This is a genomic window from Agromyces flavus (assembly GCF_900104685.1).
Taxonomy (GTDB): domain Bacteria; phylum Actinomycetota; class Actinomycetes; order Actinomycetales; family Microbacteriaceae; genus Agromyces; species Agromyces flavus.
In genome coordinates this window covers 3,006,772-3,234,827 of the sequence record NZ_LT629755.1, presented here as the reverse complement: position 1 = coordinate 3,234,827, position 228,056 = coordinate 3,006,772, and the positions used below count along the sequence as shown (strand labels likewise).

Annotated in this window: 215 protein-coding genes, 4 tRNA genes and 3 pseudogenes (1 of these 222 running past the window's edge); 98 read left to right on the top strand and 124 right to left on the bottom strand. The window is 70.4% G+C overall.

Annotated features, from left to right (window positions below; translation table 11 throughout):
• Positions 1–39 precede the first annotated feature (39 nt).
• The gene (locus tag BLT99_RS15315; protein WP_092674357.1) at positions 40–456 is read left to right on the top strand and encodes an arsenate reductase ArsC; all 417 of its coding nucleotides are present in this window, start codon (positions 40–42) and stop codon (positions 454–456) included.
• Positions 457–472: 16 nt separating this feature from the next.
• On the opposite strand, the gene BLT99_RS15310 is transcribed toward BLT99_RS15315, so the two are convergent.
• Complete coding sequence (locus BLT99_RS15310) at positions 473–1,846, bottom strand: NAD(P)-binding domain-containing protein (RefSeq protein WP_092674354.1); 1,374 nt, start codon at positions 1,844–1,846, stop codon at positions 473–475.
• Between the two features lie 90 nt (positions 1,847–1,936).
• Here BLT99_RS15310 and BLT99_RS15305 point away from each other — a divergent pair, with 90 nt between their 5' ends.
• The 7 genes from BLT99_RS15305 to BLT99_RS15275 all read left to right on the top strand — a co-directional run bounded on the left by BLT99_RS15305 (position 1,937) and on the right by BLT99_RS15275 (position 6,210).
• Positions 1,937–2,299 carry an ArsR/SmtB family transcription factor gene (locus tag BLT99_RS15305; RefSeq protein ID WP_092674351.1) on the top strand — a complete coding sequence of 121 codons (363 nt, stop codon included), beginning with the start codon at positions 1,937–1,939 and terminating at the stop codon, positions 2,297–2,299.
• Positions 2,300–2,371: 72 nt separating this feature from the next.
• Positions 2,372–2,689 (top strand): hypothetical protein, encoded by a 318-nt coding sequence (locus BLT99_RS15300; protein ID WP_092674348.1) that lies wholly within the window; start codon positions 2,372–2,374, stop codon positions 2,687–2,689.
• 184 nt (positions 2,690–2,873) lie between these two features.
• Positions 2,874–3,695, top strand: coding sequence for an alpha/beta fold hydrolase (locus BLT99_RS15295; protein ID WP_092674345.1), 822 nt, complete (start codon positions 2,874–2,876; stop codon positions 3,693–3,695).
• The gene (locus BLT99_RS15290) at positions 3,692–5,143 is read left to right on the top strand and encodes a sensor domain-containing diguanylate cyclase (RefSeq protein ID WP_092674342.1); all 1,452 of its coding nucleotides are present in this window, start codon (positions 3,692–3,694) and stop codon (positions 5,141–5,143) included. The genes BLT99_RS15295 and BLT99_RS15290 overlap by 4 nt, the downstream gene beginning before the upstream one ends.
• A gap of 84 nt (positions 5,144–5,227) precedes the next feature.
• A complete protein-coding gene (locus BLT99_RS15285) occupies positions 5,228–5,542 on the top strand; it encodes a DUF7882 family protein (protein WP_092674339.1) in 315 nt (104 codons plus the stop codon).
• A gap of 25 nt (positions 5,543–5,567) precedes the next feature.
• Positions 5,568–5,882 carry a DUF7882 family protein gene (locus BLT99_RS15280; protein WP_092674336.1) on the top strand — a complete coding sequence of 105 codons (315 nt, stop codon included), beginning with the start codon at positions 5,568–5,570 and terminating at the stop codon, positions 5,880–5,882.
• A 43-nt stretch (positions 5,883–5,925) separates the two neighbouring features.
• The gene (locus tag BLT99_RS15275) at positions 5,926–6,210 is read left to right on the top strand and encodes a hypothetical protein (RefSeq protein ID WP_229724562.1); all 285 of its coding nucleotides are present in this window, start codon (positions 5,926–5,928) and stop codon (positions 6,208–6,210) included.
• On the opposite strand, the gene BLT99_RS15270 is transcribed toward BLT99_RS15275, so the two are convergent.
• The 5 genes from BLT99_RS15270 to dnaK form a co-directional block, all read right to left on the bottom strand.
• Complete coding sequence (locus BLT99_RS15270; RefSeq protein ID WP_157675013.1) at positions 6,195–6,977, bottom strand: EAL domain-containing protein; 783 nt, start codon at positions 6,975–6,977, stop codon at positions 6,195–6,197. The two genes, BLT99_RS15275 and BLT99_RS15270, sit on opposite strands and share 16 nt — an antisense overlap.
• 121 nt (positions 6,978–7,098) lie before the next feature.
• Positions 7,099–7,524, bottom strand: coding sequence for a heat shock protein transcriptional repressor HspR (locus tag BLT99_RS15265; RefSeq protein WP_092674330.1), 426 nt, complete (start codon positions 7,522–7,524; stop codon positions 7,099–7,101).
• On the bottom strand, positions 7,521–8,513 hold the full coding sequence (locus tag BLT99_RS15260) for a DnaJ C-terminal domain-containing protein (RefSeq protein ID WP_092674327.1): 993 nt from the start codon (positions 8,511–8,513) through the stop codon (positions 7,521–7,523). Before BLT99_RS15260 ends, BLT99_RS15265 begins: the two co-directional genes overlap by 4 nt.
• A gap of 94 nt (positions 8,514–8,607) precedes the next feature.
• Complete coding sequence (locus BLT99_RS15255) at positions 8,608–9,258, bottom strand: nucleotide exchange factor GrpE (RefSeq protein ID WP_092674324.1); 651 nt, start codon at positions 9,256–9,258, stop codon at positions 8,608–8,610.
• Positions 9,259–9,260: 2 nt separating this feature from the next.
• Positions 9,261–11,138 (bottom strand): molecular chaperone DnaK, encoded by a 1,878-nt coding sequence (gene dnaK / locus BLT99_RS15250; protein WP_092674321.1) that lies wholly within the window; start codon positions 11,136–11,138, stop codon positions 9,261–9,263.
• 922 nt (positions 11,139–12,060) lie between these two features.
• Between dnaK and BLT99_RS15245 the strand changes: the two genes are divergently transcribed.
• From BLT99_RS15245 to rlmN, 3 genes are all read left to right on the top strand, one after another.
• Positions 12,061–12,588, top strand: a complete 528-nt coding sequence (locus tag BLT99_RS15245) for a hypothetical protein (RefSeq protein WP_133988526.1) — start codon at positions 12,061–12,063, stop codon at positions 12,586–12,588.
• Positions 12,589–12,687: 99 nt separating this feature from the next.
• Positions 12,688–13,251: a DUF3558 domain-containing protein gene (locus tag BLT99_RS15240; protein ID WP_092674316.1), complete on the top strand. Its 564-nt coding sequence runs from the start codon at positions 12,688–12,690 to the stop codon at positions 13,249–13,251.
• A 154-nt stretch (positions 13,252–13,405) separates the two neighbouring features.
• Complete coding sequence (rlmN, locus tag BLT99_RS15235; protein ID WP_092674313.1) at positions 13,406–14,719, top strand: 23S rRNA (adenine(2503)-C(2))-methyltransferase RlmN; 1,314 nt, start codon at positions 13,406–13,408, stop codon at positions 14,717–14,719.
• A gap of 26 nt (positions 14,720–14,745) precedes the next feature.
• Here rlmN and BLT99_RS15230 read toward each other — a convergent pair whose 3' ends face one another.
• Positions 14,746–16,353 (bottom strand): MFS transporter, encoded by a 1,608-nt coding sequence (locus BLT99_RS15230; protein ID WP_092674310.1) that lies wholly within the window; start codon positions 16,351–16,353, stop codon positions 14,746–14,748.
• Between the two features lie 264 nt (positions 16,354–16,617).
• On the opposite strand from BLT99_RS15230, the gene BLT99_RS15225 reads away from it, so the two are divergent.
• The 4 genes from BLT99_RS15225 to BLT99_RS15210 all read left to right on the top strand — a co-directional run bounded on the left by BLT99_RS15225 (position 16,618) and on the right by BLT99_RS15210 (position 20,626).
• Complete coding sequence (locus BLT99_RS15225) at positions 16,618–17,505, top strand: serine protein kinase RIO (RefSeq protein WP_092676520.1); 888 nt, start codon at positions 16,618–16,620, stop codon at positions 17,503–17,505.
• Positions 17,506–17,585: 80 nt separating this feature from the next.
• Complete coding sequence (locus BLT99_RS15220; RefSeq protein ID WP_157675012.1) at positions 17,586–18,386, top strand: endonuclease/exonuclease/phosphatase family protein; 801 nt, start codon at positions 17,586–17,588, stop codon at positions 18,384–18,386.
• Between the two features lie 82 nt (positions 18,387–18,468).
• A complete protein-coding gene (locus BLT99_RS15215; RefSeq protein ID WP_092674305.1) occupies positions 18,469–19,041 on the top strand; it encodes a YceI family protein in 573 nt (190 codons plus the stop codon).
• Between the two features lie 148 nt (positions 19,042–19,189).
• Positions 19,190–20,626, top strand: a complete 1,437-nt coding sequence (locus BLT99_RS15210) for an MFS transporter (RefSeq protein ID WP_092674302.1) — start codon at positions 19,190–19,192, stop codon at positions 20,624–20,626.
• Positions 20,627–20,702: 76 nt separating this feature from the next.
• On the opposite strand, the gene BLT99_RS15205 is transcribed toward BLT99_RS15210, so the two are convergent.
• On the bottom strand, positions 20,703–23,291 hold the full coding sequence (locus BLT99_RS15205; RefSeq protein ID WP_092674299.1) for an ExeM/NucH family extracellular endonuclease: 2,589 nt from the start codon (positions 23,289–23,291) through the stop codon (positions 20,703–20,705).
• Between the two features lie 160 nt (positions 23,292–23,451).
• The gene (locus BLT99_RS18115; protein ID WP_231945690.1) at positions 23,452–23,790 is read right to left on the bottom strand and encodes a MarR family winged helix-turn-helix transcriptional regulator; all 339 of its coding nucleotides are present in this window, start codon (positions 23,788–23,790) and stop codon (positions 23,452–23,454) included.
• A 453-nt stretch (positions 23,791–24,243) separates the two neighbouring features.
• Here BLT99_RS18115 and BLT99_RS15195 point away from each other — a divergent pair, with 453 nt between their 5' ends.
• A complete protein-coding gene (locus BLT99_RS15195) occupies positions 24,244–25,050 on the top strand; it encodes a MarR family winged helix-turn-helix transcriptional regulator (RefSeq protein WP_092674293.1) in 807 nt (268 codons plus the stop codon).
• A 31-nt stretch (positions 25,051–25,081) separates the two neighbouring features.
• On the opposite strand, the gene BLT99_RS15190 is transcribed toward BLT99_RS15195, so the two are convergent.
• From BLT99_RS15190 to BLT99_RS15170, 5 genes are all read right to left on the bottom strand, one after another.
• Positions 25,082–25,684 carry a nucleoside deaminase gene (locus BLT99_RS15190; RefSeq protein ID WP_092674290.1) on the bottom strand — a complete coding sequence of 201 codons (603 nt, stop codon included), beginning with the start codon at positions 25,682–25,684 and terminating at the stop codon, positions 25,082–25,084.
• 19 nt (positions 25,685–25,703) lie between these two features.
• Positions 25,704–26,507 (bottom strand): ABC transporter permease, encoded by an 804-nt coding sequence (locus BLT99_RS15185; RefSeq protein WP_092674287.1) that lies wholly within the window; start codon positions 26,505–26,507, stop codon positions 25,704–25,706.
• Between the two features lie 9 nt (positions 26,508–26,516).
• Positions 26,517–27,431: an ABC transporter permease gene (locus BLT99_RS15180; protein WP_092674285.1), complete on the bottom strand. Its 915-nt coding sequence runs from the start codon at positions 27,429–27,431 to the stop codon at positions 26,517–26,519.
• Positions 27,432–27,504: 73 nt separating this feature from the next.
• Positions 27,505–28,680, bottom strand: a complete 1,176-nt coding sequence (locus tag BLT99_RS15175; RefSeq protein ID WP_092674282.1) for an ABC transporter substrate-binding protein — start codon at positions 28,678–28,680, stop codon at positions 27,505–27,507.
• Positions 28,681–28,764: 84 nt separating this feature from the next.
• Positions 28,765–29,814: an ABC transporter ATP-binding protein gene (locus BLT99_RS15170; RefSeq protein ID WP_172802986.1), complete on the bottom strand. Its 1,050-nt coding sequence runs from the start codon at positions 29,812–29,814 to the stop codon at positions 28,765–28,767.
• Between the two features lie 148 nt (positions 29,815–29,962).
• Between BLT99_RS15170 and BLT99_RS15165 the strand changes: the two genes are divergently transcribed.
• The 15 genes from BLT99_RS15165 to BLT99_RS15095 all read left to right on the top strand — a co-directional run bounded on the left by BLT99_RS15165 (position 29,963) and on the right by BLT99_RS15095 (position 45,612).
• Complete coding sequence (locus tag BLT99_RS15165; RefSeq protein WP_092674276.1) at positions 29,963–30,736, top strand: FadR/GntR family transcriptional regulator; 774 nt, start codon at positions 29,963–29,965, stop codon at positions 30,734–30,736.
• Entirely contained in the window at positions 30,733–31,521 is a 789-nt protein-coding gene (locus tag BLT99_RS15160; protein WP_092674273.1) for a PDC sensor domain-containing protein, read from the top strand. The genes BLT99_RS15165 and BLT99_RS15160 overlap by 4 nt, the downstream gene beginning before the upstream one ends.
• 136 nt (positions 31,522–31,657) lie before the next feature.
• Positions 31,658–32,206, top strand: a complete 549-nt coding sequence (locus BLT99_RS15155; RefSeq protein ID WP_092674271.1) for a hypothetical protein — start codon at positions 31,658–31,660, stop codon at positions 32,204–32,206.
• A gap of 94 nt (positions 32,207–32,300) precedes the next feature.
• Positions 32,301–34,214, top strand: a complete 1,914-nt coding sequence (locus BLT99_RS15150) for a vWA domain-containing protein (RefSeq protein WP_092674268.1) — start codon at positions 32,301–32,303, stop codon at positions 34,212–34,214.
• 51 nt (positions 34,215–34,265) lie between these two features.
• Complete coding sequence (locus tag BLT99_RS15145) at positions 34,266–35,003, top strand: sirohydrochlorin chelatase (RefSeq protein ID WP_092674265.1); 738 nt, start codon at positions 34,266–34,268, stop codon at positions 35,001–35,003.
• Between the two features lie 63 nt (positions 35,004–35,066).
• Positions 35,067–35,402: a hypothetical protein gene (locus BLT99_RS15140; RefSeq protein WP_092674262.1), complete on the top strand. Its 336-nt coding sequence runs from the start codon at positions 35,067–35,069 to the stop codon at positions 35,400–35,402.
• A 249-nt stretch (positions 35,403–35,651) separates the two neighbouring features.
• Complete coding sequence (locus BLT99_RS15135) at positions 35,652–37,331, top strand: nitrite/sulfite reductase (RefSeq protein ID WP_166670916.1); 1,680 nt, start codon at positions 35,652–35,654, stop codon at positions 37,329–37,331.
• On the top strand, positions 37,328–38,086 hold the full coding sequence (locus BLT99_RS15130) for a phosphoadenylyl-sulfate reductase (RefSeq protein ID WP_229724566.1): 759 nt from the start codon (positions 37,328–37,330) through the stop codon (positions 38,084–38,086). Before BLT99_RS15135 ends, BLT99_RS15130 begins: the two co-directional genes overlap by 4 nt.
• A gap of 68 nt (positions 38,087–38,154) precedes the next feature.
• Positions 38,155–39,171 (top strand): sulfate adenylyltransferase subunit CysD, encoded by a 1,017-nt coding sequence (gene cysD, locus BLT99_RS15125; RefSeq protein WP_092676511.1) that lies wholly within the window; start codon positions 38,155–38,157, stop codon positions 39,169–39,171.
• A complete protein-coding gene (locus BLT99_RS15120; RefSeq protein WP_092674259.1) occupies positions 39,171–40,484 on the top strand; it encodes a sulfate adenylyltransferase subunit 1 in 1,314 nt (437 codons plus the stop codon). Before cysD ends, BLT99_RS15120 begins: the two co-directional genes overlap by 1 nt.
• The gene (locus BLT99_RS15115) at positions 40,481–41,608 is read left to right on the top strand and encodes an ABC transporter substrate-binding protein (RefSeq protein ID WP_092674256.1); all 1,128 of its coding nucleotides are present in this window, start codon (positions 40,481–40,483) and stop codon (positions 41,606–41,608) included. Before BLT99_RS15120 ends, BLT99_RS15115 begins: the two co-directional genes overlap by 4 nt.
• A 2-nt stretch (positions 41,609–41,610) precedes the next feature.
• A complete protein-coding gene (locus BLT99_RS15110; protein ID WP_092674253.1) occupies positions 41,611–42,420 on the top strand; it encodes an ABC transporter ATP-binding protein in 810 nt (269 codons plus the stop codon).
• Positions 42,413–43,396 carry an ABC transporter permease gene (locus tag BLT99_RS15105; RefSeq protein ID WP_166670910.1) on the top strand — a complete coding sequence of 328 codons (984 nt, stop codon included), beginning with the start codon at positions 42,413–42,415 and terminating at the stop codon, positions 43,394–43,396. Before BLT99_RS15110 ends, BLT99_RS15105 begins: the two co-directional genes overlap by 8 nt.
• Positions 43,393–44,163 (top strand): uroporphyrinogen-III C-methyltransferase, encoded by a 771-nt coding sequence (gene cobA, locus BLT99_RS15100; RefSeq protein WP_092674250.1) that lies wholly within the window; start codon positions 43,393–43,395, stop codon positions 44,161–44,163. The genes BLT99_RS15105 and cobA overlap by 4 nt, the downstream gene beginning before the upstream one ends.
• Before the next feature lie 36 nt (positions 44,164–44,199).
• Positions 44,200–45,612: an FAD-dependent oxidoreductase gene (locus BLT99_RS15095; protein WP_092674247.1), complete on the top strand. Its 1,413-nt coding sequence runs from the start codon at positions 44,200–44,202 to the stop codon at positions 45,610–45,612.
• A gap of 251 nt (positions 45,613–45,863) precedes the next feature.
• Here BLT99_RS15095 and BLT99_RS15090 read toward each other — a convergent pair whose 3' ends face one another.
• Positions 45,864–46,466 (bottom strand): TetR/AcrR family transcriptional regulator, encoded by a 603-nt coding sequence (locus tag BLT99_RS15090; protein WP_231945689.1) that lies wholly within the window; start codon positions 46,464–46,466, stop codon positions 45,864–45,866.
• A 147-nt stretch (positions 46,467–46,613) separates the two neighbouring features.
• Between BLT99_RS15090 and BLT99_RS15085 the strand changes: the two genes are divergently transcribed.
• Positions 46,614–47,525 (top strand): alpha/beta hydrolase, encoded by a 912-nt coding sequence (locus tag BLT99_RS15085; protein ID WP_229724569.1) that lies wholly within the window; start codon positions 46,614–46,616, stop codon positions 47,523–47,525.
• A gap of 176 nt (positions 47,526–47,701) precedes the next feature.
• Here BLT99_RS15085 and BLT99_RS15080 read toward each other — a convergent pair whose 3' ends face one another.
• Positions 47,702–48,967 carry a glycosyltransferase gene (locus tag BLT99_RS15080; RefSeq protein ID WP_092674242.1) on the bottom strand — a complete coding sequence of 422 codons (1,266 nt, stop codon included), beginning with the start codon at positions 48,965–48,967 and terminating at the stop codon, positions 47,702–47,704.
• A complete protein-coding gene (locus BLT99_RS15075; RefSeq protein ID WP_157675011.1) occupies positions 48,964–49,659 on the bottom strand; it encodes an arsenate reductase/protein-tyrosine-phosphatase family protein in 696 nt (231 codons plus the stop codon). Before BLT99_RS15075 ends, BLT99_RS15080 begins: the two co-directional genes overlap by 4 nt.
• A 79-nt stretch (positions 49,660–49,738) precedes the next feature.
• On the opposite strand from BLT99_RS15075, the gene BLT99_RS15070 reads away from it, so the two are divergent.
• On the top strand, positions 49,739–52,939 hold the full coding sequence (locus BLT99_RS15070) for a glycosyltransferase (RefSeq protein ID WP_092674239.1): 3,201 nt from the start codon (positions 49,739–49,741) through the stop codon (positions 52,937–52,939).
• A 13-nt stretch (positions 52,940–52,952) separates the two neighbouring features.
• Here the strand turns inward: BLT99_RS15070 and BLT99_RS15065 are convergent, their stop codons facing one another.
• On the bottom strand, positions 52,953–53,990 hold the full coding sequence (locus tag BLT99_RS15065) for a glycosyltransferase family 4 protein (protein WP_229724570.1): 1,038 nt from the start codon (positions 53,988–53,990) through the stop codon (positions 52,953–52,955).
• Between the two features lie 166 nt (positions 53,991–54,156).
• On the opposite strand from BLT99_RS15065, the gene BLT99_RS15060 reads away from it, so the two are divergent.
• Together BLT99_RS15060 and BLT99_RS15055 are read left to right on the top strand one after the other, a co-directional pair.
• Complete coding sequence (locus BLT99_RS15060) at positions 54,157–55,371, top strand: glycosyltransferase (RefSeq protein WP_172802985.1); 1,215 nt, start codon at positions 54,157–54,159, stop codon at positions 55,369–55,371.
• Positions 55,368–56,420 carry a glycosyltransferase family 4 protein gene (locus BLT99_RS15055; RefSeq protein WP_166670911.1) on the top strand — a complete coding sequence of 351 codons (1,053 nt, stop codon included), beginning with the start codon at positions 55,368–55,370 and terminating at the stop codon, positions 56,418–56,420. The genes BLT99_RS15060 and BLT99_RS15055 overlap by 4 nt, the downstream gene beginning before the upstream one ends.
• A 10-nt stretch (positions 56,421–56,430) precedes the next feature.
• On the opposite strand, the gene BLT99_RS15050 is transcribed toward BLT99_RS15055, so the two are convergent.
• Positions 56,431–57,567, bottom strand: coding sequence for a glycosyltransferase family 4 protein (locus tag BLT99_RS15050; protein ID WP_092674230.1), 1,137 nt, complete (start codon positions 57,565–57,567; stop codon positions 56,431–56,433).
• 102 nt (positions 57,568–57,669) lie between these two features.
• Here BLT99_RS15050 and BLT99_RS15045 point away from each other — a divergent pair, with 102 nt between their 5' ends.
• On the top strand, positions 57,670–58,797 hold the full coding sequence (locus BLT99_RS15045) for a glycosyltransferase (protein WP_092674227.1): 1,128 nt from the start codon (positions 57,670–57,672) through the stop codon (positions 58,795–58,797).
• A gap of 68 nt (positions 58,798–58,865) precedes the next feature.
• Here the strand turns inward: BLT99_RS15045 and BLT99_RS15040 are convergent, their stop codons facing one another.
• Positions 58,866–59,825, bottom strand: coding sequence for a glycosyltransferase family 2 protein (locus tag BLT99_RS15040; RefSeq protein WP_092674224.1), 960 nt, complete (start codon positions 59,823–59,825; stop codon positions 58,866–58,868).
• 87 nt (positions 59,826–59,912) lie between these two features.
• On the opposite strand from BLT99_RS15040, the gene BLT99_RS15035 reads away from it, so the two are divergent.
• Complete coding sequence (locus BLT99_RS15035; protein WP_133988527.1) at positions 59,913–60,920, top strand: hypothetical protein; 1,008 nt, start codon at positions 59,913–59,915, stop codon at positions 60,918–60,920.
• Positions 60,921–60,957: 37 nt separating this feature from the next.
• On the opposite strand, the gene BLT99_RS15030 is transcribed toward BLT99_RS15035, so the two are convergent.
• Positions 60,958–61,797, bottom strand: coding sequence for a glycosyltransferase family 32 protein (locus BLT99_RS15030; protein ID WP_157675010.1), 840 nt, complete (start codon positions 61,795–61,797; stop codon positions 60,958–60,960).
• A 188-nt stretch (positions 61,798–61,985) separates the two neighbouring features.
• Here BLT99_RS15030 and BLT99_RS15025 point away from each other — a divergent pair, with 188 nt between their 5' ends.
• Positions 61,986–63,086, top strand: a complete 1,101-nt coding sequence (locus BLT99_RS15025) for a glycosyltransferase family 4 protein (RefSeq protein ID WP_166670912.1) — start codon at positions 61,986–61,988, stop codon at positions 63,084–63,086.
• On the opposite strand, the gene BLT99_RS15020 is transcribed toward BLT99_RS15025, so the two are convergent.
• Positions 63,083–64,792 carry an ABC transporter ATP-binding protein gene (locus tag BLT99_RS15020; RefSeq protein WP_157675009.1) on the bottom strand — a complete coding sequence of 570 codons (1,710 nt, stop codon included), beginning with the start codon at positions 64,790–64,792 and terminating at the stop codon, positions 63,083–63,085. The genes BLT99_RS15025 and BLT99_RS15020 overlap by 4 nt on opposite strands.
• Positions 64,793–64,971: 179 nt before the next feature.
• On the opposite strand from BLT99_RS15020, the gene BLT99_RS15015 reads away from it, so the two are divergent.
• From BLT99_RS15015 to BLT99_RS14990, 6 genes are all read left to right on the top strand, one after another.
• Positions 64,972–66,003 carry a MauE/DoxX family redox-associated membrane protein gene (locus BLT99_RS15015; protein WP_092674210.1) on the top strand — a complete coding sequence of 344 codons (1,032 nt, stop codon included), beginning with the start codon at positions 64,972–64,974 and terminating at the stop codon, positions 66,001–66,003.
• Positions 66,000–66,263 (top strand): PqqD family protein, encoded by a 264-nt coding sequence (locus BLT99_RS15010; protein WP_092674207.1) that lies wholly within the window; start codon positions 66,000–66,002, stop codon positions 66,261–66,263. The genes BLT99_RS15015 and BLT99_RS15010 overlap by 4 nt, the downstream gene beginning before the upstream one ends.
• Positions 66,260–67,666 (top strand): O-antigen ligase family protein, encoded by a 1,407-nt coding sequence (locus tag BLT99_RS15005; protein WP_092674204.1) that lies wholly within the window; start codon positions 66,260–66,262, stop codon positions 67,664–67,666. Before BLT99_RS15010 ends, BLT99_RS15005 begins: the two co-directional genes overlap by 4 nt.
• Positions 67,667–67,681: 15 nt before the next feature.
• Positions 67,682–69,097, top strand: a complete 1,416-nt coding sequence (locus BLT99_RS15000; RefSeq protein WP_092674201.1) for a polysaccharide biosynthesis tyrosine autokinase — start codon at positions 67,682–67,684, stop codon at positions 69,095–69,097.
• A gap of 74 nt (positions 69,098–69,171) precedes the next feature.
• A complete protein-coding gene (locus BLT99_RS14995; protein WP_092674198.1) occupies positions 69,172–69,993 on the top strand; it encodes a nucleotidyltransferase family protein in 822 nt (273 codons plus the stop codon).
• Between the two features lie 137 nt (positions 69,994–70,130).
• On the top strand, positions 70,131–70,613 hold the full coding sequence (locus BLT99_RS14990; protein ID WP_092674195.1) for a hypothetical protein: 483 nt from the start codon (positions 70,131–70,133) through the stop codon (positions 70,611–70,613).
• Positions 70,614–70,716: 103 nt separating this feature from the next.
• Here the strand turns inward: BLT99_RS14990 and BLT99_RS14985 are convergent, their stop codons facing one another.
• The 6 genes from BLT99_RS14985 to dcd form a co-directional block, all read right to left on the bottom strand.
• Positions 70,717–71,781 (bottom strand): hypothetical protein, encoded by a 1,065-nt coding sequence (locus tag BLT99_RS14985; RefSeq protein WP_133988530.1) that lies wholly within the window; start codon positions 71,779–71,781, stop codon positions 70,717–70,719.
• 260 nt (positions 71,782–72,041) lie between these two features.
• Positions 72,042–72,749 carry a signal peptidase I gene (gene lepB, locus BLT99_RS14980; protein WP_092674189.1) on the bottom strand — a complete coding sequence of 236 codons (708 nt, stop codon included), beginning with the start codon at positions 72,747–72,749 and terminating at the stop codon, positions 72,042–72,044.
• A 30-nt stretch (positions 72,750–72,779) separates the two neighbouring features.
• On the bottom strand, positions 72,780–73,862 hold the full coding sequence (locus BLT99_RS14975; RefSeq protein ID WP_092674186.1) for a glycosyltransferase: 1,083 nt from the start codon (positions 73,860–73,862) through the stop codon (positions 72,780–72,782).
• The gene (locus tag BLT99_RS14970; RefSeq protein WP_092674183.1) at positions 73,859–74,737 is read right to left on the bottom strand and encodes a glycosyltransferase family 2 protein; all 879 of its coding nucleotides are present in this window, start codon (positions 74,735–74,737) and stop codon (positions 73,859–73,861) included. The genes BLT99_RS14975 and BLT99_RS14970 overlap by 4 nt, the downstream gene beginning before the upstream one ends.
• Before the next feature lie 111 nt (positions 74,738–74,848).
• Positions 74,849–75,268, bottom strand: coding sequence for a hypothetical protein (locus tag BLT99_RS14965; protein ID WP_133988531.1), 420 nt, complete (start codon positions 75,266–75,268; stop codon positions 74,849–74,851).
• Between the two features lie 53 nt (positions 75,269–75,321).
• Positions 75,322–75,927, bottom strand: coding sequence for a dCTP deaminase (dcd, locus tag BLT99_RS14960; RefSeq protein WP_092674177.1), 606 nt, complete (start codon positions 75,925–75,927; stop codon positions 75,322–75,324).
• A gap of 166 nt (positions 75,928–76,093) precedes the next feature.
• Here dcd and BLT99_RS14955 point away from each other — a divergent pair.
• A tRNA-Gly gene (locus BLT99_RS14955) sits at positions 76,094–76,164 on the top strand.
• Between the two features lie 346 nt (positions 76,165–76,510).
• Here BLT99_RS14955 and BLT99_RS18330 read toward each other — a convergent pair.
• Positions 76,511–76,603 (bottom strand): annotated as a pseudogene (locus BLT99_RS18330) (integrase core domain-containing protein); the annotation flags it as partial.
• 67 nt (positions 76,604–76,670) lie between these two features.
• Here BLT99_RS18330 and BLT99_RS18110 point away from each other — a divergent pair.
• The 3 genes from BLT99_RS18110 (at position 76,671) to BLT99_RS14940 (ending at position 78,473) form a co-directional block, all read left to right on the top strand.
• Positions 76,671–76,952, top strand: a complete 282-nt coding sequence (locus tag BLT99_RS18110) for a hypothetical protein (protein WP_157675008.1) — start codon at positions 76,671–76,673, stop codon at positions 76,950–76,952.
• Between the two features lie 165 nt (positions 76,953–77,117).
• Positions 77,118–77,651 carry a hypothetical protein gene (locus BLT99_RS14945; RefSeq protein WP_133988532.1) on the top strand — a complete coding sequence of 178 codons (534 nt, stop codon included), beginning with the start codon at positions 77,118–77,120 and terminating at the stop codon, positions 77,649–77,651.
• A gap of 270 nt (positions 77,652–77,921) precedes the next feature.
• Positions 77,922–78,473 carry a hypothetical protein gene (locus BLT99_RS14940; protein ID WP_133988533.1) on the top strand — a complete coding sequence of 184 codons (552 nt, stop codon included), beginning with the start codon at positions 77,922–77,924 and terminating at the stop codon, positions 78,471–78,473.
• A gap of 32 nt (positions 78,474–78,505) precedes the next feature.
• Here the strand turns inward: BLT99_RS14940 and BLT99_RS14935 are convergent, their stop codons facing one another.
• The 3 genes from BLT99_RS14935 to BLT99_RS14925 form a co-directional block, all read right to left on the bottom strand.
• Positions 78,506–79,249: an IclR family transcriptional regulator domain-containing protein gene (locus BLT99_RS14935; protein WP_229724572.1), complete on the bottom strand. Its 744-nt coding sequence runs from the start codon at positions 79,247–79,249 to the stop codon at positions 78,506–78,508.
• Between the two features lie 58 nt (positions 79,250–79,307).
• Positions 79,308–80,480: a thiolase family protein gene (locus BLT99_RS14930; protein WP_092674169.1), complete on the bottom strand. Its 1,173-nt coding sequence runs from the start codon at positions 80,478–80,480 to the stop codon at positions 79,308–79,310.
• Between the two features lie 236 nt (positions 80,481–80,716).
• Positions 80,717–81,442 (bottom strand): patatin-like phospholipase family protein, encoded by a 726-nt coding sequence (locus tag BLT99_RS14925; RefSeq protein ID WP_092674166.1) that lies wholly within the window; start codon positions 81,440–81,442, stop codon positions 80,717–80,719.
• A 297-nt stretch (positions 81,443–81,739) separates the two neighbouring features.
• On the opposite strand from BLT99_RS14925, the gene BLT99_RS14920 reads away from it, so the two are divergent.
• Positions 81,740–82,879, top strand: a complete 1,140-nt coding sequence (locus BLT99_RS14920) for an endo-1,4-beta-xylanase (RefSeq protein WP_092674163.1) — start codon at positions 81,740–81,742, stop codon at positions 82,877–82,879.
• Between the two features lie 177 nt (positions 82,880–83,056).
• Complete coding sequence (locus BLT99_RS14915) at positions 83,057–84,931, top strand: alkyl/aryl-sulfatase (RefSeq protein WP_092674160.1); 1,875 nt, start codon at positions 83,057–83,059, stop codon at positions 84,929–84,931.
• Between the two features lie 35 nt (positions 84,932–84,966).
• Here the strand turns inward: BLT99_RS14915 and BLT99_RS14910 are convergent, their stop codons facing one another.
• The 3 genes from BLT99_RS14910 to BLT99_RS14900 form a co-directional block, all read right to left on the bottom strand.
• On the bottom strand, positions 84,967–85,188 hold the full coding sequence (locus tag BLT99_RS14910) for an amphi-Trp domain-containing protein (RefSeq protein WP_092674157.1): 222 nt from the start codon (positions 85,186–85,188) through the stop codon (positions 84,967–84,969).
• Between the two features lie 111 nt (positions 85,189–85,299).
• Complete coding sequence (locus BLT99_RS14905) at positions 85,300–85,569, bottom strand: hypothetical protein (RefSeq protein WP_092674155.1); 270 nt, start codon at positions 85,567–85,569, stop codon at positions 85,300–85,302.
• A gap of 77 nt (positions 85,570–85,646) precedes the next feature.
• The gene (locus tag BLT99_RS14900) at positions 85,647–86,081 is read right to left on the bottom strand and encodes a pyridoxamine 5'-phosphate oxidase family protein (RefSeq protein WP_092674152.1); all 435 of its coding nucleotides are present in this window, start codon (positions 86,079–86,081) and stop codon (positions 85,647–85,649) included.
• A gap of 128 nt (positions 86,082–86,209) precedes the next feature.
• Here BLT99_RS14900 and BLT99_RS14895 point away from each other — a divergent pair, with 128 nt between their 5' ends.
• Positions 86,210–86,746 carry a carboxymuconolactone decarboxylase family protein gene (locus BLT99_RS14895; protein WP_092674149.1) on the top strand — a complete coding sequence of 179 codons (537 nt, stop codon included), beginning with the start codon at positions 86,210–86,212 and terminating at the stop codon, positions 86,744–86,746.
• Here the strand turns inward: BLT99_RS14895 and BLT99_RS14890 are convergent.
• From BLT99_RS14890 to BLT99_RS14880, 3 genes are all read right to left on the bottom strand, one after another.
• Positions 86,689–88,338 (bottom strand): MFS transporter, encoded by a 1,650-nt coding sequence (locus BLT99_RS14890; RefSeq protein WP_229724574.1) that lies wholly within the window; start codon positions 88,336–88,338, stop codon positions 86,689–86,691. The two genes, BLT99_RS14895 and BLT99_RS14890, sit on opposite strands and share 58 nt — an antisense overlap.
• A 43-nt stretch (positions 88,339–88,381) precedes the next feature.
• Positions 88,382–89,620, bottom strand: coding sequence for a hypothetical protein (locus BLT99_RS14885; protein ID WP_133988534.1), 1,239 nt, complete (start codon positions 89,618–89,620; stop codon positions 88,382–88,384).
• 121 nt (positions 89,621–89,741) lie between these two features.
• Positions 89,742–92,186: a glycoside hydrolase family 2 protein gene (locus tag BLT99_RS14880; RefSeq protein WP_092674143.1), complete on the bottom strand. Its 2,445-nt coding sequence runs from the start codon at positions 92,184–92,186 to the stop codon at positions 89,742–89,744.
• A gap of 157 nt (positions 92,187–92,343) precedes the next feature.
• Here BLT99_RS14880 and BLT99_RS14875 point away from each other — a divergent pair, with 157 nt between their 5' ends.
• The 3 genes from BLT99_RS14875 to BLT99_RS14865 all read left to right on the top strand — a co-directional run bounded on the left by BLT99_RS14875 (position 92,344) and on the right by BLT99_RS14865 (position 94,386).
• Entirely contained in the window at positions 92,344–93,468 is a 1,125-nt protein-coding gene (locus tag BLT99_RS14875) for a glycosyltransferase (RefSeq protein ID WP_092674140.1), read from the top strand.
• A gap of 140 nt (positions 93,469–93,608) precedes the next feature.
• Positions 93,609–93,968, top strand: a complete 360-nt coding sequence (locus tag BLT99_RS14870) for a PRC-barrel domain-containing protein (protein ID WP_229724576.1) — start codon at positions 93,609–93,611, stop codon at positions 93,966–93,968.
• A 163-nt stretch (positions 93,969–94,131) separates the two neighbouring features.
• Entirely contained in the window at positions 94,132–94,386 is a 255-nt protein-coding gene (locus BLT99_RS14865) for a hypothetical protein (protein ID WP_092674134.1), read from the top strand.
• A gap of 26 nt (positions 94,387–94,412) precedes the next feature.
• Here the strand turns inward: BLT99_RS14865 and BLT99_RS14860 are convergent, their stop codons facing one another.
• The 8 genes from BLT99_RS14860 to kdpF all read right to left on the bottom strand — a co-directional run bounded on the left by BLT99_RS14860 (position 94,413) and on the right by kdpF (position 105,684).
• Complete coding sequence (locus BLT99_RS14860) at positions 94,413–96,392, bottom strand: APC family permease (protein ID WP_092676490.1); 1,980 nt, start codon at positions 96,390–96,392, stop codon at positions 94,413–94,415.
• Between the two features lie 76 nt (positions 96,393–96,468).
• Complete coding sequence (locus tag BLT99_RS14855; protein WP_197675557.1) at positions 96,469–97,839, bottom strand: TrkH family potassium uptake protein; 1,371 nt, start codon at positions 97,837–97,839, stop codon at positions 96,469–96,471.
• A gap of 84 nt (positions 97,840–97,923) precedes the next feature.
• Positions 97,924–98,616 carry a response regulator gene (locus tag BLT99_RS14850; protein WP_092674131.1) on the bottom strand — a complete coding sequence of 231 codons (693 nt, stop codon included), beginning with the start codon at positions 98,614–98,616 and terminating at the stop codon, positions 97,924–97,926.
• Positions 98,613–101,096 carry an ATP-binding protein gene (locus tag BLT99_RS14845; protein WP_092674129.1) on the bottom strand — a complete coding sequence of 828 codons (2,484 nt, stop codon included), beginning with the start codon at positions 101,094–101,096 and terminating at the stop codon, positions 98,613–98,615. The genes BLT99_RS14850 and BLT99_RS14845 overlap by 4 nt, the downstream gene beginning before the upstream one ends.
• A 4-nt stretch (positions 101,097–101,100) precedes the next feature.
• Positions 101,101–101,712 (bottom strand): potassium-transporting ATPase subunit KdpC, encoded by a 612-nt coding sequence (gene kdpC, locus BLT99_RS14840; protein WP_092674126.1) that lies wholly within the window; start codon positions 101,710–101,712, stop codon positions 101,101–101,103.
• A 36-nt stretch (positions 101,713–101,748) separates the two neighbouring features.
• Complete coding sequence (kdpB, locus tag BLT99_RS14835; RefSeq protein ID WP_092674123.1) at positions 101,749–103,917, bottom strand: potassium-transporting ATPase subunit KdpB; 2,169 nt, start codon at positions 103,915–103,917, stop codon at positions 101,749–101,751.
• Positions 103,918–103,920: 3 nt separating this feature from the next.
• Positions 103,921–105,594 carry a potassium-transporting ATPase subunit KdpA gene (kdpA, locus tag BLT99_RS14830; protein WP_092674120.1) on the bottom strand — a complete coding sequence of 558 codons (1,674 nt, stop codon included), beginning with the start codon at positions 105,592–105,594 and terminating at the stop codon, positions 103,921–103,923.
• The gene (gene kdpF, locus BLT99_RS17685) at positions 105,595–105,684 is read right to left on the bottom strand and encodes a K(+)-transporting ATPase subunit F (RefSeq protein WP_133988535.1); all 90 of its coding nucleotides are present in this window, start codon (positions 105,682–105,684) and stop codon (positions 105,595–105,597) included.
• 372 nt (positions 105,685–106,056) lie between these two features.
• On the opposite strand from kdpF, the gene BLT99_RS14820 reads away from it, so the two are divergent.
• Positions 106,057–106,704 carry a hypothetical protein gene (locus tag BLT99_RS14820; protein WP_197675502.1) on the top strand — a complete coding sequence of 216 codons (648 nt, stop codon included), beginning with the start codon at positions 106,057–106,059 and terminating at the stop codon, positions 106,702–106,704.
• Here the strand turns inward: BLT99_RS14820 and BLT99_RS14815 are convergent.
• Positions 106,643–107,266, bottom strand: a complete 624-nt coding sequence (locus BLT99_RS14815) for a helix-turn-helix domain-containing protein (protein WP_092674112.1) — start codon at positions 107,264–107,266, stop codon at positions 106,643–106,645. The two genes, BLT99_RS14820 and BLT99_RS14815, sit on opposite strands and share 62 nt — an antisense overlap.
• Before the next feature lie 146 nt (positions 107,267–107,412).
• Here BLT99_RS14815 and BLT99_RS14810 point away from each other — a divergent pair, with 146 nt between their 5' ends.
• Entirely contained in the window at positions 107,413–108,633 is a 1,221-nt protein-coding gene (locus BLT99_RS14810) for a globin domain-containing protein (RefSeq protein WP_092674109.1), read from the top strand.
• Positions 108,634–108,714: 81 nt separating this feature from the next.
• Here the strand turns inward: BLT99_RS14810 and BLT99_RS14805 are convergent, their stop codons facing one another.
• The 3 genes from BLT99_RS14805 to BLT99_RS14795 form a co-directional block, all read right to left on the bottom strand.
• Positions 108,715–109,524 carry a DivIVA domain-containing protein gene (locus BLT99_RS14805; RefSeq protein ID WP_092674106.1) on the bottom strand — a complete coding sequence of 270 codons (810 nt, stop codon included), beginning with the start codon at positions 109,522–109,524 and terminating at the stop codon, positions 108,715–108,717.
• Positions 109,521–110,729: a globin domain-containing protein gene (locus BLT99_RS14800; RefSeq protein WP_092674103.1), complete on the bottom strand. Its 1,209-nt coding sequence runs from the start codon at positions 110,727–110,729 to the stop codon at positions 109,521–109,523. Before BLT99_RS14800 ends, BLT99_RS14805 begins: the two co-directional genes overlap by 4 nt.
• 142 nt (positions 110,730–110,871) lie before the next feature.
• Positions 110,872–111,492, bottom strand: coding sequence for a TetR/AcrR family transcriptional regulator (locus BLT99_RS14795; protein WP_092674100.1), 621 nt, complete (start codon positions 111,490–111,492; stop codon positions 110,872–110,874).
• A gap of 69 nt (positions 111,493–111,561) precedes the next feature.
• On the opposite strand from BLT99_RS14795, the gene BLT99_RS14790 reads away from it, so the two are divergent.
• Positions 111,562–113,058, top strand: coding sequence for a DHA2 family efflux MFS transporter permease subunit (locus tag BLT99_RS14790; protein WP_092674097.1), 1,497 nt, complete (start codon positions 111,562–111,564; stop codon positions 113,056–113,058).
• A gap of 75 nt (positions 113,059–113,133) precedes the next feature.
• Here BLT99_RS14790 and BLT99_RS14785 read toward each other — a convergent pair whose 3' ends face one another.
• The 5 genes from BLT99_RS14785 to BLT99_RS14765 all read right to left on the bottom strand — a co-directional run bounded on the left by BLT99_RS14785 (position 113,134) and on the right by BLT99_RS14765 (position 117,959).
• Entirely contained in the window at positions 113,134–114,309 is a 1,176-nt protein-coding gene (locus BLT99_RS14785; protein WP_092674094.1) for an NAD(P)/FAD-dependent oxidoreductase, read from the bottom strand.
• Between the two features lie 88 nt (positions 114,310–114,397).
• Positions 114,398–115,450, bottom strand: coding sequence for a Gfo/Idh/MocA family protein (locus BLT99_RS14780; RefSeq protein ID WP_092674091.1), 1,053 nt, complete (start codon positions 115,448–115,450; stop codon positions 114,398–114,400).
• Complete coding sequence (locus BLT99_RS14775; protein WP_092674088.1) at positions 115,450–116,220, bottom strand: amino acid ABC transporter ATP-binding protein; 771 nt, start codon at positions 116,218–116,220, stop codon at positions 115,450–115,452. Before BLT99_RS14775 ends, BLT99_RS14780 begins: the two co-directional genes overlap by 1 nt.
• The gene (locus BLT99_RS14770; RefSeq protein WP_092674085.1) at positions 116,217–117,008 is read right to left on the bottom strand and encodes an amino acid ABC transporter permease; all 792 of its coding nucleotides are present in this window, start codon (positions 117,006–117,008) and stop codon (positions 116,217–116,219) included. Before BLT99_RS14770 ends, BLT99_RS14775 begins: the two co-directional genes overlap by 4 nt.
• Before the next feature lie 75 nt (positions 117,009–117,083).
• Positions 117,084–117,959 carry an ABC transporter substrate-binding protein gene (locus BLT99_RS14765; protein ID WP_092674082.1) on the bottom strand — a complete coding sequence of 292 codons (876 nt, stop codon included), beginning with the start codon at positions 117,957–117,959 and terminating at the stop codon, positions 117,084–117,086.
• A 227-nt stretch (positions 117,960–118,186) separates the two neighbouring features.
• On the opposite strand from BLT99_RS14765, the gene BLT99_RS14760 reads away from it, so the two are divergent.
• Positions 118,187–119,305, top strand: coding sequence for a LacI family DNA-binding transcriptional regulator (locus BLT99_RS14760; RefSeq protein WP_166670914.1), 1,119 nt, complete (start codon positions 118,187–118,189; stop codon positions 119,303–119,305).
• 62 nt (positions 119,306–119,367) lie between these two features.
• The gene (locus BLT99_RS14755; protein ID WP_092676484.1) at positions 119,368–119,697 is read left to right on the top strand and encodes a DUF2200 domain-containing protein; all 330 of its coding nucleotides are present in this window, start codon (positions 119,368–119,370) and stop codon (positions 119,695–119,697) included.
• A 43-nt stretch (positions 119,698–119,740) separates the two neighbouring features.
• Here BLT99_RS14755 and BLT99_RS14750 read toward each other — a convergent pair whose 3' ends face one another.
• The 5 genes from BLT99_RS14750 to BLT99_RS14730 form a co-directional block, all read right to left on the bottom strand.
• On the bottom strand, positions 119,741–121,405 hold the full coding sequence (locus BLT99_RS14750; RefSeq protein ID WP_092676481.1) for an FAD-dependent oxidoreductase: 1,665 nt from the start codon (positions 121,403–121,405) through the stop codon (positions 119,741–119,743).
• Between the two features lie 52 nt (positions 121,406–121,457).
• A complete protein-coding gene (locus BLT99_RS14745) occupies positions 121,458–123,131 on the bottom strand; it encodes an ABC1 kinase family protein (protein WP_092674076.1) in 1,674 nt (557 codons plus the stop codon).
• Positions 123,132–123,244: 113 nt separating this feature from the next.
• Positions 123,245–123,733, bottom strand: coding sequence for a hypothetical protein (locus tag BLT99_RS14740; RefSeq protein WP_092674073.1), 489 nt, complete (start codon positions 123,731–123,733; stop codon positions 123,245–123,247).
• A gap of 265 nt (positions 123,734–123,998) precedes the next feature.
• Positions 123,999–124,646: an RNA polymerase sigma factor gene (locus BLT99_RS14735; RefSeq protein WP_092674070.1), complete on the bottom strand. Its 648-nt coding sequence runs from the start codon at positions 124,644–124,646 to the stop codon at positions 123,999–124,001.
• A gap of 63 nt (positions 124,647–124,709) precedes the next feature.
• A complete protein-coding gene (locus BLT99_RS14730; RefSeq protein WP_229724580.1) occupies positions 124,710–125,093 on the bottom strand; it encodes an SHOCT domain-containing protein in 384 nt (127 codons plus the stop codon).
• A 219-nt stretch (positions 125,094–125,312) separates the two neighbouring features.
• Between BLT99_RS14730 and BLT99_RS14725 the strand changes: the two genes are divergently transcribed.
• The 3 genes from BLT99_RS14725 to BLT99_RS14715 are packed head-to-tail and all read left to right on the top strand — an operon-like array spanning position 125,313 to position 128,586.
• A complete protein-coding gene (locus BLT99_RS14725) occupies positions 125,313–126,794 on the top strand; it encodes an APC family permease (protein ID WP_092674069.1) in 1,482 nt (493 codons plus the stop codon).
• Complete coding sequence (locus tag BLT99_RS14720; RefSeq protein WP_092674068.1) at positions 126,791–127,240, top strand: pilus assembly FimT family protein; 450 nt, start codon at positions 126,791–126,793, stop codon at positions 127,238–127,240. The genes BLT99_RS14725 and BLT99_RS14720 overlap by 4 nt, the downstream gene beginning before the upstream one ends.
• Entirely contained in the window at positions 127,237–128,586 is a 1,350-nt protein-coding gene (locus BLT99_RS14715) for a dipeptidase (protein ID WP_229724582.1), read from the top strand. The genes BLT99_RS14720 and BLT99_RS14715 overlap by 4 nt, the downstream gene beginning before the upstream one ends.
• Positions 128,587–128,592: 6 nt before the next feature.
• Here the strand turns inward: BLT99_RS14715 and BLT99_RS14710 are convergent, their stop codons facing one another.
• Positions 128,593–128,781, bottom strand: coding sequence for a hypothetical protein (locus tag BLT99_RS14710; protein WP_092674066.1), 189 nt, complete (start codon positions 128,779–128,781; stop codon positions 128,593–128,595).
• A gap of 149 nt (positions 128,782–128,930) precedes the next feature.
• Here BLT99_RS14710 and BLT99_RS14705 point away from each other — a divergent pair, with 149 nt between their 5' ends.
• Positions 128,931–129,713, top strand: coding sequence for an SDR family oxidoreductase (locus BLT99_RS14705; RefSeq protein WP_092674064.1), 783 nt, complete (start codon positions 128,931–128,933; stop codon positions 129,711–129,713).
• Positions 129,714–129,733: 20 nt separating this feature from the next.
• On the opposite strand, the gene BLT99_RS14700 is transcribed toward BLT99_RS14705, so the two are convergent.
• The 8 genes from BLT99_RS14700 to BLT99_RS14665 all read right to left on the bottom strand — a co-directional run bounded on the left by BLT99_RS14700 (position 129,734) and on the right by BLT99_RS14665 (position 140,038).
• Positions 129,734–131,494: a SulP family inorganic anion transporter gene (locus BLT99_RS14700; RefSeq protein ID WP_092674061.1), complete on the bottom strand. Its 1,761-nt coding sequence runs from the start codon at positions 131,492–131,494 to the stop codon at positions 129,734–129,736.
• A gap of 46 nt (positions 131,495–131,540) precedes the next feature.
• On the bottom strand, positions 131,541–132,329 hold the full coding sequence (locus BLT99_RS14695; protein WP_231945688.1) for a phosphatase PAP2 family protein: 789 nt from the start codon (positions 132,327–132,329) through the stop codon (positions 131,541–131,543).
• On the bottom strand, positions 132,319–133,128 hold the full coding sequence (locus BLT99_RS14690) for a phosphatase PAP2 family protein (protein ID WP_229724586.1): 810 nt from the start codon (positions 133,126–133,128) through the stop codon (positions 132,319–132,321). Before BLT99_RS14690 ends, BLT99_RS14695 begins: the two co-directional genes overlap by 11 nt.
• Positions 133,129–133,222: 94 nt before the next feature.
• On the bottom strand, positions 133,223–134,665 hold the full coding sequence (locus tag BLT99_RS14685) for a DUF2252 domain-containing protein (RefSeq protein ID WP_092674058.1): 1,443 nt from the start codon (positions 134,663–134,665) through the stop codon (positions 133,223–133,225).
• Positions 134,658–136,310, bottom strand: coding sequence for an MFS transporter (locus BLT99_RS14680; RefSeq protein WP_229724588.1), 1,653 nt, complete (start codon positions 136,308–136,310; stop codon positions 134,658–134,660). The genes BLT99_RS14685 and BLT99_RS14680 overlap by 8 nt, the downstream gene beginning before the upstream one ends.
• A gap of 79 nt (positions 136,311–136,389) precedes the next feature.
• A complete protein-coding gene (locus tag BLT99_RS14675; protein ID WP_092674052.1) occupies positions 136,390–137,229 on the bottom strand; it encodes a class II glutamine amidotransferase in 840 nt (279 codons plus the stop codon).
• A gap of 85 nt (positions 137,230–137,314) precedes the next feature.
• Positions 137,315–138,586 carry a serine hydrolase domain-containing protein gene (locus tag BLT99_RS14670; RefSeq protein WP_157675007.1) on the bottom strand — a complete coding sequence of 424 codons (1,272 nt, stop codon included), beginning with the start codon at positions 138,584–138,586 and terminating at the stop codon, positions 137,315–137,317.
• Positions 138,587–138,718: 132 nt separating this feature from the next.
• Positions 138,719–140,038 carry an ATP-dependent DNA helicase gene (locus tag BLT99_RS14665; RefSeq protein WP_092674046.1) on the bottom strand — a complete coding sequence of 440 codons (1,320 nt, stop codon included), beginning with the start codon at positions 140,036–140,038 and terminating at the stop codon, positions 138,719–138,721.
• Positions 140,039–140,228: 190 nt separating this feature from the next.
• Between BLT99_RS14665 and BLT99_RS14660 the strand changes: the two genes are divergently transcribed.
• The gene (locus BLT99_RS14660; protein ID WP_092674043.1) at positions 140,229–141,278 is read left to right on the top strand and encodes a hypothetical protein; all 1,050 of its coding nucleotides are present in this window, start codon (positions 140,229–140,231) and stop codon (positions 141,276–141,278) included.
• Between the two features lie 6 nt (positions 141,279–141,284).
• Here the strand turns inward: BLT99_RS14660 and BLT99_RS14655 are convergent, their stop codons facing one another.
• The 13 genes from BLT99_RS14655 to BLT99_RS14595 all read right to left on the bottom strand — a co-directional run bounded on the left by BLT99_RS14655 (position 141,285) and on the right by BLT99_RS14595 (position 151,683).
• Positions 141,285–141,785, bottom strand: a complete 501-nt coding sequence (locus BLT99_RS14655; protein ID WP_092674040.1) for a gluconokinase — start codon at positions 141,783–141,785, stop codon at positions 141,285–141,287.
• Between the two features lie 11 nt (positions 141,786–141,796).
• Positions 141,797–143,710, bottom strand: a complete 1,914-nt coding sequence (locus BLT99_RS14650) for a cytochrome c oxidase assembly protein (protein WP_092676466.1) — start codon at positions 143,708–143,710, stop codon at positions 141,797–141,799.
• 380 nt (positions 143,711–144,090) lie between these two features.
• Positions 144,091–144,378, bottom strand: coding sequence for an HU family DNA-binding protein (locus BLT99_RS14645; protein ID WP_092674037.1), 288 nt, complete (start codon positions 144,376–144,378; stop codon positions 144,091–144,093).
• A gap of 261 nt (positions 144,379–144,639) precedes the next feature.
• Positions 144,640–144,945 carry a 30S ribosomal protein S14 gene (gene rpsN, locus BLT99_RS14640; protein ID WP_092674034.1) on the bottom strand — a complete coding sequence of 102 codons (306 nt, stop codon included), beginning with the start codon at positions 144,943–144,945 and terminating at the stop codon, positions 144,640–144,642.
• A gap of 3 nt (positions 144,946–144,948) precedes the next feature.
• Entirely contained in the window at positions 144,949–145,116 is a 168-nt protein-coding gene (gene rpmG / locus BLT99_RS14635; protein ID WP_021760158.1) for a 50S ribosomal protein L33, read from the bottom strand.
• Positions 145,116–145,352, bottom strand: a complete 237-nt coding sequence (gene rpmB, locus BLT99_RS14630) for a 50S ribosomal protein L28 (RefSeq protein ID WP_092674031.1) — start codon at positions 145,350–145,352, stop codon at positions 145,116–145,118. The genes rpmG and rpmB overlap by 1 nt, the downstream gene beginning before the upstream one ends.
• 204 nt (positions 145,353–145,556) lie before the next feature.
• Entirely contained in the window at positions 145,557–146,195 is a 639-nt protein-coding gene (locus tag BLT99_RS14625; RefSeq protein ID WP_229724593.1) for a YrhK family protein, read from the bottom strand.
• Between the two features lies 1 nt (position 146,196).
• Complete coding sequence (locus tag BLT99_RS14620) at positions 146,197–147,564, bottom strand: glutamate decarboxylase (protein WP_092674028.1); 1,368 nt, start codon at positions 147,562–147,564, stop codon at positions 146,197–146,199.
• 71 nt (positions 147,565–147,635) lie between these two features.
• Positions 147,636–148,082 (bottom strand): Fur family transcriptional regulator, encoded by a 447-nt coding sequence (locus tag BLT99_RS14615; protein WP_092674025.1) that lies wholly within the window; start codon positions 148,080–148,082, stop codon positions 147,636–147,638.
• Entirely contained in the window at positions 148,079–148,921 is an 843-nt protein-coding gene (locus BLT99_RS14610; protein ID WP_092674022.1) for a metal ABC transporter permease, read from the bottom strand. Before BLT99_RS14610 ends, BLT99_RS14615 begins: the two co-directional genes overlap by 4 nt.
• Positions 148,921–149,817 carry a metal ABC transporter permease gene (locus BLT99_RS14605; protein WP_197675501.1) on the bottom strand — a complete coding sequence of 299 codons (897 nt, stop codon included), beginning with the start codon at positions 149,815–149,817 and terminating at the stop codon, positions 148,921–148,923. The genes BLT99_RS14610 and BLT99_RS14605 overlap by 1 nt, the downstream gene beginning before the upstream one ends.
• A 55-nt stretch (positions 149,818–149,872) precedes the next feature.
• The gene (locus BLT99_RS14600) at positions 149,873–150,640 is read right to left on the bottom strand and encodes a metal ABC transporter ATP-binding protein (protein ID WP_229724597.1); all 768 of its coding nucleotides are present in this window, start codon (positions 150,638–150,640) and stop codon (positions 149,873–149,875) included.
• A 5-nt stretch (positions 150,641–150,645) separates the two neighbouring features.
• The gene (locus tag BLT99_RS14595) at positions 150,646–151,683 is read right to left on the bottom strand and encodes a metal ABC transporter substrate-binding protein (RefSeq protein ID WP_092674016.1); all 1,038 of its coding nucleotides are present in this window, start codon (positions 151,681–151,683) and stop codon (positions 150,646–150,648) included.
• Between the two features lie 128 nt (positions 151,684–151,811).
• Here BLT99_RS14595 and BLT99_RS14590 point away from each other — a divergent pair, with 128 nt between their 5' ends.
• On the top strand, positions 151,812–152,312 hold the full coding sequence (locus BLT99_RS14590; RefSeq protein WP_157675006.1) for a GNAT family N-acetyltransferase: 501 nt from the start codon (positions 151,812–151,814) through the stop codon (positions 152,310–152,312).
• A 4-nt stretch (positions 152,313–152,316) separates the two neighbouring features.
• On the opposite strand, the gene BLT99_RS14585 is transcribed toward BLT99_RS14590, so the two are convergent.
• The 4 genes and pseudogenes from BLT99_RS14585 to BLT99_RS14570 all read right to left on the bottom strand — a co-directional run bounded on the left by BLT99_RS14585 (position 152,317) and on the right by BLT99_RS14570 (position 157,092).
• Positions 152,317–153,714, bottom strand: coding sequence for a dihydrolipoamide acetyltransferase family protein (locus BLT99_RS14585; RefSeq protein ID WP_092674010.1), 1,398 nt, complete (start codon positions 153,712–153,714; stop codon positions 152,317–152,319).
• 25 nt (positions 153,715–153,739) lie between these two features.
• A complete protein-coding gene (locus BLT99_RS14580) occupies positions 153,740–154,699 on the bottom strand; it encodes an alpha-ketoacid dehydrogenase subunit beta (RefSeq protein ID WP_229724625.1) in 960 nt (319 codons plus the stop codon).
• An 80-nt stretch (positions 154,700–154,779) separates the two neighbouring features.
• Positions 154,780–155,913: a thiamine pyrophosphate-dependent dehydrogenase E1 component subunit alpha gene (locus BLT99_RS14575; RefSeq protein WP_092674005.1), complete on the bottom strand. Its 1,134-nt coding sequence runs from the start codon at positions 155,911–155,913 to the stop codon at positions 154,780–154,782.
• A gap of 43 nt (positions 155,914–155,956) precedes the next feature.
• A pseudogene (locus tag BLT99_RS14570) lies at positions 155,957–157,092 on the bottom strand (histidinol-phosphate transaminase).
• On the opposite strand from BLT99_RS14570, the gene BLT99_RS14565 reads away from it, so the two are divergent.
• On the top strand, positions 157,091–157,471 hold the full coding sequence (locus BLT99_RS14565; protein WP_092673999.1) for a phage holin family protein: 381 nt from the start codon (positions 157,091–157,093) through the stop codon (positions 157,469–157,471). The pseudogene BLT99_RS14570 and the gene BLT99_RS14565 sit on opposite strands and share 2 nt — an antisense overlap.
• A 9-nt stretch (positions 157,472–157,480) precedes the next feature.
• Here BLT99_RS14565 and BLT99_RS14560 read toward each other — a convergent pair whose 3' ends face one another.
• The 3 genes from BLT99_RS14560 to BLT99_RS14550 all read right to left on the bottom strand — a co-directional run bounded on the left by BLT99_RS14560 (position 157,481) and on the right by BLT99_RS14550 (position 160,308).
• Entirely contained in the window at positions 157,481–158,935 is a 1,455-nt protein-coding gene (locus BLT99_RS14560; protein WP_092673996.1) for a proline dehydrogenase family protein, read from the bottom strand.
• On the bottom strand, positions 158,923–159,276 hold the full coding sequence (locus BLT99_RS14555) for a hypothetical protein (protein WP_092673993.1): 354 nt from the start codon (positions 159,274–159,276) through the stop codon (positions 158,923–158,925). The genes BLT99_RS14560 and BLT99_RS14555 overlap by 13 nt, the downstream gene beginning before the upstream one ends.
• 105 nt (positions 159,277–159,381) lie before the next feature.
• The gene (locus BLT99_RS14550; protein ID WP_092673990.1) at positions 159,382–160,308 is read right to left on the bottom strand and encodes an aminoglycoside phosphotransferase family protein; all 927 of its coding nucleotides are present in this window, start codon (positions 160,306–160,308) and stop codon (positions 159,382–159,384) included.
• A 90-nt stretch (positions 160,309–160,398) separates the two neighbouring features.
• Here BLT99_RS14550 and BLT99_RS14545 point away from each other — a divergent pair, with 90 nt between their 5' ends.
• Both BLT99_RS14545 and purB read left to right on the top strand, forming a co-directional pair.
• Positions 160,399–160,926: a low molecular weight protein-tyrosine-phosphatase gene (locus BLT99_RS14545; RefSeq protein WP_092673987.1), complete on the top strand. Its 528-nt coding sequence runs from the start codon at positions 160,399–160,401 to the stop codon at positions 160,924–160,926.
• Entirely contained in the window at positions 160,923–162,320 is a 1,398-nt protein-coding gene (gene purB / locus BLT99_RS14540) for an adenylosuccinate lyase (RefSeq protein ID WP_092673984.1), read from the top strand. The genes BLT99_RS14545 and purB overlap by 4 nt, the downstream gene beginning before the upstream one ends.
• A gap of 92 nt (positions 162,321–162,412) precedes the next feature.
• Here the strand turns inward: purB and BLT99_RS14535 are convergent, their stop codons facing one another.
• The 5 genes from BLT99_RS14535 to BLT99_RS14515 form a co-directional block, all read right to left on the bottom strand.
• The gene (locus tag BLT99_RS14535; RefSeq protein ID WP_188434392.1) at positions 162,413–162,697 is read right to left on the bottom strand and encodes an ABC transporter ATP-binding protein; all 285 of its coding nucleotides are present in this window, start codon (positions 162,695–162,697) and stop codon (positions 162,413–162,415) included.
• Positions 162,694–163,299 carry a hypothetical protein gene (locus BLT99_RS14530; protein ID WP_092673981.1) on the bottom strand — a complete coding sequence of 202 codons (606 nt, stop codon included), beginning with the start codon at positions 163,297–163,299 and terminating at the stop codon, positions 162,694–162,696. The genes BLT99_RS14535 and BLT99_RS14530 overlap by 4 nt, the downstream gene beginning before the upstream one ends.
• A gap of 143 nt (positions 163,300–163,442) precedes the next feature.
• Positions 163,443–164,858, bottom strand: coding sequence for a Re/Si-specific NAD(P)(+) transhydrogenase subunit beta (gene pntB, locus BLT99_RS14525; protein ID WP_229724603.1), 1,416 nt, complete (start codon positions 164,856–164,858; stop codon positions 163,443–163,445).
• A 34-nt stretch (positions 164,859–164,892) separates the two neighbouring features.
• On the bottom strand, positions 164,893–166,455 hold the full coding sequence (locus tag BLT99_RS14520; protein WP_092673978.1) for a Re/Si-specific NAD(P)(+) transhydrogenase subunit alpha: 1,563 nt from the start codon (positions 166,453–166,455) through the stop codon (positions 164,893–164,895).
• A gap of 276 nt (positions 166,456–166,731) precedes the next feature.
• Positions 166,732–167,760: a ScyD/ScyE family protein gene (locus BLT99_RS14515; protein ID WP_157675005.1), complete on the bottom strand. Its 1,029-nt coding sequence runs from the start codon at positions 167,758–167,760 to the stop codon at positions 166,732–166,734.
• 271 nt (positions 167,761–168,031) lie between these two features.
• Between BLT99_RS14515 and BLT99_RS14510 the strand changes: the two genes are divergently transcribed.
• A complete protein-coding gene (locus BLT99_RS14510) occupies positions 168,032–168,751 on the top strand; it encodes an IclR family transcriptional regulator (protein WP_092673971.1) in 720 nt (239 codons plus the stop codon).
• Positions 168,752–168,880: 129 nt separating this feature from the next.
• Here the strand turns inward: BLT99_RS14510 and BLT99_RS14505 are convergent, their stop codons facing one another.
• Both BLT99_RS14505 and BLT99_RS14500 read right to left on the bottom strand, forming a co-directional pair.
• Positions 168,881–170,803, bottom strand: a complete 1,923-nt coding sequence (locus BLT99_RS14505) for an FAD-binding monooxygenase (RefSeq protein WP_092673968.1) — start codon at positions 170,801–170,803, stop codon at positions 168,881–168,883.
• Positions 170,804–170,968: 165 nt separating this feature from the next.
• A complete protein-coding gene (locus BLT99_RS14500; RefSeq protein ID WP_092673965.1) occupies positions 170,969–172,138 on the bottom strand; it encodes an aminotransferase class I/II-fold pyridoxal phosphate-dependent enzyme in 1,170 nt (389 codons plus the stop codon).
• A 132-nt stretch (positions 172,139–172,270) separates the two neighbouring features.
• On the opposite strand from BLT99_RS14500, the gene BLT99_RS14495 reads away from it, so the two are divergent.
• The gene (locus BLT99_RS14495; RefSeq protein WP_092673962.1) at positions 172,271–172,642 is read left to right on the top strand and encodes a hypothetical protein; all 372 of its coding nucleotides are present in this window, start codon (positions 172,271–172,273) and stop codon (positions 172,640–172,642) included.
• Positions 172,643–172,711: 69 nt separating this feature from the next.
• Here BLT99_RS14495 and dnaB read toward each other — a convergent pair whose 3' ends face one another.
• The 7 genes from dnaB to BLT99_RS14460 form a co-directional block, all read right to left on the bottom strand.
• A complete protein-coding gene (dnaB, locus tag BLT99_RS14490) occupies positions 172,712–174,085 on the bottom strand; it encodes a replicative DNA helicase (RefSeq protein WP_092673959.1) in 1,374 nt (457 codons plus the stop codon).
• A 496-nt stretch (positions 174,086–174,581) separates the two neighbouring features.
• A complete protein-coding gene (gene rplI / locus BLT99_RS14485) occupies positions 174,582–175,034 on the bottom strand; it encodes a 50S ribosomal protein L9 (protein WP_092673956.1) in 453 nt (150 codons plus the stop codon).
• Positions 175,035–175,045: 11 nt separating this feature from the next.
• On the bottom strand, positions 175,046–175,303 hold the full coding sequence (gene rpsR / locus BLT99_RS14480) for a 30S ribosomal protein S18 (RefSeq protein ID WP_092673953.1): 258 nt from the start codon (positions 175,301–175,303) through the stop codon (positions 175,046–175,048).
• Positions 175,304–175,368: 65 nt separating this feature from the next.
• A complete protein-coding gene (locus tag BLT99_RS14475) occupies positions 175,369–175,884 on the bottom strand; it encodes a single-stranded DNA-binding protein (protein ID WP_092673950.1) in 516 nt (171 codons plus the stop codon).
• Positions 175,885–175,889: 5 nt separating this feature from the next.
• Positions 175,890–176,282, bottom strand: coding sequence for a 30S ribosomal protein S6 (gene rpsF, locus BLT99_RS14470; RefSeq protein ID WP_092673947.1), 393 nt, complete (start codon positions 176,280–176,282; stop codon positions 175,890–175,892).
• 171 nt (positions 176,283–176,453) lie between these two features.
• Positions 176,454–177,221, bottom strand: coding sequence for a Gmad2 immunoglobulin-like domain-containing protein (locus BLT99_RS14465; RefSeq protein ID WP_092673944.1), 768 nt, complete (start codon positions 177,219–177,221; stop codon positions 176,454–176,456).
• 115 nt (positions 177,222–177,336) lie between these two features.
• Entirely contained in the window at positions 177,337–178,782 is a 1,446-nt protein-coding gene (locus BLT99_RS14460; RefSeq protein ID WP_092673940.1) for a CCA tRNA nucleotidyltransferase, read from the bottom strand.
• Positions 178,783–178,933: 151 nt separating this feature from the next.
• On the opposite strand from BLT99_RS14460, the gene BLT99_RS14455 reads away from it, so the two are divergent.
• The 7 genes from BLT99_RS14455 to BLT99_RS14425 all read left to right on the top strand — a co-directional run bounded on the left by BLT99_RS14455 (position 178,934) and on the right by BLT99_RS14425 (position 187,963).
• Positions 178,934–181,174: a DUF6049 family protein gene (locus BLT99_RS14455; RefSeq protein WP_092673938.1), complete on the top strand. Its 2,241-nt coding sequence runs from the start codon at positions 178,934–178,936 to the stop codon at positions 181,172–181,174.
• The gene (gene murJ, locus BLT99_RS14450; RefSeq protein WP_092673935.1) at positions 181,167–182,789 is read left to right on the top strand and encodes a murein biosynthesis integral membrane protein MurJ; all 1,623 of its coding nucleotides are present in this window, start codon (positions 181,167–181,169) and stop codon (positions 182,787–182,789) included. The genes BLT99_RS14455 and murJ overlap by 8 nt, the downstream gene beginning before the upstream one ends.
• A 168-nt stretch (positions 182,790–182,957) precedes the next feature.
• Positions 182,958–183,965 (top strand): thioredoxin-disulfide reductase, encoded by a 1,008-nt coding sequence (gene trxB, locus BLT99_RS14445; RefSeq protein WP_092673932.1) that lies wholly within the window; start codon positions 182,958–182,960, stop codon positions 183,963–183,965.
• 84 nt (positions 183,966–184,049) lie between these two features.
• The gene (trxA, locus tag BLT99_RS14440; protein ID WP_092673929.1) at positions 184,050–184,373 is read left to right on the top strand and encodes a thioredoxin; all 324 of its coding nucleotides are present in this window, start codon (positions 184,050–184,052) and stop codon (positions 184,371–184,373) included.
• 114 nt (positions 184,374–184,487) lie between these two features.
• Complete coding sequence (locus BLT99_RS14435) at positions 184,488–185,480, top strand: IS481 family transposase (protein ID WP_157675004.1); 993 nt, start codon at positions 184,488–184,490, stop codon at positions 185,478–185,480.
• Between the two features lie 186 nt (positions 185,481–185,666).
• On the top strand, positions 185,667–186,986 hold the full coding sequence (locus BLT99_RS14430) for an aminotransferase-like domain-containing protein (RefSeq protein ID WP_092673925.1): 1,320 nt from the start codon (positions 185,667–185,669) through the stop codon (positions 186,984–186,986).
• A gap of 17 nt (positions 186,987–187,003) precedes the next feature.
• Positions 187,004–187,963, top strand: a complete 960-nt coding sequence (locus BLT99_RS14425) for a D-alanine--D-alanine ligase family protein (RefSeq protein WP_092676452.1) — start codon at positions 187,004–187,006, stop codon at positions 187,961–187,963.
• Between the two features lie 45 nt (positions 187,964–188,008).
• Here the strand turns inward: BLT99_RS14425 and BLT99_RS14420 are convergent, their stop codons facing one another.
• Both BLT99_RS14420 and BLT99_RS18105 read right to left on the bottom strand, forming a co-directional pair.
• Entirely contained in the window at positions 188,009–188,983 is a 975-nt protein-coding gene (locus BLT99_RS14420) for a ParB/RepB/Spo0J family partition protein (protein WP_092673922.1), read from the bottom strand.
• On the bottom strand, positions 188,983–189,855 hold the full coding sequence (locus BLT99_RS18105; protein ID WP_229724455.1) for a ParA family protein: 873 nt from the start codon (positions 189,853–189,855) through the stop codon (positions 188,983–188,985). The genes BLT99_RS14420 and BLT99_RS18105 overlap by 1 nt, the downstream gene beginning before the upstream one ends.
• Before the next feature lie 1,843 nt (positions 189,856–191,698).
• Here BLT99_RS18105 and BLT99_RS14410 point away from each other — a divergent pair.
• Complete coding sequence (locus tag BLT99_RS14410; protein WP_092673915.1) at positions 191,699–192,007, top strand: hypothetical protein; 309 nt, start codon at positions 191,699–191,701, stop codon at positions 192,005–192,007.
• Positions 192,008–192,706: 699 nt separating this feature from the next.
• Here the strand turns inward: BLT99_RS14410 and rsmG are convergent.
• The 6 genes and pseudogenes from rsmG to rpmH form a co-directional block, all read right to left on the bottom strand.
• Entirely contained in the window at positions 192,707–193,366 is a 660-nt protein-coding gene (gene rsmG, locus BLT99_RS14405) for a 16S rRNA (guanine(527)-N(7))-methyltransferase RsmG (protein WP_092673912.1), read from the bottom strand.
• A 27-nt stretch (positions 193,367–193,393) separates the two neighbouring features.
• Positions 193,394–193,891 carry a Jag family protein gene (locus BLT99_RS14400; protein WP_092676449.1) on the bottom strand — a complete coding sequence of 166 codons (498 nt, stop codon included), beginning with the start codon at positions 193,889–193,891 and terminating at the stop codon, positions 193,394–193,396.
• A gap of 5 nt (positions 193,892–193,896) precedes the next feature.
• Positions 193,897–194,865 (bottom strand): membrane protein insertase YidC, encoded by a 969-nt coding sequence (gene yidC, locus BLT99_RS14395; RefSeq protein ID WP_092673909.1) that lies wholly within the window; start codon positions 194,863–194,865, stop codon positions 193,897–193,899.
• A gap of 213 nt (positions 194,866–195,078) precedes the next feature.
• Positions 195,079–195,369 (bottom strand): annotated as a pseudogene (gene yidD / locus BLT99_RS18325) (membrane protein insertion efficiency factor YidD); the annotation flags it as partial.
• Position 195,370: 1 nt separating this feature from the next.
• Positions 195,371–195,751, bottom strand: coding sequence for a ribonuclease P protein component (gene rnpA / locus BLT99_RS14385; protein ID WP_092673903.1), 381 nt, complete (start codon positions 195,749–195,751; stop codon positions 195,371–195,373).
• A gap of 8 nt (positions 195,752–195,759) precedes the next feature.
• On the bottom strand, positions 195,760–195,897 hold the full coding sequence (gene rpmH, locus BLT99_RS14380; RefSeq protein WP_022879826.1) for a 50S ribosomal protein L34: 138 nt from the start codon (positions 195,895–195,897) through the stop codon (positions 195,760–195,762).
• A gap of 411 nt (positions 195,898–196,308) precedes the next feature.
• Here rpmH and dnaA point away from each other — a divergent pair, with 411 nt between their 5' ends.
• The 11 genes from dnaA (at position 196,309) to BLT99_RS14325 (ending at position 208,106) form a co-directional block, all read left to right on the top strand.
• Positions 196,309–197,793, top strand: coding sequence for a chromosomal replication initiator protein DnaA (gene dnaA, locus BLT99_RS14375; RefSeq protein ID WP_092673900.1), 1,485 nt, complete (start codon positions 196,309–196,311; stop codon positions 197,791–197,793).
• Between the two features lie 422 nt (positions 197,794–198,215).
• A complete protein-coding gene (gene dnaN, locus BLT99_RS14370; RefSeq protein ID WP_092673897.1) occupies positions 198,216–199,370 on the top strand; it encodes a DNA polymerase III subunit beta in 1,155 nt (384 codons plus the stop codon).
• A 150-nt stretch (positions 199,371–199,520) separates the two neighbouring features.
• Positions 199,521–200,804, top strand: coding sequence for a DNA replication/repair protein RecF (recF, locus tag BLT99_RS14365; protein WP_092673894.1), 1,284 nt, complete (start codon positions 199,521–199,523; stop codon positions 200,802–200,804).
• Positions 200,797–201,276 carry a DUF721 domain-containing protein gene (locus tag BLT99_RS14360; protein WP_092673891.1) on the top strand — a complete coding sequence of 160 codons (480 nt, stop codon included), beginning with the start codon at positions 200,797–200,799 and terminating at the stop codon, positions 201,274–201,276. The genes recF and BLT99_RS14360 overlap by 8 nt, the downstream gene beginning before the upstream one ends.
• A 123-nt stretch (positions 201,277–201,399) precedes the next feature.
• Positions 201,400–203,415 carry a DNA topoisomerase (ATP-hydrolyzing) subunit B gene (gene gyrB, locus BLT99_RS14355; RefSeq protein WP_092673888.1) on the top strand — a complete coding sequence of 672 codons (2,016 nt, stop codon included), beginning with the start codon at positions 201,400–201,402 and terminating at the stop codon, positions 203,413–203,415.
• A gap of 79 nt (positions 203,416–203,494) precedes the next feature.
• Complete coding sequence (gyrA, locus tag BLT99_RS14350; RefSeq protein WP_371874210.1) at positions 203,495–206,008, top strand: DNA gyrase subunit A; 2,514 nt, start codon at positions 203,495–203,497, stop codon at positions 206,006–206,008.
• A 5-nt stretch (positions 206,009–206,013) separates the two neighbouring features.
• Positions 206,014–206,418, top strand: a complete 405-nt coding sequence (locus BLT99_RS14345; RefSeq protein WP_092676446.1) for a DUF3566 domain-containing protein — start codon at positions 206,014–206,016, stop codon at positions 206,416–206,418.
• Between the two features lie 70 nt (positions 206,419–206,488).
• Positions 206,489–206,562: transfer RNA gene (locus BLT99_RS14340), tRNA-Ile, on the top strand.
• Positions 206,563–206,608: 46 nt separating this feature from the next.
• A tRNA-Ala gene (locus tag BLT99_RS14335) sits at positions 206,609–206,681 on the top strand.
• Positions 206,682–206,773: 92 nt separating this feature from the next.
• Positions 206,774–207,292, top strand: a complete 519-nt coding sequence (locus tag BLT99_RS14330) for a tetratricopeptide repeat protein (RefSeq protein WP_092673882.1) — start codon at positions 206,774–206,776, stop codon at positions 207,290–207,292.
• Between the two features lie 4 nt (positions 207,293–207,296).
• Positions 207,297–208,106 (top strand): N5-glutamine methyltransferase family protein, encoded by an 810-nt coding sequence (locus BLT99_RS14325; protein WP_092673879.1) that lies wholly within the window; start codon positions 207,297–207,299, stop codon positions 208,104–208,106.
• A 12-nt stretch (positions 208,107–208,118) separates the two neighbouring features.
• On the opposite strand, the gene BLT99_RS14320 is transcribed toward BLT99_RS14325, so the two are convergent.
• Positions 208,119–208,466, bottom strand: coding sequence for a GntR family transcriptional regulator (locus BLT99_RS14320; protein ID WP_092673876.1), 348 nt, complete (start codon positions 208,464–208,466; stop codon positions 208,119–208,121).
• A gap of 416 nt (positions 208,467–208,882) precedes the next feature.
• On the opposite strand from BLT99_RS14320, the gene BLT99_RS14315 reads away from it, so the two are divergent.
• Together BLT99_RS14315 and BLT99_RS14310 are read left to right on the top strand one after the other, a co-directional pair.
• Complete coding sequence (locus BLT99_RS14315) at positions 208,883–209,452, top strand: hypothetical protein (RefSeq protein WP_133988364.1); 570 nt, start codon at positions 208,883–208,885, stop codon at positions 209,450–209,452.
• Between the two features lie 22 nt (positions 209,453–209,474).
• Entirely contained in the window at positions 209,475–209,918 is a 444-nt protein-coding gene (locus BLT99_RS14310; protein ID WP_092673870.1) for an NUDIX hydrolase, read from the top strand.
• Between the two features lie 103 nt (positions 209,919–210,021).
• Here BLT99_RS14310 and BLT99_RS14305 read toward each other — a convergent pair whose 3' ends face one another.
• Both BLT99_RS14305 and BLT99_RS14300 read right to left on the bottom strand, forming a co-directional pair.
• Positions 210,022–210,267: a hypothetical protein gene (locus tag BLT99_RS14305; protein WP_092673868.1), complete on the bottom strand. Its 246-nt coding sequence runs from the start codon at positions 210,265–210,267 to the stop codon at positions 210,022–210,024.
• Between the two features lie 559 nt (positions 210,268–210,826).
• Positions 210,827–211,369, bottom strand: a complete 543-nt coding sequence (locus BLT99_RS14300; protein WP_092676443.1) for a hypothetical protein — start codon at positions 211,367–211,369, stop codon at positions 210,827–210,829.
• Positions 211,370–211,490: 121 nt separating this feature from the next.
• Between BLT99_RS14300 and BLT99_RS14295 the strand changes: the two genes are divergently transcribed.
• Positions 211,491–212,030 carry a peptidylprolyl isomerase gene (locus BLT99_RS14295; protein ID WP_092673865.1) on the top strand — a complete coding sequence of 180 codons (540 nt, stop codon included), beginning with the start codon at positions 211,491–211,493 and terminating at the stop codon, positions 212,028–212,030.
• 10 nt (positions 212,031–212,040) lie between these two features.
• Positions 212,041–212,898: a rhomboid family intramembrane serine protease gene (locus BLT99_RS14290; protein WP_092673862.1), complete on the top strand. Its 858-nt coding sequence runs from the start codon at positions 212,041–212,043 to the stop codon at positions 212,896–212,898.
• Between the two features lie 213 nt (positions 212,899–213,111).
• Here BLT99_RS14290 and BLT99_RS14285 read toward each other — a convergent pair whose 3' ends face one another.
• Entirely contained in the window at positions 213,112–213,351 is a 240-nt protein-coding gene (locus BLT99_RS14285) for a cell division protein CrgA (protein ID WP_092673859.1), read from the bottom strand.
• A 92-nt stretch (positions 213,352–213,443) separates the two neighbouring features.
• Between BLT99_RS14285 and BLT99_RS14280 the strand changes: the two genes are divergently transcribed.
• The 3 genes from BLT99_RS14280 to BLT99_RS14275 are packed head-to-tail and all read left to right on the top strand — an operon-like array spanning position 213,444 to position 215,069.
• A complete protein-coding gene (locus tag BLT99_RS14280; protein WP_092673856.1) occupies positions 213,444–214,274 on the top strand; it encodes a class E sortase in 831 nt (276 codons plus the stop codon).
• A 1-nt stretch (position 214,275) separates the two neighbouring features.
• A complete protein-coding gene (locus BLT99_RS17790; RefSeq protein ID WP_166670865.1) occupies positions 214,276–214,434 on the top strand; it encodes a hypothetical protein in 159 nt (52 codons plus the stop codon).
• A complete protein-coding gene (locus BLT99_RS14275; RefSeq protein ID WP_092673853.1) occupies positions 214,431–215,069 on the top strand; it encodes an anthranilate synthase component II in 639 nt (212 codons plus the stop codon). The genes BLT99_RS17790 and BLT99_RS14275 overlap by 4 nt, the downstream gene beginning before the upstream one ends.
• A gap of 60 nt (positions 215,070–215,129) precedes the next feature.
• On the opposite strand, the gene pknB is transcribed toward BLT99_RS14275, so the two are convergent.
• From pknB to BLT99_RS14230, 9 genes are all read right to left on the bottom strand, one after another.
• Positions 215,130–216,806 (bottom strand): Stk1 family PASTA domain-containing Ser/Thr kinase, encoded by a 1,677-nt coding sequence (pknB, locus tag BLT99_RS14270; RefSeq protein ID WP_092673850.1) that lies wholly within the window; start codon positions 216,804–216,806, stop codon positions 215,130–215,132.
• A 55-nt stretch (positions 216,807–216,861) separates the two neighbouring features.
• Positions 216,862–218,553 carry a serine/threonine-protein kinase gene (locus BLT99_RS14265; RefSeq protein ID WP_092673847.1) on the bottom strand — a complete coding sequence of 564 codons (1,692 nt, stop codon included), beginning with the start codon at positions 218,551–218,553 and terminating at the stop codon, positions 216,862–216,864.
• Complete coding sequence (locus BLT99_RS14260; protein ID WP_092673844.1) at positions 218,550–220,004, bottom strand: peptidoglycan D,D-transpeptidase FtsI family protein; 1,455 nt, start codon at positions 220,002–220,004, stop codon at positions 218,550–218,552. The genes BLT99_RS14265 and BLT99_RS14260 overlap by 4 nt, the downstream gene beginning before the upstream one ends.
• Entirely contained in the window at positions 220,001–221,332 is a 1,332-nt protein-coding gene (locus tag BLT99_RS14255; RefSeq protein ID WP_092676439.1) for an FtsW/RodA/SpoVE family cell cycle protein, read from the bottom strand. Before BLT99_RS14255 ends, BLT99_RS14260 begins: the two co-directional genes overlap by 4 nt.
• Before the next feature lie 61 nt (positions 221,333–221,393).
• Positions 221,394–222,626: a PP2C family protein-serine/threonine phosphatase gene (locus BLT99_RS14250; protein WP_092673841.1), complete on the bottom strand. Its 1,233-nt coding sequence runs from the start codon at positions 222,624–222,626 to the stop codon at positions 221,394–221,396.
• Between the two features lie 3 nt (positions 222,627–222,629).
• Entirely contained in the window at positions 222,630–223,184 is a 555-nt protein-coding gene (locus tag BLT99_RS14245) for an FHA domain-containing protein FhaB/FipA (RefSeq protein ID WP_092673838.1), read from the bottom strand.
• Positions 223,181–223,930: an FhaA domain-containing protein gene (locus BLT99_RS14240; protein ID WP_092673835.1), complete on the bottom strand. Its 750-nt coding sequence runs from the start codon at positions 223,928–223,930 to the stop codon at positions 223,181–223,183. The genes BLT99_RS14245 and BLT99_RS14240 overlap by 4 nt, the downstream gene beginning before the upstream one ends.
• A 100-nt stretch (positions 223,931–224,030) precedes the next feature.
• Positions 224,031–226,550, bottom strand: a complete 2,520-nt coding sequence (locus tag BLT99_RS14235) for a glycoside hydrolase family 65 protein (RefSeq protein WP_092673832.1) — start codon at positions 226,548–226,550, stop codon at positions 224,031–224,033.
• Positions 226,547–227,320, bottom strand: coding sequence for an HAD family hydrolase (locus tag BLT99_RS14230; protein WP_092676436.1), 774 nt, complete (start codon positions 227,318–227,320; stop codon positions 226,547–226,549). Before BLT99_RS14230 ends, BLT99_RS14235 begins: the two co-directional genes overlap by 4 nt.
• Positions 227,321–227,632: 312 nt before the next feature.
• On the opposite strand from BLT99_RS14230, the gene BLT99_RS14225 reads away from it, so the two are divergent.
• Both BLT99_RS14225 and BLT99_RS14220 read left to right on the top strand, forming a co-directional pair.
• Positions 227,633–227,719 (top strand) — tRNA-Leu (locus tag BLT99_RS14225).
• Between the two features lie 82 nt (positions 227,720–227,801).
• Positions 227,802–228,056 carry the start of a phosphatase PAP2 family protein gene (locus BLT99_RS14220; RefSeq protein WP_092673829.1) on the top strand. The gene runs 468 nt beyond the window's last position, so 255 of the gene's 723 nt are visible here — the first part of the coding sequence; the start codon lies at positions 227,802–227,804; the stop codon falls past the right edge of the window.

Below are 228,056 nucleotides of genomic sequence, written 5' to 3'. Positions count from 1 at the left end.
CTCGATCTATGCTTTAGGTAACCCAGAGGGAGGCCGCCCATGCCCGACAAGCCGACCGTCCTGTTCGTCTGCGTGCACAACGCCGGCCGCTCGCAGATGGCTGCCGGCTACCTGCGCCAGCTCGGCGGCGACCGCGTCGAGGTGCTCTCAGCCGGCTCGGCCCCGAAGGACGAGATCAATCCCGTTGCCGTCGACGCCATGGCCGAGGAGGGCATCGACATCGCCGGGAACACCCCGAAGGTGCTCACGACCGAGGCCGTGAAGGACTCTGACGTCGTGATCACGATGGGCTGCGGCGACGCCTGCCCGATCTTCCCCGGCAAGCGCTACGAGGACTGGGGGCTCGACGACCCCGCGGGCCAGGGCATCGAGGCCGTCCGCCCCATCCGCGATGAGATCCGACGGCGCGTCGAGAAGCTGCTCGGCGAGATCCTCGCGGATCGGGCGCCCGCATAGCACGCGCGCCGACGCGTCAGCTGCAGCAGCTCGACTGGGCGGCGGTGCCGGATGCCGCGACGGGATCGATCCCGCAGGAGCTCGCGCTCGCGCCATCCGCCGGCAGGCTCGACGAGCAGACGCCCGTCGCGGGCAGCACGAGCTCGACATTGCGGGCTGCCACCTCGTCACCGGCGATCCACGCCGTGATCGAACGGACCTGCTCGTACCCGGTCGCGAGCAGGAAGGTCGGCGCGCGGCCGTAGCTCTTCATGCCGGCGAGGAAGAAGCCGGGCTCGGGATGCTCGAGCTCGGCGAACCCGTGCGGCTCGACCGTGCCGCACGTGTGCACGTTCGGGTCGATGAGGGGCGCGAGGCGCTTGGGCGCCTCGACGATGTCGTCGAGCTCGAGGCGGATCTCGCGGAGCATGTCGAGGTTCGGCCGGAAGCCGGTCGCGTTCACGACCACGTCGGTCTCGTGCTCGACCAGCTCGTCGCCGCGGAGCCCGTAGAGGCGCACGCCGTCGTCGGTGCGGCCGAGGCGGACGGTCTCGAATCGATCGACCAGCTCGATGCGTCCGGAGTGCACCAGCGCGTCGACGCGCCGGCCGATGTCGGCCCGAGCGGCGAGCTCGTCGTCCTCCGAGGTGGTGACCCGGACGGCACGGGCGTTGCGGATCAGCCAGGTGATGCGGGTGCCCGGCTCCTCGTCAGCGAGAGCGGCGAGGGCGAGCAGGGTGTTCGCCGCCGAGTGCCCGGCTCCGACGACCGTCGTGTGGCGGCCGGCGAAGCGGGCGCGCTCGCGGCCGAGCACGTCGGGAAGGGCATGGCCGACCCGGTCGGCGACGTCGGGAAGCCCGAGCGGGTCGAGCCCCGACGACGCCAGGCTGTTCGGCTGCTGGTACGTGCCCGACGCGTCGATGACGGCGCGCGCCGTGGTCTCCTCGACGCCGTCGGCCGAGTGGACGCGGAGGAGGAAGGGCGTCGACGCGCGATTCGCCGTGCGGGTCCGGTCCATGCCTCGGCGCGTGATCGCGTCGACCGTCACGCCCTTGCGGATGCGCGCGGCGATGGGCTCGAGCGCGGCGAGCGGCTCCAGGTAGCGCTCGACGAGCTCGGTGCCCGTGGGGAGGGACTCGGGCGACGGAAGCTCCCAGCCGACCGCCTCGAGCAGTCGGCGGGAGGCGGGGTCGACGACGTGCTTCCACGGTGAGAACAGGCGAGTGTGACCCCACTGTCGGATGCTGCTCGCGATCTCGTCGCCCGCCTCGTAGACGATGAACTCGATGCCGCGCTCGACGAGGTTCGCGGCGGCCGCGAGCCCGATCGGGCCGGCGCCGATGATCGCGACCGGCAGGGTGTCGAGCCGGCGCTCCCGCAGGGTCTCGGCGGTGAGATCGATCAGGGTCATTTCGGGCTGCTCCTTGGATATCGATGAACTTCAATATTCAGTGTTGCCATTCCATCGAAGTTTGTCAATATTCAAGCTAGGATGGGTCGCATGACGGTGACACTGCTTCCGATGGCCGAGCCGGAGTCGACGGTGTGCTGCGCTCCGCTCACTCGCGAGACCATCGAGCCCGAGCAGGCCGACCTCCTCGCGCGCAAGCTCAAGGCCCTCGCCGACCCGACGCGTCTTCGGCTCGTCTCGATGGTCGCGGCATCCGATGGTGAGGAAGCCTGCGTGTGCGATCTCATCGACCCCGTCGGCCTGAGCCAGCCCACCGTCTCGCACCACCTCAAGATCCTGATGGAGGCCGGGTTCCTCACGCGCAGCAAGCGCGGCACCTGGGCGTACTACAAGCTCGTCCCGGGTGCGCTCGGGCAGCTCTCGCAGTTGCTCGACGTCACCGCATCTCGCTGACCGCAACCGCCCCGGAGTCCCTCCGGGCCGAAGGTCATCGACGTGGGGGCGCGTACGTGCGATCATCCCCCCATGGCGACTGATGTCGAGCCGGTTCCTCCCGGAGCCGGCGCCCGAGACGGGGCTGGCCTGCTGTTCATCTTCGGAGTGCTCGTCGCGGCCATGTGCGGCGGACTCCGGATGATCGCCGACGGTGCTGCGGGCACCGATCCGACGCTCGACCTGTGGCTGTGGGCCGCGGCGATCGTCACCACGTTCTCGACCGGGGGAGTCATCGCGCTCGTCACCAGGGAGTACCAGTACCATCGCCGGTTCGGTGTGGGCATCGCGCTGGTCGCGGCCGCGGTGCTCGCGACGACGTGCGTGTGGTTCGTCATCGCAGCACTGTGACGGCGCGGCGCGGCATCCGCTCGCTCACGCATACCGTGGGGCGGGTTCCGTCGTCAACCCCCCTTGACCGAACGCGCCAGAATATGCCGGTTCACCGGGCCGCGGTAGAGTCCCGGAAAGGATGCGGCGACGCTCCTCCACGGCCGACCCAGCCGACCCGAACCCCGCGCTGATCAGGAGCCCCATGACCATCATCGCCGCCGACCCGCGTTCGCACGTGCTTCGCAGGAACAACGTCACGGAGTCCGGGGATCGCACGGCGCGACCGATCGTCTTCGCCCACGGCTTCGGCTGCAGCCAGGAGATGTGGCAGGCGGTGGCCCCGCAGTTCGAAGCCGACCACCACGTGGTGCTGTTCGACGCCGTCGGCTCGGGCAGCTCCGACCCCGCCGCGTACGATCCGGCGAAGTACGACTCGTTGCACGGCTACGCCGACGACCTGCTCGACATCCTCGAGGCGCTCGACCTGCACGACGTCGTCTTCGTCGGGCATTCGGTGGCGGCCATGGTGGGCGTGCTGGCCTCCAACGTCGACGCCTCGCGATTCGGGGCGCTGGTGCTGGTCGGGCCCTCACCGCGATACCTCGACGACGACGGCTACACGGGCGGCTTCCGCCGCGAGGACATCGACGGCCTGCTCGACGCGCTCGACGCCAACTACCTCGGATGGTCCGAGACGATGGCCCCGTTGATCATGGGACGTGCCGATCGCCCCGAGTACGGGGCGCAACTGACCGAGAGCTTCTGCAGCATCGACCCGCGGATCGCGAGCCAGTTCGCACGCGTGACCTTCCTCTCCGACAACCGCCGCGACCTCGAGCTGGTCGGCACTCCGACGCTCGTCCTGCAGTGCTCCGAGGACGTCATCGCGCCGACGGCCGTCGGCCGGTACGTGCACGAGCAGATCCCGGGCAGCCGCTTCGTGCAGCTGGCTGCGACCGGCCATTGCCCGAACGTCTCCGCGCCCGATGAGCTCGCCGACGAGATCAGGGCGTTCCTCCGATGACGATCTCCTCAGCCCCACCACCCCTCGGGAGCGGCGCCGACGAGCTCCGGGAGTCGTTCGCCGAACTCTTCCACGGCGCGCCGTGCGGGTACCTCACGACGACCACCGACGGCGTGATCACGCGCGCGAACCGGACGCTCGTGACCTGGACGGGCCACTCCGAGGACGACCTGATCGGCACCTCGCTCGTCGACCTGCTCACGCCAGCGGGGCAGTTGTTCTACGAGGCGCGATACGCCACCGTCCTCCGGCTCGCCGGCGAGGTCCGCGAGGTCGCGCTCTCCATCCGTTGCGCCGACGGTCGCGACCTCCCCGTGCTCGTCAACGCGGTGATCGCGCCCGAACGCGATGGAGCGCCCGAGGAGATCCGCACGGCGATCTTCGACGCGACGGAGCGCCAGGACTACGAGCGACAGCTTCTCGTCGCCCGTCGACAGGCCGAGGCGTCCGAGGCCCGAGTCCGCGTCCTGCAGGACGCCTCGAGTGCCTTCGGCCTCGTCATGAACGCGCAGGAACTCGGCGAGGCGCTCATCTCCGCCGCCCGTACGGGCCTGCTCGCCGCGGGTGCCGCGGTCCTCCTGCACGACGAGCACGGCAACCAGGACCTCATCGCCGACGGCGTCCAGGTCGATCCGCTCATCTCCGCAGGACTCATGGACCTCGCCGCGCAGGCCATCGAGGGTGACGAGGTGGTCACGGTGTCGAGCCTCGACCAGGCCGCCGCCATCCGCCCCGACCTCGACGTCGCCCTGCAGGATCAGCGGCTCGCGGCACTCAGCATCGCGCCGCTCCGCGGCGACTCGGCCTCACGCGGCGTCGTCGTCTGCTTCTACGGACGCGATCAGGTCTTCGACGACGAGACCCGCGACATCCACGCTGCGCTGGCGCGGCAGGCGGCGCAGGTGCTCCGCAGGGTCCGGCTCCAGGAGGAGCTCTCCCACCGCGCCCTGCACGACCAGCTCACCGGGCTGGCCAATCGCAAGCTGCTCCAGGAGCGGCTCGAGGCGGCGTTGGCCGGCGCGCAGCGCGACGGCCGGCCGCTCTCGATCGTGTTCATCGACCTCGACGGCTTCAAGCCGATCAACGACGCACTCGGCCATCGCATCGGCGACGAGGTGCTTGTCGAGGTCGCCGACCGCCTGCGGGGCGTCGCGCGCGCGTCCGATCCGGTCGCCCGCTACGGCGGCGACGAGTTCGTCATCGTGTGCGAGAACGCCGATGCCGAGGCCGCGCGGATCCTCGCCGAGCGATTCCGCCACGAGGTGGGTCGGCCGTTGACGAGCGTGCCACCGCGATACGCTGTCGCGGCGAGCATCGGCGTGGCGACCTGGAACCCCGACGACCGCGCGGGCGCGCCGGACGCCGACCAGCTGATCCGGCTGGCCGACGAGGCGATGTACGACTCGAAGCGTGGCGGTCGTGACCGCGTCACGTCGGTGACGGCGTAGGCGGATGCACCGCACACCGGCCGGCTCGTCCGGCCGAACGCCGGGACGCCCGGCATCCGTTCCGTTCCCGAGGAAGGAGGCGACATGGGAACACTGGAATACAACTCGAAGCTCTCGGCGACGTTCGACGACCGGACACTCGCCCACCTGCAGGTGGTGATCTGGTCCAAGCTGCGTCGCGGCGAGCACTTCGCATTCACGTGGGTCGACGAGGAGGCCTCACCGCCCCGGACCTCGGTCTGGTGCAGTCCCACCATCCCGATGAGCTTCCAGTTCGACCAGGCCGAGCCGTCCGAGCTCAATCCGAGATGGGTCGAGGTCCTGACCAAGGCAGCCAACTCGGCGGGCGGGCTGCGGCTCGTCGCGGAGCCCGGCGACGTGCCGGCGCCGACCCGATGACATCGACACCAAGAGGAGGAACGGGATGGGAACGCTGATCTACGGTCCGCGGATCTCGGAGTTCGAGATCGAGGATCGCACGCTCGCGCACCTGCAGTTCGTGATCGCGGCGAAGCTGCAGCGCGGCGAGAACTTCATGTTCACCTGGAGCCATGGGATGGAGCGCGGCAGCGGCCGCAGCGTCATCTGGATCAGCCCGGCTGCCCAGGTGCATTTCCGGTTCAGCGGCAACCGCGCCCCCACGCTCAATCGCGCCTGGCTCGAGATCCTGATGGACAGCGCGAACAGCCGCGCCGGACTGCACTGGGTGCCCGAACCGACCGAAGCGGTTCGCGCGTGACGGGCCGCGGCGCACGACGGACACGAGAGAACGGAGCATCACAGTGAAGATCCATCGACTGACGGTCGACGGCAAGGACTACTTCCTGCCCGACCCCATCGACGAACTGCGGGCGCAGATCCTCGCCGCGGTGCAGGGCGGCGGCGGCTACGTCAACATCCCGCCGCTGCGCGGCGGACCCGGCATCGACATCCTCTTCTCACCGGGCATGCCGGTGACGTGGACCCAGCTCGACATAGGCGAGTCCGGGGAGCCGGGGGCACCCGGATCGGGCTCCGGCCAGGACTCCGACGACGAGTCGTTCGAGGATCCCTACAGCTCGCTCTGAGCCGGACCGTCCGCCTCCGCCTGGAGGCGGGCGGTCATCCGTTCGGGTGGCGTGGGACGACCGAACAGGAACCCCTGGGCCCGGTGGAAGCCGAGCGCCCGCACGGCCTCCCACTGCCGCTCGGTCTCGACGCCTTCGGCGACCGTACGGAGACCGCGCTCGTGGGCGAAGCCGACGAGTCTCGCGGCCATACGGTCGTCGTCGGGCAGACGCTCGATCACCGAGCGATCGACCTTGAGCTCGGTGATCGGCAGGGCCGCCGAGCGGGACTCCGCCTCTTCCAGGCTGCGGACATCGTCGAGCGACACCCCGACGCCGTGCGCCTGCAGTCGGTCGAGCATGGCGGCGGCGGTCGCCGGCGAGGGCCGGGACTCGGTGAGCTCGAGTGTGAGCAGGCTCGGCACGAGACCGGCGTGCGCCAGCCGATCGAGCACGCGCTCGGCGAAGTCGGGCTGCTCGAGCTGCACTGCGGCGACGTTGACGGCGACCTCGAGCGGTCGACCCGAGTCCGCGAGCTCTGCGCCGTACCGGCAGGCGGCGCGGATCATGGCATCGCCGACCGCGTCCATCGACCGGGTCTCCTCGGCGATGGGGATGAAGTGCTGCGGTCCGAGCACGCCGCGCTCGGGATGACGCCACCGGCTCAGCGCCTCGACCGCGACCGTGCGCCCGCTCGTCGCATCCACCTGCGCCTGGTACTCCGCGATGATCTCGCCGCGCGCCGCGGCACGGCGCAGCTCGCGAATGACGCGGTGGTTCCCGTGCACGATTTCCTCCCCCGGCCCGCATGGGCCGTGGCTATTCTGCGCGCCTCAGCCGATTTCGGTCAAAAGGAGGACACGGCGCAGGTCGATCCGTATAATCGGCGCGCGATCTCGCGGGCGCCGTTCAGCCGCGCTCGAGCGGTCGCCAGACGACGACCGCATTCTCACGGCGGACACGGGTTCCGGTGCGCACCGACACGATGTCGCCCTCGCTGCCGGCAGCGAACACGCGACGACCCGGACGGTTGAGCATCTCGTCGGCGAGCGCGCGCTCGAGCTCGCGCACGCGGGCACGCAGTTCGGTCACCTCGTTCTCGAGTCCGAGCACACGACGGATGCCCTCGAGGCTCACGCCCTCGCTCGAGAGCTGCTGGATCTCACGCAGCTGCGCGACATCCCGCATCGAGTAGCGCCGCGACTTGCCCGCGGTGCGCTTGGGCGACACGAGGCCGAGTCGGTCGTACTGGCGGAGCGTCTGCGGATGCATCCCGGCGAGCTCGGCCGCGACGGAGATCACGAAGAGCGGGCTCTCGCCGTCGACCTGCATCATGCGCCCCGTGCCTTGGCGAGGAGGTCGGCGCGGGGGTCCTCGTCGGGCAGCTGCGCCGCGAACTCGCGCAGGCGCTCCTCGGCGTCCTTCGAGAGGTGCGACGGCACGGCGACCTGCACGACGGCGAGGAGGTCGCCCGTGCCCTTCGACGAGTGCACGCCGCGGCCCTTGACGCGAAGCACGCGGCCGCTCGGCGTGCCGGGCGCGACGCGCAACTTGACCGGGTCGCCGCCGAGCGTCGGCACCTGGATGGTGGCGCCGAGCGCGGCTTCGGTGAACGTGACGGGCACGTTCACGCGCAGGTTGAGGCCGTCGCGTTCGAAGACAGGGTGAGGGCGCACCTTGACGGTGAGTACGATGTCGCCGGGCTCGCCGCCGTCGGGCGACGGATGACCCTTGCCCCGGAGCCGGATCTTCTGCCCGTCGGCGACGCCGGCCGGCACGTTCACGGTGATCTCGCGACCCTCGGACGTCTGCAGCGTGATGCGGTCGCCCTTCGTCGCGGTGATGAAGTCGAGCGTCGTCGACGCGGTGACATCCCGGCCGCGGGTCGGGCCGCCGAACCCGCGGTATCCGCCGGTCGGCTGCCCGAAGCGACCGCCGCCGAAGAGCCCGCCGAGCAGGTCCTCGTACTGCCCGCCCTGCTGGTAGGTGTACCGCGTGCCGCCGGCGCCGCCCGGCCCACCGAACATGCCGCCGAACACGTCCTCGAAGCCGCCGCCCCCGCCGCCGGGCGCGGTGAAGCGGGCTCCGCCCCCCATCGCGCGGACGGCGTCGTACTCCTTGCGCTCCTCGGCGTCGGAGAGCACCGAGTGCGCCTCGCTGATCTCCTTGAACTTCGCCTCGGCCGCGGCGTCCCCCGGGTTCTGGTCGGGGTGGTACTTGCGCGCGAGCTTGCGGTAGGCCTTCTTGATGTCGGCGTCGCTCGCGTCCTTCGAGACGCCGAGGATCGCGTAGAAGTCCTTGTCGAACCAATCCTGGCTGGCCATCGGCGCCTCCTTCCTGAAATCTAGCGGGTCCCTGCCGGCGGTCGAGCAGGGCCGAAGGCCTCACTCGACCACCGGCGGGTGGTGACGGATGCCGCTACGCGGGCGTCTTGACGACGACCTTCGCGGCGCGCAGCAGCGTGCCGCCCAGGGTGTAGCCGGTCTCGACGACGTCGGCGACCGTGTCGACCTCGACCTCGTCGGAGTGCTGCTGGAAGATCGCCTCGTGCTGCTGCGGGTCGAACGGCTCGCCCACCTCGCCGAACGGCGTCAGGCCGAGCTTCTCGACGGACGCGCGCAGCTTGGCGGCGATCGTCGCGAACGGGGTGTCGCCCTCGAGGTCGCCGTGCTTCTCGGCACGGTCGAGGTCGTCGAGCACCGGGAGGAGCACGGAGACGGCCGCGCCGATCGCGCGCTCGCGCTCGACCTCGCGGTTCGCCTCGGTGCGCTTGCGGTAGTTCGCGTACTCGGCCGTGACCCGCTTGAGGTCGGCGAGGTGCTCGGCCGTGGGGTCCTCGACCTCGGCCTGCGCCGCGTTGAGGATGTCGTCGACCGTCAGCTCCTTCTCGTCGCCGAGTGCGCCCTCGGGCGAGGGGGATGCCGCGGCATCCGTCGCCTCGGGCGCCGCCTCGGAGGCGGGCTGCTCACCCGCCCCCTCGGTCGGCTTCCGAACCTCGCCGGTCTCGGGGTCGATGCGCCGCTTGTCGCGGATCACCGGCTCCTCGTGGTTCTGGCTCTCATCCGACATGGTTACTTCTTCTCGTCCTCGTCGTCGATGACCTCGGCGTCGACCACGTCCTCATCGGAGGACGAGGAGCCCTCGGCACCCGAGGCGTTCGCGTCCTCGCCGGGGTTGGCGCCGGCCGTGGCATCCGCCTGCTGGCCCTGCGCGTAGATCGCCTCGCCGAGCTTGCCCTGCGACTGGTTGAGCTTGTCGAACGCCGACTTCACGGCGTCGTCGTCGTCACCGGCGAGCGCCGTCTTCAGCGCGTCGACGTCGCCCTGGACGTCGGACTTGACGTCGGCGGGGAGCTTCTCGTCGTTCTCCTTGATCAGCTTCTCGATCGAGTAGACGAGCTGCTCGGCCTGGTTGCGGGTCTCGGCCGACTCGCGGCGCTTCTTGTCCTCGGCCGCGTGCTCCTCGGCGTCCCGAACCATCCGCTCGATGTCGTCCTTGGGCAGCGACGAGCCGCCGGTGATCGTCATCGACTGCTCCTTGCCGGTGCCCTTGTCGCGCGCCGACACGTGGACGATGCCGTTCGCATCGATGTCGAAGGTGACCTCGATCTGCGGGATGCCGCGGGGCGCCGGGGCGATGCCCGTCAGCTCGAACGTGCCGAGCGGCTTGTTGTCGCGCGTGAACTCCCGCTCGCCCTGGAAGACCTGGATCGCGACCGACGGCTGGTTGTCGTCGGCGGTCGTGAAGGTCTCGCTGCGCTTGGTCGGGATGGCCGTGTTTCGTTCGATGAGCTTGGTCATGATGCCACCCTTGGTCTCGATGCCGAGGCTGAGGGGGGTGACGTCGATGAGCAGCACGTCCTTGCGCTCGCCCTTGAGGACGCCCGCCTGCAGGGCGGCGCCCACGGCGACGACCTCGTCGGGGTTCACGCCCTTGTTGGGCTCCTGACCCGTCTCCTGCTTCACGAGGTCGGAGACGGCGGGCATGCGGGTCGAGCCGCCGACCAGCACGACGTGCGCGACATCCGACAGCTTGATGCCGGCCTCGCGGATCACGTCCTCGAACGGCTTCTTGGTGCGGTCGAGCAGGTCGCTCGTCATGTTCTCGAACTGGGCGCGCGTGAGCGTCTCGTCGAGGTTGGCCGGGCCGTTCTCGGTGAGCGAGAGGTAGGGCAGCTGGATGCTGGTGCTCATGCTCGAGCTCAGCTCCTTCTTGGCCTGCTCGGCCGCCTCCTTGAGGCGCTGCAGCGCGATCTTGTCCTTCGAGACGTCGACGCCCGTCGAGTCCTTGAAGCGCTTGATGAGGTGGTCGACGATGCGCTGGTCCCAGTCGTCGCCGCCGAGGCGGTTGTCACCAGCGGTGGCCCGCACCTGGATGGTCGAGAAGTCGTCGTCCTTGCCCACCTCGAGGAGGGACACGTCGAACGTGCCGCCACCGAGGTCGAAGACGAGGATGAGCTCGTCCTCCTTGCCCTTGTCGAGGCCGTACGCGAGGGCCGCGGCGGTGGGCTCGTTGATGATGCGCAGCACGTTGAGGCCCGCGACCTCGCCGGCCTCCTTGGTGGCCTGGCGCTCGGCGTCGTTGAAGTACGCCGGCACCGTGATGACCGCGTCGGTCACCGTGTCGCCGAGGTACTGCTCGGCGTCGCGCTTGAGCTTCTGCAGGATGCGCGCCGAGATCTCCTGCGGCGTGTACTGCTTGCCGTCGATCTCCTTCTTCCAGTCGGTGCCCATGTGGCGCTTGACCGACGAGATGGTCCGGTCGACGTTGGTCACGGCCTGGCGCTTGGCGGTCTCGCCGACGAGCACCTCGCCGTCCTTGGTGAATGCGACCACCGACGGGGTGGTGCGGAAGCCCTCGGCGTTCGCGATGACGACGGGCTCGCCGCCCTCGAGCACGCTGACGACCGAGTTGGTGGTGCCGAGGTCGATACCGACTGCACGTGACATGTGTGTCTCTCTCCTTCTGCCGAGGGGTCTGGGATGTCGCCCCACGGCGATCGGCCCGGCGGTGCCCGCCCGCGGCCGAAGTCTGCTCGTCGAGACTTGAGTCCCGACCGCTCAAGTGTCCCAATCCGGCTCGACGGGTGTCAAGTCGAGAGGGCCAAACTTGAGCCTACTCGACTCAACTCACGGCGAGCTTCCAGCATTCCCTGCCCTCGACTCCCCTTCCCCCGACCTCGCCCTCCTTTTCCCAGCCCTGGCACCAGCTTCCCGGCCATCTCGAGCGCGAGTTGCCACTTCGGCCGGGTGCGCGCTCCGCCCACCCGGCGCAACTGGCACCTCGAAAGCGGGCCTCTCGCGCCCGAGCTGTCCGTCTCCGACGCCGGATGCCACTTTCGCCGGGTCCGCAGCGGAAGGACTCGGCACAAGGGGCAACTCGGCCGCGCGGAATGAGCGTGGAGCGAGTCGTCCTCCCCAGGTAGCCGGGCCGGGCGAGTACCCAGCTCCGAGGGCGAATGGCGCGAATCGGGGGCGACGGCGGCGCAGGATGCCGCACATGCTCGCGAAACCCCTTCCGCCCTCACTCGCCGGACGGGCGTTCCGCACGGCCCGAGCCCTGAAACTCGGGGTCACGCGCGGACGACTCGGAGCGCGGGATCTCATGGCGCCGTTCCGCGGAGTACGAGCGCCCGCGGGCGCCACGAGCCTCATCGACCTGTGCCGGGCGTACGCCCAGCGGATGCCGCGCCGACATGCCTTCAGTCATGCGACCGCTGCGCATCTCTGGGGGCTGCCGCTTCCCGACCAAGAGCTGCTGCCCCTCCACGTCTCGGCGCCGGCCCCGCTACGGCAACCGCGCGCGAAAGGTGTGGCCGGTCATCGACTCGGCCACGACGTCCCTGTCGTCCGCCGCCGCGGACTGCCCGTCGTGACGGCCGCCGACGCGTGGTGCCAGCTGGCGACGATCCTCTCTCACGACGACCTCGTGGCGGCCGGTGATCGGATCGTGGGCTGGCCCAGGCCGATCGGAACACTCGACGAGATCGACGCCGCGATCGAGCGGTTCGGCTCGCGACGCGGCGCGGTGCGCCTTCGCGCGGCGCGACTCGACCTGAGGGCCGGATCCGCTTCTCGGCGCGAGACCCGCCTTCGATTGCGGGTGCTGCGAGCCGGCTTTCCCGAACCGGAGCTCAACACGCGCATCGGACTCGCAGGGAGTCGCTCGACGCACGGCGACCTCGTGTTCCGCGCCTACCGCGTACTCCTCGAGTACGACGGCGAGCAGCACCGAGGCGACGATGCCCAGTTCCACCGCGACGTCGAGCGGCTGAACGACCTCGCCGCTGCCGGATGGATCGTGATCAGGGTCGGCCGACGGCTCCCCCTCGAGCGGGCGCTCGACCAGCTCGAGTTGGCGCTGCGGAGTCGCGGCTGGCGCGGCATCCGCTCGCCGTGACATCGAGTTGCCGGTTGCGCCGGATCGACGTGCATCCCAGCCGGCGGAACCGGCATCTCGATCGCCCCTTCGGTGCGCTCGGACCGCTAACGTCGGCCCATGACCCGTCCACACTCGCGCCGCGCTGCCGCGGCGACCCCGCTCCTCGTCCTGTTCGCCCTCGGTGTCGCCGGATGCACGGCCGGCGTACCCGCGCCATCCGATACCGCTGAGCCGAGTCCATCGCCCGCCGCCTCGACCTCCGAGACGCCGGAGGCGTCGCCGAGCGAGGCACCCGCCGTCGGCGCCACGTGCGACACCGTCCTGACGCCGGAGGCGTACACCAAGCTCGAGGCCGACGGCCTGGTGCCGATGCCGTTCACGCCGTTCGACCCCGTCGAGGTCCGGATCGCCGACGAAGGCGGGCTCACCTGCTCGTGGGGCAAGCCGCAGACCGACCTCGTGCTGGCCGTGGCGCAGGTCGCGACCGGTGGCGACGACGCCGCGTGGACCGCGGCGCTCGCCGACGGTGGATACACGCCGACCGACGACCCCGTCGCCGGCGCGTACACCGGTCAGCCGGATGCCGGGAACGGCATCACGCCCATCGTCATCCTCGCCGACGGCACGATCACCTTCGTCAGCGTGCCTGCGTACGCGGGCTGGGTGCGTCCCGCGAGCTGATCCGCGAGCCCCCCCTCGAGGTGCCGCTTCCGCCGGGTCCGACCGCCGCGACCCCGGCCGAAGCGGGATCTCGGCACTCGGCGGTGCCGCACGGTCGCATGGTCGCGCAACCGCGTCCAGCGGATGCCGAGGCGGGCCCGCGTACCCTTGGGGCATGCCGACCGACGCGCCCGAGACCCCCGCACGCCCCGCGGAGGACGCGGCGACCCCGCGCGACGGCGCGGTACGCGAGACGCGCGCGAGCGGCATCCGCTCGACGAAGCCCCGCCAGGTGCGGCCGAAGACCGAGGGATGGCAGCAGCAGAAGGGGCCCGATGGGCGCCCGCTGCTCCAGTTCGCGTCCCCCAAACGCGGCAAGCCGCCGGCCCACCTCGCCGATCTCGCGGCCGAGGAGTGGAAGGCGAGGGCCGAGGAGCTCGGCGTCCCCGCGTTCCGCCTCAAGCAGGTCGCGCGGCACTGGTTCACGCGATGGACGAGCGACCCAGCCGAGATGACCGACCTGCCGGCGGCAGGCCGCGACGAGCTCGTCGCGGGCCTGCTGCCCCCGCTGCTGACCGAGGTGCGCCGCCTCGAGACCGATCGCGGCGACACCATCAAGTTCCTCTGGAAGCTGCATGACGGCGCGCTCGTCGAGTCGGTGCTCATGCGCTACCCAGGCCGCATCACGCTGTGCGTGTCGAGCCAGGCCGGCTGCGGCATGAACTGCCCCTTCTGCGCGACCGGGCAGGCGGGTCTCACGCGCAACATGTCGGCCGCCGAGATCCTCGCGCAGGTCGTCGAGGCGAACCGCGTCATCGCGTCGGGTGCGCTGCACGGCAAGCGCGCCGACGACGGCACCCCCGAGCGCGTCTCGAACATCGTCTTCATGGGCATGGGCGAGCCGCTCGCGAACTACGCGCGGCTCATGCGCGCCGTGCGCACGATGGCCGCGCCGGCGCCCGAGGGCCTCGGCATGTCGGCCCGCAACATCACCGTCTCGACGGTCGGGCTGGTGCCCGCCATCCGCAAGCTCGCTGACGAGCACGTGCCGGTCACCTTCGCGCTCAGCCTGCACGCGCCCGACGACGGCCTGCGCGACGAGCTCATCCCGGTGAACTCGCGCTGGAAGGTCGACGAGGCGCTCGACGCCGCGCGCGAGTACTTCGAGAAGACCGGCCGCCGTGTCTCGATCGAGTACGCGCTCATCAAGGACATGAACGACCACGGATGGCGCGCCGACCTGCTCGCCGAGAAGCTCAACGAACGCGGCCGAGGGTGGGTGCACGTCAACCCGATCCCCCTCAACCCGACGCCGGGCTCGATCTGGACCGCGTCCGAGGTCGACGTCCAGCAGGAGTTCGTGCGTCGGCTCACCGAGGCGGGCATCCCGACCACCATCCGCGATACGCGCGGCAAGGAGATCGACGGCGCCTGTGGGCAGCTCGTCGTCACCGAAGAGGACGAGCGAGCGGCCGCGGCCACGCGCTGACCGGCGACCCCACCGCGAGACCGCCGCTACCCGCCCAGCACCCCCTCGGCCGCCGTCGACGCCTTCGGATCCGGCAGCCGGCGCATCCGCAGCGCGTTGAGCAGGCCGAGCAGGCCCGCGAGGATCGGGATGCCGAGCGCCACCTGGAGGGCGATCGGGCGCGACTCGGTGTTGATCGCGATGATCTCGTCCTGCACGTCCTGCGGCTGGTCGACGAGGAGCTCCTCGAGGCCGGTGTTCGACATGAGCTCGGCGTCCTCCTCGAGGACCGTCGACACCTGCTGCTGCTCCTCGGGTGAGAGCACGGTGCTTGCGTCGGCCTTCGCCGTGAACGTGAAGGCGAGGGTCGCGAGCATGATCGCACCGGCGAACGCGAGGCCGAACGAGAGCCCGAACGACCCGGCCGCCGAGTTCACCCCGGCCGCCTCGCTCACGCGCTCGTCGGAGATCGGCGAGAGCGTGTAGTTGTTCAGCTGCGAGACCAGCAGCCCGAGGCCGGCACCCGAGATGATGAGCGGGATCGTGAGCCACCAGCCGGAGTCGGCGCGCGGCACGATCGGCAGCAGCACGACCAGCCCGGCGACGAGCAGGATGAAGCCCCAGAGGATGACGTTGGCCGGGCGGCCGAGCCCGCGGCGCCCCGCGAGCAGCGCCACCACGAACATCGTGAGCGAGAGCGGCGCGATGGAGATGCCCGCCCACAGCGCGTTGTACTCGAGCACGAGCTGCAGGTAGAGCGGCAGCACGATCATGGTGCCTCCGAGCGCGACCTGCTGCAGCAGCTGTCCGCTCACGCCCGAGCGGAACAGCTTGGATTCGAACAGGCCCGGATCGATGAGGGTCGCCCGGCCGCGCCGCTTGCGGGTCCGCAGCCACCAGACGAGCCCGCCCATCGCCACGGCGCCGATCGCGATCAGGAGGCCGACCCACTCGCCGCCCTCCTGCCAGACGAGGATGCCGAGCACGATGCCGCCCATGCCGACGACGGAGAGCGCCGCGCCGACCCAGTCAACCGCCCGAGATCCCGTGTACGGCACGTCCTTGACGAGCTTGATTCCGGAGAGCACCACGGCGATGATGAGCGCCTCCAGCAGGAACCCCACCCGCCACGACAGGAAGGTGGTGATGAACCCGCCGAGGAGCGGGCCCACGGCGGCGGCGATCGCCGCGGATGCGCCCACGAGCGCGTACACCCGCTTCTGGTGGGCGCCCGCGAAGTTTCCGTGTATCAGCGACTGCATCGACGGGAGCAGCAGGGATGCGCCGATGCCGCCGATGATCGCCCAGAAGATGATGATCGCCCGCAGGTCCTGCGCGAGCGTCATGGCGATCGCCCCGATCGCGTAGCCGAGCAGACCGAGGATGTAGGCGAGCTTGCGACCGATGAGGTCGCCGGTCTTGCCGCCGATCAGGATGAACGCGGCCGACACGAGCGCCTCGAGCGCGATCGCGCCCTGCACGCCGCTCGCGGTGGTGTCGAGGTCGTGGACGACCGCCGAGATCGAGACGTTCATGATCGACGTGTCGACGACGAGCACGAACATGGCCATCGCGAGCAGGATGGCGAGCCTGCCGTTGAATTTCCCGGTATCGGATGGCGCGGCCGCGCCGGGCCTGTGCGATGACGTGGTCATGAGTCATCCGAGCATGCGGGCGGCCCGCGCCCCGGGGACCAAAGGCCCGCCGGCGCCGGGTCTGGACGGATGCCGCTCGCGGGCGTATGCTCGGGCGGGCCGCGGCGTTCGCGGCGCAATCACGAGCCCGAGCGGGCCGAGACCGGAAGGAGTGAGCGATGACCACCGTCCTTGTCGCGCGTTTCGCAGACACCCTTCCCTGTGAGGTCGCCCGCTAGCATCCGCCGCGGTGGCCTCCACGATCTCGGAGACACCACCGTGAACATGCTGTCGTCCCTGGACGATTCCGCCGCGCCTCGCGCGGCATCCGCTGCGTCGTTCGGCGCGGCATCCGCCCATCTCGCCTTCGCCGACGTCGAACCCGGCGAGGACCAGCGCTGGTCGACCTGGCCGGCCACCCAGCCCAGCGAGCGCGGCCCCGAGCCGCGTCCCGACTGGCTCGTCACCTCCGCCGCCGCGCTCGACACCGAGCTCGGCATCGTCAAGTCGGGCAAGGAGGCCGACCTGTGGCTCATCGAGCGTGCCGTGCCGGGCGCGCCCGCCGGCCTCCCCGGTACCCGCACGCTGATGGCGGCCAAGCGGTACCGCGGCGCCGAGCACCGGATGTTCCATCGCTCGGCGATCTACACCGAGGGCCGCGGCACCCGCCGCAGCCGCGACGTGCGCGCGGTCCAGCGCAACTCGACGTACGGCCGCGAGGTCGCACGCACCGAATGGGCGTACGCCGAGTTCGCCGCGCTCAGCCGCCTCACGGAGCTCGGCGCACCCGTGCCGTACCCGGTGCAGGTCGGCGAGACCGAGGTGCTCATGGAGTTCATCGGCGAGGGCCGCACCGCGGCGCCGCGCCTGGCGCAGGTCCGGGCGACGCCCGACGAGCTGCGCGACCTGTTCCACCAGGTCATGGGCTTCATGCACACGCTCGCGTTCGCGGGCCTCGCGCACGGCGACCTCTCGCCGTACAACCTGCTCGTCGACCGCGGCCGCGTGGTCGCGATCGACCTGCCGCAGGTCGTCGACGTGGTGGCCAACCCCAACGGGTTCGACCTGCTGCACCGCGACTGCGTCAACGTGTGCGAGTGGTTCACGCGCCAGCGGCTCGAGTGCGACGCCGAGGCGCTGTTCGCCGACCTGGTCGGCGACGTCTACCGGTGAGCGGGCCGTGCGGATGGCGCGGGGCGGCGCCATCCGCAATGCCCTGCCGTCGGACCGCCGCCGGGCCTACGCTGCCGGGCATGCGGCTCGTCACCTGGAACGTGCTCTGGCGGTTCGCGCCCGACTGGCGCGCGCGGGAGCGCGTCATTCTCTCGACCTTGGAGGACCTGCAGCCGGACGTCATCGGGCTGCAGGAGTGCTGGGCGACGGCCGACGAGACGCAGGCCGATCGCGTCGCCGCCCGTCTCGGGCTCCACGCGGTGTTCGCGGGCCCGTCGCTTCCGCCCGTGCCCGACCCACCCGAGCACGCCGACCAGGCCGGGGTGCGCATGGGCGTGGGACTGGTGACGCGCTGGCCGGTGGTGCGGGTGATCGAGCACGCGCTGCCGGTGAGCCATCGGCAGGTCGCACCGATCGCGCTCGAGGCCGAGATCGCGCACCCCGAGACGCCGTTCCGTGTCATCGTCGCCGCGACCGAATGGGAGCCCGCCTACGCCGACGATCACCTGGCGCAGACCGCACGGCTGGCCGAGCTCATCTCCGCACGGAACGGCCGGACCTCGCCGACGTTCCTGCTCGGCGACCTCAACTGCGACGTCACGCAACCCGAGTTCGCCCCGCTCGATATGGTGGCGAGCGACACGTGGGCCGCGGGTGGCGGCGCACCCGACGCCGTCACGCTCAGCTCGGCGGTGCCGTTCGCTCCGCTCGAGGCCGTCAAGGAGATCGATCGCCGCATCGACCACATCCTCGTGCGACGCGGCGACGGCGTCGCGGTCGAGTCCGTCGCGATCGCCGACGCGCCCGTCGGCGGCATCCAGCCGTCCGACCACTTCGCCGTCGTGGCCGACCTGCGACTGTCGGCCGGGCCGGGCGGATGACGCCGACTGGAGTGATGAGCATTCCTTCAGGCCGCGGATGAGAGACTGTTCGAGTTTTCGTGCAACGACCCGTGGGGAGATCATGACCGACAACGGACCCGACCTGAGCGGCGACTGGGACCTCGACCCCGGCCACAGCCGCATCGGATTCTCGGCCAAGCACGCGATGGTGGCCAACGTCCGTGGCGCCTTCAACGACGTGACCGGCACCCTGCACGTCGACTTCGATGAGCCCTCGAAGTCGTACGCCGAGATCGCGCTCAAGGTCGCCAGCATCGACAGCCGCAACGCGCAGCGCGACGAGCACCTGCGCAGCGCCGACTTCTTCGACGCCGAGAAGTGGCCCGAGATCACCTTCCGCAGCACCCGGATCGAAGAGGTCGGCGAGAACGCGCTCGTGGTCTCGGGCGACCTGACCATCCGCGACGTCACCAAGCCGATCACCATCCCGATCGAGTTCACCGGCGTCGAGACCGACGCCTTCGGGGCGCTCCGTGCGGGCTTCGAGGGCACGCGACGCATCGATCGCCGCGAGTACGGCCTCGAGTGGAACATGGCGCTCGACTCGGGCGGATGGCTCGTCTCGGAGAAGATCACGCTCGAGTTCGAGCTCTCGGCGATCAAGCGCACCGACGACGCGTCCAAGGCCGCCTGACCCGACCCGTCAGGCGGGAGCGCCGGGGGAGTCGGCGACCGGCTTTCGCGTGGCGAGCCGGAGGCGCTAGCCTGCACGGGATCGACGCGGATCGGTGAGCCGGGCGCGCCGTCACCGCCCGTTCACCCCTCGTCGGAAGACTCCCCCCATGACCGACCCGCTCGCGGCGCACGCGCCGGCACCCGATCACCACGACCACACCGCGGTCGAACCGCTCACCGGCCTCGAGCTGCAGGCCGAGCGGCGCATCCCGCGCAAGCAGGTGTGGTCCTGGGCGCTCTGGGACTGGGCGACGCAGCCGTTCAACTCCGTCATCCTGACGTTCGTCTTCACGGCGCTCTACCTCACGAGCGACTGGTTCCTCGATCCGGCGGTCGCGGCGCTCGGCGAGGGCGACCCGGCGTACGAACGGGCCTTGGCCGAGCTGGCGAGCGGCCTCGGCTGGGCGATCACGATCGCCGGCATCCTCATCGCGCTCCTCGCACCGGTGCTGGGCCAGCGAGCGGATGTCGCGGGGCGGCGCAAGCTCTGGCTGGCCGGCGCGACCGCGGCGCTCGTGCTGTGCATGTTCGCGCTGTTCTTCGTGCAGGGCTCGCCGTCGTACTTCGTGCTCGGCATCTCGCTCATCGCGGCGGGCACGGTGTTCAGCGAGATCGCCGGCGTGAACTACAACGCCATGCTCGTGCAGGTCTCGACGCCCCGCACGGTCGGGAAGGTCTCGGGACTCGGCTGGGGTCTGGGGTATCTCGGCGGCATCGTCGCGCTGGTGCTCGTGGTGGTCGCGACCGCGTTCGACTGGTGGGGCATGCCGACCGAGGACGGCCTGGTCTACCGCGTGATCGCCATCGGCTGCGCGGTCTGGACGCTCCTCTTCGCGTGGCCGGTGCTCGTCTTCGTGCCCGAGGCGCCGCCGGCGGAGGGCCGCGAGCGGGTGGGCTTCCTCCGGAGCTACGCCGAGCTCGTGCGGGACATCGCACGGCTCTGGCGCGATGCCCGGCCGACGTTCTGGTTCCTGCTCGCGAGCGCCGTGTTCCGCGACGGGCTCGCGGGCGTCTTCGCGTTCGGCGCGGTGATCGCGGCGGTCGCGTTCCACTTCACGTCCGACGAGGTGCTCATCTTCGGCATCGCGGCGAACCTGCTCGCGGGCGTCTCCACGATCGCGGCCGGATGGTTCGACGACCGGTTCGGCCCGCGCGCCGTCATCCTCACGGCGCTCGCCGGCCTGGTCGGCGCGGGCCTCGTCGTGTTCTTCCTGCACGATGCCGGCAAGCTGCCGTTCTGGATCTTCGGACTCGTGCTCACCCTCTTCGTCGGCCCGGCGCAGGCGGCCTCGCGGTCGTTCCTCGCGCGGGTCACCCCGGCCGGGCGCGAGAGCGAGATCTTCGGCCTGTATGCGACCACGGGCCGCGCCGCGAGCTTCCTGTCGCCGCTGCTCTGGTCGACGTTCATCGCGGTCTTCGGCGCGACGTACTGGGGCGTGCTCGGCATCGTCGTGGTGCTCGCCGCGGGCCTGGTGCTCATGTTCTTCGTGCGGCTGCCGAAGCGGGTCGCGGATGCCGCGTCCGCGCCGGTCGCGGCCGAGTAGCCGTCACGTCCCTCGCACGACGACGCGCCGCCCCCGACGGGGAGCGGCGCGTCGTCTTCTGGGGGCGCCTACCGGATCACGGCAGGACGCGGATGGTCACGACCTCGGTCGTCGTGTTCCCGTAGGGATCGGTCGCCTCGAACGTGACGGTGTAGACGGCGCCCTGGCGGGCGAGCACCTCGACCTCGGTGTCCGAGATCACCCGGATCTCGGCCTTGTGCCCTTCGGCTGTGGTGTCGACGATCTCGGCGTCGACCTCACCCGAATCGTCGGTGGCGTCGACGTCGAACGCGACGGTTCGCCACTGGGCGTTGGGCGGGAAGGTCAGGCCTGGATCGGCCGTCACCTCGAGCTCGGGGGCGATGAAGTCGAAGCCCACGAGGACCGGGTCGTGGTCGCTCGAGCGGTACGCGTCGGGTGCGAAGATCGCGTCCTGCGCGGGCCGCTTGAACTGCATCGTGTAGTCGAGGAGGTCGGGCTCGTCGGCGTTGATCGCCCAGTCGGAGGCTCCCGTGACCTTCGGGAGCAGCGCCGGGCCGACCAGAGCGTAATCCAGGTAGCCGACCTGGCCGTCGAACACGTACGAGTACGCTTCCTCGCCCTGCTCGCGCAGCAGCAGGTCGGTGTATCCGGCCTCGACCAGGACGTCGATCGGGTCCTCCTTGTCGTAGGAGTTCAGGTCGCCGATGATCAGCTCACGACCCGGCTCCGCCCCCGTCGGGCCCGCGGCGAGCCAGTCGACCATCGCCTCGGCGGCCGCGGTGCGCGTCAGATTGCAGTTGCCCTGCCCGTCGCCGAGGTCGGGGTCGCCGGCGCAGGCGGAGCCCTTCGACTTGAGGTGGTTCACCACGACGGTGATCTCCTCACCGGTCTCGACGTCGGCGAAGGTCTGCGCCAGTGCGGGACGGTTGGCGTCGTCGTCGAACCGCTGGTCCACCGTCGAGTCCAGCTTGGCGTACTTCCCGACCGGGCTCACCGCGGACGGCTTGTAGATGAGCGCCGTGGTGATCTCGTCGGTTCCGACCACCCCGGTCGAGATGAACCGGTAGGTGTCGGGGCCGACCGCGTCGTTGAGCGCCTGCACCAGCGTGCCGACGGCCGTGTCGCCGTTGTTCTCGATCTCGATCAGGCCGAACACGTCGGCGTCGATCTCGGCGAGCGCCGCCACGATCTTCGCCTCCTGCCGGTCGAACTCCTCCTGGGTCGCGGCCCCACGCGAATCGAGCGTCGTGAAGTAGTTCAGCACGTTGAAGCTCGCGACGGTGAAGTCGCCGCCGACCTCGGGGACCTCGGGGCGCTCGTTGACCGCCTCGTAGTTCGCGCCCTGCGTCGGCTGGATCCGCCACTTGCCGAACGCGAAGTCGAGGACGCCGGTGACGTCGGAGACGAGGTCGCCGCCGCGGAACGTGTTCTCGAGGGTGAACTCCTCACCGTTCGGGTGGATCGCGGGGTCGGGGTTCGACTCGCTGCGACCGTCGTCGACGGTGATCCGGTTCGCCGCGTTCTCGGCGGCGAGCGCGATCGCAGCGGCCGAGCCCGGGTCGTAGATGGCGGTCGGCTGGATCTGGCGTTCCGTACCGAGCACGATCTCGCCGAAGCGGTCGAACTCGAAGTACTCCAGGATCGTGAGCGTCTGCGGCATGGTCACGTACATGCCCTCGAGCGACTCGGAGGTCGAGGGCTGCACCGGCAGCTCGAGCTCGACTGGCCCGGGCAGCTCGACGCCGTCGGGGCAGATCGCCGCGTCGATCGCGGAGATGCGCGTCGCACCGAAGTTCTCACCGGCCGTGCCGACGACGTGGACGGGGTCACCGACCTCGACGGGCTCAGACGAGAGCACGAAGATGCCGTCGGAGGTCGCGGGGTCACCGTCGCCGGCGTCCTGCAGGAAGAACCCGCCCAGGCCGCCGGACGCCTGGAAGTCGCCCACGACGACACCCTCGACGCGCACGGTCTGGCCGGCGACCGGCGTCGCCGTGCCGCTGCCCTGCACGGACCCGATGGTCACGATGTCGGCATCGCAGTCCGCTTGGGGCGGCGGCGGCGGAGTCTCGCAGGTCGCCGAGTGCGTGCCGAGCCCGTCGAAGGTGTCGCTTGCGAAACCGGTCCACTGGACGGTCGGGTCGAATGGATCGCCCGGGTCGGTGTCGCCCTGGCAATAGGCGTCACCGCGGCGCAGCGTGTTGTCGGCGGTGGAGACCAGCCCCGACCCCCACTCCGTGCCGGGGTCGAATCCGCTCTGGCCGAGCGCGTCGACGACCGCGTCCGCCTTCGTCAGCATGACGGCGTCGTCGCCGTTGTACCATCCGGCGCTGTTGGTCTGGTCGGCCGCCGCGAGGATGGTCGCGTTCGCCGAGCCGTGCGCGACGACGTGCACGTCACCCGGGGCCACCGTTCCCGTCAATGGGATGGTGAGTCCGACGGTCGCGGAGCCGTTGAAGGAGATCTTCAGGTCGTAGTCTCCGGCACCGAGGTCGATGGGCGCTCCCGTGAGGTTCGCGATCTCGATGGCCTTGTTGTTCGAACTGCCCTCGATGTACTCGCTGATGAACAGCTCTGTGGGCGTCGCGGCATGCGCGATCGTGGCCGGTGCAGCGGCGAGCCCGACGGCGAGCAGTGAAGCGGTCGCGACGGCGACGGCGGGACGATGTAGACGACGTTTCATCGGGGGCTCCTCACGCACCCGGCGCGGCCACCGTGACCCCCCGGACGCGCGTCAGCCTAGGGAAGGGCCCGTCGCTGGGGAAGCCGCGTCACGAGACGTTCATGCCCGGCCAGCGAATGTGCAGCGGTGTCTCCCGTTCCTGCTCAACTGAGCAACGGCGTCACGGGCGCCGGCCGTGCAGGCCGCGCGCGAACCGCGCGAAGAGCGTCGCGAACTGTGCGCGCTCCTCGTCGGTGAACCCCTCGAGCGCCGCCTCGATGGCCCCCCGTCGATGCGACGTGGCGTCGTGGACGGCCGCGCGCCCGGAATCGGTGAGTCGGATCCGCGTGCGCCGGGCGTCATCGGGATCGGCCTCGCGCTCGACCAGGCCGTCGTTCGCCGCGGCCTGGACGAGGCGACTCGCGCGAGGCTGGTCGACGCCGATCGCCGCCGCGAGCTCGGTCACCGACATCGCGCGGTCGGCGGCATGCAGCGTGGCCAGGAGGCGCAGGCTCGCCATCGGGCCGGTTCGGAACTCCCACGCCCCGCGCGGCCCGCCACGCACCCAAGGTGGGGTGCCGGGACCCGGCTCGCCGCTCCCGCTGCCGGGTCGGCCCGACCCCCACGGCGGTCCGCCTGGACCAGCTCCCCACGGCGACCGGCCGGCACGGCCGTGCTCACCGCCGTGCGCGTGCGGCCCGTGGTCATGGCCGCGTTCATGCGGGCCGCCTGGATGGCGTCCGCCGCGCCGCAGCGCCGCCAGGGACTGCTCGATGAGGTCGACCGGATCGGTGTCGGATGCGCCACGAGACGATTCGGCCATGCACCCATGATACATGTCACTTGACATGGACTCGGAATGCATGTCATGATGCATATACATGTCACACGACATGCACCGCCCGAACGGGCGACGACGACCGCCGGACGCCGCGCCACACGCGACGAGCAGTCCGGCCACGAGAGGATTCCCATGAACCACCACGATCACCCCGACACGGCCCAGCCCGACGACCAGCCCCAGCGCGACGCTTCCGTCTCCGACGAGCGGCCCGACGGCCCTGCCCCCGACTCGACGACCGACGGCGCCGGCCGCCCGCTCGGCTTCTGGCTCACCGCCCTCGATCGGCTCATCGACCGCGAGTTCGAGACGGCCTTCGCCGACCTCGAGGTCACCCGCCGCGACTGGCGCGTGCTCAACCTCCTGGGGGGCGAGGTCCGAGACGACCGACTCCGCGCCAAGCTCGAGGCGCGACCCGACCGCATGCTCCCGCTCGTCGAGCGGGGCTGGGTCGCCGGCGAGCCCGGCGCCTGGGAGCTCACCGAGGCCGGGCGCGCGGCGCACGCCGACCTCGCCGAGCGAGTGGACGGCATCCGCTCGCGCATCCGCGGCGCCGTGTCATCCGACGACTACGCCACGACCCTCGCGAGCCTCGAGGCCATGGCGCGCGCGCTCGGCTGGGACGAGTCCAGCCCCGGCATCCCGCGCGGGCGCGGCCGGTTCGGTCGCCGCGGGCCGGGACGACCCTGGGGCGCACGCCGTGCCCGTGGGTTCGGCGGGTTCGGCCGCTTCGGCACGCCACCCTGGGCGTTCGACGAGCGTGACGACCACCGGGGCCACGGCGCGGCGCACGAGCCCCACCACCACGGGCACGGCCACCACCGTCACCCCCACGGCGAGCGCGAGGTGCACGTCCACGTCCACCTCGACGACCACCGGGGCCGCCGCCGCGATCATCACCGCGGACACGGTGGCCCGCACGACCACGGTGAGCGCTGACCCGCAGTGGAGACCGGGGCCGGTCCGGACCCTAGCGTTCGGACCGGCCTCGTGCGTTGTACACGACGGCGTCCGACGCGCCGAACGCCCGGAACACCTCGATCGCCTCATCGCGGCGAACGCCAGAGCGCACGCGGATGCCGCGGCGCTCGAACTCCCCGATCCAGTCCTCGGGCATCGGTCCCTCGTCGAAGCCGGTGAGCTCCATGCACTCGTCGCCGTGCCCGGCGATCACGAGGCGCCGAACGCCCGACCACATCGTCGCCCCGTAGCACATGACGCATGGCGCCCAGTTGACGATGAGCTCCAGCTCCGCGCCCTGTGCGCCCAGGTCCCACCGACCGAGGCGCGTCTGGGCGAGGCTGAGTGCCGTCACCTCTGCATGCGTCGAGCTGAGTCCGCTCGAGAGCACCAGGTTGACGCCCGCCGAGACGAGTTCACCGGATGCCGCGTCGACCACGAGCGCCGCGAACGGACCGCCACTGCCTGCCCGCCAGTTCCGGTCGGCCAGCTCGATCGCGAGCCCCACCCGGGCATCGTCGTCGGGCAACGGCGTCGACCCGAGCCGCGGAAGCTCCTCGACCAGCCACGAGGGCAGCGACGCGGTGAACGAGGACGGCAGCGCGGCATCCATGCCCCTCATTCTGCCCCCGCTACGGCGCCTTCTGCTCGCGCTCGCCCGACAGCCTCTGCGCCAGGTAGATGGGCACGATCGACACGATGACCAGCACGACCGCGATCACCGACACGATCGGAGCCTGGTTCGGCCGGAACATGTTGTTCAGGATGAAGATCGGCAGCGTCGTCACGCCCGATCCCGCGGTGAACGTCGTCACGATGATCTCGTCGAACGACAGCGCGAAGGCGAGCAGGCCGCCCGCGAGGAGCGCCGAGCGCAACTGCGGGAACGTCACGAGGCGGAATGTGGTCCAGACGCCGGCGCCGAGGTCGCTCGACGCCTCCTCGAGGTTCGTGCCCTGACGGCGCAGTCGCGCGATGACGTTGTTGAACACCGTCACGATGCAGAAGGTCGCGTGCGCGATCACGACCGTCCAGATCGACAGCGGCACGCCCATGATCGTGCGGAAGAAGTTGTTGAGCGCGATACCCGTGATGATGCCGGGCAGCGCGATCGGCAGGATCACGAGCAGGCTGATGGCGTCGCTGCCGAAGAACGAGAATCGCTGCAGCGCGAGGGAGATGAGCGTGCCCAGCACGAGCGAGATCACCGTGGCGATGGCGGCGATCTGCACGCTCGTCGACACGGCCTCGACGGCGCCCGCGCTCGAGAACGCGCGCCCCCACCACTCAAGCGTGAAGCCGGGCGGCGGCCACGTCAGCGACGTCGATGTCGAGAACGAGTTCACGAGCACGACGAGCAGCGGCACGTAGACGACGACGAGGATGATCGCCGTGACCACGCCGAGGATCGTGCGGGAGGCCTTCGAGAGTCGCATCCGTCGCCCCTAGAGGTTGTCGAGTGCGCCGGTGCGACGCACGAGGAAGAGGTAGCCGAAGATGATCACGATCGGGATGAGGGCGATCGCGGAGGCCAGCGGCAGGTTGTTCGCCGCGCCGACGTTCGTGTAGACGAGGTTGCCGAGCATCTGGCTCGCGCCGCCGACGATGTTCACCGTGATGTAGTCGCCGAGCGAGAGCGCGAAGCTGAAGATGGTGCCCGCGATGATCGCGGGGAACACCAGCGGCAGGACCACGAGGCGCAGCGTGGGCCACGTCTTCCCGCCGAGGTCGCCCGACGCCTCGAGCAGCGAGTCGGGCACGCGCTCGAGCCCCGCGTAGATCGGCAGGATCACGTACGGCAGCCACAGGTACGACAGCGTGATGACCGTCGCGGGCAGGCCGTAGCCCGGCGTGTGGCCTCCGAACGGTGCGAGCAGCCACTCGAGGATGCCCTCCTGCGAGAGCACCGAACGCCACGCGTACGCCTTCACGAGGTACGACGCCCACAGCGGGGTCAGCACCAGGATGACGAGGACGCGCTGCATGCGTGGCGACGCGACCTTCGCCATGAAGAACGCGATCGGCAGGGCGAGCGCGACGTCGATGAGCGTGACGAGGAGCGCGACGCCCACCGTGCGCAGCGTCACCGTCTGGTAGAGCGAGCCGGTGAGCACCTCGATGATGTTGTCGAGCGTGAACTCGGTGGTGATCTCGCCGGTGAAGCTGTCGACCGACCAGAAGGCGGTCACGAGCAGCAGCACCAGCGCCACGATGTAGACGATGACCAGCCAGAACAGCGGCGCGGTCAGCAGGAACGCCAGTCGTGCGCGCGGGTGCGTGGCCAGGAAGGCCGACCCCTTGCGCGCGACCGAGTCGCGAGGGGCCGGGAGCGGATGCCGCGGAGGGGCGTTCGTCGTCATGCAGCGTTCCTGTCGAGAAGGTTCGGGATGGGGCGGCCCCGGCGTCGCGGGGCCGCCCCGGTCGGGAAGGGCGTCAGCCCTTGATCTCCTGCCATGCCGCAGTCCACGCCGAGTAGTCGGTGCACTTCACGTCGGTGCGACCGTCGATGCACTCCTCGATCGGCGTGGTCCAGTACCAGATCTGCGACGCGTACTCGGCGTCACCCGCGTGGTACGCCTCGCAGTCCTCGCGGTACTCGCAGGCCTCGTCGCTCGAGGGGGCCTCGCCGAAGTACGCGGTCGCCTCGGCGTTGATCTCGGGGCTCGCGATGTGGTCGAGCCACGCGTAGGCGCAGTTCGGGCTCTCGGTGTCGGAGGCGATCATCCACGTGTCCGACCATCCGGTCGCGCCCTCCTCCGGCAGCGTGACGGCGGTCGAGACGCCCTCGGACTCGAGGACGTTCTGGATGACCTGCCAGCTCGTGCCGACCACGGTGTCGCCGGTCGTGAAGGCCTGGATCTCCTTCAGGTAGTCCGACCAGTACTCGCCGATGTTCTCGCGCTGCTGCTTGAGCAGGTCGACGGCGGCCGCGAGCTGCTCCTCGTCAAGGGCGTAGGGGTTCTCGATCCCGAGGTCGGGCTCGTGCTCCATGAGGTACATCGCGGCGTCGGCGATGTAGATCGGCGAGTCGTACGCGGTCACCTTGCCGGCGTATTCGTCGGAGCCGTCGAACACGACGCTCCACGAGGTCGGGGCCTCGGGGAAGACGTCGGTGCTGTACATGAGGACGTTGGCTCCGTAGCCGTGCGGCATGCCGTAGTTCTCACCGTCCACGGTGTTCCACGCCTTGTCCTTGAGGAAGTCGTAGATGTTCTCGTAGTTCGGCGTGAGCTCCATGTTGACGGGCTGCACGTCGCCGGCAGCCACGAGGCGCAGGGACGCATCGCCGGATGCGGACACGACGTCGTACTCGCCCGTCTTCATGAGGTTGACGGCCTCGTCGGACGTGCCGAAGGTCTTCACGGTGACCTCGCAGCCCGTGTCCTCCTCGAACGGGGTCACCCAGTCGACCTCGGGGTCGTTCGAGCCGTCCTCTGCGTAGCCGGGCCAGGCGAGGACCGAGAGCTGGCCCTCCATCTCGCCGAGCTCCTCGGCGGCCTCGCCGCCGGTCGAGCCGGCTTGGGACGTGCCGCAGGCCGTGAGCAGCGCGACCGAGGCGATCGCGAGCCCCACGGTCGCGCCGCGGGCGGCGGTGCGCATTCGCATCATGGTTGTCTCCTTGTTCTGTGCGGGGTGCAGGTGGTGCGGGTGGTGGTGCAGGTGCGGGTGGGTCGGTTCGGCCGGGCGGTTGGCTCAGCCGGAGATGCCGGGAAGGACGCCGGGCCCGAGAGCCACGACGTCGTCGTCGTGCCAGGAGACGACGACCCGGTCGCCGCGCTCGTCGTCGTGGACGCGACCGCGGTCGTTCTGCTCGAGCACGCTCACGCGCGTGCCGTCGTCGAGGTCGACGACGAGGCGCACGCCGCTGCCGAGGTAGATGGCCTCGACGACGGTGCCCGGCATGTTCACCACGCCGGCGCCTGCGAGGCCGTCGCGCGTGACGGTCATCTTCTCGGGACGCACCGAGTGGTGCCCGTCGCGACCGAGGATGGTCTTGGAACGTTCGTCGTCGAAGAGGTTCGAGGTGCCGACGAAGTCGGCTACGAAGCGCGACGTGGGCCGTTCGTAGAGCTCGTTCGGCGTGCCGAGCTGCTCGATCTTGCCGGCGTTGAAGACGGCGATCCGATCGGAGAGCGTCAGCGCCTCCTCCTGGTCGTGGGTCACGAAGATGAACGTGATGCCGAGGTCGCGCTGGATCTGCTTGAGCTCGACCTGCATCTGCTCGCGGAGCTTGAGGTCGAGCGCGCCGAGCGGCTCGTCGAGCAGCAGCACCTTGGGCTCGACGACCGTCGCGCGCGCGAGCGCGACGCGCTGGCGCTGACCGCCCGACAGCTGCGACGGCTTGCGGTCGCCCATCTGCTCGAGGCGAACCGAGGCGAGGGCCCGTCGCGCCCGCTCGAGTCGCTCCTTGCGCCCGATGCCGCGCACGCGGAGTCCGTAGGCGACGTTCTCGAGGACCGACATGTGCGGGAACAGCGCGTAGTCCTGGAAGACGGTGTTGACGTCGCGGTCGAAGGGTGCCCGCTTCGTGACATCCGTGCCGAACAGCTCGATCGTGCCGCTCGTGGGCTGCTCGAAGCCGGCGATGAGCCGAAGCACGGTGGTCTTGCCGGAGCCCGACGGACCCAGCATCGAGAAGAACTCGCCCGCGGCGATCTCGAGATCGACGTGGTCGACGGCGGTGACGGCGCCGAACTCCTTCGTGAGCCCGGTCAGCCTGATGGCCGGCTGCTGGTCGGTCATGGACGATCTCCTTCGATGGTCGTGCTGTAAATCATATGGACTCATATGTCATAGTCCAGAGGTTCGTGTTACGGTCGCATCACGGATCCGCCGGCCGGTGCCCCCAATCCGGGGGAGGGTTGCCGGGGCCGCTCATCGAGGAGGACGGATGCCGCAGGCCAGCGCTCGCGCCGATGCCGCCCGGGCCGTCATCTTCTCGCCGCTCGACGGCGCGGGTCGCGCTGAGCTCGTCGAGCAGCGCCTGACCGACGCGATCGTCTCCGGCGTGCTGCACGACGGCGAGCGCCTGCCCAGCGAGAACGACCTCGCGCGGAGGCTCGGCGTCGCCCTCGTCACCGCGCGCGAGGCGCTCGTCGCCCTCCGCCATAAGGGCCTCGTGCGCACGCGCCGAGGTCGCGACGGCGGCAGCTTCGTCACCTACGACCGCGACACGTCCACGCGCCTCATCGACGCGCGGCTGCGCGCGGCGAGCCGCATCGAGCTGCGCGACCTGTCGCTGCACGTGGCCGCGATCGCCGGGATGGCCGCCGAGGTGGCGGCCGATCGGGCCAGCGACGACGACGTGCAGAGCCTCGTCGACATCGACGCGCGCGCCGACCTCACCACCCCGGGCGGCGCCCGCCGTGCCGTCGGCAGCTTCCAGCTCGAGGTGGCGGCCGTGAGCCAGTCGCCCCGGCTCGTGCACGAGGAGCTGCGCCTCCAGGCCGAGACGGGCGCCCTGCTCTGGCTCTGCCTGCGGCAACAGGAGTACCGTGACCGCAGCAGAGAGGTACGCCTCGAGGTGATCGACGCGATCCGGCGAGCGGATGCCGCATCCGCACGCGCCGCGACGGTCGAGCACATCACGTCCGCCGTCGAGTGGCTCGTCGACGAGAAGGCCCGGCTCGAGGCGGCATCCACGACCGAAGGGAGCCGGTCATGACGCTCGTGGACACGTCGACCGGGATCGCGCAGCGCATCGCCGCGACCATCGACCCGGTGTTCGCCGTGATCGAGGAATGGCGCACCCGCGTCGAGCAGGCGCTCGAGGCCGACGACGACCCGCGCGCCGCCTCATTCGATCCGCTCGTCGCCGACCTCGTCGCGGGCGAGCTCGAGCGGCCGGGCACGCTCATCACCGGAGCCGGATTCGTCGCGGCGCCGGGCTTCCTCCCCGACGCGCCCTGGCACCTCGCGTGGTGGCTGAGCGGTGCGTCGCCGTTCCGCGTCGAGCAGACCGGCGGGGGCCTGCGCCGCCTCGACGCCGTGAGCGATCCCGATGCCGAAGCGTTCCGCGATTACACCACGCTGGAGTGGTGGCGCGTGCCGGCGCGCACCGGCCGCCGGCACCTCACCGGCCCGTACGTGGACTACCTCTGCACCGACGACTACACCGTCACGATCACCACGCCCGTCGTCGTCGACGGCGAGATGGCCGGCCTGGTGGGCGCCGACGTCTACGTCGCTCGCCTCGAGCAGGCGCTGCTGCCGGTGCTCCGCGCCGCCGACCGCACGTGCACGATCGTGAACGCGTCGGGCCGCATCGTGGCGTCGACCGACACCCACCGCGCGACCGGTGCGTTGCTCCGGCTCGACGGGCTCGCCGACGCGCTCGCCCCGCTCCGCGAGGCCGAGGCCGAGGGTCGGGCGACGGATGCCGCGCCGCTGCCGGGCGGGGCCGACGTCGTCCCCTGCGGCGACACCTCGCTCGCTCTGGTCGTGGAGTAGCCACGTCCGCGAGCTGTCCACAGCGCCGCGCGGTCGCGACATCCGGCGGCTGGTCCCGGATAGTGTGAGGGCTGACGCAATCGGACGCGTGTCCGTGAGAGCGGCACGCCGGCGAAACGGGCGGTCGGGCGTGACGATGACCCTCAGGGAGAAGCGGGCGCGCAGCAGGCGGCGCCGGCTCGTCGCGTACGCCGGTGTCGCCGCCGCGTGGGCCGTCACCGTCTGGGCGGCGGCGGTCGTCACGCCGCCCGACTGGCTGCACGGGATCGCGCTGTTCGTGCACCTCGCCTCGCTCGTCGTCGGGCTCGGCGCGGTGCTCATGATCGAGTGGCACGCCCTGCTGTGGGCCACCGGATGGAGCAGCGTGCGCGAACTCCGCCAGGCCGATCGCACGATGATCCTGCCCGTCTGGGTCGGACTCGGCGGGTTGCTCGTGAGCGGAGCGCTGCTCGAGCCCGACCTGCAGCAGCCCGCGACGCTCGTGAAGATGGCCGCCGTGCTCGTGCTCGCGCTCAACGGCGTCGCTCTCACGCACTGGACCCACGCTCTCGCCCGGTTGCCGGGGAACGCACGGTTCGCCTCCCTTCCGCCGCGCGCGCGAGCGGGCTTCGTCGGGAGCGCGATCGTCTCGCAGGTCGCGTGGTGGACGGCCGTGATCGTCGGCCTCCTCAACTCGACCGGTTGATGAGGTTCCGCTGCGTGACAGGATGGTCGGGCCCCATTCGGGGGGCGCTGAGCTAGGCTCACCAACGAGGCAGCCGCCGACTGGAGGACGAGCGATGCGCGACGCACCGGAGACCGTTCCCGCACGACGCGACCGCCGTCGGATCCGCGAGGAGGGCCGACGGCGGCGCCAGCGCGCGCTGTGGATCGGCGCCGCAGTGGCCGTCGTCGCGCTGCTGGCCGTCGGCGGCGCCGTCACCGCGGCCATGCTCGGCAGCCAGGGCGGCACCACTGCAGCCCCGGCCGAGACCGCCCAGCCCGAGCCGATCGTGTTCCCCTCCGACGAGCCCGCACCCACCCCTGGAACGGAGCCGTGCACGACCGTGCGGGCGCTGTCGTCGTTCGAGAACGCCGAGATGGTCTCGACGCTCGCCGAGGCCTACAACGCCGAGCCGCGGAACGTCGACGGCTCGTGCGTCACCGTCGTCGCCACGAAGGACAAGTCGGGCATCGCGGCCGAGGAGGCGGCGGTCGGCTTCACCGAGCTGCCCGAGGACGAGCGCCCGACGCTGTGGATCCCCGATGCGAGCTCGTGGCTCGGCATCGCCCGCGAGGCCGGCGGCTCGGCGAACGTGCCCGAGGAGGGCGAGAGCATCGGCTCCTCCGACATCGTGCTCGCGATGCCCGAGGAGCTCGCCTCGGCGATCGGGTGGGACGAGGAGCCGCCGACCTGGGCCGACGTGTTCGCGACCGCCGACGACGAGGAGGTCTGGAACGACCTCGACCACCCCGAGTGGGGCGAGTTCAAGCTCGGCAAGACCAGCCCGCTCGTCGCGAGCTCGGGCGAGGCCGCGATGCTCGCCTCCTACGGGGCGGCCGCGGGCTCAGTCGCCGAGCTCTCCGCCGACGACATCGCCGACGACGAGATCACCGACGAGGTCCGGCAGCACGAGCTCGCGACGAGCCACTACATGGCCACGCCCGAGCACTTCCTCTGGCACGCCCGTCAGGCAGAGGACAAGGGCGGATCGGCCGCGGACTTCCTCTCGGCCGTCATCGTCGACGAGAAGTCGGTCTGGGACTACAACCGCGGCATCACGAGCCGCGACGGCGTGACCCGGATCGAGAGCGAGCCGCCCGCCGAGCAGCTCGTGCCGATCTACCCGACCGACGGGTTCTACGTCGCCGACAATCCCGCGGTGGTGCTCACCGGTGCCTGGGTGGATGAGGCCGAGGCGGCCGCCGCGGAGGACTTCTTGCGGTTCGCGACCACCGAGGAGGGGCAGGCGATCGTGCGCGAGACGGGGTACCGCGACCTGAATCGCGAGCTCGACCCCGGCGTCGCGAGCGTCGGCGCACTCGCCGAGACGCCCCGAGGCGGCCTCGCGTTCCCCGAGCCGACCGTCGTCGTGGCCATGCACGAGGCGTTCCCCGACGTGCGCAAGCGAGCCAACGTGCTGTTCCTCGTCGACGTCTCGGGTTCGATGGGCGATCGGATCTCCACGGGCGCGACCAAGCTCGAGGCGGCGAAGGCCGCGATCTCGCAGGCGCTCGACCACTTCGCCGACGGCGACCACGTCGGCCTGGCCGCGTTCTCCGAGGTCGACGCGAACCCGCTCGCGCCCGGCGAGGTGAGCGCGGTCGACGACATCGCCGACACCCGCGACCGGTTCGAGGCGGCGCTGGCGAAGCTCCAGCCCATCGAGTGGACGCCGCTGTACGAGGCGGTCGACACGTTCGCGAAGCAGCAGGGCGACGACTACGACCCCGATCGCATCAACGCGATCGTGCTGCTGAGCGACGGCCGGAACGAGACCGAGGCGCCGAGCACGACCTCGGCGCAGATGATCGCGACCCTCGAGGACCTGCACCACACCACTCCGGTGCTCGTGTTCACGCTCGCGTACGGCGCCGACGCCGACGTGAAGACGCTGCAGTCCATCTCGAGTGCGACTGGCGCCCACTACTACGACGCGACCGACCCGACCGAGATCGACGAGGTGCTCGGCGATCTCGTCACCAGCTTCTGACGCCGCCGTCATGCGGCGACGCGCACCCCATCGGTTTGCGAGCATGGACGCATGAGCGACCGGCCCCCCGCCCTCGTCGGCATCTCGCACGGCACATCCTCGCCCGAGGGCCGGCGCGCCGTGCGCGGGCTGCACGACGCCCTCGCCCAGGCGCTGGCGCAGCGGCATCCGGATGGCACGCCGAGCGTGCGGCTCGGCCACGTCGACGTCGAGCAGCCCGACGTCCCCGCGACCCTCGCCTCGCTCGGCGCGGGTGAGCCCGCGGTCGTCGTGCCCCTGCTGCTCTCGGCGGGGTACCACGTGTACGTCGATCTCACGGAGGCGGTCGCCGACGAGACGACCCGCCCCGTGGTGCTCGCGGGAGCGCTCGGCCCCGACGACCGGCTCGCCGCACTGCTGCTGCGGAGGCTCGAGGAGGCCGGCCTGGGAGCCGACGACCGGATCGTGCTCGCGGTCGCGGGCTCCAGCGACCGACGCGCGGTCGAGGACTGCCGCGACCAGGCGAGGCGACTCGCCGAGGCATCCGGTCGCGACGTCCTCGTGGGCTTCCTCTCGGCCGCCGAGCCGCGCCTGCCCGACGCGGTCGCGGCGGCGCGAGCGGATGCCACATCAGCGCGGGTCGTCGTCGCCAACTACCTGCTCGCGCCCGGCTACTTCGACGACCTCGCGCGTGCCGCCGGCGCCGACGTGACCGCCCAGCCGCTGCTCGTGCCGGATGCACCCGCCCCGCGGGAGCTCGTCGACATCGTGCTCGACCGCTACGCGGCGTCCGCCCCGCTCATCTCGTGAGACCGGGCGACCCGAGCGGGTCAAGCCCTGTCGCCGTCGGCGGCGATCGCGTATTCAGGGATCATGCATCGGATCTACTACGCGGGAGACTCGATCCTGACGGGCTCGGAGATCGCCCACGCTCTGCTCCAGTACGCGCAGATGCTCGCGAAGGCGGCGACCGCGGCCACGTTCGAGATTCCGACGCGTGAGGAGGACGGCTCGGTCGGACACGCGACCCTTCTCCTCGGCCCGGCCAGTCAGCTGATCGCGGACGCCGAGCAGAGTGAGGACGAGGAGCTGGTCGACGAGGAGCTCGTGGACCAGCTGAAGCGACTCACCGGTGCCCTCCAGCATCCGCCCGGACCGTCCGCGGTGATGACGCAGGGTCCCGGCGGCAACGTCTACGACGACCTCTAGACAGCTCGCGTTACGTCGCGTGTGACGTCATGCGACACCGCATGACATCACGTGACCCATCGTGACGGGCCTACCTGTCGGCATCCGCCCGGGCCCCGTACCTTCGAGCCCACGCACCCCGATCGGGGTGCGCGAGCGAGAGGGGACCCCGTGACGATCGAGACGACGGATGCCGCGACGCGGCCGCCGCGCGCCGGCCGTCCCGCACCGGGCGAGCGTCCCGTCCGCGGCGAGCGCCCGGCAGGCGACATCCGCCCGCCCCGGCCCTCGGCGAAGCCGAACGGGCAATGGAAGGTCGACGGCACGGCCCCGCTCAACGCCAACGAGGAATGGAAGCAGGCCGACGGCGGCCTGGCGGTGCGCGAGCGCATCGAGTCGACCTATGCGGCCGGCGGCTTCGCCTCGATCGACCCGACCGACCTGCACGGGCGCTTCCGCTGGTGGGGCCTCTACACGCAGCGCAAGCCGGGCATCGACGGCGGCCGCACCGCGACGCTCGAGCCGCACGAGCTCGAGGACGAGTACTTCATGCTGCGCGTCCGCATCGACGGCGGCCAGCTCACCACCGAGCAGTTGCGGGTGATCGGCGGCATCTCGACCGAGTTCGGGCGCGACACCGCCGACCTCACCGATCGCCAGAACGTGCAGCTCCACTGGATCCGCGTCGAGGACGTGCCCGAGATCTGGCGCCGGCTCGAGGCGGTCGGCCTCGGCACGACGGAGGCGTGCGGCGACGTGCCCCGCGTCGTGCTCGGCTCGCCGGTCGCGGGGATCGCAGCCGACGAGCTCATCGACCCGACGCCGCAGATCGACGAGATCACCTCGCGCTTCATCGGCGACGAGTCGCTCGCGAACCTCCCGCGCAAGTTCAAGTCGGCCCTCACGGGCCACCCGAGCCAGGACGTCGTGCACGAGATCAACGACGTCGCGTTCGTCGCAGTCGAGCACCCGACGCTCGGCATCGGGTACGACCTCTGGGTGGGCGGCGGGCTCTCGACCGCACCGCGGCTGGCCGAGCGGCTCGGCGTGTTCGTCGCGCCCGAGCGCGTCGCCGACGCGTGGCACGGCGTCGCGCAGATCTTCCGCGACTACGGCTACCGGCGACTGCGCAACAAGGCTCGCCTGAAGTTCCTGCTCGCCGACTGGGGCACCGCGAAGTTCCGGGAGATCCTCGAGACCGAGTACCTCGGGTACGCGCTGCCCGACGGTCCGGCCGCGCCCACGCCTTCGACGCCCGGCGACCACGTCGGCGTGCACCGGCAGAAGGACGGCCGCTACTACGTCGGCGCGACCCCCATCGTCGGGCGCGTGTCCGGGCCGGTGCTGACCAAGCTCGCCGACCTCGTCGAGGCGCACGGGTCGACCCGCCTGCGCACGACGCCGCACCAGAAGGTCGTCATCCTCGACATCCCCGGTGACCGCGTCGAATCGCTCATCGCCGGCCTCGACGAGCTCGGGCTGCAGGCTCGGCCCAGCCTCATCCGCCGCGGCACCATCGCGTGCACGGGCATCGAGTTCTGCAAGCTCGCGATCGTCGAGACCAAGGCATATGCGACGGCCGCGGTGCTCGACCTGGAGGAGCGGCTCGCCGCGTTCGACCTGCCGCACCCGATCGCGCTGCACGTGAACGGCTGCCCGAACTCCTGCGCGCGCATCCAGACTGCCGACATCGGCCTGAAAGGCCAGCTCGTCACGATCGACGGAGAGCAGGTGCCCGGCTACCAGGTGCACCTCGGCGGCGGGCTCGCCTCGCAGGACCGCGACGAGGCCGGCCTCGGCCGCACCGTCCGCGGCCTCAAGGTCGCCGCCGACGGCATCGCCGACTACGTCGAGCGCGTGGTCACGCGGTTCCTCGACGAGCGCAACGGGGACGCCGACGAGACGTTCGCCCAGTGGGCGCACCGCGCCGACGAGGAGGCCCTGCGGTGAGCGCCCGGAACATCGGCCTGGCGGCACCCATCGCGGCAGGGAGCCGCCGCTCCGCCGACGAGCTTCGTGCTCTCGCCGAGGCCGGCAACGCCGCGCTCGGCAGCCTCACCGACCATGAGGCCTCCCCCGCCGAGGTCGTCGCGTGGGTCGCCGCGAACTTCTCGACGGATGCCGCGGCCGTCGCCTGTTCGATGGCCGACGCCGCGCTGCCGCACCTCGTGGCGCAGTACCTCCCGGGCGTCGACGTCCTCTTCCTCGACACGGGCTACCACTTCGCCGAGACGTACGCGACGCGCGACGAGGTCGCCCGTGCGCTCGACGTGCGCATCGTCGACGTGCTGCCCGGGCAGACCGTCCCCCAGCAGGACGCCGAGCTCGGCGCCGAGCTCTTCGCGCGCGACCCGGCCCTGTGCTGCGCGCGCCGCAAGGTCGAACCGCTGCAGCGTGCGCTCGGCGGCTACGAGGTGTGGTTCACGGGCGTCCGCCGCGACGAGGCGCCCACGCGCACGCTCACGCCGCTCGTCACGTACGACGAGCGGAACGGGCTCGTGAAGGTGAATCCCGTCGCGGCCTGGACCTTCGACGACCTCCTCGACTACGCGGGTGCGTTCCAGGTGCCCGTCAACCTCCTCATGTCGCAGGGCTATCCCTCGATCGGGTGCGAGCCCTGCACCAAGCCCGTCGCCGCGGGCGAGGACCCGAGGTCGGGCCGCTGGGCCGGCCTCTCGAAGACGGAATGCGGATTGCACCTATGAACGAGCTCACCCCCGGTCAGTCGGTGGAGCCGGCGCAGTACGCGCCATCTCGACATGAAGAGTTCCCGGTGACTCCTGAATCGAAGGACGACCACTCCCTCCGGGACGACGTCCTTGCTTTCAGGAACACCGGCGAGGGGGACGCCGTCGAGACGACATCCCCGGCGGTTCCTCGTGCAGCGGTCCCGACGGGGCACCTCGACGCGCTCGACGCGCTCGAGGCCGAGGCCATCCACATCATCCGCGAGGTCGTCGCCGAGTTCGAGCGCCCGGTGCTGCTCTTCTCGGGGGGCAAGGACTCGGTCGTCGTGCTCCATCTCGCCACCAAGGCGTTCTGGCCCGCGAAGGTGCCCTTCCCGGTGCTCCACGTCGACACCGGCCACAACTTCCCCGAGGTGCTGCGGTTCCGCGACGAGACCGTCGCGCGGCTCGGCATCCGCCTCGAAGTCGCCTCGGTGCAGGACTACCTCGACGACGGCCGACTGCAGGAACGCTCGGATGGCACGCGCAACCCGCTGCAGACCCAGCCGCTGCTCGACGCCATCGCGGCCGGCAAGCACGACGCGGTCTTCGGCGGCGCGCGCCGCGACGAGGACAAGGCCCGTGCCAAGGAGCGCATCATCTCGCTGCGCGACGAGTTCGGCCAGTGGGATCCGCGCAACCAGCGCCCCGAGCTCTGGAGCCTCTACAACGGCCGCCACACCGTCGGCCAGCATGTGCGGGCGTTCCCGATCTCGAACTGGACCGAGCTCGACGTGTGGCGCTACATCGAGCGCGAGGGCATCGCGCTGCCGCCGCTGTACTTCGCGCACGAACGAGACGTGTATGCGCGTGACGGCATGTGGCTCGCCGTCAGCGACGTGTCCGCGCCGCGGACGGGCGAGACGGTCGAGCGCCGCACCGTGCGCTATCGCACCGTCGGCGACCTGAGCTGCACCGGCGCGGTGCTGTCGGATGCCGCGACGCTGCCCGAGATCGTCCGCGAGGTCGCGGCATCCACCCTCACCGAGCGCGGCGCGACCCGCGCCGACGACCGCCTCTCGGAGGCGGCCATGGAGGACCGCAAGAAGGACGGGTACTTCTGATGAGCTCGCTGTTCCGCTTCGCGACCGCCGGGTCGGTCGACGACGGCAAGTCGACGCTCGTCGGCCGCTTGCTGCACGACTCGAAGGCGATCCTCGCCGACCAGCTCGAGTCGGTCGCGCGCACGTCCGCCGAGCGCGGCTTCGGTGGCGAGCCCGGCGCGATCGACTTCGCCCTCCTCACCGACGGCCTGCGGGCCGAGCGCGAGCAGGGCATCACCATCGACGTCGCGTACCGCTACTTCTCGACGGGGCGCCGGTCGTTCATCCTCGCCGACTGCCCCGGCCATGTGCAGTACACGCGCAACATGGTCACCGGCTCCGCCACGGCCGACGCGGTCGTGGTGCTCGTCGACGTGCGCAACGGCGTGCTCGAGCAGACGCGCCGGCACCTCGCGGTCGTGCAGCTGCTGCGCGTGCCGCACGTCATCGTCGCGGTCAACAAGATCGACCTCATCGGCTACGACCGCGCCGCGTTCGAGTCGGTGGCGGCGGATGTCGCGACCCTCGCGCGCGACCTCGGGCTGCCCGACGCGCACGTCATCCCGGTGTCGGCGCTCGCGGGCGACAACGTCGTCGAGCGGTCGACGAACACACCCTGGTACCGCGGCCCGAGCCTGCTCGAGCTGCTCGAGGAGCTGTCGACCATCGACGAGCTCGAGACCGACCTCGAGGCGCTGCGCCTGCCGGTGCAACTCGTCGTCCGCCCGCAGGGCGCGCTGTCGCCCGAGCTCGCCGCCGACGACGCGACCGCCGACGGCTTCCGCGACTACCGCGCGTTCGCGGGACGCATCGAGTCCGGCACGGTCCGTGTGGGCGACCGCGTCGAGGTGTTCCCCTCGGGCATCACCACGACCGTCGCGGGCATCGACTGCGGCCCGGTCGCCGTCGACGAGGCATCCGCCCCGCTCTCGGTCTCGCTGCGGCTCGCCGACCCCGTCGACGCGGCGCGCGGCGCCGTCATCGCGGCGGCCGGCTCCGTGCCGAAGCCCCGCCGCGAGTTCGACGCCGACGTCTTCCAGCTCGACGGGCGCCCCCTCACCACGGGGTCGCGCGTGCTCGTGAAGCACGGCACGTCGACCGTGCAGGCGCTCGTCACCGACATCCGGGGCCGGCTCGACCTCGACACGCTCGAGACGGCGCCGACGGCGGCGCTCGAGACGAACGACATCGGACTCGTGCGGCTGAAGCTCGCGGCGGACCTCGCCGTCGAGCCGTACGCCGCACACCGCCGGGCGGGGGCGTTCCTCGTCATCCATCCGCACGACGGCGCCACCCTCGCCGCCGGCATCGTCACCGAAGGAGATTCAGCATGACCGCACGTCCGCGCGCCATCCGCTCGACCCGACTCGGAGACCTCGCCGGCATGATGCTCGCCGGCGGCATCGTCCTGAGCGCGACACTCACCGGCTGCGCCGCGCAGCCCGCATCGGGGGCCGGAACCCAGCCCGAGGCGCCCGCCGCGGAGGCCACCGGCACGCCCGCTGAGGAGCTCCGCCTGGGCTACTTCGCGAACGTCACGCACGCGCCCGCACTCGTCGGCCTCGAGGAGGGGCTCATCGAGGACGCGCTCGGCGACACCGAGCTGTCGACCCAGGTGTTCAACGCCGGCCCTGCCGCGATCGAGGCGCTCAGCGCCGGCGCGATCGACGCGACCTACATCGGCCCCAATCCGGCCATCAACACGTTCGTCGCCTCGGGCGGCCAGTCGGCACGCATCGTCGCCGGCGCGGCCAGCGGCGGTGCGGCGCTCGTGGTGCAGCCCGGCATCGAGAGCGCCGACGACCTCGCGGGCACCAACCTCGCGAGCCCGCAGCTCGGGAACACGCAGGATGTCGCGCTGCGCACCTGGCTCGGCGAGGAGGGCTACGAGACCTCCACGTCGGGCGGCGGCGACGTGACCATCTCGCCCACCGAGAACGCCCAGACGCTCACGCTGTTCCAGTCGGGCGAGCTCGACGGCGCCTGGCTCCCCGAGCCGTGGGTGTCGCGGCTCGTCGTGGACGCCGGCGCCGAGGTGCTCGTCGACGAGGCCGACCTCTGGGAGGACGGCGAGTTCCCGACGACCGTGCTGCTCGTGCGCGCCGACTTCCTCGCCGAGCACCCCGAGACGGTGCGGGCGCTCGTCGCCGGGCACGTGGCATCCGTCGACTGGCTCGCCGAGAACCCGGATGCCGCAGCCGACGTGATCAACGCGCGGCTCACTGCCGACGCGGGCAAGGGCCTCTCCGACGCGGTCATCGACCGGGCGCTCGAGCACGTCGAGTTCACGTTCGACCCGCACGCCGACACGTTCGAGCAGCTGCTGCAGGACGGCGTCGACGCGGGCACCTCCAAGCAGGGCGACATCGACGGCCTCTTCGACCTGTCGGCCCTGAACGCCGTGCTCGAGGACTCCGGCGAGGAGTCCGTGAGCGCGGCGAGCCTCGGGACGGAGTAGCCATGTCGAGCATCACCGCGGAGCGCCTGCCGGCCGGGACCGGACATTCGGTGACCGCCTCGCCCGCCCCGGCCCCCGCCATCCGCATCGCCGGCCTCGGCAAGCGGTACGCCGACGACGGCCCGGTCGTGCTCGATGGCATCGACCTGGATGTCGCGCCCGGCGAGTTCACGTGCCTGCTCGGCGCGTCGGGCTGCGGTAAGTCGACGCTGCTCTCGATCGTCGCGGGGCTCGAGAAGCCCACGACGGGTACGGTCGAGATCGCCGACGGCGGCGCCGCAGTGATGTTCCAGGACGCGTCATTGCTGCCGTGGCTCACCGCCCGGCGCAACGTCGAGCTCGCGCTGCGGCTCGGCGGGGCGGGGCTCTCGGCCCCGGCCCGCCGGGCGCGCGCGCTCGAGCTGCTCGAGGTGGTGAACCTCGGGGATGCCGCCGACAAGCGTCCGCACGAGCTCTCGGGCGGCATGCGCCAGCGCGTCGCCCTCGCGCGCGCCCTCGCGCAGGACCGGCCCGTGCTCCTCATGGACGAGCCGTTCGCGGCGCTCGACGCGATCACGCGCGACCTGCTCCACGAGGAGCTGCAGCGCGTGTGGCGCGAGACGGGCCGCACCATCGTGTTCGTCACGCACAACGTGCGCGAGGCCGCACGGCTCGGGCAGCGGGTGCTGCTCATGTCGAGCCGTCCCGGGCGCATCGTCCGCGAGTGGACGATCGCCGACGAGGGCCCGCGCCGCATCGAGTCGCCCCAGGTCGGCGAACTCTCCATCGAGATCACGGAGCACCTGCGAAGGGAGATCCGTCGCAATGCCTGAGCTCGACACCCTCGACCCCTCGCAGCCTGCCACCCCCTCCGCCGAGTTGCCGCTTTCGCCGGGTGCGCGGCGGCCGAACCCTGCCGAAGCGGCACCTCGACCCGCGAGCGACCCCGGCGACTCGCTGAGCGCCGACCTCCGCGGGCTCGACGCACTGCAGACCGAGACGCGCACCTCCCGCCCGTGGTGGCGACGCCTCGTCGACGGCGCACTGCCGCCGATCGTGCTCCTCGCCCTGCTCATCGCGGCGTGGCAGGCCTACACGCTCATCGCCCAGCCTCGACCCGACCTCTCGCCCGGTCCGCTCGACGTGGCCGCCGCGCTCGGCCAGTCGTGGGAGGACGGTCGCCTCCAGGTCGCGGTGACGACGAGCCTCGAGCGCGGCATCCTCGGGTTCCTCATCGCGATCGCGATCGGCACGCCGCTCGGCCTGCTGCTCGCCGAGTCGCGGCTGCTGCGGCGTGCGTTCGGCCCGCTGCTGTCGGGCCTGCAGGTGCTGCCGTCGGTGGCCTGGGTGCCGGCCGCGATCATCTGGTTCGGGCTGTCGGATGCCACGGTGTACTTCGTCGTCCTCATGGGCGCGGTGCCGTCCATCGCGAATGGGCTCGTGGCCGGCATCGCCCAGGTGCCGCCGCAGCTGCGGCGTGTGGGCACGGTGCTGGGCGCGTCGCGCTGGCAGCTCGCGACCACGGTGATCGTGCCGGCCGCCCTGCCCGGGTACCTCGCCGGCCTCAAGCAGGGGTGGGCGTTCTCGTGGCGCTCGCTCATGGCGGCCGAGATCATCGCGTTCGGCGGCACGATCGGGTTCGGCCTCGGATCGATGCTCCAGCAGAGCCGCGACCTCGCCGATCTCGCGGGCGCGCTCGGGACGATCCTCGTGATCCTCGCGATCGGCGTCGTGATCGAGCTGCTCGTGTTCGCGCCGATCGAGCGCGGCCTGCTGCGCCGCCGCGGCCTGACGGGAGCGGGCGCATGACCGGCCGCGTCGCGCTCGTCGGCGCGGGCCCGGGCGACGCGGGCCTGCTCACCATCCGCGGCCTGCGCGCACTCAAGGCCGCCGACGTCATCGTCGCCGACCGGCTGGGGGCCCGCTCGGTGCTCGACGGGCTCGTGGCCGAGGGCGTCCTGCTCGAGGCCGAGGTCGTCGACGTCGGCAAGCTGCCCGGCCACCACGCCGTGCCGCAGGACGCGATCAACGAGCTCCTCGTGACGCTCGCCCGCGAGGGCAAGCGCGTCGTGCGCCTCAAGGGCGGCGATCCGTACATCTTCGGCCGCGGCGGTGAGGAGCTCGCGTACTGCCGCGACCGCGGCGTCGACGTCGAGGTGGTGCCCGGCATCACGAGCGCCGTGTCGGTGCCCGCGATCGCGGGCATCCCGCTCACGCACCGCGGCCTCGCGACCACCTTCACGGTCGTCACCGGGCACGATCAGATCCAGGCGCTCGGCGGCGGTCGCAACCACACGGTCGTGCTGCTCATGGGCGTCGGTACGCTCGCGAACTCGGCGATCACGCTCGCCCGCGGCGAGCGCGGCGGCGAATGCCCAGTCGCGATCGTGGAGGATGGATACGGCCCTCGCCAACGAGTGACGATCGGCACGCTCGACACGATCGCCTACCAGGCGGCCGAACGCGGCGTCCGCTCGCCCGCCGTCGTGGTGGTGGGCGATGTCGTGCGACTGAGCCCGTACGCGCCCGCCGAGCTCGCGACATCCGCGTTCGCGGCGCCCCCCGTCATCGACTGACCACACCCTGGACCCCCCTCGAAAGGCCATGCCCTCATGACCCTCAACCTCCGTGTCGCGATCGTCGGCGCCGGCCCCGCCGGCATCTACGCGGGCAACATCCTGCGCCGCCAGGTCGACGAGGCCGGCGGCCAGGTCGCGATCGACCTGTTCGAGTCGCTGCCCGCGCCGTACGGCCTGATCCGCTACGGCGTCGCGCCCGACCACCCCCGCATCAAGGGCATCGTCAACTCGCTGCACGAGATGCTCGACGAGGGCACCATCCGCCTCATCGGCAATGTCGAGGTCGGGCGGGATGTCACGGTCGACGAGCTGCGCGAGCGCTACGACGCCGTGATCTTCGCCACAGGCGCCCTGAAGGACGCGCCGCTCGACATCCCCGGCATCGACCTCCCGGGCTCGTACGGCGCCGCCGACCTCGTCGCCTGGTACGACGGCCACCCGGATGTCTCCCGCGACTGGCCGCTCGAGGCCGAGTCGATCGCCGTGATCGGCAACGGCAACGTGGCGCTCGACGTGGCGCGCGTGCTCGCGAAGCATCCCGCCGACCTGCTCTCGACCGACATCCCCGCGAACGTGCACGCGGGGCTGCTCGCGTCGCCCGTGACTGACGTGCACGTCTTCGGCCGTCGCGGCCCGTCGCAGGTGAAGTTCACCCCGATCGAGCTGCGCGAGCTCGGCGAGGTGCCCGACGTCGACATCGTGGTCTACGACGACGACTTCGCGCGCGCCGAGGGCGACGAGCACGCCGCCCACCTGCTCGCGACCAACAACCAGGTCAAGGTCATGACGCGCACCCTGAACGGATGGCGCAAGCCCGCCGACTGGCAGCCGACCGCGTCGCGCCGCCTGCACCTGCACTTCTTCCACTCGCCCGTCGAGGTGCTCGGCTCCTCTGCCGTGGAGGGCGTGCGCTTCGAGCGGACCCGTCCGGTCGGCGACGGCTCGGTCGTCGGCACCGGCGAGTTCGTCGAGGTGCCCGTGCAGGCCGTGTACCGCGCGGTGGGCTACGCGAGCTCGCCGATCGCGGGCGTGCCGTTCGACGACCGTTCCCGCGTGATCCCCAACGAGGGCGGCCGGGTGACGGACGGCGCGGGCGCGCCGACCGCGGGCGTGTACGCGACCGGCTGGATCAAGCGCGGCCCCGTGGGTCTCATCGGTCACACCAAGGGCGACGCGCTCGAGACGATCACGAACCTCGTGGAGGACGCGATGTCGGGCCGGCTCGCGGCGCCCGCGGTGGCGGCCGCCGACGGCGACGAGGTCCTCGAGCTGCTCGAGGCCCGCGGCATCCGCTTCACGACCTGGAACGGATGGCTCGCGCTCGACGCGCACGAGCGCTCGCTCGGCGAGGCGTTCGAGGGACCGGTCACTCGCGAGCGTGTGAAGGTCGTGCCGCGCGACGAGCAGGTCGAGATCTCGCGCGCGGGCGCGCTCGTCGCGGGCTGACCCCGGCGCGAGCGGCTCTCTCGCTTTCAGGAGAACGGAAGCTGATCAGGACGAGATTTGCGATCGCATCCTGATTCGGGCGCGTTCTCCTGAAACCGGGCTGCGCCCGAGGCCTTGTCGGCAGGTTCGGAGGCGAACGCGCGGACTGGAAGTTCACCCGCGCTCTCGCGTCCTCCGGACCGCGCGATCTCCTCCCCGCGCGGCGAGAAGGTTCGCGTCAGGCGTCGGCAGGCAGGTGAGGGTGTCAGCCGTCAGGCGTCGGGGATGGCGGCGAAGGCGGCGATCGCCGTCTCGTCGCCGCCTGCCGCGCGGAGGCGCGCAGCCACGCCGACCCGCGCGCGCCGATAGGACACGTTCGTGCCCCGCATGACGGAGTCACGGTTCGCGAGGTCGAGCAGGGCGCTGCACTCGAACGCGAGCTGCGCGGGGTCGTCGAGCCCGGGCAGGTCGCCGAGGTCGCGTGCGTGCGCGAGGGATGCCGCGAGGTAGCCCTCCCAGTCGTCGAGCGCGCGGCGGATCGCCTCGCGCACTTCGCCGGGCTTGGCGTCGAAGTCGGCCGCGGCCTCGGCGAAGAAGCACCCGCCCGGGAATACGCGGTCCCGCGAGTAGGCGATCCAGCGGTCGACGAGCGCGAGCACGCGGCCGAGTCCCCGAGGCAACTCGCGGGCGGGAGTCAGCACCGCCTCGACGAAGCGCTCGCGCGCGGCCTCGACGGTCGCGAGCTGCAGACGCTCCTTGCTGCCGAACAGCGTGGCGACCCCGCTCTTGCTCACCGATGCGGCGTGGGCGATGCGGCCGATCGAGAGCTGGTCGAGACCCTCGACTGAGGCGAGGTCGACTGCCGCCGCGAGCACGGTGCGTCGCGACGCGTCGCCGCGGACGCGTCGTCCGTCGGCCGGCCTAACCGTGCTCGAAGTTTCCGTGCTCACCCTCTCGATTTTACGCACGAACGTTCGTATACTCAACGTACGACCGTTCGTATTGATTGATCGGAGTTCGCTGTGTCCCTCACCGATGCCGCCCTCGGCGCCCAGGCCCGCGCCATCCGACTCGCCGAGCGGAGCTCGCCGCACGTCGCCGCCGCCCTCGCCCTCCCGCTCTTCATGCGCGTGGGGCCGCGGCTTCCCATCCGCGACGGCGATCGGGCGGTGCACCAGTCCGCGCGCCGGAGCCTGCTCCGCGTCCGCGGCCGCGACGTGGTCGCATACGAGTGGGGCACGGGACCCGACACGATCCTGCTCGTGCACGGATGGCGCGGCCGCGCGTCGCAGTTCGCGCCGATCGTGCGCGAGCTGCGCGCCGCGGGATTCCGGCTCCTGGCCTTCGACGCCCCGGCCAACGGCGAATCGGCCGGCCGCCGCACCGACGTGCGCGACTGGCTCGCCGCGATCGAGTTGCTGCAGTCGCGCGAGGGGCGCTTCCACACCGTGATCGGCCACTCGTTCGGTGCGATGGCGAGTGCGGCCGCGATCCGGAACGGCGCGTCCGCCGGCGCACTCGTCGCGATCGCCGGCATGGCCGACGCCCGCTACCTCGTCGACTCGTTCGCCGCCCGGCTCGGCGTGGGCACCGCGACGGCCGACGCCCTCGCCGACCGGTTCGCGCGACGCATCCTGCCGCACCTCGAGGACCCGTGGCCGCGCTTCGACAGCGTCGCGCACCCGCTTCCCGAGCGCATGCCGCTGCTCGTCGTGCACGATCGCGGAGACCGCGAGGTCGCGGTGGGCGAGGCCGTGCGCCTGCACGCGGCACACGGCGACCGCTCGCGGCTCGTGCTGACCGAAGGCGCCGGCCACTCGCGTATCCTCGGCGCGGACGCTGCGCTCGACGCGGTCACCGCGTTCGTGACGGGCGGCACGGCCGGCATCGACGCGCTCGGCGCGACCTCCGCAGCCGCGACCCGCACTCCCTGACGCACGCGTCGCCACGCCCGCTCCCGTTTCAGGACAACAGAGGCTGCTCAGGACGCTTTCGCCCAAACGCTCCTGACGAGCCTCCGTTCTCCTGAAACGAGGATGTCGCTCCGCGCCCGTATGGGTCCCAACCAGGAGTAGGCGTCATCGAGGAGGCGTCGGGCGGCGCTGCGCGGTCAGCGCGAGCGGCGCGACCTAGCGGCGCGGCGCTCGGCGACCGAGCTCAGCACTCGCGCGTAGAACGCCTCGTGCGCGCGGGTCACGGCGGCGTCGTCGAGCAGGCCGGGCGTCTCCACCGCCGCGGCGGCGAGGCGGGCGCGCAGCTCGGGATCGGCGTCGAGTCGCGCGAGCGCATCGGCGAGCGCGTCGACGTCGCGCGGCGCGACCACGAGCCCATTGACGCCGTCCTCGACCCATTCGGCGGGACCGCCCTCGCCCGCCACGACCACGGCGCGGCCGCTCGCGAGGTACTGAAGGACGTTCTGCCCGAGCGGCTCGGGGCGCGTCGACGCCTGCACCGCGACATCCCAGCCCTGCAGCAGCGCGCCGATGTCGGCGACGTGGCCGGGCAGGTCGAGCTGCCCGCCCACCCCGAGTTCGTCGGCGCGACGCCGCAGGCGGTCGACGAACGCCTCGTGCCCGAACGGCGCACCGCCCGCGAGCTGCAGGCGCGTGTCGCGGCCGCGGAACACCCGCGCGAACGCCTCGAGCAGCAGCTCCTGCCCCTTCCAGGGGTCGATGCGCGCGAGCAGGCCGACCGTGCGGATCGGGCCGCCGGCGCCCGGCGCGGAGGTCGCGGCATCCGCCCCGCGCACGAGGAGCCCCGACGCGCTCGGGATCACCTCGGCCGGGACGCCCGTCCGCAGGAACGGCCGCGCCGACTCGAGCGTCGCTCGGGAATTCGCGACGACCCCGTCGGCGCGCGGGAGCACCACCCTGGTCATGAGTGCGTGTCCCGCGCGACCCAGCGCTCCCGGGTCGACGAGGTCGCGCAGGTGCACCACGAAGGCGCGGCGCGTGCCGCGCACCGCGAACGCCCCGTACGCGGCCGCGCGTGCCGTATTGGCGTCGACGACGTCCGCACTCCGGAAGGCCCGCGATCCGCGCACCGCCGCCGACTGGACGAGCACACGGGCGCCCACGGCAAGCGCGGTCAGTCGACCGCCCGAACTTGCACCCGCCGGCTGACGCACCCCGCCGATGCGACGGGGCACGCGAGCGGGGATCGCGTCGTAGATTCCACGTTCGCGGTGGCTCTCGGGTGGCGCCATGAGCAGGTACGGCGCCCACCGAGGTCCGGCCTGCAGCATCCGGAGCAGCGCGTACTCGGCGCCGCCCGCGGCGCTCGTGTGATCGAGGTGCAGGACGCGCACCGGCCGCGCGGAGGGCCGAGCCGCGACATCCGATTCGCCGCCGTCGCCGGCCACGGGTGCGGTGCTCACGCCTGTCGCCGCCCCCGCGGCCGGGCCGCGTCGGCCCCGGGATCGGGAGCGACCTCGCCGAACGGGAAGGCCGCGGCATCCGCCACCGCTTCGTCATAGGCGACGACCTCGCGCGCCGGCATGCCGAACAGCGCCGACGCCAGGCGGGCCAGCGCGGGCACCTCTTCGCGCGCCATGATGCGGTACGCCTCGTCGTCCTTGCCCTGGGGGTCGATGATGTCGGATGGCGCGCCGGTCGCGAGCGCGCGGTGGGCGCCGAACTCCGCGACGCGGTCCCGCAGCTCGTCGACCGAGGTCGGCGGCGCCCACTCGGGCAGCTCACCCGCGATGGCCCCGGCTTCGCGGATGGTGAACGTGTGCTTCAGCGCAGCCGGGGCGAAGCCGAGCACCTTGTCGCGCTGCGAGGCCTCGGCCACGAGCACCAGGTCGGCCGCGCGGATCATCGGCTCGGTGATCTGCACCGCGCGGTGACCGGATGCGTCGGCGCCGAGCGTCGCGGCGATCGACCGACTGCGCGTGCGCATGTGGCTGCCCACGGGCGCGGAGAGCCCGGCACTCGCGACCTGCACCCGGTCGGCGAGCGACGCCGGAAGGTACCAGCCGGCCCACGTTCGCAGCAGTGCGCCGCCGAGCGCCGAGCGGTTGAGGTTGCCCGTGCAGACGACCAGCACGGTGAAGGACTCCGGGCTCACGCCTCCACCCCCTGGCTCGAACGGCGACCCGGGCCCCGCCCCGGATAAGGTTTCCTGACAGGAGTCTAGAGGGGGTGCGGTGCGCGTACTCAGGGTCTCGCACAGTGCCGTCGTCGATGAATGGCGCGGTCGCGAGCGTGCGCTGACCGAGCTGGGCGTCGACGTCGCGCTGATCTGCGCGCGCACGTGGCACGCCGGCGGCGCCGAGGTCGTGCTCGCCCCTCGCCCCGGCGAGCACGTGACCGGCGCGCGCACCTTCGGTCGGCACCCCGCGTTGTTCGTGTACGACCCGCGGCCGATCTGGCGCGCACTCGCCGAGCCGTGGGATGTGCTCGACGTGCACGAGGAGCCGTTCGCGCTCGCGACCGCCGAGGTGCTGCTGCTGCGGGCGCTGCGGCGGCGGCGCGGAGGGCGCCGCCCGCCGGTCGTGCTCTACACCGCGCAGAACCTGCGCAAGCGCTACCCGATCCCGTTCCGCTGGTTCGAGCGGTGGGCATTGCGCACCGCGTCGGGAGTCTCGGCCTGCAACGCCGAGGCCGCGCGAATCGTCGAGGCGAAGGGCTTCGCGGGTCGAGCGCGGGTCATCCCGCTCGGCGTCGACCTCTCGCGGTTCCGGCCAGCGGCGGCGGATGGCGCGGGGTCGCCGGCACCCACCGAGCCCGATCGCGCCCTCATCACCGTCGGCGTGCTCGGCCGCCTCGTCCCCGAGAAGGGCCTGCTCGTCCTGCTCGACGCGCTCGCGCGCGAGCCGCGCCTGCGGCTGCGGGTCGGCGGGACCGGCCCGCTCGCCGCCGAGCTTCCGACACGCGCCGCGGCGGTCGGCGTGCAAGATCGCCTCGAGCTCGTCGGCGCCATCGACCCCGACGCGGTGCCGGACTTCCTCCGCTCCCTCGACGTGCTCGCCGTGCCATCGCTGCCGACCCCCTCGTGGACCGAGCAGTTCGGTCGCGTCGCGATCGAGGCGATGGCGTGCGGCGTCCCGGTCGTGTCGAGCGACGCAGGTGCGCTGCCCGAGGTCGTCGTGGGCGCCGGGATCGTCGTGCCGGCGGGTGATGCCCCTGCCTTGGCCGAGGCGCTCGTCGAGGCGGCGGGTCCGCGCTCCGCCGAGCTGCGCGCGGCGGGCGCCACCCGTGCCCAGGAATGCAGCTGGAGCGCGGTCGGCCGCGACTACCTCGATCTCTACCACGCCGTTCGGCACGAGCCATCCGCTGGGCGCTCATCGACGACGGATGGCGGGACCGCCGCCATCGACGACGACACGGCGCGCCCCGTCGAGGTCGTGGTCGTCGCCTACGGTTCCCCCGAGCTGCTGCGCCGGGCGCTCGAGCCCGTGCGCGGCCTGCCCGTCACGGTCGTCGACAACTCGTCGCTCCCCGAGATCGCGGCGCTCTGCGCCGACCTCGGCGTGCGCTACCTCGACCCCGGCCGCAACGGTGGCTTCGCCGCCGGTGTGAACGTCGCACTCGCCGACCGGCTGGTGCCCGATGCCGACGTGCTGCTGTTGAACCCCGACGCCGCGATCACCCCCGCCGACATCGCAGTGCTCGAGCGCGCCCTGCGCTCGAGCGACGACGTCGCGAGCGTCGGCCCTGTCCAGGTCGACGATGACGGCCGGCCCGCGCGCGTCGACTGGTGGCTGCCGTCTCCAGCGGGCACGTGGCTCGAGGCGCTCGGGCTCGCACGCCTGCGTCGCGACCCGTCCTACGTGATCGGCTCGGTGCTGCTGCTCCGCGCCGAGGCGCTGGCCCAGGTCGGCGGCTTCGACGAGCGATTCTTCCTGTACGCCGAGGAGGCGGACTGGGCCTATCGCGCGCACCGCCTCGGATGGCGCCACGCCGCCGTGCCGGAGGCGCGCGCGACGCACGTCGGCGCCGGCACGGGCGGCGATCCCCGCCGGCGCGAGGCGCATTTCCACGCGTCGCAGGAGCGCTACCTGCGCAAGCACTACGGCGCGCTGGGGTGGCAGTCCGCGCGGCTCGCGCAGTGGCTCGGAGCCACGGCACGCGCCATCCTGCTGCACGGCGAGCGCGGCACGGCCGCCCGCCGCCGCGCGGCCATCTACCGGCTGGGGCCGGTGCGCGTCGAGGCGCGGTTCCGCGCGGGGACTCCCTCGAGCGCGATGAGCCGGACGCCGATCCGGCGGGTGGCGTTGGTCACCTCCTCGTTCGCTCCTCATTTCGGTGGCGTCGAGGAGCACGTGCGACAGGTCGCGCACGAGCTCGCCCGCCGAGGCGACACCGAGGTCGAGGTATGGACGGTCGATCGTGGGGAGCACCTCGGCGTCCGGGAGGTCGACGGCATCGTGGTGCGTGATCTGCCGACGCCGCTGCCCGCTCGCAACCTTCGATCGATGCTCGCGCTGCTGCGCGATCTGCCGCCGGCGGTGGCGGCATGGTCTCGGGCTCGGCGCGCGTTCCGGCCTCAGTTGCTGCATGTGCACTGCTTCGGACCCAACGGCGTCTACGCCCTGATGCTCGGACGACTCTGGCGACTCCCCATCGCCGTGACCTCTCACGGCGAGACGTCGGCCGACGACCGCGGTGCGTTCGCCCGCTCCGCGCTGCTGCGGCGGTCGCTGCGCACCGCGCTGGTCCGCGCGCGATTCGTCACCGCACCATCCGAATGGGTGCTCAAAGAACTGCGCTCGTCGTACGGTCTGACCGACGGCAGCGTCGTGCCGAACGGGGTCACCGCGAGGGTCGACCTTCCCGAGACGAGGCCAGGCCGGCTCCCGGCCATCGACGATCCGCGCCCGTTCTTCGCCGCAGTTGGCCGCCTCGGCCCGCTCAAGGGATTCGACCTGCTGCTCGACGCGTTCGCTCGCGCCGGGCTGCCCGCGGACACTCGACTGCTGATCGGCGGCGACGGCCCCGAGCGCGATGCCATCCAGCGGCGCATCGCCGACCTCGGCCTCGGCGACCGAACCGAGTTGCTCGGCCGCCTGGACGCCGGGCAGGTTGCGCGCGTGATGGAACGGTCGATCGCGGTCGCCGTGCCGAGCCGAATCGAGCCGTTCGGCATCGTCGCCCTCGAGGCGTGGCGGGCCGGTGCGGCGCTGATCATGACCGAACGCGGCGGCGGTCCGGAATTCGTCCGCGATGGCATCGACGGCCTCCTCGTCGATCCACTCGAGCCCGAGGCCCTCGCAAGCGCGTTGCAGCGCCTGCACGGGGATGCCGACCTTCGTGCGCGGCTCGCGCGCACCGGCCGGGCGCGCGTGTCCGAGTTCAGCTGGGTCGCTGTAGCCGCAGAGTACCGCGCCCGCTACGACCGCCGATGACGGAGGCGGCCGTTCATGAGAGCGAGCGCCAGACACGCGCGTGTGCGCGCGCCGAGGCATCCCAGGTGAACCCCGAGGCCCGCGCTCGCCCCGCCGCCACGAGCGCGGCGACGGCGGAGGCATCGCCGGTGACGGCGAGGAGCCCCTCCGCCACGCCGGCTCCGGTGGGCTCGACGAGCACTGCGGCATCGCCGGCGATCTCGGGGAGGCTGCTCGTTCGGGCCGCGACGACGGGCACGTTCGCGGCCATGGCCTCGAGGACGGGCAGGCCGAACCCCTCGTAGAGGGAGGGCACGACGACCGCGGCGGCGCCGGCGACGAGACCCGGGACGAGCGCATCGGCGACGCGGCCGAGCAGTCGCGTGCCGGGCAAACCCTCGAAGAGCGCGGTACGCGTCGGGTGCGGAGGGCCGCTGAGCACGAGCGTGAGCTCGGGCCGGTTCCGATGCACGAGCGGCCAGGCCTCCGCGAGCGCGGGCAGGTTCTTCCGACTTGACGCCCCTCCCGCATGCAGCACGTATCGGTCGGGCAGCCCCAGCGCAGCCCGGTCGGCCTCGCCCAGGGGCGCGGCGTCGAAGAACGCCTCGTCGATGCCGTTGTGCACGACGTATGGGTCGCGTACTCCGAGGAACTCGACGGCCTCGTTCGCGCTGAACTCCGACACGCAGATCACGGCATCCGCTCGACGGGCCTCCTCTGCGGCGGCGGCGACCGGCGTCGACTCGTCGGGGAACCGCCACGCGACCACGTCGTGGAGCGTGATGACATCCCCGTGAGACGCGGGCGGCAGCTCAAGGTTCATCCGGTGGGTGACCGTGCCTCCGGGATAGAGCAGCCGGCCGAACTGCCGGCGGATCGCCGGAGAGGCCCGCGTGACGGCGCCGAACGGGAGGCGGCGATTCCCTGGAAGCGGGGACGACATCGAACGGAACACCGAACGACGGACCGCCCAACCGTCGCCCAGCGCCCCCGCGGCACGCTCGGTGACGCGCTCCTCATAGACGGACGCCCCCATCGGCGCCGAGGTCGCGACGGTTGCGATCGTGAGCACCGACGGAGCCTGGTGGGACCGGTCACTTGCGCTGTCCTGCACGACATCCGAGCTTACGGGCTGGGGCTGACGCGCTCAGGCACCGGGGGCCGGAGCGGGATAGGGTTGCTGCTTGAGTTCGGGCTGGCCGAAGCCGCCGAGAGGGCGCGAAAGAGCTGGGAGAGTCGTGGGTGCAGCATCCGAGGCGTCAAACGCCTCCGAACTGCCCGACGTCCTGCGTGCCGACGCGGTTCACGCCGATGCCCGCCGTTCGACCGACCTCCATATCGTGCAGATCTCGCCGGCCATTACCCGTGGGAGCGGTGTCGAGGGCGTCGCGTTCAATCTCGAACGGGAATTCCTTGCGCGGGGGGCGACCGTGGAGCGCTTCACAGCTGCGACGGCGGGTCGCCATCGCAGTGGACGTCCGAAGTCCGCGATCGGCATGCACCTCGAGCGTGCCGGGAACGTAGTGTGGTTCAGCACCGTCGGCACGATGAGGGCGAGGCGGTTCCTCGCCGAGCGACCGGATGCGGTCAGCATTTGCCACAACGACGTGCTCGCCGGTGATGTCTACGTCAATCACGGCCTGCTGCAGGTGGCGATGCGAGCCCGTGGCAACTACTTCTGGCGGATGGTGCGCAATCCCGTGCACCTCTTCACGGCGGCTCGCGACCGCGCGCGGTATCGCGGGACGGCTCACCGCGCCGTCGTCGCCCTGACCGAGCACGAAGCCGAGCTGCTCGTGTCGACCTACGGTCGCGTGCGCCCGCCCATCCGCGTGATCCCGAACGGTGTCGATACGGAGGTGTTCAGGCCGGCCACACCGCAGGAGCGCGCCACCGCACGGGCACGGGTCGAGTTGGCCGACGATCTGATGCTCGCGCTATTCGTCGGCCACGAATTCGAGCGCAAGGGACTGCCGCTCGCCATTGAGGCACTTCGAGACGCCCACGGCGTAGGCCTCGTCGTGGTCGGTGGCACTTCGCCGATGATCCGCCAAGCGAGTGAGCTCGCTCGGCGATACGGTGTCGCTGACCGCGTCGCATTCGCGGGGGCACACAGCGATGTCGTGACCTTTTACCACGCCGCCGACGTATTCGTGCTGCCGAGCCACTACGAATCGAGCGGCCTCGTATTCCTCGAAGCGCTCGCGTGCGGCCTGCCCGTGGTCGCGACCCGGGTGGGATTCGCCCCCGAACTCGTCTCCGATGGCGAGAACGGCTACCTCGTGGAAGGCGACCCGGCGGTGATCGGTGCGCGTCTGGACGAGCTCTCGCGGCGTGACCTCGTCCCGTGGCGTGCTCTGGCCCGCTCCACCGCCGAACACCATGGGTGGCCCGCGATCGCGGATCGCTACCTCGACCTGCTCGAGGAGTTGCGGAAGCCGAGGCGGTCGTGAGATCGCAGTTGCGCATCCTGCATGCGATTCGCTCCGACGGGTTCTCGGGCGTCGAACGCTTCGTCCTGCGCCTCGCCCGCCAGCAGCAGGCCGACGGGCACGACGTCGCAGTGATCGGCGGAGCCACCGAGCAGATGCGCGAGTCGCTCGACCCGATCGGCATTCCGCACACCGCCGCGCCCCATACGCACGAGGTCGCTCGGGCCGTCCGACGGTCGGCTTCCGCATTCGATGTCGTCAACGCGCACATGACCGCCGCCGAGCTCGGCACGGCAGCCGGCCTGGCCGGACGCGTTCGGCGCCCGGCCGTCGTCGTGACACGGCACTTCGCGAAGCCGCACGGACGAGTCGGCCCGATCCCGGTGGGACCGCTCGTCCGCCCATTCATCGACGCCCAGATCTCGATCAGCCGGGCGGTCGCGTCGGCGATCGACGGCCCGAGCACCGTGGTCCACTCCGGCGTGGAGGCCCGACCGATGCGCGACGGCCTGCTTCGCGGGCGGACGGTGCTCATGGCCCAGCGGCTGCAACCCGAGAAGCACGGCCACGTCGGCATCCGGGCCTTCGCGGCGGCGGGCCTGGCCGAGATGGGCTGGACCCTCGAGATCGCCGGCCACGGCCCCGAGCAGGTCGCTCTCGAACAACTCGCGCGTGACCTCGGCATAGCGCGGGCGGTCCGGTTCCTCGGCTACCGGGCGGACCTGCCCGAGGTCATGGACCGTGCCGGCCTGCTCATCGCGCCCTGTCCAGTCGAAGGACTCGGCCTCACCGTGCTCGAGGCGATGGCGGGAGGAATGCCGGTCGTCGCGGCTGGCGCAGCCGGACATCTCGACGTGTTCGAAGGACTCGAGGATCGGTGCTTGTTCGCCGTCGACCACCCCGACGACGCCGCGCGGATGCTGCGGCGCCTCGCCGACGACGACGATTCCCGGTCGGCACTCGGAGTGGTGATGCACTCGGTGCAGCAGCGGCGATTCTCACTGCGCGCCCAGGCCGCCGGAACCGAGCGCGTGTACCGGAGCGTGCTGCGCAGGCCGACGCCGGTCTGACGCGCGCCCGTCACGACGCCCCTGAAGGCGCCCGCTCGGCGGCGATCTGCTCGGCCAACTCGAGATACCGGCGCGCGACGTCCGTCCACGTCCAGCCCGCGACGCTCGCACGTGCGCGTTCGCGCCAGGGTGCGAGGTCTTCAGCCGCGAGATGCTCGAGCCGATCGGCGATGTCGCGGGGATCCCCGCCCACCAGGAAGCCGTTCTGGCCGTCTCGCACGAGCTCGGCGGCCGCGCCCACCCGGGTCGCGACGACGGGGAGCCCGCTCGCGAGGGCTTCGAGGAAGACGAGACCGCTCGACTCGTAGTGACTCGGCAAGACGAACATGTCGGCTGCCGCGAGAAACGGTCGCACGTCGCCCTGTTGGCCCACGAACAGCACCCGATCCGCCACCCCGAGTCGCGTCGCGGCCGCCTGCGCCTGGGCGAGCAGCCTGGCATTGCCGCCGACGACCATGAGCAGCACGGTGGACGCCGCCGCGAGCGCCTCGAGCACGAGGGGCAGGCCCTTGCGATCGAACTCGTGCCCGACGAACACGGCGACGCGGTCCTCATCGTCGAGCCGGAACCGCTCGCGCGCCTCTCGGCGCTCGACATCGCTCGGCGGGCGGAACCGGTCGAGGTCCACGCCATTCGGAATCACCGTGATCGGCGGGTGGACGCGGCCGTAGGTGCGCCTGAGCACGTCGGCCTCCGGCTCACTCAGGACGACGATGCGACGGTGGACATCCGAGCGGTACCGGATCAGGTCGCGGGCATGCGTGAAGATGTGCGTCGGGTCGCGCAGGAACCGCAACGCCGAATTGCCGCGCGCCCGCATCGCAGCGAGCAGTACGCCATGATTCACGTAGATGTCGCCCACCATCGCGTTGTTGTGGCAGATCGAGACCGCGTCGGGTCGCTCGGCGAGGAACGCCTTCGCCCGCCGCGTGCCGACGAGACTGAACCAGATCATGCGCTGCGCCTGCGCGATGCGCGCGGTGCGCCAGCCGCGAACTCGAACCTCGCGCAGCCCGCGCGCCGCAGTCGCCAACGTGAAGTTCTCGACATCCACCCCGAGGGCCCGCAATTCCCGATCGAGGTTCCACGCGACCCCGGCGACGCCGCTCCCCGGGCCGACGAACGGCACGATCTGCACGATGCGCATCGGACCTCCCGGCACCACGATATCGGCGCCTCAGCGCCGGGCGCCCAGCGCCCGCGACCTCGGCTACGCTGAGTCGTCACCCTCCTTCGCGGACGGAGCCGAATGACCGACCTCATCGTCGTCTCGCTCGAGCCCTGGGATCAGGTCTGGCGGCGCAATCAGCATCTTGTCGCGGGCCTCCTCGCCCGCGACCCCGCGCTTCGCGTGCTGTTCGTCGAGCCCCCGGCCGATCCCACGCACGACCTGCGCTCCAAGCGGCGGCCTCGTCTCGGGCGCGGCCTGAGCGAGATCCACGACATCGCACCGAGTCGCCTGCACCGGCTGCAGCTCACCAAGTGGATGCCTCGTCGGCTCGACGCTCGGACCGACGACCGGCTCGCCCATGGCATCGTCCGGGGCGCTGCTCGCCTCGGCATGCGCCATCCACTGCTCTGGATCAACGATCCCGGCATGGCGGTGCTCGCCGAGCGCACCGGCTGGCCGACGCTCTACGACATCACCGACGACTGGCTCGCCGCGGACCGCCCCGCGGCGGAACTCGAGCGGATCACGGCAAGCGAGGCCTCACTCATGCGAATCGCCCGCGTGGTCGTGGTGTGCTCGCCAGAGCTCGTGCGGCGCAGGCAGGCGGTCCGTGAGGTCGTGCTCGTGCGCAATGCGGTCGACACCGCCGCCTACGGCCGTCCGGTGCCCCGCCCGAGCGACCTGCCGGAGGGTGCGGTCGCGCTGTACCTCGGCACGTTGCACCGCGATCGCCTCGATGTCGAGCTCTGTGCCGAGACGGCGCGCACGATCGGGCCGGATGCCTCGCTCGTGTTGGTCGGCCCGAATGCGCTCTCGTCCACCGATGAAGAGCGCCTGCGTCTCGCCGGTGTCGTGCTCCTAGGACCCCGTGCGCGGAACGAGGTGATCGGCTACCTCCAGCACGCCGACGTGCTCGTGGTGCCGCATGTCGTCACCACCTTCACCGATAGCCTGGATCCGATCAAGCTCTACGAGTACCAAGCGGTGGGGCGGCCGGTCGTGTCGACGGCGGTCGCCGGCTTCCGCGATGCCGATGATCCGCGCATCACCATCGCGGACGACGATGACTTCCCGGCAGCTGTGGCGGCGGCGCTGCCCGCGACGTGGCGCTTCCCCGAGCGCACCGATGGTGGCGCCGGAGCGGTCCCCGACTGGAGCGAGCGCGTCGAAGCGATGGCCGGGGTGCTGGCGAGCATGGGGAATTGAGATCGGCCGTCGATCGCGTTCGATCGGCCGCAGGGCTCGACGAGCCAGGTCGGGCTGATTAGGGCCGATCAGATGGGAGCGCCACCGAGCCTGCGCCGCAGTTCGTTGCCGGCCGGGTCGGTCCGTTGCGGTGGCGTCGGTCGCCAGCTTGCGTCTCGCAGCATGGCGGCCGCGCCCCAGAGGATCCCGAGGGTCGTCACGCCGAGCCGCTGCGCCCTCGCCCGGAGACCGGACGCGCCGCCGATGTTCCGGAACTGGGCTCCGACCCACCTCCAGAGCGTGCGTGAGCCGATGCCCGCGTCGCGCGCCAGCAGCACCATGTGGTTCCGCCGTCCGTACAGCTTGTAGCGCGTGTCGAACCGGGCGCCCCGCAAGTGGGGGGCGGGCAGGTGGTCGACGACCGCCTCGGGCGCGAACACCGAACGGCCTCCCATTGCACGCACCCTGAGGAACATGTCGGTGTCCTCGCGGATGGCAGTGCCCGGGTAGTCGTCGCGGAATCCGCCGAGCGCGGCGAGGACGGTGCGCCGGAACGACATGTTCGCGCCGATGCCGTGGTCGACGTCGACGAGCCGCGGTGCATCCGCTGCGAAGCCGTCGGTGAGACTGCCGTCGGGAAGGAGACGACCGATCGGCCGGTCGTACTCCTCTTCGCCCGGGAGCCCATTGCAAGTGCGGCCGGCGACCGCGCCGACACCGTCGGCATCGAAGGCCGCCTCGAGCGCCGCCTGCCAGCCCGGTCGCACGACCACGTCGTCGTCGAGGAACGCCACCAGTTCGCCGCGCACGTGCCGGAGGGCCTCGTTGCGGGACCGCGTCATCCAACCGGCGAGCTGGGGGGCGTGCACGTACGTCGCCTTGGGCATGATCGCGCGAACCTCGCGCGCGTGGTCGCTCCTCGAGGCGTCCACGATCACGACTTCGGCGCGACCGTCGAGCTCCGTTGCCAGCGCCGCCAGGCATCGCTCCAGGAACGCCGCACGCTCGTAGGTGACGACGCACACGCTGAGCCGTACCGACTCGCCCATGCTTTCCAAGCTCCGCCCGCCCGGAATGGTTCGGCTCCGGTTGCCGGCACGATCGCCCACGCGCCGCGTCGATCCTATGCTGGCAGCGTGCAGTCAGGCGAAGCTTCAGCCGGGCCCGCGATCCGGCGGCCTCGAGTCTGCTACGTCATTCTCAGCCACAAGGACTGGCCGCAGGTGAACCGGCTCGCGCAGGCCATCCTCGCCTCGAGTCCGAGCTCGCGGGTACTCATCGCCCATGACGGCCGCCACGAGACGTTCCCGACCCGAGTGCCTGATGAGCGCATCGAGATCGTCGAGCACGGTCTCGCAGCCGACTGGGGTTCGTGGGAGCTCGTCGAGGCGATGCTGGAGGCATTGATCCAAGCACGGGAGCGTACGGACCCCGACCTCGTCTGCCTCATCTCGGGTCAGGACTACCCGGTTCGGAGGCTCGAGGAATGGGAGTCCGAGGCGATCGCTGCGCAGGGCTGGATCGGTTCCGCTGAGCCCATCGACTACACGCCTCGATGGGGCCGCCGCCGCGGCGTCGGTTCGGACAACCTCACGCGCTACGCGTATCGATGGTTCCGCACACCCGCGAGCCGCATGGGCATCCGCGTCCCCGGCCGGAGCGGCGACTTCCTGAGGAGACTGCGCGATGCGATCGCCCTGCGGGCGGAACCGCTCGTGAGCGTCCGTCACGTCACCCGGGGGCGGGGTGTCTACTGGGGCGTCCGTCGCATCCCCTCGCCGTTCGGGCCGACCACCCCGTGCTGGTACGGCAGCCAATGGCTCGCCCTCCACCGACGAGAACTCGATCGACTGGTCCATGTCGACCTCGCGCCCGGTTCCCGGCTGCGACGCCTGTATCGCCGGTCGATCATCCCCGACGAGTCCGCCCTGGTCACCGCGCTCGCCTGGCGTCGCCCGCCCGCACCGCTCCCACCGGTCAGCCATATGGTGTGGGATGTCGCTCGCGATGAGCCCAAGACCTGGACACGGGATGATCTCGAGATCCTGCTCGATTCGGGATCGCCGTTCTGTCGGAAGGTCGACCCGGTCGCAAGCACGACGCTGCTCGATGCACTCGACGACGTGATCGTCGCCAGCCGGTGAAGCTGCGACAACGACGGCCGCCGACATTGCGCGGGGACTACCGGTACGGAACGTCCTCCACCCAGGCGATCGAATCGTCGAGGACCACCCGATCGCCGTACTTCAGGCAGAGCGGATGCAGCACGTCTCCGAGCAGCCCGGTCCACGAGATCGGATAGCCCGGTTCCTGGCCCCAGATCCCGCCCTCTGCTTCCGCCAGCGCGGGAGCCTGGTAATCGAGGCGTCGCTCGACCTCGCGAAGCCATTCCCCCGTGAGGGGCGTGTGGGACTTCGCGATGAGCGTGCTCTCGGACGCGATCCTGCGGTAGTACCGCCTCAGGTGGGCGCCGAGCCGCCCCGGCCCCTCACCCGCCCAGGCCGGGTGCGTCAGCGGTGGGCCAATCAGCCACGCGTCCGACGTCCGCATGCGGTCGAGGGCGGAACGCCAAGGACCTCTCAACTGCTTGAGGTCGGAGTACCCGCCGCCGAAGTGGTGCAGGAAGTAAGCCCTCAGATAGTCGGAACGGTGCACCAACGAGAGGTCGTCGTATGCGCGGTGCAAGGGATGGGTCGACACCACGAAGCTCGGGAGCCGCTCGGGCGTGATGAGCTCCACCGGTGTGTGCGGGTTGACCTCGCGCATCTGCGCCAGGCACGCCGCGCGATTCGGGGTCAGCGGATTGCTGCCCGTCCAGAAGCACCAGATGACCTCGGGAACCTGGGAGGCGGCGTCACCCCCGTCCGGCGGACGTCGCTCGAGGAAGGTGTGCGGGTATCGCCCGTACCAGAAATCCGGCGAAGACAGTCTGCTCATGACGTCGGCCCTGGTTCGATCCACCCAGAGATTCACCGGATTACGGCTCTGCACCTTGTTCCAGCGGCGTTGGACCGCCTTCATCGAGTCGCCTATCCGCACGGGGAGAGCCTACCGGCGCCGGCACCGGCGCTATCTCGCTCGATTCGCCGACCGTACACTGTCCGAATGACGGTCGGCAGCGCGTCGCTGGTCGGTCGATGACTCGGGTCATCCACACGATCACTCCATGGGATCATTTCTCGCCCCGCACGGGTTCGGCGATACCCACCGTGGTCGATGGACTCGCACGCGCGGCATCGGCGCACGGCGATCCCAGGCACGCCGTGGTGGTCGAGCGCTCGACGTTCCAGCCCCGGTATGAGAGCGCGGATGTCATCGAGTACGCGGGTCGGCATGTGCCGGCGCCCGTCCGCCAGTTCATCGATCCGGCGCTCGGCCGCTTGGCTGTGCCGCGATTCGGTACCGCGGAGTACTTCGCGCCCCTCGTCGCGGCCCTGCGCGCGCAGCCGCCTTCGATCGTGCTGGCGCACAACGCGCCGCAGCTCCCGTGGCTCTTGCGGAACACCCCTCATCGGGTCGTGCTGTACGCGCACAACGAGCTGCTGCGAACGTACTCGCGTCCCGAGGCAACGAGAGCCCTGCGGCCGGCGGACGGAATCGTGTGCGTCAGTCGAGACCTCGCCGAGCGGACCCGAGCCGCGGTCGGCACGGAGAACGAAGCGAAGGTGCATGTCGTCGGGAACGGTGTCGATACAGCTCGATTCACGCCCAGGATGGAAGGACCGCGCGGCGGCCCCATGCGCGTCATGTTCGTGGGCCGCGTGGTGCCGGAGAAGGGCGTCGACACGCTCCTGCGATCCGCGGCCGGGTTCGCGCGTTCCGAGCTGGAGATCGTGGTCGTCGGCAGTGCCGGGTTCGACTCCGCGGCACCGCTCACCGACTACGAGACGGGGCTGAGAGCGCTTGCGGCACGCTCGAACGCCCGCGTGGAGTTCCGTTCGTTCGTGGATCGAACCGAGCTGCCGGAACTGCTCCGATCCGCGGATGTGCTCTGCGTGCCCTCCCGATGGCCCGAACCCAGCGGTCTGACCCTGGGCGAGGGCCTCGCGTCCGGCGTACCCGTCGTTGCCAGCAGGGTAGGCGGCATCCCCGAGGCGGCAGGCCCTGCGAGTCTGCTCGTCACACCCGATGACCCGGCCGAACTTGCGGCGACCTTCCGCCGCCTGCTCGAGCACCCCGAGCGTCGTCGCGAGATCGGCTGGGCGGGACGCAGATGGGCGGAGGCACACGACTGGTCGTGGGCATGGGGGCGCCTGCGGGAAGTCCTCGATGCCGCGGTGCCCGGCTTCCACGCTGGATCGCCGGACTAGTCCAGTCGGCCGAGTTCGACCAGCCGGGCGAACTCGTCGTTCGACGATCGCACGTCCTCGAACCCGCCCTGTGCCTCGATGCGGCCGTCCTTCAGGAAGACCAGCGTGTCGGCATGCCGGACCGTCGACAGCCGGTGCGCGACGATCAGAATCGTCATCGTCCCGCCGAGCTTCGCCAGAGTCTCGGAGATCTGGCGCTCGGTCTCGTTGTCGAGTGCTGACGTGGCCTCGTCGAGGACGAGCACGCTCGGGCGGCGATAGAGCGCGCGCGCGATGCCCAACCGCTGACGCTGCCCGCCCGAGAGCCGCACCCCGCGCTCGCCGACCACCGTGTCCACGCCGTTGGGCATGGCGGCGACGATGCCATCGAGTTGGGCCATCGCGAGCGCCTCGTCGACGCGGTCGAGGTCCACGCGGTCCGCATCCACCTCGAACGCCACATTCATCGCGATCGTGTCGTTGAACAGGAAGACGTCCTGAGGAACGACCCCGAGACCCGCGTACCAGGCGGCACGGTCGTCGGCGATGGGTCTGCCGCCGCATTCGATCGTTCCGCGGGTCGGCTCGAGCAGCCCGAGCACGAGATCGATCAGGGTGCTCTTCCCTGCCCCACTCGATCCCACGAAGGCCATCGTGGAGTTCTGCGGAATACGGAGCGAGACCCGGTCCAGCACCGGGTCGCTCGAGTCCGGGTACCGGAACTCCACCCCATCGATGACGATGTCTCCCAGGTAGCGCGTGTGATCACGGGGTTGCTCATCGTGCGCACCGACGCTGCGGAGCTCGTCGGCCGCCGCCAGGAAGATACGCAGGCCCGGCTGCCCGGTGCGCAGCGTGGCGATGTTCGAGGACACCCTGGTGAGTGTGGGCAGGGCGCGCAGCGCGGCCGCAGCGAACACGCCCAGTACGACGAACGCCTCGGCGGGAGTCCCGACGTTGAAGAGATAGGCCGAGATGGCGGCGACCGCGAGGACGAACCCGATCTCGAGCGAATAGCGCGGGATGTCGGCGATGATCCCCATATCTCGGCCGAGCCGTGCACCTCGCAGTCGCGCCTTCCGGTACCCGCGCACGAAATCCTCGCCGCGCGAGCTCAGCCGAGCCTCACGGAAGCCGTCGAGGCTCGGCAACAGATACTGCCATGCCTCGAGTCCGACTTCCGCCGACTCCTCGCCGAGGCGGGTCTGCGTGCGGCGCAGCAGGCGCTGCAGGCCGACGACGAACACGCCGAACACGAGCACGGTGACGACGGTGACCACCGGGTCGGTGATCGCGAGCACGATGGTGATCGCAACCAGCACCGCGAGATCGGTGCAGATGCTGACCACCGCGAGCAACACCGACGTCCCCTGCGAGACGGAGTCGTTGACGTTCCGATAGACCTCGCGAAGCGGGCGCGCACGATGCGCCGCGTACGGTGCGAGCACATAGCCGCGCAGAAGTGCGGATGCCGCATCCGCCGACACGCGCGTCGTGCGACCGAGCAGTTGCCAGCGGAAGCCGATCGACGCGAGGCTCTTCACCACGAACAGCACGGCGATGGCGGATGCCACCACCGGGATGAGCACCGTGGGATCGCTCGTGCCGATCACATCCGAGATCACGGCGAGTACGCCGGAGTCGGTCTCGGCACCGCCGATGAGCTGTGTGAGCGGCACCATTGCGGCGACACCCAACGTATCGAGGCCGGCGAGAACGAGGGACACCGTGACCGTCGTCACGACCCAGCCCGCCGGGCGGGCGCCTGCGATTCCGAGCAACCGCCTCAACTGAGAGAAGAGCCCGTCGCCCCGTGCCGGTGTTCCCATCGTTCCCTCATTGCCGCGGCGAGCCCGACCCGACTCGCGAGAGCAGCTTATACGGGTCGCCTCGGTAGGATCATGTCGTGTCGCCCGCCCTCATCGCCGCCCCCGCGCTCATCCTCGCCGCGGTCATGATTGCGAGTGCCATCGGCAAGTTCAGCCGGCCCGACGATCTCGGAGGATGGACCGACCTGGGTGTGCCGTCGGTCTTCCGCAAGGAATGGCTGCTGAAGACGCACCCGTGGGGCGAACTCGTCCTCGGTCTCGCTCTGGCCCTCCTCGGAGGGCTGCTCGGCATGCTCGCCGCACTCGCCGCCGTCGCGCTGATGGCGGCGTACACCTGGCTGATCGGTCGCGCCTGGTCGAAGGCCCGGCAGTCGGGCACAGATGCCTCCTGCGCGTGCTTCGGCGAATCGGCGCCGGTCACCGGGGTGACGCTCCTCCGCAACGTGTGGCTGCTGATCCTCGCGGTGACGACGGCGGCAACGGTCTGGGCGGCACCGCTTGGGGGTGGCGCGGTCGCGGCCCTGGGCGCCGACCGGGGTTGGCTCGTCGCGCTTGCGGCCGCCGCATTCACCACCGCCGTGATCGTCTGGCGCCATCCGGAGCAGGCCCGCGCCGAGGCGATCCCGGCCATCACCGGCACATCTGGCTCTGCGGAAGACGAGCTCGACTATGTGCGCTCCAGGACGCCGGCGGTCCCGGTGATTCTCGGTGACGGTGGGCCGGCCAACCTGCGATCGCTGTCTCGCAAGCGGCCGATCCTCCTGCTCGCCGTGTCCGAGACGTGCGGCTCCTGCGGTCCGGTCATCGAGCGAGTGCCTGAGTGGCGCGCGCTCCTTCCCGAAGTCGAGGTCCGGATGCTGCTCTCGCGGCTGCCCGAGGAGAGCTCGCTCACCGAACTCGACCATCCGCAGACGCTGCACGATCCCGAGCAAAACGTGCGGGCGTCCATCGCCGATTGGGGGACTCCTGCCGCGGTGCTGCTCGGTGTCGATGGGCTGCTCGCCGGCGGTCCGGAGCAGGGAGCGCAGGCGATCACGTCCTTCGTGGCCGACATCTACGAGAGCCTGCACGGCGAGCGTCCGCCCGAGGAAGGTCCACGCGGCGGATGAGGTACGCGCTCGCGCGAGACATCGGCTTCGAGGCTTCCGGCGAGGCCATCTACCTCGCGCCGCTGCCGGAAGGACCGATCCTCGTGCTCGACGGTGTCGCGGCACTGATCTTCACCGAGGCGATGCAGGGTGACCGCGAGCACCTCGTCGACCGGGTGCTCGCCCAAGTCGACGGCCCTATCGACGAGATCGCGTCGCATGTGAGCGCATTCCTCGACGACCTCGTCGCTCGTGGCCTGCTGGTGGAGGCGGGCGCATGATGGCTGCAAACCTGCAGCGGGCACGGTGGCGCGACCGGGTGGCGGACTGGTGGGCGGGCGCTTGGCGGTGGTCGATCATCGCCGCCGGCACCGTCGGTGCCACCTACGTGCTGCTCGATCGGTCGGGCAGCGGTGCCCTCATCACCGGGATCGCGCTCGCAGCGCTCATCGTCGGCGCGGTCCTCACGATGTCGAAACCGCTCGCGATCGCGCTGATGGCCATGCCGGCGCTCTTCGTCGCACAGCGGGCGAGCATGGGTGGCGCCGACATCTCGGTCTCAGACGTCGCGCTCGCCGCTGCGTTCGGAACCGCCGTGCTGCTCGGTCACCGGCCGTACAGCCGCGAGCTCCGAGCACTGTTGTGGTTCAATTTCGGGTACCAGTTCGCCACGCTCATCACGGTGATCGTGAACCCGTACCTACAGAACACCGTCGAATGGTTCCATGCTTGGCTGCTGATCTCGGGCGCACTCGTGGTGGGCTGGGCGATCGGACGGGCCGGCTACGCGAAGTGGGCCTTCACCGCGATGCTGGTCGCCGGCTGCCTGCTCGCCGCCGGCACGGTGATCTGGGGCGTCATGCAATACGCCCGAGGAGACTTCGGCCCGGTATATCCCGAGATCCCCTGGCCGATGCACAAGAATTTCGTCGGTACCGCCCTCGCATTCGTCGCGTTGATCGCGTACGTGCATCCGCCCTGGGCAGGCCTTTCCACCCGATGGACGCGCCCCGCATTGTGGCTGCTGGTCATCGCCATCGTGATGAGCCAATCACGTCAGGCCTGGATCGGCCTCGTCATTGCGGCGATCGTGATCACCGCGCGTCGGGGCGGCCAATCGAAGCTGCTGATCCTGCTCGCCGTGCCGGCCGTCTGGCTCACCGTGTCCATGGTGCTCGAACAGCTCGAGTCGCAGAACCGGCACAACTCCATGTTCCAGCGACTGCAATGGTTCCGCGAGGTCTACGCATACTGGAAGCACGAGCCGATCTTCGGGCACGGACTGCGCTTCTGGTATGTCGACCCGACGCTGCCGTACCAACCACCCCAGGCAGAACTCGAGGTGGTCGCCTCCGCAGGCCTTTTCGGACTCGTCGCCTTCGCGATCATGTGGGTGGGCTTCATCGTCGTACTCTGGCGCGTCGACAAGGCGTACGGCACGCTCGCGCTTGCGGCCGTGCTGAGCCGGATCGTCCAGGCGCAATTCGACCTCTTCTGGGCCGGTGTACAGACGTCCGTGCCGTTCGTGATCGCCGGCATCTGCCTCGGCGCACTCGCTTTGCGTGACTCGACGGTTGCCTCTCTCTCTTCGGACATCGGACGTGTGTCGCCAGTACGTCCACGGGGCCTGTCACGCCCGCTGCCCTACGATAGAGCCGTCGACCGCCCGGTCGGCGGAGGCTGATTCCCAGGGGGGCGCATGGAACTGCGCGACTACCTTCGCGGTTTGCGCCGTCATTGGCTGGCGATCACGCTGATGACGCTGCTCGGCGTCGGCACCGCCTACGGTTGGTCCCTCCTGCAGACCCCCGTCTACGAGGCGACGGCGAGCGGGGTCGTCCAGGCCAAGACCGAATACGAGATCGGCCAGCTCATCAGCGACGACGGTGCCGCCCGAGCGAAAGTCCCGACGCTTCTCGACATGGCGGGCTGGAAAGAGGTCGCGGAGGAGGCGATCGACGATCTGGGGCTGACTGCCAGCCCCGAAGCGGTCGCCGCCCGCGTCACGGTCGAGAACCCCGAGAACACGTCGATCATCAAGTTCACCGCGCGCGCGAACACCCCCGAAGAGGCTGCTGCGCTCGCGCAAGCGTGGATCGACGCGCTCGCGGTCACCGTGACCGCAGTCGACGGTGACGACAACCCCACCCAGATCAGCATATATTCGGCGGCCGCAGCCACCGTGCCGAGTGCACCCGTCTTCCCCGACACGCGGACGGCGCTCATCGTCGGCGGCGTACTGGGCCTCGGTGCCGGCATCGCGTTCGCGCTGATTCGCACCGCATCCGATCGGCGCATCAGGGCGACCGATGACGTCGAGGCGAAGCTCCACGTCCCGGTGATGGGTACGATTCCGTCGTCGCCCGTGCTCGCTGGTGTCAGCTCATTGCTGACGGGCACCCCGAACGAGCGCAGCTTCCCGGTCGCGGAGGCCCTGCGGACGCTCCGCACCAATCTTCGCTTTATGGATGTGGACAATCCGCCGCGCAAGATAGTCGTCACGAGCCCGCTGCCCGGCGACGGGAAGTCGACGATCGCGTGCAACCTCGCCCTGACGCTCGCTCGCAGCGGCGAGCCTGTGGTATTGGTCGACGGCGACCTCCGCCGACCGATGGTCGCATCCAATCTCGAGTTGCCGGGGGGAGCAGGCCTCAGCGATGTGCTGACCGGGCGCGCCTCCGTCGCCGATGTGCTGCAACGCACGCCTCACGACGCCCACCTGCTCGTGCTCGCCGCTGGGACGATCCCGCCGAACCCGAGCGAAGTGCTCGGCTCGGCTCGCATGCGTCAGCTGCTCGAGGACCTCGCGAAGCACGCTACCGTCATCATCGATGCGCCACCGCTGCTCGCCGTCACCGATGGCGCCGTGCTGACGCAGCAAGCCGACGGGGCACTCTTGGTCGTCGGCGTGGGCAAGACCAACTACGACTTCGTCGAGAAGGCACTTGACGCGGTCCACAAGGTCAATGGCCGGGCCCTCGGACTGGTGCTCAACAAGGTGCCGTTGAAGGGCGGCGACGCTTCGCCGTATGCGGCAGCCGCGTACGTGCAGGACTACGCCAGCGGGAGCAGTCGGAAGCGGGCGACCGGCCGCGCAGCGGCAGAGACGGCCTGAGCGATGCCAGCGCCTGATGCAGTCGCTGCGGAGCCGCCAGCATGAGCCGAGCGGGGGATCCCCCGCTCACAGCGGTGCCGGCGGTCGTGCGGCTGCATCTCGGGCGGGCTGCCGTGCAGGTGCTCGCTGGGGGTCATCGTGTCGATCTGCTCCACATCAAGGGTGACGCGGTCGAAGTCGCGGTACGTCCGCCGACATCGCCGGGCAGTGATGTCGACGTGCTCGTGCGTCCGGAACACGCCTCCGCGCTGGATCGCGTGCTCCGCGATCTGGGTTGGAGCGTCTACAGCACATACCTCGGCGGGTCGCCCTTCGGCCACGCGCAGACGTATCATCACGACACCTGGGGCTTCTTGGACGTGCATCGTTCGTTCCCCGGCATCGGCCTGGCGCCGTCGCCCGCGTTCGAACGACTGTGGGCGACCCGTCGCACGATCGAGTTCGCCAGTGTGAGGTGTTCCGTGCCGAGCCTGCCGGCGCAAGCGGTAATCGTCATCCTGAATGCGGCTCGAGCGCGCCGCCCCCTCGAACCGGATGGTGCGTGGAACGACGCTGGTCCACGCCGAGAGATCGAGATCGAGGTCGATGAACTAGAGGCGCGCCTTGCCTTCGATGCCGCCTTCGGGCGGCTCGACAACCATCGCGGAGCTCGCGAGTACCGCCTGTGGAAGGCGATCACCCAGGGTGGCGGCCGCGTCGAGGAATGGTTGGGCCGCGTGCAGGCCGCGCCCACGTTCCGTGCTCGCGCCGCACTCGTCCTCCGGGCTCCCCTCGTGAACCGCGCCCACCTGGAACACCGTCTCGGACGGCGCCCGTCTTCTGGCGACATCTTCCGCGAGTTCCTTGCGCGACCGGCACGCGGAATTCGTGAAGCCACACGCCGGAAGGACGCGTGAAGCGTCCCCCGATGAGGGGGTAAGTGGGGATGTTGTGCACGCCGGATGGTGCGGTACGATTCTAGGGTTTCTCTCAGCATTCACCGCCCGAACTCAGGTTCCGAGTCACCAACCACAGCCCAGGAGGCGAACCGCCAATGGCCGAGATCGATCCGACCGAACAGACCGGTGTCAGCCGCCGGACCGTCACGAAGGCAATGGCTTGGGCAGCGCCCGTCGTCGCCATCGCCGCAACCGCACCGCTCGCCGCGGCGAGCTGTATCCCCACCGTCACGCTCGGCCCCGGCAGCTGTAAGTGCCCCGGCCAGAGCACCGACCTGCCTTGGCACTACTTCCTCAAGATCTGCGCGGGTGGGGTCGCATGCCCCGAGAGCTCGGCAGTGCTCGTCATCACCAAGGTGTACACCAAGGCGAACGCCCAGCCCCGGACCATCTGGCAGGGTTCGCAGGAGGTCGCTACCGGCGATTGCGTCGTCGTCGAAGGATTCGCGAACAATAGCGGTAACTTCCTCGAGATCGAGTACCACGTGAAGGGCACTGACACCACCCTGACCGCCGAGGTTGCCTCGCCGCCCGACTGCAACAAGACGCAGAACGCGCTGGGAACCTGCCCGACCTGATGCATTTCGAATGAAGAACACCGACCCGGTGACGGGTCGGTGTTCTTCATTCGGGGCGTGGCTCCGAGGCGGCGCACCTCGCCAGCCTGCACGCTTAGTCCGCTCAACCCCCGCGAACGACCAACCCCACCCGGGTGAGTTCATCGATCGCCGCAGCGACCAGCTCCCACGCGTCGCCGGCTGGCGGAGGGCCGAAGTCGCTGAGGGTCTGCTCCACCAGCTGCTCCATGGACAAGCCCGTGCCGATCCCGAGCCAGATCGTCGGAGCGATTCCGGTGAGGACGCGGAAGACACCCTCACTCATCACCGCGACGGATCCGTCGGCGGCGATGGCGTCCGAAAGGTCACCCCACCGGAACTCAGTCGCTCCGCCGTGGGCCGTCGTGAGCGATCGCCACGCGCCGACGACTCCAGGGACTGCGCGCGCGAGTTCCGGGACCATCGGGATCAGCGAGGCGGCCTCGCCATAGGTGACGCGCCATACGCCTCCAACGGCGTCGAAGAGCTCCGCGAGCCGCTGCAACGGCGCATCGAAATCGTTCAGGAAGCTAAGCTGGGGAACCAGCTCCGTGATCGCCTCGATCAGTGGAACACGCGACGCGACCGGGTCGGTCACGTCGGGTCGGCGATCGAGCAGCACGAGCGCGGCGAGTCGCAGTCGGCGATCCGGTAGCTCCAGCAACCCGGCACGGCGAGGAGAGACCTGTTCCTTGGGACCGCTCGACCGAACCAACGAGAGTGGTTTGCGGTAGGCCCACACGCCGAGGTCCGGGTCGACGCCGACGGTCTCGTCCGAGACGTAGCCGAAGTGAGCTCCGAGCGCCGCGCTCAGCGTCGTCTTGCCCCGCCCGGATGGGCCGACGAACGCGACGACGCGGCCGTCATCCATCGCGACTCCGGCGGCATGCATCATGATCAGCTCGCCCCGCTTGCGTTCGAGGGCTGCAACCGTCACGCGTACCGAGAGCTGCTCGAGCATCGATTCGATCGCCCCGTGCGTGTCGACGCGGACGACCGCGTCGGCGACCCCATCCTCCGCAATCGCGCCCGCCCACGCATCGTGGACGCGTTGTCGCGTCGGTTCCGGCACATCCGGTGCGAACTCGATACGCACCTTCGCACCGATCGCCGCGACATCGAGGTGTTGGGCGAGTGCGGGATCGGTCACGTTCAACGTATCGTCCCGCGCCAGACGCCCGAGCTCACCCTCGCGCGACCACATCCCCGGGCGCCGGACCGCGCCCGCTCAGGCCGCTTCGATCGAGTGCCGCCCGAGTATTCGCGGACGTCCATGCGTTCATCCTCTCGCGCGTCGGCGCCGCTCCCCGGCCTGAACCGATGTGCGATAACCAGTCCAAACTACTACACCGTCACTCGGGTGCCGTTGCCGGATGCGACGCCGATGGCCCCCCGCTCGGCGATCGATGCTCAGCCGAGTGCCGCCCATCGTGGGATCGGCCAGATGATGGCGACGGCCTTGCCCACGAGGCCTGTGTCCGACGCCCAGCGCCAACAGTCGGCACCTGCCACGGGGGATCGGCATGATGCGGCCGAATCGCGGGAACCCGAGCGGTCGTCACCGAGCACGAGGTAGGCCTCCGCGGGCACAACGACCTCATCGAAGCACCGGGACGACCGCGGGGTCGTGCCGCAGTCGAGCACCCCTGCCTCGAACGGGAAGTCATCGGAGACATAAGGCTCGTCGATGGGCACGCCATCCACGAGCACCTTTCCAGCGTCATCGCAGCAGGCGACGCTTTGGCCTGGCGATCCGATGACCCGCTTCACGAGCGTGTGCGGTCCAGAGGGGCCGAATCCGGTCACCTCGCCGATCCAGCGCAGCGCCGTGCGGATCGGCTCGGCCGGCGTTGCGCCGGACACCTCCCACGTGCGGTCCGCATCGAACACCACGATGTCGCCCGTGGTCGGCTCGGTTGCAAGGTACGCGAGTCGATTGACGAGGATGCGATCGCCGACCTGGAGGGTCTGCAGCATCGACCCGGACGGCACCTCGTACGGCTTCGCGACGAAGGTCAGCAGCAGCCCGGCGACGAGGAAGGCAAGCAACAACTGGGCCCAGAAACTGCCGAGAATCCGGCGCCAGCGCGGCCGGTGCTTCCCGGCGTCAGTCGTCATGCCGCTACAGTACCCACTCCCCTGTCTGCGTCATGGGCGCGGTCCGCTCGCTCCGCGCTCCGCCCATTCGATCACCGCGGTCAGGCGGGCGACGTGAGCATCCCGCCGGAATTCACGCCCCCATTCCCGCGTCGACTCCGGATCGATCGCCCGCGCAAGCGTGATCGCTCGCGCAAGGTCGGCAGCGGTGCCGGATGTCGCATGCGCACCGCTCACACCGGGACGTACGGTCTCGAGGTAGCCCCCAGCCGCGACCGCTGCCGCAGGCGTGCCCTCGAGCGCGGCCTCGAGCACTGTGAGGCCGAAGTCCTCGCGCCCGGCGCCGACGACCACTTCGGCGTGCTGATAGACCCAGCGCAGCTCCGCATCGCTGACGCGGCCGAGCCCGTGCACCCCACGCTCGGGGTCGTCGAGCGACTCGGATCCCGCGCCGACGATGGCGATCTCGAGGCCGGCTTCGCGGGACGCTTCGACGGCGAGTGGCACGTTCTTGTACCCGCGATCGCGCGCAACGACGACCGCGAATGGCCGGCCCAGGTCCCTGGACGGCGGCGCGGCGTCCCTCGAGACGGGCTCGACCGGCGGATGGATCACGGTCGACTCGAGACCGTAGGCCCTGTGGATGCGCGTGCGCGTGACCTCGGAGTTCGCGACGATCGCGGCGGCCCGCGCCATTGCGTCGGCGTCACCGGCCCGCAGCAGCGGCGTGCTGAGGGTGAGCCCAGCGCGACGCAACGGGCTCAGCCGCAGCCGGTAGTCCTCTGCCGCGTACAGCCATCTGGCGGGGCTGTGCACGTAGACGACGTGCGGTACCTCGAAGCGGAACCGGTGCGCCCACCCGCTGCTCGACACGAGCGCCACGTCGCCGCCCGCGACGGTCGTCCGTGCGGCGATGGCCGGCAGCGCCGGAAGCATCCGCTCGACCTGGCCTGAGAGCGCCGACGGTATCGTGGCGCGAACGTCGAGCCCGCGAAACTCCTCGTAGGTGGATTCCGGTCGATACGCCAACGTCACCACCTCGCGCGCACCGAATCCGGCCGCCCACTCGGCGACGACGCGTTCCGCCCCGCCGACCTGTACGAGATAGTCGTGGGCGAGGACGATCTCAGTCACGGCTTCCTCTCGCTCACGGGTCCGGCACCGTCGCCCCGAGAGCGCGCGGCGGGGTCGGCGCGTCGCTTATGGCTCGGCAAGCGCCGCCGAGCCTGACGCAGCACGAACCCCGGCGACAACGCGCACGCCCAGAGAAGATGGGCGGACCTTCGAGTCGAGCGGAAGGCATCGAACGCCTGTGGCCCGTAGATCTGTCCGGCACGACGGACGCCTCTAAGCGCATCTGTACTCCGGTGACGCCAGAGCACCTTCATCGCTCCGCACCACATACGGCGGTAGTCGGTGCTCGCATTGCGGTCGTGCAGGCGATAGCCGACGAATACTCCGTCGGCGTGATCCAGCCCGCTTCGGCGCGCGATGTCCAGCCAGGTCCCCCACTCCTCACTGTGGGTCAGCGTTTCGTCGAATCCTCCGACCTCGAGCAGCAGCGAACGACGCGCGATCGCGCACGACGTGTGGATGCTGTTGCCTCGCAGCAATTGGCGGTAATGACCGCCATGGCCGCCCCAGCCCTCTCGCGTACCCGAGGGTTCGATGACGTCGAAGTTGCAGGAGCAGAGGCCGATCTCAGGGCGCATCAGTGCGATCTGCGCGGCGAGCTTGCCTGGGTACCACACGTCGTCGGCATCTAGGAACGCCACGAGGTCGCCTCTGGCTTCACGGATGCCGCGATTGCGCGCTGCACTGACACCGGCGTTCTCTTGCCGGATGACCCGGACCAGCGGATGATTCGGAACAATCAGCGGCTCGGTCGAGCCGTCATCGATGACGAGCACCTCCAGCGGGAAGGGCACCTGGGACACCGCCGATTCGACGGCATCAGCCAGGTACGACCCCGGGTTGAACGCCGGGATCACGACCGAGACCGACTGCATGGAGGCAGCCTACCGGCGCGTCCTTGGCTCACTTCGGCGAGTCGGAGCCGCACATCGTGGCGGCTGCGCTCCGCCAGAACGCGACGGCGCGCTCAGCGAGCGCGGCACCCGTCAGCACGTCCGCACCCGCGGCTGAAGCGAGTCGAGGACGGCGAGCCGGGTGTCGTCTGCCGGTTCGGCGGCGAACAGCGCCGTCTGGGGTGTGAGCGAGCTGAGGCACATTCCAATGAACGCGGCTAAGACCAGGCTGAACGCGACGGCCGTCACGACGTTGCCGTCGCCACGGATCACGACGACGAGCGGCGCGGAGACCACAATGACGGCGAGGAGCGCGACGCCGAGCGCGAGCTCACCCGCGAGCAGGAGCACGCGGTGGTCGGTGATCCACGCGGCGAGGTCGGCTGCCGGCGCACCGGTCCCGCGGCCGGCCCCTGCGGCACGCGATGCACGGCGTAGAGCCCGAGGAACGCCGTCGCCCCGACCGCCGCCACCCGCAGGCGCGCGAGCGCGCACCGCCGCGTCCATACTCACGTCGCGCTCCTTGTCTCGTCGGTGCGCCACACCGCGACATCCGCCGCCCTAGCTCACCCTCCGGTCGACCCGGCGTCGGTCACGCCGACATCGGCCCTGCTGAAGTTCTGGAACGAGCGCGACGCGGTCGGCCCGCGCTGCCCCTGGTACCGCGACGAGTAGGCCGGCGACCCGTACGGCCGTTCGCTCGGCGACGACAGGCGGAAGAAGCAGAGTTGCCCGATCTTCATGCCCGGCCAGAGCTTGATCGGCAGGGTCGCGACGTTGCTGAGCTCGAGCGTGACGTGCCCGGTGAAGCCGGGGTCTATGAACCCCGCCGTCGAGTGCGTCAGCAGCCCGAGCCGGCCGAGCGAGCTCTTGCCCTCGAGGCGCGCGGCGATGTCGTCGGGCAGCGTGACCGCCTCGAACGTCGACGCGAGCACGAACTCCCCCGGGTGCAGGATGAACGGCTCGTCGGGCCGCACGTCGATGAGGTGCGTCAGCTCGGGCTGGTGCTCGGCCGGATCGATGAACGGGTACTTGTGGTTGTCGAACAGCCGGAAGTACCGGTCGAGGCGCACGTCGATCGACGACGGCTGGACCATCGACGGATCGTACGGCTCGAGCTTGACGCGCTCGCGATCGAGTTCGGCCCTGATGTCGCGATCCGAGAGAAGCACGGTGCCAGCCTACCGACGCGGCTTCAGCTGTTGCGGGTGGGTGTTACGGGGGGCGGATGTCGCGGGCGCGCCTCAACCGGCCAGATCCTGCCGCGCATCCCGGCGGTCCCGTATCGACCCCCGCGCCTTGCTACGATGGTCATCGCTGCATCCACGGATGCCGCACGCCGATGTAGTTCAATGGTAGAACTTCTGCTTCCCAAGCAGACAGCGCGGGTTCGATTCCCGTCATCGGCTCTGTGTGATGTCTCAGGACATCGTGAACGGCTGAACCCGCGGATGACGCGGGTTCAGCCGTTTTTCGTTGCTGGTTGGTAGGTCCGTTCCGGGTCGATTCGGTGTTCGCTGAGCACGGTGCCGTCGGGGTCGATGACGGTGACGTTCGTGTTGTGGACGAGCAGGATGACGTCGGTGCCGGCGTGGGGTCTTCCGATGCCCAGGTGAGCATCCGGTTCGCGTAGCGGAGTGAGACTTTCCCGCCGGGGTCGACACGGTCGTAGCGGACCCGCCACAGGTTCGGGTCGTCTGGCGCGGTCGGCGACGCTTTCGGGATCAGGCCGTATGCGAACGCGGGGGTGCGCCGGTTGATGGCCCGGTGCGGCCGCTGGTGGTTGTAGTAGTCGCGGAAGCCGTCCAGGACGAGTTGCAGCTCGTCGATCGTCGCGGCCGGGCGCATGGCGAGTTCTGCTTGACAGGAAGGGATGGTGATAGTAATAATATCACCAAGGTCGAAGGTGATACTGATGGTCGTCACGACTCCGCTTCGTAAGCCAGCCCCCGCCCCGTCCGAGTTCGACGAGGCTGAATCGCACGAGCCTGGTGACGCGAGACTCCGCGATACTGCCTCAGCTCGGTCCGTGATCGACGAGTCCGCGAGGCGCGAGCCCGTCGAGGTGCTCATCAAGGAAGCCAGGAACCGCGCCCGCCGACGGCGGGGCGCATATCTCATCGCCGCGTCAGCGCTCGCGATCTCGGCTGGCGCATTCGCGATGTTCGCCGGTTCGTCGTTGGATCCCGATCAGTGATCCGAACAGTTCGGTGAATCCAGCGGATTCTCGCGTCCGGTCGACGAAGCCGAGATCGTCGCCGGGTGGAGCAAGCTCCATGTCGGCTGGGTCTACGTCTACGACGACGGCCGAGTGGTGTGGTACCCGGATTCGCACGCCTCGCTTCGTGAGGGAGGGGACCCTTTGCAGGGCATCCTCGTGCAAAGCCTCACCCCGAGCGGGCTGCAGCTCGTTCGCACCGGCGTCATTGAGCCGCGTACCTTCCTCGTCGACCGGGACGACGTACCGCTGGATATGTGGTTCGACCCGGCTCCCGACGAGTACCGGCCGTCGAAGTATGCCCTCTGCCGCACCGACGAGGCCGGCCGCGTGGGCGCGATCGGCGACGTGGGCGCGATCCTCGACCGTCTCCCACCGGACCTACAGGCGCTCCTCCGGGGAACCGAACAAACCTTCACGCTTGGCGGCAACGGGGCAGAGTCAGGGCTAGGGGCAGGGTTCCATTACAGCACCGGGGCCGGACCGGGGGTCGACTGCTTCATGTTGAGCCCGGAGCAAGCGCGAGCGGTATGGGCGCAGGGCGACCCCAGGGACCAGGCGATGATGCTGCGGGATGACACGTCCTACGCCACACTGACCGCCTCGGACGGTGCCGAGCTCGAGGTGGTGTTCGGACCGATCCTGCCCGATGGAGGGTGGGTGCAGTCGGGTGGCTGAGCCCGTCAGCGAGTCGCGGCCTCGGGCGATTCGACAAGTCACGTGGCCCGCCCCACCCGGACTCGGGGCATGCCCCGATGGAGGCGCGGCATCGCCTTCGTAGACTGACCGCAGTCACTCCGTCGAGATCGGGGGTGCGTCGACGTGGATGTCTCGAGGACCGGGCCAGTTGCGGGCCGAGCGGATGCACGCCCGCGTGCCTCGAGGATCGCCTCGATTCTCGTCGGCACGGTGTGCGGCGTGGTGTGGGCCGCCGCCTTCCGGGCGTATATGTCCGAGATCGCGGGTGGCGGGTCGCGATTCGAGTGGTACGGCACGTTCGTCGCGATCCTGCTCGCCGGGGCGATCACGGGCGCGTTGCTCGGGCTGGCCGAGTACTCCCGCCGAACCGGCGGCCGGCGGCACTGGCGTTGGCTGGCGCTCGCCCCGCTCGCGTTCGCGATCTTGCCCCTGACGATGCCCGACGCGATCCTCGCCCTCTTCACCATGGGCCTCGGTGGTGGAGCCGTGGCCGTCCCACTCACCGGGATGGCCGGCGGATTCGCCGCGTCCGGCCGCGGCCCGATCTGGGCTCGGCTGGTGTGCGGTGTGCTCGCCCTTGCCGTCGTCGCCGGCATCGTGGCCACCGTTCCCGCCGTCGGCGGCATCCGACTGGGGCTCGACCAGCCGCGGGGCGCCTGGGTGGCGATACTGGGGGCCGGATGTGTCGTGGTGCTGTGCCTCGCGTGCTCGATCCCGTTCCGTCGAGTCGAGTCGGCATCCGACGCCTCGACCGAGCGCGATGCCGTCGAGGTCCCCTCGCCGATGCGCGACGAGATCTGATCGGGCGCCACGGCCGCGCACGGCGAGCGAGCTCAGACGAGGGCGAGCTCGGCGTCGATCGCGGCCGCCGTGGCGAGCAGCTCGGGCAGGTAGGCGTCCCGGATCCGCTCGACGGAGTCGCGCGTCGCGCTGGTCGACACGTTGATCGCGGCGACCACGCGCCCTCCACTGCCGTGCAGCGGCGCGGCGACCGAGCGCAGGCCCGCCTCGAGCTCGCCGTCCACAAGCGCCCAGCCCTGCTCGCGAACCTTCTCGAGCTCCCGGCGCAGTGCGGCGGCGTCGACGATGGTCCGGTCGGTGCGGGGCTCGGGAAGACCGTGGTCGAGGAGGTCGGCGAGCCGGCGCTCGTCGAGGCCGGCGAGCAGCACGCGCCCCATCGAGGTCGCGGCCGCCGGGAACCGGGTGCCGATCGTGATGCGGACGCTCATGATGCGGCGGGTCGGCACGCGTGCGACGTAGACGATCTCGTCGCCGTCGAGCACCGCCGCCGACACGCTCTCGCCGACGGTGCGGCTCAGCCGCTCGAGGTGGGGCTGGGCGATCTCGGGCAGCGACAGGGCCGACAGGTAGCTGAAGCCGAGCTCGAGCACGCGGGGGGTCAGCGAGAACACGCCGTCGGCGGCATGCACGTACCCGAGCGTCGTGAGCGTGAGCAGGAAGCGCCGGGCGGCGGCGCGCGTCAGGCCGGTGCGCCGCGCGACGTCGCTCAGGCTGAGCTCGGCGTGTTCGCTGTCGAAGGCGCGGATGACCGCGAGCCCGCGCGCGAGCGACTGCACGAAGTCGCCGCTGGCCGGACCGTCCAGACTCCCACCTCCCGTTCGGCTCCCGGCGCCGCTAGCGCTCGAGCACGACCGCGAGGCCCTGCCCGACGCCGATGCAGATCGCGGCCACCGCGACGCCCCCGCCGCGACGGGCGAGCTCGTGCGCCGCGTGTCCGATGATACGACCACCCGACGCGCCGAGCGGATGCCCGATGGCGATCGCGCCGCCGTGGATGTTCACCTTCTCGGGGTCGAGGTCGGGCCAGAGCGCGAGGCACGCGAGGCTCTGCGACGCGAACGCCTCGTTGAGCTCGACGAGGTCGACGTCGGCCCAGGTGCGGCCCGCGCGGGCGAGCGCGCGGTTCGCCGCCTCGACCGGCGCGATGCCGAAGATGTCGGGGTCGTTGCCGAACGAACCGCGGCCGGTGATCCGGGCGAGCGGCTCCGCGCCGTCGAGTGCGTCCTCGGCCCCGATCACGAGCGCCGAGGCCCCGTCGGTGAGCGGCGAGGCGTTGCCCGCCGTGACGGTGCCGTCGGGCCGGAAGGACGGCTGCAGGGGCGCGAGCGAGGCGGTCGAGGCATCCGGTCGGATGTTCTCGTCGCGCTCGAGCGCGACGCCCGGCACCGGCACGACCTCGTTCGCGTAGACGCCCGAGTCCCACGCCGCGGCCGCGTTGCGGTGGCTGCGCACGGCGAACTCGTCCTGCGCGTCGCGCGAGATGCCGTAGCGATCGGCGAGGATCTCGGCGGACTCGCCGAGCGCGATGGTCCACTGCGTCGGCATGCGCGGGTTGACGAGCCGCCAGCCCAGCGTGGTCGAGTGCAGCACCTCGTTGCCGGCCGGATAGGCGCGCCCGGGCTTGGGTAGCACCCACGGCGCGCGACTCATCGATTCGACGCCGCCCGCGACGATCAGGTCGGCGTCGCCCGTCTCGATCGCGCGGCTCGCCTGGATGACCGATTCCACGCTCGACCCGCAGAGGCGGTTCACGGTCGCGCCGGGCACGCTCGTCGGCCAGCCGGCGAGCAGCGTCGCCATGCGCGCGACGTTGCGGTTGTCCTCTCCGGCCTGGTTCGCGGCGCCGAGGAACACCTCGTCGACGCGCCCCGGGTCGAGGCCGGGGTTGCGGTCGGCGAGGGCGGTCAGCGTCGCCGCGGCGAGGTCATCGGGCCGCACGCCCGCGAGGGACTTGCCGATGCGTCCGAACGGCGTGCGGACGGCGTCGTAGACGTAGCTGGCTCCCATGTTATCCCGCCTCGGCATCGATGAGTTCGACCGGCTGACCGGCTCCGCCAAACGCGGCGATCGTCATGCCGCTCACGGCTCACTGGAATGTTCATCATACGCACGGATGTGCGCATTACGAACGCGATGGTAGCAGTCGCTTCTCGGTGCCGGGCGCGGGCGGCAAGCAGGCCGAACTGATGGTTCGCGTCGTGCACGTGGAGTACGAAGATCGAGCAGACGCTGAAGCGGAAGGCTCAGCCGTCCAGCGCCTTCTCGGCCGCACGCCGGCCCTCTTCGATGAGGCGAGGCACGTCCGTCGTCCTCCACTGCGCCATCCGCTCCATCTCGGGCTGGATGAGCACCACCGACGGATCGGCGACCAGCTCGGCGGTGCGCGTGACCGTGCGCATCATGCGGACGTTCTCCCAACTGGCATGCAGCCGCACGACGATGACCCGGGCGGCGCCGAGCGCACGGGCAGCGGCGACCGGAACGTTGTCGACCATGCCGCCATCGGCGAGCAGGGTCCCTCGCCGCGCAACCGGCGGAAGCAGACCCGGCACCGCGATCGTCGAGCGGAGGGCACGGCTGAGGAGTCCCGTGTCGATGACGACGGGCCGACGGGTACGGAGGTCCGTGGCGACCGCAGCGAAACGGCGAGGCAGGTCCTCGATCATCGGGTCGCGCCCCAGCGCACGGCGCACCGTGTCCTCGACGACCCCTGAGTCGAGCAGTCCCCACCTCGGGCGCATCGACCACGCCGCAATGCTCGCCCACCGGAACTCGCGCGTCGCGTGCTCGATCGTCTCAAGCTCGAGTTCAGCCGCATAGGCCGCGGCGACGAGCGCACCGGAGCTCGTGCCGGTGACGATCCCGGGTCGTATGCCGCGATCGTCCAGTACCTGCAACACCCCGACGTGCGCGGCGGCGAACGCGCCGCCGCCTCCAACTGTCAGCCCCAGCGAGCGGTCATCGCTCATGTGACGGCCACGCCGGATCTCCGAAAGAAGCTGGCCCGATCGTTGCGGACACGGGGGAGGCCACCCTCCTGGAGGCGGGCCGTCCGGCTCGAGCCATGGACCGAGCGTACGCTCGTCGGCCCGGCCCCGCCGCGGAGGTCGAAATGATCGACCATCGCGTACTCCATGTTTCGAAGTCAAGCCCGAAACAAATTTGTTGACAGCTCCTACTTATCTCTGCCTACCATGCCGGGGATCGCTGGACGGAGAGAGCTCCTGCCAGTGGCATCCAGCTCAGGATCATGCAAAGGAGCATTCATGCGCACATCACGTCCCCTGCTCGCCGGTGTCCTCGCACTGGCCTCGGTGGCCATCGTCCCGGGCACGGCGTTCGCGGCTCCGGCTCCGCCGGCCGACCCGAACGCGTCCGAGCATTCGGCGGTGATCGGCGAGAACACCCTGCGCGCGCTCGCCGAAGCCGCCGGCATCGAGATCGGCGTCGCGGTGAACGCCGACCTCCTCGAGAACAACGTCAAGTACCGCAACATCGTCAACACCCAGTTCTCGAGCGTCACTGCCGAGAACGTCATGAAGTGGGAGGCGTTGAACCCGCAGCCCGGCGTCTACGACTGGGCGCCGGCAGAGGCCCTCATCGCGAACGCCGAGGCGAACGGCCAGGTCGTCCGCGGCCATACCCTCGTGTGGCACAACCAGCTGCCCACGTGGCTGACGACCGGCGACTACAGCGCCGAGGAACTGCGCGCGATCCTCGAGAACCACGTCAAGACGGTCGCAGCGCACTTCGCGGGCGACATCCAGCAGTGGGACGTCGTCAACGAGATCTTCAATGACGACGGAACCTTCCGCGAGACGATCTGGTACCTGGCCTACGAGGAGCTCGGTCTGCCCGGCGAGCAGTACGTCGCCGACGTGTTCCGCTGGGCGAACGAGGCCGACCCCGAGGCCCTGCTGTTCTACAACGACTACAACCTCGAGTTCACCGGCCCGAAGAGCAACGCCGCATACGCGTTCGTCCAGGAGCTGATCGCCGCCGGCGTGCCCATCGACGGCGTCGGCTTCCAGGGCCACCTCGACACGCAGTACGGCTACCCGGACCTGCAGAACAACCTGCAGCGGTTCGCCGACCTCGGACTCGAGGTCGCGCTCACCGAGGTCGACATCCGCACCTTCGTCACGCAGAAGCCCAACGGCGAGTACACCAACACCCCCGCCGACCCCGCGGAAGGCGCCGAGCAGGTCGACTGGTGGGCGCGCACGCTCGAGGCCTGCCTCGCCGTCGAGGCGTGCAACTCCTACACGGTGTGGGGCGTGTCCGACGCGAACTCGTGGATCCCGGGCTGGTTCACCGGCCAGGGCGCGGGCCTGCTGTACGACATGCACGACAACCCCAAGCCGCAGTACGAGGCGCTGCGCGAGGTCCTGCGCGAGGCGGTCTGATCCAAACGCGGTCACGCTTCGGCGGCATCACGCCGGAGCACACGAGGGGCACGTCCGTTCGGGCGTGCCCCTCGTGGCCTGCCGGCCCCGCTGCCTCCCGAACCGATCCGGCGTCTGGCGGACTGCGGCTGCACACGGGTAGGTTGCAGGCGGGGATGGGCGTCGAGGGGGAACAGCATGCAGCAGAACGAGGCGACCGAGCGCATCCGGGCGCAGCAACGCGAGCTCGCCGAACGACTGCCGTTCGACGATCGCCGCGATCTGGAGGCGGTCGAGCGCGGCTTCATCGCTGCGCTGGAGCCGGGCGAGATCCGGGATGCCGACGGCAAGATCGTGTGGGACGCCGACGAGTTCGCGTTCATCACTGGCGACGCGCCCGACACCGTCAACCCGAGCCTCTGGAGGCAGTCCACCCTGGTGTCGAAGCAGGGGCTCTTCGAAGTCGTCGAGGGCATCTACCAGGTCCGCGGCCTCGACCTCTCGAACGTGAGCTTCGTGGAGGGCGACACCGGCGTCATCGTCATCGATCCGCTCATCTCGAAGGAGACCGCCGCGGCGGCCCTCACCCTGTACCGCGAGCACCGCGGCGACCGCCCCGTCACCGCGGTGATCTTCACCCACAGCCACATCGACCACTTCGGCGGCGTGCTCGGCGTCGTCTCGCACGAGGACGTCGGCGCGAACGGCGTGCAGGTCATCGGGCCGGCCGGCCTCGTCGGTGAGGCCGTCGCCGAGAACGTGTATGCGGGCACCGCGATGGGGCGTCGCGCGGGCTATATGTACGGCGCGTCGCTGGAACGCGGGCCGCGCGGCGCGGTGGGTGCCGGCCTCGGCCAGTCCACCTCGAAGGGGCATCCGGGCATCGTCGTGCCGACACTCGAGATCCGCAGCACGGGCGAGGCCCATGTGATCGACGGCGTCGAGATCGAGTTCCAGATGGCCCCCGGCACCGAGGCGCCGGCCGAGATGCACTTCCTGTTCCCGCAGAAGCGTGCGCTGTGCATGGCCGAGAACGCGACGCACAACCTGCACAACCTGCTGACCCTCCGCGGCGCGCTCGTGCGCGATCCGCACGTCTGGTCGAAGTACCTCACCGAGGCGATCGAGCGGTTCGGCGACCGCACCGACGTGGTCTTCGCATCGCATCACTGGCCGACCTGGGGCGCCGACGAGATCCGCGAGTTCCTCGGTCTGCAGCGCGACCTGTACGCGTACCTGCACGATCAGACGTTGCGGATGCTGAACCAGGGCATGAACGGCGCAGAGATCGCCGAGGAGATCCAGTTGCCGCCTGCACTCGAGAACGCCTGGCACGCACGCGGCTACTACGGTTCCGTGAACCATAACGTCAAGGCCGTCTACCAGCGCTACATGGGATGGTTCGACGGCAACCCGGCGCGGCTGTGGCCGCACCCGCCCAAGCCGCTCGCCGAGCGGTACGTGGCCGCGATCGGCGGGGTCGACCGCGTCGTCGAGCTCGCGAAGCAGGCGTACGACGCGGGTGACTTCCGATGGGCGGCGACGCTGCTCGACCACGCCGTCTTCACCGACGCCGGGCATGCGGCCGCTCGCTCGCTCTACGCCGACACCCTCGAGCAACTTGCGTACGGCGCCGAGAACGGCACCTGGCGCAACTTCTTCCTCTCGGGAGCGACGGAGCTGCGCGGCGAGAACTTCGGGACGCCGACGAGCACGGCGGCGCCCGAGATCCTCGCCCAGCTCACGCCCGAGCAGTTGCTCGACGCCATCGCGATCACGGTGGACGGACCACGGGCCTGGGACCTCGACCTCGCGCTCGACCTGACCTTCACCGACGTCGACCGGAACTTCCGCGTCACGCTCCGCAACGGCGTGCTCGTCTACGTCGAGAAGCCGGCCGACGAGTCGAGCGCCCAGGCGACGGTCCTCCTCACCAAGCCGCGGATGCTCGCCCTGCTCGCCGGCGACCGCGAGAGCCCGGGCATCGACAAGCGCGGCGACACCGACGTCCTCGACCGGCTGATGTCCGTACTCGACCGCGGCGACCCGTCATTCGACATCGTCGTCCCCTGACGGCGTCGTTCGGGCACCGAACGGCCCGCCAGCGGTCACCAGGTGAGTTCGACCTCGAGCTCGTTGCCGCCCTCATCGCCGAGCTCGACCTCGACCTTCAGGTCGACCTCGTCGGGGACGCGCACGGTGATGAGCCGCCCCGCGCGCTGGAACTCGACCGAGTTGTTCTTCGCCAGGGCGTCGGCGAGGGCGTGGAGCCTGGCGGCTGCCTCCTCACGGCTCATGCGCTGGGCGTCGTCGATGTCGAACAGGCTCATGGTGTCTCCCCTGGTGTCGTCATCTCGACCGTACCCACCTCTGGAGACCCGCGCACGAGCATCCGGGCAGCACCGACGTTCGAGTGCTGCGGAAGCTGCCTGTCGGTCGAGCTACCAGACGATGCCGCCCCCGACCGAGATGCCGCCCCACGTGAGGGCGATGAAGATCGCCGCGAAGACCACGGGCGCGATGCCCTTGCCGTCTCGCGCGATCCCCTTGAAGAGGGCGATCACGGCGAGGATCGCGGCGACGATCGACAGGCCGCCGCCGAGGATGAGCCCGATGAACAGCGGGATGGGCATGAGCACCAGTCCGGCCAGCGCGAACCAGAAGGCGGCCCAGGCAGTCGGATTCGAGCGGCGTTCGACAGAGGAGGACATGCTTCATTATCTCGGGCACTCAGCGCGGATGGTGCGACCGACGACCGGGCTCGTCGCCGCACATACCGGTCGAGTCGTCAGGCCTCAGGAGATCCGATGTTCCAGAGACCGGCCGAGCCGAGCACCCGCTCGGGGTCGATGCGGATCACGACGCGGGTCGGATTCTCGCGCGGCTGCCGGTACCGCTCGGCGTAGAGGCGCACCGCGAGCTCGACCGACTCGGCGTCGCGCTCGACGACGGCTCGACCGGCGATGCTCAGCCATTCCGCCCCGGATACCTGCGCGACCGTCGCGCGATGGTCTCGCTCGACATTGCGCACCTTCTGACTCCCGCCGCGCGTGATGATCCGGACCACGCCCTCGACGTACGTGAAGCCGACCGCGACCACGTGCAGATCGCCTCGGGGCCCGATCGTCGACAACGTGGCGAGGTGGCGTTCGGCGACGAAGCGCCGACCCCGCTCGGTGAGCGAGCGGGGCGGCGAGATCGGGCGAATCGGCGCGGCGGCCATGCGATCCATCGTAGGCGGGGCGGATTCGGGTCCTGAGCGGCAGTGCCGGTGCACGGCGGGACTTCCGGCTGATCGGCCGGTCGGAGTAGCATGCGGGGCGACTCGGAGGTCGCTGCGAAGGACATGACATGACGTCGGCTCCATCCTCACCGCCCGGGCCGCATCGAGACGGCCGGAGCCAGGTGCGGTTCGAGAACACTCGGTTCGATCCGGATGGCACGCCGTTCCACGACCTCGCGAAGCAGATGGCGGCGCAGTTCGGGTACCGTGCCGAGCTGGCCCTGGATCCGCGTCTCGCCGAACTGCTGCGCCTGCGTGTCGCGCAGTTGAACCCGTGTTCGTACTGCCTCATCCTGCACACCCGAGTGGCGGCCGAATTGGAGATCCCACCCGAGGTGATCGCCCACCTCGCGTCGTGGCGCGAGAGCGCGATGTTCTCCGATGCCGAACGCGCCGCGCTCGACTATTGCGAGGGCCTCACGCTGTACGACGTCGCTCGATTCGGCGACCTGCACGAGCGGCTGCGAGCGCACTTCGAGGAGCAGCAGGTCGCCGAGATCGCCGCGGTGATCATCAACATGACGGTCTGGACGCGCCTCAAGCTCGCTCAGGGCGCCACGCCGTCGGCCGACCCGCCCTTCGCCGCACCGGACACGTCCGAGTGAGCAGATGACCTCGCGGGTTCGTGCGCGGCACGGCGCCCGAGTGGGATCGTCGTGAGCAGGCCGACGCACAGCGCCCCGACGGCGATCCACGCGGCAACCGACACGCCCTGGGTGAGCGCCTCGCGGGCCGCGTCGGCGATGGCCGCCGTCGCCGGATTCCCGGCGAGCCCGGCGATGAGCGCTCCGGCGGAGTCGGAGACGCCGTCGACGAGCTTCGCCACGCCGGGTTCAGCGGCGATCTGGTCGGCCAGGCGGGCCTCGGTGCCGGCGCGGAGCGTCGAGAACAGCGCGGTTCCGAGGATCGCGATGCCGAGTGCGGAGCCGACCTGGCGAGCGGTCGACTGCGTCGAGGACGCCTGGCCCGACTTGTCGAGCGGCACGTCGACGAGGATCAGCTGGGTCAGTTGCGCGGTCGCGAATCCGACGCCAATGCCGTAGAAGAACAACGGCACACCGGTGACCCAGGCCGTCGAGTCGGGTCGGATGAGGATCGCCATCACGGCGAGCGAGATGATCTCGAGCGCGATGCCGAGTCGCACCATCCGCACCGGCGACAGGTACCGGGAGAGGGGACGCACCGCGCCACTCGCCACGAACGACCCCACCGCGAGCGGCAGCAGCGCGAGCCCGGCCTGGAGCGCGTCCATGCCGAGGACGTACTGGAACCACAGCGGCAGCGAGAGGATGAGCCCGAACTCTCCCAGTGAGACGGTCAGGGCGGTGACGTTGCCGTTGGCGAACGTCGGGATGCGGAACAGCGTGACGTCGAGCAGCACGGACCGGCCCGCCGCGACCCTCGACCGCTCGCGAAGCACCAGAGCGCCGAGCACGATGACGGCGAGGACGAACAGCACCGGGATGATGCTGAACCCGCCGAGGCTGACCGGAGCCGAGTCCGTCGCCTCCCACCACCCGTACGATCGCCCCTCGATGAGGGCGAACACGAGCATCCCGAATCCGAGCACCGACGCGGCGGCGCCGACCCAGTCAGTGAAGCGGCCGGTCTCCCGCTGGCGGGACTCGGCGACGCACGCCAGGACCCCGATGATGACGAGGATGCCGAACGGAAGATTGATCCAGAACGCCCAGTGCCAGGAGAAGGCGGTGGTGAGCCATCCGCCGAGGACCGGGCCGACTGCCGCCATCGACCCGATGGTGGAACCCCAGACGGCGAAGGCGATGCCGCGCTCGGCGCCCCGGAAGGTCGCATTCAGGAGCGCCAGGGTCGTCGGGAGGATCATCGACCCTCCGACGCCCTGGATCGCTCGGGCCGCGATGAGCCAGGTGCCGTTCGGCGCGAAGGCGCAGAGGATGCTCGCCCCCACGAAGATGACGAGTCCGATCACGAGCAGCCGTCGCCGTCCGATGCGGTCGCTCATCGTGCCCCACACCATGAGGAGCGCGGCGAAGACGAGGGTGTAGACCTCCTGGATCCACTGCACCTGGGTGGTGGTGAGGTCGAGCGCCGAGACGATGTTCGGCGTGGCGACGGCCACGATCGTCGCATCCATGATGATGAGCGCCACGCCGAGCGAGATCGCGGCGAGGCCCCACCAGCGCAGCCGGTGGAATCGATCGGTGTCGGCGGTCACAGGATCCGAGTGTACTCTTTCCCGACACTTTGTCGGCAAGACCTCACCATTGGAACCCGCCCCAGTGGTGTCCGTGATGGTGGTCGAGCAGCCGGGCGGCCTTGGTCTGCCCGATCCGGTCGGCGGGCGCTCGCCGGGCGTGGAAGAGCGCGTACCCGGACAGGATGAGCATGCCCCACGTCGGTGCCGCGGTCTCGAGGTGGGCGAGCGCGCCGAAGACGAGGCCGACGCCGGTCGCCGTGATGCCCAGCACGACCTGGCAGAAGACGACCACCTCGATGTCGTCGTGCTCGCCGAGGTATCGGTACATCCACGTCGCCCGTGTGCTCGACGTCGCCGCACCGCCGGCCGCGGCGAGCGTGATGACGAGGCCGCTCAGAACGGGCAGCGCTCGCGTGTCGAAGGTGTCCGTGATGAGCGCGGCGATCGCCGAGGCCACGCCGAGGAACGCGGCCGTCAGCAGGAGCCCGCGAATCGTCGCCCGGTGTCGGCTCAGCGTCCACAGCGCCGTGAACAGCAGGCTTCCGGTCGCGGCGAGCGCGACGATGTGATGAAGCGCCTCGGACTTCTGGCCGTGCAGGGTCGCGCCGTGCACGCTGTAGAAGCTCGTGCCCAGCGAGATGGAAAGGAAGAGGACCTGCGTGATCAGGAACTCCCGCACCCACGGGTACTTCCGATCGGGTCGGGCCTTCAGTGCCGCGAGGATGCCGACCGACCGACGCGGGACGCGGTCACGCGCTGCCGTCGGGCGGATCGGCAGCAGCGCGAGTGCCGCGATCGCCATCGCGGTGACTCCGATCCAGAGGAGCGCCACGTGCGCGTCCCTGCCGTTCGGGTCCAGGAAGAACGTCCCCATGATCACCGTGATCACCAGCGTCAGGACGGCGCCGCCCGTGCTCTGCACGACACTGATCGCCGACTTCTCCGACGAGGCGAGCGAGGACGACATCACCTCGACGACGGCGATGGATGCCACGCCGCCGAGCACGCCGAGCACCGCGGCGATGAGCCAGAGCGCGTTCAGCCACTCCTCCCCGACCAGGGTGATCCCGATGCCGGTGACGGTGAACACCGTCGCGATCAGCGTCAGGATCAGTGCGAGCGACCTCGTGACCGAACGCAAGCCGAGCACGCGTGGCGCGACGACCACGCCGAAGAGGTTGGCGGCCGTGTAGGTGGGGAAGATCAGCGCCGCAGCGAAGGGACTCCCACCGAACGCGATGCAGATGAACGGAAGCACGACGGCGACCGCGGTCAGCTGGTTGGCGACCGCGAAGCTCACGCTCTCCGTGGCCGCGGCGATGAAATTCCGCCGAGTGGATGGCGCGTCCACCACGAGACCCACGGTATCGGGCGGCGACGACGAGGGCAGCGGTCGAGTGGGCGGACGGGACGTCCGCTTACTAGGCGACGAGCTGGTTGCCGTGGCGCAGCACCGTCGGCGCGAGCACGTCGGCCGGCTCGAGCGCGGCCAGGCCCCCGACCCGGAACGTCGCGTGCTCGCCCGGGAGGAGCGTCACGAGCGCGGTGTCGACCGTGGCATCCGGCGCCAGCTTGTCCACCAGCAACGTGAGGCCGCGCACGAGCGCATCGGTCGTGACCGTGACGGCGAACACGTCGCCGTCACGGCGCACCTCTGCGGTGAGCAGGGGCGCGGCGAGGGCGCTGTCGCGCGGCTCGGCGAAGAACCAGAATCCGCGGACGTCGTCGGCCTCGGCCACCACCAGCTCGGACGCGCGGTCGCGCGCGGTCGCGAGCGCCGCCGGCACCGTCACCGCGGCGTTGGACCGCGGGGCGACCTCGACGGAGAAGGTCGCGGACCCGAGCACGGTCCCGCCGAAGGACCGGCGGGTGAGGGCGAGGTCGGCCGACCAGGCCTCGGACGTGTCGTTGCCGAGCACCGCGATCAGCCCGTCCGCCGCAGGCTGGATCGTCACGACGCGCGGCGCGAAGGCATTGCGGATCGCGTGGAAGACCGGCTTCTCGCGCTCCTCACCGTCGATCGCCGCCCACGAGGTGACCGGCCAGCAGTCGTTCAGCTGCCAGACCACGGCACCCGAGGTGTGCGGCGCGTTCGCACGGAACCAGTCGAGGGCGCAGGCGATCGCGTCGGCCTGGTTGAGCTGCATGGCCCAGTGCCAGTCCTCCATGTCGTCGGGCACGCGGTAGTGACGCACGAGCCCGGAGGCGAGCTTGGTGTTGCCCTCCACGGCCTTCTGGTGCACGAGCATGCCCGGCGACTCGGGCGTGATCGGCTCGTCGGAGATCGAACGGGTCAGCGTGGTCCACGCGGGCGGTCCCTGCCAGCCGAACTCGGCCACGAACCGGGGCCGGTAGTCGCGATAGTGGCGCCAGTCCTTCTGGTTCCAGAGGTCCCAGATGTGCATCGTCCCGTGGTCCTCGGCGTTCGGGTGCTCGCCACCTGGACTGAATGGGCTGCCGGGCGAGTAGGGCACGAACGGCGCGAGCTCGTCGACGACGGACGGAAGGAGCTCGTCGTAGTACCACGCGCCCCACGTCCGGCCGTCGAGGAGCGGCTGCCAGCCCCAGTCCTCGTGGCCCCAGAGGTTCTCGTTGTTCCCGGTCAGCAGCACGAGCGAGGCGTGGTGCGCGATGCGCGCGACGGTGTCGCGGGCCTCGGCGTCGACCTCTGATCGCAGTGGCTCCTCCTCGGGGTAGGCGGCGCAGGCGAACAGGAAGTCCTGCCACGTGAGCAGGCCGAGCTCGTCGCAGAGCTCGTAGAAGTCGTCGCTCTCGTAGATGCCGCCGCCCCACACGCGGATGAGGTTGAGGTTCGCGGCCCGCGCCTGGCGGAGCCTGCGGGCGTAGCGCGCGCGGTCCACGCGCACGGGCAGCGCGTCATCGGGGATCCAGTTCGCGCCCTTCACGAACACGGGCACGTCGTTGACGATGAGCTGGAACGGCGTGCCGCCGGCGTCGGGCTCGGTATCCCAGCGGATGGTGCGGAACCCCACCCTCCGGCGGACCTCGTCGAGCACCCCACCGCCCGCGCCGAGGCGGATGCGCACGTCGGAGAGCGGCTGCTCGCCGTACCCCGCGGGCCACCACCGCTCGACGGACTCGAGCTCCACGCGGAGGCGCGCCTCGTCCGTGCCGGCCGGGATCGTGACATCCGAGCGCACGCCCGCGACGTCGAGCTCGAGATGCAGGTCGTCGTCGCTCGCCCGCTCGACGCGGACGGTCGCCTCGATGACGCCGCCGTCGCCCGTCTCGGCCGGGGAGGCGTGCACGAGCACCTGCGCGAGCCGCGCCGTCGACCACGACTCGAGCCGCGCCGGGCGCCAGAGGCCGCTCGTGAACGTCGCGATGCCCCAGTCCCAGCCGAAGTTGCACGCCGACTTCCGGATCGCCTGGTACGGCAGCGGGTACCCGTGCGGCCGCGCCCCGAGCGCGACGCTCTGATCGTTCGCGTAGCGCACCGGGCTCCGGAACGCCACGACGAGCGCGTTCTCGCCCGCGCGCAGCACGTCCGTGACGTCGTACCGATACGACCGGTGCTGGTTGGCGACCTCGCCGACGACCACGCCGTTGAGCGTGATCGTCGCGACGGTGTCGAGGCCGTCGAACGCGAGGTCGTGACGGTCCGCCGCTGCCAGCTCCTCGGGCGCGATCTCGATCGTGGTCTCGTAGGTCCAGTCGACGAGGCCGATCCAGGAGAGCAGCGCCTCGTTGTCGTCGATGTACGGGTCCGGGATCAGGCCCGCGGCCAGGAGATCGGTGTGGACGACCCCCGGCACGGTCCCCGGCACCACGACCCCCCGAAGCGAATCGGGCACCGGCCCGTCGGACGCGGTCAGGCGCCATCCGCTGCGCAGCGGTCTCTTCACGCCTGCACCCTACCCCGCCGGCGCGCATGGCCCGACCCATTGATCCGCGCTACCTCGCGCGCGACGCAGCGTCAATCCCGTAGCCATCGGTCCCCGAGGTTCCTAGCGTTGAATCGGGCTCGACTGCGCCCCCGGGTACCGACCCGAAGGGACCCTCATGAGAATTGGCATCATCGCTCCGCCGTGGATCCCGATCCCCCCGGACGCCTACGGCGGTATCGAGTCGTTCATCGACACGCTCGCCCGCGCGTTGCAGGAGGCCGGCGAGGACGTGGTGCTCGCGGCATCCGACGACAGCACGTCGCCGGTCCCGCGTCTCGACGGGTTCGAACCGTCCGATCCCGAGACCATGGGCGTCACGTCGCACGAGCTGCGGCACCTGCTGCGGGCGTTCGCCGGCCTGAGGGACGTGGACGTGATCCTCGACAACACGCTCGCGGGCCCGGTGCTGTCGAAGGCCGAGACCACGGTGCCGGTCGTCACCGTCGCGCACGGCCCGCTGATCCCGCTCGAGCAGGAGCTCTACGTCAACGCGGGTGCGGATGTGTCCTTCGTCGCGATCTCGCACAACCAGGCGTCCCTGGCGGGGCCGGTCCCCATCACCCGCGTCATCCACCACGGGATCAGGGTCGGTGACGTGCCGATCGGACCGGGCGGCGACGCCGCCTGCTTCGTGGGCCGGATGCACCCCTCGAAGGGCATTCCCGAAGCGATCGAAGCCGCCGCCATCGCGGGCATCCCGCTGCGCATCGCCGCGAAGATGCAGGAGCCCGCAGAGGAGGAGTACTACAACCAGGTCGTGCGTCCGCTGCTCGGGTCGAATGCCGAGTACCTCGGCGAGCTGACGGGCGACGAGAAGTACGAGCTCATGGGCAACTCGTGCGCGCTCCTGAACCCGATCCAGTGGGACGAGCCGTTCGGCCTCGTGATGATCGAGGCCCTGGCGACCGGCTCACCCGTGGTGGCGACGCCGCGCGGGTCGGTGGAGGAGATCGTGGAGGAGGGCCGCACCGGCTTCGTGCGCTCGACCGCCGAGGACCTGGCCGCGGCCCTCGGCCGGGTCGCAGAGCTCGACCGCGGTGCGTGCCGGCAGTCCGCCGAGACGCGGTTCTCGGACACCCGGATGGCGGCGGACTACATCGCGCTCTTCATGGACCTCCTCCGCGAGCGGCGCCGCATCGATCGGCCCGCCTCGGATACCGCGACATCGAAGGCCGTCGGCCGCCTTCACCGCGCGACGAAGGATGCCGCGCCCGACGGGGATCCGCTGCCCAGCGTGTGACCGCGCCACCGACTGCCCCACAAGGGAGAGCGGGGACCGGCACACACTGTCAACCCCCTTCAAGCGGCTGCCACGCGGACCTACCGTGCCTGCATCACCGAAACGATCAGGCACCTCGCGGCGCCTGGGAAGGAGGAGTGATGAGCTCGACATGGGACGCCTGGACGTATCGCACGTCGGCCGCCCGCACACCGCAAAGCGCGGACATCGTCGGTTACGAGGTTCACGCCACGGATGGTCACATCGGCAAGGTGGATCGAGCGAGCTACGACGTCGGAGCGAGCCGGATCGTCGTCGACACCGGCCCGTGGATCTTCGGTCGCAAGGTCCTGCTCCCGGCTGGGACGATCGACCGGGTCGATGACTCCGATGGGAAGGTCTACGTGGATCTGACCAAGGACCAGATCAAGGACTCACCCGAACTCGACGAGACCACCGGCTGGGACGACCGTGACTATCAAGATCGTGTCGGCAGTTACTACGGCGGCTTCTACCGCTGACCGCTGACCGCTGACCGCTGACCAACGCGAGCCCGCCGCCCGGAGCACCGCTCCCGGATGGCGGGCTCGCGGCCGGGAACCGGAGGCCGCTCGCCCGAAGCACGATCCGGGCGGGCTCGCCATCCCCTTGCGGACCGTGACCCGCCCACGTACACCGTTTGCCATGACCGACGCCAGCCCAGAAGATGTCACCCGGCTTCCGGATGTCGGCGAAGCTCCGTTCACGGTCGCACTCAACGGCCGGATCTACGAACTCGCCGCGCAGAGCCACCACCAGTGGACGATCACCCGAGCGGAGGGCATGAGGGAACCGACCGCGTATCTCGTGCTCGCTGCGGGCACGTACCGGCTGACCCCTCCGGCGAGTCGGACCATCTCCCAGGGCCCGGACTGGAGGTCGGTGCTGGATCTCCTGTAACCCGTCGCCGTCTGGCCGATCCGGGCTCAGCCGCCCACGTGGATCGTCGGCCGCTCCTCGGGGACCTTCTCGACCTCCCGGATGATCTCGCGCACGACCGGCGCCGTGTCCCCGCGCCCGAGCAGGATGTACCGCACCATGTGGAGCATCGGGTTGCCCTCGGACCACTCGAAGTACGCGTGCGGCCGGACGCCCGTGGCATCCCGCATCGCGATGAGGATCGCCGCGATCGCGTTCGGAGCGGCGGGGCTCTCGGCGCGGAGGACCCGATGCCCCTCCACCTCGACGCCGCGCACGTGGAGCACCGCGTGGAACTCGGACGGATCGACCACCGAGATCTCGAGGAAGAGGACATCGGCTCGGCCCGGAACCGGATTGAGCTGCCGCTGGGCCCGCTCCTTCTGCTCGTACTCGGCGGCGTCGCCCACCCCCGGACGGTTCGCGATGATGCTCAGCCGGCCGTCGTAGGCGAGCGAAGCCGCGATGAATCGTCGCGCGGTCTCGTCGAACTCGATGCGATCGGCCCGGATCTCGGTGGTGCGCGAGACGCGCGAGATGATCGACACGGCGACGATGCCGATGATGAACAGGATCGAGATGGCCAGGCCATCGGGCTTCTCGATGATGTTCTCGACGAGCGCGTAACCGAGCACGACCGTCAGCACGGTGAATCCCGCGATCGCGGGCGTCCGCCGACGACGGATGGCCGAGATCAGCACCGCCACCGAGGCGGACGCCATCATCGCGAGGATCCCGGTGGCGTACGCGCCGGCCTGGGCGTCGACATCCGCCTGGAACGCGATCGTGATGATGATGCTGATGGTCGTGTAGACGAGCACGACGGGCCGGACGGCCCGGCTCCACTCCGGTGCCATGCCGTAGGCCGGCAGGTACCTCGGGACGATGTTGATGAGGCCGGCCATGGCCGAGGCTCCGGCGAACCACAGGATCAGGATGCTGCTGATGTCGTACGCCGTGCCCAGCGCGTCGCCGAAGAAGGCGTGCGTCAGGTATGAGAGCGCTCGGCCGTTGGCCGCGCCATCCGCCTCGAACTCCTCCGGCGGGATCAGCAGCGTGGTGACGAGGCTGCTCGTGATGAGGAAGACCGACATGATGAGCGCTGCGGTCGTCAGCAGCTTCTTCGTGTTGCGGATCCGCGAGGCGAGTCGCTCCTGCGCATTCTTGCCCGAGGCGGCGACCAGCGGCATCATGCTCACGCCGGTCTCGAAGCCGGAGAGGCCGAGGACGAGCAGCGGGAATGCGAGGATGGCCGGGCCCAGGACGTCGCCGATGCCGCCGCCGCCTCGGGTGAGTGCGGCCCACCAGTCCGTGATCATGACCGGGTGGTCGAAGATCGCGATGAGTCCTGCGCCGATCACGACTGCGTTCAGGCCGAGGAAGATCGCGACGAGCGGGATGGCGATGTTGACGGCCTCGGTGAAGCCGAGCAGGAAGACGCCGCCGAGCACCAGCAGCAGCACGATCGTGATGGCGACCGCCTGCCCCTCGAAGGCCTCGGGCGCGAGCGGGTTCTCGATGATGTGCACGGTCGCGTCGGCCGATGACAGGGTGATCGTGACGATCCAGGATGTCGCGACGAAGCCGAGCAGCGCGAGCACGAAGATCTTGCCGCGCCAGAACGGCAGCAGGCGCTCGAGCATCGCGACCGAGCCCTGGCCGTGGGGGCTCTCGACGGCGACTCGGCGATACATCGGGAGCATCCCCAGGAGCGTGAGCGCGACGATGAGCAGCGTCGCGATCGGAGATACGGCGCCGGCCGCGACGATCGCGATGGACGGCAGGTACGAGAGGGTCGAGAAGTAGTCGACGCCGGTCAGGCACATCACCTTCCACCACGAGTGCTGCTCGACGCGCGACTCCTCGCTCTCCGCCCCCGCGGGATGCACGGTGTGCTCGAGGAGCCAACGCGTGAGCGGAGTGCGCGGGCGCACGGCCTTCGGACCAGGGACGTCGGCCGGGAACTCGAATCGCGTCCAATCGCGCAGCAGCGCTCCGTTCGGGGCGTCGGTGCCGGCGACGATCGGTCGCGAACCGCTCGTGCCGCTGTCGGGCAGCGGGGATCTAGCCAATTGCGGGCCTTTCCTTGGGGAGTTCGTAGAGGATGCGTCGCTCGCGGAGCGCGATCGCCGAACCGAGCGTGAGGGGACCGATGCGACCGAGGAACATGAGCAGCACCAGCACGGCCTGCGCGAGCGGATGCAGGTCGGCCGTGATCCCGGTGGAGAGCCCCACCGTGGCGAACGCCGAGATCGTCTCGAAGAGCACCTCGTCGAACGCGAGGCCCGTGAGCAGCATGAGCAGGACGGCTCCCGCCATCACGGCCGCCACCGCGATCAGCACGACGGTGATCGCCTGGCGGTGCACCGCGCGCGAGAGGCGCTTGCCGAAGATGTTGACCGCCCCCTCGCCGCGCAGCTCGGTGAGCATGATGAAGAAGAGCACCGCGAAGGTCGTCACCTTGATGCCGCCGGCGGTGCTGGCCGGCCCTCCGCCGATGAACATGAGCACGTCCATCGCGACCCAGCTCTCGTCGTGCATCAGCCCGATGTCGACGCTGTTGAACCCTGCGGTCCTGGTCTGCACCGACGCGAAGAAGCCGGCCAGCACGCGTCCGGCCGGGTTCAGCTGCCCGAAGGTGTCCGGATTGTCCCACTCGACCGCGGTGATGAACAGCGTGCCCCCCACGAGAAGCACGATCGTGCCCCACACCACGAGCTTGGTGTTCATCGACCAGTGCAGCGGCCGGGTGAACTCCTTGCGCAGCTGCATGATCACGGGGAACCCGAGGCCGCCGAGGATGATCGCGGCGCAGATCGGCAGGCAGATGAACGGGTCGTCGACGAAGCCCATCAGGTTGTCGGAATAGAGAGCGAACCCCGCGTTGTTGAACGACGAGACCGAGTGGAACAGCGCGTGCCACGCCGCATCCACGGGACTGTACCCGTATCCGAAGAGGAATCGGGGGAACAGGAACATCCACGTGAGCGCCTCGATCGCGAACGAGATCAGCACGATGCCTCGCATGAGGCCCCGCACGTCGGCGAAGCCGACGACGCTCGCCTCGGTCGCGGCGTTGAGTCGCGCGCGGACGGACATCTTGCGTGCGAGGACCAGCCCGATCAGCGAGGCGAAGATCATGATGCCGAGTCCGCCGACCTGGATGAGCGCGACGATGACCGCGTGGCCGAGCGGCGTCCAGTGGAGCTCGTTGTCGACGACGGTCAGGCCGGTCACGCAGACGGCGCTCGTCGACGTGAACAGGGCGTCGATGAAGCTGGTCCCCTCTGGCGCGCGCGTCATGGGCGGAAGGAGGAGCAGGAGGGTGCCGCCGAGGACCGCGGCGGCGAACCCGACCACGACGACCTGAGCCGGATGGAGGCGGATTCCGCGACGGATGCGAAGGCGCCGCTGAAGGCGTTCCGACTCGCGGATGCTCACTTCCACATTCCAGTCCAATCGGCGCCGAGAGGGCGTCAGCGGGCCGTGAGGATCCGGTATGGAAGCGTAAGGATTGTGTTAGGACTCGGCCTCAGGGTCGAAGCGATACCCCATACCCGGTTCCGTCATGAGGTAGCGCGGCTGCGATGGCACCGGTTCGAGCTTGCGTCGGAGCTGTGCCATGTAGAGCCGCAGGTAGCCCCCGTCGTTCGCGTGATACGGACCCCAGACCTCGCTCAGCAGCATCTGCCGGGTCATGAGCTTGCCGGGATTGCGGAGCAGGAGTTCGAGCAGGCGCCATTCGGTCGGCGTCAACCGGATCCCGCTCGGCAGTCCGTCGGCGGTCCGCACCGTGCGCGCGGCGAGGTCGATGTCGAGGCCTCCGATGCGCACGGATGCCGCGTCCTCCTCACCGGCCGGGCGCCGGGATCGCGCTCGGATCCGCGCGAGCAGCTCGTCCATGGCGAAGGGCTTGGTGACGTAGTCGTCGGCGCCGGCGTCGAGCGCGTCGACCTTCTCGGATGAATCGGTTCGGCCCGACAGCACGAGGATCGGCACGCTCGACCACGCGCGTACCGCTCGGATCACGTCGATCCCGTCGACGCGTGGCATGCCCAAGTCGAGCACGATGAGGTCGGGGTGGCGGTTCGCCGCCATGTCGATGGCCTCGGCTCCGTCACTCGCCTGCAGCACTTCGTAGCCGCGCGCGGCGAGGGTGATGCGCAGCGCGCGCTGCAGCTGCTCGTCGTCGTCGGCCAACAGGATCTTCACGCGTCCGCCTCCTCCGCAGGCAGGGTGACCACCATCGTGACGCCCCCACCCGGCGTGTCCTCCACGTCCAGTGTGCCGTCCATGCCCTCGACGAAGCCCTTTGAGAGCGCGAGGCCCAGGCCGAGGCCCGTGTCGTTGTCGGTGTCGCCGAGGCGCTGGAACGGCGTGAACACCTGGTCGCGGCGCTCGGGCGGGATCCCGGGCCCCCGGTCCACGATGCGAAGCTGCACGGAACCTCGGAAGGCGCTGGCCGTCACCAGGACGCGCTCACCTGGCGGAGAGAACCGCATGGCGTTCGCGAGCAGGTTGACCACGACGCGCTGAAGCAGCACGGCGTCGGCCAGCACCCGGGGCCCGTCGTCGGGGAGTTCGAGCTCGAGCTCCCCCGGACCTGCGTGCAGTTCCTCGAGCGCAGGGAAGACGACGTCCGCGATTTCCGTCGGTGCGATGGTGACGGCGAGCGCGCCGGCCTGCACACGGCTCACATCGAGCAGGTTGGTGACGAGGCCGGCGAGCGAGTCCAAGCTCTCCGCAGCCGTCGCGAGCAGTTCCCGCCGCTCGCCGCGGCCGAGCTTCACGTCGTCGGCCCGCAGCGCGCTCACCGCGGCGCTCGCAGCCGTCAGTGGACGTCGCAGGTCGTGTCCGACAGCGGCGAGCAGCGCGCTGCGCACCCGGTCGGTCTCAGCCAGCGAGTCCGCTGCGGAGGCGGCGGTCGCGAGCGCGCCCTGCTCGATCGCGGCATCCATCTGCGTCGCGATGACCGCGAGCAGTCGGCGCTCGGATGCCTCGAGCTCGTGTCCGTGCAGCTCGAGCACTCCGCGGGTCCCGATGGGCACGACCGAATGCCGATCGTCGCTGGTCGGTTCGCCGTCGGCGACGCGCACCTCACCATCGACGAGGAGTCGCACGCCCGCGAGGCCGAACGCCTCGCGCGTGCGGGTGACCATCGCCTGGAGGGCGTCCTCGCCACGGAGCACGCTTCCGGCGATCGTCACGAGCAGCTGCGACTCGGCTTCCGACCGCCGAGCTTCCCGCGAGCGACGCGCCGCCTGGTCGACGACATAGCTGACGAGCAGTGCGTTGACCACATAGAACCCCAGCGCGAGGAGCTGCCGCGGCTGTCCGATCGAGAGCGTGTACCGCGGCTCGATGAAGAGGAAGTTCAGCGTGATGCCAGAGAGCACCGCCGCGAAGAGTCCGGGCCAGAGGCCGCCGATGAGCGCCACGATGATGACGAGCAGCTGGTAGGCCAGCACGTCGCTCGTGATGGATGCGTCGGTCTGCAGGGTCCAGAGCAGCCAGCTGAGGAGTGGGCCTGCGACGAGCGCGACCGCGAACCCCGCGATGAGTCGCTGCCGGCTGAGCGCACCGCCGAGGCGGGGCAGCGAGATGGCCGATCCGGCCGCCGCGTGCGTGACGATGTGCACGTCGATGTCGCCCGATTCGCGGATGACCGTCGCGCCGATACCCGGCCCCGTGAACGCCGCGGTGAGCCGCGACCGGCGGCTCACGCCGATCACCAGCTGCGTGGCATCCGATGCGCGGGCGAAGTCGACGAGCGCTTTCGGGATGTCTTCGCCGACGACCTCGTGATAGGTGCCGCCGAGGCGCTCCACCAGGGTGCGTTGCCGGTCGAGGGCCTCCGGATGGCGCGCCCGCAACCCGTCGGGGCTGGTCACGTGCACGGCGAGGAGCTCGCCGCCCGACGAGCGCGCCGCGATCCGGGCGCCGCGACGCAGCAGCGTCTCGCCCTCGGGGCCGCCTGTGAGCGCCACGACGACCCGCTCGCGGGCCTCCCACTTGCCGGTGATGCCGTGCTCGGCGCGGTATGCCTTGAGCGCCTGGTCGACCTCGTCGGCGAGCCACAGCAGCGCGAGCTCCCGCAGCGCGGTGAGGTTGCCGAGCCGGAAGTAGTTGGACAGGGCCGCGTCGATGCGCTCGGCCGGGTACACCAGGCCGGTGGCGAGGCGGTCCCGCAGGGCTTGGGGCGCGAGGTCGACCACCTCGACCTGGTCGGCGCCGCGCAGCACGGCGTCGGGGATCGTCTCGCGCTGCTGGGCGCCGGTGATCTCGTACACGACGTCGCCGAGCGACTCGATGTGCTGGGTGTTCACGGTCGAGATCACGTCGATGCCGGCGGCGAGCAGGTCCTCCACATCCTGCCAGCGCTTCGGATGGCGCGAACCGGGGGCGTTCGTGTGGGCGAGTTCGTCGACGAGGGCGATCTCGGGCTTGCGGGCGAGCACCGCGTCGAGGTCCATCTCCTCGAGCCGGAGCCCGCGATGCGTCTCGGTGCGGCGCGGCACGACCTCGAGCCCGTCGACCATCGCGGCGGTGGCAGCGCGGCCATGGGGCTCGACGAAGCCCACGACGACGTCGCGTCCCTCGTCGCGGAGGCGGCGGCCCTCCTCGAGCATCGTGTAGGTCTTGCCGACGCCGGGTGCGGCGCCGAGAAGAACGCGGAGCCGCCCCCGTCTCATGCCGTCAGTCTCCCATCTCGGCGAGCGCGAGGTTCAACGACAGGACGTTGACCGTGGGCGAGCCGAGGAACCCGAGGTCCGGCGACTGCATGTGGTCCTCGACCAGCGAACGGACGTCGGCCTCGTCGAGGCCGCGCGCTTCGGCGACCCGGTCGACCTGCAGCAGGGCGTACTCGGGACTGATGTGCGGGTCCAGGCCGGAGGCCGACGCGGTGACGGCGTCGGCGGGCACGTCGTTCTCGTGGACGCGCTCGAGCTCGGCGACCTGGGCCCGGCGCTCTTCGATCGCCGCGATGAGGTCGTCGTTCTCCGGTCCGTAGTTGCTTCCGCTCGACGCCCCGCCGTCGTAGCCGTCGCCGGCCGCCGAGGGCCGCGACTGGAACCACTCGGGCAACGGCTCGCCGTCGGCGTCCGTGAACGCCTGCCCGAGGACCGCGGACCCGACGACGTCGCCGTCGGCATCCCGGACGAGGGAGCCGTCGGCCTGCGCGGGCAGCGCGACCTGCGCGATCACGGTCATGGCGAGCGGATAGGCGAGGCCGAGCACGGCCGTGAAGACGAGCATGGCCCGGAGCGCGACCCAGTGCGTCCGCATCGTGCTGCGCGTGGTGCTCATTTGGAGACGTCCTTTCGATGGAATCGTCGGTCGAGATCAGAAGCCGGGGATGAGGGTCACGACGAGGTCGATCAGCTTGATGCCGACGAACGGCGCGATGATGCCGCCGAGCCCGTAGACGAGCAGGTTGTGGTTGAGGATCGCCGTTGCGCCGAGCGGACGGTACTTCACGCCGCGCAGCGCGAGCGGGATCAGGATCACGATGATGATCGCGTTGAAGATGACCGCGGACAGCACCGCCGAGGCCGGCGAGCTCAGTTGCATCACGTTGAGCGCCGCGAGGCCCGGGAAGACCCCCGCGAACATGGCCGGGATGATCGCGAAGTACTTCGCGACGTCGTTCGCGATCGAGAACGTCGTGAGTGCGCCGCGCGTGATGAGCAACTGCTTGCCGATGCGCACGATGTCGATGAGCTTCGTCGGGTCGGAGTCGAGGTCGACCATGTTCCCCGCCTCCTTCGCCGCCGACGTGCCCGTGTTCATCGCCACGCCGACGTCGGCCTGCGCGAGGGCGGGCGCGTCGTTCGTGCCGTCGCCGGTCATCGCGACGAGGTTCCCGCCCTCCTGCTCGCGGCGGATGAGCGAGAGCTTCTCCTCGGGCGTCGCCTCCGCGAGGAAGTCGTCGACGCCGGCCTCGGCGGAGATCGCCTTCGCGGTGAGCGGGTTGTCGCCCGTGATCATGACCGTGCGGATGCCCATCGCGCGCAGCTCGGCGAACCGCTCGACGAGGCCCTCCTTCACGATGTCCTTGAGGTGCACGACGCCGAGGACCTTGGATGACCCCTCGCCGTCGCGCATCGCGACGACGAGCGGGGTGCCGCCGTCGGTCGAGATGGCGTCCACGCGCTTGCGGAGCTCGTCCTCCACGCTCGACGGGATGCGATCATGCCCCTCCACCCAGGCACTGACCGCGGAACCGGCGCCCTTGCGGACGATCGTGCCGTCGGCGAGGTCGAGTCCCGACATCCGGGTCTGCGCGGTGAACGGCACGACCTCGCCCGCCGGCGGGGCGTCGAAGCGGATGCCGCGGCTCGCGGCGAGCTCGACGATCGAGCTGCCCTCGGGGGTCGGGTCGGCGAGCGAGGCGAGCGCCGCCGCGCGCACCAGGTCCTCCTCGGCGACGCCCTCCAGTGCGATGAACTCGGTCGCGCGGCGGTTGCCGTAGGTGATGGTGCCGGTCTTGTCGAGCAGGAGCGTCGTGACGTCGCCGGCCGCCTCGACCGCGCGGCCCGACATGGCGAGCACGTTCTGCTGCACGAGCCGGTCCATGCCGGCGATGCCGATGGCCGAGAGGAGGCCGCCGATCGTCGTCGGGATGAGGCAGACCAGGAGCGCGATGAGCACGGGCAGGCTCGCGGGCGACGCGGCATACGAGGCGATGGGGTTGATCGTGAGCACGACGACGACGAACACGATCGAGAGGGCGGCGAGCAGGATGTTCAGCGCGATCTCGTTCGGGGTCTTCTGCCGGGCAGCGCCTTCGACGAGCGCGATCATGCGGTCCACGAACGTCTCACCCGGCTTCGACGTGATGCGCACCACGATGCGGTCGGAGAGCACCCGGGTTCCGCCGGTCACGGCGCTGCGGTCGCCGCCCGACTCGCGGACGACCGGCGCCGACTCCCCGGTGATCGCCGACTCGTCGACCGAGGCGATGCCGTGCACGATGTCGCCGTCGCCGGGGACCAGGTCGCCGGCGGAGACCACCACGACGTCGCCGAGTCGAAGGTCGGCGCTCGCGACATCCGTCATGGCCGCGCCTTCGGCCGCCGGGTCACCCGCGGCGTCGTACCGCTGGACGAGGTGCGCGACGGTCGTCGTGCGGGTCTTCCGGAGCGTGTCGGCCTGCGCCTTGCCGCGACCCTCGGCGACCGCTTCCGCCAGGTTGGCGAAGACCACGGTGATCCAGAGCCACACGGCGATCGCCCAGGTGAAGCTCGCCGGCACCTCGGTACCGCCGGATGCCTCGGGCCCGCCGAGGAACGGCTCGGCGATCGCGACCGCCGTCGTCACGAGTGCGCCGACCTCGACGATGAACATGACGGGGTTGTGCCACATCTGCCTCGGGTCGAGCTTGCGCAATGCGCCGGGCAGGGCGGCGACCAGCTGCCTGGGCCCGAACGGCGCCTTGGGCTTGGGATGCCGGTGGGGTTGGTGCTCCTCGAGCGGGCTGCTCGGGGGGGTGGGAACGGTGATGGTGGACATGGATCAGCTCAGCCCTTCCGCCAGGGGACCCAGCGTGAGAACGGGGAAGTAGGTCAATGCGGTGACGAGCACGGTTACGCCCGCGAGGAGTCCGACGAACTGCGGCCGGTGCGTCGGCAGCGTTCCGGCCGTGGCGGGAACCGTGTCCTGCGCCGCGAGGCTGCCGGCGAGCGCCAGCACGAGCACGATCGGCACGAAGCGTCCGAGCAGCATCGCGACGCCGAGCGCGGTGTTCATCCACGCCGTGTTCGCCGTGAGACCGGCGAACGCGGAGCCGTTGTTGTTCGACGCGCTCGTGAACGCGTAGAGCACCTCCGACATGCCGTGGATGCCCGGGTTCCAGATCGAGACGTTCTCGACGTCCTCGCGGACGCCGGGGATCGCGAAGCTCAGCGCGGTCCCGGCGAGCACGAGCGTCGGGGTGACGAGGATGTAGAGGCTCGCCAGCTTGATCTCGCGGGGGCCGATCTTCTTGCCCAGGTACTCGGGAGTCCGTCCGACGAGCAGGCCGGCGATGAACACGGCGATGACGGCGAGCACCAGCATGCCGTAGAGGCCGGAGCCGACGCCGCCGGGGGCGACCTCGCCGAGCATCATGTTCAGCATCGGCATCATGCCGCCGAGTGCCGTGTACGAGTCGTGCATCGAGTTCACGGCCCCGGTGGACGTGAGCGTCGTGCTCGCCGCGAACAGGGTCGAGCCGAGGACTCCGAAACGCTGCTCCTTGCCCTCCATCGGCGCACCGGCGAGTTCTGGCGCCGTGCCGTGGCCGGCCCACTCGATCGCGCTCACCGCGACGAGTGACACGACGAACAACGATGCCATCACCGCGAGGATCGCGTAGCCCTGCCGGTACGAGCCGACCATGCGTCCGAAGGTGCGGGGAAGGGACACGGGGATGGCGAGCAGCAGCACGATCTCGAACAGGCTCGTCCACGCTGTCGGGTTCTCGAACGGGTGTGCGGAGTTGGCGTTGAAGAACCCGCCGCCGTTCGTGCCGAGCTCCTTGATCGCCTCCTGGGAGGCGACCGGCCCACCCGGGATCACCTGAGTGTCGCCGACGAGCGTGGAGATCTCGGTGAAGCCGTTGAAGTTCTGCACGACGCCGCCGACCATCAGCACGATCGCGGCGAGGAACGCACCGGGCAGCAGCAGGCGGAACGAGCCGCGCACGAGGTCGACCCAGAAGTTGCCGATGGTGCCGCTACGGCGGCGCGCGAACCCGCGGACGAGGGCGACAGCCACTGCGATCCCCACGGCGGCGGAGACGAAGTTCTGCACCGCGAGGCCGGCGAACTGCACGGTGTAGCCCAGCGTGAGCTCGGGCGAGTACGACTGCCAGTTCGTGTTGGTGACGAACGAGGCAGCGGAGTTGAACGCGAGCCCCTCCGGCACCGCCGGGAGACCCAGCGCATACGGCAGTACGGCCTGGATGCGCTGCAGCGCGTAGAGCAGCAGCACGCCCACGAGGCTGAACGCGAGCACGCCGCGCAGGTAGGCCGTCCAGGACTGCTCGGAGGACGAATCGACGCCGACGAGCCGGTATACGAGGCGCTCGGCGCGCGTGTCGTGATCGGACGTGTACACCCGCGCCATCCAGTCGCCGAGCGGGCGGTAGAGCAGCGCGAGGATCAGGACGAGCGTGGCCGCCTGGATGACGGCGAGGAGCACCTCCACCTAGAACCTCTCAGGCCGGATCAGGGCGTACACGAGGTACGCCACGGCGGCGAGGCCCAGCGCGGCGGCGAGCAGCTCGAAGACGATCACAGCTTCTCGACCCCCTTCGCGATGAGGCCGACGATGACGAACGTCGCGACGATGACGGCGACGTATACGAGGTCGAGCACGATGACTCCAGTCGGGCGGATGCCGCGACGCCGGGCTCGGCGGGCGGGCAGTGCGCATCACTGCACTTCGCATGCAACTCGTGCCGCCGGCGGACGGAGACCATCCGAACGGTTCCCTAACGGCGCCTCTCCCCGAATCAGCGGATCCCATTCGGGGCTTGAATCCGGGGTGGGGCAGGCGCAGAGTGGAGGGAGCGAGGGAGGTCTCATGCGTCACGCGATCGCTTCTCCGGATGTCGTGCCGATCCTCTCCCCGGGCCGTCACAGGTCGCCACGGCGCGGGGCGTGCTTCATGGAGTTCGCGTCCTATCTCGCGGGCGAGCGGTGGAGCGACCATCCCGCCTGCACGCACCCGACGCTGGCGCATCTCGCGCGCATGGTGAACGACCTGACGAGCGACGACGGACGCGCCCGGCTCACCTCGCTCATTCCGAGCGTCGTCGGCCTCACGAGCGACGACCCCGTGCTCGACGTCATGCTCGCCGCGCGGGCCGCGGCATCCGCCCTGCCCGTCGCCGCCGAGGAGCGCCAGCGCTCGCAGGCCGTGGGCCTGCGCGTCGCGCTCGCGATCCTCGCCGACCGCGACGACGACCTTTCGGCGGAGCTCCGCGAGTTCGGCGAGGCGGCGCTCCGCTCCGCACCCGCCGCGGACGACTGGGCCGCGCGATTCATCGCGGAGATCGGTCCGGGCCCGCGTCGCATGACCGCCCGGCAGTGCCGCGACATCGTGGCCGGCGCGGTCGACGGGATCGCGCGGGCCTGCGTCCGAGACCCCGACGACCGGCTCGTCGCGCTGCTCACGGCGACCGTGTCGGACACGTCGCGCTTCCTAGGCGCCCGGAGCGGCGAATCGATGCGCGACCGCGTGGACGAGTCCGTCAGCCTGCCTCGACGCTCGCCTCACGTCGTGCCAGCACGAGCCGGCACCGGTGCTCGGTGACGAAGGGATCCAGCCGCTGAAGCACGAGCGGTCCGTCGACCTGGTGCAGCACGTCGCGCACGAGTCGTTCGTGCATCGAGCACACGAGCGCCTGGTCGCTGTCGATGAGCCGGTGATATCGGCAGGGCGCCAGCTCGAACGTGAGCGCGTCCTCGTCGACGACGGGCTCGAGGCCCGCGTCATCCAGATGCTCGTAGAGCACGTCGAGTTGCGCGACGGCGTCGTCCCGCCCGCGGTCAGGCTCGCCGACGACCGCGCGCAGCAGGGCACCGCGCCGCCGCGCCGCGGTGACGCGGTGCCTCGCAGCGTCGTTCGACGTCGACTCCCGCACCGGATGGAACACGAGCGGCGGACGCCCGCGCCCGCCCACCGGCCGGCTCTCGGCACGGATGAGTCCCTCGCCTTCGAGCACGCGCAGGTGATCGCGCGCCGTGTTGAGCGGCAGTTCGCACTCGTCGGCCAGTTCGTTCGCACGACGGCCGGGTGCGCGCTGGATCGCGCGGAGCAGCCGCGCGCGGCTCGGCTGCGTGAGACCGCGGAAGTCACCGACACGACGAGGCACCCCGCGATCCTAGGCGACCTCCATCCACCGCCGCTGGGCGAGCCTGGGGCGACCGATCCGAATTTCTCCGGTGCACGCGACTGGCGCGTCCGCCGTCCGCCCCGCCAGACTCGAAGCGACGCGTCTGCGAACGAAGGGAACACCACATGCAGCTCTCACAGGAGTCCGAAGCGATCGTCCGCGCCACCGCCGGGGTCGTCGCCGAGCACGCCGAGGCGATCACGCGCGAGTTCTACCCGGCGATGTTCGCCGACCACCCCGAGCTCCTCCGGGTGTTCAACCGCGCGAACCAGGCGATCGGCGAACAGCCCAAGGCGCTCGCGGCATCCGTCGTCGCGTTCGCCGTGCACCTGATCGATCCCGACGCGCCCGACTTCAGCCCGGTCATGCGGCGCATCGCGAACAAGCACGTGTCGCTCGGCATCAAGGCGCGCGAGTACACCATCGTCGGCAAGTACCTGCTCGACGCGGTCGGCACCGTGCTCGGCGACGCGGTCACCCCCGAGGTGCGGATGGCATGGGACGAGGTCTACTGGCTGTTCGGCGTCTCGCTCGTCGCCGAGGAGGCGAAGCTCTACGCGCTCGGCGGCACCGACCCCGAGCAGCCGTGGCGACGCTACCGAGTGGTCGAGCGGTTCGAGGAGGCCGAGGACATCTTCTCGCTGCTCATGGTCCCGGTCGACGGCATGGTTCCGTCGCACCACACGGGCCAGTACGTCGCGATCGCCGTGGACCTTCCCGACGGGTCGCGCCAGCCGCGCCAGTACACGATCTCGTCGGGCCCCCGCGGCGACTCGCTCCGCGTCACGATCAAGCGCGTGCGCGGCGTGGACGGGGCGCCCGACGGCCAGGTCTCGAACTGGCTGTACGAGCACGCGCAGCCCGGCGCCATCCTCGAGGTCTCCCAGCCGGCGGGCGACGTGATCCTCGACGAGTCTGACGCCCCGCTCGTGCTCGTGTCGGCCGGCATCGGCATCACCCCGATCGCCGCGATCCTCGAGGACCTCTCGCGCCGGCAGCCCCAGCGCACCGTCCGCCTGTTCCACGCTGACCGCGCGCACGACACGCACGCGTTCTACGAGTCGCTCCGACGCCAGGTGCTCGCCATGAGCGACGCCAAGGCGCAGAACTGGTACGAGGTCGACGCCGAGAAGGCACCGACGCTGCAGCCGGCGCTGCCGGGCTTCATGGACCTCACCGCCGTCGAGCTGCCCGCCGACGCGAGCGTGTTCATGTGCGGGCCGCTGCCGTTCATGCGGGCCATGCGCGAGACGCTGATCCGTCGCGACATCCCGAGCGAGCGGATCAACTACGAGGTGTTCGGCCCGGACCTCTGGGCGCACAACCCCGCCACCGCAGACGCGTGAGTCGAAGCCGGGAGGCGGTCGAGCCCGCGATGCGGGACTCGGCCGCCTCCTGGCCTGTCCGGGTCGGTCCGCCCGGTTCGGTCAGTCCGTCCGACCGCCGGCCGGGCCTGAGGGCGAGGGCTTCCACTCGGGTTCGCCCGTCGGACCCTCGTCGGACTCGGTCGGCGCACCGGATTCGGGTGCGGGCTGCGGCAGGCTCCCGAGGCGGTCGACCTGCTCGGTGAGCGCGTCGAGCACGGAGCGCAGCTGGATCTGCGCCACCTGGGCGTACGTGCGGACGTACTCGACCTCAGGGACCGGGGGCCCGGGCTGGACGCCCACCGTTGCGCTCGCCTTGCTCGCGCTGCTCTCGGCGCGCTCGAGGATCTCGCGGTACTGGTTGCGCGCCGTGAGCACGAGGTCGCGAGCGTACTGCTCGGCGTCGGAGATCGCCTTGTCGGCGATGAGCTGGGCCTGCGTCAGCAGCCCCACCGCACCGGCGGTGATCTCGTCCTCGGTCTCGGGACTCGGCCCGCCGGACTCGGCACGGCCGGCACGCAGGGTCGCGAACTCCTCCCGGACGCGCGCCGTCGCCATGCGGACCTCGGCGATCGCCTGCGAGAGCTCGCCCATGAAGTTGTCGACCTCGAGCCGGTCGTAGGCGCCACCCCTGACCTTCATGGTGAAGTCGACGGAGCGCGTGTCGGGCAGGTGGCTCACGGCCAGGGCGAGGGCGTCCTCGGCGCCGGTGCCGGATGTCTCGGCGCCGCCGGGCGCCCCGGCCGGCTGGCCGCCGGTCTCGACCGCGGTGCCGGGCGCCTGAGCGGTGCCCGTGGCCTCGGCGGTGCCGTACGTCTCCGCGGTGCCGGGCGCAGCGGCAATGCCGTCGGAGTCGGTCCCGTTCTGCATCATGCGTGCTCCCCCTCGTGGCTCTGCGGCAGCCGGGACGGCTGCAGGTCGTGCGTGTGGTGGTGCAGGTCGTGGCTGTCCTCGTCGAGCGTCGCGAACTGCTCGAACCGGACGTCGGTGGGCGCGATCCCGGCCGAGCGAAGACGGGAGACCGTGTGCCGCACCATGTCGGGCGACCCGCATACGAGGGCGAGCAGTCCGTGCAACGGGCCGGCGTCGGCGGCGGCATCGCCGACCCAGCCCTTCCGACCGGGATAGCTGGGATCGTCGGAGACCACGGGCGTGTAGCTGAACCACGGTCGACCGGCGAGGTTCTTCAGCAGCCGATTCTCGTAGAGGCTCCAGGGGAGCCGCGCACCGTGGAACAGCTGGACGCGCGGCGCCTGCCCGGTCGCCTGCCACTCCTGGTCGATCCGCTCGAGATGGGCGCGCAGCGGAGCGAGGCCCGTACCGCCGGCGACCATGATGAGATCGCGGTGGCGCTCACCCTCGTCCAACGTCAGCTCCTGGCCGACGGGCGCGCCGAGGCGGATGGTCTCGCCGACCTTGAGCGAGCGGACGATCGTGCTGCTGACCTGTCCGCCCGGGACCATCTGCACATGGAACTCGATGGTCCCGTCGGCACGGGGCGCGTTGGCCGGGCTGAGGTAGCGCCACAGCCGCGGCCGCGACGGCACCTCGACCGCGATGGACTGGCCGGGCAGGAACGGCAGGTTCGGCTCGGGGCGCACCTGGATGACCGCGATGTCGAGCCCGCGGCGATCGACGGCGGTCACCTCGGCCGTCCACCACGACGGGCTGTCCTCTTCGGACGCCTCGGCCGCCTGGACCATGACCGTGGCGATCAGCCCGTAGGCCTCGGCCCAGTCGGCCGCGACCTCGTCCGTCCAGCGTTCACCGAGGAAGTGCTTCAGCGTGGCGAGCAGGGAGGCGCCCACCGCGTTGTAGTGCGCCGCGATGACCTCGAACCGCCGGTGGTCGCGGCCGAGCTGCTGGATGAAGTCGGTGACCTCGTCGAGCTCGTCGACGCTCGACACGATTCGGCCGAGCGCACCCACCAGGCGATCCCGCTGGGTCGCCATCGAGACGGGGAACATGCTCCGCAGCTCGGGATGGGACAGGAACAGGTGCGAGTAGAAGAACAGCGGCACCTCGTCGCCGACGCTCTCTGCCAGCGCCCATGTCTGCTTCAGTGCAGCGGTGTCCATCGCGGTCACCCGGCCGCCGGATGGACCCCCACGAGGTCCGGCTGCTCATCACGGCTGGTGTTCATCACACTGATCCAATCACTGGCAGGGCAGGCTCTACCCTTCATAGCAGAGTCGACTGCGCGCGAGCACCTACTGGACATCACCAGGGTTCGTCGACCGCCGGGAGCAGGGCACGCACCTGATCGACCGCGTCGGGGAAGCACGCCTCGAGCACCTCGTTGGCCGAGACCTCGTCGCCGTCCTCGCCCGTGAGCCTGAGGCCCACGATCGTGTTGATGAGCATGCCGGTGGCCATGAACGACCGGGTCTCCTCCTGGCTGAAGCCCGCCTCCTCGCGGATGAAGCGCCAGATGCGGCTGAATCCGGCGCGGGCGACGCGGCCGATCTGGTGCTCGCCGCCGAGCGCGGTGGAGTTGGCGATGACCGGCAGCATGCCGCGCTCGCTGAGGAGTCCGGTGTACGCGCGGCCCATGCGCTCGGCGCGGCCCTCGGCGTCGCCGGGCAACGCTGCGCGGAACTCCTCGAGGAGCCGGTCGTAGGCGCGGTCGATGACCTCGATGAAGAGCTTCTCCTTCGTACCGAACAGGCGCACGACGTACGGCTGGCTGACGCCGGCGGCGCGGGCGACCTCGTCGGTCGTGGTGCCCACATAGGTCTTCGCGCCGAAGACCGCCGTGGCCGCCTGCAGGATCTGCTCACGACGGTCGGCGGCCTTCATGCGGGATGCCGGGGCGAGGTCTTCCATCGTCATGCTTGACATGTTATCAGTCGATTACTACAGTCTGAAGTAATCATCCGATAACAACCTTCTGGCCTCGAAGGAGTCACGATGTCCACCGTCCTCGAAACCGTGTCGCCGCCCGCCGGGGCGACGGCACCGCGGCGTCCGCGTCCGCTGTGGCTCGTGCTCCTCGCGACCGCGCTGCCCATGTTCATGGCGACCCTCGACAACCTCGTGATGACGAACGCGCTGCCGGTGCTGCACGCCGAGTTCGGTGCCTCCGTCGAGGAGCTGCAGTGGTTCATGAACGCCTACACGTTGGCGTTCGCCAGCTCGATCCTCATGGCGGTCGCGCTCGGCGACCGGTTCGGCCGGCGCACGGTGTTCCTCATCGGCATCGTGGTCTTCACGCTCAGCTCGGCGTTCGCGGCGCTCGCCTCCGACCCCGGGCAGTTGATCGCCGCACGTGCGCTGCAGGGATTCGGCGCCGCGGCGATCATGCCGCTCTCGCTCACGCTGCTCGCCGGCAGCGTGCCGATCGCGCGGCGGCCGCTCGCGATCGGGATCTGGGGCGGCGTCGCCGGCCTCGGCGTCGCGACCGGCCCGCTCATCGGGGGCGCCGTGCTCGAGGGCTGGGCGTGGCAGGCGATCTTCTGGATCAACGTGCCCGTCGGCGTAGTCTCCATCGCCCTGGCGCTGCTGGTGCTGCCCGACTCGTTCGGCGCCCGCCTCCGGGCGGATGTGATCGGACTCGTGCTCTCGGGCGTCGGACTGCTCGCGCTGGTCTACGGGATCGTTCGCGGCAACGAGGCCGGGTGGGACAGCGTCGAGGTGCTGGGCAGCCTCATCGCCGGAGGCGTGCTGCTCGCGGCCTTCGTCGGATGGGAGGCCGTGGCCAGCGCGCCGCTCCTGCCCCTCCGCCTCTTCCGCGATCGCAGCTTCTCGGTGGCGAACGTCGTGGGATTCGGCTTCAGCTTCGGGGCGTTCGGCTCGATCTTCATCCTGATCCAGTTCCTGCAGGTCGTGCAGGGGGCGACGCCGCTCGAGGCGGCCGTCCAGACCTCGCCGTGGACGCTCGCGCCGATGGTCGTGGCGCCGCTCGCCGGCTTCATCGCCCCGCGAGTGGGCACGCGAGCACTCATCGTGGCCGGACTCGCGCTGCTCGGCGGCGCCCTCTTCTGGCTCACCGGCCTGCTCGACGCGTCGGTGGAGTACTCGGCCTACGTCCTGCCGTTCGTCCTCGCCGGCGTCGGCATGGGCCTCGTCTTCGCGCCCTCGTCGACGGCGGTGCTCGCCTCGATGGTGCCCGACGACCACGCCAAGGCGAGCGGCACGAACTCGATGCTCCGCGAGGTGGGCGTCGCACTCGGCATCGCCGTGTCGACGGCCGTGTTCACCGGTGCCGGCGGCGAGCTCACGCCGGTCGACTACGCGGTGGGCGCCCAGCCGGCCGTGCTCGTCGGGGCGGCGGTGCTCGCGGCATCCGCCCTGGTGGCCCTGCTGCTGCCGCCCGGGCGCGCGTCGCGCGCAGCGCCCGCCCGCGATGCGGCAGGCCACGTGGACGCGGCCCCGACCGCCGACCGGATCCCCCTGCTCACGCCCTGAGGCGTTCAGGTTCCACGATGACGCAGTCCGCGCCTCGGCGATCGCAGCCGGGACGGGGACTCCGTGCGTGGCGCCTTACTGCTGTGCCACGGGCGCCCAGGCGCCGGTGCCCACGGCGTCGGGCACCACGTCGTTGTCGAAGCGATCGACGCGGAAGGCCTCGAGCACGGGCGACGGGGTGCCGGTGAGGATCTCCTCGGCGAGCAGCTCGCCGAGGATGAGGCCGAGCGTCGCGCCCGAGTGCGTGAACACCGCGAAGAGCCCGTCGATCGCGGGCACGGCGCCCACCACGGGCTCGCCATCGCCGGGGATCGGCTTCAGGCCGGCGCCCACGCGGTGCGCGGTCAGCTTCGGGTTTCCCGCGAGGACCTTCGACGCCTCGTCGAGCAGGCCCTGCACGGATTCCTCGGGCACGGTGATCGACCCGTCGTCGGCGACGAGCACCGATTGCTCGGCCCAGTCGGCGTCGAGCACGAGCCGTCCGTCGGGCGTCGGGCGCACGGCCACGCGGGGCGTGTTGAGCACGGTCCTGACCTCGACGTCCACCGGGTCGGTGAACAGCACGAAGGCGGCGGGCGTCGCATCCGGGATCGTCACGCCCAGTGCGGCGAGGTCGGCCGGAACCGCCGAACCCGTCGCGAGCACCACCCCGTCGGCAGCCACGCGAGTGCCGTCGCCGAGGATCACGCCGGTCGCGGCGCCGTCCTTCACGTCGACGCGCACGTCGCCGGCCTGCTCGACGACCTGCACGCCCGCGGCGGAGGCCTCGGCGACGAGCGCCGTGATGAGGTCGGGCAGGCTCACCCACCCCTCACCCGGGTTGAAGATCGCGCCCTCCTCGGCCACGGCGTCGGCGTTCACGTCGGGCGCGACGCGGGCGATGTCGGCACGATCGACCCAGATCGCGTCGTAGCCGGCGGCTCGCTCGAACCCGAACGTCTGAGCGAAGCTCTCGCCGGGGGCCGCCCACTTCAGCGCGCCGTCGAAGCGCAGGTACGCGCGGCTCTCGGGGTGCTGCGCGCTCCACGTGCGGTAGCGATCGAGCGCGAGCAGGCGCAGGTAGTGGTACTCGGCCGAGCGGTCGCCCGACGAGTTGAGCCACGCGATCGAGCGGCCGGATGCCCCGTCGGCGAGCGTCCCGGCGGTGAGGAGCGTCACCCGTGCGCCGGCGCGGGCGAGGTGCGCGGCGGTCGATGCGCCGAGGATGCCGCCGCCGATGACAGCGACATGGGTGGACTGGGTGGTGGTCATGCTGGTGGTTCGCTTCCTGTTTGTTCGAGGTCGTCGGGCGAGCGGACTCGATCGACGCGAGGTCGAGGGTGGAGTGGAGGGCCGCCGGTCAGGCGGTGACGGATGCCGCGGCGTGCGCCCGCTCGATGACCTCGAGCACGGCGACCGCGTCGGCAGGGTCGACGGGCAGCGGTCCCCCGTCGCGGAGCGCGACGGCGAGTCGCCGGTAGAACTCGCCGTAGTCGCCGCGCCGCGTCGGCACCCTGCAGGTGTCGCCGTCAGCGCCGAGCACGCCCCAGCGGGCCTCGGGCGTCTCTCCGAATCCCGGATCGCCGGGCAGCGCGCCGGCGAGCAGCGACGGCTCCTGCACATCGAGGCCCCACGTGGAGTACCCGGCGCGCGAGCCGAGCACGTGGAACCGCGGCCCGAACAGCGGGGCGACGGCGTTCATCCAGAGATGCGAGGTGACGCCCGAGTGGTGCCGCAGCGCGAGGAACACGTCGTCGTCGGCTGCGGCCGCGGGCCGTCGGCGCGCGATCTCGGCGTACAGGTCCGACACCGGCCCGAACAGTTGCACGGCCTGATCGACGAGGTGCGTGCCGAGGTCGTAGAGGATGCCGCCCGCCTCGGCCGCCGACGCCTCGGTCTTCCACGAGGCGTCGGGCTCGGCCTGCCACCACTCGAAACGCGACTCGAACCGGCGCACCTCGCCGAGCTCGCCGCTCGCCACGAGGTTCTGCAGCGTGCGGAAGTCGCCGTCCCACCGCCGGTTCTGGAACACGGTGAGGCGCCGGCCGAGCCGCTCGGCCTTCGCGATGAGCGCGCGACCCTCGTCGGCGGTCGTCGCGAACGGCTTGTCGACGACGACGTCGAGTCCGGCGTCGAGCGCGGCGTCGGCGAGGGCCGCGTGCGTGCCGCTCGGCGAACCGATGACGACGAGGTCCAGCGACGCGGCATCCGCCCAGAGTTCGTCGGGCGTCGCCACGACACGGGCACCCGGATGCCGCGCGGTGGCCGCCGCGCTGCGCGACGGGTCGCGCGTGACGATGGCGTCGAGCGAGTAGTCGGCATCCGCCGCGAGGAACGGCGCGTGGAAGATGCGACCGGACGTGCCGAAGCCGATGACGGCCGTGCGGATCGGGCGGGACGCGGCATCCGTCATCACAGCACCTCCGAGAGGAAGCGCTGCAGGCGTTCGCTCTGCGGGCGGTCGAACAGGTCGGCGGGAGCGCCGGACTCGACGACGCGGCCCTCGTCCATGAAGACGACCTGGTCGGCGACCTTGCGGGCGAAGCCCATCTCGTGCGTGACGACGAGCATCGTCATGCCGCGCTGCGCGAGGCCCGCCATGAGGTTGAGCACGCCCTTCACCAGTTCGGGGTCGAGCGCGCTCGTCGCCTCGTCGAACAGCATGACCTCGGGCTCCATGGCGAGCGCGCGTGCGATCGCGACGCGCTGCTGCTGCCCGCCGGAGAGGTCGCGGGGACGGTGGTCGGCGCGCTCGGCGAGGCCGACCTCCGCCAGGCGCTCGCGGGCGATGCGCAGCGACTCGGCCTTCGAGAGGCCCTTCACGTTGCGCAGCGCGAGCGCCACGTTCTGCTCGGCCGTGTGGTCGGGGAACAGGTTGAAGTGCTGGAAGACGAGGCCGATGCGGCGGCGCACGGTGTCGGGCTTCTGCTTCAGCACGCTCTGGCCGGCGAGGCGGACGTCGCCCGACTTCGGCTCGTGCAGGCGGTTCACGCCGCGCAGCAGCGTGGACTTGCCGGAGCCCGACGGACCGATGATGCACGTCGTGGTGCCGGGCGCCACCGTGAGGCTCACGTCGCGGAGCACGTCGATGTCGCCGTAGGCCATGGTCAGGTCGACGAGCTCGAGGCTCGAGCCCTCGTAGAAGTGGCCGTCGGTGACGGGCACGGGCGAGGTGTAGGTCATGAGTTCTCTCCGTAGGTGAGCGCGACCGGCGTGGACCGCTGCTCCTCGACCTCGTCGAGGCCGCTCTTCGGCGGAGTCGCCTTGCGGCGTCCGGTGCGGAAGCGGTTGTCGAAGTAGTTCACGAGGTGCGTGAGCGGCACCGTGATGACGAGGTAGAAGAGGCCCGCCATGACGAGCGGCGACAGGTTGCCCGTCAGCACCGCGGCATCCTGCCCGACGCGGAACAGCTCGCGCTCGGAGACGAGCAGGCCGAGGAAGTAGACGAGGCTCGAGTCCTTCACGATGGCGATGAACTGGTTCACCAGCGCGGGCAGCACGCGGCGGATGCCCTGCGGCACGACGACGAGCCGCATGGCCTTGCCGTAGCTCATGCCCAGCGCGCGGCAGGCCTCGAGCTGGCCCCGGTCGACGCTCTGGATGCCGGCGCGGAAGATCTCGCCGATGTAGGCGCTCGCGATGAGGCTGAGGGCCAGGATGCCGAGGGGGTACGGCGACGGACCGAACACCTGCTGGCTGAACCGGGCGAAGCCCTGCCCGATGAGAAGGATGGTGAGGATGGCCGGCAGGCCGCGGAAGATGTCGGTGTAGACGCGTGCCGGGATGCGCAGCCACCGCGAGGGCGAGATGCCCATGATCGCGATGACCATGCCGAGGACGATGCCGATGACGGTCGCCCAGATCGAGATGACCAGCGTGTTGACGAGTCCGATGCCCAGCAGCTGCGGGAACACCTGCCACATGGCCTCGACGTCGAAGAAGGTCCTGATGATGTTGTCGAGCCAGTCCATGGTTCGAATCGCTTTCGTTCAGTGAACGGGTCGGGGTGCGGGCCGCCCGGTGTCGGTCGGCCCGCACCGTCCGGCTCAGGTGGCCGGGGTCTCCGCCGGGGCGCCGGTCTGCTCGGCCTTCGGCAGGTACTGCTCGGGCATCGGCGAGCCCGGGAACCACTTCTGGTAGAGCTCCTTCCAGGTGCCGTCCTCCATGGCCGCCGCGAGCGCCTCGTCGAGCGCCGCCTTGAACTCGTCGTTGCCCTTCGCGATCGCGAAGCCGGCCGGAGCGTCGAACGACGGGATGTCGATCGCGTTCTCGAGGCCGTACTGCGCGGCGTACTCCTTGGCGGCCTCGTAGTCGAGGAAGTGCGCGTCGATGCTGCCCGAGTTCACGGCGGAGATCGCCGCGTTGTTGTCGGGGAAGCGCACGAGCTCGGTGTCGGTGAAGTTCTTCACGGCGTAGGCCTCCTGCAGGGTGCCCTGGACGACGCCGAGTCGCTTCCCGGCGAGGTCGGCCTCGTCGGCGATGTCCGCGTCGGGGCTCGCCATCACGGTGAGGTAGCCGGCGAGGTAGCCCTCGGAGAAGTCGACGGTCTCCTTGCGCTCGTCCGTGATGCCGATGGCGGCCACGCCGACATCGAACTGGCCGTTGGCGACGGCGGCGAGCAGGCCCGAGAAGTCCTGGCCGGTGAACACGACGTCGTCGATGCCGATGCGCTCTGCGACATCCGTGAACAGCTCGACGTCGAAGCCGGTGAACTCGCCGCTCTCGTCGGTGAACGTGTAGGGCTTCGCGTCGCCGAGGCTGGCGACCCGGATCTGGCCGGGCGTGATCAGGTGGTAGGGGTTCTCCTCGGCGGTGGCGTCGCCGGGCGTGGCCCCTGCCGACGAGCATGCGGCGAGGGCGAGTGCCGACGCCGCGGCGACGGCCGCGATGGCCGTGCGACGAAGGGTGGTGCGGATGTTCACGATGGTCCTCTCGTTGCTGGGAATGATGGTGCGGTGATTCGGTTGCGGGTATCCCGTTGCATCGGCCCGGCCCTGGTGCTCCGCGCGGCGCTGCTTCGGCGATGTCTTGTTGAGACCGGTCTCAATCCGGTATGTTGAGACCGGTCTCAATTCGTTTTCCGAGACATTACGCGACGATCGGAGCCGCGTCAACACCCACCCGATCCCTGATCCGAAGCGGAGGACCTGTGAGCGAAGCCGGCAACGGGCGGCACGGCAACGGCCGCCACGAGGTCACGGTGGCGGATGTCGCGGCCGCCGCCAAGGTCTCGAAGGCCACCGCCGCGCGCGCCCTCGGCGACTACGGCGCGGTCAGCGAGGCGGTGCGCGATCGCGTGCAGGCGGCCGCCGAGGAGCTCGGCTACCGTCCGAACGCCCTCGCTCGCACGATGAGCACCGGCCGCTCGAACACCCTCGGCATCGTCGTCGGCGACATCGAGAACCCGTTCTTCGCGCAGGCGACGCGCGGCGCTTCCGATGTCGCGAACGCCGCCGGGTTCGATCTCATCCTCTCGAACTCCGACGAGGACGGCGACACCGAGGCGAAGGCGATCGGCGTCCAGCTGGCGAAGCGCGTCGACGGCATGCTCGTGGCGCCCGCGTCATCCGTCGACGTCGAGAACCTCCGCACCATCGTCGCCGCCGGGCGCCCGCTCGTGCTGTTCGACCGCGCCGCCCCGTCGCTCGAGGTCGACACCGTGATCGCCGCGAACCGCACGGGTGCGCGACAGCTCACCGGGCTGCTGACGGCGGCGGGGCATCGCCGCATCGCGTTCATCTCGACGATCGCCCATCCCGACGGCTATCGGCTCGGCGACGTGCTCGGCTCGACTTCCGTTGCCGAGCGCGTCGACGGATTCGTCTCGGCGCTCGACGACGCGGGCGTGCCCGACCCCGCGCGATTCGTGCACCTGAACGCCCGGCGCGAGGGCGTGGAACACCTGGCGCGGCGCCTCCTCGAAGATCACGAGGCGGGGATCACGGCGGTCGTGGCCTCCGACAGCCTCATCGCCCTCGCCGTCTTCCGCGTCGCGAGGGCGCTCGGCCGGAACATCCCGGGCGACCTGTCCCTCGTCGCGTTCGACGACGCAGACTGGACTGGGGCCACCACGCCCGCGATCACCGTCATGGCGCAGCCGATCCACGAGATCGGTGCCGAAGCCGCGAGGCTTCTCATCCAGCGCATCGGCGGCGACGGCCGGCCACCCGTGACCCGGGTCCTCGACCAACACCTCATCGCGCGCGAGTCGATCGCGCCCCCCATCGACGGAGAGACCCGGCCCGTGGCGGGCTCCCGTACGCTGTGAGCGGCCGGACATCCACGCGAGCGAGGAGGAACGTCGTGGCGCAGCAGCACCGGATCTTCGGCATGAGCTTCGCGAGCATCTACCCGCTCTACGTGGCGAAGGTCGAACGCAAGGACCGCAGCCGGGAGGAACTCGACGAGGTCCTCTCCTGGCTGACCGGGTACGACGACGTGGGGCTCCGAGGCGCCATCGCCGACGGCGTCGATCTCGAGACCTTCTTCGACGAGGCACCGGGCCTGAACCCGCACGCCGCCGAGATCACGGGCGTGATCTGCGGTGTGCGGGTCGAGGAGATCGAGGATCCGCTGATGCAGAAGATCCGCTACATGGACAAGCTCGTCGACGAGCTGGCCCGCGGCAAGCGGATGGCCTCGATCCTTCGAGGATCGTGACGCTGCAGGGGCTCAGCGACTGAGAAGGCGGGCGGACGCCGCGTCAGGCGGCGAGCGCCTCGGCCTCGGTGGCCGTGCGGGAGGCCGTACCGGCCTTCCAGGTCAGGTAGCCGCCGTCGAGGTTGACGGCGTCGCGACCGAGCTGCGCGAGCAGGCGAACCGCGGTGTGCCCGCGCTGGCCGACCTTGCAGTGGACGATGAGGCGCCCGGCCGGCAGCTCGTCGGCCCGCGAACGGAGCTCGTCGAGCGGGATCCGGAGCGAACCGGGGATCGCGCCATCCGCGACCTCGCCGGCCGTGCGGACGTCGACGACGGTCGCGCCGGCGTCGACCGCGGCGTCGAGCTCATGCCACTGGATCGAGGGCGTCAGGCCCTCGAGCGCGTTGACCGCGACGTAGCCGAGCATGTTCACGGGGTCCTTCGCCGACGAGTACTGCGGTGCGTACGCCAGCTCGAGGTCGGCCAGCTCGGATGCGGTGATCCCGCCGGCCATCGCGGTCGCGATGACGTCGATGCGCTTGTCGACTCCCTCGCCGCCCACGCCCTGGGCGCCGAGGATGACATCGGTCGCCGCGTCGACGATCAGCTTGAGTGCCATCTGCTCGGCGCCCGGGTAGTACCCCGCGTGCGAGGCGGGGTGCGTGTGGACGATCCGGATGTCGCGGCCGCGCGAGCGCAGCAGCTTCTCGTTCCATCCGGTCGCGGCGACGGTCAGGCCCATGACTCCGACGACCGCGGTGCCGAGCGCCTCGCGGACTCGGACGGGACGGCCCGCGATCGCGTCGGCGGCGAGGCGCCCGTGGCGGTTGGCCAGGCCCGCGAGCGCGACGAGCCGGGGCTCGCCCGTGATCGCGTCGACCTTCTCGACGGCGTCGCCGATGGCCCAGATGTGCGGGTCGCTCGTGCGCAGCATGTCATCGACGCGGATGCCGCCGCGCGGACCCAGCTCGAGGCCGGCGGCCGTCGCCAGGCTCGTGTCGGGCCGCACGCCGATGGAGCCGAGCACGAACTCGGCGGCGACGGTCGTGCCGTCGCTGAGCCGGGCCGTGTCGGCGCCGAGCGCGGTGACCTGCGTGGCGAGGCGCACGTCGACGCCGGCTTCGCGGAGCCGGTCGGCGACGGGCGAGGCCATCTCGGGGTCGAGCGGCGGCAGCACCTGGTCGCCCAGCTCGACGAGGGCCACGTCGAGTCCGCGGTGCACGAGGTTCTCGACCATCTCGAGGCCGATGAAGCCTGCGCCGATGACGAGCGCGCTGCGGGGCGCGACCTCGAGGGCCGCCATGGCAGCGTCGACGTCGTCGATGTCGCGGAGCGTCAGCATCCGCTCGCCGCCCTCGATGGGCGGGCGGACCGGGGTCGCCCCCGGCGAGAGCACGAGCGCGTCGTAGTCGAGCGTGCTGTCCTCGCCGGTGGTCAGGTCACGCGCGACGACGGTGCGCGCCTCTCGGTCGATCGAGACGGCCTCGGTGCGCACGCGCACGTCGAGGCCGAAGCGACTGCCGAGCGACGCGGGCGTCTGGAGCAGCAGGCTCGAACGCTCCTCGATGACGCCGCCGAGGTGGTACGGGAGACCGCAGTTCGCGAAGGACACGTGGCCGCCGCGCTCGAGCACGGTGATCTGCGCATGCTCGTCGAGCCGTCTCAGTCGCGTCGCGGCGGACATGCCGCCCGCCACGCCGCCGATGATGAGGTACCGCTTGGAGGTCATGTCGACCATGGTACGAATACCCCTGGGGTATTGTCAAAATACGCCCGGGGTATCACCGTAGTCGGCGGCCACCACGCCGACGCGACGTGAGGGCGAGGTAGGCGCCGAGCGTTCCGATCATCCCGAGGCCCGTGCCGACCATGACGTTCTCCCACGAGCGCCACCGCCGCTCGCTCGAGACCAGTCCGCCGATGCCGCTGATGAAGGCGGCACTGATCATGCCGGCCACCAGGCGGTTGCCGATGCGCTCGGCGCGACCCATGAGCCGCTCGAGCTCGGCCGCGCGCAGGTGCACCTGCAGCCCATCGCCGTCGGCGTGGTCGACGAGGCGGCGCAGCACGCCCGGCGCCTCGAGCATGAGTTCGCCGAGGTCGGCCGAGGCCCGCGCGATCCGGCGGGCGAGCACCGAGGCGCTGACCCGCTCGCGAGCGAGCCGCTCGGCGTACGGCTCGAGCGCCTCACCGAGCCGGAACTCCGGATCGAGCCGGCGTGCGAGTCCCTCGATGAGCAGCAGCGCCTTGAAGAGCAGCGCCATCTCGCGCGGCAGCCTGAGGCGGTGGTGCCGCAGGATGGCGAAGAGCTCGGCCATCATGCGTGCGAACGGCGTCTCGCGCAGCGAGCGCAGCCGGTATCTCGCGAGGAAGACCGCGAGGTCGTCACGCAGGAGGTCGCGGTCGACTCCCCCGGATCCCGGCGACATGTTCACGAGTGCGCTCGCGAGCAGTTCTGCGTTGCCGCGCACGAGCGAGACGAACATCGCGCTGAGCTGACCGCGCAGGTCCTCGCCGATCTCGCCGACCATCCCGAAGTCGATCAGGGCGATCGTGCCGTCCTCGTGGATGAAGAGGTTGCCGGGGTGCAGGTCTGCGTGGAAGAAGCGGTCCTCGAAGGTCATCTTCAGCACGATCTCCGCGCCCTTGCGCGCGACGCGCTTGCGGTCGACGCCCACCGCGTCGAGCAGCGCCGTGTCGCCCACGTTCATGCCCGACATGCGCTCGAGCGTGAGCACGCGCGAGGTGGTGTAGTCCCAGAACACCCGCGGGATCTCGATGTCGGGGTCGCCCTCGAACGAGGCGGCGAACCGCTCCGCGTTCCGACCCTCCTGCAGGTAGTCGAGCTCGGCACGCAGCGTCTGGGCGAACTCGTCGGCGATGCCCGGGGCGTCGTACTCGCGTGCGAGGCTCCACGCCCGGCTCGCGCGCAGTGCGAGGTTCCGCAGGATCTCGAGGTCCTCCTGGACCTGCGCGACCGCGCCGGGGCGGCGAACCTTGACGACGACGGGCGTGCCGTCGTGGAGGGTCGCGGTGTGCGCCTGCCCGATCGACGCCGACGCCATCGGCTCGTCGTCGAACGTCGCGAACAGCTCCTCGGGCTCGGCGCCGAGTTCGCTGCGGATGACCGAGCGGATCTGGTCCGTCGGAACGGGCGGCGCGGCATCCTGCAGCTTCGCGAGCTCATCGGCGAGCGCGGGCGGCACCAGGTCTGACCGCGTGGACAGCAGCTGGCCGAACTTGATGAAGGTGGGGCCGAGCTCCTCGAGGGCTCGGCGCACATGCACGGGCGAGGTGTCGGCGGTGGGCGCCGACGCGGCATCTCCTCGGCGGAACGGGTTGCGTCGGCCGGCGCCGATCAGGCCCGCGAGGAATCCGAAGCTGTGCCGACGGAGCACGGTCGCGATCTCGCGATAGCGCGCGGTGTGTCGGGTCTCGGCCTGGCCGTTGCTCATGCGCCCAGCCTGTCGATCATCGATGCACCCCCGTCCGAGGCTACGCCACGCGGGCCCCGGGAACCGAAAGGAGCCCCCGCCGTGATCGGCGAGGGCCCCGCGCGGTACCGGCGTCAGTCGCCGGCCACGTCCTTGCCGGCCTTCTCGTCGGCGACGGAACCGGCGTCGTCGGCCTGGTCGCCCGCGCCCTCGGGGGCGCCGTTGCCCTCGGAGGCGCCGGCGGGCTCACCCGCGGTGCCGACACCGGCACCCGCGTTCTCGCCGGCGATCTCGAGGCCTGCGTCGGCGTGCTCGTCGGCGTGCTCCTCGGCCACCTCGATGCCGCCGCCCGCGTTCTCTTCGGCCGTCTCCAGGCCGGATCCGGCCTGCTGGCGGGCGTCTTCCGCCGTCTGCCGACCGGACTCGCTGTGCTCGACGCCCGTCTCGCTCGCGTGCTCGGCGCCGGGGTGGGTGACCTGCTCGAACACCTCCTGCGCGGGCGCGGGCAGCATGCCCGCGGCACCGGCGGCGCCGGCTCCGGTCACTCCGACGGCCGCCGCGGCCGTCGCTCCGATGGCGATCTTCGCTGCGAGGCCGAGGCCCGCGAACCACTCGAATGCCACTCGTCTTCTCCTTGCCGACGACGCCGATTCAGGGAGCAGCGCCGTCATGTTCGGGTTCTCTGGGGGGAATGCCTCAGCCGCCGACACGCGGTCGAGGTCGAGGCGGGACGCCACCGCGGCGCTCGGCCGCGGCGGCGTCCCGAATGAGGAAGCCCGGAACTCGGCGACCGCCGCGGCAAGGGGGGAGAGCTCTTCGCGGGCGTGGGGGGTACGCCCGCGAAACAGCGCCGCGGCCTCGTCGTCGGTGATCCGGTGATTCTTCATCTCACTCCCTGCCATCGACGCGACCTCCCAGAGGGGTACGGCCTCGCGCGATTCTCTTCCGCAACGTCTCGAGGCCGCGCCGTTGCAGCGCCTTGACGGCGCCGGGACGCTTGCCGAGCACCTCGGCGACCTGCTCGACCGTGAGGTCGCCGATGATGCGCAGCACCATCACGTCGCGCTGGTCGGGCGAGAGCCCGTCGAGCAGCGCGCGGGTCGCGTCATCCGACAGCCGGGAGAGCGCCTCGTGCTCGGCACTCGGCGACCGGCGATCGTCGAGCTCCTGCTGCCACTCCTCGTGCTCGCCGCGTCGAGATCGACGCCGCAGCTCGTCGGTGAGACGGCGGTAGGCGATCGTGAACACGAACGCGCGGAACTCGGCCTCACCGCCCGTGAAGGCGTCGAGGCGGTCGAACACCGCGAGGAACACCTCGCTCGTGAGGTCATCGGGCTCGCGAGACCCGCGGGCGCGCAGGAATGCGGCGACCGCGGGCGCGTACTCGTTCCACAGGTTGGTGGTCGCCCAGCGCGCGCCCGTCTGCGCCGCGAGCAGCACGGTCCCGAACTGGTCGGGACCGATCGCGGTGTGCGTGCGCGCGATCCGATCCGCGGGCAGCGAGGGGCGCGCGATGGCACCGTCGGGATCGGTCACCCGCCCGAGTGTAGGACAGGCCCGGGCTCGACGACAGGATCGTCCACAGGGCCGAGGGCCCGCTCAGAACTTCGAGCCGAGCGCCTTCGCCTTGATCGCCTCGAACTCGCCGTCGGTGATGACCCCCTGGTCGCGCAGGGCCTGCGCCTTGGAGATCTCTTCCGTCGGGCTGGCGAACGAGATCTTCCGCATCTCCTCTTGGCTGTACTCCTGGTACTCGACCTGCTTGCGCGCCGAGCGTTCCGCCATGCCCTTGCCACGGACGATGAGGTAGACCAGGCCGGTGATCCACGGCAGGAACACCAGCAGGATGAGCCACAGCGCCTTGAGCCATCCGTTGAGCTGATGGTCGCGGAAGATGTCGATGATGATGTAGATCAGCACGAGGATGTACGCCACATAGGCGAACATCCAGAAGTAGAACCAGATCCAGCTCCAGAGATCCACATCGGCCCCTTCCGTCGTCCCAGACCTTGCCACAACCTACTCCGCGGCCCGCGCGGTCGATGGTCTTTGGTCCCGAGTCGGCCATCGGGCCGGTCGTTACGTTGAGCGCATCGACGGTGGTGTCGATCCGAACGAGGGGGCGGTCGTCATGGTGCTCGTGTCCACATCCCTACCTGGACTCGCAGTGCGAGCCGGTGCATGCACCGAGGAGCGACGGCCATGAGCGCCGCGGATGCCACCGCGGGCCGCTCGCGCGATGCTGCTGCTCCCCGTGCTGCCGCCGTCCCGAAGTCGATGTGGATCTCGTGGATCGCGCTCGCGCTCATGACGACGAGCTCGGTCGCCAGCCTCAGGCCCGCGCCGACCATGGCCGTCTACGGCCTCGCCTGCATCTTCCTCTACCTCGTTCCGGCGATCGTCTTCCTGCTCCCGACCTCGCTCGTCTCGGCCGAGCTCGCATCGGGATGGAAGGGCGGCGTCTACAACTGGGTCGCCACCGGCATCTCCAAGCCCATGGGCTTCCTCGCCGTGTGGTGCCAGTTCGCGATGACGATCTTCTACTACCCGAGCCTGCTCGGGTTCGTGGCGAGCACGCTCGCGTACGTCATCAACCCGAACCTCGCATCGAGCGGCGTCTGGACGGCCCTCGTCATCATGGTCTGCTACTGGTCGGGCGTGTTCCTGACCTCGCGTGGCACCAAGGGCATCGCCGGCCTCGCCAGCGGCGGCCTGATCATCGGCACCCTCATCCCGGGCGCGGTGCTCGTCATCCTGGGCGCCGTGTTCCTCGGCCAGGGCAACGAGTCGGCGGCCCCGATGACCGCGGCGAACCTGCTGCCCCAGTGGGCCGGCCTCGCGAGCCTGGTGCTCATCGTGAACAACTTCCTGTCGTACAGCGGCATGGAGATGAACGCGGTGCACGTCGGATCGCTCCGCAACCCGGGCAAGGAGTTCCCGAAGGCGATCTTCCTCGCGATGGGTCTCGTGCTGCTGATCTTCATCCTCCCGGCGCTCGCGATCAGCTGGGTGGTCCCCGCCGAGGAGCTCTCGCTCACCGCCGGCGTGATGCAGGCGTTCGACGCGGTGTTCGCCGCGTTCAACTGGCAGTGGCTGACCCCGATCTTCGGCATCATGCTCGTGGCGGCGTCGCTCGGCGGCATGCTGACCTGGCTCGCCGGCCCCTCGAAGGGCTTGCTGCTCATCTCGCGCCAGGAGGGGTACCTTCCCCCGTTCCTGCAGAAGCTCAACAAGAACGGCGTGCAGCAGAACCTGCTCGTCGTGCAGGGCCTGGTCACCACGGTCATCGCCCTCGGCTACGCACTGATCCCGAGCGTCTCGAGCGCCTACTGGATCTTCTCGGTCATCACGACGCAGGTCTACCTGATCATGTACCTGCTCATGTTCGTCGCGGCGGCACGCCTGCGCCGCACGCACCCCGACCATCCGCGCGGCTTCCGGGCCCCGCTGCTCATCACGTTGTGCGTGGTCGGGTTCGTCGCCTCGCTCGCCGCGCTGCTGGTCGGCTTCATCCCGCCGTCGCAGTTCGCGAGCGGCGACCTCTGGGTCTACCTGCTCATCGTCGGCGGCGGCGCGCTCGGTCTCGGCCTGCTCGTGCCCTGGCTCTTCTACCGGTTCAGGAAGCCGTCGTGGAAGCAGCCCGACGCGTCGACTGAGACCGAGACGGAGGTGGCGGAGTCATGAGCACCGAGACGGAACAGCAGCCGCAGCGCGAGCGGTCGATCATCTACATCATCACGATCGTCGTCCTCGTGATCCTGGCCGTCATCGCCCTCATCACGTTCCTCTCGGCACGGCAGGAGGCCCAGGCGACCGACAAGGCCGAGCAGTTCCTCGCGTCGCTCGACGAGAACGGGATCGACACCGACCTGACGGCCGAACAGGTCGCGCGAGTGCTCGGCGACGACGGCGGCGGCGTGTGCGCGAACCCGAACGACGCACTGAGCAAGGCGATCCTCTTCGAACGGCTCACGAACGGCGCAGCAGGTCCCGGGCAACGGCCGATCATCGCGCAGGACAACGTGGTCGAAGGGCAACTGCTGATCATCGAGACCTACTGCCCCGATGAGCTCGAGGACTTCCAGCAGTTCGTCGACGACCTGCAGTTGAGCGGCGGGGACGGCTCGTGACCGCGGACGTTCCCGGCATCATCCACGGGATGATGCCGGGCGCCCGCGCGGAGCTCGCCGAGCTTGTCGCGATGCGCTCCGTCGCCGACCCGCGTCAGTTCCCGCCCGAGGAGTGCGAACGCACGGCCGAATGGGTGCGCGATCGATTCGCGCAGCTGGGCTTCACCGATGCGCGCCTCGAGGTGACGCCCGACGGCAGCAAGGCCGTCGTGGGCTCGCGCGCCGCAGCGAGCGACGACGCGCCCACGGTGCTCCTGTACGCGCACTACGACGTCCAGCCGCCGCTCGACGATGCCGCGTGGCGCACGCCGCCGTTCGAGCTCACCGAGGTCGACGGGCGATGGTACGGCCGCGGTGCCGCGGACTGCAAGGGCAACATCCTCATGCACCTGCTCGCGCTTCGGGCGCTCGGCGACGACATCCCCGTCAACCTCAAGCTGGTGGTCGAGGGGTCGGAGGAGCAGGGCACGGGCGGACTCGAGCAATACGTCGAGGCGAACCCCGACGTGCTCGAGGCCGACACGATCCTGGTGTGCGACACGGGCAACGCCGCGGTCGGCAAGCCCGCCGCGACCATCACCCTCCGGGGCATGGCGAACGTCGTGGTGCGCGTCGCGGCGCTGCGCTCCGAGATCCACTCGGGCATGTTCGGCGGTCCGGCGCCCGATGCGCTCGCCGCGCTCATCGAGATGCTCGCCTCGCTGCGCGACGAGGACGGGAACACCACGATCGAGGGCCTCGATGCGACGCAGGGCTGGCACGGCGAACCGTACGACGCCGACCAGTTCCGCGCCGACGCCGGCGTGCTCGAGGGCGTCTCCCTGCTCGGGGACGGCAGCGTCGCCGACGAGCTGTGGTCGCGCCCGGCCGTCACCGTGCTCGGCATCGACTGTCCGCCCGTCATCGGCTCGGCGGCGGCCATCGTGCCCCATGCCGCCGCGCGGCTGAACCTCCGCGTGCCGCCGGGCGTCGATCCAACGGGCGCGCGCGACGCGCTCGAGGCCCATCTGCGTGGCGAGGCGCCGTGGGGCGTCCAGATCGAGGTCGAGACCGAGGCCGTCGGGGCCCCGTTCGCGGCGCGCACCGACGGGCCGGCGTTCCGTGCGATGGCCGCGGCGATGCGAGAGGCGTACGGCGTCGAGATGACCACGCTCGGACAGGGCGGGTCGATCCCGCTCTGCAACGTGTTCGCTGACACCTACCCCGGTGCCGAGATCATCCTCATGGGGGTCGAGGAGCCGCTCGCGCTCATCCACGCACCGAACGAGAGCGTCGACCCGACGGAGATCGAGCGGCTCGCCGTCGCCGAGGCACTGTTCCTCAGGTCCTATGCCGACGCGCGCTGACGGCGATCACTTCCCGAGCGCGTCGAACAGCTCGTAGACCATGAAGGCCGGCCAGAACAGGCCCTGGAAGATCGCCCAGACGTACTCCCAGAACTGGTCGGCCTGCTGCCAGAAGTAGACCCACGCGCCGAAGATGCCGAGGCCGTAGATGGCGCCGCCACCGGCGAGTCCCGCGTTCGAACCCCTGTCGGACATGTCGAACCTCCCGCGCTCGACGCTACGCGCCGCGGGTCACCCGCCGGGGGCCGAAGGACCCGGGGAGCGCGGCATCCGACAGGGAGAGTGGATGGTGCGGCCGCGTCCAGGACGGCCGCACCATCCTTCCAGCGCCGAGGAGGCTTCGCATGCCCCGCACCTACGTCGTCACCGGATCCGCCAGCGGGATCGGCCGGGCCACGGCCGACCTGCTCGTCGAGCGCGGGCACCGCGTGATCGGCGTCGACGTGCACGACGCCGACGTCGTCGCCGACCTCACCACCGACGACGGACGCGACGCGCTCGTCGCCGGCGTCACCGCGGCGAGCGACGGGAGGATCGACGCCATCATCGCCAACGCCGGACTCGCGACGCCGACCGCGAAGACGGTCGCGGTCAACTACTTCGGCACGATCGCGACGCTCGAGCGCCTGCGTCCGCTGCTCGACGGCTCGCCGGCACCGCGGGCCGTGGCGACGGCCTCGATGGCCTCGCTGTTCCCGCCCGACGACGCGCTGCTCGACGCGCTGCTGGCGGGCGACGAGCGGGCCGCCGCCGCGCGGGCCGCCGAGCTCGAGGGCGGGACGCCCGAGCAGGGCAACCTCATCTACGGCACGACGAAGCGCGCGCTGGTGCGGTGGGTCCGCCGGAACGCCGCGTCACCGCAGTGGGCCGGCGCGGGCATCCCGCTGAACGCGATCGCCCCCGGCGTCGTCGTCACGGCGATGACGCAGGACCTCATCGGCACGCAGGAGGCACGCGACGCGCTGCTCGGAATGGTGCCCATGCCACTGAACGGCATCTTCGAGGCGCGCGACGCGGCGTACCTGCTCGCATGGCTGACGAGCGAGGAGAACGCGCACCTGTGCGGCCAGGTCGTCTTCATCGACGGCGGCTCCGACGCGGTGATCCGAGGCGACTCGACCTTCTGAAGGCGAGCGGATGGCACGGCTCAGCGCCTCGTCTCCGCCCCGCCGTCCGCCTCGTCGTCCTGGTCCCACTTCGTGCCCTCGAGGTCTTGGCGCAGCGTGCCAGTGACGTCGTCGACCGCGGCCCCCACGGTCGGGGCGAAGCGATCGGGCGGGAAGCGACCCGTCAGCCCGTAATCGCGCAGCACGTCGACCACCGGGTCTTTCATCTCGGCGATGATGAGCCGGATGCCGCGCTTGGCGAGCCAGTCGTCGACGTCGACGAGCTCTTCCACTGCCGTGGTGTCGATGTCCGTGATGGGCTCCGCCGCCAGGATCACGGTGTGCACGTCGGGTCCAGCCGCCTCCACGCGGGCGCGCACGAAGTCCTCGAAGATGCCGCCGTTCGCGAAGAACAGCGGCGCGTCGAAGCGCAGGATGACCACGCCGGGAATGCGCTCGCCCTCGGCGTTCCGCGAGAGGTCGTGGTAACCCCGCTTGCCGGTCACCCGCCCGAGTTCGGCACGATAGGGCCGCCACGCCTGGATCACGAACGCGAGCAGCGAGAGCCCGATGGTGACCGCGATGCCGCCGAGCACGCCGAACGCGAACACCCCGACGAACGCGGCGGCCGACAGCAGGGCGTCGATGCGATCCATCCGGACCAATCGCACGAAGCCCTTGACGTCGATGAGACGCGACGCCGCCATGATCACGACGGCCGCGAGCGTCGCGGACGGCAGCAGGTCGGTCAGCCATGGCGTGAGCAGCATGAAGAGCAGGATGAGCAGCGCCCCCACGAGGCCGGTCACCTGCGACTTCGACCCGGCCTGCTCGGCGACCGGGGTGCGCGAGGCCGACGCCGAGATCGGGAACCCGCCGAAGAACCCGCTCGCGAGGTTCGACGCGCCGATCGCCGCCATCTCGCGACTGCCGCTCACGGTCTCGCCCCGGCGCGCCGCGAGCGTGCGCGAGAGCACCGCCGAGTCGGTGAACGCGACCAGGGCGATGCCGGCGGCGGGGAGGGCGAGGGCCGCGACATCCGACCACTGCAGCCCGCCGAGCGCGGGCGCGGGGAGACCCTGCGGGAGCGCGCCCACGACCGGGAGGTCGTCGGACAGCCCCAGCACGGCCGTGAGCACGATCGCCCCGACGACCGCGACGAGCACGCCGGGCACTGGCGACTTCACGATCGTGAGCACGATGATCACGGCCAGCGAACCCAGGCCGAAGGCGAGGGCGAGCGGCTGGATCGCACCGTCGGCGATGCCCTGCGCGATCGCCGCGACCTCGGTGAACGGCGTGGTCGCGTCGGTCGAGAAGCCCAGCAGCTTCGGGACCTGCGAGATGGTCACGAGGAGCGCGACCGCGTTGAGGTAGCCCACGCGGATCGGCTTCGACAGCAGGTCGGTGACGAACCCGAGGCGCAGGATGCCGCCGAGGAGGAGGATCACGCCGACCATGATGGCGAGCAGTCCCGCGAGGGCCACGGCTCGATCGTCGTCGCCCATTGCGAGCGGCAGGATCGCCGCGGCGATGATCGGCGCGAGCGCCGAGTCGGGACCGAGCACGAGGATGCGGGACGGGCCCACGATGGCGTACGCGATGAGCGGCACGATGGTCGCGTACAGGCCGGTCTCGGGAGGGAGCCCGGCCACCTGGGCGTATCCCATGCCGGCCGGGATGAGCAGGGCCGTGACCGCGATGCCGGCACGGATGTCGGGCAGGAGCCATTCGCGGCGATAGCGCAGCGCGGTGTCGACGCCCGGCAGCAGCCGCCGCACCCGTTCGCCCGTCGCGCTCATCTCCGCCCCCAGGGCTCCATCATGGCGGATGGCGCTGCCGGGAGGGTCAGGCGACGGTGGTGCGTTCGGGCTCCACCTTCCGCCAGATCGGCGGATGGGCCAATCGGTTCTCGCGATAGAGCCGATAGGCGAACGGCGTCCACACGATGAGGGCCGCGCCCGCGCCGATCAGCAGCCCCGCGACGGTGTCGGAGAGCCAGTGCGCCCCGAGGTACATGCGGCTCAGCATCATCAGCAGCGTGTAGACGGCGCCGAGGACCCACACCCACGTGCGCATGAAGATGAGGCCGAGCGCCGTCGCGATCACCGCCGCATTCGAGCTGTGGCCGGACGGGAACGAGCCGAAGTCGGGGTGCACGAGAATGTCCTCGGGGCGCACCCGGCCCACGAGCACCTTGACCAAGCGCGTGAGGCCGCTGCTCGCGAGCAGCGCGACGAGGAAGAATCCCGCCGCCCACGGGCGCCGCCAGACGAGCAGTGCCGCGATGATCAGCGCCGGGACGATCAACCCCGAGAGCAGTCCGCTGCCGACGCGGTCGAGGACCAGCGCGGGTGCGGTCAGCCACGGCGTGCGCGCCTCGGCGAGCACCGCCATCAGGCCCGATTCGAACTCGAACGACTCGCGTGCGCGGTCGAAGACGATGACGGCGCCCACGAGCGCGACCGCGATGAGGGCGAACGCGCCCGCCGCAATCCAGGGCCGGCGGCTGATACGCACGGGCGCCGGCGCATGGTCCGCGTGATGCTCGCGACCCGCTTCCGCGGCGGCGCTGTGCGAGTCCGTCGCGTCCGGCGGCTCGCCCGGCGTCCTCATGCTCTCGGCGTCATCGCTCATTGCGACCCCACGCCTCCGGCCGCCGATCGGACTCGGCCACCTCCTCGGGCGAGCCGACCCGGACGGTGCGCCAGGTGTCGACGATGATCACGATCCCGAGCACCACGAGCGAGAGCATGATCGAGCCGACCGCGTCGGTCGCCCAGTGGTACCCGAGGTAGATGCGGCAGGCGGCGGTGAGCAGCACGACGAACGCCGCGACGACGAACGCGAGGGTCGTGATGACGGGCCGCCGATGCCGTGAGAACACGAGGTAGGTGCCGATGAACAGGAAGTCGGCGACTCCCATGACGTGCCCCGAGGGGAAGGAGGACGTCGGGTCGTAGCCGATCATCATCTCGTCGGCCGGGGGCCGGTCGCGGGCGATGATCGGCGCGAGCAGCTGCACGACGATGACGCCCAGGATCATACCGCCGGCGAGCAGGATGGGCCGCCACGCGTGCTTCGCGAGGATGCCCCACGCGACCGTCGTCACCAGGATGATGATGGGCATCGCGATCGGGCCGAACACGATCGACAGGATGATCATGAGCGTCGTGAGCCAGCCGTCACGGCCCGACTCGAGCCAATGCTCGACCGGGGCGTCGATGTACGACAGGTCGTCGGATTCGAGGATCGAGTCGAGCACGACGAAGAAGCCGACCAGGCCGGCCACGATGAGCACCGCGCCCGTGATGAACAGGTTCCGCTTCGCGGCGGCCGAGAGCACGCGCTCCTCGACCATGAACCGCTCGTGGAACCGCTGGAACCTTCCCGGCTTCTCGTCGGCCTTCGTGTGCGCGTCGGTGGAGTCGATCACCGCTGCTCCTCCCGTGGTCCGTTCCCGTTTCACGCCGGGATTCCCCCACAGTATGGCGCGCGACGCCGCCGGGCGCCCCCCATTGACGGCGCCCTCAGAACCCCTCAGCGGCGGTCAGTCGGCCGGATGCCACTGCCTCGGAGAACGCGGCGTAGTCGCGCTCGTTCTGGTCGGCGTAGTCGATCGCGAACTCGGCGACCGCCCGGTCGAACCGATCGCTCGCGCCGAGGTACGCGCCGATCGCAACGCGGTCGCCGGCCCTGGCATGCGCTCGAGCGAGCGTCTCGCCGCAGGCGCGAGCGTAGAACTCCGCGCCCTTCGGCACCATAATCTCGATGTCTGCGGAGCCCTTCCAGTCGTGCAGCTGCCGGATGTAGAAGTCGCGCTCGATGCCGTCCGCCCCTTCCGCCCGCTGCCATCCGAGGAACAGGTCGCTGGCCGCCTGCATGAGCCTCTGCCCGCGGACGACCCGCTCCCCGTGGTTCTCGTACGGGCTCGGCGGCAGGAACCGCTCGAGCACCGACGCCTCGGCCTCCTTGGCCTGCAGCAGCAGGGGGTCGCGATCGTCGCGGCCGCGGAAGAGCAGCACCCAGGCGCGCGTGCCCACGCTCCCGACTCCGACCACCTTGCGCGCCATGTGCACGTACTGGAACTCGGCGAACGGGTGGTGCTCACGCTGGAGCGTCTTCCGGTACCCCTCGAGCAGTCCCTGCATCGCTCGCACATCGTCGCCCGGCGACCGGCCCTCGGGCAGCAGGTCCTCGACGGGCACGATGAGCGGCGGGTCGGCCGCGATGCGGAGTTCTCCGTCGAGGACGCGAACGAGCTTCGAGAACGCCTGCATGCTGTCCTTCGTGCGGGCCTTCGCGAGCGCCGCCTGCGTGCGCTTGACCTGTTTCGCGTCGATGCGGTTCGCCGCGCGCTCCTTGCGCATCCATGCCTCGACCTGGTCCTCGTCGAGGCGGTCGTACCACGCCTCAAGCACGCCCATGCGGGAGAGCCTGCGCATGTACTCGCGGTAGCCGCGCACCGAAGCGCGGACCACTCGCGAACGCTCGGACTCCGAGTAGCCACGATGCCGCCCCGCGACCTCGAAGCTCGCCGCGAGTCGCTTGACGTCCCACTCCCACGGGCCGGGGAGGGTCTCGTCGAAGTCGTTGATGTCGAAGATCAGCCGTCGCTCGGGCGAGGCGAACACGCCGAAGTTCGACAGGTGCGCGTCACCGCAGATCTGGGTGGTGAGCCCCGAGGCCGGCGAGCCGGCGAGGTCGGATGCCATGATGAGCGCCGCGCCACGATAGAAGTTGAACGGCGAGACGAGCATTCTCCCGTACCGGATGGGTACGAGCTCGGGCACGCGCGTGACCGCCTGCTCCTCGAGCAGCGCCACGGGATCCGGTCGGTCGGATGGCGCCGTCCAGCCGGCGTGCGACGAGCGCGGGACCGCACGACGCGCTGCCCTGCCGGCGTCGCGCCGGGCGTCGACATCGTTGCGTGGAATCGTCTCGAGGGTCTCGGACGTGGTCGTGTCACTCATGGCGTGCCTCCTCGGTCTCCGGCCGGACGGGCCGTCCTCGCGGGCGACGCGGCGGCGCGTCATCCGGTATGCCCTTCGAGAACAGGAGCGCTCCGAGGGCGATGGCGATCAATCCCACGAACGCGACCCGCAACGCTCCGATCTGGGCCGTTCGATACGCGTCGGCGAGCGTCTGCGCGTCGTCGTCGGAAAGCCCCGCATCCTCGCCGATGTCCGCCACCGTGGACGCGGGCACGAGCTCGACGCCGCCCGCGGTCGCCTCCGCCACCTGCGCCTTCACGTCCTCGGGCAGCTCGCTCGCGGCGACGCTCCCGGCGAAGGTCGTGGCCAGCGCGCCGAGCAGCACGGACCCGATGAGCGCCGTCCCGAGGGACGAGCCCAAGTTCTGGAACACGCCCTGCATGCCGCCGACCTCGCTCGCCTTCTCGGGGCCGGCGCTCGACATGTTGACGTTCCCGAGCTGCGAGGCGAGCAGTCCGAGCGCTCCGCCGGCCGTGAACATGCCGATCCCGAACGCGGGGAACTGGAGCTCGACGTCGACCGAGGCGAGCAGCACCAGCGCCGACAAGGCGAGCACCCCCTGGGCGATTCGCACGATCCGGCGCGCGGACCAGATGTTCGAGAGCCTGGTGCCGGCGAACGAGAAGAGGATCAGCGAGATCGAGAGGGGGAAGATGCGCAGGCCCGTCTGGAGCGCGTCGAAGCCGAGGGTCATCTGCAGGTACACGGGCACCATGAAGAACAGCCCGGCGGTGACGGCGTACTGCGCACCGAGCGCGCCGAGTCCGCTCCGCAATCGCCGGATCTCGAACAGCGCGACGTCGAGCAGCGGCGTCCGGCCCTCGTCGGCGAGCCGGCGCTGCCTGCCGAAAAACCAGGCGAGCAGGATGCATCCGCCGAGGATGAGCCACGTCGTGAGCGAGATGCCCAACGGGACGATCTCGACCCCGCCGATCTGGGGCGCCTCCAGCGGACGGATCCATCCCCAGACCTTGCTCTGCAGCATCCCGTAGACGATCGCGACGAGGCCCGCGGACGAGAGCAGCACGCTCGGCAGGTCGATGGACGACGGCCGCGGCGGATGCCGGTCGACGATGCGGCGGGAGAAGAGCACGACCACGGCCATGACGACCACTTCGCCGATGAACACGTAGCGCCACGAGAAGTAGGTTGTGACGAACCCGCCGATGAGCGGACCCGCGGCGACGGCCGCGCCGGAGGCGGCCCCGATCATCGCGAACGCCGTCACTCGCTGCCGCCCCTGGTAGTTGTCGGCGATGAGCGCCGCGATCGCCGGGATCACCAGGACGGCGCCCATGCCCTCGACCACGGACCATCCGAGGAACAGCACGACGATGTTCGGGCTGAGCGCGGTCGTCAGCGAGCCGATCGCATAGACGATCGAGCCGATCACGAACGCACGCAGGCGTCCCCACACGTCGCCGAGCTTGGCTCCGACGAGCATGAGCGCCGCCATCGTGAGCGTGTAGAACGTGATCGCCGCCTGCATCGCGGCGACCGTCGTGTCGAGATCCTCGACGACGGTCGAGATGGAGACGTTCATCACCGAGCTGTCGAGCACCATCACGAACTGGGCCGCCGACAGCGCGGTGACGACCGTCCAGGACGCTGAGCGCCCGTTCACGGGCTGGTCCGTGCCCACATCGGCGCCGGCGCTTGCGCGGTCGCCGGCGGTTGCGTCACCGCCGTCCGCTGCGCCTGAGTCAGGCTGCGCTGCGGAAGGGCTCATGGTGGTACCCCTCCTTGTCGAGGATCGCGATCGTCCCCTCCGGGACCTCGACGAAGACGCCCGGGAGGTCGTTGAGCGGTTCGGAGACCACCACGTGCGCGTGCTCGCCGAACTGGCTGAGCCGCTCGGCCTCCGGATACATCTCGCGGATGGTGGGGATGTCGACCGAGTGGAACAGCGTGCGGGAGCGGCCCTGCGACGAGTACCGGAGCGCCCAGATCGTCGCACCGTCGGCGACCGCGATCGTGCCCTGCATCGGGAACAGGATGCCCTTCTCCCGGCCCACGCGCTCGATGTGGTCGACCATTGCGGTCAGCGCCTTCACGGGATCGTCGACGAGGCCGAACGTGATCGCGAGGTGGAACATCACCTCGGAGTCGGTCGTGCCCTTGAGGTGCGTGTACAGCGATGGATCGACGGCGAAGGTCAGGTCGCGCTTGACCTTCGCGAACTCGCCGAGGAACCCGTTGTGCATGAACAGCCAGTTCTCCCACCGGAACGGATGGCAGTTGGTGCGCTGGATGGGCGGCCCGCCCGCCGCGCGCACATGGCTGAAGAACAGGGGGCTCTCGATCGATCGAGCGAGCTCGCGCACGTTCTCGTCGTTCCATGCGGGTTCGACGCTGTGGAACACGGTCGGGATGCTGCCCGCGACCGCGCCCTTCGGATACCACCCGATCCCGAACCCGTCGCCGTTCACGGTCTCGGCGCCGAGCGGTGAGTCCAGCGACTGCGCCACGAGCGAGTGCTTCGCGTCGAGGATCACCGCCGAGGCCCGCAGGGGCTCTCCCGAGTACGCCAGCCAGCGGCACATGAGCGCCCTCCCCCGCCACGGCCCCCGCCGCGGCGTCACCTCGCCAGTCTGGTCGCCCGGCCGGGATCGCGGTGGGTCGAAAGTCTCACTCGGCGGGCTCGGCGCACGGAGCGGCCTCGGTCATGCGCTGCGTCGCCTGCTCGTACGACCACGGAAGCTCGACCAGGGGCTGCGTGCGCTCGTCGGCGGCTGCGGCCTTCGACCCGAGCGACGCGAGCGCGAACGCGGCCTCGCGCACGAGCGTGGCGCCGCCGGTCGAGTTGTTGAGTGCGAGCACGACGGTGAGGCCCGAGTCGGGGTCGGTGAAGGCCGCCGTCAGCGCGCCGGTCGATTCGCCGGCCATGCCGCGCAGGGGCCCGTACTGCTGGGCGCCGATTCCCTGGGCCTGCCACGACGGCGCCGAGCCGCCGAACGGCACGACGTCCCACGCCTGGCGCGCGGTCCCCTCCTCGAACAGCGCCCCGCTCGCATAGGCCTGGCTGAACTCGCGGACCTCGTCGAGCGTGGAGCGGGCTCCGCCCGCCGCGCCGCCGATGGAGCTCGAGCGTCGCGACACGTCGACGACGGTCGCGCAGTCGGGTGAGCCATCCGCCGCCAGGGCCGCAGAGTAGCCGCCGAGGGCGCCCGTGTAGGCGGTGTCGGACTGCTCGGGCAGCACCGTGCCGTCCATGTCGAGCGGGTCGAGCACGTACTGCTCGGCGAGCTCCGACCAGCTGCGGCCCGTGTGCTGCTCGAGCGCGGTCGCGAGCAGCAGGATGCCGGTGCGCGACTCCTTCCAGACGGCTCCGGGTTCGCCGACGTGCGCGAGCGCCATCCCGCTCGCGATGAGCTCGCCCGCCGGCCAGACGCGCTCGGGATTGGCGACGAAGTGCCGGCGGAGCGGGGGGTAGTAGTCGTCGAGGCCCGACGTGTGGCGGCACAGCTGCTCGACCGTGATGTCGCCGAGGCCGGGCAGTCCGCGGACCATGGTGTCGATGCGCTGGTCGAGCTCGATGACGTCGGCGTCGACGAGCCGCATGGCGATGGCGCACGTGAGCTCGCCGGTCACGGCAGGCAGCTGGAACGCGGTGTCGGTCGTCGCCTTCGCGGCGCCCTTGGAGAGGTCGACCGTGCCCGCGGCCGCGGTCCACGCTCCGGCCCAGGGCGCCCAGACGCCCGCGATGCCGCCGCTCGAGCCGCTCACGCGGATCGCCTCGTCGAGCGTCGCGTCGAGGCGCTCCTGGAGGTCGGCGGGGAACTCGCCCTCGACCTGGTCATAGTCGGCGGCCGGCTCGGCGGGAGCCATGCAGGCGGACAGCGCGAACAGCGTGCCCGCGGCGACGAGCGCCGCGACGATCCGCCGAACGCGTGTCACCACTCCAGCCACCGTGCCCCCCGCCGTGTGTCCGTTGCGATTGTAACCCGCATGCGTCGGCGTCGACGTGTTCGAGGCTACTCCGTGACCCGTGATCCCGCGGACGACGCCGGGCGCGTGTCCCCCGGGTCGTGGCTACTCGACGATCACGGGGTCGGCGACGCCGAGCTCGCGCGCAGCACCCGACATGAACCGCTCGACGTCGCGATCGACGATGATGTCGCGCGGCACGAGCGGCCGGGCGAGGTACAGCCCCTCGAGGCTCGTCAGCCGCGAGAGCGCGACGTAGGTCTGGCCCGGGCTGAACACGCGCGAGCCGAGATCGACGATCGCAGTGTCGTAGCTCGCGCCCTGCGACTTGTGGATGGTGACGGCCCACGCGAGCCGCAGGGGGAACTGGGTGAACTCGGCGACGATCTCGCGCTCGAGCTTCTTCGCGACCGGATCCCAGGTGTACCGGTACTTCTCCCACGTGACCGGCTCGACCTCGTGCTCGACGCCGTCGACCTCGACGCGCACCTCGCGGTCGAGCGAGGTGACGGTGCCGATCGTGCCGTTCACCCAGCGCGGCGCCTCGCCCCACCCGGCGGTGTCGTTGCGGAGGAACATGACCTGCGCCCCGACCTTGAGCTCGAGCTTCTCGTCGGCCGGGTAGCCGCGGCCGCCGAACTCGCCGTTGACGTCGGCCTCGTTGGCGAGCGAGTGCCCGGGCAGGCGGTGCAGGGCCGTGCGATTGATGCGGTTCACGGTCTCGTTCGTGGTCGCGAGCGTGATCGCGCCCTGTTCGGGGAGCGGTCGACGCGCACCCGTGTCGTTCAGCACGCCGGCGATCTCGGCGGTCACCATGCCGTGCCGCACCGCGTTGAGCATGTGCTTGAACGCATCGTCGTGCTGCCGGTGCACCTCGCCGAGCTCGTAGATGCGCAGGTCGGCCTCGTTCCAGACCTTCGCGTCGAAGAACCACATCGAGCGGTAGGTGTCGGCGAAGTACCGCCGCTCGTCGCCCGATCCGGGCACAGGCGCGAGTTGGTAGGGGTCGCCGAAGAGCACGACCTGCACGCCGCCGAACGGCTCGTGGGGGCGCTGCCGCGCCTGCCGCAACGAGCGGTCCATCGCGTCCATCAGGTCGGCGTTGACCATCGACACCTCGTCGACGACGAGCGTGTCCATGGCGTTGAGGAGCTTGCGCACGGCATCGTTCTGGTCGATCTCGGCGTCGGCGATGACGCCGATCGGCAGGCGGAACAGCGAGTGGATCGTCTGCCCGCCCACGTTCAGCGCCGCGACGCCGGTCGGCGCGCAGATCACGATCTGCTTGCCCGTGTTCCAGTTGAGGTGGTTCAGCAGCGTCGACTTGCCGGTGCCCGCACGACCGGTCACGAAAACGTGCTCGCGCGTGTGCTCGATCGCCTGGAACACCGCCTGCTGCTCGGCGGTGAGGGTCACGGTCTGCACGATCGGGCCTTCGGGAGTGGGTCGGGACGGATGCCGCAGGCGGGTCGGTCGAGCGGATGCCTCGCGCCGGGCGTCTTCACTGTAGACCGCGTGGCCGGGGTGCCGGCCCGTCGTCGCGACATCCGTTCACCCTGCGCGTCGCGTTGTGGACGGACGGAGGATCGGCGATCCCGCTGTCTAGACTTGCCGCGTGGGGAGCTCGGGCCGACGGGGTGGGCGCCTGTCGCCGGCCGCGATCGCGGGGTGGACGGGTCTCGCGGTGCTGCTCGGCGGCGCGTTCCTCGCGGCGCTCGGCGGACTCAACCAGACGCTCTACGGCGCGCCCGCGTTCGTCGAGCGGTACCTCGGCAACATCGCCAGGGACGACATCGTGAGCGCGGCCGCGACGCCCGGTGTCCGGCTCGACGAGGGCGCGCTCCAGGCGGCCGGGCTGCCGACCGACATCTCGACGGCGATGCTGCGATCGGGTGTCGTCGATACCGGGCCCGAGGACGTGCGCATCGTGTCCGACGTGCCCCACGACGACGGCTCGCACACCGTGACCGCGAGCTATCGGCTCGAGTCGTCGATCATCGAGACCGCGTTCGACGTGCGCCCGATCGACCCGCTCTACGGTGTGCTGCACCGGTGGGAGTTCGCGACCAGCCCGCTCGCCGTCATCCAGGTGACGGCGGCGCACAGCCCGCTCTTCACGGTCGGGTCGCTCACGCTCGACACGCGGGCGACCAAGTCGGGCGACGAGCTCGCGGCCTTCACGCAGCAGGCGTCGTACCTGGCCATCGCCCCCGCGGTGTACGAGTTCGGCTACGAGTCCACGTTGCTCGAGGCCGTGCCCGCCCAGGTCGTCGCCGAGCCCGGCGCCGAGGTCGCCGTCACGGTCGATGCCCTGCCGACCGAGGCGTTCGTCGAGCGCGTCCAGGCGAAGGTCGACGAGTTCCTCCAGGATCAGTGCGCGACGCAGGCGGTGCTGCAGCCCGCCGGGTGCCCGTTCGGTGTCGTGGTCGACGACCGGGTCGTCGGCGAACCCGTGTGGACCATCGTGAGCTCTCCCGAGGTGACGCTCGTGCCCGGCGAGACGACGTTCGAGATGCCCCCGACCCCTGGCGTGGCGCGCATCACGGTCGACGTGCAGTCGCTGTTCGACGGATCCTTCTCGACGCTCGAGCAGGACGAGGGCTTCACGCTCTCGCTCGATGCGACCGTGCGACCCGACGGGTCGATCGCCATCCAGCTCCGCTGACCCGGGCTACCCTTCGAGCGCCTCGAGGCCGGCGATCGCCGCCGTCACGATCTCGTCCAGCGGCCTCTCGATGGCACATCGCACCGCGCGCTCGTCGGCTGCGGGCGACTCGTAGAGCGCGAGCTGCGACGCGAGCATGGTCGCGGGCATGAAGTGGCCGGCTCGCGCACCCAGGCGCTCGGCCAGCACCTCGGGATCGCCCTCGAGGGCGACGAAGGCGACATCGGGCGCAGCGGTCCGGAGCCGATCGCGATACGCACGGCGCAGGGCCGAGCACGCGACGACGATGCCCGGCGGCTCGGCCTCGGCGAGCGCCGCGCCCACGACGTCGAGCCACGGCCACCGGTCGTCGTCGGTGAGCGGCGTTCCCGCGCGCATCTTCTCGACATTGACGGCCGGGTGCAGGTCGTCGGCGTCGACGAACGGCACGTCGAGCCGGCGGGCGAGCGCCTCGCCCACGGTGGACTTGCCCGCTCCCGACACGCCCATGACGACGATGCGCGCCATCCGCTCGCCCCTCATTGCACGCCGTCGCGCTGGGCCAGGGCCGCCAGCCGGGCGTTGTACTCCTCGAGCTCGGCCTCACCCGTGCGATCGGCGTGCCGGTCGCGGCGCTTCGTCTCCTTGGCGTCGCTGCGCGCCCACTGCACGGCCACGGCGATCGCCAGTGCGAGGGTCGGGATCTCGCCGATCGACCAGGCGATGCCGCCGCCCACCTGCTGGTCGGCGAGCGCGTCGGTGCCCCAGCCCATCGCTCCGTACCAGTCGGCGAGCAGCAGCCCGCTGCTCATCATGATCGACAGGCCGAAGAACGCGTGGAACGCCATGGTGCCGAGCAGCAGCAGCAGCCGGAACGGGTACGGCAGGCGATACGGCACCGGGTCGATGCCGATGAGCGACTGCACGAACAGGTAGCCCGTGATGAGGAAGTGCGCGACCATCCACTCGTGGCCGATGTGGTCCTCCATGGTCCACCGGAAGAGCGGCGAGTAGTAGAAGACCCACAGCGACCCGGCGAACAGCACCGCCGCGACGATGGGGTTCGCGATGATGCTCGCGAACCTCGAGTGCACCGCGAGGAGGATCCACTCGCGGCCACCGCGGCTGCCGTCCTTGCGAGGGCGGATGGCGCGGGCCGCGAGCGTCACGGGCGCGCCGGGCACGAGGAGCACGGGCACCGCCATCGTCAGTACCATGTGCGCGAGCATGTGCGCCGAGAACAGGGTCTGCTCGTAGACGTTCACGCCGCCGCTCGTGACCCAGGCGAGCAGCGCGAGGCCCGAGACCCACAGGATGGTGCGCCACACCGGCCAGCGGTCGCCGCGGCGGTGCAGCCGCACGACGCCCGCGACGTAGAAGAAGATGCCGAAGCCGCAGAGCAGCAGCCAGAGCAGGTCGGGGTTCCACTCGGTGAAGTAGCGCCATGGCTCGGGCCACGGCGGCAGCGGCTCGCCCGTGAGGATCTCGGCGGGCGTGCGCGCGAGCTGTCCCGCCGTGTCCTCCGAGACGGGCGTGGCGGTGCGTGCGAGTGCGGCGGCGACGCCCGAGGCGAGGCCCATGAACGCGAGCTCGACGGCGACGAGCAGCCAGAAGGTGCCGGTCGTGGATGCCGCGGGGCGGGTCATCCGCCCGATCAGGATGCGACGCTGCGCGGCGCCGAACAGGCCCAGCGCGATGAGCGCGGCGACCTTGACCACGACGAGGATGCCGTAGCCCGTGGTCAGCTGGTCCCACGAGCCGATGCGGAGCGCCGCGCTCGCATAGCCCGAGATCGCGACGACGATGAAGCAGACCAGCGCGACCGTCGAGTACCGCGCCAGCACGACCCCGAGCCGGTCGCCGTCGAGCGCGGGCTTGAGCAGGACCAGCGTGACGAGTCCCCCGAGCCATGCGGCGACGAACACGAGGTGCAGTCCGAGCGCCGTGATCGCCTCGGAGTGGCCGGCGGTGCCGGCCGCGTGGCCCTGCTGCGCCATGGGGACGAGTGCGACCACGGCGAGCACCGTCACGAAGACGAGCGCCGTGTGGTTTCGCACGGCGAAGCACAGCACGGTGACGGCGGCCGCGACCAGCGTGGTCGTCAGCCACGCTCGTCCGAGCTCGATCGTGGTCGCGAACTGGCCGAGCTGCGCGCCGAACCGGTCGCCCAGGTCGAACGGGGCGCCGGTCACGAGCATGAAGGTGAGCACGCCGGTGGCGGCGCTCGCGACCGTGAGCACGGCGGCGGATGCCGCGGCGACATCGAGCGCGAGGTCGAACTCGCGCCGCTTCGGGCTGAGCGCCCACACCGCGAGCACGAGCGCGCCGATCATGCCGGCCGCGCCGAGGTTCACGAAGAGCTTCGCGACCGGGACGCCCCAGCGTGCGACGGGCCCCGGGTCCTGGATGGGGAACGGCGCCGCTCCCCCGCCGTACGCGAGCGCGGCGACCATCGCGCCGAACGCGACGGCGACGAGCAGGGCAGGGCCGAGGACGCGGACGGAACGGGGCACCGCACAAGCCTAGGCGAGCCCGCTGGGAGCGGGGCTCCGGCGCCATCCGCTCGCCCCGCCATCGATTCAGGAGAACGGAGGCTGCTCAGGACCGGATCCGCGATCCGGTCCTGACGAGCCCGCGTTCTCCTGAAACGGAGGGGGGATCGATGGCGCGGGAGGATCGGGACGCCGGAACGGTCCTCCGCACCCGCACATCTCCTCCCGTGCGAGTGAGAACGGATGGCGCGGCACGCCGTCCCGGGCACGCCGAAGGGGCGCACCGGATGGACCGGGCGCCCCTTCAGGAGTCTCGGAATGCGTCGTGCGACGCGCGCGAGTTACTTGACGGCGGCCTTGAGCTTCGAGCCCGCGGAGACCTTGACCGAGTTGCCCGCGGCGATCTGGATGGTCTCGCCCGTCTGCGGGTTGCGGCCCGTGCGGGCGGCGCGATGGGTGCGCTCGACGGCGAGCCAGCCCGGGATGGAGACCTTGGTGCCCGATCCGACCGAGTCGGCCAGCGTCTCGAAGAACCCGTTCAGCACGGAGTCGACGGTGCTCTGGCTCTGGTTCGTCGCCGCAGCGATCTTGGCAACGAGCTCGGACTTGTTGAGCGACTTGTCAGCCATGGAATGTCCTCCTCGGACCTTCGCTGTGTCAACAGCTGTCATGTGGATACGCGGAGTCGACCTCGCGATCGCCCCCGTGGCCGTTCAGGCCGCCTCGAATGTAGCAGAGTCCCGCGGAAACACGCGGATTTCCGGGTGTTTGGGGCACGTTTCGCAGGGGGTTGACGGATGGCGCGACAACCCCGTCGCGTACGGCTCCTGATGAGACGACAAGAGGGGCGCCCCGATGACCGGGACGCCCCTCTCGGGAAGCGGTACTGCTTACCAGCTCGACTTGGTGATGCCGGGCAGCTCGCCGCGGTGCGCCATGTCGCGGAAGCGCACGCGCGAGATGCCGAACTTCGAGAGGTTGCCGCGGGGGCGACCGTCGATGGCGTCGCGGTTGCGGAGGCGGACCGGCGACGCGTCGCGGGGCAGCTTCTGCAGGCCGACGCGGGCGGCCTCGCGGCTCTCGTCGGTGCCGTTCGGGTCGACGAGCGCCTTCTTCAGCTCGAGGCGCTTGGCCGCGTAGCGCTCGACGATCACCTTGCGCTGGTCGTTGCGCGCGATCTTGCTCTTCTTCGCCATGTCTTAGCGCTCCTCTCGGAAGTCGACGTGCTTGCGCACCACGGGGTCGTACTTCTTGAGCACGAGACGGTCGGGGTTGTTGCGACGGTTCTTGCGGGTCACGTAGGTGTACCCGGTGCCGGCCGTCGAACGGAGCTTGATGATCGGACGGATGTCCTGCTGCTTCGCCATTAGAGCTTCACCCCACGAGCCTGGATGTCCTTGATGACGGCCTCGATGCCACGGGCGTCGATCACCTTGATGCCCTTGGCGGACACGTTCAGGGTGACGTTACGACGCAGCGACGGCACGTAGTAGGTCTTCTTCTGCACGTTCGGGTCGAAGCGGCGCTTCGTCCGGCGGTGCGAGTGCGAGATGTTGTGTCCGAAGCCGGGGGTGGCTCCGGTCACCTGGCACACTGCTGCCATTGGTCTTTCCTCCAATACCGAGGGGCCGGACGGCCCCTCCCAAGGTCACTTGTCTGCAGGCGAGCCCCTCCGCTACGCGGTAGATACAGGGGGATTCGCCTACGGTCTGGACGGTGGAAGCGCCCAGCCAAACGTCGAGTCTAGCAGAGGGCCAGATCAGGGCCGAATCGGATGCCGCGGCATCCGTCGCCGGCGTCGACGTCGTCACCCCGCCGGGATGGTCCGCCGCGACAGCAGCGCCGCGACGAAGAAGCACACCGCTCCGAGCATGGTGCCGAGGTTGGCCCAGTACTCGCTGAGGAGGTCGCCGGTGGCCGGCAGCACGTACGCGCCGACCGCCGACGCCCCGAACGCGACCGAACCCGCGAGGTTCAGCCACGTGCCGTGCCACGTGCGGGCGTCGGGATCCCAGAGCCGGCCGCGATCCTTCGTCGCGATCACCGCGAGCGTGCTGGCCACGAGGAAGGCAAGCGAACCCCACGCGTCCGGGCGCCATCCCACCCCCACGGCGTCGGGCCGCGCGATCGCTGCGGCGAGCGCCGCGAACGTGCTGACGTTGAAGAGGAGCGTGCCCAGGAACTGGACGGCCGCCGCCCACCAGTCCGCGCGGTCGGCGCGATTGGTGTCACCGTGCGGCGGCCGTCGTCCGCTGAGGCTCAGCTGGATGAATCCGGCCGTGGTGAAGAAGAGCGAACCGATGAAGAACGTGAGGTTCGCCCCGACGGCGCCCACCCAGGCGGCGTACGGCGGCAGCGCGCCGACGAGGAAACAGAGCGAGCCGACCGCGAAGCCCCACGCCTCACGGCGCAGCCGCCGGATGGTCGCCGCCCCTGGTGCGGTCACGTCAGTGGTGGAACGCCGGCGGGAGACCCGGGTGCGGCATGGGCGCGTCGAGCGAGTCGAGGAACTCGGTCTCCTCTCGGATGTCGTGCAGCAGGTCCTCGGCGAGGTCGCGGCTGAGGCCGTCGCGGCAGACGATGCGCATGACCGTCTGGCCCTCGAGCTCGCCCGAGAGCGGATACGCGGGCACGAGCCATCCCTTGATGCGGAGCCGTTCGGAGAGGTGGTACAGCGTCCACTTGTCGGTGTGGCCCGGCTTCAGCCGCCAGGCGAACACCGGGATGTCGCTGCCGTCGGTCAGCAGCTCGAAGGCGTCGAACCTGCCCACCTCGTGCGAGAGGTAGCGCGCGACATCCTGCGACGCCTGCTGGATCGAGGTGTACCCGGAACGGCCCAGACGGAGGAAGCGGTAGTACTGCAGCAGCACCTGTGCACCGGGTCGCGAGAAGTTGAGGGCGAAGGTCGGCATCGAGCCGCCGAGGTAGCTGACGCGGAAGACGAGCTCCTCGGGCAGGGCCGCGGTGTTGCGCCACACGATCCAGCCGACGCCCGGGTACACCAGGCCGTACTTGTGCCCCGACGTGTTGATCGACTGCACGCGCGGCACGCGGAAGTCCCACTCGAGCTCGGGCTGCAGGAACGGCGCGACCATGGCGCCCGAGGCGCCGTCGATGTGGATCGGGATGTCGAGGCCGGTCTTCGCCTGGATGGAGTCGAGCTTCGCCTGCACCTTCATCACGGGTTCGTAGGCGCCGGTGTACGTGACGCCCATGAGCACGACGACGCCGATCGTGTTCTCGTCGACGACGTCCTCGAGGCTCGTGCCGTCCATCAGCGGATGCTCCTCGGTGGTGGCCACCTGGCGCATCTCGACGTCGAAGTAGTTGCAGAACTTCTCCCAGCAGACCTGGACCGCCGAGCTCATGATGAGGTTGGGCTTGTCGGCGTCCTTGCCCGCGGCGCGGCGTGCCTTCTGCCACCGCCGCTTGAGCGCGAGGCCGCCGAGCATGCAAGCCTCGGACGAGCCGATGGTGGATGTGCCGATGACGTCGGTGCGGTCGGGCGCGTGCCAGAGGTCGGCGAGGATGCGCCAGCAGTACTCCTCGATGGCGGCCGTCGCCGGGTACTCGTCCTTGTCGATCATGTTCTTGTCGAACGCGTCGGCGTAGAGGCGGTCGGCCGACTCGTCCATCCACGTGCCGACGAACGTGGCGAGGTTCAGGCGGGCGTTGCCGTCGAGCATGGTCTCGTCGCGCACGATCCGGTACGCGGTCTCGGGCAGCATCGAGTTGTCCGGGATCTGGGTGTAGCGCGCGGTGGTCGCCTCACCCGCACGCGAGAAGGTCGGAATGAGCGCATCGTCCTGGTACATGGGTCCCCCTTCGTCCGCTCGGTGACGCGGACCCACGGAACGTAGCCCGGCCCGGCCGGGGCCGTGGGGACTCAGGTCCCGTGGGAGTGGCGATCCGCCGCGGACGCGTGCGCCGCCGGCGCCGACTGCGCCGACTGCGCCGCAGTGCACTCCGCGCAGAGCCCGAAGACGTCGACGACGTGCGCGGCGGCCGTGAAGCCGTGCTCGGCGGCGACCCGCTTGGCCCACGCCTCGACCTCGTCGGCGGCGATCTCGACGGTGAGCCCGCAGTTGCGGCAGATCAGGTGGTGGTGGTGCCCGGTGCTGCACGCGCGGTAGAGCGCCTCGCCCTCGGGCGACTGCAACGAGTCGGCCTCGCCGTTGGAGGCGAGGTCGCCGAGCGCGCGGTACACGGTGGCCAGGCCGATCGGCGAGCCGCTCGCGTGCAGCGCCGAGTGCAGCGCCTGCGCGCTGATGAACCCCTCGGTGCCGTCGAGCGCCTCGCGCACCGCCTCGCGTTGCCAGGTGTTCCGCTTCATGCGATCCGTGCGTCCTCCGCGGTCTCCACCGGAATGGGAGCCCGTCTCGAGGGTAGTCGCCGCAGCTGGGAGCCGACGAGCGCGACGAGCAAGAACGCCGTGGCCGCGAGCACGATCGACGGGCCGGCCGCGACGGCGGCGTACCGTGACACGAGCACGCCGATCACGCCCGCCGCGGCACCGATCAGCGGGGCGGCGAAGAGCACGCCGCGGAAGGTCGGCACGACCAGACGCGCCGCTGCGGCAGGCGCCGCGATCAGGGCGATGGCGAGGATGGCGCCCACCGCCGGCAGCGAGCTGACGACCGAGGCCGCCGTAAGTCCGAGCACGAGCACCTCGATCGGCCACTCGCGGAATCCCGCGGCGCGGAACCCTCCCTGGTCGAAGGTCGAGAAGACGATGCGCGTGCCGAATGCCGCGACGAGGGCGACGGATGCCACGAGGACGACGATCGCGAGGGCGATGTCGCCGTCGCTCACGGTGAGGATCGATCCCACGAGCAGCGACTCGGGCTGCACCGGGAGCCCGGGGATGAGCGCCTGGAGCAGCGCGCCCGCCGCGAACCCGCCGGTCAGGACGACGCCCGCGGCGACCTGTGCGCCCTGCCGTCGCACGCGGGCGATCCACGACATCACGGCGACGATGACGACGGATGCCGCGGCGGCCCCGAGCGGCACGCCGATCCCGAGCGCGGCCGCGGCCACCGCCCCGGGATAGGTCGCGTGCGTGAGCGCCTGCGCGAAGAACGTGCGCCGGCGCAGGACCACGAGCGCGCCGACGAATCCGGCACCCGCGCCGATGACGATCGCCGCGACCAGTGCGCGCTCGAAGTACCCCATCACCGCTCCCCCGTGGCCAGGGCGGCGGCCGGACGTCTGCCGGGGCGCGTCATCCGGTCGCGGACGAGCCGGAGCGCGAGGAGCGCGGCGTACGCCGCCACGAACACGGCGACGACGGTGGCGCCCGCCGGCAGGTCGACGCCCGCTCCCACCGAGATCGCGAAACCGAGCGACAGCCCGAGCCAGGCACTCATCGCGCCGACCGCCGCGGCGACCGGGAACAGCCACCACAGCCGGTCGGTCACGAGCCGCGACGACGCCCCCGGAACGATGAGCAGCGCGAGGACGAGGAGCGTGCCAACGGTGCTCGCGCCCGCCACGACGACCAGCGCGACGGCCGAGTTGAGGACGAGGTCGAGCGCGAGGGGCCGGTCGCCCCACGCTCGCCCCGCCTGGGGGTCGAACGCGCGCAGCACCTGCTGCTTGAGGGTGACCCCGACCAGCACGGCGGCGGCGAGCGAGACGACGATGAGCGGGACCACGTCCTCGGGGGCGATCGTGAGCACGCGGCCGAAGAGGAGCGCCTCGAGCTCACCGGCGTAGTCGTCGCTGCGCGACACCACGATCACGCCGACGCTGAACGCTGCGGTGAGGACCACCGCGACCGCCGCGTCGGATGTGACGCCCCCGCGCACGAAGAGCGTCAGCGCCACCGCGCCGGCCAGCGCGGCGATCGCGGCGCCCGGCACGAGTCCGGCCGTGCCGCCCACGGCGAGGCCGATGGCGAGCCCGGGGAAGACGGCGTGCGTGAGCCCGTCGCTGATGAACTCGAGGCCGCGCAGGTTCACGAGCACGCCGACGAGCCCTGCGACGACCGCGAGCACGAGCAGCACGACGAGCGCCCGCCCCATGAATGGCAGGGCGTACGCGCCGACGAGCGCGTCCCACGCGCTCAACGCGCGCCCCTCCCCCGCCGCGGCGCCTCGGACGCGCGGTATGCCGCGATCGGCATCAGTGGCCCTCGTGGTCGGGCACGACCAGCGTGTGCTCGTCGATCTCGACCTCGACCCCGTCGAAGCACTCCTGCACGTTCGAGAGCGTCAGCACGTCGTCGACGGGCCCGCAGCTGAGCTGCGTGCCGTTCACGAGCAGCACCGTGTCGCAGACCTCGCGGGCGAGCTCGAGGTCGTGGGTCGAGACGATCACGGCGACACCGCGCGCCTTGAGCGTCCGAAGCGTGTCGACGAGCGCCTCGCGGTTGGCCTGGTCGAGTCCGTTGAACGGCTCGTCGAGCAGGAGCAGGCTCGGCTCGGAGGCCAGGGCCCGAGCGAGCAGGCCACGCTGCCGCTGCCCGCCCGACAGCTCGCCGAAGCGACGGTCGGCTCGGTCGGCCAGGCCCACCGTCTCGAGCGCCTCGCGCACGAGCTGCCGGTCGCGGCGACCCGGCCACCGGAAGAGGCCGAGGCGGCGGTACCGACCCTGCATGACGACCTGGGCGAGGCTGATCGGGAAGTCGGGATCGAGTTCCGCGGACTGGGGCAGGAAGCCGATCATGCCGTCCGCGTCGTTCGTTCGGCCGTCGACCTGCATGTCGCCGGCGACGAGCGGGACGAGACCCAGGATGCCGCGCAGCAGCGTCGACTTGCCGGCGCCGTTCGGGCCGATCACGGCGAGCGCCTCCCCCGGCGCCACGTCGACCGAGAGATCGGACACGCCCGCTCCACCCGGATACCGGAACGCGGCGTCGCGGAGGCGGAGGACCGGCGTCGTGGCGCTCATGCGGGTCATCCTCGCAGCGCGTCGGGCAGGGCGGAAGGCTCGACGCCCCACGATTCGAGGATCAGCCGCGCGTTGTGGAGCTGACTGCCGAGGTACGTGTCGCCGTCGGAGCCCGGCTGGCCGAGCGAGTCGCCGTACAGCGCGTCGTCGCCCGAGTACACGGCCACGTCGGCCTCGGCGGCGATGGTCGCGGCCGCCTTCGGCGAGATCGAGGCCTCGGAGAAGACCGCTCGCACACCCGTGGCACGGATGCGGTCGACGAGGCGGTCGATCTCGGCGGCGCTCGGCTCGGCGTTGTCGTCGAAGCTCGGGATGACGCTGCCGACGAAGGTCACGTCGTACGCGCTGAGGAAGTAGGTGAACGCGTCGTGGTTCGTCACGAGCAGCCGTTGATCGGCGGGCACCGCGGCCACGTTCTCGGCGATCCAGTCGTCGAGTGCCGCGAGCTGCGCCGTGTAATCGGACTCCCTCGCGCGCAGGGCCTCGATGTCGACGCCGTCGAGGTCGGCCAGGCCGTCGGCGATGTTCGCGACCATCTGCTCGGCGAGGGCGGGGTCGGTCCAGATGTGCGGATTGCCGGACCCGTGGGCGTGGTCGTCATCGTCGTGCGCCTCGTCGCCGTGCTCGTCGGCCTGCGCCGCCTCGTCGTGCACCTCATCGGTGCCGGCCAGCTCGATGCCCGTGCTCGCGTCGATGAGCGCGCCGTCGAACCCGGATGCCGCGATGGCATCGTCGAGCCAGCTCTCGAGACCGCCGCCGTTGACGACGAGCGCATCGGCCTGCCCGAGTGCGAGCAACTGCGCCGCCGAGGGGTCGAACGCGTGAGCGCTCTGCCCGGGCTGCAGCAGCGGCGTGAGCTCGACCTGCTCCCCCGCCAGCTCATCCGTGAAGTCGGCGACCTGGGTCGTGGTCGCCACGACTCGAGGCCCGTCTCCCTCACCGCCCGTTCCCGGCGAGGCACAGCCCGCGAGCAGCACGACGGAGGTCGCCGCGGCGGCGAGCAGCACGAGGCGAGCGGAGCGGCGGGGTCGGGTGGTGGGCACGAAGCCACCGTACGCTTATTGATAATGGTTGTCAAAATCACGAAAGCGTGCCGCAGCGAATGTCGCTCGGTGACGGCGGCTGTGGACGGTTCACCCACGTGACACCGGTCCATGCGACCATGTCTGCCGTGGAGATCACCACGGCACCCATCACGCTGCACCCGTTCACCGTCGCCGACGCCGAGCGCCTGCTCGCGGGCGACGTCGACCCGTTCGACGGATGGGAGGGCGGCTACTCGTTCACCGACGAGCCCGAGCTGCTCGCCGACTACGTCGGCACCGCCCGGCGCAATGGCGACCCGGCCCCCTTCGGCCCCTACCTGGTGCGCCGAGCGGCCGCACCCGATGGCGCCGACGGCGCGGCGATCGGCGGCGTGAACCTGTTCGGTCCGCCCGATCAGCGCGGAGCGGTGGAGTTCGGCTTCGCGCTCGTTCCCGCCGCGCGCGGCGAGGGCCTGTCATCGCACGTGGTCGCCGAGGCCCTGCGCCTGATCGCCTCGACCGGCGCCACGATCGCCCGAGCCGAATGCGAGATCGCGAACCTTCCCGCCCGGCGCGTGCTCGAGCGGGCCGGGCTGGTCGAGGTCGCCCGCGCCACCGATTCCGTCACCCTCGAGATCCGGCTGTAACGGCTCAGTCCAGCAGCAGCGCCGGCTCCTCGATGATCGAGGCGACGTCGGCGAGGAAGCGGCTGGCGACGTCGCCGTCGACGACCCGGTGGTCGAACGAGCCGCCGATCGTCGTGACGTACCGCGGGCGGACCTCGCCGTCGACGACCCACGGCTTCTGCTTGATCGTCCCGAGCGCCACGATCGCGACCTCGCCGGTGTTGAGGATGGGCGTGCCGGTGTCCATGCCGAAGACCCCGATGTTCGTGATGGTGATCGTGCCGCCCTGCATCTCGGCCGGCTGCGTCTTGCCCTCGCGCGCCGTGAGGGTGAGCTGCTCGAGCGCGGTCGCGAGCTCGACCATCGACATCGCCTGCGCCTCCTTCACGTTCGGCACGATGAGGCCGCGCGGCGTGGCGGCGGCGATGCCGAGGTTCACGTAGTGCTTGACGATGATCTCCTCGTCGGTCCACTGCGCGTTCGCGGTGGGGTTGCGTCGAGCCGCCCAGATCATGGCCTTCGCCATGATGAGCAGGGGCGACACCTTGACTCCGGCGAAGTCGGGCGAGGCCTTCAGGCGCTTGATGTACTCCATCGTGCGCGTGGCGTCGACGTCGACGAACACCGATACATGCGGCGCGGAGTATGCGCTCTGCACCATCGTCTGCGCGATCACCTTGCGCACGCCCTTCACGGGGATCCGCGTCTCGCGATCGGCCGGCAGTTCGGGCGTCTGGATGTTCCGGAAGACGCTCGCCTGGCTCGCCTCGCGGATCACGTCGTCGCGCGTCACGTCGCCGATCGGACCCGTCGGCGTGACGCGCGACAGGTCGACGCCGAGGTCCTTGGCCAGCTTGCGGATGGGCGGCTTGGCGATCACCGGCATGCCGTCGTCGGCACGCTCGGCGGGACGGGCGGGCTCACCGATGCCCACAGAGGCGCCGCCCGCCGGTGCGGCCGCGGCCGATGCGCTCGTCGCCGGCACGTCGGTCGGGGACGGCGGGACGAGGTGCTCGTGAGCTCCACCGGGTGAGGGATGGCGCCGACGGCGACTGCGCGTCGGGCCCGAGCTCCCGTGCCCGACGAGCACGGCGCCGGCGCCCTCGGACTCCACGGCCAGCGCGGGGACCGCGTCGGCCGCAGGCGCGGACGGGGCAGGCTCGGCAGATATGCCGCGCGCGGCATCCGTTCGGATGACCAGGATGGGCGTGCCGACGTCGACGGTCTGCCCCTCTTCCACGAGCAGCTCGGCGATGGTCCCCTCGAAGGCGCTCGGCAGTTCGACGAGCGACTTCGCCGTCTCGATCTCGACGAAGACCTGATCGAGCGCGATGCGGTCGCCGGGGGCGACGCGCCACTGCACGATCTCGGCTTCGGTGAGGCCCTCGCCCACGTCGGGCAGTGGGAACCGGATCTCGCTCATCGTGCTCCTCGGGTCGTCTTCGGAATCAGTAGGACAGCGCGCGGTCGACGGCCTCGAGCACGCGGTCCGCGCTCGGGAGGTACTCCGTCTCGAGCGCGGCGGGCGGGAACGGCGTGTCGAACGCCGAGACGCGCAGCACGGGCGCCTCGAGCGAGTAGAACGCGCGCTCGGCCACCGTCGCGGCGATCTCGGATCCGACGCTCACGGCGCCGTAGGCCTCCTGGGCGACGACGAGCCGGCCGGTGCGCTGGACCGAGTCGACGATGGGGCCGTAGTCGATGGGGGAGAGGGAACGCAGGTCGACGACCTCGAGGCTCCGGCCCTCCTCGGCCGCGATGTCGGCCGCCTGCAGGAGCGTGGCGACCATGGCGCCGTGGCCGACGACCGTGACGTCGTCGCCGCGGCGCACGACCCGGCTCGCGTGGAGCGCCAGGCCGCTGTGGTCGTGGTCGACGGGCCCCTTCGGCCAGTAGCGGCTCTTCGGCTCGAAGAACAGCACCGGGTCGTTCGAGGCGATGGCCTCCTGGATCATCCAGTACGCATCGTGCGGCGAGGACGGGCTGACGACCCGGAGGCCCGGCGTGTGGGCGAAGTACGCCTCGGGGCTCTCCTGGTGGTGCTCGATCGATCCGATGTGCCCGCCATACGGCACGCGGATCACGACGGGCATCGAGACCGTGCCGTCGTGGCGCACCGTCTGTCGCGCGAGCTGCGTCGTGATCTGGTCGAACGCCGGGAAGATGAAGCCGTCGAACTGGATCTCGACGACCGGCCGGTAGCCGCGCATCGCGAGCCCGATCGCCGTGCCGACGATGCCCGATTCGGCGAGGGGCGTGTCGAGCACGCGGCGGTCGCCGAACTCGTCGAGCAGCCCCTCGGTCACGCGGAACACGCCGCCGAGCGCGCCGATGTCCTCGCCCATGAGCAGGACCTTCTCGTCGGCGCGCATCGCCTCGCGCAGCCCGGCGGTGATGGCCTTCGCCATCGACAGCGTGTGCACGCCCCGCAGGCCGGCGGTGTCCTGGTCGGCGGGTGCGCCGGTCAGCGTCCCGGTCGTCTCGACCGTCATGCCTGGCCTCCTTCGAACGAGGTCTCGTACTCCTCGAGCCATGCCGCCTGCGCCTCGACGAGCGGGTGGGGCTCGCTGTAGACGTGCGCGAAGATGTCCCGGCGCGGGGGAGCGGTGATCTCGAGCGTGCGCGCGCGAACGTCGGCCGCGAAATCGGATGCCTCTTCGTCGACCTCGTCGAAGAAGGCGGATGTCGCGCCCCGACCCTCGAGCCACGTGCGGTAGCGCGTGATCGGGTCCCGCTCGGTCCAGTAGGCGACCTCGTCGTCGGTGCGGTACTTCGTGGGATCGTCGGCCGTGGTGTGCGCGCCCATGCGGTAGGTCACGGCCTCGATGAAGCTCGGACCGTCGCCGGCTCGCGCCTCTTCGAGCGCCTGTCGCGTGACCGCGTAGCTGGCGAGCACGTCGTTGCCGTCGATGCGGATGCCGGGCATGCCGAAACCGCCGCCGCGCAGCGAGAGCGGGCTCCGGGACTGGCGCGAGACCGGTACGGAGATGGCCCACTGGTTGTTCTGCACGAAGAACACCTGCGGGGTCGCATAGCTCGACGCGAACACGAGCGCCTCGTTGGCGTCGCCTTGCGACGTCGACCCGTCGCCGTAGTACACCAGCACCGCGGCATCCGCCTCGGGATCGCCCGTCGCGGTCGCGCCGTCGAACTGCAGGCCCATGGCGTAGCCCGTCGCGTGCAGGGTCTGCGACGCGAGCACGAGCGTGTAGAGGTGGAAGTTGCCGTTCTCGGCGGGGTTCCACCCGCCGAGCGTCGCTCCCTTGAGCAGCCGGAGGATGTTCACGGGGTCGAGCCCCCGGATCATTCCGACGACGTGCTCGCGATACGACGGGAAGATGTGGTCCTGGGGGCGCGCGGCCCTGATGGAGCCGACCTGCGCCGCCTCCTGTCCGTGGCTCGGCACCCACAGCGCGAGCTGACCCTGACGCTGCATGTTCGCGCCCATCACGTCGATGCGACGCGAGAGCACCATGTCGCGGTAGAACTGCTCGAGTGCCGCGTCGGGGAGGGCCTCGACGAGCGGCAGGTAGGGCTCGGCCTCGGCGGTCGGGCGCAGCTCGCCCTCGGGCGTCAGGAGTTGGACCGTCGGTGCGGTGAAGTCGCGTGAGGGGGCTGCCACCGTTCCACGGTACCCGCTCGGTCGGGGCCCCTTCTTGTGAAGGTCAGACAAGCTCCTTGAGAACCGTTAGGAGTACGTCCACAGATTCCGGCTCGCCGACCGACACCCGGATGCCGTCGCCGGGGAACGCGCGCGCGACGATCCCGACGTCGAACAGCCGCTCGGCGACCTCGGTCGTGCGCTCGCCCGTGGGGAGCCAGACGAAGTTCCCCTGCGCCTCGGGGATGGCCCAGCCCTGTGCGATCAGGGCGTCGCGCAGGTCGTCGCGGCGGTGGGCGAGCTGGTCGACGCGGCCGAGCAGCTCGGCCTCGGCGTCGGACTCGAGCGCGGCGAGCGCGCCCGCCGTGGCGACGGCTGTGACGCCGAGCGGGATCGCGGTCGCCCGGGCGGCGTCGAGGATCTCGACCGGCCCGATCGCGTAGCCGACGCGAACGCCAGCAAGCCCGTACGCCTTCGAGAAGGTGCGGAGCACGACGAGGTTGGGGTAGCGGCCGATGAGATCGCTGCCGACGACGGATGCCTCGTCTCGGACGAACTCGGCGTACGCCTCGTCGAGCAGCACGAGCCGGTCGGCGGGCACGCTCGCCATGAAGCGCTCGAACTCGTCGCGCGTGACCGCGACGCCGGTGGGGTTGTTGGGGGAGCAGACGATGATCACGCGCGTGCGATCCGTCACGGCCGCCGCCATGGCCTCGAGGTCGTGGCCGTGGTCGGCGCGGTTCGGGACCTGCACGCTTCGTGCGCCCGCGACGGTCACGAGGCCGGGGTAGGCCTCGAAGGAGCGCCACGAGTAGACGACTTCGTCGCCCGGCGCCGCCGCGGCGAGCACGAACTGGGCGAGCAGCGAGACGGATCCGGCGCCGACGAGCACCTCGTCGGCGGTGACGCCGTAGCGTTCGGCGAGCTTCTCGCGCAGCACGAGCGCCGTGGCATCCGGGTAGCGGTTGACCTCGGCGGCGGCGGCCGCGATCGCCCGCTCGACGGCCGGGACCGGCGGCCACGGGTTCTCGTTGCTCGAGAGCTTGAAGCCGTTCGCCGGGGCCGGGCGGCCCTGCCGGTACGGGGGAGGGCGGCGATCTCGGGGCGCAGGCGGACCTGCGCGTTCGTGGGCTCCGGTGCGGTCACGGATTCCACCGTACCCCTTCGGTGCGGTGCACCCCGCTGCCATACTCGGGGCATGCGCTTCCTGCTGAAGATCGCCGTCTCGGCGTTCGCCCTGTGGCTCACGACCCTCATCGTGTCGGGCGTGCGCGTGGTGCCGTACGAGGACTCCGACCTCGCCACGGTGCTCACGTACCTGCTCATCGCCCTGATCTTCGGCGTCGTCAACGCGACCGTGGGCACGTTCATCCGCATCGTCGGGTTCCCGCTGTACGTGCTGACCCTCGGCCTCATCTCCTTCATCGTGAACGGCCTGCTGCTGCTCATCGTCGACTGGATCAGCGGACTGATCGGCTTCGGCCTCGAGGTCGACGGCTTCTGGTGGGGCGTGCTCGGCGCGCTCGTCCTCGGCGTCATCAGCTGGCTCATCGGCCTGGTGGTCCGCCCCCGCGACTGATTCGCGCGGCTAACCGGCCGAGCCGGTGCCAGCCTCGCCGTCGGCGCGGACCGCCCGCCAAAAGGTGACCTCGGCCGCCCCGGTCCCGATGAACTCGGTGATCCGTGCCCGGAACTCGCGCAGGCGCTCGTCGTCGGACGCGTCGATCGCCTCCGCGGTCCCCCGGTAGGCGGTCAGCGCGTGCGCGGGAACGGCGGCGGCGTCGCCGTGCACGAGCTCGCCGACGCTGCGCTCGACGACGATGCGCCCCGGTGCCGCGACGCCGTGGCCGCCGGTCGCCGGGACGAAGTCCTCGGAGTGCTCGACCGAGAGCGTCGGGACGTCGCCGGTGTCGACCTGCCCGATGGGTCCGCCGAGGTTCACCGCGGCGACGACGTCGAGCGAGGGATCGGCCGCGAGGTTCGCGGCCGCGAGCCCGCCGGCCGAATGGCCGACCAGCACGATGGGGTCGCCGGGCGCGATGCCCGCCTGATCCATCGCCTGGCGGATGGCGCGTTCGCCGGCACCCCGGGTGGTCGGGAGCCCTGCGGACTCGGCGACCATGTGCACGTTGGAGGTCGAGTCGTACGGCTCCGCCCCGGGCTCGACCGTGAAGTCGGCCGTGCCCGCGGAGTACACGACCCATCGCGGACCGTCGGCACCCGCGTACCGCTCGATCCGCACCTGGGGAGCGTCGGCCTCGGACGGCGGCACGCGGTCGGCGAGGTCGCCGATGCCGCGCGGCGCGGGAGCGATCGCGCTGGGCGCGCCCGTCGGGCTCGTCGCGGGAGGGTCGGCCCGGCGCACGCCGACCGGCGTCTCCACGAGCGCAGTGGTGCCGGCGACGAGCCCGACCAGCCCGGCCGCGGCGACGACCATCGACGCGTTCTCGGGGACCTCGACGCCGGAACCGCCCGCCCACAGGCCGGGACTGTGGAGCAGGCCCGCGACGAACTCGTCGGCGTCGTCGGCCACGGCCCGCACGAGCGAGACGAATCGCGGATCGGCCAGCACCTCGCGACCGTGCGCGGCGAACAGCATGGCGAACGCCGCGCGGGTCGTCTCGGGCGAGATCAGGGACGTGGCCGCGACCGCGGATCCGAACCCGAACGCCGCCGGCAGGATCGACAGCGCGAGCCCGGGTGCCATCACCCCGAGCAGGCCGGCCGCGAGCCGCTCGCCGAACCGGCTCGCCGCCGAGTCGCGCTCGGCCGCGTCGTACCCGTCGGCGCTCGCCGCCAGCGCGCCGGCGAGCTCACGTGCGTCGGCCTCGCACGAGTTCAACGCCGACTGCGCCCACGCGAGCGTCTCGGGCCGGTCGATCGCCCAGCCATCCCGCATCGCGCGCTCGCGGACCGATGCGAGACGGTCGCGCCAGGCCGCGAGGAGCTCGGCCGCCGCCGTGAAGCGAGCCGCGTCGTCGAGGAGTTCGTCGGTCGCGACGGCGGTGGTGACCCCGGGACCGGCGACGATCAGGTCGCCCATCGCACCGCTCCCCGGTCTCCGATGAGCCAGGACACGTCGTCTGGCGACGGGTCGTCGAGCGTGCGTCGCACGCGCTCCGCCTCGGCGGCGAGCGCGGCCTCGGCGTCACCGAGGAGGCGTTCGGCGTTCGCGAGCGCGTGGCGGATCGACTCGCGGCGTTCTGCGTACGCGGCAGCGGCGCGCGAATGCCAGGTCGCGCCGCCCTGGGGAACCAGCCCCGGTCGCGACGCCTCGACCTCGCGCCGCAGCTCGCGCAGGTCGGCGATGGCCGACTCGAGTTGGATGAGCCGCCTCCGACGGCCGATCAGGACGGGGTCGTAGCCGGGTTCGACGAGGGGCATGCGCCGAGCTTCGCCGACCCGACAGTCACGTCGATCTCGGCACAGGCCCGTCGCAGGATCCGCGTCGACCTCGTCGCCCGTGGAGGACGAGTCGGACCAGCTGCCTCAGTCGAGCAGCACCTGCTCGAGCGCGTGCGCGCCCACCCGCCCGATCGGGCCATTGTCGACCCCGATGGCGTCGACGATGGCCGACCCGATGGCGAGCGCCCACCCTCGCGCGCGAACCCAGTCGGCGGAATCCGTCGGCCGTAACCGCTCGATGCGGTCGCGGAAGCGGGTGCGCCCGACCGGGTCGAACACCAGCCACGCCGACGCGAGATCGGTCGCCGGGTCGCCCGCGGTGAGGTCGCCGAAGTCGAGCACCGCGGCGAGGCGCCAGCCGTCAACGCCCGCCGAGCGCTCGAGCAGCAGGTTCCCTGGGTGCGGGTCGCCGTGCACCCATCGCGGCGAGCCGGTCCACGGGGGCGCCGCGAGTGCATCGGACCACACTGCGGCGAGCGCCGCGACATCCGTCGTCACCGCGCGCTCGAGGCGGCCCGACGCGAGCCGCTCGGCCACCGCCTGGTCACGGTGCGACAGCGGCACGCCGCGATACGGATTCGGGGGCGCCTCCGACGGGGCCGGCCGACCTATGGCGACGAGCACGTCGGCGAGCGCCTCGGCGATGGGCCGACGGTCGGCCGGCGCCACGGATGCTGCAGGCACGCCGTCGAACCACGGCGTGATGCTCCACGCATACGGGTATCCGAGGGCGGGCCGGCCTGTCGCCACCGGAACCGGTGCGCGGACGCCGTCGGGAAGCGACCCGGCGATGACGGGCAGCCAGCGCTGCTCCGAACGGACAAGCCGGTCGCCGAGCGCGCGCCGCGGCATCCGCACCGCCCATCGACGGCCCAGCCGGAAGATCGCGTTGTCCCAGCCGTTCGCGACGAGCTCGACGGGACCGGCGAACGACGGGTGCTGGGCCGCGACCAGGCGCGTGACGAGCGCCGCGTCGACGTGCACATCGGCCTCGGGCGCATCCGCCGCCATGGCCACCTCCGCACCTCGTCCCGGATATCGGGTACCCGGACCGGATTCGGCTCTGTTCCGAACCCGCGCGACTCGTCCACAATAGGTGCCATGACGCGTGCGGAACCCGCGGGGGAGGCCGCGCAGCGATTCCGTGTCTCGTTCGTGTGCACCGGCAACATCTGCCGGTCGCCGATGGCGGAGGTCGTGCTGCGCTCCCTCGCCGAACGGGCCGGGCTCGAGGGGTGCCTCGCGATCGAGTCGGCCGCGACGGGCGACTGGCACGTCGGCGAGCAGGCCGACCAGCGCACGATCGACGCGCTCGCCCGCGCGGGGTACGACGGCTCCAAGCACCGCGCCCGCCAGTTCGACCCAGACGACTTCCCCGACATCGACCTGGTGGTCGCGTTCGACCGCGGGCAGTCGCGCGTGCTGCGCAACTGGGCCCGCACCACCTACGACGAGCACAAGGTCCGGTTGCTGCTCGAGTTCGACCCCGAGCTCTCGCCGCTGCAGGACGTCCCCGATCCGTACTACAGCGACGACGCGACCTTCGACCAGGTTCTTGGGATGATAGAGCGGTCGACGTCGGCGCTCTTCCGGCAACTCGCTCCCGCTCTCAGACAAGGACTCCGATGACCTCGCTGCCTCCCCAGCCGCTCAGCCCCCTCGACGGCCGGTACCGCGCCGCCGTCGGTGAGCTCGGCGAGCACCTGTCCGAAGCCGGGCTGAACCGGGCGCGCGTTCACGTCGAGATCGAGTGGCTGATCGCCCAGACCGACCGCGGGTTCTTCGGCACGACGGCGTTGTCGGCCGATCAGAAGCAGGCGCTGCGCGGGGTCGTGACCGAGTTCGGCCAGGCCGACATCGACGAGCTCGGGCGCATCGAGGCCACGACGCGGCACGACGTGAAGGCCGTCGAGTACTACGTGCGCGCGCAGCTCGACCGGCTGGGGCTCTCGCACCTGGCCGAGCTCACCCACTTCGCGTGCACGAGCGAGGACATCAACAACCTCTCGTACGCCCTGACGGTGCGCGACGCGGTCGCCCAGGTCTGGCTGCCCAAGTACCGCGCCGTCATCGCGAAGCTCATCGGCCTCGCGCAGGAGCACCGCGACGCCGCGATGCTCTCGCGCACGCACGGCCAGCCCGCCACCCCGACCACGATGGGCAAGGAGCTCGCTGTGTTCGCGCACCGCCTCGATCGCATCCGCGCCCAGGTCGAGGCGACCGAGTACCTCGGCAAGTTCTCGGGTGCGACGGGCACCTTCTCGGCGCATGTCGTGGCGGCGCCGGATGTCGCGTGGCCCGAGGTCTCCCGCGAATTCGTCGAGTCGCTCGGGCTCACGTGGAACGCCCTCACGACGCAGATCGAGTCGCACGACTGGCAGGCCGAGCTGTACGGCCGCATCTCGCACGCCAACCGCGTGCTGCACAACCTCGCGACCGACATCTGGACCTATATCTCGCTCGGCTACTTCCGCCAGATCCCGGCCGCCGGGGCCACCGGCTCGTCGACCATGCCGCACAAGGTCAACCCGATCCGCTTCGAGAACGCCGAGGCGAACCTCGAGCTCTCCTCGGCCGTGCTCGACTCGCTCGCCGCGACGCTCGTGACGAGCCGGCTCCAGCGCGATCTGACCGACTCGAGCTCGCAGCGCAACATCGGCGTAGGGTTCGGCCACTCGGTGCTCGCGCTCGACAACATCCTGCGCGGCCTCGGCGAGATCGACCTCGACCGCGACCTGCTGCTGGCCGACCTCGACGGCAACTGGGAGGTCCTCGGCGAGGCGATCCAGACCGTCATCCGGGCCGAGGTCGCCGCGGGCGACTCGAGCATCGCCGACCCCTACGCGCTGCTCAAGGAGCTCACGCGCGGCAAGCGCGTCGGCGCCGCCGAGCTCGCCGAGTTCGTGCAGGGCCTCGAGATCTCGGATGGCGCGAAGCAGCGCCTGCTCGCGCTGACCCCGGCGACGTACGTGGGCCTCGCCGACGAGCTGGTCGACCGCCTGGGGGCCGACTCGGTGGAGTGACGGATCGGCGGGTCCGCCCTCGGCGGATGATCGGGCCGCCGCAATGGACGGCAGTGCACCAATCGGACGCCACATGTCGGACGCCGAGTCGGTCAGTGCGCGGACGGTCCCGACGGATCGCGTCGCTGCGGGTCGCCGCCCGTGCCGTCGCCGTGCTCGCCGCGGTTCGGCTTGACGGTCATCGCGAGCAGCGCGAGCCCCATGAGCACGACGATGAAGGTGCCGCCGGCCGTGATGAGCGTCAGGAACCAGTCGCGCGTGGTCATGAGCACGATGAGGGCGGTGAACACGGCCGCGATGGCAGCTCCGCCCACGAACTCGACGGGACGCAGCACGTCTCTCCGGCTCGGCCGGAAGTCACCGGGGGGCTGGGTCACGATCGCTCCGATCCGGATGCCGCGTCGCCGGTGCCCACCGGCTGGGACGCGGCCCACTTCAGCGAGAACCCGCCGATCAGCAGCAGCACGCCGAGCACCACGAAGTAGGCGCCGAGGAGGCCGACCGCGGTCACGGGATCGAGCGGGATGAGGACGTACACGAGGGCGAGGAGGCAGGTGGTGGCGCCCGCGGCGACCCAGTCGCGCGCGGCGGCCACGCGGCCGCGCGCGCGCAGGCCGGCCACGAGTTCGAGGATGCCGGTGATCGCCGCCCAGACCGCCACCGTGAAGACGAACACGCCGACACCGCCTGGAGCGGTGTCGCGGAGCCCGAGCGCCGTGAGGCCGGCGGCCGCCGTGAGCACGCCGTTGCCGACGAAGATCCAGCGCGCGACGCGGTCGGCGACCAGGCGCGCGGCGAGCGCACCCACGATCACGCCTGCGGCGACCGCCCACGCGCCGAACACCGTGAGGCCCAGCGCCGGCGAGTGGTCCTGGGAGAACGTGATGACCGCGGACGGCACGAGCGCGAGCGCACCGCGCACCACCGGAACGAGCCAGGCTGCGGCGCGTTCCGGCGCGGAATCGCGGGCATGGGCCACGGCGACCTCTTTCGGCTGGGGAACGCTCCAATCCTACGCGGGCCGCAGTCGGGAGTATGCCGATCGCCGAACGCATGCGGTTCCGTCGAGCGCGGCCGGGTGCGCGCGCGTTCGCCAGAGGTCCACGCGCTCGGCGCTCGGACTCACAGCGCCTTGAGGATGTCCTCGACCCGGTCCTTGGCGTCGCCGAAGAGCATCTGGGCGTTGTCGCGGTAGAAGAGCGGGTTCGGCACGCCGGCGTACCCGGACGCCATCGACCGCTTGAAGACGATGACGTTGTCGGCCTCCCAGACGCGCAGCACCGGCATGCCCGCGATCGGGCTGCCCGGGTCCTCGGCCGCGGCCGGGTTCACGGTGTCGTTCGCGCCGATGACGAGCACGACCGACGTGTCGGCGAGGTCGTCGTTGATCTCGTCCATCTCCTCGACGATGTCGTACGGCACCTTGGCCTCGGCGAGCAGCACGTTCATGTGGCCGGGCAGGCGTCCGGCGACAGGGTGGATCCCGAACCTGACGTCGATGCCCCGCTCGCGGAGCTTCTGCGTCAGTTCGGCCACCGGGTACTGCGCCTGGGCGACGGCCATGCCGTAGCCGGGCGTGATCACGACGCTCGACGCGCTCTTGAGCAGTTCCGCGGCATCCTCGGCCTCGATCTCGCGGTGCTCGCCGACCTCGTCGTCGCCCTTGCGCGGGGCCTCGATGCCGAACCCGCCCGCGATCACCGAGATGAAGGAGCGGTTCATGGCCTTGCACATGATGTAGGAGAGGTACGCACCCGACGAGCCCACGAGCGCACCGGTCACGATGAGCAGGTCGTTGTCGAGCAGGAAGCCGGCCGCGGCGGCCGCCCAGCCCGAGTAGCTGTTCAGCATCGAGACGACCACGGGCATGTCGCCGCCGCCGATCGACGCGACGAGGTGCCATCCGAGTGCCAGTGCCAGCGCGGTGACCACGACCAGCAGCCACAGCTGCGGCGTGACGACGTACCAGACCGTCAGGCCCACGAACACGACGAGCGCGCCCAGGTTGAGCACGTTCTTGCCCGGCAGCACGAGCGGCGCGGACTTCATGCGCGCCGACAGCTTGAGGAACGCGACGATCGAGCCCGTGAAGGTCACGGCGCCGATGAAGACGCCGATGAAGACCTCGGCGTGGTGGATGTCGGCCAGCGCGCCCTCGAGTCCGGGCTCCTCGAGCGCGCCGTTCCAGCCCACGAGCACCGCCGCGAGTCCGACGAAGCTGTGCAGCAGCGCGATGAGCTCGGGCATCCCGGTCATCTGCACGATGCGGGCCCGCCACAGGCCGATCGCGCCGCCGATGAGCATGGTGACCACGAGCACGATGAGCCCGACCGTGGCGGACGGTTCGCCCCACGCCTGGGCGAACGTGAGCCAGACGGTCGCGACGAGCGCGATCGCCATGCCGATGATGCCGTAGGTCACGCCGGAGCGCGCGGTCTCGTGCTTGCTCAGGCCGGCGAGGCTCAGGATGAACAGCAGGGCCGCGACGAGGTACGCGGCACCGGCGATGGAGGCGGGGGTGATCAGGGTCTCAGGCACTCTGGGGGCTCCTCAGGGGACGTCGTCGTCGCGGTCAGCTGCTCGTGCGGTCGCCCTTGGCGAACATGCCGAGCATGCGCCGGGTCACCGCGAAGCCACCGAAGATGTTGATGCTGGCCAGCAGGATGGCGATCGCCGAGAGCACCTGCACCGCCGGGACGTCGCTCGTGACCTGCACGATCGCGCCGACGATGATGATGCCCGAGATCGCGTTCGTCACGCTCATCAGCGGAGTGTGCAGCGCGTGCGCCACCTTGCCGATCACGTAGAAGCCGATCACGATCGAGAGGGCGAGCACGGTGAAGTGCTGCGGCAGGGGATCGGGCGCGATCGAGTTGACCACGAAGAGCGCGGCGATGCCGGCCGCGATCAGCGCGATGCGGCCGCCCCGGGTGAGGGTGCGCGTGCGCTTCGGGGCCGCGGATGTCGCGCCCGCGCCATCCGTCGCCACCTTCGCCGGCGTCGGGGCCGCCGAGACCTGCACGGGCGGCGGCGGCCACGTGACCTGCCCGTCGCGGACGACGGTGACCGAGCGCTGCACGATGTCGTCGAAATCGATGGTCAGCTGCCCGTCCTTTCCGGGCGTGAGCAGCTTGACGAGGTTCACGAGGTTCGTGCCGTACAGCTGCGACGCCTGCGCGGGCAGGCGCGAGGCGAGGTCGGTGTAGCCGAGGATGATCACGCCGTTGGGCGTGACGATGCGCTCGCCCGCGACCGATCCTTCGACGTTGCCGCCCTGCCCGGCGGCCATGTCGACGATCACGCTGCCGGGCTTCATGCTCGCGACATCCGCCGCCGTGATCAGGCGCGGCGCGGGCCGACCCGGGATCAGCGCGGTCGTGATGACGATGTCGACATCACGTGCCTGCTCGGAGTAGATCTCGGCAGCGCGGCGGTCGTACGCCTCGCTCGTCGCCTTGGCGTACCCGTCGGTCGACTGCTCGACGGCGACCTCGACCTTCAGGTACTCTCCGCCGATCGACTTGACCTGGTCGGCGACCTCGGGCCGGGGGTCGGTCGCGCGCACGATCGCGCCGAGGCTGGATGCCGCGCCGATCGCGGCGAGTCCCGCCACGCCCGCTCCGGCCACCAGGACCTTCGCGGGCGGCACCTTGCCCGCCGCCGTCACCTGCCCCGTGAAGAACCGGCCGAACTCATGCGCCGCCTCGACGACCGCGCGATATCCCGAGATGTTCGCCATCGAGCTGAGCACGTCCATCGACTGCGCGCGCGAGATCCGCGGAACCGCGTCGAGCGCGAGCGCCGTGACGCCTCGGGCCGCGAGCGCCTCGAGCAGGTCGGGGCGCAGGGCCGGGCTGAGCAGGCTCACCACCGTGGTGCCGGGCTGCAGCAGGGCCATCTCTTCGGGCGTCGGCGCGTTGACCTTGAGCACGGTGGGGCTCGCGAACGCCGCTTCGCGCGACACGATGCCGGCGCCGACGGCGGCGTACGCGTCATCCGGGAACGACGACTGCGCGCCCGCACCCGCCTCGACCACCACCTCGTATCCGAGGCCGATCAACTGCTTCACGGTCGCCGGGGTGGCGGCGACCCTGGTCTCCGAGCCCTGCTCGGTGACGACGCCGATGCGCGTCATTCGCTCTCCTTCTCGTCGCGGCGACCATGCTCGTCGATGCGACGCGGCATCTCTGGATGGGTCCGTGCGGGATGCCGTCCGGCGGAGCCGGGCGCGGCGGCACTGCTGCACGGATCACCATACGTCCCGCCGCGCACGTTGCTCCATCTTTGACGGTCGCTCGGCGTGAAACTCCCGGTGATCTTTCGCGGCGCGAAACTGCGGCGCAGTCGTGACGGCGGGACGGCGGCCGAGGATCCCGGTCGCCGCCCCACCATCGGATGAGTCGAGTTCAGCTCATCCCTGGCCCTTCGGGCCGCAGCCTCCCCACATCCCATGACGGTCGGGCTCGACGTCGTCGACGACGAGCACGTCTCCGCCGAGCGTCACGATGTAGGCGGTGTCGCCGTCGAACGACAGCGACGTCGGCAGGTTCAAGTCGTCGACGATGACGGTGAACGTGCCGTTGCCGTTCAGCCGGAGCAGCTCGCCGCTGTTCGGCAGACCCGGGCTGCCGGGCTCGACCTCGCCGGGCGAGTCACCCTGGGACAGCGCGTAGATACCGCAGTCCGCCGCTTCCACGTCCACGATGAGGCTGTAGCCGGAGGCCAGCTCACGAGTCGACGGGTGCCTCGGGTCCAGGCGGACGACCTTGCCGTCCGCGGGGTTGTGCGGAATCGGACCTGTCTCGGCGATCAACACCTTGGCTCCCCACACCTGCAGCCCGGTCGGGACGACGTTGCCGTACTGCACGACCTCCGTGATCGTCCCGTCGAGCTCGACGAAGAGTACGCGGTTGTGGTGACCGTCCGTCACGATGAATCCGCCCTCGTACGGTGCGAACGCGTACTGCACGCCGGTCGCCAGGAAGTAGTCGGCATCCGGCGGGTTCTCGAGCGACCATTCGGCCGTGTTGGCGATGACTGTCGTCTCGTCGACGTCGTCGATGCGATAGATGCCGCCGTCGGCGCTGCCCCCGACCTCCGGCCCCACCACGCTGATGAGCACGTAGGCGGTCTCACCGATGAAGGTGACGTCGAAGACGCCGCCGGGCCCGGTGACCGGCAGGCCGGTCGCGATTGTCGTCGTCGCGCCGGTCGACGTGTCGATGCGTACGACCTCGCCGCCTGCACGGTCCGCGACGTAGAGAGCGCCATCGGGCCCGATGGTGCTCCCGATCGGCCCCGCCAGCCCCGTCGCGAGGACGTCCGCGATCGGTTCGGGTGTCGAGCCGGGCGGAGCCGCGGTCGCCACCGCCGGCAGGAACGCGGAGGCCAGAGTCGTCCCGATGATGGCGGCGAGCGCCGCCATTCGTCCCGTACGCATGTCGAGATCCCCCCTCGTGATCGAACCCATGCGCCACGTCGCTGGTGCGACGCGTCCGGTGCCCCCCGGCCCGATCGTGAGGTCGCTGCGCGAGGCAGCACCCGACCAGAATCCTCTCGCCCTACGAAAGCGTCAAGGATTCCTCAGTATTGAGGCCACCCCACTTCGAGTGTCGTCGGACACCCGCTGTGTTCGGATTCCGTCGAGCTCGTTCTATTATCGAATCGAGCGCCCGTGCCTGCACCGGCGTCGGGGATGACACGAGGAGCACATGACCGCACCAGCCACGCCGAGCGGCGGCGCCGGGTCGCAGACCCTGAGTCGCGGCATCCGCGCCCTCGAGATCCTGGCCGACGCCGACCGCAACCTCTCGATCGACGAGGTCGCCGCCGGACTCGGCGTGCACCGGTCGGTGGCCTATCGTCTGCTGCGGACGCTCGAGGACCACGGACTCGTCGCCCGAGACGCGGCCGGCCGGCTCACCCTCGGCACGGGGCTCGCCGCGCTCGCATCGGGCGTCGCCCGCGACCTCCAGCAGGTCGCCCTGCCCGAGCTCAGCGAGGTCGCGAACGAGTTCGGCATGACGTGCCTGCTCGCGGTGCTCGTCGACACCGAGGAGGCGGTCACGCTCGTGAGCGCCGCGCCGCGCCAGACGACGGCGGTGGTGTCGTACCGGCCGGGACACCGCCATCCCATCACGCGCGGCGGACCCGGGAAGGCGATCCTGCTCAGCCTGCCCGAGAGCGCGTGGCCGACCGACGTCTCGCCCGAGTTGCGCGCCGAGATGGCCGAGAGCCGAGCGCGCGGCTACACGCTCAGCCGCGACGAGGTCGTTCCCTCGCTGCGCTCGGTCGCGGTACCGCTCACGCTTCCGGGGCAGCCGCCTGCGGCGATCGCCGTCATCCACGTGTCGCTTCCGCGGCCGGAGTCCGAGATCGCGGAGCGACTCCAGGCCGCCGCGCGGACGGTCTCGCGTTCGTACGGCGCCTGACGGCTCGACCGCGTCGCCTCCCGGCACAGCCCCGTCGCATCCCGGCTCGGCCCAGTCGCCGGGCCGTGACGAGGGGGCGGCCGGAGCGCGCCCCCGCACGCCCCGGCCCTGCCTGCCCCCCGGCAGGCGTCAGGACACGAGCGCTCCCTGCCGCACCACGAGGTTCTGGCGGAAGAACGCGGCGAGCTCGTCGGTCGCCGCGAGCGGCAGTACATCTGCGACGTACTGGTCGGGACGCACCACGACGACCGCGCCGTCACGTGAGATGCCGCGCTCGTCGAAGATGTCGGTGGGGCACCAGGTGCTCGGTCCTGCCGCGAAGACCTTCTCCCAGTCCATGAGCGCGAGCGGCCCGGTCCTCGGGCGGAAGAGCTCGGGCGCCTTCATGATGTCGACCTGGTCGTGCGACTGCTGGTAGATCACCTTGACATCGAAGACGGCGTCGATGTCGGAGCCCGCGGGCGTGTGGCGCGCGAGCGGCGACTCCGGCGAGGACATCCAGCGGGCCCACTCGGTGAGCGCGGACGCCTCGCCGGGCGGCGGCGCGTCGGCGAACGCGTAGATGCGCCAGCGTCCGTCGGCCGTCGCGTGGTGGCCGAGGTGCACGACGTTGCCGTCGCACACGAGTGAGACCTGCGATGACTTGAACCGCTTGCCGATCGGGAAGCCCGAGGCGAGCTCCTGGTGCGTCGAGTCCCCGACGATCGCGGACGGGCCGTACCGGGTCATGAACCCCGACGGGAACTCGGCCGTGCCGAGGTAGTAGTTCGCGAGCTCCTGCGGATCGGAGATCTCCTCCGGCTTCCGCGCCATGAGGCTCGACCACTCGCGGTCGAAGTCGATGAGCTGCTGTGCGACCGGCTGCCGCTCGGCCGAGTAGGTGGCGAGCAGCGACTCGGGGGAGCGGCCCGTGACCACCGAGCCGAGCTTCCAGGCGAGGTTCCAGCCGTCCTGCATGGAGACGTTCATGCCCTGGCCGGCCTTCGCGCTGTGGGTGTGGCAGGCGTCCCCTGTGAGGAAGACGCGAGGTGCGGCATCCTCCTCGGCCTCGCGATCGTCGAAGTGGTCGGTCACCCGGTGCCCGACCTCGTAGACGCTGTACCAGGCCACCTCGCGCACGTCGATCGAGTAAGGGTGGAGGATGGCGTTCGCCTTCGCGATGATCGTCTCGATGGGGGTCTTGCGCACCTCGTGGTTGTCGTCTTGGGCGACCTCGCCGAGATCGATGTACATGCGAGAGAGGTACCCGCCCTCTCGCGGGATGTGCAGGATGTTTCCCGCCTCGGAGTTGATCGCGCACTTCGTGCGCCAGTCGGGGAAGTCGGTGTTGACGACGACGTCCATGACCCCCCAGGCGTGGGCCGAGATACCGCCGATGTGCTTGCGCCCGATCGCCTCTCGCACGCCGCTGCGTGCTCCGTCGCATCCGGCGACGTACTTGGCGCGCACCGTGCGCTCCTCGCCGGCGCGCTCGCCCGCGGTGTGGCGCAGCCGCACCTCGACCGGGTACTCGCCCGCGGCCTCCGAATCCGCCTCGTGCACGGTGAGCCCCATGAACTCGATGCCGTAGTCGGGAACGATGCGCCCGGGACCGTGGGCCGCCGCTTCGGCGAAGTAATCGAGCACGCGCGCCTGGTTGACGATGAGGTGCGGGAACTCGCTGATCTTGTATCCGTAGTCCTCGGTACGGGTGGTGCGGATGATGTTCCGAGGATCGGCGGGGTCGGGGCTCCAGAAGTTCATGTAGCCGATGTTGTAGGCCTCGGCGATGATGCGCTCGGCGAAGCCGAAGGCCTGGAACGTCTCGACGCTGCGCGGCTGGATGCCGTCGGCCTGACCCAGCACCAGTCGACCGTCGCGCCGCTCGATGATGCGGGTGACCACGTCGGGGTACTGCGAGAGCTGGGCGGCCATGAGCATACCGGCCGGGCCCGAGCCCACGATGAGCACGTCGATCTCGTCGGGCAGGTCGCTGGGGCGGTCGATGCCGACCCCCGCGGCGGGCTTCACTCGCGGGTCGCCTGAGACGTAGCCGTGGTGGTGGAACTGCACGAGGTGCTCCTCACATCGTTGTGTGGCGAAGATGCCGTGTTCGATAATCGAACGTGCAATTCGATTATCGCGCGAGGCAATAGTAGGCCGGGCTCAGCGAATACACAAGCCAGCGGATGGCGCGGGGCCCCGCGCCTCTCGCATCGGGAGGGGATCGGTGGTCGGTCAGCCGTTCGCGGCCGCGACGAGGTGGGGCAGCGCGCGTTCGATCATGTCGGCGGTCGCGGTGAGCGAGATGCGGAAGTGCGCCGGCTGCCCGAACAGCGTGCCGGGCATGACGTGCACGTTCCGATCCGCGAGCCCGGCGCAGTAGGCGACGGCGTCGCCGCCGGGCGCCGCCCCCCAGAGGTAGAAGGTGCCCTCCGGCCGGGTCAGCGTGTATCCCGCGTCGGTGAGTGCGCCGTAGAGCCGGTCGCGCTTGCGGGTGAGTTCGGCAAGGTCGATCGACACCGACTCGAGGGCCGGGACCGAGTACTGCATGAGCGCGTCGGGGAAGCCCCAGCCGATGGCGAGCTGCAACGGCATGCATGAGGCCCTGAGCTCCGCACGCTCCTCGCTCGGAAGGAGGGGAGACAGCGCGAGGTACCCGAGGCGCTGCCCCGGGGCGAGGAGGACCTTGCCGTAGCTGTAGTCGATCACCGTCCACGGATACGAGCCGACCGGGCTGTCGAAGCCGATCCCGTCGAATCGGATGCGACGGTAGGGCTCGTCGGAGACGAGCCAGATGCGTCGGCCGTTCGCGCGCGAGGCCTCCTCGAGCACGCCGGCGAGCGCGTCCCAGGTCTCGCGCGAGTAGACGCGCCCGGTCGGATTGGCGGGCGAGTTGACGACCACGATCCGGGTGCGCGTCGTGATCGCCCGTGCGATCGCCTCGACGTCGAGGTCGAAGTCGACGGGATCGAGCGGTGCCTCGACCGGCACGAGGTTCGCCGCGTGCAGCATGGGCGCGTAGCAGAACCATCCCGGCATGGGGATGACGGCCTCGTCGCCGGCGTCGGCGAGCATCGCGAACGCCAGGGAGAGTGCGCCGAACGCGCCCTGCGTCATCGCGATGTCGTCGGGCTCGAAGTCGAGTCCGAGCTCGGCTCGAAGACCGGCGGCCACGGCTTCGCAGGCGGCGCGCTCATTCGACTTATAGGCGTACCAGCTCACCGACCTGGGCTCGACTTGCGCCCGCATGGCATCCACGAGGCCGGTCAGTGCCATCTCCTTGGGGTTGCCGAAGGTGAAGTCGAGGGCGTCCGGGTCGTTCGCGACATCCTGCATGCTCGCGAAGTAGCTCGTCACCCTGTCGATCGAGGCCCTCGCCTCGGCCGCTCGTGCGGACACCACCATGTCGACCGCCTCTCGGCTCCCGACCCGTTCCGGGTCGGGGCCAGCATCGCAACGGTGGGGTGCGACGTCAATGGTGCACGGCAACCCAGCCTCCACTGGCCGCTCCTCGTCGACGCGCGTAGCGTTCGCTCCATGGCGAAGCTCATCGAGAATCTGGCGGAATCGGTGCCGGCGTGGGGTGCCAAGGTCGCGTACGGCGAGAAGACCACCGTGGACGGGCAGGAGGTGGTGCCCGTGGCGCTCGTCGGCTTCGGCTTCGGCGGCGGCGAGGGCTCGGGTGAGATGCCCGAATCCCGCACGCCCGTCGCGGGCAAGGGAGAGGGCAGCGGTGGTGGTGGCGGAGGGTTCTCCGTGCCGATCGGGGCGTACATCAACGGCCCCGACGGTCTCCGCTTCCGCCCGAACTCGATCGCCCTCGCGGTCGTCGCGGTCCCGCTCGTGACCGCGATCGGCGGGGCGATCGCGGTCATCGTCGGCGCCGCACGGTTCCGTTCCTGGCGCTGATCCCACCGTGGGTCGTCGCAGACGGCAATCCGAAGGACCCGTTCGCTGACCGAGGGATGAGCGCGGCAGCTAGACCTGCACCATGTCGGCGAAGCGCGAGAAGTGCCCGTGGAACGCGACGGTGACGGTGCGGGTCGGACCGTTGCGGTGCTTCGCGACGATGAGGTCGGCTTCGCCGGCACGGGGGCTGTCGCGTTCGTAGGCGGACTCGCGGTGCAGCAGGATCACCATGTCGGCGTCCTGCTCGATCGAGCCCGACTCGCGCAGGTCGGACAGCGCGGGCATCTTGTCGGCGCGCTGCTCGGGCCCGCGGTTGAGCTGGGAGAGCGCGAGCACGGGCACCTGGAGCTCCTTGGCGAGCAGCTTGAGCGCACGCGAGAACTCCGAGACCTCCTGCTGGCGGCTCTCGACGCGCTTGCCGCTCGTCATGAGCTGCAGGTAGTCGATGACCACCATCTTCAGGCCGACACGCTGCTTGAGGCGGCGGCACTTCGCGCGGATCTCGACGAGTGTCATGTTGGGGGAGTCGTCGATGTAGAGCGGCGCGTCGTTGATGCGGCCCCGCGTCGAGGCGATCGTGGTCCAGTCGCGGGTGTCGACCGTTCCCTTCCGCATGTTCTGCAGCGGGACGGATGCCTCGGCCGAGAGCAGGCGCATCGCGATCTCGCTCCGCCCCATCTCGAGCGAGAAGAAGATCGTCGGCAGGTCGTGCGTGACCGCCGCGGACCGCGCGAAGTCGAGCGCGAGCGTGGACTTGCCCATCGCGGGACGCGCCGCGACGATGATCATCTGGCCGGGGTGGAAGCCGTTCGTGAGGTCGTCGAGGTCGGCGAAGCCGGTGGGCACGCCGGTCATCTTGCCGTCGGTGTGCTTCGCCGCCTCGATCTCATCGATCGCGGTGCCGATGGCGTCGGTCAGCGGAACGTAATCCTCGCTCTCGACCGAGCCGGTGACGTTGTAGATCTCGGCCTGCGCGGTGTTGACCAGCTCGACGACCTCGCCCTCGCCGGCGTAGCCCATCTGCACGATTCGCGTGCCCGCCTCGACCAGGCGGCGGAGCAGCGCCCGCTCTGCCACGATCGAGGCGTAGTAGCCGGCGTTCGCCGCCGTCGGGACCAGGCTCGTGAGGGTGTGCAGGTATTCCACCCCGCCGGCCCGCTGGAGCTCGCCGGTCTTGGTCAGTTCGTCGGTGACCGCGATGACATCGGTCGGCTCGCCGTGCGAGTACAGCGCGAGAATCGCGTTGAAGATGACCTCGTGCTTGGGCACGTAGAAGTCGATGCCTCGGAGCGTCTCGATGACGTCGGCGACGGCATCCTTCGAGAGCATCATGCCGCCGAGCGCGCTCTGCTCGGCGAGGAGGTCGTGCGGCGGGGTGCGCTCGCCCCGTCGGGCGTCGGGGTCGTCGATGGGTTCGGCGAGCCCGATATGCGCGATCGACAACTGGTGACCTCCGATTCGCTCAGGGCTCGTCGCCCGTCCCCCTCGGTCCAGTGGTACCCGGACCCCCCGACATGCCCTCGAATCGAGCCATGCGGCCTGCGCTCTCGACCCCGATCGTGGACGCTGACTCACCATAGGGAAGCCCGCATGGGGGACACAAGCCAGCCTGTGGATAACTCTGTGGAGCGATTGGGCGAAACGCCGCGGAACGTGTGCACACTGCCTGTGGAGAACTGTGGAATTCGCGAGAATCACATCGGCTGAATTACCCGCTGAACTGGTCTTTCATGATTCCACACCTGTGCACTACAAGTTTCTTTCGTTTCCCGGCTCGAGGGTTGTCCACCTGTGCACAAACATGAGGACAACGCCCCTGAAGAGGGGACATGCGAATCATCGCCGAACGGGTGTAGGGGATCGGCGACATTCCTCGGACACGACGACGCGGCGACGAGCCGGAGCTCGCCGCCGCGTCGATCGTTCGTGCGCTCAGCGACTACTTCGCCGCGACCACCTGCAGGGTGATCGTCGCGGTCACGTCCTCGCGGAGCTTGACCGTCGCCTCGTGGTCCCCGACCGACTTGATCGGCGTGGGGATCTCGATCTTGCGCTTGTCGATGTCGCCGAGGCCGGCGTCGGCGACCGCAGCCGCGACATCCGCCGTCTTGACCGAGCCGAACAGGCGACCGCCGAGGCCCGCCTTGACGGCCAGCTTGACCTTGCCCGACTCGAGCTTGGCCTTGACGGCCTGAGCGTCCTCGATCGAGTGCAGCTCGCGCGCGGCGCGAGCGGCCTTGATCTGGTCGACCTGCTTCTGGCCGCCGCGAGTCCACGGCGTCGCGAGGCCCTGGGGAACCAGGTAGTTGCGGGCGTAGCCGTTCTTGACCTCGACGACGTCGCCTGCGGTGCCGAGGCCGGTGACCTCGTTCGTGAGAATAACCTTTGCCATCGTCGTGCTCCTTAGCGGCCGGAGCCCGAGTAGGGCAGGAGGGCCATCTCGCGCGCGTTCTTCACGGCGCGGGCGATGAGGCGCTGCTCCTGCACGGAGACACCGGTGATGCGACGGGCGCGGATCTTGCCGCGCTCCGAGATGAACTTCCGAAGGGTCGCGACATCCTTGTAGTCGATGACGCCGACCTTGACGGACTTCGCGGGGGCGGCGTTCTTCGCGCCCTTGCCGCGAGGCTTGCGGCGGTCGCCGCTGCTCTTTCCAGCCATGGATCTTTCCTGTCGATTGTGTGGGTCGAGGAGGCGCGAAGCGCCGTCTCGACCCCCGCTGAGTGTTAGAAGGGCGTCTCGTCGCCGTAGTTGGTGCCCGGGGTGTTCCAGACGTCGCCGCCGCCCGAGGACTGCGCGGGAGCGCTGGGCGCCCACGCGTCATCGGACTGCTGCTGGCCGCCCCCGAAGGAGCCGCCGCCGCCGACGCCGCGGTTGGACTGGGCGCGCGTCACGGACGCGGTGGCGTAGCGCAGGCTCGGCCCGATCTCGTCGATCTCGAGCTCGATGCTGGTGCGCTTCTCGCCTTCCTTCGTCTCGTAGGAGCGCTGCTTGAGACGCCCGGAAGCGATGACCCGGGTTCCCTTGGTGAGCGATCCCGCGACGTGCTCGGCGAACTCGCGCCAGCAGCTCGCGCGCAGGAACAGGGCCTCGCCGTCCTTCCACTCGTTCGCCTGGCGGTCGAACGTGCGGGGGGTCGACGCGATCGTGAAGTTCGCGACCGCGAGCCCGTTCTGCGTGTAGCGCAGCTCGGGGTCTGCGGTGAGGTTGCCCACCACGGTGATGATGGTCTCGCCGGCCATGAGGACTAGGCGTCCTTCTTGGCGGGGGCGGCGGCCTTGCTCGCTGCAGCGGTCGCCTTCTTGGCGGCGCGCTTGGCGTCGGCGGCCTGGATCTTCTCGGCGCGGGCGACGGCCTCTTCGGCACGCAGGACCTTGGTGCGCATGACGGCCTCGCTGAGGTTCAGCTGGCGGTCGAGCTCGTTGGTCGTGGCCGACTCGGCGGTGAAGTTGACGACGGCGTAGATGCCCTCGGACTTCTTGTCGATCTCGTAGGCCAGGCGACGCTTGCCCCAGATGTCGACGGTGTCGACGGTGCCGCCATCGTTGCGGATGACGTTGAGGAACTTGTCGAGGCTCGGAGCAACGGTGCGCTCGTCGATCGACGGATCGAGGATCACCATCAGCTCGTACTGGTGCATGACAGACCCACCTCCTTCGGACTCAGGCGGTCACAGACGGTCTGTGACAGGAGGGTGTACATGCGTCACCCGCGGAGGCCGCGAATGCGGCGCACGGGCAACCTTCACATCGTAGCGGATGCCTCGCGCACGCGCACATCCGCGCGGCTCCGCCGATCCCGCGATCCGGACCTAGCCTCGCACTTCGATCTGCACGGGGAACTCGTGCTGGACCGAACCGTCCTTCGCGCTCAGGTCGAAGGCGACGACGTCGTATCGCCCGGGCGGAAGGTCGGTCGGCAGGGTGAGCCTGGCGCTGAACGGCGACTCCACGCAGCACTCCTCCGCCATGACCGGGAGTTCGACGACGGCCACGCCCGAGGCGTTGCGCACCTCCACGTTCAGTGCCGCTTCGAACACGGCGGCGGTCCCCGTCACCAGGATGAGGCCTCCCGGCGGGACCACCTGCCCGCACGTCGGGGTCGCGAGGATGATCGGCGGCCGTTCGGTGGTCACCGTGACCGGCACCTCGACGAGGTCGACGATCGATCCGTCCTTCGCGCTGTGCGAGTAGGCACGCACGACGATGGGCAGCGGGTCCACCTCGGGCGGGAAGGCGAGCACCGCCTCGAACGTGCCGGGCGTGCCCGAGCCCGAAGTTGCCGTGACGCCGCGCACGCAGTCCTGGAGCCCCGACTGGTCGACGACGTCGACCGTGACCTCGGCCTCGAACGTGTTCGCGTCGCCCGTCACGGTGAACGGCACGGAGACCGTCTCGCCCGCCGTCGGGCTCGTGATCGAGATCGCGGGTTCAGCCGTGACCGGCGGGGTCGTGGCGGGCGGCGGCGACGGGCTCGCGGTGGGCAGGGCGGTCGGCGGTCCCGAGCCGGGCGTGGAGCACGAGATCAGTGCCACGCTCGCGGCGATCGCCGCGAGGGCCAGCATGCGCGAAACGGCCATGATCGAACCGTCCTTCCCCGGTGCCGTGCAACGCCTTCACTCCGGGATGTCGCGAGGACGGGGAAAGGTCACGCATCCGAGGACACCGTGACCGAGTCGTGACCGACGTCGAGGGTCAGGCGCCGGGGGCGGCGGCCTGCCGCTCGGCCCACCAGGCGAGCAGGCGCTCGCGCGCGGCATCCGGCCCGATCGGGCCCTCGTCGAGGCGCACGTCGAGCAGGAACTTGTACGCCTCGCCCACGACCGGACCCGGTCGCACGCCGAGCGCCGCCATGATCTGCTGCCCGTCGAGCTCGGGGCGCACGGCGGCGAGCTCCTCCTCCTCGGCCAGGCGCGCGATGCGCTCCTCGAGGTCGTCGTAGGCGAAGCCGAGCCGGTCGGCCTTGCGCCGGTTGCGGGTCGTGACATCCGCTCGCGTGAGGATGTGGAGGCGCTCGAGCTGGTCGCCGGCGTCGCGCACGTAGCGGCGCACGGCCGAGTCGGTCCACGCGCCATCCGTGTACCCGAAGAAGCGAAGGTGCAGCTCGATGAGGCGCGACACCGCCTTGATCGTGTCGTTGTCGAACCGCAGGGCGCGCAGCCGCTTGCGGGCGAGCTTCGCGCCGACCATGTCGTGGTGGTGGAACGACACCGCGCCGCCCGGCTCGAGCCGCCGCGTCGCGGGCTTGCCGATGTCGTGCAGCAGCGCGGCGAGCCGCAGGACGAGGTCGGGCGAGTCGAGGCGTCCGCGCGACGCCTCGTAGTCGATCGCCTGGTCGAGCACGGTGAGCGAGTGCTCGTACACGTCCTTGTGATGGTGATGCTCGTCGATCTCGAGCATGAGTGCGGGGATCTCGGGCAGCACACGCGCCGCGATGCCGCTGTCGACGAGCAGCCGGATGCCGCGCATCGGCGTATCGGTCAGGAGCAGCTTCGACAGCTCGTCGCGCACCCGCTCGGCGGAGATCCGGTCGATCTCGGGCGCGAGTGCGAACATCGCCGCGAGCGTGTCGGGCTCGACCTCGAAGCCGAGCTGCGAGGCGAAGCGGGCGGCGCGCATCATCCGCAGCGGGTCGTCCCCGAACGACACCTCGGGCTTCGACGGCGTGCGCAGGACTCGCGCGATGAGGTCCTCGACGCCGCCCGAGGGATCCACCAGCTCGAGTCGGGGAAGGCGCAGCGCGAGCGCGTTGACCGTGAAGTCGCGGCGCTCGAGGTCGTCGACGAGCGACGTGCCGAACGCGACCTCGGGCTTGCGGGACGCGCCGTCGTACTCGTCGGCGCGGTAGGTCGTGATCTCGACGGTGTGGCCGTGGATCTTGGCGCCGATCGTGCCGAACTCGCGCCCGATGTCCCAGTGCGCCTCGGCGATCGGCTTCACGACCGCGAGGATCTCGTCGGGCGTCGCATCCGTCGTGAAGTCGAGGTCGTTGGTGCTCCGGTCGAGGAACGCGTCGCGCACGGGACCGCCGACGAGCGAGAGCTCGAATCCGGCCGCGTCGAACGCCGCGGCGAGCGTCGCGACCGTCGGCGACTCGGCCAGACCCGTCAGGCGGTCCAGGGCCTCGGCGACGCTGTGCATTGCTCCATGTTAGGCAGGGGGCCCGCTTCGGGGGCCGATCCGCGGTCGACCCCGGCTCGATCGCGGCTCGATCGCGGCTAGATCACCGAGTGGGCGGATGGCGCGTGCGCACCCTGCGGGCTCCCGGATCGCACGCCGTAGAATCGCCACCATGCCGGCCGAGTCGACCTCCCATCGACGCGTCCGCCGACTCCTCATCCTCGCCGCAGCCGGGGCCGCCTGCGCCCTGGGCGTCGCCGGTGCCGCGCTGCCGTCCGCGAGCCCGGCGCACGCAGCCTCAGTGGCCGCGCCGGCCGCCGCTCCGAGCGAGGAATCCGATGGAGTGCGGCTGAGCGTGGCGCCTGCCGAGGCCACCACGGTCGCAGCCGGCCGGCCGATCGAGGTCGTCGTCGAGATCGTCAACCGCTCCGACGACGCGATCCGCGCCGGCGCGCTGCTCCTCGGCGTCTCGACGGATCCCGAGGACCCCGACGCCGAGGTGGAGCCCGTCGCCGAACGCGCCACGGCATCGCTCGCCGTCGGTGCCGCGACCTCCCTCGCCTTCACGCTCCCTGCCGATGCGACCGACGCCGACGAGCCGGTGATCGGCCTGGCGGCCTCACTCGAGGTCGACGGCGGCACGGTGTCCTCCGCTCGTACCATCGTCGCGAACTCCGCCGTGGTGCCCGCAGCGCCCGCCGGCCTCGCCTTGGCCTACCCGCTGACCGTGCCGCCGCAGGAGACGGGCCTCATCCCGGCCGATCTCCTCGAATCCTGGACGGGGCCGGCCGGCCTGCTCACGCGACAGCTCGACGCCGTCTCGGGCCGCCCGGTGGCCGTGGGGATCGATCCCCGGATCCCCGCCTCCATCCGCATCCTCGGAGCGTCGGCGCCCGAGAGCGCGGTGGCCTGGCTGGAACGACTCGCGGCCATGCCGAACGAGGCATTCCCGTTGGCGTATGCAGACGCCGACCTCGCCGCTCAGGCGCAGGCCGGCGTCGACGAGCCCCTCGAGCCGTTCGGCTTCGGCGACGCGATCGACCCGGCAGACTTCCCGGCCGAGGCCGGCGACGGCGAGGCGACGCCCGCGCCCGAGGCGGTTCCCGACATGGCCACGCTGCTGGAGTGGGACTTCACCCGGACCGACATCGCCTGGCCTGCCGACGACACCGTCGCCACCGGTGACCTCGACTGGTTAGCCGCGGGCGGGCTGACCACGGCGATCCTCGCCTCGGGCAACGTCGAGCCCGTCGACACGGCCGTGAACGCGGGAGCGACGATCGACGGCCGGGCCGCCGTGGTCGCGGATGCCGAGGTCACGGACGCCCTGCGCGCGGCGGCGTCGGCGACATCCGAGACCGCGTGGCGCGGCGCCACCGCCCGCGCGCTCGCCGAGCTCGCACTCGCCGCCGACGAGGACGCGCCCGTCACGTTGCTCGGCACGTTCGACCGCGCCGCAGGCCTCGACGCCGACCGCGTCGCGTCCACGATCGAGGCGGTCGCATCGGGTCCGTGGGCGCGTTCCGCGACGCTCGCCGAGGCCGTCGGCGCGCCTCCCGCCGAGCGGACGCTCGTGTCGATGCCCGAGGATGGGCAGCGCATCGAGAACGTCGGCCGGCTGCTGTCGGCCGAGCGCGCCGTCGACGAGTTCTCCGACGTGCTGGCCGACCCGACGGTGCTCACGGGTCCCACGCGCCGAGACCTCCTCGCCCTCCTCGACGTCGGATGGCTCGACCGTCCCGAGGAGTGGACCGACGCCGTGGGCACGTGGCTGGTCGACCGGCGCGCGGTCACCGACGCCGTCTCGATCGTGCCGAGCAGCAGCGTGCTGGTGGTCGCCACCGAGACCGGCATCCCGATCACGGTGCAGAACGACCTGCCGTACCCGGTCGACGTGACCGTGCAGGTCGCGCCCTCGAACGGCCGACTGATCGTCGAGGAGCCCGTCGAGGCCACCGTCGAAGCCGACAGCCGCGGCACCGTGAGCGTGCCCGTCGCCGCGGGCGTCGGCAGCGGCGAGGTGACGCTCGTCGTCTCGCTGACCTCGCCCGACGGCACGCCCGTAGGCTCAAGCGTGCGGGTGCCCGCCAACGTCCAGGCCGACTGGGAGGGCGTCGGTGCCGCCGTCATCGCCGGCATCGTGATCGCGGTCTTCGCGATCGGCCTGATCCGCGCGTTCCGTCGCCGCCGGCGCACGCCCGCGGGATCCGGGGTCGCTGCGGTGACGCCCGCACCCCGGGCCGAGGCATCCGCGGCCGCGCCCGCGCCACCCGAGCGCGCTCCCGACGTCGACCAGCCCGACCCCGAGCCCCGACCCGAGCCCGAGCCCGATCGCGACACGGCACCCGCGTCCGCGACCGCCCCCGCGACATCCGACACCGCCAGACCCGCCGAGGACCCCACGCATGACTGACCGCATCGCCCGCGCGAGCCTCTTCCTCGCGTCGGGCACGATCGTCTCGCGCATCCTCGGATTCCTGAAGGCGATCGTGCTCGCCGCGACCATCGGCGTGGTCGGCTCGGCCAGCGCCGACGCGTTCGCGGTCGCCAACGGCCTGCCGAACACCGTCTACGTCATCGTCGCCGGCGGCGTGCTGAGCGCGGTGCTCGTGCCGCAGATCGTGCGTGCGGCGACCCATGAGGACGGCGGCAGCGCGTACATCAACAAGCTCGTGACGCTCGCCCTCGTCGTGATCGGCGCCGCGACGGTGCTCGCGACCGCGCTCGCGCCGCTGCTCGCGTGGATCTACGGCGGCAACTTCCCCCCCGAGACGCTCGCCCTCGCCACGGCATTCGCGTTCTGGTGCCTGCCGCAGATCTTCTTCTACGGGCTCTACACGCTCCTCGGCGAGGTGCTCAACGCCCGTCGCAGCTTCGGGCCCTTCACGTGGGTTCCGGTGCTCAACAACGTCGTCGCCCTCGTCGGCCTCGTCGCGTTCGGGCTGCTGTTCGGCTTCGATCCGACCGGCAGCCGCACGGCCGAGGACTGGACGCCCGGCATGGTCGCCCTCTTGGCCGGCACCGCGACGCTCGGCATCGTCGCGCAGGCGGTCGTGCTGTTCTGGTTCTGGCGCCGCATCGGCCTGCGCTACCGCCTCGACTTCCACTGGCGGGGCGTCGGCCTGCGTTCGGCGGGTCGCATGGCCGGCTGGACGTTCGGGATGCTGCTGCTCACGACGCTCGCCGGCATCGTGCAGACCCGCGTCGTGAGCGAGGCGTCGGGGTACGGGGCATCGGTCGCGGCGACGGATGCCGCGTGGCTGATCTTCATGCTGCCCCACTCGGTCATCACCGTGTCCATCGCGACGGCGTACTTCACGCGCATGAGCGAGCACGCACGCGACGGCAAGCTCGAACGGGTCCGCCACGACCTCTCCGGCGCCGTACGCGGCGTCGGGCTCATCCTCACGCTCGCGTCGGCGGTGCTCATCGTCGTGGCCTACCCGTTCGCGGCGGTGTTCCAGCCGGGCGACTTCGGGAGCGTGTCGGCGCTCGGCAATGTCATCATCGCCTTCGCCATCGGCCTCGTGGCCTTCAGCGTGCTGTTCGTCGTGCAGCGCACCTTCTACGCGCTCGGTGACACGCGCACCCCGTTCCTGTTCACGCTCGTGCAGGTCGTGCTCTTCTCGCTCGCGGCGCTCGCGTGCCTGCTGTTCCTGCCGCGCGAGTGGATCGCAGTCGGCGTCGCGCTCGCGACGACCGTCGCGGGCGTCATCCAGCTCGGCCTCGCCGTGGCGCTGCTGCGCCCGAAGCTCGGCACCCTCGACGGACGTCACGTCGTGACGAGCCTCGGCCGCGACCTCGTCGCGGTGATCCTCCCGATCGCCGCGGGCGTCGCGATCGCCTGGGCGTTCGGGGCGTTCCGCGACGGCGGATTCGCGGTCGCCGACCGCTGGAGCGCCATCCTCGTCATGGCCATCGTGGGCGTCGTGATGGCCGCGATGTACGGAGCCATCCTGTGGCTCCTGCGCTCGCCCGAACTGCGAGGTTTCGTCGGGCCGGCCCTCGCGCGGCTCCGCCGCGGGTGACGACGGGCGGATGGCGCGGCGCGACATCCGCGACCGCCGCCCTGCGGCGCTCCTGTGACCCGCCCGTGAGCGCCGGTCGCCCGGAATAGCCGCCGCCTAGACTGTGTTCCACATGTCGTGGCATCCGCTCGACCGGGTGCCGCGCTGATGCAGGAGACAGGAGCGGCTTTGCGCGACATCATCATCATCGGGTCGGGGCCGGCGGGCTTCACCGCCGCCATCTACGCGGCCCGGGCCGAGCTGAAGCCGATGCTCATCGCCAGCTCCGTCGAGATCGGCGGCGAGCTGATGAACACGACCGAGGTCGAGAACTTCCCGGGCTTCCCCGAGGGCATCATGGGCCCCGACCTCATGGGCAAGATGCAGGCGCAGGCCGAGCGATTCGGAACCGAGGTCGTCTACGACGACGTCGTGGAGCTCGAGCTCGACGGCCCCGTCAAGCGCGTCAAGCTCGGCAACGGCGGGGAGCACGAGGCGAAGGCGATCATCTTCGCGACCGGCTCGGCCTATCGCAAGCTCGGCCTCCCCGAGGAGGAGCGCCTGTCGGGCCACGGCCTGTCGTGGTGCGCCACGTGCGACGGCTTCTTCTTCCGCGAGAAGACGATCGCGGTCGTGGGCGGAGGCGACTCCGCGATGGAGGAGGCCACCTTCCTCACCCGATTCGCCGACAAGGTCTACGTCATCCACCGCCGCGACTCGCTCAAGGCCTCGAAGATCATGCAGCAGCGTGCGTTCGACAACCCCAAGATCGAGTTCATCTGGAACGCCGAGGTCGAGGCGATCCACGGTGACTCGGCCGTGACCGGCGTGACCCTGCGCGACACCGTGACCGGCGACGTGCGCGGCCTCGACCTCGATGGCCTGTTCGTCGCGATCGGCAACGACCCGCGCACCCACCTCGTGCACGGCAAGCTCGACCTGACGCCCGAGGGCACGATCCACGTCGACGGGCGATCCTCGCGCACGTCGGTCGTCGGCGTCTTCGCCGCAGGCGACGTGATCGACCCGACCTACCGCCAGGCCGTCACGGCGGCCGGCTCCGGAACCGTCGCCGCCCTCGACGCCGAGCACTACCTCGCCGCCCTCGAGGACTCGCGAACGCCCGAGGCCGCCGAGGCCGAGGCCGAGGCGGTCGACGAGGCCGTCGCCATCGACCGGCTCGCCGAGGTGGGCTGACGGCTCCGGCCGTTCCGGCCCGCTTCGCGACATCCGGCTCAGCGACGTCACCGTCGCATCGACTTCACCGAGAGGAGAACACCCATGACTGCACGCGCAGTGACCGAGGCCACCTGGGAGCAGGAGGTCCTGAACAACGACAAGGCCGTGCTGGTCGACTTCTGGGCCGAGTGGTGCGGGCCGTGTCGCGCGGTCAGCCCCATCCTCGACCAGATCGCGACCGAGCACTCCGACAAGCTCGACATCGTCAAGCTCAACGTCGACGAGAACCCCGGCCTCGCGATGAAGTACCAGATCACCGCGATCCCCGCGTTCAAGGTGTTCGAGAAGGGCGAGGTCGTCAAGACCGTCATCGGCGCCAAGCCGAAGCCCGCCCTCGAGGCCGACCTCGCCGCCTACATCGCCTAGCTGTGATGTCCAAGGACGTTGCTTCGTGAATCGCGTGTGATCTGCTGGCGGGCGAAAGCCTCCCGTTGTGAAGTGGAGCTGTCTAGGAACCGCTTCACGCAACAGGAGGCCTTCGTGTCCCACGCTAACGCTGCTCTCACTCCACGCGCCCGTCTGCGGCTCGCGAAGCTGGTCGTCGAAGAGCGGTGGCCACCGGCGATCGCGGCGAGGATGTTCATGGTCTCGCCCGTCACCGCCCGCAAGTGGGCGGCACGCTATCGCGCTGAAGGTTCGGCCGGAATGACGGACCGTTCCAGCCGCCCGCACTCGATGCCGACCAAGACGCCGCCGGCAACGGTCAAACAGATCGTGCAGCTGCGGTGGCGTCGTCGGCTCGGGCCGGCGCAGATCGCCGGCGCACTCGGGATGCCGGTCTCCACCGTGCACGCCGTGCTCACGAGATGTCGGATCAACAGGCTGTCTCGCATCGACCGGGTCACCGGGGAACCGATCCGCCGCTATGAGCACGAGAAGCCGGGCTCGATGATCCACGTCGACGTGACGAAGTTCGGCAACATCCCCGACGGCGGCGGCTGGCGGTTCACAGGCAAGCAACAAGGCGACAAGAACAAGGCGGCAACTGCGGTGCGTACCGGACGGACCCAGAAGGGACACCCGAACATCGGCACCGCGTTCCTACACACGGTGATCGATGATCACTCCCGCGTCGCCTACGTCGAGATCTGCCACAACGAGAAAGCCGACACCGCCATCGCGGTCCTGCAACGCGCAGTCGCGTGGTTCGCCGACCACGGGGTCACCGTCGAACGAGTGCTCTCAGACAACGGCCCGGCCTACCGCTCCAACGCCTGGCGTGACGCGTGCGCCGAGCTCGGCATTCAACCCAAACGGACTCGTCCCTACCGGCCGCAGACGAACGGCAAGATCGAACGATTCCACCGAACCCTCGCCGACGGATGGGCATACGCACGCTTCTACGGATCAGAGACCGAACGCCGCGCTGCGCTCCCCGGCTGGCTGCACTTCTACAATCACCACAGGCAGCACTCCGCAATCGGAGCCGCACCCATCAGCAGACTCAACAACCTGCCTGGACATCACACGTAGCCGGCCGCCTCGCATCGCAACAGGACCCGTCCGGCAGCCGCCGGGCGGGTCTTCTGCGTCTTCAGGGGCGGCGCGGATGGCTCGGCGCGCCGCCCGGCTCGGCGAGATCCGTCGGCGCGCGACGCCGCGTCATCCGCCTTCGAGCGGTGACTAGCATGAGAATCCTGAGCAGAACGGACAGCACCTGTGACCCCTGACGTCCCCCAGCGGACCGGCAACAACCTCGACCCCTGGTACGCGAACTACGCCGAGCGAGCCGCCGGCTTCTCCGCGTCCGAGGTCCGAGCCCTGTTCGCCGTGGCCTCGCGACCAGAGGTCGTCTCGCTCGCGGGCGGCATGCCGTACGTGTCGGCGCTGCCGCAGGAACTCATCACGTCGGCCTTCGAGCGCGTCATGCGCGAACAGGGCCCGGTCGCCCTGCAGTACGGCTCGGGACAGGGCATTCCGTCGCTGCGCGAGCACATCCTCGACGTGATGTCGCTCGAGGGGATCCGGGCCTCGGTCGACAACGTGGTGACGTCGACCGGATCGCAACAGGCACTGGACTTCGTCGCGAAGCTCTTCCTCGACCCCGGCGACGTGGTGCTCGCCGAGGCGCCCTCGTACGTCGGCGCGATGGGCGTGTTCCGCTCGTACCAGGCGTCGGTCGTGCACGTGGCGATGGACGACGACGGGCTCATCCCCGAGGCGCTGCGGCAGACCATCGCGCACCTGCGCGGGCAGGGTCGGCGGATCAAGTTCCTGTACACGATCCCGAACTTCCACAACCCGGCCGGCGTGACGCTCTCGGCTGAGCGACGCCCCGAGATCCTCGAGATCTGCCGCTCCAACGAGATCCTCGTGCTCGAGGACAACCCGTACGGCCTGCTGCACTTCGACCAGCCGGCGCCCGACGCCCTGCGCTCGATGGATCCCGAGGGCGTCGTCTACCTCGGCTCGTTCTCCAAGACCCTGGCGCCCGGGTTCCGCGTCGGCTGGGCGCTTGCGCCGCACGCGATCCGCGAGAAGCTCATCCTCGCCGCCGAGTCCGCGATCCTCTCGCCCTCGTCGTTCAGCCAGCTCGTCGTCTCCGAGTACCTGTCGCAGGCCGACTGGCGCGGACAGATCGACGCGTTCCGAGGGGTGTATCGCGAACGCAAGGAGGCGATGGTCGAGGCGCTGGGGGAGTACCTCCCGCAGCTATCCTGGACGAACCCGAACGGCGGATTCTACGTGTGGGTCACGTTGCCCGACGTGCTCGATTCCAAGCAGATGCTGCCGCGCGCGGTCCGCGAGCTCGTCGCCTACACCCCGGGCACGGCGTTCTTCGCCGACGGTCGCGGACGGCATGCGATGCGGCTCTCGTTCTGCTATCCGACGCCCGATGCCATCCGGCTCGGGATCCGGCGCCTCGCGACGGTCGTCAACGGCGAGCTCGATCTCCTCGACACCTTCGCGGGCACCGGATCCCTGCAGTCGCCCGATCGTCCCGGCATCGAACTCGCCCCGCCCACCGATCTCAAGTAGTGGAGAAACCCCTGATCATGAGCGAATCCACCGGACTCTCCGTCGTCGTGCTCGCGGGTGGCATCTCGCACGAGCGGGATGTCTCGCTCCGCTCCGGTCGACGGGTCGCCGATGCGCTCCTGCAGGCCGGCCACCGGGTCGAGCTGCGCGACCCCGATGCCGGGCTACTGCCGTACCTGGCCGAGCGACGCCCCGACGTGGTGTTCCCGGCGCTGCACGGATCGAGCGGGGAGGACGGCTCGCTGCTCGAGCTCCTCGCGGCGATCGCGATGCCGACGGTGGGCTCGACCGGTGCGGCGGCCCGTCGCGCGTGGTCCAAGCCGGTCGCGACCTCGCTCGTCGCGCAGGCGGGTGTCGCCGTGCCGGATTCCATCGTGCTCTCGCACGAGGCGTTCCGGGAACTCGGCGCCGCGAGCGTGCTGCGCGTCGTGCGCGAGGCGCTCGACGGCGACCTGGTCGTGAAGCCGGGGGCCGGCGGCTCGGCGCAGGGAGTGACCATCGTGGAAGACCCGACCGAGCTGCCGCGGGCGATGGTCGACGCGTTCACCTACGACGACATCGCCATCGTCGAGCGTCGTGTCGTGGGCACCGAGCTCGCGATCGCGATCGTCGAGACGGATGGCGCGCCGCGCCCACTGACCGCGGTCGAGATCGTCCCCACCACCGGCGTGTACTCCTTCCAGGCGCGATACAACGCTGGGGAGACCACGTTCTTCGCGCCGTGCCGCCTCGACGACGAGACGGTGGCGCGCGCGACCGACGCCGCGCTGCTCGCCCACCGCACGCTGGGCCTTCGCGACCTCTCGCGCGTCGACCTCATCGTGGATGCCGCGGGCACGCCGTGGTTCCTCGAGGCCAATGTGCTTCCCGGCCTGACCGAGACCTCGCTCGTTCCGCTCGCCATCGAGGCGTCCGACACCGATGCCGCGACGGTCTACGACGCGCTCGTTCGTGGCGCGGTCGCCCGCGCCGCCTGAGCGGCGCGGCGACCGCCTCGGAGCGTCGGGCGCTCCGGAGCCGGCTCAGAGTCCCTCGAGGTCCTCGCCGAGCTCGCCGAGGATGCGTCGGAGGTCCTGAACAGTCGCGAAATCGATGCTGATCTGGCCCTTTCGCGCGCCCAGGCTGATCCGTACGCGCGTGTCCAGTCGATCTCCGAGGCGCGTGGACAGGTCGTCGAGGAACTCCTGGCGCTTGCCCGCCGCGGGCTTGGGACGACCGGGTTTGGGCGTCTCGGCCACGATCGCCTCGGCGGCGCGGACCGAGAGGTCCTCGTTGACGATCTTGTCGGCGAGCCGCTGCATGGCCTCGGGATCGCCCGCGGCGAGGATGGCTCGGGCATGCCCGGCGCTCAGCACACCGGCCGCCACCCGGAGCTGGACTGGCTCGGGCAGCTTCAGGAGCCTGAGCGTGTTGGAGATCTGCGGTCGCGAGCGCCCGATGCGGGTCGCCAGCTCCTCCTGCGTGATCCCGAAGTCGGCGAGCAGCTGCTGGTAGGCCGAGGCCTCTTCCAGCGGATTCAGCTGCGACCGGTGGAGGTTCTCGAGCAGCGCATCGCGGAGCATCGCCTCATCGGCGGTCTCCTTGACGACGGCCGGGATGGTGTCGAGGCCCGCAGCCTTGGTCGCCCGCAGGCGCCGTTCCCCCATGACGAGCTCGTACTTGCCGGGCTGATCGGGATGCGGACGAACCACGATCGGCTGCAGCACGCCGAACTCGCGGACGCTGTGCACGAGCTCGGCGAGATCCTCGGGGTCGAAGACGCTGCGCGGCTGCTGGGCGTTGGGAAGGATGTCATCGGGATCGAGCCGTGAGAGGTGGGCGCCGGGAACCATGACCAGGTTCGCGTCGGCCGCACTCTCGACCGCCGCAACGGCCGGCTTCGGAGCGTCACTGTCGGGGAAGAACACGTCGACCGGCCGAGTCGCACGTGGTGCGTCCTCGGTCGTGGGGATGAGTGCTCCGATGCCCCGGCCGAGGCCCGTGCGCTTCGTTGCCATCAGTCGTGCTCCTTGTCTGCGGATGCTCCGCGCCAGGCGATCTCCGCCGCGGCCTCTCGGTACGAGAGCGAACCGCTGGACGCGAAGTCGTAGCTGATGACGCTCTGGCCGTAGCTCGGCGCCTCCGAGACGCGGACCGAGCGGGGGATGATCGTCTCGAGCGTCTGACCGGGGAAGTGGTCGCGGACCTCCTGCGCCACCTGCTGTGCGAGGTTCGTACGGGAGTCGTACATGGTCAGCAGGATCGTCGTGAGACGCAGCTCGGGGTTCAGGTGACGCTCGATCAACTCGATGTTGCTGAGCAGCTGCGAAAGCCCTTCAAGCGCGTAGTACTCGCACTGGATGGGGATGAGGACCTCACGGGCAGCGACGAACGCGTTGATCGTGAGCAAGCCGAGCGACGGCGGGCAGTCGATGAAGACGTAGTCATACGGCTGGTCCATTCCGTCGAGGTGGGCGTCGAGCGCGCGGCGAAGTCGCTGCTCGCGCGCCACCAGTGAGACGAGTTCGATCTCGGCGCCCGCCAGGTGGATCGTCGCCGGGACGCAGTCGAGTCGCTCGTGCTCGGTCGACGAGCGCACGACATCGGCCAGGGGAAGGTCGCTGACGAGTACGTCGTAGACGCTCTGCTGGTCGGATCGGTGCTCGACCCCGAGGGCGGTCGAGGCGTTGCCCTGCGGATCGAGGTCGATCACGAGGACCTTCGCACCGGTGCGAGCCAGTGCGGCGGCCAGGTTGACCGCGGAGGTCGTCTTGCCGACGCCACCCTTCTGGTTGGAGATGGTGAAGATGCGCGTCGAGGCGGGGAGGGGCAGCACCGCCTCCGCGAGCGCGAGTCGCCGGCGGGTCTCGTCGGCAAGCTGATCGGCCAGTGGAGTGCCTCCAGAGGATTCGTGTGTTTCACGTGAAACATCGGCGGGGGGTTCGGCGACGGTCGACGGCGCGGCGACGGGGGAGTAGGCGAGCGCAGCGGTGGCCGCGTCAGTCGACTGTTGCCCGTCGTCTGCCGCGGCACGCGGGACGAGATCAGCGGTAATTGGCTGGACTGAGACCTGGGCGCCCGCTTCTGCGCCGTCGCCGGCGGGCTCGTCGAATACGCGGTATTCGTCGTCGAGCTCGGGGGCCGGCGAAGCGGATTCGACGAGCTGATCGACGGCCACCACACGCGGCGTCGTCGAAACCGGCGTTGCGGCCTCGTCGGTCGACTGCTCCTGCACGGCCCGCGGCTGGTGCAGGCTCGAGACGGTCTCGGCCGTCGCATCGCCCACGATCTCGCGGATGATGTCCTCGAGCAGCTTGTCGGGGTCGCTCCGATGCGTCGTTGGGACGCTGCCTGTGGGGACTCCCGAGTCCTGCTCGTCGGAGAGCGCCGCGGCCGTCGCCGCATCCCAGTCGAAACCTGGAGCGTGCGGAGGCGGGCCTGCGACCGTGTTCGTGGGGGACGAGGGCACCGACGTCGGACGATCGACCGAGGACGGAGGAGCGTATCGCTCGTTCTCGGACGTCTGGGACGACGGGCTCACGGCGCGGTCGTGATTCGAGATCTCCGTCGGCGCGGGCGGCGTCGGAGCGGCGTGCTCCGACGGCGGCCGGAAGGGCGCGTCGAGGTCGCCGGGTGTCGTGGCGGTGGTCACAGGTCGGTCGTTTCCGTTCGTTCGAGCGTGGGTGGCCTGCTCCGCTTCGAACGCCTCCAGTCGGGTCGGTTCGGGTGCACGGATCGGCTCTGGCTCGGGTCGAGGCTTCCTCCGGTGGAACCAGCCACGCCCCCCGCCATGCGCCATGCCACTCTCCTGACCCGTTCGACTTCCCGCCACCCGGACAGCGGCGATCTTCGACACCCCAGCCTAACTGCCACCCCGGACGGCGTTCGTGCTCGACTTCGACGTTTCGCGACCTGCCGCCCGGTATCCCGACGGACGCAGTGAAGCTCGTGCGTCTGGTCCGTTTCACGTGAAACAGGTGCGCGCCCATGATCGCCCGCGACCGACCCCAGCATTTCGGGCACATTCCCGGCGGATCGTTTCACGTGAAACGTCCTCGCGACGACGTGGCCACCTTGGGCAGGGCTACGTTGTCGTTGGCGTCGGTCACGCGGAACGCTCGTGGACGATTCGCTCGCATCGCACCATTCATCGACCGCGGCCTCCTCGGGCGAACCGGATCGTCAACGAGCTCGCCCACGTGCGCGCCCCCGGTCGCGACAGGAATGCGACCATCGCGCGGGAGCTCGCGGCCCTCGGACGGCACCACGACCTGGCCGGTCTTGGCACCGGGCGACTCGCCGCCCTCGGTGCGGCACCTCGGCGATGCGCCGACCAGTACCGGACTCAGGGGGTCTCGGGGAAACTCAGAGCCGATGAACGCCTTCGATGCAGCCGAGCCACGGACACCGCGGCCGTTCGAAGGATCAGGCGGTGTGGTTCGGGGCGCACGATGTCGCAGGAGGTGTCGTCCTTGGCGAAGTATTCCTCGCCGTTTCACGTGAAACATGCGAAGACGCGATCGGGCGATCACGCCGGTCACCTCCCGTGGAGGCAACCACTCGTTTTGCCCACGTGCAGATCGACGCGCCGGCGACGACCGACCCAGAATTCGGCGAGGACACAGGTGGTGCGGGCGACTCCAAACCGGCGCCATATGCGCAAACTCGCCAGTTCCCATGGCGCGGTCGTGGCGGAAGACTGGCGTCACGACGGCGATGGAAGGACCTGACTCATGTCGCGCAACCCCTATCAGCTCGGCCTCGTGATCGTCGGCGGCGTTCTCCTCCTGCTCGGGTTCATGCTCGTCATCGTCGTCGTCGAGCTGACCGACTACGCACCCTACGACGAAGTGCAGGTCGCGACGTTGCGTGGGTCGATTCTTCTGCTCGTCGGAATCGCCACCACGATGATCACCGGCTCAGCCGTGATCGGCGGTGCCGCGTGGGCCTTGCGTCATTCCTCCGGGCAGGCCGGCTCGAGTGACGGACCTCATGGCGCGGATGCAGACTCGCTCGCAAGCGAAATGGCTCGCGACACGTGAGCTCGCCCGAGTTCGTTCGTGGCGGACGCGACGGACGAATCCACCATCACGGCCACTCCGAACTCGGACGGCCGCGGAAGACGGACGTCGTAGTTCGATGCATCCACGCTCGACCACGCGCCCCACGCCAACGGCTTGCATCCTGAGCGTGCGGCGGAGCTCGAGAGGCCAACACATCTGTCGACGTCACACCCACTCCCTGATATTGCAGGACAGAGCGATCCCTCGCCTTCTCTGATTGACTTGGCGGGAGGGCACTGGACGACCGTTGGAAGTCGCCGCGACACTCAGGATGAGTCGAAGGCGTTGGCCCACGAGAAACACCACCGGCTCCGCTTCACGCCAGATCACTCCCAAGCAAAGGTGATCGTCACTGAGACCGATTGTCGTATCGTCGACCCGAACTCCGTTTCGGCATGCGACGGGCGCGACGGGTGCCGTTTCACGTGAAACGTCGTTGCAGGTTCACAACCTGAGGTCGATACATCCTTCTCAACGGAAGGAGCCCGCCAGACATCGGCTCCGAGCCCTTCTCCGCCGAACCGTCGACGCGACCTCGGAGTCGACGTGCGCGATCGACGCGTCGAAGCGGAAATCACCTGACGTTCGATTCGGCGGGGCGACGTCGGTGGCACACGTTGCATGGAAGGGACACCCCGACGTGGTCACGACCGCGTGTACCCCGTCTCCGACCGACTCCTAGGCCTGAACGGGCACGCGGGCGCGGAACACACGCGTCACGTCATCCACGACACCCTCGCCCAGAACGACCACTTCGACGTCCTGCAGGCGGTACTTGCGGATCGCCTTCTCGGCCGCGCCGATCTCGCCCTCGACGCCGCCGCCCTTCATCAGCACCAGTTCACCGCCGGGACGGAGCAGGGGGGCGGTGATCGGGATGAGCGTGCGGAGCGCGCTCACGGCGCGAGCCGTCACCTGGTCGAGGCGGCCCTTGAGCTTCGCCTCCTCAGCACGAGCGCGCACCACATCGACGTTGTCGAGACCGAGTTCGCCGACCTGGCGGTTCAGCCAGGCCACGCGTCGCTCCATCGGCTCGATCAGCGTCAGGTGCACATCGGGTCGCGCGATCGCCAACAGGATCCCGGGAAGGCCGGCGCCGGAGCCGACATCGCCGATCAGACCGGATCGCAGGAGCGGCGCGACCAGTCCGGAGTTGACGACGTGCCGAGACCACAGTCGCGGCAGCTCGAGCGGGCCGATGAGGCCGAGTTCCTCCCCGTACTGGGCGAGGTTCTCGGTGAAGCGTCGCGCGGTGGGAAGGTGCTCGCCGAAGACGGCCGCCGCAGCAGCGGGTTCGGGCTCGAGCGCCTCGCGCCAGCCGGGGGAGGGGTCAGTCATGTTTCACGTGAAACGGTGCTGCGGATCTCAGCCGACTCGGGTGATCACCGTGTGACGCTCGGAACCCTCACCGCGCGACTCCGAGTGGAGACCGCGCTCGGCGACGAGGTCGTGCACGAGCTTGCGCTCGTACGACGACATCGGCGGCAGCGCCGCCTCGGCCGCGCCCGCTTCGATGCGCTCGGCGGCACGGCCCACGAGGCGTGCGAGCTCGTCGCGACGCGCGTCGCGCGAGCCGCCGACGTCGAGGATGAGCCGCGAGAAAACGCCGGTCTTGGTCTGCACCGCCAGGCGCGTGAGCTCCTGGAGCGCCGTGACCGTCTCGGGGCGGGCGAGCACGGCGAGGTTCGTCCCCTCGCCGGCGTGCACGGACACGTAGGCGCGGCCGTTGCGCGCGTCGATGTCGATGTCGCCGTCGAGGTCGCAGATGTCGAGCAGTTCCTCGATGTAGTCGGCGGCGATGTCGCCCTCCTCCTCGAGCTGCTCGAGGGTGCGGGTCGCGGCGTCGTGCTGGACGTCGGTCATCGAGGTCACTTCCTGTTCTGCTTCTTCGCGCGGTTCTTGCTCACCGGCTGCTGGCGCTGCGTGGTGGGCTTCTTCGCGACATCCTGAGCGGACTCGGACGGCGACTCGATCACGAGCTTGCCCTTGCGGGCCAGACGCGCCTCGCGCGCCTTCGCCGCCTCGCTGCCCGGAGTCGGCATGTTGCGGATCACCACGAACTGCTGACCCATGGTCCAGAAGTTCGAGACGAGCCAGTAGAACATGACGCCGAGCGGGAAGGCGACGCCCGACACCGCGAACACGAGCGGGAGCAGGTACAGCAGGATGCGCTGCTGCCGGAACATGGGGCTCGCCTTGGTCTCGGGCGACATGTTCTTCGAGACGATCTGCAGCTGGGTGATGAACTGCGACGCCGTCATCAGGACGATCATCGTCAGGGCGATGATGAGCGTCGACATGCTGAAGGGGTCACCGGCGATCATGAGGTTCCACTCGCCGATGAACGTCGACTTGAGCGGAGCGCCGAGGAACTCGGAGTTCGCGAACGAGTTCGCGAGCTCCTGCGTCATCGGGCCGACGCCCGCCTTATCGTGCTGCGCGTCGTTGAGCACCGAGAAGAGGCCGAAGAAGATCGGCATCTGCAGCAGGAGCGGCAGGCAGGACGAGAGCGGGTTGGTCCCGGTCTTCTTGTAGAGCTCCATGGTCTCGCGCGACATCGCTTCGCGCGAGAACTGGTCCTTCTTGCCCTTGTACTTGTCCTGGATCTTCTTGAGCTGCGGCGCCACCTCCAGCATGCGGCGCTGGCTCTTGATCTGGCGGACGAAAATCGGGATGAGCGCGGCGCGCACGACGAGCACGAGGCCCACGATCGAGAGCACCCACGTCACGCCCGCATTCGGGTCGAGTCCGAGGAACGACCAGAACGAGTGGAACGCGACGAGGATCAGCTCGATGGCCCATTTGATGGGCCACAGGATGATGCTGATGATGTCCATTGGAGCGGGTCAGTCCTTCCGGGACGTGATGGGGGAGTGCTCGGTGCCCACGGCGTCGTGGGCGAGGGATGCCACGGCATCCGGGGCGGGAGTGACCGGCGGGTGCGTGTGACCGGCATGCCGGTCGGGCACGGGCGTCGACGCCCGGCGGCGTCCGGACCGCGCGATGCCGGCGTGCCGACCGCCAGGACGCGAGGACGACGCCCACCCGGGTGGGATGACGAAGCCGAAGCGCGTCATGTGGAAGCGCCGACGAGCCGGCATCCGCACGTCGTCGACGCCGCCGGCAGACCACGGGTTGCAGCGCACGATCCGCCAGGCCGTGAGCGCCGACCCCACGACGAGGCCGCGGTGCTGGACCGAGCCGAGGCCGTAGGCGGAGCACGTGGGGTAGTAGCGGCAGACATCGCCGTACAGGGGGGAGACGACGGCCCGGTAGGCGCGGATGAGCAGCACGCCAACGTTGCGGGGGAGGAGCCACACGAACCAGGCGAGGTCGCGCACGTCAGGGCCCTTCTGCGGCGGTCGCGGCAGGCGCGAGCGCCGGACCGCGACGACGATTGCGGGAGACGGCGGTCGCGACATCCGCCCGTAGCGCAGGGTAGTCGGCGGCCGCCGCACTCGGAAGCGCACGGACCACCAGGTCGACCGCGGTCAGTCCGTCGTCGACGAGTTCGCGGCATGCCGCCTTGAGCCGGCGACGCACGAGATTGCGGCGCACGGCCGAGCCGACCTTCTTGGACACGATGAAGCCGAAGCGCGCGTCGGCGCCCGCCTCCGTCGAGCGGAGATAGCTCACGGAGTGGGCACCGGCGACCTTGGCACCTCGGCGCACGATGAACCGGTAGTCATCGGCGCTCGTGATGCGGTTGGCTTTGGCGAGCACCGAGGAACTTACGCGGAGAGCTCGGTGCGGCCCTTGGCGCGACGGGCCGAGAGGATGGCGCGACCGGCGCGCGTGCGCATGCGGGCGCGGAAGCCGTGCTTCTTGGCGCGGCGGCGGTTGTTGGGCTGGAACGTACGCTTGCTCATTCTTCTTCTCCGGCTTGGGATCTCCGCGCACGGACGCGTCACAGGTGCGTCGGCGGGAAAACTCGGTGCCCGAAAGGGCTGCGGTCAACTGATTAAAACTACGGCCTGCGGATGCCGCGGTCAAACCGAGGCGCACTCCTGACCTGACATTCTCCACCGATCCACAGCTTCGTGCCCGGATCGACACGCCGGGGACCTCCTCGATCCTCGAATCGGCATTTGTCCGGGCCACTGCGATTCGCTAGCGTGTGAGACCAGTTATCCCCAGCCTGCACAGCGGAAATCCGCGCTTCTCGCAGCTTCGCTCACAGGCGGTGGAGAGCTGTGGACACATCACCTCGGGCCGCTCGACCTGTCGTTCGGGGGACGACGAGCGGCCGAACGACGGTGCCTTGAAGATTGCGGGGAGCAATGACCGAACAGCCCATTTCCGACACATGGGCGACCGTCCTCGATCGGTTGTCGGACGATGAGGCGATCACGCCGATGCTCCAGGGCTTCCTCAACCTGGTCGAACCCAAGGGCATCGCGGCCGGCACGTTCTACCTCGAGGTCCCGAACGACTTCACCGCGAGCATGCTCAACCAGCGCATGCGAGTGTCGCTGCTGTCGGCGATGAGCGTGATCGATGCGCCGTCGCCGGTCACCTCGTTCTACGTCGTCGTGAATCCCGAGCTCGAGGAACTGCGCCAGCCCGAGATGCAGCCCGGCGGGAACGGGATGGGCCTCGCCGGCGGCCCGACCAGCCTCTCGCCGATGGGCGGCGGCCTCACGGCCGTGCCGGATGGACCCGCCGGCCTCGTCGACTCGCCGGTGCCTCCCGCGGCGATCTTCGACACCAACCCCGATCGGCCCCGCGACGCGCGGCTGAATCCCAAGTATTCCTTCGACAGCTTCGTCATCGGGCAGTCCAACCGATTCGCGCACGCGGCCGCGGTCGCGGTCGCCGAGGCGCCGGCGAAGGCCTACAACCCGCTCTTCATCTACGGCGACTCGGGCCTGGGCAAGACCCACCTCCTGCACGCCATCGGCCACTACGCCATGAGCCTGTACCCGGGCATCCGCGTGCGGTACGTCTCCTCCGAGGAGTTCACGAACGACTTCATCAACTCGATCGCGAACAACCGCGGCTCGCTCTTCCAGCAGCGCTACCGCAACATCGACATCCTGCTCATCGACGACATCCAGTTCCTGCAGGGCAAGGCGGAGACCCAGGAGGCGTTCTTCCACACCTTCAACACGCTGCACGACCACAACAAGCAGGTCGTGATCACGAGCGACGTGCCGCCCAAGCACCTCACGGGCTTCGAGGACCGCATGCGCAGCCGCTTCGAGTGGGGCCTCATCACCGACGTCCAGGCGCCCGACCTCGAGACCCGCATCGCGATCCTGCGGAAGAAGGCGCAGAACGAACACCTCCAGGTCCCCGACGACATCCTCGAGTACATGGCCTCGAAGGTCTCGAGCAACATCCGCGAGCTCGAGGGCACGCTCATCCGCGTGACGGCGTTCGCGAGCCTGAACCGCACGCCGGTCGACATGCCCCTCGTGCAGACGGTGCTCAAGGACCTGATCACGGATGACGCCGACAACGTGGTCGCGCCGGTCGACATCATCACCGCCACCGCCGACTACTTCAAGCTCACGGTCGACGACCTGTACGGTTCGAGCCGCTCGCAGGCCGTCGCGACGGCGCGTCAGATCGCGATGTACCTGTGCCGCGAGCTCACGAGCCTCAGCCTGCCGAAGATCGGACAGCTCTTCGGCAACCGCGACCACACGACCGTGATGTACGCGAACAAGAAGATCTCCGAGCTCATGAAGGAGCGTCGCTCCATCTACAACCAGGTCACCGAGCTCACCGCGCGCATCAAGCAGAACTCGCGCTTCCGCTGATCCGGCGTCGCGCGTCGCAGGACGACCGGCCCGTTCGGCGACCCTCGAAACGGACGCTCGAGCGATTCCGCACAGGTGTGGACAATCTGTGGATTGTTGACGAGCAACCGCGCCACGACTGTTGAGACGCCTCGTGGGGCTGTGGAAAACTCCGCACGGCGTGCGCACCGGCCATGAGCCGACCGCACCGGTTTCCACACACCGTGCACAGCCCGGATGGCGCGCTTCGCCCGTCGTCTCGCGGATCACCGCACACCATCCACAGTTTCCACACCGGTTAACACCGTTAAGAGATAGAGGGTTATGCCAGGGCTCCCGACAACCTCGGAGTCGGAAGCGGATCGGAGCCCGGAAATCCCGGCACCGGGAATGACCGTCCGGATAGCATGGGAGCCGATCCAGCCCTCCACGACGGGAGAACCGTGAAGTTCCAGGTCAATCGCGACGTCTTCAGTGAGGCCGTGTCCTTCGCCGTCAAGCTGCTGCCGCAGCGCACGACCCTGCCGATCCTGTCCGGGGTGCTGATCCAGGCGAGCGGCGACGGGCTCGTGCTCTCCTCGTTCGACTACGAGGTCTCCTCCCGCACCCAGATCCAGGCCGACGTCGAGGAGCCGGGCACGGTGCTCGTCTCGGGCCGACTGCTCGCCGAGATCGCCGGCCGGCTGCCGAACGCGCCCGTGAAGGTCTCCACCGAGGAATCGCGCATCTCCGTCACCTGCGGCTCGGCGAGCTTCACGCTGCTCTCCATGCCGGTCGAGGAGTACCCCTCCATCCCCGAGATCGGCGAGCAGACCGGCGTCGTGCCGGCCGAGGAATTCGCGTCGGCCGTCGCGCAGGTCGCGGTCGCGGCATCCCGCGACGATGTCACGCCCGTCATCACCGGCGTACAGCTCGAGGTCCGCGAGAACCACCTCAGCCTCGTCGCGACCGACCGCTACCGCGTCGCCATCCGCGAGATCGACTGGGACGGCGGCGGGGTGGCCGGCGACGGCGACGCCGGGCTCGCGGCCCTCGTGCCCGCGCGCACGCTGCAGGAGGTCGGCAAGACGTTCGGCCATTCCGGCACGATCTCGGTCGCGATCACCAGCCGCGACGATCGCGAGCTCATCGCGTTCAGCGCCGACCGCAAGACCGTGACGTCCCTGCTCATCAAGGGCAACTTCCCGCCCGTGCGCCGGCTCTTCCCCGACACGGTCGACAACTACGCCGTCGTGAACACGGCCGAGCTCATCGAGGCCACGCGTCGCGTCGCCCTCGTGCTCGAGCGCGAGGCCGCGCTCCGCTACACCTTCACGCCCGACGGGCTCACGCTCGAAGCGATCGGCAGCGAGCAGGCGCAGGCCTCCGAGTCGATCGACGCGATCCTCACCGGTGACGAGACCGTCGTCTCGCTGAAGCCGCAGTTCCTGCTCGACGGCCTGCAGGCGGTGCCGAGCGAGTTCGTCCGCATCTCGTTCACGAAGACCGAGAATCCCAACAAGCCCGGGCCGGTGCTCATCACGAGCCAGACCTCGCGCGAGCAGGCCGGCGCCGACAGCTACCGCTACCTGCTGCAGCCGAACCTCCTGCTGAGATAGGCCTCTGCGGGTCGAGGAGGTCGCGAAGCGATCGTCTCGAAACCCGGCCTCAGGAGGTCCCGAGACGCGCGTCAGGTGCTCCTCGACCGACACACCCGCGCTGTCGGTTGCTGGGGGTAGCGTGGTGGTTCGCGAGAAGGGAGCGGCACCGTGCACGTCGCCAGGCTCTCGCTCACCGACTTCCGGAACTACCGCCGGGCCGACCTCGCCTTCGGACCGGGTGCGACGGTCATCGTCGGGCGCAACGGCCAGGGCAAGACCAACCTCGTCGAGGCGATCGGCTATCTCGCCACGCTCGGATCGCACCGGGTGTCGAGTGACCAGGCGCTCATCCGTGCCGGCGCCGACGCCGCGATCGTGCGTGCGGTGCTCGCGCACGGCGGACGCGAAGTGCTGCTCGAGCTGCAGCTCAACCGGCAGGGCGCCAATCGCGCGCAGGTGAATCGTGGCGCCGCCAAGCCGCGCGACCTCCCGCGCTACGCCCACAGCGTGCTGTTCGCGCCCGAGGACCTCGCGATCGTCCGCGGCGAGCCCTCCGTCCGACGCCGCATGCTCGACGAGCTGCTCGTGCAGCGCACGCCGCGCCTCGCGGGCGTCATGAGCGATTACGAGCGCGTCCTCAAGCAGCGCAACTCGCTGCTCAAGAGCGCCCGCGCCCGCGGGCTCGCGGCGGCGCAACTGCCCACGCTCGACATCTGGGACGAGCGACTCGTCGCGCTCGGCGCCGAGCTCATCGACCGCCGGCTCGAGCTCATCGACGAACTGCGCGAGCCGGTCGCTGCGGCGTACCGCTCGATCGTCGACGCCGACCACGCGCCCGAGCTCCGGCCCGTGCTCTCGGTCGACGGTGCCGATCCCGACGACGAGGCGACGGATGGCGCGGCCGCAGGCCCGACGGCGACCACCGACCCGACCACCGCCGCCTCGGGTTACCGCGGTGCCGCCGACTCCACCACCACCGCCGAGCGATTCGCCGCGACGCTCGCCGCGCTCCGCCGCAAGGAGCTCGAGCGGGGCATCACGCTCGCGGGTCCGCATCGCGACGACGTGCAGCTCCTGCTCAACGGCCTGCCCGCCAAGGGGTACGCCAGTCACGGCGAGTCCTGGTCGTTCGCGCTGTCGCTCCGGCTCGCGGCGGCCGAGCTGCTGCGCCGCGACTCGACCACCGGCGACCCCGTGCTGGTGCTCGACGACGTGTTCGCCGAGCTCGACCGGCTGCGCCGTGAGCGACTCGCGGCCGCGATCGGCGGGTACGAGCAGGTCCTCATCACCGCGGCCGTGCTCGAAGACGTCCCCGAGCCGCTCGCGAGCCGGGTCGTGCGCATCGACGCGGGCCAGATCGTGGACCCGGGCGCCGCGACGGAGGACGCCGCGGTCGAGTCGACCGGCGCCGGCCCCGCCGACGAGCGTCAGCGGGAGGCATCCGGTGTCTGAGGCCGCTCGCACCTACCAGCACTTCCGCGAGATCTTCGGCGGCGAGCCCCGGATCCGGCCCGGACGGGCGCGCTCCCGCGCGCCCGAGGCTTCCGGCAGCGAGCCGTTCACCCCCGGCCGCGATCCGAGGTCGCTCGGCTCCGCCATCGACCAGCTCACGTCGCAGCTCGGCTGGACCGGACCGCTGTCGCAGCACGAGCTGCTCGCGACGTGGCCCGACATCGCCGGCGACGAGATCGCCCGCCACTCCGAGCCGATCGCGATCGAGGGCGGCGTGCTCCAGGTGCGCTGCGAATCCACGGCGTGGGCCACCCAGCTGCGGATGATGCGCGGCGAGCTGCTCGCGGCGATCCTCGAGCGGTTTCCGGGCGCGGGGGTCGAGACCATCCGCTTCCAAGGGCCGGATGCCCCCACCTGGAAAAAGGGCCCCAGATCGGTTCCAGGGCGCGGTCCACGCGACACCTACGGCTGAGAAGGCAAAATCGGTCACTTCACCCGTGTCGACCCCTCAGATCGGCGCGGAGCCGCCGAGCGCACGGCCGGACTTGATAGGATCAAGGGTCGCCAGAACGACGGTTTGGAGCCCGATTCACCCATGACAGCGGAACCGACGAAGGCCCAGGGTGCGCCCGAATACGGCGCCGACGCGATCCAGGTTCTCGAGGGCCTCGAAGCGGTCCGCAAGCGGCCGGGCATGTACATCGGCTCGACCGGCCCGCGCGGTCTCCACCACCTCGTGTACGAGATCGTCGACAACTCGGTCGACGAGGCGCTCGCGGGCTTCGCGACCGACATCGACGTGACGATCCTCGAAGACGGCGGCGTGCGTGTCGTCGACGACGGTCGTGGCATCCCCGTCGACATCCACAAGACCGAGGGGAGGTCCACGGTCGAGGTGGTGCTCACCGTCCTCCACGCCGGCGGCAAGTTCGGCGGCGGCGGATACGCCGTCTCGGGTGGCCTGCACGGAGTCGGATCATCCGTCGTCAACGCGCTCTCGAGCCGGCTCGACGTCGAGGTGCATCGCCAGGGGCACGTGTGGCGCCAGTCCTACCAGGTCGGCGTGCCCGATGCGCCGCTCGCGCAGGGCGAGGCGAGCGACGCGACCGGCACGACCATCACGTTCTGGCCGAACCCCGACATCTTCGAGACGGTCGACTTCGACTACGAGACGCTCCGCACCCGGTTCCAGCAGATGGCGTTCCTCAACAAGGGGCTGCGCATCACCCTGACCGACCTGCGCGTGGGCCACGTCGAGATCGACCCCGAAGACACGCCCACCACCGGCGCGATCACGATCCCCGCGCAGCGCACCGACACGTTCCTCTACGAGCGCGGCCTCGTCGACTACGTCGAGAACCTCAACCGCTCGAAGAAGGCCGATCTCGTCAACGACGAGATCATCTCGTTCGAGGCCGAGGACGTCGATCGAAAGATCGCGCTCGAGGTCGCGATGCAGTGGACCACCGCCTACACCGAGTCGGTCCACACCTACGCCAACACCATCAACACGCACGAGGGCGGCACGCACGAAGAGGGCTTCCGCGCGGCGCTGACCACGCTCGTCAACCGATACGCGCGCGAGAAGGGCATCCTCAAGGAGAAGGACGACAACCTCTCGGGCGACGACGTCCGCGAGGGCCTGACGGCCGTCATCTCCGTGAAGCTCGGCGAGCCGCAGTTCGAGGGCCAGACCAAGACCAAGCTCGGGAACACCGAGGCGAAGTCGTTCGTCCAGCGCGTGGTGGGCGACCAGCTCGGCGACTGGTTCGACCGCAACCCCAACCAGGCGCGAGACATCATCCGCAAGGCCCTCCAGGCCGCGACCGCCCGCATCGCCGCGCGCAAGGCGCGCGAGGCGACCCGGCGCAAGGGCTTCCTCGAGACCAGCGGCATGCCGGGCAAGCTCAGCGATTGCACGAGCAAGGACCCGACGATCTCCGAGATCTTCCTCGTCGAGGGCGACTCGGCCGGCGGCTCGGCCAAGACCGGCCGCAACCCGGAGACCCAGGCCATCCTGCCGTTGCGCGGCAAGATCCTGAACGTCGAGAAGGCGCGGCTCGACCGCGCGCTCGGCAACGCCGAGATCCAGGCCATGATCACCGCGTTCGGCACCGGCATCGGCGAGGACTTCAATGCCGAGAAGGCGCGGTACCACAAGATCGTGCTCATGGCCGATGCCGACGTCGACGGCCAGCACATCACGACGCTGCTGCTCACGCTGCTGTTCCGCTACATGCGGCCGCTCATCGAGATGGGCTACGTCTACCTCGCGCAGCCGCCGCTGTACCGCATCAAGTGGTCCAACGCCGACGACGACTACGTGTACTCCGACCGCGAGCGCGACGCCGTGATCGCCGACGGCCAGGCGTCCGGACGGCGCCTGCCCAAGGAGAACGGCGTCCAGCGGTACAAGGGCCTCGGCGAGATGAACCACCAGGAGCTGTGGGACACGACCATGAACCCCGAGACCCGTACCCTGCTGCAGGTCACGATGGACGATGCTGCCGCGGCCGACGAGATCTTCTCCACCCTGATGGGTGACGACGTCGAGAGCCGGCGCTCGTTCATCCAGAAGAACGCGAAGGACGTGCGTTTCCTTGACATCTGACGTGATCGACCCGGGCGCCGGCGACGGCGAGGGCTTCGGCATCCACGGCCGCATCGACCAGGTCGACCTGCATCTCGAGATGCAGCGCTCCTACCTCGACTACGCGATGAGCGTGATCATCGGGCGCGCGCTGCCCGATGTCCGCGACGGCCTCAAGCCGGTCCACCGCCGCGTGATCTACACGATGTACGACGGTGGGTACCGTCCCGACCGGGCGTTCTCGAAGTGCACGCGCGTCATCGGCGACGTCATGGGCCAGTTCCATCCGCACGGCGACAGCGCGGTCTACGACTCGCTCGTTCGCCTCGTGCAGCCGTGGGCGCTGCGCTACCCGCTCGCGCTCGGACAGGGCAACTTCGGCTCGCCGGGCAACGACGGCGCCGCAGCCCACCGGTACACCGAGACCAAGATGTCGCCGCTCGCCATGGAGATGGTGCGCGACATCGAGGAAGAGACCGTCGACTTCCAGGACAACTACGACGGCCGCACGCAGGAGCCCACGGTCCTCCCGAGCCGGTTCCCGAACCTCCTCGTCAACGGCTCGGTCGGCATCGCGGTCGGCATGGCCACGAACATCCCGCCGCACAACCTGCGCGAGGTGGCGGATGGCGCGCTCTGGGCCCTCGAGCACCCCGAGGCATCCCGCGAGGAGCTGCAGGAGGCGCTGATCCAGCGCATCAAGGGACCCGACTTCCCGACCGGGGCCCAGATCCTCGGCGTCAAGGGCATCCACGACGCCTATCGCACGGGCCGCGGCTCGATCACGATGCGCGCGGTCGTCAGCGTCGAGGAGATCCAGGGCCGCACGTGCCTGGTCGTCACCGAGCTCCCGTACCAGGTCAACCCCGACAACCTCGCCATCAAGATCGCCGACCTCGTCAAGGACGGCAAGCTCACGGGCATCGCCGACATCCGCGACGAGACGTCGGGCCGCACCGGCCAGCGCCTCGTGATCGTGCTCAAGCGCGACGCGGTCGCCAAGGTCGTGCTGAACAACCTCTACAAGCACACGCAGCTGCAGGACAACTTCGGCGCGAACATGCTCGCGATCGTCGACGGCGTGCCGCGCACGCTCTCGATCGACGGGTTCATCGCGCACTGGATCGACCACCAGGTCGACGTGATCGTGCGACGCACCGAGTTCCGCCTCCGCAAGGCCGAGGAGCGCATGCACATCCTGCGCGGCTACCTCAAGGCGCTCGACGCGCTCGACGAGGTCATCGCGCTGATCCGCCGCTCGGCCACGGCCGACGACGCCCGCGACGGCCTGATGAAGCTGCTCGACATCGACGACCTGCAGGCGCGCGCCATCCTCGAGCTGCAGCTTCGTCGCCTGGCGGCGCTCGAGCGCCAGAAGATCATGGACGAGGCGGCCGAGCTCGAGCGCCAGATCGCCGACTACCGCGAGATCCTCGCCTCGCCGCTGCGTCAGCGCAGCATCATCTCCGACGAGCTCCGAGAGATCACCGCCAAGTTCGGCGACGAGCGTCGCACGCACATCGTGCCGGGCTTCGACGGCGACATGTCGGTGGAAGACCTCATCCCCGAGGAGGAGATGGTGGTCACCGTCACGCGCGGCGGGTACGTCAAGCGCACGCGCAGCGACAACTACCGGTCGCAGCATCGCGGCGGCAAGGGCGTGCGCGGTGCGCAGCTGCGTGCCGACGACGTCGTCGACCACTTCTTCGTCACGACCACGCATCACTGGCTCCTGTTCTTCACCAACATGGGCCGCGTGTACCGCGCCAAGGCGTACGAGATCCAGGAGGCCGGCCGCGACGCCAAGGGCCAGCACGTCGCCAACCTGCTCGAGTTGCAGCCCGACGAGGAGATCGCCGAGATCCTCGACATCCGCGACTACGAGGTCGCGAGGTACCTCGTGCTGGCCACGCGCGATGGCCTCGTGAAGAAGACCGACCTCACGGCCTACGACACGAACCGCTCGCGCGGCGTCATCGCGATCAACCTCCGCGAGGGCGACGAGCTCGTCTCGGCCATGCTGGTCGACGAGCACGACGAGATCCTCCTCGTCTCGAAGAAGGGCATGTCGCTCCGCTTCGAGGCGACGGATGACGCGCTGCGGCCGATGGGTCGCTCGACCTCGGGCGTGAAGGGCATGTCGTTCCGGTCGGGCGACGAGCTGCTCGAGGCATCCGTCGTCGCCTCTGCCGACGCCGCGCGCAACGAGGCGTACCGCGATGAGGCGACGGGCGAACTCGTGAGCCCGTCCGATCGCTACGTGTTCGTCGTCACCGAGGGCGGCTTCGCCAAGCGCACGCCGGTCGAGGAGTACCGGCGCCAGCAGCGCAGCGGCTTGGGCATCAAGGTCGCCAAGCTGAACGACGAGCGGGGCGACCTCGCCGGCGCGCTGATCGTCGGCCGCGGCGACGAGGTCCTCGTGGTTCTTGCCAGCGGCAAGGTGGTACGCTCTGACGTCGCCGAGGTCCCCGCCAAGGGCAGGGACACGATGGGCGTCGTCTTCGCGAAGTTCGACGCCGCCGACCGCATCATCTCGATCGCGAAGAATTCCGAGCGGAATCTCACGGAGGAAGCCGCAGAACCCGAAGCGGCCGTGCCCGCAGGAGAGGAGTGACCGTCATGAGCAGCGTTGCCGAGAAGCTCGCCGGTAAGTCCAACCGAAAGCCCCCGGCCAAGCAGGTGCGCCTGCGCCTGGTGTACATCGACTTCTGGTCGGCGGTGAAGCTCTCGTTCCTCGTGGCCGTGTGCCTCTCGGTCGTGAACATCGTGGCGTCGTTCCTGATCTTCACGATCGTGCAGTCGACCGGCCTGTTCGAGAACCTCAACAGCCTGGTGCAGGATGTCGCGGGCGCCGGAACCGACCTTCGCTCGATCCTCTCGATCGGCAACGTGATGGGCTTCGCGATCGTGGTGTCGCTGCTCAACCTCGTGGTCACGACCGCCCTCGGAGCGGTCGTCGCGGTGCTCTACAACCTCAGCGTGAAGATCACCGGCGGCATCCTGGTGGGCTTCACCAACAGCTGATCCGAGCGGTGCTTCGGCTCGATTTCAGGATCCCCGCGACGTCGGGTAATCTGTCCTTCGGCCGAAATTCGGGGATATAGCTCAGGCGGTTAGAGCGCTTCGCTGATAACGAAGAGGTCCGAGGTTCAAGTCCTCGTATCCCCACTCCGCACAACTCCACATCCGGCGGGTGCCACGGCCTCCGCCCCCGGGGGCCTTAGCTCAGTTGGTAGAGCGCCTGCTTTGCAAGCAGGATGTCAGGAGTTCGAATCTCCTAGGCTCCACGTTCCACGTTCGGCCCGCCGGTTCCTCACCTGCGGGCCGAAGTCGTCTCCGAGAGGCGTTGCACCCGGCGCGGATTGGTAGCGTCGTCGTCATGCCGACTCGACCTCTGACGCCCGAACTCGAGGACGCGATCCGGATCGGCTACGAGCGACGCGACCGCTCCGACATGGGGCCGACGATCGCGTACTTCGCGGAACTCCTGGAGCGGCATCCCGACCATGCCGTGCTGACGTACGAGCTCGCGGGAGCCTATGACACCGCGGGCGAGGAATCGACGGCGCGCACGCTGTACGAACGCGCCCTCGACCTGGGAATCGAGGGCGATGCGCTCCGCCGGTGCCTGTGCCAGTACGCGAGCACGCTGCGATGGCTCGGCGAGCTCGATGCCTCCCGCGACGTGCTCGAGCGGGCGCGACGCACATTCCCGCAGTCGGATGCGGTGCGGGTGTTCTCGGCACTCACCAGCCTCGAGGCGGGGGCTGCGGACGCGGCGGTCGGAGAGTTGCTCAGCGTGGTGACCGATCACGCCGAGGTGACCGATCTCGGCCGCTGGGCCGAGGGGCTCCGCGGCCTGGCCGACTGGCTCGCCACCGGACGACCCGAGGCGTGACCCGGTGAGCACCCGGTCTTCCGACGCGCCGGACGCGACCGCCTCCATCGCCGCGCTCGCGGCGCGACTTCGCGCGGCCGGGTGCGTCTTCGCCGAGGAGGAGGCGGCGATCCTGCTCGAAGCCGCATCCGACGACCCTGCTCGCCTCGAGCACCTCGTCGAGCGGCGTGCGACCGGCGAGCCGCTCGAGCACCTCGTCGGCTGGGTGCACTTCGGGTCGCTGCGGCTGTCGGTCGGGCCCGGCGTGTTCATTCCACGCCAGCGGACGCTGCGCCTGGCGCGTGCCGCCGTGCGTGCGGCACGCGAGCAGCAACGGCCGGTCGTCCTGGAGCCGTTCTGCGGCGTCGCACCGCTCGCGGCAGCCGTCGCCGAATCCGTCCCGGATGCCGAGATCCACGTCGCGGACATCGACCCTGCGGCGCTCGAGCACGCGCGTCGGAACCTGCCGGCCGGCGCGGGTGTTCACCTCAGCGATGGACTCGCTGGAATTCCCTCCTCACTCCGGGGTCGAGTCACGCTCGTCGCCGCCGTCCCGCCGTACATCCCGAGCACCGAACGCCGGCTCGTGCCGCACGAGGCCCTCGAGCACGAGCCCGAGGCTGCCCTCTTCGCCGGTCCCGATGGTCTTCGGAACGTCGGCACGCTGATTGACGAGCTGGGCGGATGGCTCGCACCCGAGGGCGTGGTGCTCATCGAGCTGAACCGCCGTCAGTACCGGGCCGCGGCCGTGCTCGCGCGTCGATCCGGTTGGACGCCGCGGGCACGCCGAAGCTCCGACGGCCAGACGGTGCTGCTCGAGCTGCGCCGGGCCTGAGCCGTCGTCCGGTCAGTCCAGGCCCGCGATGATCTCGATGAGCTCCCGTCGGTCGTAGCCGTGTCGCCGTGCGAACTCGACGAGCTCGCGCGTGCGCTGCAGCACGGCGCCGCGTTCGGGGGCGCCGACGACCGACACTCCACGGCCGCGGCGGAACTCGAGGAGCCCCTCGTCGCGCAGCAACCGCAGCGCTCGCAGCACCGTGTTGGGATTGACGCCGAGCACGGCAGCCAAGTCTTTCGCGGGCGGCAGTCGTTCGCCCGACCGCGCCTCACCCTCGGCGATCGACCGCCGGATCTCTGCGGCGACCTGTTCGTACAGGTCGGCTCGGTCGCCGGGATCCAACTTGACATCGATCATGGTACTAATGATAATAGTTTCATCGGTTGGAGTGCAAGATGACCACCATTTCCACGCTCCGATCGCCAGGGCGATCGCACGATCGACTTGGCGATGCGACGTATCCCGACGAAACGGATCCGGTTCCCCGAACGGTGGAAACGGGTACGCCCCGTCCGACGATCGATGACCCACCGCCGGTACGCATCGACGATGGCGTCATCCACGAGGCGCAACGTCATGCGAAGCGCAGACGCATCGGGTACCTCGTCTGGGCGTGCGGCACCGCCTTGCTCCTCGCGGCCGGCACCTTCATGGCGATGGCAGGGCCGACCGCCGAATCGGGCCTTCTGAATGACGACGGCGGGGTCCCTGCGCCAGCGGCCGGCCGGGACGCGGATGTGGTCGCGGCATGGAGCCGAATCCACGCAGGATGGGTGTTCGTCTACGCCGACGGCCGCGTGCTCATCCACCCCGACACCGCGTCGGGCATCACGGAGATGCAGCTCTCCACCGCCGGTATCGAGGCGGTCCGATCCGGCGAGGTGCCGGCGGACTCGTTCGTCGTCGCCCCGTGGACGATTCCGACCTCCGCATGGGCGAACAGCGTCGCCCGTGAATACTCGTCGGATCTGAGCGCAGTCTGCCCGGATGCCGCGGCGACTCAGGCCGGCACGCTTCCGGCGCTCCAGGACCGGTTGCCGACGGCGGTCCGACGCATCCTCGCCGGAACGATCACCACCTTCGCCGCTGATCCGTACGGCATCGGCATGGCGCCGAACCTGGACGGGGCCGTGGAATGCTGGATCCTCACCCGCTCGCAGTCGATCGCGGTATGGGAGCAGTCACGCGGCTTCGAAGGCCTCGGCGGACCGGATGGCGAGTTCGTCTCAGGCCGGCACGATCAGGGTCAGTGGGGCACCCTGATCGATCCCGACGGAAGCTGGATCGGATTCAACGTGGAGCCCGTGCTCCCGCACGGCGGATTCGTGTTCTGGGGCGGTTGAACGCCGCGGGTACAGTTGCGGGATGGACATCCGCATCGCCGCGTACGGAGTCATCATCCGCGATGGCGCGATCCTGCTGTCCCACTGGAACGAGCACGGACGGTCGGCGTGGACCCTGCCCGGCGGCGGAATCGAGCTGCCAGAGCATCCGCTCGACGCGGCACGCCGGGAGATCCGCGAGGAGACCGGGTACCACGCCGAGATCGAACGACTGCTCGGCATCGACACGATGGTGGTGCCGGCTTCGAAGCGGCACCACGGCACTGCGCCGCTCTACGCGATGCGCGTGGTCTACCGCGCGCGCGTGGTCGGCGGCGAACTGCGCAACGAGGTCGGCGGGTCGAGCGATGAGGCGCGCTGGTTCCCGCTCGACGAGGTCGGCGCTCTCACGCGCGTGAGCCTGCTCGACATCGCCCTGCGGATGAACGAACGAGAGCCGGCCGACGGAGTGCCGCCGAAGAACTGATCCGCGCCGTCTTCACGCGATCGCGGCCGAGCGAATGGGAACGGCCCCGTCCGAGTACTGGACGGGGCCGTTCCGATCGGCTCACCTGCGGCGCACATGACGATCAGAGGGTCGTGGCGCGCAGGGCGAGGGTGGTGAAGTTCTGCTCGCGCAGGCGTTCGGCGTCGCGCTGGAGCTCGGCGCGGCCGGCGCGGTCGTCGCTGGTGCGGCGAGCCTCGGCCGACAGGCTCCAGGCGAGCAACGCCAGGCCGGCGCGGCGAGCGAGGCGCTCTCCGAGGCGGCCGGCCTCGGCGCGCATCGCTGCGGCCTGTTGCGAGGTCGAACGGGTGGCGGTGAGTGTGGTGTTCACGGTGGTTCCTTCGTTGGATGGGTGGTGCGAGCGGATGGCGCGCGCGAACGCGTGCGCCGGAGGTGACGTTGCATGCTCCCAGCACGTCGGCGCGGCATCCGTCATCGCGATGGCGACGACGCGTGGCGTCGGCTGCTGCAGAGGGTGGCGAGCTCGGTGCGAGGCTGCGTCTTGGACGCGCCGGCGTCGAGCGGTGCCGGAGGGACGAATGCCGGCTCGACAGGCGAGCAGGCGTCGTCAGGCGGGAACGGAGCCTGTGGTCAGCGCAGCGGAGCGCGCGACGTCAGCAGGTGCCGAAGGGGGCGCCGAGGAAGGCGACCTCCGTACGGATGGAATCACGGGTGTGCGGCATCATCATCGGGGTCTCGCCTCCTCTCATCGCTCTGGACTGCGCCGGATCGGCGCGCCGAGAAATGAACATAGCGGGTTCAGCTCTCGGGGCGCAAGCGTTCGATGCGCAATCATCGAGAAGTTCAGTGCGGGCCCTGACTTCGCCGTCGCCGGGGACGGCGAAGGCCCCCGGTCCGCGATGCGGTCGAGGGCCTTCGAGGACCGTGGGTCAGATGACGGGAGTCGGCGAGCCGTTGGCCGATCCGGACGACGACGCCGCGGTCGACGGCTCGTCGTCGGCCACCCAGAGCTCGTCGTCGGCGCGGAACGTCTGCCAGACGGCGTAGGCCACGCCGGCGGCCGCGACGATGCCGGCCCCGATGGCGAGGTAGGTTCCCACGCCGGGGCCCTTCTTCTCGACGACGACGCTCCGCGGTGACACGCGCTGGAGCGCGCGGCGGACTCGAGTGTCGTTGGCGATGTCGCCGATCGAGAGCAGCGATCCGACGGCGCTGCCGAGCGTGCGCTCGACCGAATCGCCGGCGCCGCGAGCGAAGCCGCGTGCCCGGTCGACGTTCGGGCGCACGTAGCTCTCGTATCCCGACCGCACGCGCGGAACGACCTCTTCCTGCGTCAGGAATCCGAGCTGCCGACGCGCCTCGCGTGCGACCTTGCTCGCGTGGTCCAGAACATCCTGCTGGTCCCCCCACAGGTCCTCTGCACTGCTGCGCAGCCGCTTGAGTTCCTTCCGGCGCTTGCGTGACAGGCTCATCTCGACCTCCATCGTTGTGCAGCGAACTCCTCCATCCTGCCACCGAACCCGCTGGAAGTGGGGTGGGAGTGCAGGGGGTTGCATACCTCGCGCCGAATCCCATCGTGAGAGAATCGACGCTATGCCGAATCCCACCGCAGTCGCGACGATCTCCACGAACCACGGCGACATCAAGGTCGACCTCTACGGCCACCACGCCCCGAAGACGGTCAAGAACTTCATCGGACTCGCCACCGGCGAGATCGAGTGGACGCACCCCGGCACCGGCCAGAAGTCCACCGATCCGCTGTACGACGGCGTCGTCTTCCACCGCATCATCCCGGGCTTCATGATCCAGGGCGGCGACCCCCTCGGCCAGGGCATCGGCGGACCGGGCTACCAGTTCGACGACGAGATCCACCCCGAGCTCGACTTCAACGATCCGTACGTGCTCGCGATGGCCAACGCCGGCATCCAGGGCGGCCGGGGCACGAACGGGTCGCAGTTCTTCATCACGGTCGGCCCGACCACGTGGCTGCAGGGCAAGCACACCATCTTCGGCAAGGTGACGGATGCCGCGAGCCAGGCGGTCGTCGACAAGCTCGCGTCCGTTCCGACCGACGGCCGAGACCGTCCGCTCGACGACGTCGTGATCGAGAAGATCACCGTCGAGCAGCGCTGAGCATCACGCGGTGAGCGACCCGGCGCCTGAGCGCTCGAACTTCTGCTACCGGCATCCAGACCGGCAGAGCTTCGTGCTGTGCCAGCGCTGTGGTCGCACCATCTGCGGCGAATGCCAGACGCCGGCACCCGTCGGCGTGATCTGCCCCGAGTGCATGCGCGAGCAGCGTGCCTCGGCGCCGCGGACGAGACCCGCGATCATCACTCGCGCCCGTGCGGCGACGGGGCGGGGTGCGCCGGTGGTGACGTATTCCCTGATCGGCATCACGATCGCGGTCTACCTGCTGCAGCTGATTCCCGGCTTGGGCATCACCGATTGGCTCTACTTCACCCCGCTGGCGATGAGCGAGATCGCATTCCAGCCGTGGCGCCTCATCACATCGGTGTTCGTGCACTCCACCGCGCTGATCTTCCACGTGTTGCTCAACATGTACACGCTGTGGATCTTCGGGCAGCTCCTCGAGAACGTCCTCGGTCGGAGCCGGTTCCTTGCGCTGTACCTGATCTCGGGTCTGGCGGGTTCGGTCGGGGTCATCTGGCTGGCCGATCACAACACGAGCGTCGTCGGTGCATCCGGTGCGATCTTCGGCCTCATGGGCGCGTTCCTCGTCATCCAGCGCCGACTGGGTGGCAGTGCCACCCAGTTGCTCATTCTGGTCGGCATCAACCTGGTCATCGGATTCATTCCAGGCCTCAACATCGCATGGCAGGCGCACCTCGGCGGACTGGTCGGCGGCGCGCTCGTCGGACTCATCTTCGTCGAGACCCGCAAGCGCGAGCAGCGAGGCCTTCAGGTCGGCCTGCTCGTCGGTCTCACGCTCGTGCTGCTCGTGCTGAGCCTTCGATACTTCTTCCTACCGTTCGCCTGATCGACCGGTTACACGCCGGTTATCCACAACGCTGTCCACAGTTGGGGAGAGTTACACCGGTGTCATTTCGCACGACGTGCGGAATTCCGGGGTTTCTCTGAATCCACAGGGTGTGGATGGTGTGGACAACCCTGTGGATGATGTGGATAACGTTGTGCAGCAAATGAAGAAGGGGCGGATGCCGCAGCATCCGCCCCTTCTGTCACCGCCGGCTCAGCGCCAGCGTGTAGTCATGAGGAAGCCCACGAAGGCGATGCCGAAGCCGATCAGGATGTTCCAGGAACCGAGCGCCGCCACGGGCAGTGCGCCCTGGCTGACGTAGAACAGGATGATCCAGAGAAGCCCCAGCAGCATGAAGCCGAACATGACGGGCTTGAACCAGACCGGGTTCGGCGCGTCCTCGCCGCTCGGCTGCTCCGCGCGTGCGGGCTTCGGTGATCTCGTGCGTGCCATGCGGGAGATTCTAGTCCACCGAGCCGAGGGCTCTTGCACGGGTGCCCCGCATCCCGGCGGTGCGCCCTCGGTGCGCGCATAGACTCTCGGGTATGCCCGGACGGGAGCCCGAAGCGCCGCACGGGCGCGACCCTGCCACGAGCATCGAGCCGGGCCGGTCCGGGTCCGAAGCGCGGGGTCGTCGCGGGCCGGGCGTCGCGGGCATCCTCGGCGAACTCCTGCTGACGGCGGGCGTGGTCATCCTGCTCTTCCTCGGATGGAAGCTCTGGTGGAACGACGCGATCGTGGCGTCGCAGCAGTCGGCCGCGGCATCCGATCGCTCGCTCGACTGGCTGGCCGAGGGCCGGGCCGGGTCCGACGACGCCTCGCCCGACCCGACCGACGGTGCCGATCCCGGCGTCCCCGTCGTCGACGACCGCGACCATGCCAATGCGGAGGCGTTCGCGGTCATGTACGTGCCGAGGTTCGGTGCCGACTCGCAGCGCACGATCGCCGAGGGCGTCGGGCTCGACGTGCTCAACAGCTACGACCTCGGCGTCGGGCACTACCCCGGCACGCAGATGCCCGGTGAGACGGGCAACTTCGCGATCGCCTCGCACCGCAGCGCCTACGGCGGCGGTATGCACGAGATCGAACAGCTCCAGCTCGGCGATGCGATCCACATCCAGACGCGCGACGGATGGTACACCTACCGATTCCGCGATCTGGAGTACGTCACGCCCGACGCGACCGAGGTGCTCGCCGCCGTGCCGCACCATCCCGACCTCGAGCCGACCGACCGCATCATCACCCTCACGAGCTGCAATCCGCTGTACTCGACCGCGGAGCGCATCATCGCCTACGGCGTACTCGAGTCCTGGCAGCCCGCGGCGGCGGGACCGCCCGCCGAGATCGCCGCCGACGTCGCGGCATGGGAGGATTGACATGTACGGTGCGCTCTGGCGGGTCCTTCCCGGGCCGGCATGGCTGCGCGTCAGCCTGCTGCTGGTGATCCTCATCGGCCTGGTCGCCGTCCTGTTCACCTGGGTCTTCCCCTGGGTCGACGGCATCATCAACCCAATCGACGTCACGGTGGAGCAATGACCCGGATCCTCGTCATCGACAACTACGACAGCTTCGTCTACACGCTCAACGGCTACCTGCAGGAGCTCGGCGCCGAGACCGACGTCGTGCGCAACGACGACATCCCCGTCGAGCAGGTCGCCGAGCGCATCGCCGAGTACGACGGCGTGCTCATCTCACCCGGTCCGGGCAAGCCGGCCGACGCGGGCGTCTCGATCCCGGTCGTCGAGGCCGCGCTCCGGTCGGGCGAGCCGCTGCTCGGCGTCTGCCTCGGGCACCAGGCGATCGCCGAGGCGTTCGGTGCGACGGTCACGAACGCCGAGGAGCTCATGCACGGCAAGACCTCGCGGATCACGCATGACGACAGCGCGTTCTACGACGGCGTGCCCCAGCCGTTCACCGCGACGCGGTACCACTCGCTCGCGGTCGTCGACGGGACGGTGCCCGACGAGCTCGTCGTCACGAGTCGCACGCACGGTGGCGTCATCATGGGGCTGCGCCACGAGGCCGCGCCGATCTTCGGGGTGCAGTTCCACCCCGAGTCGGTGCTCACCGAGGGCGGCTACCGCATGCTCGGCAACTGGCTCGCGGTCGCCGGGCTGACTGAGGCGCGTGAGCGTGCGCGCTCCCTCAGCCCGCTCGTGCGGGCGAGCTGATCGTCGGGCCGGTCGCGTCAGGAAGCGCGTCGCCGCGGGATCGCGGTGTGCAGGCCTCGATCAGCCGGCGCAATAGACCAGTTCGACCTGCGACTTCTGCGGCACGTCGCCAGGGGGCAGCGACTGCCGGATGACCGGCGAGCCGGCCTGCGACGGGCAGCTGCCGTCGGGCACGGGCACCGGGCTCAGCTGCAGGTTGTCGGTACCGAGGTACGAGGACGCGGCCTGCAGCGACTGGCCGGTCAGGTCGGGGAGCGTCACCAGTCCGCTCGAGATCCGGAAGTTGACCGTGCCGCCGGCCTCGATCGAGGCACCGGCCTCGGGATCGGTGGCGAGGACGACGCCCTCCGCCACCGTCGGTGAGTTCTCCCTCGTCTCGGTGCCCGCGACGAGCCCGGCAGCCTCGAGGTCCTTCTTCGCCTCGTCGACGGCCTTGTTCACGACGTTCGGCACGGTGACGGCCTCGCGCCCGGTCGAGACGAACACGTTCACCGGGGTCCCGGTGTCGACGATCTCGCCCGCCGCCGGCTCGGTGCGGATGACCTCGCCCGCGGCGACCGTGTCGCTCGTCTCCTCGAGCTTGGTCGCGGGCAGCGTGAGCGATTGCAGCTCGTTCGCCGCCTCCTCCCAGGTGAAGCCGGTGAGCACCGGCACCTCGCGCGCGTTCGACGGCAGGTCGTCGGAGGGCTGCAGGTTGAACGCCCAGTACATGACCGCGACGACGATCACCACGACGGCGATGATGCCCGACCAGATCCAGATCGCCGGTGGACGGCGCTGCGTCCGCGTCATGGTGTCGTCCTCGGTGAGCTGGCGCAGGGCGAGCTCGGAAGTCGACAATGAGCCGGTCGGCGTGCCGAAGAACATGGCGGTCTCGTCGACCTTGCGCTGCTGCGGCACCCGCCCGGATGCCGCGGCCTCGACGTCGGCGCGGAACTCCGCCGCCGTCTGGTACCGAACGTTCCGGTCCTTCGCGAGCGCGTGCATGACCACGGAGTCGAGCGCGGGCGACACCTTGGGGTTGATGACGCTCGGCTTGACCGGGCGTTCGCTGACGTGCTGGTACGCCACGGCCACGGGGGTGTCGCCGCGGAAGGGCGGGCGTCCGGTGAGCATCTCGAACAGCACCACGCCCGTGCTGTAGAGGTCGGTGCGCGCGTCGACCGTCTCGCCCTTCGCCTGCTCTGGCGAGAAGTACGATGCGGTGCCGAGGATGGCCGTGGTCTGGGCGACGGTCGTCGCGGAGTCGGATACGGCGCGAGCGATGCCGAAGTCCATGACCTTCACCTGGCCGGTGGTGGTGATCATGATGTTGCCGGGCTTGATGTCGCGATGCACCACCCCGGCCCGATGCGAGTACTCTAGCGCGGTCAGCACGCCGTCGATGACGCGGGCGGCCGCGACGGGATCGAGCGGCCCCTCGTGGATGATGTCCTTCAGGAGGCGACCCTCGACGAACTCCATCACGATGAACGGCAGCTGCACCTCGTGACCCGAGCCGTCGCGGACGGTCTCCTCGCCGGCGTCGAACACGCGCACGATCGTGGGATGCGCCATCCGAGCCGCCGACTGCGCCTCCTGGCGGAAGCGCATGCGGAACGCCGGATCGGTGGCGAGCTGCGGCTTGAGCAGCTTGATCGCGACCTGGCGTCCGAGTCGCATGTCGGTCCCGGCATGGACGTCGGACATGCCGCCGCGGCCGATGAGGGCGCCAACGCGGTACCGACCCGCGAGCATGCGTCCGTCATCGTTCACGGTGTCTCCGACTCCTCCCGGTTGGTGGCGTGATGGCCTAGTTCGCGATGGTGACGGCAGTGGCGGGCGAGAACGGCGAGTCGAGCTGTCCGCAGAAGTACCGGTACGTGACGTCGAACGGCTCCTGCCCGGCCTGCACGTTGACGCTCGTGGTTCCGGCGCCGACCGGGCTGGGCGCGACGGCATCACCCGTGACCGCGACCTCGTAGCCGCTCAGCTGCTGTCCCGAGGGACACGTCGCGGCGGGCCAGCTGACCTGGACGATGCCGCCGGCCGCGACCTCGGACGGCTCGACGGTGGGCCCGGCTCCGGGTGCGCTCGGCGTCTCGGGAGCGCCGAGGTACGTCACGGTGACGGTCGATCCGATGGGCAGCGGCCCACTCGGGTTGACGTCGGTGACCGTGTTGGCCTGGCTGGGCTCGGTCGCGGCACCGCCCTGCTGGGTGTTCACGACGAGGCCGGCGGCGACGAGCTCGCCGCGCACCTCATCGACGTTGCGGCCGAGGTAGTCGTCGCGGTTGACCTGGACGGTGGTCGGAGCCTCGCTGGTGGGCGGCGGCGCCTCGGTCGTCGTGGGCGGCGGGGGCGGCGTCGTGGTGGTGGTGCGGGCGGGCGTGCTCGCGCTCGGTTCGGGCTCGTTGTCGGCGTTGTTCATCGCCAGCGCGATGAGCGTGCCGATGAGCACGAGCGCGAGCAGCGCGATGAGGACGATGAGGGGCCAGGTCCACGGGCTCCGCTTCTTCGGCGGCTCCTCGGTCTCCTCTTCGGTCTCGGTCATCACCGCGGCGCCGGCGGGCAGCACGGTTGTGGCGGCGGTGTTCGCCCCCTGCTGCGGGAGCAGCGCGGTGGCGGCGGTCGCTCCGGCGGCGGCGCCGAGCACCGCGGGCACTGCGGCGGCCGCACCGCGCACATCGCCGCGGCGGAGGGCGTTGGCGGCGCGCGAGAGATGCGCGGCCGTCTGCGGGCGGTCGGCCGGGTTCTTGGCGATGCACGCGTAGACCAGGTTGCGCACCGGTTCGCTCACCGTCACCGGCAGGTCGGGCGGCGTCTCGTTGATCTGGGCCATCGCGATCGCGACCTGCGACTCGCCCGTGAACGGTCGTCGGCCAGCGAGGCACTCGTACGCGACGATGCCGAGCGAGTAGATGTCGGTCGTGGGCGACGCGGGGTGTCCGGAGGCCTGCTCGGGCGAGAGGTACTGGACCGTGCCCATGACCTGACCGGTCGCGGTGAGCGGCACCTGGTCGGCGATCCGGGCGATGCCGAAGTCGGTGATCTTGACGCGGCCGTCGGGCGTGATGAGGAGGTTGCCCGGCTTGATGTCGCGGTGCACGAGGCCAGCGGCGTGCGCGGCCTGCAGCGCGCTCGCGGTCTGGGCCACGATGTCGAGCACCTTGTCGGTCGACAGCACGTGCTCGCGCTCGAGGATGGTGGAGAGCGCCTCGCCCGGCACGAGCTCCATCACGAGGTAGGCGCTGCCCTCCTCTTCGCCGTAGTCGAAGACGTTGGCGATGCCCTCGTGGTTCACGAGTGCGGCGTGCCTGGCCTCAGCGCGGAACCGCTCGAGGAAGCCGGGGTCGCCGAGGTACTCGTCCTTCAGGATCTTGATCGCGACCTGGCGGCCGATGACGAGGTCGGTGGCCTGCCACACCTCGCCCATCCCGCCGATGGCGATCCGGGAGGACAGCTCGTAGCGTCCTCCGAAGGTGAGCCCAGCGCTCGGTCTCATTTGTTCAGCACCGCCTCTAGTACCTGTTTCGCCACGGGCGCGGCGATTCCATTGCCGAACCCCTCCTGACCCAGTCCCCCGCCGTCTTCCACGAGCACCGTGATCGCATACTGAGGGTCGTCGGCGGGGGCAAAACCGGTGAACCACAAGGTGTAGGGGTCATCCTCGCCGTTCTCCGCTGTACCCGTCTTACCGGCCACGCTGACGCCGTCTATTCTTGCATTACTCGCGGCGCCGTTCTCGACGCCGTTGACCATCATCTCGGTCATGGTCCGGGCCGTCTCCTCGCTGATCGCGCGCCCGAACTCCGACGCCTGGAACTCCTGGATCGGACGGAAGTCGGGCGCCGTGATCGAGTCGACCAGCTCGGGGTTCATCACGATCCCGCCGTTGGCGATCGCGGCCGACACCATCGCCATCTGCAGCGGCGTGGCACGCACCTCGCCCTGGCCGAAGCCGGTGAGGGCGGTCTGCGGCTCGTCGGGAGCGGCCGGATAGGTGCTCGTCTCGGTCGGGTTGGGCGTGGTGAAGTTCGAGTTGAAGCCGAACTTCTCGGCCTGTGCTCGGATGGCGTCATCGCCGAGCTCGAGCGCGAGCTCGGCGAAGGGGATGTTGCACGAGAGGCGCAGCGCGTCGGCCAGCGTGACCTCGGCGCCGGGACCGCAGGTGCCGCCGCTGGAGTTGCGCACGATCGAGCTGGTCTGGGGGAGGGTGAACTCGGCCGGGTTCGGGAACGTCGAGTCGGGCGTGTACTGGCCGGACTCGAGGGCGGCGGCCGTCATGACCAGTTTGAAGACCGATCCGGGCGGGTTCATGTCGCCGCCCGTCGCGCGATTGAACAGCGGGTCCAGCGGATCCTCGAGGAGCGCGTCGTACGTCGCCTGGACCTGCTCGCCGTCGTGCACCGCGAGGGAGTTGGGGTCGTAGGTCGGCTTGGTGACCATGGCGATGATCCGGCCTGTGGCGGGCTCGGTGACGATCACCGCGCCCTGATAGCTGCCGAGCGCATCCCACGCGGCCTGCTGCGCCACGGGGTCGATCGCGACCTCGACCGAGGCCCCCATCGGGTCCTGCCCTGAGATCAGGCGGTTGAGCGAGTCGAAGAACTGCGACTCGGAGCGACCGCTGAGCTCGGCGTTCAGCGACTGCTCGAGTCCGGTCGCCTCGCCGTTGACCGGGATGAACCCGGTGACCGGGGCGTAGAGCGGTCCGTTGGAGTACACGCGCTGGAACTTGTAGTCGTCGTCGCTCGGCTCGGAGAAGGCGATCGGATCTCCGCCGACGAGGATCGGCCCGCGCTCGACGGAGTAGCTCTGGTAGAGCGTTCGCGCGTTGCGGGGATCGGCCGCGAGGTTCGAGGCCTGCACGTACTGGATCACCGTCGACGCGACGAAGAGCGTGAGGAACATGAGGAGGGCGACGATCGTCACCCGCTTGAGCTCGCGGTTCATCCGTCGATCACCAGCCTCGGATGGTTGCGGACCGTGTCGGACAGCCGCAGGAGCAGTGCGACGATGATCCAGTTCGCGACCAGCGACGATCCGCCGGCCGCGAGGAACGGGGTCGTGAGGCCGGTCAGCGGGATGACCCGCGTGACGCCGCCGACGACGATGAACACCTGCAGCGCCACGACGAAGGCGAGGCCGACGCCGAGCAGCTTGCCGAAGTCGTCCTGCCCGGCGAAGCCGATGCGGAAGCCGCGCGCGACGAACAGGACGTACAGCGCGAGGATCGCGAAGACTCCCGCCAAGCCGAGCTCCTCGCCGAGGCTCGCGATGATGTAGTCGCTCTGCGGAACGGGCGTGAGGTCGGGGCGGCCCTGTCCGAGTCCGGTGCCGATGAGTCCGCCGTTGGCGAGGCCGAACAGCCCCTGCACGAGCTGGTAGGAGCCGCCGCTCGCCTCGTAGACCTCGGGGTTGAAGGCGTCGAGCCAGTTGCGGAAGCGCCCGTTGACGTAGTCGAGCGTCTGGCTGGCGATGAGCGCGCCCGCGACGAACAGGCTGAGGCCCAGCACGACCCACGACAGGCGGCTCGTCGCGACGTAGAGCATGACGAGGAAGAGCCCGAAGTAGAGCAACGCGGTGCCGAGGTCGCGCTGGAAGACGATCACGGCCATCGAGAGCGCCCAGACCACCAGGAGTGGTCCGAGGTCGCGTCCGCGCGGGAACCGCATGCCGAGGAACGTGCGTCCCACCATCGACAGCGAGTCGCGGTTGCGGACGAGGTAGCCCGCGAAGAAGACGGCGAGGGCGATCTTCGCGATCTCACCGGGCTGGAACGTGGCGACCTCGCCGATGCCGATCCAGACGCGTGCGCCGCTCACCTGTCGTCCGAGGCCCGGGACGAGCGGCAGCAGCAGGAGGACGATCGCGATCAGGCCGGAGAGGTACGTGTAGCGGAAGAGGACCCGGTGGTTGCGGATGAGCAGGATGGTCGCCAGTGCCGCGACGATCGCGATGACGCTCCACACGATCTGGCGCACGGCGGCGCTCTCCCAGCCGGTGTCGCCGTAGGCGATGTCGATGCGGTAGATCATCGCGATGCCGAGGCCGTTGAGCACCGTCGCGATGGGCAGCAGGAATGGATCGGCGTCGCGCGCGACGAAGCGCATGGCGATGTGCAGGCCGAACACGAGCGCCGAGAGGCCGGCGCCGAGCAGCACGAGCTGGGTGTCGACGTAGCCGAGCGCGCCGAGCTGGACGAGCACGATCGCGCCCGCGTTGATCACGCACGCGACCAGGAGCAGGGCGAACTCGAGGTTCCGCAGCTTCTGGGGCATGCGGATGCGGCGCACGCTCGCCGTCGGCGGCGCGCCGTCTGCCGGACGGGCCGTCGCGCGGTCAGTCAACGGACTCCTCCAATCGCGACACGATCCGGCGCGCCTCCGCGAGGGAACCGGCGCTGATCGTCTGCTCGACCCGCTGCTGGTCGTACGACCGGAGATCGGCCATGTCGAGCGTCGTCTCCGAGTGGAGGTGGTGCAGCGAGAGGGGACCGAGGTCCTGCTGGATGCCCTGGTAGACCGCGACCCGCCCGTTGTACTCGCCGACGTAGTAGCGGGTCTGCGTCCACTGGTAGCCCACGGCGAACGCGGCGACGATGGCCGCGACGAGCAGCACGATCCAGAGACCCCACATGATGCGGCGCCGGCGGCGCCGGCGCTCGTCCTCTTCGATGAGCTCGTCGAAGTACTCGGCGGAGTCGGGCTCGAAGTGGGTCTCCTGCACCGGGTGCGGCCGGAACGGCGTGAGCCGGATGCCGGGACGACGCGCGGGTTCGGACGGGGCGCCGAAGGCGAGGGGAGCGGCGGCCGATCCCACCACGAGCGGCGGCGTCTCGGGGGCGGGCGGATCGCCGATGTCGACGACCACCACGGTGACGTTGTCGGGCGCGCCCCCGTCGAGCGACGCCTTGACCAGCCGATCGGCGACCTGCTTGGCCGCCGCATCGGAGGCGAGCATGTCGTGCAGCTCGTCGAACGGGACGACGCCCGAGAGGCCGTCGGAGCACAGCATCCAGCGATCGCCCGGGTGGGTGTCGATCACGAGCGTGTCGATCTCGGGCGACGCCTCGACGTCGCCGAGCACGCGCATGAGCACGGAACGCCGCGGGTGCACCATCGCCTCCTCGGCGGTGATGCGCCCAGCGTCGACGAGGCGCTGGACGAAGGTGTGGTCGGTCGAGACCTGGCTCAGCTCACCCGAGCGGAGCAGGTACACACGCGAGTCGCCGATGTGCGCGATGACGACGCGATCGTGCTCGACGAGCATGGCGCTGACCGTGGTGCCCATGCCGGTGAGCTCGGAGTGGTCGGCGACCGTCTCGGCGAGGTTGCGGTTCGCGGCGAGGAGCGCCTGCTCGAGCGCGGTGCCCGCGGCCTGCGAGTCGTCGTAGTCGGCGTCGGCCTCGGCGATGCGCTTGGTCGCGATCGCGCTGGCGACATCGCCGCCGGCGTGGCCGCCCATGCCGTCGGCCACCAGGAACAGTCGCCGGCCCGCATAGCCCGAGTCCTGGTTGTTGGAGCGGACCCGGCCGACGTGCGAGACGGCAGCGCTCGCCTTGACGCTCGCCATCGGCTACCGCCGCAGCTCGAACGTCGTCGCTCCGACCTTGACGGTGGCTCCGAGCGGGATGGGCGTGGGCACGGTGACTCGGGAGCCGTTGAGGAACGTGCCGTTGGTGGAGTCGAGGTCCTGGATCATCCAGCGGCCGTTCCACAGCATCAGGCGGGCGTGGTGGGTGGAGGTGTAGTCGTCGCGGATGATGATCGCCGAGTCGCTCGACCGGCCGATCGTGATCTCATCGCTTCCCAAGGGGAACTCGACGCCGGCCTTGGCTCCGGACGTGATGACGAGCCGGGTGGCGTTCTCGGCGGTCGCATCGCCGCCGGCTCCGCCGGGAGGGGCGGCGGGGGCCGGCCGTGCGACGGCCGCCGTGGGCACGTCGGCCGCAGCGGCACGCGGCGCCCCGGCGGGCACCGGCGAGGGCGCGGCCGCGGGCGCGTCGGGCTGGAGCTTGCGCACGCGCTGGCCGAACAGGTCGCTGCGCAGCGCGTAGACGATGGCGAACACGAACACCCAGAGCAGCAGCAGGAAGCCGAGTTGCAGGACCAGGAGCGTCAGTTCACTCATCGGGCCGGCCCCCAGAAGCCGCCCGCGTCGTCACGCGAGGCGGTGGGGTCGACGCGTCGTCCGGCGGCGGTGTCGGACGGATCGGCTTGGGCGAGCACGCGGAACACGATACGCGAGCGTCCGATGGTGATGACCGAATCGGGCTCGAGCACGGCCTCCTTGACGGGGGCCCCGTTGACCTGCGTGCCATTCGTCGAGCCGAGATCGCGCACGCGGGCGCGCGACCCGTCCCACTGCACCTCGGCGTGGCGGCGCGAGGCGCCGGAATCGTCGAGCGTGACATCGGCCTCGCTGCCGCGGCCGATGACGGTGCGGCCCTTGAGGATCGGGAACCGGCGGCCGTCGACGTCGAGGACCGGGGTCCACGCGACACGGCCCTTCACGTTCTGCGAATCGACCTGCACCATGCCCTCGGAGAGGCCGGGGTCGGGCTGGAGCGCGATCGTGATGCCGCCCGCGAACTGGAAGCGCTGGCTCGCGGCGTGCTTCTGGACCAGGTCGACGAGCTCGTCGATGAGCGCTGGCCCGAGCGACGCCATGCGCTGGTGGTCGCCGGTCGACATGCGCACGGTGAACTTGTTGGGCACCAGCACGCGGTCGCGCGACACCACGGCGGCCTTCGTGTCGATCTCGCGCTTGAGGGCGGCGGTGATCTCGACGGGCTGCAGCCCCGAGCGGAAGGTCTTCGCGAAGGCGCCGTTGACGGCGCGCTCGAGACCCTTCTCGAAGTTGTCCAGTAGGCCCACAGGTCTCCCGTCCGGTCCGTGATTCGACTGACATGCTAGCCGGAGCCGGTGCGAACGCGCCCGGAACCTCGCGGCGGGACGGTTCCCCGGCGGGTCGGCCTCAGTCGAAGACCGCGGCGGCCTCCGCTTCGTCGACGTCGAGCGACAGGGTGGGGATGGATGCCGTGAGCAGCGTGCCGTCGGCGCGGCGCGCGCCCCGCACGTTCTGCATCGTCGGCGCCCCGACACGGCGGGCTCCATGCCCGTCGAGCGGGACGGTCACCGGCGCGACCGCAGTGACGAGCACCGGCTCGCCGCGCACCTGCAGCGGCACCGCGGCATCCGCTTCGCCGACCTCGATCTCGAACCGGATGGCATCGGCGGTGAGGTCGACGCGGATGCGACTGCCGCGCAGCGTCAGGCGGAAGCTCAGTCGGTCCCACCCGTCGGGCAGCCGCGGGTCGAAGGTGAAGCGCCCGTTGTGGTCACGGAACCCTCCGAAGCCCGAGACGAGCCCGGCCCACACGCCACCGGTGGATGCGACGTGCACGCCGTCGGCCGCGTTGTGATGCAGGTCGGCGAGGTCGACGAACAGGGCCGAGCGGAAGTAGCGCAGCGCGAGCTCGTGGTACCCGACCTCGGCGGCGATGATCGACTGCACGACCGCCGAGAGCGTCGAGTCGCCGGTGGTCAGCGGGTCGTAGTACTCGAAATCGGCGAGCTTCTCCTCGGTGGTGAACTTGTCGCCCTGGAGGAACAGCGCGAGCACCACGTCGGCCTGCTTGAGCACCTGGAACCGGTAGATGACCAGCGGGTGGTAGTGCAGCAGCAGCGGCAGGCTGGTGTCGGGCGTGTGCTCGAGGTCCCACAGCTCCTTCTCGAGGAAGGCGCCATCTTGCGGGTGCACGCCGAGCTTGGCGTCGAACGGGATGTGCATGTGCGCCGCCGCACGCCGCCAGCTCGCCACCTCGGCCGGCGTGACGCCGAGCCGCTCGATGAGCTTCTTGTGCGATTCGGGGTCGTTGACCTGCAGGTTGTCGACGGCGGACGCTGCCGCGGCGAGGTTCGCGCGCGCCATCACGTTGGTGAAGAGGTTGTCGTTCACGACGGTCGTGTACTCGTCGGGCCCGGTCACGCCGTGGATGTGGAACACGTCGTCGGCGTTCGTGCGCCAGAAGCCGAGGTCCTCCCACATCCGCGCGGTCTCGACGAGGATGTCGATCGCACCGCGCGCGAGGAAGTCCTCGTCGCCCGTGGCGGCGACGTACTGGCAGAGCGCGAAGGCGATGTCGGCATCGATGTGGTACTGCGCGGTGCCGGCGGCGTAGTACGCGCTCGACTCGAGCCCGTTGATCGTGCGCCAGGGGAAGAGCGCACCACGCTGGTTGAGCTCGGAGGCCCGGTCGCGGGCCGCGTCGAGCATCCGCTGGCGGAACCGCAGCACGTTGCGCGCCACGATCGGCGCGGTGTAGCTGAGGAACGGCATCACGTAGATCTCGGAGTCCCAGAAGTAGTGGCCGCCGTATCCGGAGCCCGAGACGCCCTTGGCGGCGACGCCGCCGCCGTCGGTACGGGCGGTCGCCTGGGCGAGCTGGAACAGGTTCCACCGAGTGGCCTGCTGCAGCTCGGGCTGCCCGTCGATCTCGACGTCGGAACGGGCCCAGAAGTCGGCGAGCCACGAGCGCTGCTGCTCGAACAGCTCGGACAGTCCGACCTCGGCGCCGCGGTCGAGCGTGCGGTCGCAGCGGTCGACCAGCTCGCGCGCGGGCACCTTGCGGGCGGTGTGGTAGCTGATCAGCTTGGTGATGCGGATCGGCACGCCCTTCTGGGCGCGCACCCGGTAGATGTGCTTGGCGAGGTCGTCGCCGATCGAACCGGTCTCGGTGAACTCGTTCTCGGTCTCGATGGAGTGCAGTGCACCCACCGAGATCGCCATCTTCGAGTTCGTGCACTGGTAGCCGAGCATGTAGCGGCCGCCGTCGCGGCGCTGCACGCGGGGCTGCAGCACGCGCTCGGTGAACATCTCGGCCTTGCGCGGGTCGAAGGCGCCGGGGACCTCGGTGACGCCGGATCGGTACTCGTCGCGACCGTCCTGGCGGTTGAGGATCTGGCTCGAGATGGTGACCGCGGCATCGGCGTCGAGCAGCTCGACCTCGTAGTCGATGACGCCGAGGTGGCGGTCGGTGAAGCTCGTCATGCGGCGGCTCGTGATGAGCACGCGCTTGCCCGACGGCGTGCGCCACTCGATGCGCCGGCTGAGTGCGCCGAGGCGGAAGTCGAGGCGTCGCTCGTACGACATGATCTCGGCCTCGGTGATCACGAGCGGCTCGTCGTCGACGTAGAGGCGGATGATCTTGGCATCCGGCGCATTGACGATCGTCTGTCCGACGCGCGCGAAGCCGAACGCCTCCTCGGCGTGACGGATCGGCCACGTCTCGTGGAAGCCGTTCACGAACGTGCCGTGCATGTGGCCGTCGCGGCCCTCCTCGACGTTGCCGCGCAGGCCGAGGTATCCGTTGCCGACGGCGAACAGCGTCTCGGTGCGCCCCATGTCGTCGACGCCGAACTCGCCCTCGACGAGCGCCCAGGGGTCGGCGGGGAAGCGGGTCCGGTTCAGCGGGTCGGTGTCGGCGAACCTCATGCGGGGTCCTCTTCGGTTGCGGTGGCGGTCGGGTCGGTGGTCGTGCGGGCGGATGTCGCGTGCGCGCGCTCGACGGCGGAGACCAGTTCGTCGAGCTCGTCGACGATCACGTCGGCGCCGAGCTCGACGAGGGTGTCGCGACCGACGCCTCGATCGACGCCCACGACGAGCCCGAAGGGACCGGTCGCGCCGGCCTTCACACCGGACTCGGCGTCTTCGATGACCGCGCACTCGCCCGGCGGGAGCCCGAGCAACTCGGCCGCCCGGAGGAACATGTCGGGCGCGGGCTTGCCGGGGATGCCGTCACGCGCGGCGACCGCGCCGTCGACGACGATCTCGAACCGGTCGGCGATGCCCGCCGCGGCGAGCACCGCCGGCGCGTTCTTGGAACTGGACACCACCGCCACGTGACCGCCGGCGCGCTCGATCGCGTCGAGCAGCGCGACGCTCGCGGGGTACGGCTCGACGCCCTCCTCGGCCAGGGTCTCGTTGAACGCCTCGTTCTTGCGGTTGCCGAGCCCGTGCACGGTCTCTTCGGTCGCGGCATCGGCGGGGCCGCCCTCGGGCAGCCGGATGTCGCGGCTCGCGAGCAGCGAGCGCACGCCGTCGTAGCGCGGCTTGCCGTCGATGTACGCGTAGTAGTCGGCGTCGCCGTACGGCGCGGCGCCGTGCGCCTCGAGGAACGGCGCGAACAGCCTCGCCCACGCGTGCATGTGCACCACCGCCGTCGGCGTCAGGACGCCGTCGAGGTCGAACAGCCAGCCGCGGATGTCGCTGAGGTCGACCTCGTCGGGGGAGACGGTGGGGAGGTTCGCGTTCGCGCGCTCACGTGCGTCGCGGGGGAGGGTCACGGCGATCCTTTCGATGGGGAGATGGTGGGCGCCGGTGCCGGATAGCCAAGGCTATTCCCGCGGTCGCGGACGGCGCGAGGGGTTCGACCGACTCGGAGCGGATGCCAAGGCTGCTGATCTGGGGAGGGGGAGTGAGGGCCGAGGGGCCGGCCCGCGCCATCCGCCCGAGGACGGATGCCACGCGCAGGTATGTTAGTCTCGGTTGGCTGGTTCGCAACTGCGAATCGGTATGCGCAAGTGGCGGAATAGGCAGACGCGCACGGTTCAGGTCCGTGTGCCCGTGAGGGCGTGGGGGTTCAACTCCCCCCTTGCGCACCAGCATCGATCAGAACGGCCCGGGTCCTCGACCCGGGCCGTCCTGCGACATCGAGGGCGACCGTCGGTGGCTAGGCTGCCGGGCATGCGTCCGTTCCTCCGCTCGATCGTCGTGCCCGGGCTCGGCGCGATCGCGGTCCTCGCTGCGGCCGGTCGAGTCGCTCGGCTCGTCGGCGGCGACGACCCCGTCGAGGACCGGCCCGTTCGAGCCCTCCAGGCCGCGTTCGGCCACCGACCTGACGACGACGGGGCGCCGTTGGAGCCGCCCGCGCCGTTGGAGCCGTCCGAGCCGCGCGAGCCGACCGAGCCGCGCGAGCTGCTCGACCGCGTCACCTCGTCG

Excerpts from the sequence above, each read along its gene's own strand:
- BLT99_RS15040 (WP_092674224.1), bottom strand. The coding sequence starts at position 59,825 with ATGGGCGAGTCGGTACGGCTCAGCGTGTGCGTCGTCACCTACGAGCGT.
- BLT99_RS14260 (WP_092673844.1), bottom strand. The coding sequence starts at position 220,004 with ATGAACCGCGAGCTCAAGCGGGTGACGATCGTCGCCCTCCTCATGTTC.
- BLT99_RS14720 (WP_092674068.1), top strand. The coding sequence starts at position 126,791 with ATGAGCACCGAGACGGAACAGCAGCCGCAGCGCGAGCGGTCGATCATC.
- pknB (WP_092673850.1), bottom strand. The coding sequence starts at position 216,806 with ATGCTCGCGGGTCGGTACCGCGTTGGCGCCCTCATCGGCCGCGGCGGC.
- BLT99_RS18110 (WP_157675008.1), top strand. The coding sequence starts at position 76,671 with ATGGTCGTCACGACTCCGCTTCGTAAGCCAGCCCCCGCCCCGTCCGAG.
- BLT99_RS14460 (WP_092673940.1), bottom strand. The coding sequence starts at position 178,782 with ATGCACAGCGTCGCCGAGGCCCTGGACCGCCTGACGGGTCTGGCCGAG.
- BLT99_RS14475 (WP_092673950.1), bottom strand. The coding sequence starts at position 175,884 with ATGGCCGGCGAGACCATCATCACCGTGGTGGGCAACCTCACCGCAGAC.
- BLT99_RS15300 (WP_092674348.1), top strand. The coding sequence starts at position 2,372 with ATGGCGACTGATGTCGAGCCGGTTCCTCCCGGAGCCGGCGCCCGAGAC.
- cobA (WP_092674250.1), top strand. The coding sequence starts at position 43,393 with ATGACCGGCCGCGTCGCGCTCGTCGGCGCGGGCCCGGGCGACGCGGGC.
- BLT99_RS15000 (WP_092674201.1), top strand. The coding sequence starts at position 67,682 with ATGGAACTGCGCGACTACCTTCGCGGTTTGCGCCGTCATTGGCTGGCG.
- BLT99_RS14580 (WP_229724625.1), bottom strand. The coding sequence starts at position 154,699 with ATGGCGAAGGCCATCACCGCCGGGCTGCGCGAGGCGATGCGCGCCGAC.
- BLT99_RS14990 (WP_092674195.1), top strand. The coding sequence starts at position 70,131 with ATGGCCGAGATCGATCCGACCGAACAGACCGGTGTCAGCCGCCGGACC.
- BLT99_RS14875 (WP_092674140.1), top strand. The coding sequence starts at position 92,344 with ATGAGAATTGGCATCATCGCTCCGCCGTGGATCCCGATCCCCCCGGAC.
- rpsF (WP_092673947.1), bottom strand. The coding sequence starts at position 176,282 with ATGCACCAGTACGAGCTGATGGTGATCCTCGATCCGTCGATCGACGAG.
- BLT99_RS18115 (WP_231945690.1), bottom strand. The coding sequence starts at position 23,790 with ATGGCGAGCCTGCGCCTCCTGGCCACGCTGCATGCCGCCGACCGCGCG.
- BLT99_RS14925 (WP_092674166.1), bottom strand. The coding sequence starts at position 81,442 with ATGAGCGATGACCGCTCGCTGGGGCTGACAGTTGGAGGCGGCGGCGCG.
- BLT99_RS14265 (WP_092673847.1), bottom strand. The coding sequence starts at position 218,553 with ATGAGACCGAGCGCTGGGCTCACCTTCGGAGGACGCTACGAGCTGTCC.
- BLT99_RS15220 (WP_157675012.1), top strand. The coding sequence starts at position 17,586 with ATGCGGCTCGTCACCTGGAACGTGCTCTGGCGGTTCGCGCCCGACTGG.
- BLT99_RS15215 (WP_092674305.1), top strand. The coding sequence starts at position 18,469 with ATGACCGACAACGGACCCGACCTGAGCGGCGACTGGGACCTCGACCCC.
- BLT99_RS14455 (WP_092673938.1), top strand. The coding sequence starts at position 178,934 with ATGCCGGCCGAGTCGACCTCCCATCGACGCGTCCGCCGACTCCTCATC.
- BLT99_RS15160 (WP_092674273.1), top strand. The coding sequence starts at position 30,733 with ATGACGCTCGTGGACACGTCGACCGGGATCGCGCAGCGCATCGCCGCG.
- rpsR (WP_092673953.1), bottom strand. The coding sequence starts at position 175,303 with ATGGCTGGAAAGAGCAGCGGCGACCGCCGCAAGCCTCGCGGCAAGGGC.
- BLT99_RS14650 (WP_092676466.1), bottom strand. The coding sequence starts at position 143,710 with ATGGTCGCCGCGCTCGCGTACGGCGGGGGAGCGGCGCCGTTCCCCATC.
- BLT99_RS15310 (WP_092674354.1), bottom strand. The coding sequence starts at position 1,846 with ATGACCCTGATCGATCTCACCGCCGAGACCCTGCGGGAGCGCCGGCTC.
- BLT99_RS14770 (WP_092674085.1), bottom strand. The coding sequence starts at position 117,008 with ATGGACTGGCTCGACAACATCATCAGGACCTTCTTCGACGTCGAGGCC.
- BLT99_RS15150 (WP_092674268.1), top strand. The coding sequence starts at position 32,301 with ATGCGCGACGCACCGGAGACCGTTCCCGCACGACGCGACCGCCGTCGG.
- BLT99_RS15190 (WP_092674290.1), bottom strand. The coding sequence starts at position 25,684 with ATGGATGCCGCGCTGCCGTCCTCGTTCACCGCGTCGCTGCCCTCGTGG.
- BLT99_RS14865 (WP_092674134.1), top strand. The coding sequence starts at position 94,132 with ATGACCGACGCCAGCCCAGAAGATGTCACCCGGCTTCCGGATGTCGGC.
- BLT99_RS15305 (WP_092674351.1), top strand. The coding sequence starts at position 1,937 with ATGACGGTGACACTGCTTCCGATGGCCGAGCCGGAGTCGACGGTGTGC.
- lepB (WP_092674189.1), bottom strand. The coding sequence starts at position 72,749 with ATGACGACTGACGCCGGGAAGCACCGGCCGCGCTGGCGCCGGATTCTC.
- BLT99_RS15195 (WP_092674293.1), top strand. The coding sequence starts at position 24,244 with ATGAACCACCACGATCACCCCGACACGGCCCAGCCCGACGACCAGCCC.
- BLT99_RS15005 (WP_092674204.1), top strand. The coding sequence starts at position 66,260 with ATGATGGCTGCAAACCTGCAGCGGGCACGGTGGCGCGACCGGGTGGCG.
- BLT99_RS14675 (WP_092674052.1), bottom strand. The coding sequence starts at position 137,229 with ATGTGCCGCTGGCTGGCGTACTCGGGAGAGCCCCTGCGGGCCTCGGCG.
- BLT99_RS14755 (WP_092676484.1), top strand. The coding sequence starts at position 119,368 with ATGAGCTTCGCGAGCATCTACCCGCTCTACGTGGCGAAGGTCGAACGC.
- BLT99_RS14920 (WP_092674163.1), top strand. The coding sequence starts at position 81,740 with ATGCGCACATCACGTCCCCTGCTCGCCGGTGTCCTCGCACTGGCCTCG.
- BLT99_RS15010 (WP_092674207.1), top strand. The coding sequence starts at position 66,000 with ATGAGGTACGCGCTCGCGCGAGACATCGGCTTCGAGGCTTCCGGCGAG.
- BLT99_RS14620 (WP_092674028.1), bottom strand. The coding sequence starts at position 147,564 with ATGTACCAGGACGATGCGCTCATTCCGACCTTCTCGCGTGCGGGTGAG.
- BLT99_RS14905 (WP_092674155.1), bottom strand. The coding sequence starts at position 85,569 with ATGTCCTCCTCTGTCGAACGCCGCTCGAATCCGACTGCCTGGGCCGCC.
- BLT99_RS14810 (WP_092674109.1), top strand. The coding sequence starts at position 107,413 with ATGCAGCTCTCACAGGAGTCCGAAGCGATCGTCCGCGCCACCGCCGGG.
- BLT99_RS15120 (WP_092674259.1), top strand. The coding sequence starts at position 39,171 with ATGAGCTCGCTGTTCCGCTTCGCGACCGCCGGGTCGGTCGACGACGGC.
- BLT99_RS15230 (WP_092674310.1), bottom strand. The coding sequence starts at position 16,353 with ATGACCACGTCATCGCACAGGCCCGGCGCGGCCGCGCCATCCGATACC.
- BLT99_RS15290 (WP_092674342.1), top strand. The coding sequence starts at position 3,692 with ATGACGATCTCCTCAGCCCCACCACCCCTCGGGAGCGGCGCCGACGAG.
- BLT99_RS14320 (WP_092673876.1), bottom strand. The coding sequence starts at position 208,466 with ATGATCGATGTCAAGTTGGATCCCGGCGACCGAGCCGACCTGTACGAA.
- BLT99_RS14610 (WP_092674022.1), bottom strand. The coding sequence starts at position 148,921 with ATGGGGTACTTCGAGCGCGCACTGGTCGCGGCGATCGTCATCGGCGCG.
- BLT99_RS14970 (WP_092674183.1), bottom strand. The coding sequence starts at position 74,737 with ATGCAGTCGGTCTCGGTCGTGATCCCGGCGTTCAACCCGGGGTCGTAC.
- BLT99_RS14705 (WP_092674064.1), top strand. The coding sequence starts at position 128,931 with ATGCCCCGCACCTACGTCGTCACCGGATCCGCCAGCGGGATCGGCCGG.
- BLT99_RS14700 (WP_092674061.1), bottom strand. The coding sequence starts at position 131,494 with ATGAGCGCGACGGGCGAACGGGTGCGGCGGCTGCTGCCGGGCGTCGAC.
- BLT99_RS15170 (WP_172802986.1), bottom strand. The coding sequence starts at position 29,814 with ATGACCGACCAGCAGCCGGCCATCAGGCTGACCGGGCTCACGAAGGAG.
- BLT99_RS15165 (WP_092674276.1), top strand. The coding sequence starts at position 29,963 with ATGCCGCAGGCCAGCGCTCGCGCCGATGCCGCCCGGGCCGTCATCTTC.
- BLT99_RS14785 (WP_092674094.1), bottom strand. The coding sequence starts at position 114,309 with ATGACCACCACCCAGTCCACCCATGTCGCTGTCATCGGCGGCGGCATC.
- BLT99_RS15255 (WP_092674324.1), bottom strand. The coding sequence starts at position 9,258 with ATGTCGGATGAGAGCCAGAACCACGAGGAGCCGGTGATCCGCGACAAG.
- BLT99_RS14845 (WP_092674129.1), bottom strand. The coding sequence starts at position 101,096 with ATGAGACGGGGGCGGCTCCGCGTTCTTCTCGGCGCCGCACCCGGCGTC.
- BLT99_RS15205 (WP_092674299.1), bottom strand. The coding sequence starts at position 23,291 with ATGAAACGTCGTCTACATCGTCCCGCCGTCGCCGTCGCGACCGCTTCA.
- BLT99_RS14585 (WP_092674010.1), bottom strand. The coding sequence starts at position 153,714 with ATGAGCGAGATCCGGTTCCCACTGCCCGACGTGGGCGAGGGCCTCACC.
- BLT99_RS14330 (WP_092673882.1), top strand. The coding sequence starts at position 206,774 with ATGCCGACTCGACCTCTGACGCCCGAACTCGAGGACGCGATCCGGATC.
- BLT99_RS14300 (WP_092676443.1), bottom strand. The coding sequence starts at position 211,369 with ATGAGCCTGTCACGCAAGCGCCGGAAGGAACTCAAGCGGCTGCGCAGC.
- BLT99_RS15280 (WP_092674336.1), top strand. The coding sequence starts at position 5,568 with ATGGGAACGCTGATCTACGGTCCGCGGATCTCGGAGTTCGAGATCGAG.
- BLT99_RS15115 (WP_092674256.1), top strand. The coding sequence starts at position 40,481 with ATGACCGCACGTCCGCGCGCCATCCGCTCGACCCGACTCGGAGACCTC.
- BLT99_RS15110 (WP_092674253.1), top strand. The coding sequence starts at position 41,611 with ATGTCGAGCATCACCGCGGAGCGCCTGCCGGCCGGGACCGGACATTCG.
- BLT99_RS14915 (WP_092674160.1), top strand. The coding sequence starts at position 83,057 with ATGCAGCAGAACGAGGCGACCGAGCGCATCCGGGCGCAGCAACGCGAG.
- BLT99_RS15030 (WP_157675010.1), bottom strand. The coding sequence starts at position 61,797 with ATGAAGGCGGTCCAACGCCGCTGGAACAAGGTGCAGAGCCGTAATCCG.
- BLT99_RS14930 (WP_092674169.1), bottom strand. The coding sequence starts at position 80,480 with ATGGGAGCCAGCTACGTCTACGACGCCGTCCGCACGCCGTTCGGACGC.
- BLT99_RS14800 (WP_092674103.1), bottom strand. The coding sequence starts at position 110,729 with ATGGACACCGCTGCACTGAAGCAGACATGGGCGCTGGCAGAGAGCGTC.
- BLT99_RS14285 (WP_092673859.1), bottom strand. The coding sequence starts at position 213,351 with ATGGCACGCACGAGATCACCGAAGCCCGCACGCGCGGAGCAGCCGAGC.
- dnaA (WP_092673900.1), top strand. The coding sequence starts at position 196,309 with ATGACCGAACAGCCCATTTCCGACACATGGGCGACCGTCCTCGATCGG.
- BLT99_RS14410 (WP_092673915.1), top strand. The coding sequence starts at position 191,699 with ATGTCGCGCAACCCCTATCAGCTCGGCCTCGTGATCGTCGGCGGCGTT.
- BLT99_RS15225 (WP_092676520.1), top strand. The coding sequence starts at position 16,618 with ATGCTGTCGTCCCTGGACGATTCCGCCGCGCCTCGCGCGGCATCCGCT.
- BLT99_RS14420 (WP_092673922.1), bottom strand. The coding sequence starts at position 188,983 with ATGGCAACGAAGCGCACGGGCCTCGGCCGGGGCATCGGAGCACTCATC.
- BLT99_RS15175 (WP_092674282.1), bottom strand. The coding sequence starts at position 28,680 with ATGATGCGAATGCGCACCGCCGCCCGCGGCGCGACCGTGGGGCTCGCG.
- purB (WP_092673984.1), top strand. The coding sequence starts at position 160,923 with ATGACCTCGCTGCCTCCCCAGCCGCTCAGCCCCCTCGACGGCCGGTAC.
- rpsN (WP_092674034.1), bottom strand. The coding sequence starts at position 144,945 with ATGGCGAAGAAGAGCAAGATCGCGCGCAACGACCAGCGCAAGGTGATC.
- BLT99_RS14280 (WP_092673856.1), top strand. The coding sequence starts at position 213,444 with ATGCCCGGACGGGAGCCCGAAGCGCCGCACGGGCGCGACCCTGCCACG.
- rpmH (WP_022879826.1), bottom strand. The coding sequence starts at position 195,897 with ATGAGCAAGCGTACGTTCCAGCCCAACAACCGCCGCCGCGCCAAGAAG.
- BLT99_RS14295 (WP_092673865.1), top strand. The coding sequence starts at position 211,491 with ATGCCGAATCCCACCGCAGTCGCGACGATCTCCACGAACCACGGCGAC.
- BLT99_RS14465 (WP_092673944.1), bottom strand. The coding sequence starts at position 177,221 with ATGGCCGTTTCGCGCATGCTGGCCCTCGCGGCGATCGCCGCGAGCGTG.
- BLT99_RS14275 (WP_092673853.1), top strand. The coding sequence starts at position 214,431 with ATGACCCGGATCCTCGTCATCGACAACTACGACAGCTTCGTCTACACG.
- BLT99_RS14900 (WP_092674152.1), bottom strand. The coding sequence starts at position 86,081 with ATGGCCGCCGCGCCGATTCGCCCGATCTCGCCGCCCCGCTCGCTCACC.
- BLT99_RS14515 (WP_157675005.1), bottom strand. The coding sequence starts at position 167,760 with ATGCGTACGGGACGAATGGCGGCGCTCGCCGCCATCATCGGGACGACT.
- BLT99_RS15140 (WP_092674262.1), top strand. The coding sequence starts at position 35,067 with ATGCATCGGATCTACTACGCGGGAGACTCGATCCTGACGGGCTCGGAG.
- dnaK (WP_092674321.1), bottom strand. The coding sequence starts at position 11,138 with ATGTCACGTGCAGTCGGTATCGACCTCGGCACCACCAACTCGGTCGTC.
- BLT99_RS14685 (WP_092674058.1), bottom strand. The coding sequence starts at position 134,665 with ATGAGTGACACGACCACGTCCGAGACCCTCGAGACGATTCCACGCAAC.
- rsmG (WP_092673912.1), bottom strand. The coding sequence starts at position 193,366 with ATGACTGACCCCTCCCCCGGCTGGCGCGAGGCGCTCGAGCCCGAACCC.
- yidC (WP_092673909.1), bottom strand. The coding sequence starts at position 194,865 with ATGGACATCATCAGCATCATCCTGTGGCCCATCAAATGGGCCATCGAG.
- trxA (WP_092673929.1), top strand. The coding sequence starts at position 184,050 with ATGACTGCACGCGCAGTGACCGAGGCCACCTGGGAGCAGGAGGTCCTG.
- BLT99_RS14910 (WP_092674157.1), bottom strand. The coding sequence starts at position 85,188 with ATGAGCCTGTTCGACATCGACGACGCCCAGCGCATGAGCCGTGAGGAG.
- BLT99_RS14250 (WP_092673841.1), bottom strand. The coding sequence starts at position 222,626 with ATGGCGAGCGTCAAGGCGAGCGCTGCCGTCTCGCACGTCGGCCGGGTC.
- BLT99_RS14895 (WP_092674149.1), top strand. The coding sequence starts at position 86,210 with ATGACGTCGGCTCCATCCTCACCGCCCGGGCCGCATCGAGACGGCCGG.
- BLT99_RS14805 (WP_092674106.1), bottom strand. The coding sequence starts at position 109,524 with ATGATGCAGAACGGGACCGACTCCGACGGCATTGCCGCTGCGCCCGGC.
- BLT99_RS15260 (WP_092674327.1), bottom strand. The coding sequence starts at position 8,513 with ATGGCCAGCCAGGATTGGTTCGACAAGGACTTCTACGCGATCCTCGGC.
- BLT99_RS14310 (WP_092673870.1), top strand. The coding sequence starts at position 209,475 with ATGGACATCCGCATCGCCGCGTACGGAGTCATCATCCGCGATGGCGCG.
- BLT99_RS14725 (WP_092674069.1), top strand. The coding sequence starts at position 125,313 with ATGAGCGCCGCGGATGCCACCGCGGGCCGCTCGCGCGATGCTGCTGCT.
- gyrB (WP_092673888.1), top strand. The coding sequence starts at position 201,400 with ATGACAGCGGAACCGACGAAGGCCCAGGGTGCGCCCGAATACGGCGCC.
- rlmN (WP_092674313.1), top strand. The coding sequence starts at position 13,406 with ATGCCGACCGACGCGCCCGAGACCCCCGCACGCCCCGCGGAGGACGCG.
- BLT99_RS14565 (WP_092673999.1), top strand. The coding sequence starts at position 157,091 with ATGCGCTTCCTGCTGAAGATCGCCGTCTCGGCGTTCGCCCTGTGGCTC.
- BLT99_RS15185 (WP_092674287.1), bottom strand. The coding sequence starts at position 26,507 with ATGCGACTCTCGAAGGCCTCCCGCACGATCCTCGGCGTGGTCACGGCG.
- BLT99_RS14255 (WP_092676439.1), bottom strand. The coding sequence starts at position 221,332 with ATGCCCCAGAAGCTGCGGAACCTCGAGTTCGCCCTGCTCCTGGTCGCG.
- BLT99_RS15155 (WP_092674271.1), top strand. The coding sequence starts at position 31,658 with ATGACCCTCAGGGAGAAGCGGGCGCGCAGCAGGCGGCGCCGGCTCGTC.
- BLT99_RS14745 (WP_092674076.1), bottom strand. The coding sequence starts at position 123,131 with ATGAGCAACGGCCAGGCCGAGACCCGACACACCGCGCGCTATCGCGAG.
- BLT99_RS14940 (WP_133988533.1), top strand. The coding sequence starts at position 77,922 with ATGTCCGAGATCGCGGGTGGCGGGTCGCGATTCGAGTGGTACGGCACG.
- kdpB (WP_092674123.1), bottom strand. The coding sequence starts at position 103,917 with ATGTCCACCATCACCGTTCCCACCCCCCCGAGCAGCCCGCTCGAGGAG.
- BLT99_RS15105 (WP_166670910.1), top strand. The coding sequence starts at position 42,413 with ATGCCTGAGCTCGACACCCTCGACCCCTCGCAGCCTGCCACCCCCTCC.
- kdpC (WP_092674126.1), bottom strand. The coding sequence starts at position 101,712 with ATGAGCACCACGCGCAGCACGATGCGGACGCACTGGGTCGCGCTCCGG.
- BLT99_RS14510 (WP_092673971.1), top strand. The coding sequence starts at position 168,032 with ATGACCGCACCAGCCACGCCGAGCGGCGGCGCCGGGTCGCAGACCCTG.
- BLT99_RS15210 (WP_092674302.1), top strand. The coding sequence starts at position 19,190 with ATGACCGACCCGCTCGCGGCGCACGCGCCGGCACCCGATCACCACGAC.
- BLT99_RS14615 (WP_092674025.1), bottom strand. The coding sequence starts at position 148,082 with ATGAAGCGGAACACCTGGCAACGCGAGGCGGTGCGCGAGGCGCTCGAC.
- BLT99_RS14655 (WP_092674040.1), bottom strand. The coding sequence starts at position 141,785 with ATGGCGCGCATCGTCGTCATGGGCGTGTCGGGAGCGGGCAAGTCCACC.
- BLT99_RS14425 (WP_092676452.1), top strand. The coding sequence starts at position 187,004 with ATGAGCGAATCCACCGGACTCTCCGTCGTCGTGCTCGCGGGTGGCATC.
- BLT99_RS14245 (WP_092673838.1), bottom strand. The coding sequence starts at position 223,184 with ATGAGTGAACTGACGCTCCTGGTCCTGCAACTCGGCTTCCTGCTGCTG.
- BLT99_RS14775 (WP_092674088.1), bottom strand. The coding sequence starts at position 116,220 with ATGACCTACACCTCGCCCGTGCCCGTCACCGACGGCCACTTCTACGAG.
- BLT99_RS14790 (WP_092674097.1), top strand. The coding sequence starts at position 111,562 with ATGTCCACCGTCCTCGAAACCGTGTCGCCGCCCGCCGGGGCGACGGCA.
- BLT99_RS14555 (WP_092673993.1), bottom strand. The coding sequence starts at position 159,276 with ATGCCCCTCGTCGAACCCGGCTACGACCCCGTCCTGATCGGCCGTCGG.
- rpmB (WP_092674031.1), bottom strand. The coding sequence starts at position 145,352 with ATGGCAGCAGTGTGCCAGGTGACCGGAGCCACCCCCGGCTTCGGACAC.
- gyrA (WP_371874210.1), top strand. The coding sequence starts at position 203,495 with ATGCAGCGCTCCTACCTCGACTACGCGATGAGCGTGATCATCGGGCGC.
- BLT99_RS15295 (WP_092674345.1), top strand. The coding sequence starts at position 2,874 with ATGACCATCATCGCCGCCGACCCGCGTTCGCACGTGCTTCGCAGGAAC.
- BLT99_RS14545 (WP_092673987.1), top strand. The coding sequence starts at position 160,399 with ATGACGCGTGCGGAACCCGCGGGGGAGGCCGCGCAGCGATTCCGTGTC.
- BLT99_RS14750 (WP_092676481.1), bottom strand. The coding sequence starts at position 121,405 with ATGACCTCCAAGCGGTACCTCATCATCGGCGGCGTGGCGGGCGGCATG.
- BLT99_RS14645 (WP_092674037.1), bottom strand. The coding sequence starts at position 144,378 with ATGGCTGACAAGTCGCTCAACAAGTCCGAGCTCGTTGCCAAGATCGCT.
- BLT99_RS14560 (WP_092673996.1), bottom strand. The coding sequence starts at position 158,935 with ATGGGCGACCTGATCGTCGCCGGTCCCGGGGTCACCACCGCCGTCGCG.
- BLT99_RS15045 (WP_092674227.1), top strand. The coding sequence starts at position 57,670 with ATGACCGACCTCATCGTCGTCTCGCTCGAGCCCTGGGATCAGGTCTGG.
- BLT99_RS15095 (WP_092674247.1), top strand. The coding sequence starts at position 44,200 with ATGACCCTCAACCTCCGTGTCGCGATCGTCGGCGCCGGCCCCGCCGGC.
- BLT99_RS14695 (WP_231945688.1), bottom strand. The coding sequence starts at position 132,329 with ATGAGCGATGACGCCGAGAGCATGAGGACGCCGGGCGAGCCGCCGGAC.
- BLT99_RS14400 (WP_092676449.1), bottom strand. The coding sequence starts at position 193,891 with ATGACCGACGTCCAGCACGACGCCGCGACCCGCACCCTCGAGCAGCTC.
- BLT99_RS14550 (WP_092673990.1), bottom strand. The coding sequence starts at position 160,308 with ATGGCGGCGGATGCGCCCGAGGCCGATGTGCACGTCGACGCGGCGCTC.
- rpmG (WP_021760158.1), bottom strand. The coding sequence starts at position 145,116 with ATGGCGAAGCAGCAGGACATCCGTCCGATCATCAAGCTCCGTTCGACG.
- BLT99_RS14600 (WP_229724597.1), bottom strand. The coding sequence starts at position 150,640 with ATGAGCGCCACGACGCCGGTCCTCCGCCTCCGCGACGCCGCGTTCCGG.
- BLT99_RS14820 (WP_197675502.1), top strand. The coding sequence starts at position 106,057 with ATGGAGTTCGCGTCCTATCTCGCGGGCGAGCGGTGGAGCGACCATCCC.
- BLT99_RS14345 (WP_092676446.1), top strand. The coding sequence starts at position 206,014 with ATGAGCAGCGTTGCCGAGAAGCTCGCCGGTAAGTCCAACCGAAAGCCC.
- murJ (WP_092673935.1), top strand. The coding sequence starts at position 181,167 with ATGACTGACCGCATCGCCCGCGCGAGCCTCTTCCTCGCGTCGGGCACG.
- BLT99_RS15050 (WP_092674230.1), bottom strand. The coding sequence starts at position 57,567 with ATGCGCATCGTGCAGATCGTGCCGTTCGTCGGCCCGGGGAGCGGCGTC.
- BLT99_RS15315 (WP_092674357.1), top strand. The coding sequence starts at position 40 with ATGCCCGACAAGCCGACCGTCCTGTTCGTCTGCGTGCACAACGCCGGC.
- BLT99_RS14495 (WP_092673962.1), top strand. The coding sequence starts at position 172,271 with ATGGCGAAGCTCATCGAGAATCTGGCGGAATCGGTGCCGGCGTGGGGT.
- BLT99_RS15285 (WP_092674339.1), top strand. The coding sequence starts at position 5,228 with ATGGGAACACTGGAATACAACTCGAAGCTCTCGGCGACGTTCGACGAC.
- rplI (WP_092673956.1), bottom strand. The coding sequence starts at position 175,034 with ATGGCAAAGGTTATTCTCACGAACGAGGTCACCGGCCTCGGCACCGCA.
- BLT99_RS15240 (WP_092674316.1), top strand. The coding sequence starts at position 12,688 with ATGACCCGTCCACACTCGCGCCGCGCTGCCGCGGCGACCCCGCTCCTC.
- BLT99_RS14500 (WP_092673965.1), bottom strand. The coding sequence starts at position 172,138 with ATGGTGGTGTCCGCACGAGCGGCCGAGGCGAGGGCCTCGATCGACAGG.
- BLT99_RS14520 (WP_092673978.1), bottom strand. The coding sequence starts at position 166,455 with ATGACGCGCATCGGCGTCGTCACCGAGCAGGGCTCGGAGACCAGGGTC.
- BLT99_RS14780 (WP_092674091.1), bottom strand. The coding sequence starts at position 115,450 with ATGACGGATGCCGCGTCCCGCCCGATCCGCACGGCCGTCATCGGCTTC.
- BLT99_RS15180 (WP_092674285.1), bottom strand. The coding sequence starts at position 27,431 with ATGACGACGAACGCCCCTCCGCGGCATCCGCTCCCGGCCCCTCGCGAC.
- BLT99_RS14710 (WP_092674066.1), bottom strand. The coding sequence starts at position 128,781 with ATGTCCGACAGGGGTTCGAACGCGGGACTCGCCGGTGGCGGCGCCATC.
- BLT99_RS14235 (WP_092673832.1), bottom strand. The coding sequence starts at position 226,550 with ATGAGGTTCGCCGACACCGACCCGCTGAACCGGACCCGCTTCCCCGCC.
- BLT99_RS15265 (WP_092674330.1), bottom strand. The coding sequence starts at position 7,524 with ATGATGCAGGTCGACGGCGAGAGCCCGCTCTTCGTGATCTCCGTCGCG.
- BLT99_RS15145 (WP_092674265.1), top strand. The coding sequence starts at position 34,266 with ATGAGCGACCGGCCCCCCGCCCTCGTCGGCATCTCGCACGGCACATCC.
- BLT99_RS14795 (WP_092674100.1), bottom strand. The coding sequence starts at position 111,492 with ATGTCAAGCATGACGATGGAAGACCTCGCCCCGGCATCCCGCATGAAG.
- BLT99_RS17790 (WP_166670865.1), top strand. The coding sequence starts at position 214,276 with ATGTACGGTGCGCTCTGGCGGGTCCTTCCCGGGCCGGCATGGCTGCGC.
- BLT99_RS14870 (WP_229724576.1), top strand. The coding sequence starts at position 93,609 with ATGAGCTCGACATGGGACGCCTGGACGTATCGCACGTCGGCCGCCCGC.